This window comes from Burkholderia sp. YIM B11467 (assembly GCF_052952715.1).
Genome location: NZ_JBQVSQ010000005.1, coordinates 112173 through 340693 on the forward strand (window position 1 = coordinate 112173; position 228521 = coordinate 340693).

Consider the following 228521-nt stretch of genomic DNA (forward strand, 5'->3'; position numbering starts at 1 on the left):
CGGCACGCGGCCGCCGTTCGACCAGATCGCGAACACACCGCCGATCGCGAGCGGCGCGTACCTGATCGAACAGCGCAAGAACGACAAGCAGATCCGCTACGTGCGCAACCCGCACTACTGGGCCGCGAACCTGCCGTCGCGGCGCGGCATGTTCCGCTTCTCCCGCGTGTCGTTCAAGCTGTACCTGGACGAGTACACGTCGCTCGAAGCGTTCAAGGCCGGCGATATCGACGCGCGGATGGAATACAGCTCGACGCAATGGGCGCGCAAGTACGTCGGCAAGAATTTTCGCAACGGCCTGCTGAAGAAGGGCGAATTCCCGGACGGCCCCGCGCAGATGCAGGGGTTCCTGATCAACATGCGCAAGCCGATGTTCCAGGACGTGCGCGTGCGGCGTGCGCTCGCGCTGGCGTTCGACTTCGACTGGATGAGCCGGATGATGTTCTACGGGCAATATCGCCGCACCAGCAGCTTCTGGGAAGCGAGCCCGTTCGCGGCGTCCGGCATGCCGAGCGCGAAGGAGCTCGCGCTGCTCGAACCGTACCGGTCGACGCTGCCGCCCGAGGTGTTCGGCCCGATGGTCAGCCAGCCGTCGACGCTGCCGCCCGGTTCGCTGCGCGCGAACCTGAAGGAAGCGCGCGACCTGCTTGCACAGGCCGGCTGGCACTATCGCGACGACGCGCTGCGCGACGCGAACGGCACGCCGATGACGATCGAGATCATCGACGACCAGCCCGGCATGGACCGCCTGATCCTGCCGTACACGCAGGCGCTCGCGACGCTCGGCATCCACGCGTACCTGCACGAGATCGACAGCGCCCTCTACCTGAAGCGGCTCGACAATTTCGAGTACGACATGACGACGTACATCTACCTGCCCGTGACGATCCCGGGCGCGGAGCTGACACGCCGTTTCGGCAGCGCGGCCGCGTCGGAGCCGGGCTCCGAGAATTATCCGGGCGTGAAGTCGAAGGCGGTCGATGCGCTGATCCGCGCGGCGCTCGCGGCCAACACGCTCGACGATCTCGAAACGGCCACGCACGCGCTCGACCGCGTGCTGATCAACCTGTACGCACTGATCCCGCAGTACTACCTGCCGAACGCACGGATCGGGTACAAGGCGACGCTCGGCCATCCGGCGGTCGTGCCGGACTCCTATCTGTACGAGGACTGGATCATCGACTACTGGTACGTGAAAAAGCCGGCGGCGCAACCCGCTCCGGCGGCCTGACGGGGAGCAACGATGCTGGCATACATAGTGAGGCGGCTGCTGCTGATGATCCCGACGCTGCTCGGGGTGGTGACGATCACGTTCGCGGTCACGCAGTTCGTGCCGGGCGGCCCGGTGGAGCAGGTGCTCGCGCAGTTGCGCCACGGCAGCGCACGCGGGGGCGAGGCGGGCGGAGGCGGGGGCGGCTACCACGGCAGCCAGGGTGTCGATCCGCAGCAGATCGAGCAGATCCGCAAGCAGTTCGGTTTCGACAAGCCGCCGCTTGAACGCTACGTGCTGATGCTGAAAAGCTATGCGACGTTCGACCTCGGCCAGTCCTACTTCGCGCACCGCAGCGTGTGGGCCGTGATCCGCTCGAAGCTGCCGGTGTCGATCACGCTCGGGCTGTGGACGGTGATCCTCACGTATCTCGTGTCGGTGCCGCTCGGCATCGCGAAGGCGGTGCGCAACGGCTCGCGCTTCGACACTGTGACGAGTGTGCTGGTGCTGACCGGCTACGCGGTGCCGGGTTTCGTGCTCGGCGTGCTGCTCTTGATGCTGTTCGGCGGCGGCACGTTCTGGCAGGTGTTTCCGATGCGCGGGCTCACGTCGGACAACTTCGACGACCTGACGCTGATCGGCAAGACGCTCGACTATCTGTGGCACATCGTGATGCCGGTGACGGCGGCGGTGATCGGCAATTTCGCGATCGTCACGATCCTGACGAAGAACACGTTCCTCGAGGAAATCGGCCGGCAGTACGTGCTGACCGCGCGTGCGAAGGGGGCGCCGGAGCGCGACGTGCTGTGGAAACACGTGTTGCGCAATGCGGCGATCCCGCTGCTCACCGGGCTGCCGGCGGCGTTCGTCGGCGCGTTCCTGAACGGCAACCTGCTGATCGAGACGCTGTTCTCGCTCGACGGGATGGGGCAACTGTCGTACGACTCGGTGATCCGCCGCGACTATCCGGTCGTGCTCGGCTCGCTGTTCCTGTTCACCCTGATCGGTCTGCTGACCAAGCTCATCGCGGATATCTGCTATGTCGTCGTCGACCCCCGTATCCAGTTCAGCCGTCTGGACCACTGATTCCCCGTGCGCGTGCGCGCCGTCGCCGTCGCCGTGGCGGCGCACGTGGCAGCGCTTTCGCGCGCAGCCGCTTGGTTATGCGAGCCTCGTGATCTTCGCGGCGCTGTTCGCGCTCAGCCTGTGTGCCGACGTGCTGTCGAACGACCGGCCGCTGCTCGTGCGCTACGACGGGCACTATTATTTTCCGATCGCGAAGGACTATCCGGAAACCGAGTTCGGCGGCGACTTTCCCGCGAAGACGAACTACCTCGATCCGTACATCCGCGCGAAGCTCGAGTCGCACGGCAATTTCGCGATCTATCCGCCGAACCGCTACCGCTACGACACGATCGACTACTTCGCGTCGCGGCCGTATCCGGCGCCGCCGTCGGCGAGCAACTGGCTCGGCACCGACCAGTTCGGGCGCGACGTGCTCGCGCGGCTGCTGTACGGGTTCCGGCTGTCGGTGCTGATGGCGTTCGCGCTGACCGTGTCGGGGGTGCTGGTCGGCGTGCTGACCGGCGCGCTGCAGGGCTTCTACGGCGGCCGTACGGACCTGTTCGGGCAGCGCCTGATCGAGATCTGGAGCGCGCTGCCCGACCTGTACCTGCTGATCATCTTCGCGTCGCTGTTCACGCCGTCGCTGTGGCTGCTGTTCATCCTGCTGTCGATGTTCGGCTGGCTCGTGCTGTCCGATTACGTACGCGCCGAATTCCTGCGCAACCGCACGCTCGATTACGTCAAAGCGGCACACACGATGGGGCTGACGAATGCGCAGATCATGTGGCGCCACGTACTGCCGAACAGCCTCACGCCGGTGATCACATTCCTGCCGTTCCGGATGAGCGCCGCGATCCTGTCGCTGACGAGCCTCGATTTCCTGGGGCTCGGCGTGCAGCCGCCGACGCCGAGCCTCGGCGAGTTGCTGCAGGAGGGGAAGAACTACCTCGACGCATGGTGGATCTCGGTCTCCGCGTTCGCGGTGCTGGTGGTGACGCTGCTGCTGCTGACCTTCATGGGCGACGCGCTGCGCAATGCGCTCGACACCCGTGCGCGCGGCTCGGCGTTCGGCGGGGGGCGATGATGACGAACGCGTTGCTGCAGATCGACGGGTTTTCCGCGCGCTTCGGCGCGAAGGCTGCGGTGCAGGACCTGAGCCTGTCGGTCGGTCGCGGCGAGCGCGTGGCGCTCGTCGGCGAATCGGGCTCGGGCAAGAGCGTGACGGCGCTGTCGATCCTGCGGCTCGCGCAGCAGGCGACGCTGTCGGGACGGATGCTGTTCGACGGCGAGGATCTGCTCGCGAAGACCGAACAGCAGATGCGCGGCATTCGCGGTGCCGACATCGCGATGGTGTTCCAGGAACCGATGACCGCGCTGAATCCGCTGTATACGATCGGCAAGCAGATCGCCGAGAGCCTGCGGTTGCACGAGGGGTTGCGCCCGGGCGACGCGCGAGAGCGGGGAATCGCGTTGCTGCGGCGCACCGGTATCCCCGAGCCGGAGCGTCGTATCGACAGCTTTCCGCACCAGTTGTCGGGCGGGCAGCGCCAGCGCGCGATGATCGCGATGGCGCTCGCGTGTCGGCCGCGCTTGTTGCTCGCGGACGAGCCGACGACGGCGCTCGACGTGACGGTGCGCCAGCAGATCGTCGATCTGCTGATCGAATTGCAGGAGCAGGAGGCCGCCGCGCGCGGGATGGCCGTGCTGCTGATCACGCACGACCTGAATCTTGTGCGGCGCTTCGCGCAGCGCGTGGCCGTGATGGAGCAGGGCGTGCTGGTGGAGACGAACACGACCGGTGCGCTGTTCGCCGCGCCGCAGCACGTGTACACGCGCCGGCTGCTCGACAGCGCACCGCAGCGGGACGTCGAGCCGGTCGCCGCCGGCGCGCAGACGATCCTCGACGTGCGGGATCTCGCCGTCGACTACCGCATCGCGGCGAAGGGCTGGCGCGGTGTGCTCGGCAAGACGACGTTCCGGGCCGTGCACGACGTGAAGCTGAACCTGAGGCGCGGCGAAACGCTCGGGATCGTCGGCGAGTCGGGGTCGGGGAAATCGACACTGGCGGCGACGGTGCTCGGCCTGCAGCGGCCGGCGGCCGGCTCGATTGCGATCGACGGCATGCCGCTCGACACGCTGCGCACGACGGGTGGCCGGCGCGCGCTGTACGGCAGGATGCAGGTCGTGTTCCAGGACCCGTTCGGCTCGCTGTCGCCGCGGATGACGGTCGAGCAGATCGTCGGCGAGGGGCTCGCGGTGCACCGTCCGCAGGTGGCCGGGGCCGCGCGTCGTGCGCGCGTCGCCGCGCTGCTGCAGGAGGTCGGGTTGCCGGCCGAATCGATGCTGCGCTATCCGCACGAATTCTCCGGTGGCCAGCGGCAGCGGATCGCGATCGCGCGCGCGCTGGCGGTGGAGCCGGAACTGCTGGTGCTGGACGAGCCGACGAGCGCGCTCGACGTGTCGATCCAGAAGCAGGTGCTGAATCTGCTGACGAATCTGCAAAAGAAGTACAAACTGAGCTACCTGTTCATCACGCACGATCTCGCGGTGATGCGTGCGATGGCCCACCGGGTCGTCGTGATGAAAGCGGGGCGCGTGGTCGAGGAGGGCGATACGCTCGACGTGCTGCATGCGCCCACCCATCCGTATACCCGCGCGCTGCTGGCGTCGTCGATGCTGGCGCCGGAGCGCGGCCCGCAAGAGAGAACCGATGATTGACGTGAACCGGGCGAAGCGCGCCCAGGTCGCCCGCGCGCGGCGCGGCGGTGCCGATTTCGTTGCTGTTGCCCAAGCCGTCCGGCGGTCCCGCGCCGGAACGCCGGCGGTTCGCTGACGCGTGCCCATGCCGTCGTTTTTCATCGATCGTCCCGTCTTTGCGTGGATCGTCGCGCTCGCGATCGTCGTCGCGGGCGTGCTCGCGATTCCGCAGCTTCCGATCGCGCAGTATCCGCGCCTCGCCCCGCCGCGGGTCGTGATCACCGCCGCGTATCCGGGCGCGTCGACCGAGACGGTCGACGGCGACGTCGGCAGCATCATCGAGGAAAGCCTCGACGGTGCCGACGGGCTCCTGTACTACGAGACGAGCAGCGACGGTCACGGCAACCTCGAGATCGACGTGACGTTTTCGCCCGGCACCGATCCGGACATCGCGCTCGTCGACGTGAACAACCGGCTGAAGCAGGTCGAGTCGCGGTTGCCGCAGCAGGTCGTCCAGCAGGGGATCGGCGTGTTCAAGGCGGCAAACACGCTCCTGATGCTCGTCACGCTGACGTCGACCGACGGCACGCGCGATTCCGCGCAGCTCGGCGATTACCTGAACCGCTACGTGCTGCGCGAATTGAAGCGCGCGCCGGGCGTCGGCGCAGCCGAACTGTGGGACGCCGACGAGGCGCTGCGGGTCTGGCTCGATCCGCACAAGCTGCGCGAATACGGGGTCGGCGCCGACGACGTGATCGCGGCGATCGGTACGCAGAACGCGACGGTGACGGCCGGCGCGATCGGCGATGCGCCGTTCCCGGGCGGCCAGCAGCTCACCGCGTCGATCGTCGTCAAGGGGCAGCTCGCATCGCCGGACGAGTTCGAGCGGATCGTGCTGAAGTCGAAGACGGACGGTTCGGCGGTGCGCGTCGCCGACGTCGCGCGGGTCGAAATCGGCCGCGACGACTACTCGTTCTATTCGCGGCTGAATGGCCGGCCGGCGGCGACCGTCGGCATCCAGCTCGGCCCGCGCGGCAACGCGCTCGAAACGTCGAACGCGATTCGTGCGCGGCTCGCCGAGTTGTCGAGGACGTTGCCGCCGGGCGTCGCGATCGAGATTCCGTTCGACGGCGCGCATTTCGTGAAGATCGCGATTCGCGAAGTCGTGCTGACGCTCATCGAGGCGGTCGTGCTGGTGTTCTGCGTGATGTGGCTGTTCCTGCGCGACCTGCGCTACACGCTGGTGCCGACCGTCGTGATTCCCGTCACGCTGATGGGTGCGTTCGTCGCGATGTGGGCGTTCGGGCTGTCGATCAACGTGTTCACGATGTTCGGCCTCGTGCTGGCGATCGGCATCCTCGTCGACGATGCGATCGTCGTCGTCGAGAGCGTGCACCGGGTGATGGAGGAGGGCGTGTCGCCGCGCGACGCGACGCGCCGCGCGATGAAGCGGATCGGCGGGGCGATCGTCGGCGTGACCGCGGTGCTGACCGCCGTGTTCGTGCCGATGGCGTTCTTTCCGGGCACCGTCGGCGGCATCTACCGGCAGTTCGCGGTGGCGATGATCGCGTCGATGCTGGTGTCGTCGTTCATGGCGCTGTCGCTCACGCCCGCGCTGTGCGCGAACCTGCTGAAGCCGGTCGCGCGACACGACGGCGCAACCGGCCGTGCGCGGCGACGCGGGATCGGCGCGCGCCTGGCCGACCGGTTCGGTGCGGCGTTCACGCGCGCCGAAACCGGTTATCGCCGCGTCGCGGTGTTCGCCGTGCGCCGCACCGGCATGGTCGTGGCGGTCTACGTGGCGCTCGTGATCGTCTGCGGGCTGCTGTACTGGATGATGCCGGGCGGCTTCCTGCCGACCGAGGACCAGGGGCAACTGCAGGTGATGATCCAGTTGCCGGCCGGTGCCACGCAGGCGCGCACGCTCGCGGTCGTCGAGCGTGTCGAGGCGGTGCTGCATGCGGAGCCGGCGATCGCGAACGTGACGAGCGTGATCGGCTGGAGTTTCGCGGGCAGCGGGCAGAACGTCGGGATGGCGTTCGTGGAGCTGAAGGACTGGGCGAAGCGCGACTCCGACGCGATGGCGTTGCGCGACCGGCTCAACCAGCGTTTCGGTGCGATCCTCGACGGCGACGTCGAAGCGTCGCTGCCGCCGTCGGTGCGCGGTATCGGGCATTCCGACGGATTCACGTTCCGGCTCGAGGATCGGGGCGGTGTCGGGCTCGATGCGTTGAAGGCAGCTCGCGAGCAGCTTTCCGAACGCGCGAAGGCCGATCCGTTGCTCGCCGCCGTGCATTTCGAAGACCTGCCGGACGCGCCGCGTATCGAGCTCGACGTCGATCGCGCGAAGGCGTATGCGCTCGGCGTACCGTTCGAGCGGATCGCGGGGCTGCTGGGCGGCACGTTCGGCTCGAACTACATCAACGATTTTCCGGCGTCGGGGCGGATGCGGCGGGTGATCATCGAGGCCGACCCGACCGCACGCGCGACCGATGTGCAGCTGATGGCGTTGACGGTGCCGAACCGTACCGGCGACATGGTGCCGCTGTCGGCGATTGCCGCGCCGCACTGGACGATCGGCCCGGTGATGCTGAATCGCTACAACGGTTATCCGTCGCTTGACATCAGCGGCCGGCCGGCGACCGGCACGAGTTCGGGCGCGGCGATGGCGGAGATGGAGCGGCTTGCCGGCGCGTTGCCGGCCGGGATCGGTTTCGACTGGGTCGACGCGGCGCGCGAGGAGCAGGTTGCCGCGCGGCAAACGCCGCTGCTCGTCGGGCTGTCCGTGCTCGCGGTGTTCATGGCGCTGGCCGCGCTGTATGAAAGCTGGACGATTCCGCTGTCCGTGCTGACGATCGTGCCGCTCGGCATGATCGGCGCGATTGCGGCGGCGCTCGCGCGCGACATGCCGAACGACGTGTATTTCAAGGTCGGGATGATCACCGTGGTCGGATTGGCGGCGAAGAACGCGATCCTGATCGTGCAGTACGCGCGCGATCTGGCCGGGCGCGGCGTGCCGCTGCGGCAGGCGGTGATCGACGCGGCTGCCGCGCGGTTCCGGCCGATCGTGATGACGTCGATGGCGTTTTTGCTCGGGGTCGTGCCGCTCGTGCTGGCGACGGGCGCGGGTGCGGAAAGCCGGCGGTCGATCGGGACCGGCGCGTTCGGGGGCGTGCTCGCCGCGACGATGTTCGGGCTCGTGTTCGCGCCGGTGGCGTTTCGGGTGGTGGCGTCCGTCGGCCGGCGTGGCAAGCATGTTGCGACGACGCGGCGGGAGGCGCGGCGGGCGGAAACGGTTGGGGATCTGGAGATTGATTGACGGTCGCGGAGGGTTGTTGGCGACGGAATCAGGGGTTGGGAGACGTGAATATCGTATTTGACATAATCAACATTATCGACAGTTTGCGTGTAAGAGCAAAGTTGTAATGTCGCGTTTTGGGCCCCGAGAATGCAGTGATTCGCACCCGTGATCGGGCCCATCGGTAGCCGCGTGTTATTCGTCGGTAATCCGACTGGCGACATCGGCCGCGCCACCCTTGACTCTCAACGCATGCTCGGCGCCGAAGAAGATCTGGGTTTCGTCCGACTGGGCTTCGCGCACGAAAGTTACGCGTTCGGGATTGACGTAGACGGCATTGCCATTCACGTCTTCAAAGTGCACAAACTTGGTTGCCATAGGTCTTTCGCTGTCGTTATGTGATTGGCAACGAGAGTCGCTGCCGGGCGAAAAACACTATCAGAGGAGGTGCGATTTCACAATCGGGAATCCGGTTTTGCCGGATTGGCTGCGCTCAAGCAGCCCAGGCCGCCGGACTCGAACCGACTCGAGCGTGTCTGGCACCGCCCAACCCGGATTCGAAGTCCAGCCGCACTAGTGTGGATCGGGGCCGTTGACGGAGACATGCAGCCATGTCTGTCAGCTTTCGAGTCCGAATGCCCCCTCCTCGCCTCGATCAAATCGCCACTTCAGGCGGCGCCTGACGAAACAGGCGCGTAATCCAGCACAGATACACCAGCCCGAGCGCGAACCACACGACGCCGAGCACGAGCGCAGTTTTCTCGAGGCTGACGAGCAGCCAGATATCGGACACCGCGCCGATCACCGGAAACACGATGCCGCCGAACACGCCGATCCTGCGGTCGCCGTGATTGCCCGACAGGTACAGCCGAATCACGCACAGATTGACGGCCGTAAAGGCGAGGAACGCGCCGAAATTGATGAACGACGTCGACGTGGCGACATCCAGCTTCAGCGCGATCAATCCGACGACGCCGGCAAGCGCGATGTTGATCGCCGGTGTCTTGAAGCGCGGATGAATGAAACCGAAGATGCGCTTCGGCAGGATTTCGTCGCGGCCCATCGCATAGAGCAGCCGGCCGACGCTCGCCTGAGCCGAGATGCCCGACGCGAACTGCGCGAGGATCAGGCCCGCGAGGAACACAGTCACGAACAGATCGCCACCGATCATCTTCGCGACTTCGAACGCGGCCGAATCCGTATCCTTGAACTCGACGCCAGGGTGTGCGAGCTGCATCGTGTACGCCGCGATCACGAAGATCGCACCACCGATCAGCGCAATCAGCAGGATCGCGCGCGGCATGTTCTTCTTCGGATCGATCGTCTCTTCGGTCAGCGTCGAGACGGCGTCGAAACCGAGATACGAATACGCGGCGATCGCGGCACCGGCCATCGTCGCGCCGAACGGCACGTGCGGCTTGAAGAACGGCTCGGCCATCGCGATACCGCCCGCGCCTGCCGCCGCCGACGCGTAGTGCCAGCACAGCACGACGAACATCGCGACGATCGCCAGTTGCACGACCATCAGCACGATATTGAAGCGCGCGGCCAGTTCGATGCCGACGATGTTCAGGCCGCTCGTCAACACGATGAACGCAACGATCCAGATCCAGGTCGGCACATGCGGAAATGCCGCGTTCAGATACGCGGCGCCGATTAACCAGATCACCATCGGCAGGAAGAAATAGTCGAGCAGCGTCGCCCAGCCGATCATGAAACCTACATGCGGGTTGAAGGTCTTGCGCGTGTACGTATAGGCGGAGCCTGCGGCGGGATAGAGCCGCGCGAGCTTGCCGTAGCTGAGCGCGGTGAACGCGATCGCGATCAGCGCGAGCAGATACGCAAGCGCGGCCGTGTCGTCGCTGGCCTTGGCGAGCACGCCGTAGGTGCCGTAGACGATCAGCGGAGCCATATAGGCGAGGCCGAACAGCAGCACGGACGGCAGTCCGAGCGTGCGCTTCAGGCGCACGGGTTCATGGGATGACGACGCTTGCATGTTATCTCCTGGGCCCGCGGGGGCCGATACGAATGCCTTGGTGCCACCCGGCCGGCATTTCAATGGAATGGGCGGGCATGCGCGAGGCGTGGCGCCCGCGCGATGCCGTAGAGGGACTGCGAATCCGGATTACTCGGTGTGGTGACGGCGCGCGTCGATCATGAGCGCGCGATGCCCGTTCGACTGTTCGACAGGCGCGAGACCGAGCGCGACGCGTGCGTCGTGCAGATAGCTGTAGTGTTCGCGGCTCGCTTCGAGACGCGTCAGATCGAGGTTCGCCTGCACGACCGCCTCGTCCCGGCCCAGCTCGACGGTGGTGTCGCCGAACGGATCGACGAGCGCGGACAGGCCGGCGAACGTCAGGTTGTCGTCGCCGGAACCGCAGCGGTTCACCATCAGCGCGAACATCTGGTTCTCCATCGCGCGTGCCGCGATCGCGCGGCGATGCACGGGGCCGAACGGGTCCATGTTGCCGTTGGTGACGATCAGCAGATCGGCGTCGAGCGCACCGACGGCGCGCGCCGTTTCCGGGAATTCGATGTCGTAGCAGATCAGCAGGCCCACCGTCAGGCCGTTCCAGATGCAGGTCGCGAAGCGGTCACCCGGCGTGAAGACGCCGACATCCGACGCCCACAGATGCGTCTTGCGATACCGCAGCACGATGTCGCCCTGCTCGTCGACGAGCACCGTGGTGTTGTAGAACTGTCCGCCGTCGCGTTCCGCGAGGCCGACCGCGACGGCGACGCCCTTCTGCCGTGCGGCGTCGCGTACCGCCGACAACGCGGGACCGTCGAGCGTCTGCGCGATATCGGCGACGTTTTCCCGGGTCGGGAACCCCGACAGCGTCGTTTCGGGGAACACGATCAGCTTCGTGCCGCCTGCCAAGTCGACGCGCTCGATCGTCTCGATCACCTTGCGCGTGTTGTGCGCGACGTCGCCGTCGATCAACGCGAGTTGCGCGAGTGCTACCTGCATGAAGCCGTCTCCTTCCAATAACCTTTCATCGGTGTGTCGCAGTCGTTGGCACGTCCCGTACGACGCTTCGGCAAGCGAACCAGCGCATGACCCGCTGCCTTTCGAAGTGAGGCCGATTATCGGGGTATTATTTTTGACCTGAAATTCCCCGCCAGGGTTACCCTCACCGGAGGACACGATGGACTTCGAATGGCGAGATCTCGCTTTTCATCGGGAGATTGGTTCGGCCATCGACGCCCTCGATGGCCCGCATTTCTGGGCACGCCTCACGCGCGTGCTCGAGCGGCATCTCGGTTTCGACAACTGGGTCGCGCTGCGTTTCGCACGCGATGGCGCGCCGCTCGTGCTCGCCGAACAGGCGATGCCCGACGGCAAGATCGACCTGATGTTCCAGGACTATCTGGCCGCGCTCTATCAGCTCGATCCGTTCTATCTCGCCGCGTTCGAAACGCAGGCGTCGGGCTTCTACACGCTGGCCGACGTCGCGCCGGACAACTTCCGGATGACCGAGTACTACCAGCGCTACTTCAAGAAAAACATCGTCGGTGACGAAGTGCATTTCAACGTCGTGATCGACCGGGATCACACGCTGGGTTTTTCGCTCGGCAAAACGAGCAAGTACGACGAACGCGAGATGGCATTGCTCACGCTGTACTCGCCGTGGGTGCTGTCGTTGATGCAGCAGCGCATGCGCTTCGAGAAGTTCGCGGTGAAAGAAGCGCCGGGTACCACCGAAGGCGAAGCGCCCGACCTGCATGCGCGCTTCGGCATGCTGACCGGAAAGAACGGGCGCGGCGCGCTGACGACGCGCGAAATCGAAGTGGCGATGCTGTCCTTGAGCGGCTACTCGTCGCGTGCGATCGGGGAGAAACTGTCGATCTCGTTCGAGACCGTGCGCGCGCACAAAAAACACATCTACGCGAAGCTGGGTGTCGGATCGCAGTCCGAACTGTTTGCGATGTTCTACGACCCAGGGAGAACGAGCGAGCCCGCGTGACATGCGTGACTCGCGTCCAGATCGAGCCGCAGATTCGTCACGAACGCGGCCCCTGGTTCGTGGGACAGCGTGAATCCGAGCGATCGCGCGAGGCCGGTCATCGCATCGTTCTCGCTCAATGTCGTGCCGACCATGCGCTTCATGCCCGACCGTCTCGCCAGATCGATCAGGCTCGACAGCAGCGCACGGCCGAGTCCTTGCCGTTGCCACGCATCGTCGATCACGATCGCGCACTCGACGACATCGGATTCGCCATCGTTCATCGCGTAACGCGCGACGCCGATCAACCGTTCGCGGCCGCCGGGCCGAATCGTCGCGATCACCGCGCCTTCCCGCCGGCGATCGATGCGGGTCCATCGAACCATCTCGTCCTCGGTTGGCTTGCGCGCCGACATCAGCCGCATGTAGCGGCTCTGGTTCGACAGCCGGTCGACCAGGTCGCGTTCGATCTCGAGATCGCGGTGCTCGATCGCACGCAGGAGCACCGGCGTTTGGTCCCTCGCCTCCCAGATGTGCCGGATGCTGAGGGCCGGTGCGTCCGGCACCGCATCGCGGGACGGAGCTTGTTCGATCTCGATCGTATCCATCCATGCCTCCGCAGGGTTGGCGTGCTGCCCGCCGTGTGTCGGGATTCCTTTCGACACGGAAAGCAAACCGCTTTCGGCTGGCGCTTCATCATGCATCCAGTCTAGCGATACGCCCGCCTCTCCCCCAGGCGTGCCAGATCAAAGCGGTTTTCCAATCGCATCAATAATGCCGGCCGGCAGGCGGCGTAAGTACGACGGCCTGTCGGCACCGTGCGGCCCCGTCACGCGGGGCCTGCTCCCCGTTCGTCGCCGCTCGCGGCACCCGCATCCCGCCGCGCCGATTATTGACCGATCCGGAATGCCGCATTCAGCGCCACCCTCTTACTCCGCGTCGGAACGTTTCATACAGTGGCATCAAGCCCGGACGACAGCGCATCAGCGACGCCGCCCGGATCTTCCCTCCCGCGCATCGGATACGTCCATGGAACAGCCGCTTTTCTACTTCGACGATTTCACGGTCGGCGACACCTTCGTCGGCGACTCGGTCGAGGTCACCGAGGCCGACATCAAGCGCTTCGCCGCGGAATTCGATCCGCAGCCGTTCCATCTCGACGACGAAGCCGCGCGCGGCACGATGTTCGGCGGCCTGGCCGCCAGCGGCTGGCATACCGCGGCGATCACGATGCGGCTGCTCGTGCTGAGCGGGCCGAAGCTGGCGAACGGAATACTCGGCGCCGGCGCCGACGTCGAATGGAAACGGCCGACGCGCGCCGGCGACGTGCTGCGCGTCGAGAGCGAAGTCGTCGAACTGACGCCGTCCCGGTCGCGCCCGCAGTACGGCGTGCTGACGCTGCGAACCAGGACGGTCAATCAGCGCGGCGAAGTCGTGCAGATTCTGACCGCCAGGCTGATGGTCGAGCGTCGCGCCGCGTGACGCGCCCTGCCCTGCACCGCTCAACTAGCGGCGCGCAGCCGGATTGCGGTTTAATGGCGACTCCACTCTCGACTGGAGTCGCGCACATGGACCGCATCGCTGCGATGAATGCCTTCGTCCGCGTCGTGGAGGCCGGAACCTTCACGAAAGCGGCCGATACGCTCGACATGCCGAATGCGACGCTGACGCGGTTGATCCAGAAACTCGAGGAAGACCTGCAGGTGCGCCTGCTGCATCGCACCACGCGATCGGTGACGGTCACGCCCGAAGGGGCGATCTACTACGAGCGCGTCGTGCGGCTGCTCGCCGATCTCGCGGAAATCGAATCGTCGACGACCCATGCGCGCGCGAAGCCGTCCGGCAAGATTCGCGTGGATACGGCTGCGGCGATCGGCACGCTCGTTCTCGTGCCCGCGCTCGCGGCATTCTATGACGCCTACCCCGACGTCGAGATCGAACTCGATATCGGTAACAAGCGTACCGACCTGATCGCCGAAGGGATCGACTGCGCGATACGCGCGGGCGAAGTCGACGAGCAGTCGCTGGTCGCGCGGCAGATCGGCAGCTTCGGCTTCACGACCTGCGCGACGCCCGCGTTTCTCGACACGCACGGCACGCCTGCATCGCCGGATGCACTGCGCGATTTACCGACGCTCGGCATGATTCCTTCCCGCGGCGGCCGCTCGCTGCCGTTCCAGTTCTCGGAAGGCGGCAAAAGAAACGATCTCGCGCTGAATCATCGGCTCGTCGTGAACGATACGAATGCCTATCTGGCCGCGGGCCATGCGAACCTCGGCATCATCCAGGCGCCGTCCTATTCGGTCCGCGCCGCCATCGCCGCCGGCACGCTCGTGCCGATCCTGGAGGACTGGACGCCCCATGCGAATCCGGTCTACGTGATCTACGCGCCCAACCGCTACCTGAGCGCGAAAGTGCGGGTGTTCATCGACTGGGTCATCGCGCTGTTCGAGCGCGACGAACACCTCAGGCGCCGCTGACGCCGCAAACGCGGAGGGTTAGCCGTTCGCGGATTCGGCTTCCGCGTCGTCCGCACCACGTATTTCGCGCACGAGCCGTTCGATGCCGGCGTCATGGAGGCCGAGGCGCGCCAACGCGTGCACGGTCGAATCGAAGTAGTCGCGCGACGTGCCGAGCGGGCCGTGGCCGGTACGGATCAGGTGTGCGACACGGTCGAGCGCGTATCCGCCGAGGTAACGGTCGTGCGACCGGTTGACGACGAACGTCAGCGCGCGGATCGCCCGGCCGTCGACCTTCGCCGTAATCCAGCGCGGCTGGTATGAATCGGCCAGCATTTCGCGCCGCCACAGCAAGCGCAATTCGGCTTCGACCTTGGCCGCGTCGATCCGGTACAGCACGCCGTCGCATTTGCCGCCGCGGTCGAGCGCGAGCATCGCACCCGGTTGCTCGGGCGTGCCGCGCGCGATGATGAGCCGCAGGCAGAACGCGCGGTGCCAGCCGTCGACGCGCGCAACCGATGAGCCGGCCATGTCGAGCGCCGGATTCCACATCAGCGAACCGTATGCGAATACGTGGAGATCGCGCCCGGATGGGTGACGGTCGAGCGTGGCCCGCAACGTGCGTTCGAGTTCCGCATCGCTTCGCACCGTCATGCCGGCCGGCGGATCCGCGCGCAGCGCGTGCAGCAGCGTGCCTCGCGCCAGACGCTCGCGCGTCATCTCGTAGTCGGAGTCGGTGGTGCGTCGATCGTCGGACATGGCCGGATGCGATTGCGCGTCGTGGTGATGAAACGACTGTAGATTGCGCTGCCGGTGCGGGGAAGCCGAGCGCGAACAATGCGCTTTTGTCGCGAATGAAAAAGCGAACGCGATGTGGGCGACGTGCGACCAGCGGCCCTTTTCATCGGGCGGCACGATCGCCCCGGCATTTTTGTTCCAACTGGAACGTTGAATTGGAGCGGCGGCCATTTATCGCGGCGTCGTTCGATCCTAAGCTCCGCTCAACGACTGAAACACAGGTCGCTTCGCCCAATATTCCGGAGGTGGTCATCATGAAATCGCTGATTCGCACACTCGTCGTTGCATCCGCACTCGCCGCGCCGGCAGTCGTTTTCGCGCAGGAAGCCCAGCCGCTGACGCGCGCGCAGGTTCGCGCCGAACTCGTCGAGCTGGAGCATGCCGGTTACAACCCGATGGACTACTACTACGCGGAAAGCCTGCAGGCCGCCGAAGCGAAGGTTGCACGCCAGCATGAACGTGACGCGCAGACCGAATCCGGCAGCAAGCAGGTCATGGTCCAGGCGGAAGCGCATTCGCCGCTGAACGTCACGCGGAAATGAAGTGTCGCGGTGCACGGGAACCGGCTTTCCGTGCACCAGCTGCTACGCCCTTCTCGCTTACCTCAACGCGCGACGGAGCACTTTCCCGACCGGTGACTTCGGCAACGCGTCGATAAATTCGAATTGTCGAGGCACCTTGTACGCGGTCAGGTGCTCGCGGGCGAATCGCTGCAGAACGTCTGCGGTGAGTTCGCGCCGCCGTGACACCACGAACACCTTGAGCGCTTCACCCGTCTTTTCGTCCGGAACGCCGATACACGCGCACTCGACGACTGCGTCATGCAGGCTGATGACGGCCTCGATCTCGTTCGGGTAGACGTTGAATCCGGACACCAGCACGACGTCCTTCTTGCGATCGACGATCGACAGGAATCCGTCCTTGTCGAGCATGCCGATATCGCCGGTTCGAAGATAACCGTCGGCGGTAAAGGTATCGCGGGTTTCCTCCGGCCGGTTCCAGTAGCCGCTCATGACCTGCGGGCCCTTTACCGTGATTTCGCCCGGTGTGCCGATCGGCGCCTCGTCCCCCTCTTCGTCCAGCAGCTTGATGTCGGTCGACGGAAACGGCACGCCGACGCTATCTCGGCGCGCGAATGCATGAGGCGGCGTGGCACAGACGCTGGGCGAGGCCTCGGTCAACCCGTAGGCACTGAGAAGATGGCAGCCGGTCAGTTCGAACCACCTTCTCGCGACGCTCGCCTCCACCTGCGCGCCGGCGCCGATCGTTTGCCGGAGGCAACTGAAATCCAGTGCACGAAACGGCTCGTGTTCGAGCAGCGCATTGAACAACGTGTTGACGCCAAGCAGAAACGTAAAGCGATGGGCGCGGAACGCGTTCGCGAAATGTTCGAGATCGCGCGGGTTCGGGATCAGCACGTTCTTGCATGTCATCGCCACCGAAAAGAAGCAGCCGACGGCCAGCCCCATGATGTGATAGATCGGCAGGACGGTCACGAGACACTCGTCACCGCGCGTGAAATCGGCGCCGAACCAGTCGCACATGATCCGGGTGTTCGCGATGATGTTCCGGTGCGACAGAATGGCCGCCTTGTTTTTTCCCGTCGTGCCGCCTGTGTACTGCAAGAACGCATTCATGTCCGGTGTCACGACCGGATCGCGATAGGCCACGGTGCGACCTGTCAGGAGCGCGTCCTTGAACCGGCACCGCTCCCCTTGCTCCGGACGCGCAGCGGGCATGGCCGTTTGTCGCGCCCACTGCGCAAACGACGGCATTTCGTCGGCCGCCGCGACGACGACCCGGCAGGGCCGTCCGTCGACGTCGGCCGGCACCACGTCCAGCGCCGATTCCGCCACGACGAGCAGGCTCGCGCCGCTATCCTGCAGATTGAACAGCACCTCGCGCGCCGTATAGAACGGATTCAGGTTCACGAGCGTGAGGCCCGCCCGTAGCGCGCCGAACACGACGACGGGATAGTGAAGCAGGTTCGGCAGCATGATCGCGACGCGGTCGCCGGCATGCAGCCCTTCGACGTTCAACAAGTAGCCGGCGAACGCGCGACTGAGCGTATCCAGCTCCCGATAACTCAGTGTCGAGCCCAGACATACCATAGCCGTCTCGTCGGGGCGCGCGTCGGCGGCCCGGGTGAGGAAATCGACCGCCGACCGATAGCTTTTGATGTCGATGTCCGCGGGAACACCTTCCTGGTACTGCCGCTGCCAGATTCTCTTCATGCTGCCTGCCCCCTGACTGGGTTCGTTCAATCGGCCGCGAGTGCGTCGCGCACGAAGTCGAGCCGGTCCTGCCCGAAGAACATGTGTTCGCCGACGAACATCGTTGGCGCGCCGAAGAGCCCTCTGGCAACCGCCGCCTCGGTATCCGCCTTCAGCTTGTCCTTGACCGCCTGGTCCTGGCTGATCTCGTAGAGCAGCCGAGGATCGAGATCGGCGTCTCGCAAGACCTTTTGCAACGTCTCCATGTCGCCGAGGTTCTGCGGCGTTTCCCACATCGCCCGGAACATCGCGTCGACATATCGCTGGAACAACGCTTCGTCGCGCATCTGCGTGCCGGTGGCGCCGCGCATCAGGACCAGCGTGTTGATGGGGAAATACGGGTTGTATGCGAAGCGCACGCCGTACTTGCGCGCGAACCGTTCGAGATCCTTGCGCATCCACGCGGACTTGGCGGGGATCGTTGCCGGCGACGCATTGTTCGTCGCCTTGTGGATACCGCCCAGCAGGACCGGCTTGAAGACGAGTTCCGCCTGATGGTCGGCGGCGATACCGGGAAGCTGGGTCCACGCGAGGTAGGCCGTCGGGCTGCCGAAGTCGAAGTAGAAGTCGATGCGTTTGCTCATGGAGATTCCTGTTGGATTGCGGGCCGTCGAGACGGATGACTCACCACGTCTCGCGCCACGGCCGCAGATCCAGCTCGTGCGTCCACGCATCGCGAGGTTGGGTATGCAGATGCCAGTAGTTGTCGGCGATGTGATCCGGATTGAGGATGCCGTCTTCCGCCTTCGTCGCGTACCGCTCCGGGAAATTCTCGCGAATGAATTCGGTGTCGATCGCGCCGTCCACCACGACGTGCGCGACATGGATGTTCTTCTTTCCCAGTTCGCGCGCCATGCTCTGGGCCAGTGCACGCAGTGCATGCTTGGCGCCGGCGAACGCGGCGAAATTGGCGGACCCGCGAATGGCGGCGGTCGCGCCGGTGAAGATGATGGTTCCCCGCTCTCGCCCGACCATGCGCTTCGCCACTTCCCGGCCGAACAGGAAGCCGCTGAAGCAGGCCATTTCCCAGATCTTGTAGTACTTGCGCGCGGTTTCCTCGAGGATGCTGCACGGCACGTTCGCACCGATGTTGAAGACCATCGCCTCGATCGGGCCGATCTCCTGTTCGATCCGCGACACGACATCGATCACGTCTTCCTCCTTGCGCGCATCGGCCCCGAAACCGACCGCCGCCCCGCCCTCGGCCTCGATTTGCCGGATCAACGGTTCGAGCTTGTCCGCCTGGCGACGCACCACGCAGGCCACCAGCCCTTCGCGCGCGAAGCGTCGCGCGATGGCGCCGCCGGTCGCATCGCCGGCGCCGATGACGAGCGCTGCCGGTCGGCCCTTCACGATCTCATTGGTCATCTCTTCTCCTTCATTGATTAACGGTCGTTTACTTATAGGGCACAGGTCCCGATCTGCCTAGTCATTGATTACCCTAGTACTGTCCGGATTTCGCGGAAAGGCGGTTGACGGCCTCCGGCGGCGCCAGGCGGGCGTGCTAACATCGATTGGCCCTTTTCCGCGTCAACCTTGGCGTTCGTGATCGCTGCGAGTCCAGGCTTGAATGGCCGGCAACGGACGGCTATTCTGAATTTGAATTTTTTGCCAACGATGGATCCCGGCGACCATGCGCTACTCAAGTACCCACAAGGAAGAAACCCGCCAGAAGCTGATCGCCCAGAGCCGAGCGATCGCGAAGCGCGGCGGTTTTGCGACAACGGGCATCGATGCGTTGATGGCGTCGATCGGGCTCACCGGCGGTGCCTTCTATACGCACTTCCCTTCGAAGCAGGCGCTGTTTGAAGCGCTCGTCAGCGAAGAGGTCGAGAAGAGCGCGGAGATGCTGGCCGGGGACGATGCGTCGCCGGCCGACCATGTCGCACGTTGTTTGCGAAACTACCTGAGTTCGGTTCATGCGTTGCACCCGGAGGACGGCTGCGTGTTGCCGACCCTCGGGTCGGAGATCGCACGCGCGGAACCGGAGGTTCGGGAAGTCGTGGAGCAGGCACTCAAGCGCACGCAAAAGAGCTGGAGCGGCCGCACGGGCGATGCCGATGCGGCATGGGCACTGATTGCCCAATGTGTCGGCGCATTGGTGCTCGCACGCTCCGTGGAGTCGGAGCGCACGCGCAAGGAGATTCTTGCCGCCAGCCGGCGCTTTCTTGGCAAGGCGCTGGCGATCGATTCGCTGCGCTGAGCCGGGTCTTCACCTCTCGCCGGCGCCCGTGCTAGCGCTGCCAGCGCGCCGGCTCCAGCCAGATCGGGAACGACAGGATCACCGCCAGTCCGCGCCGGTCGATACCGTCCGCGACGTCGACCGACCCGCCGTGAGACGCGGCGATTCGCGCGACCAGCGACAGGCCGATGCCGCTTCCCGGCTGTACCGTACCGGGCACCCGGTAGAAGCGTTCGAAGATCCGCGCACGCTCGTCGACCGGCACGCCCGGCCCGTCGTCCGCGATACGCAGCCTGACCCGCGCGCCATCCGCGTCCGCTGGACTGTCGCACGTGATCTCGACCCGCCCGCCTTCGCGGCCGTAACGCAGCGCGTTGTCGAGCACGTTACGTACCGCAATCGCGATCTCGTCCAGGTCGCCCCAGACGTGCACCGGTTCGACCGCGACCCGCATCGTCTGTCGGCGTGCATGCGCCGCCGCGTCGAAGTCGCTCGTGATCAGCGCAACGAGTCGCGACAGGTCCACCGGCCCGTGCTGCTCCGCGCGCGATCCGGCATCCAGCCGCGCCAGTTCGAGCAATTGCCCGGTTAGCCGCGCGCTGCGCTCGACGCCCGTGGCCAGCCGGCGCAGGGCTGCGTCCTTGTCCGCCAGACTGTCCGCCCGCAACGCCACTTCCGCCTGAGCCGACAACGCCGCCAGCGGAATGCGCAACTCGTGCGCCGCATCGCCGATGAAACGGCGCTCGGTGTCGACGGCCTGACTCAGCCGCGCGAGCAGACGATTGAACGATTCGACGAGCGGCCGGAGTTCGCGCGGCAGCGTCGTCAGCGGCAACGGCGAGAAATCGAATGCGGCCTTCCGCTGGATCGTGCGCTGAACGTCGCGCACCGGCCCGAACGACCAGCGGATCACCCACCAGATCGCGACGCCCAGCATCCCGAGCATCAGCGCCGTATTGAACAGGCCGAGTTGCAGCGCATTGCTCGCCTTCTCCTGCCAGGTCGTGGCCGGGCCGCCCGTCTGAACGCGAATCCGGCGCGCCGGATCCGACAGCGAGTAGACCCGCCAGGTCTCGTCGTGCGCGACGCCACGCCCGGTGCTCACACCGTATCCGTCCTGCGGATCGGCCTTGAGCGCCGGCCCCGGCGCATCCGCGCTGTGCATCACGTTGCGGCCATCGACCCAGATCTGGAATGCGACGTCGTACTTGCCGTACGCGGCTTTCGGCAATACCGCCTGAGCGCTTGCTTCGGGTAGCCGATCGATCGCATCGGGCAACGACAACAGCAGCAGTTGCGCGGCGCCCTCGAGCATGCCGTCGCGCCAGCCGCGCTGTTCGCGCCACAGGCCGATGCCGAGAAACGCGCCCCAGCCCGCCCAGAACACGATGACCGTCGCCATCACGGTCGCGAGCAGGCGCAGGCGTAGCGACTTCATGCCGTGCCCTCCCCGACGCGATAGCCGAAGCCATGCACCGTCACGATCAGTTCGTCGCCGAGCTTGCGCCGAAGCTGATGGATGTACACCGCGATCGTGTTGCTTTCGATCGCGCCGTCGTTGCCGTACACGCGCTCTTCGAGCTGCGTGCGCGTGACGATGCGCCCTTGCCGCTCCATCAGCGCGACCAGCGTCCGGTACTCGTGAATGCTGAGCGCAACGGGTTCGCCGGCGCGCGTGACTTCCTTGCGCGCCGGATCGACGTGTACGTCGCGGTAGATCAACCGCTCCGACACGCGGCCCTGGCTGCGGCGCGTCAGCGCGCGAAGCCGCGCATAGAGCTCTTCCAGCTGGAACGGCTTGACCAGATAGTCGTCGGCGCCTGCGTCGAGGCCGCGGATCCGGTCGCTCAGCTGATCGCGCGCGGTGACGATCAATACCGGTGTCGGGTCGTAGTTCTCGCGCATCGCGGCGAGCAGCGTGAAACCGGACGCGCCCGGCAACTGCAGGTCGAGCAGCACCGCGTCGTAGCCGTGATCGACCAGCGCGAGCCGCGCGGCCGGCACGTCGGCCGACCAGTCCGCACGCCAGCCGTTCTGCGCCAGGCCGGCACGAACGGCATCGGCCAGCATGACATCGTCTTCCACCAACAGGATATGCATCGGTTTCGCTCCTCGAATGACGAGGTCACCAGCCTGACGGACCGCGATTAAAAACTTCTTAAAGCCAGGGGGCCACGATCCGTGTCGATCGCCGCATTGCCGGTGCAATGCATCTGGCGCTGACTCGAGAGGCCCGCCATGACCGTGTTCTGTCGTTCGATTCCGTTGCTGCGATGCAAGGCGGCACGGGGTTCCACCCTCGCGCCGTCCCGGTGCGGGCCATTCTGGCATGGAATGTCGTGCGTGTTGCGCGCCTGCCGCACGGGAGCGGCGCGATGAACCAGTTCGCCACGCTCGTCCCGTTCGGCCTCGCGCTCAGCCTCGCCGGTACCAATAGCATCGCCTGCCTCGTCGGCCTGTCGCTGATCGAGCGGCTGATCCCCGTGCTGCCGTCGCACGTACTGCTCACGATGATCGGTGTCGCCAGCGCGCAAGGGGTATGGACGATGCCGGAAGCGATCATTGTCACGGTGCTCGGCAGCTTCGCGGGCTGCCTGTTTCATTACGCGCTCGGCAATCTGTGGCCGGAAGAGCGCGCGCTGACCCTGCTGCGCCGCCTCGCGCCCCTCGGCAGGCTGCAGCCCGCAAGAATGGACGCGCTGATCGCGGGAATCCGCGCGCGGCCGACGCGCCTCGCACTGTGGTCGCAACTGGTGCCGTTCGTCCGGCTCGTCGCGCCGGCGCTCGCCGGATTGCTGGAAACGAGTTTCGCTCGTTTTGCGTCGGGCGCCGCGGCCGGTATCGCGCTATGGAACACGCTGTTCATCACGGCTGGCTATCTGGCCGCGCAGGTAACCATCTAGCCGGACATTTCAGTTACCGATCGATTCCGCCAGGAGCTTGTCGATGCGAATCCCCGAATGGATGTTGTTCCTGCGGTCCTGGTTGCGCCATCCGCGCCGGGTCGGCGCGCTTGCGCCGTCCGGCCCGGCGCTCGCCGCACTGATTACCGCGCACATTCCGCGCGGCGGCGCATCCGTGATCGAACTCGGTGCGGGCACCGGCGTGTTCACGCGCGCACTGCTCGCACGCGGCGTCGCGAGCGACAGGCTGGTGCTGGTGGAAGCCGATCCGGCCTTCGCGAACGCCTTGCGGCATCAGTTTCCCGCGCTGCGGATCATGCAGATGGATGCGGCCCAGCTCGGCATGACGGGGGATTTCTTCGGCGGGGAGCGCGCCCATGTTATTGTGAGCGGATTGCCACTCGTCGCGATGCCGGTCGAACAGGCCGTCGCGATCGTTCACTGCGCCTTCGCGCGCCACCTGGCTGCCGGTGGTGCGTTCTACCAATTCACGTATGTGCCGCGCTGTCCGATCCCGGCGCGTTATCTGGAGGCTATGCGCCTTCGCGCAGTCCGAGTCGGCATCGCGTGGATGAACTTCCCGCCCGCCTTCGTGTATCGCTTCGAACGTCGGTTCGATGCGGCCGGCCACCAGCGGCCTGGCACGCGGCCTCTGTCAGAGGTAGTCGCGCAAGCCACTTCTTCAACCAGCCTCGACACAACCCGATTCTCCCGTACACCATCACTCGACTCGAGCGGCGCCGGGCAGTCAACAGACGGAAGTCCATCATCATGAACGCTCTCGGGTACTGGCTGATGCTCGGCCTGCTACGGCTCCTGGCCATTCTTCCGTACGCGCTGGTCGCGCGAACCGGCAGCGGCATCGGCGCCGCGCTTTACCGCATACCGAGCCGCCGCAAACACGTGGTGCATGTGAACCTGCAGCTCTGCTTTCCGCTGAAGACCGACGCGGAACGCGACGTGCTCGCGCGTGCCCATTTCGAACATGTCGTGCGGAGCTACCTGGAGCGCGGCTTCCAGTGGTTCGGCAGCGCGCGCTCGATCAATCGGCTGGTCGAACTGGACAGCCACATCGATCTCCACGATCCGGATGCGCCGCCGACGATCTTCATGGGTTTTCACTTCGTCGGCATCGAGGTGGGCTGCATGCTCTATTCGTCGTCGCTGCCCGTGGCGGCGCTCTACACGCGCATGTCGAACCGTCGCATGTGCGATCTCGCCAAGCGTCAGCGCGGACGCTTCGGCGCCGAGATGATCGAACGCAGCGCGAGCGCGAAACACCTCGTCAGGCTGCTGCGCGCGGGCACCCCGGTGATGCTCGCCGCGGACATGGATCACGGCACGACAGGTTCGGTGTTCGCGCCGCTGTTCGGCGTGCAGGCCTGCACGCTGACGTCGGTATCGCGGCTGGCGAAGCTGAGCGGCGCGCGGGTCGTGCCGTTCGTGACCGAAGTGCTGCCGGACTTTCGCGGCTACAAGCTGACCATCTTCGAACCGCTCGGCAGTTATCCGACCGATAGCGAGTCGATCGACGCGCGCACGATGAATGCGTTTCTCGAAGCGCAGATCCTGCGATTTCCCGAGCAGTACTACTGGGTGCACCGGCGCTTCAAGCATCGTCCGGCCGGCGAGCCAGGCGTTTATTGACGGCTGCGTGAGCGGCACGGCCGGTGGCCGCGGCCGTCATACGCCGCCGTTCGTGCCGACCAGCCCGGACGCTTGCAGATCGCTCAGGTCGGGAACCGTCGACGAAAACGCCGTCGACTGCATCGCTCGCTGTGCGAGACGCGCCAGTTGCGGGAAGGCATCGCCAGTGATCGCGTGCGGCATGACGACCGCGGCACTCTGAAACGCGATGACCGTCATGATGTCGGCTTGCGAAATGCGTGCGCCGAGCAACCACGGTTCTGCATGCGCTGCATTCAGTACGCCGAAGCCGGCCTGCATCTGCTCCAGGTAGCCGGCCTGCAGATGCGGCAGCCGGTGAGATTCGGGGCGCAGCATCAGTTCGTCGCAATAGCGCGCCAGCTTGTCGTAACAAGCCGCCGCATAGCTGACGAGCTGCATCGCGCGCACCCGCTCCGGGCCGCCGGCAGGCATCAGGCGTTGCTCGGCCGGGACGAGGCTGTCGAGATAATCGACGATCGCGCCGCTGTCGATGAGCACCTGCCCGTCGTCCAGTTGCAGCGCCGGGACCCGCTTCATCGGGCTGAATGCCGCGACGCGCTCCGGTTGCAGGTATGCGTGATAAGGCAGATGCTCGAACGGAATGTTCAGCAGATTCAAGGTCACGCCGGCACGGCGCGTGTACCCGGACAACCACGGACCCACCAGTTTCATCGCGCACGCTCCACGGACATCGGTTGAACGACTTGGCGAAATCCAGTTTAAGTCAATTCATTCACGCTCAACCTGCACGCGCGCAGCGGCTGCCGACCAGTCGGGCAATCGCGTAGCCGCCGTGGCGTGTAGCGGCCTTTCCTGCCGCGGTTTAGACTGCGCGCTGGGCGTAACGGCCCGGGTTGCGGCCTCCCGTGCGTATCGAACGCGACGGCGGCTTCATGAATTTTCAACGCGTCGTTCTGGAAGGTTCGCGTCATGGATATCGTGTTGGCCATGAGAGTATTCGCCCGCGTCGTGGAAACGAAAAGCTTCACGCGTGCGGCCGAGACGATGGACCTGACACGCGGGCGCGTGACCGTGATCGTCCAGAGCCTCGAAGCGCACCTGAAAGCCCGGCTGCTGCAGCGCACCACGCGCAGCCTGAACCTCACGGCGGACGGCGCGGCCTATTACGAGCGATGCGTGCGCGTGCTCGCGGATCTCGACGACATCGAGAATTCGTTTCTCGGCAAGGAGCGCTCGCCGCGCGGCAGGCTGCGGGTAGACATGCCCGGCGCGCTCGGGCGCGTCATCGTCATGCCCGCGCTGAGCGATTTTCATGCGCGCTATCCGGACATCGACCTGATGCTCGGCCTCGGCGACAAGCCGCTGGACCTGGTCCAGGAAGGCATCGACTGCGTGGTGCGGATCGGCACGCTGCAGGATTCGTCGCTCGTGGCGCGACGCGTCGGCATCTATCAGGGCGTGACCGTCGCGAGCCCCGGCTATCTCGAACAATCCGGCACCCCGCAGACACTCGAAGAACTCGCCGATCACCGTACCGTGAACTATTACTGGGGGCGCACGGGGCGGATCATGCCGCTCACGTTCGACGTCGACGGCAAAGCGGTCGAGGTGAGGATGCGCGGCCCCATTGCCGTGAACGACGCCGAGGCCTATCTGAGCGGTGCGCTGAAGGGCCTCGGCATCGTCCAGGGCGCCCGTTTCCTCGCGCTGCCGCACCTCGAATCGGGTGCGCTGGTCGAGATCCTGTCGCAATGGAAACCCCTGCCGCTGCCGATCTCCGCGGTCTATCCGCACAATCGCCACCTCTCCGCCACCGTGCGCGCGTTCGTCGACTGGATCGCCGAGCTGTTCCGCAACGATCCGCGGCTGTCCAGCACGCCCGAGGCGGATGCGCGCTGCGGCCCGGTCAGCATCGACGCACAGGATGGCGACGCGCTCGACCCGGACGATGACGAGGAAGAGCCGATAGCGTAGCCAGGCCCCGCCGGCAAAGGCTGCCGCATTGTTCTCGCGGAGAGAACACTGTTGCGGCAAACACGAGATTTATCCGTTCCGCGGTAACAACCAGAATGCGTTCATTGTTCAAGCACATGAGAACGCAGCCGCGTTGACTGGTATGTCTACCGTTTCCCTTTCAGGTTTGCTGGTCGAAGAAGCGCGTATCGCCGGCTACAGCCAGCCGATCGACGTGCGCAGCTTCCGGCCGTCGACGCACCGGCACCCGCTCTCGATCGTCCTCTATTTCCACGGCGGCCTGTTTACCGCCGGCTCGCTCGACGACACGAATGCCGTCTGCGAGACGCTCGCGTTGCAGGCGCGTGCATGGGTGCTGTCCGTCGGCTACTCGCTCGCCCCGGCCTTCCCGTTTCCGAATGCGGTGGAAGACGCGCATCGTGCGTTGCAGTGGGTGCGCGCGGAAGCCAGGGCGATGCGTGCGGACAAGCGGCAGATGGCCGTCGCCGGCCACGACGCCGGCGCGAATATCGCCACCGGCCTTGCCGCGATTGCGCGCGACCGCGGCGACGCCGGCATCCGTGCGCAGGTGCTGCTCGCCCCGCTGCTCGACCCGAGCATGACGCGCATCGGCCGGGACGCGATGCACGCGGCATCCGCGATCGACACGCTGGCCGCCAGCTACCGCGCGTATCTGCCGACGCTGTCGCAGCGCGTTCATCCGTATGCCGCACCGCTCGAATCGTGCCGCCTCGCCCATCTGCCAGCCACGTTCATCGCCACGGTCGAGCACGACCCGCTGCATATCGAAGCCGAACATTACGCCGCGTCGTTGATCGCCGCGGGCGTCCCTACGGAATGTGCGCGTTTTGCCGGCACGACGCGCGCCGGCATCGCGACGCATGCGCCGACGCTGCTCGCGGCCAGCGGTTTCCTGCAGCGCCAGCTTGCGGGCAGTTGACCGGCCATCGCTTTCACGACGGCCTTGTGTACAGCGTATTCGAAGTCCCTTGATCGATCTTCACCCACTCAGGAGCACGCATCATGAAACTCAGCGGAAACACCCTCTTCATCACCGGCGGCACGTCGGGTATCGGCCGTGCGCTGGCGGAAGCCCTCCACCGGCGCGGCAACAAGGTCATCGTCGCGGGCCGGCGCAAGGCGCTGCTCGATGAAATCGCGCGGCAGAACCCCGGCATCGACACGGTCGAGCTCGATATCGGCGACGCGGCGCAGATCCGCACGGTGGCCGCGCAACTGATCGAGCGTTATCCGGCGCTGAACGTCGTGATCAACAACGCGGGCATCATGCCGTTCGACGATGCCGGCGGGCCGCTCGACGACGAACAGGCGGTGCAGCTCGTCACGACGAACCTGCTCGGCCCCGTGCGCGTGAGCGCGGCGTTCGTCGAGCACCTGAAGCAGCAGCCCGACGCGACGATCATCAACAACAGCTCGGTGCTCGCGTATGTGCCGCTCGCGGCTACGGCCCTCTACTCGGCGACAAAGGCCGCGATCCATTCGTACACGCTGTCGCAGCGTTTCGCGCTGCGCGACACCAGCGTGCGCGTGCTCGAAATCGCGCCGCCGTGGGTCGACACCGACCTCGTGCACAAGAGCGGCGACCCGCGCGCGATGCCGGTCGACACGTTCGTTGCCGAGACGCTCAAGCTGCTCGAAACCGCGACGACGGAGGTGGTCGTCGAGGCAGGCAAGCCGTTGCGCGACAACGCGGGGCCGAACGAACACGCGTTCGTCGAGCAGTTCAACCAGTTCATCGCGGACAACCCGATTCCCGTCGCATGACAGCAGCAAGCGCCCTCTCTTCGCGGCGCGGGAAGATGTACTGAAGACGCTTTTTCATTCACCCTGCGGTGTCGTTTCGGACCCTCGAGCCCGGGCGAAAGCCAACCGGAACGAACGAAACGACACCTCGAATCATCGGAGTCCGAATCATGTCAAAAGCACTGGAAGAAAAGAATATCGCGTTCGTTCTCGACGCGCTCGACACGTTGTTCAACAAGAAGGATTACGACAAGGCCGCGCAGTTCTGGTCCGATGCGTACATCCAGCACAGCCAGCACGTGCCGGCCGGCCGCGACGGCCTGTTCGGTCTCGTCGACTCGATGCCCGACCTGCGTTTCGAGTACGACATGGTGGCCGCCAACGGCGATTTCGTGTGGGTGCACAGCCGCTACAGCAACTCGGCCACGCCCACCGCGCTGATCGCGATGGATATCCTGCGGATCGAGAACGGCAAGCTGGTCGAGCATTGGGACGTGCTGCAGAACGAAGCGGCGCGCAGCGAATCCGCCGGCGGCCATCCGATGTTCGGCGACACGTTCGGCGACGAGCGCTAACGCGCTCGCGACAGGCCGCTCAACCCACGGAGGACGCAATGAGTACGCTGCTCGAACAGGCCATCCACGCGCATGGCGGGATCGACAACTGGGACAGGTTTCGCACGGTTTCGGCGGAACTCGATATCGGGGGCGCCGTCTGGCATCTGAAAGGCCAGCCCGACCTGTTCCAGGGTATCGAACTGGCGGCCGACCTGCGGCACCAGCACGTCGCCATCACGTCGAGGGCCGGCGGCTGGCGCGGCACGTTCGAGCCGGACGTCGTTGGTATCGGTGCGCTGAACGGCGCGGCACGCGAAGAACGGCGCACGCCGCGCGACGCGTATCAAGGCCATACCCAGCCAACCCGTTGGGATCGCCTGCATGCGCTGTACTTCACCGGTTACGCGCTCTGGACCTACCTGACCATTCCGTTTCTCTACGCCCGCCCGGGTTTCCGGACGGAAGAACTGCCCGACTGGCACGAGAACGGCGAAACCTGGCGGCGCCTGAAAGTCACGTTCCCGGAAACGATCGCGAGCCACAGTCGCGAGCAGGTGTCCTACTTCGGCGAGGACGGATTGCTGCGCCGCCACGATTACACGGTGGACGTGATGGGAGGTGCGCGCGGCGCGAACTACGCGTCCGGCTACCGCAATGTCCGCGGTGTGATGGTGCCGATGTCGCGCCGGGTGTTTGCGTACGACGACACGATGCAAAAGATCGACGAACCGCTGCTGGTGTCGATCGATTTCCGCAGCATCGATTTCCACACCGAATAAGCGTGTGACGCCCTTCACTTTCGCCGGAGATTTTCATGAAAAACCAGACCCGCCAGCCGTTGCTCGAACCGATTCGCATGGGAGATCTCGATCTGCCCAACCGCATCGTCATGGCGCCGCTCACGCGCATGCGGGCCGCGAATCCCGAGCATGCGCCGACCGCGCTGCACGCCGATTATTATGCGCAGCGCGCGTCCGCGGGGCTGATCGTCAGCGAAGGGGTTTTCGTGAGCGCCGACGGTTTCGGATGGGCCGACGTTCCGGGCCTGTGGAGCGACGCGCAGGTGCGCGGCTGGCGCGTGGTGACGGATGCCGTGCATCGCGCGGGCGGCCGTATCGTCGCGCAACTCTGGCATACGGGTTCGATCGGGCATCCGGATTTCCTCGGCGGCGCGGCGCCGCCATCCGCTTCCGCGGTCAATCCGGAACAGCAGAGCGTGACTGCGTTCGGCCGCAAGGACACCGTCGTGCCGCGTCCGATGACCCGGGACGAAATCCGGCGCACGGTCGCCGATTTTGGCCGGGCAGCGCGCAACGCGATCGCGGCCGGCTTTGACGGCGTGCAGATCCAGGGCGGATACCACTACCTGTTCAACCAGTTCCTCAACGTTCGCACCAACCTGCGTACCGATGAATACGGCGGCTCGGTCGAGAACCGCGCACGCTTCCTGTTCGAGGTCGTCGAAACCGTGGTCGAGGCAGCCGGCGCACAGCGGACGGGGATCAAGACCGGGCCGGCGACGTCCGAAACGGGCGCATTCGTTTCCACCGACGAGACCCTCGCGACATCCGACTACGTGATCGGCCGGCTCAACGAATTCGATCTGTCCCATCTGCTGCTGATGGGCGCGATGACCGACCTGTCGGCCACGCCGCTGGCCGGTCTGGCCGGCGACGGGATGTTCCGCCATTTCCGCGGCCTCTACCGCGGCAAGATCATCGCCAACGTCGATCTCGATCGCGTGAACGGCAACCGTCTCATCGACGCGGGGCTGGTCGACATGGTGGCCTTCGGCCGCCCGTTCATCGCCAATCCGGATCTGCCGGAACGCTTCGCGACCGATGCACCGCTGGCCGAAGTCGTCTGGCCGACGGTCTATGGCTCGACAGCCCACGGTTACACCGACTATCCTGCGCTGCAGACGCTACCGGCGTGATGCGGCGACGGGGTGTCATCGAAGGAGAACATTCATGTCACATGCGTCGCCCGTCAACGTCGCGATACTCGACGATTACCAGAACATTGCGCTCGACCTGGCCGATTGGTCCGTGTTGCAGGGTCGTGCGAACCTCACGGTTTTCAACGACCACGTGGCGGACGACGCCCGGCTCGTCGAGCGCCTGAAGCCGTTCGACGTGCTGTGCGTGATGCGCGAGCGCACGCCGCTCACGCGCGCGATCATCGAACAGTTGCCCCATCTCAAGCTGATCGCGTCGACCGGAGCCGGCAACGCTTCGATCGATGAAGCGGCGGCCGCCGAGCGGAACGTGAAGGTCGTTCACACCGGATATCGGTCCGCGCCGACCATCGAATTCACGTGGGCCATGATTCTGGGCCTGGCCCGCAACCTTGCCGTCGAGAACCGGTCGGTGCGCGACGGCGGGTGGCAGGTCTCGCTCGGCACGGAGCTTGCCGGCAAGACGCTGGGCCTGCTCGGGCTCGGCAGGGTCGGTTCGGCCGTCGGCGTGATCGGCCGCGCGTTCGGCATGAACGTGATCGCGTGGAGTCAGAACCTGACGGCGGAGCGCGCCGAATCGAAAGGCGTGCAGCGGGTCGGCAAGGATGAACTGTTCTCGTCGTCCGACTTTCTGTCGATCCACGTCCGCCTGAGCGAGCGGACGCGAGGCCTGGTCGGCGCCGCCGAACTCGGCCGGATGAAACCCACGAGCCGCCTCGTCAATACGTCGCGCGGCCCCATCGTCGATACGGCTGCGTTGCTCGCCGCGCTGAAGAGCGGGCAGATCGCCGGGGCCGCGATCGATGTCTACGATACCGAGCCGCTGGAACCGGCGAACCCGTTGCGCTCGCTCGACAACGTGCTTGCCACACCGCATATCGGCTATGTGACGCGCGAGCTCTACGAGACTTTCTACGGCGATACCGTGCGCAACATCGTCGCATGGCTCGACCAGACGCAATCCCCTGCGCTTCCATGACTTTCGGTAAACCCGGCGCATGCGCTGCATGACCTGATGCGAAAGACCTGACAGAAACGAAAGGCCGCGCCCCGATTCGGGCGCGGCCTTTCAATGCATCGGCCTTCATTCGGCGTTCGGCGTTCGACCGACAGAAGCATCACCGCCGAACGCCTGCCCTCCCCCTTTCAATGCGCGGCTGCCGCAGCGTCGCTCGACCCGCTTGCCTTGCCTGGCTTGGTGATCCAGATGAGCGGGATGATCAGGATCATCACGACCGCCGCGCCGTAGAACACGTCGTTCAGCCCGAGCATTGCCGACTGCGACTGCACGACGTGGTCGAACAACGCATACGACGATCCCTGGCCGAGGCCGAGCAGCGAATGGTAGCTGTCCATCTGCGTATTGAAGAGCGGGTTGGTCGGGCTCGATTGCTGCGTCAGGATCTCGTGGTGCATGATCGTCCGGTTGTTCCACACGACGCCCGCGAGCGACGTGCCGATGCCGCCGAAGAACATCCGCGCGAAGGTCGACAGGCCTGCCGCGGCCGGCACCTTTTCAGGCGGCTGACCCGACAGGATGATCACGGTCAGCGGCGCGAAGAACAGCGCCATCGGGATACCCTGCAGCAGGGTCGGCAGGATGATGTAGCCCTCGCTGATGTCCGTGAAGAAGAACGTGCGCATGTAATAGACGATCGCGAAGCCGACGAACGCGAGCGTGCCGATGATGCGTGCGTCCGAACGCGGCAGGAGCTTGCCCATGATCGGCGCGCCGATCACCGCGAAGATGCCGAGCGGTGCCGTCGCGAGCCCCGAGTCGACGGCGCGGTAGCCGAGATATTCCTGCATCCACTGCGGCAGCAGTACGAGCGTGCCGAAGAAGATCCCGTAGGCGATCGCGATCGAAATCGTGCCGCCGAGGAAGTTGCGCTGCTTGAAGAGCGTGAGGTCGACGACTGGATTCTTGTCGGTCAGCTCCCAGATGATGAACAGCACGAGGCCCACGACCGCGACGATGGTCAGGATCACGATCGTGCTCGACGAGAACCAGTCGAGATCCTTGCCCTTGTCGAGCATCACCTGGAGCGACGCGACCCAGACGATCAGCAAGGTCAGCCCCACGAAGTCGATCGGCAGTTTCCGGGTGGGCGTGTCGCGCTTGCGGTACAGGAACCAGACCATCGTGGCCGCGAACAACCCGACCGGGATATTGATGTAGAAGATCCACGACCACGCGTAGCTGTCGGTGACCCAGCCGCCGAGCGACGGCCCGACGATCGGCCCGGTCACGACGATCATCGAGAACAGCGATAACGCCAGCGACGATTTCGCCTTCGGCCACGAACTGAGCAGCAGCGCCTGCGACATCGGGATCAGCGGCCCCGCCACGAGGCCTTGCAGCACGCGCGCCCCCAACAGGAACGGCAGCGACGGCGCGATGCCGCACAGCCACGATGCGAGCACGAACAGCAGGATCGAGCCGACGAACAGCTTGACCTGCCCGAGCCGCTGCGTGAGCCAGCCGGTCAGCGGGATCGCGACGGAATTCGCCGCGGCAAAGACGGTGATGACCCAGGTGCCCTCGTCGACCGATACGCCGAGGTTGCCCGAGATGGTGGGAATCGCGACGTTGGCGATCGAGGAATCGAGGACGGTCATGAAACCCGCGAGGCCCACGCTCAACGAGCCCAGTGCGAGTGCCGTCCCCGTCAGCGGAGGAGGATTCGATTGATTGGCGGTCATGGTGATAATCCGGTTACGGTCGGGCCGGCGACGCGGGCGCAGGCTGCTTCGCACGCGCGTTCGCCGGGCGTCGGGAGGTCATTTGTTGGCGGCGATGATGTCGGCGATCGCGGCATCGGCCTGATCGCCGTATTTCGCGAACACGTCGGTCTTGTCGATCGACGGCGGATCGGTTTCCGGGCCGGCGCTGCGCTGCTCCTTCACGTTGACGTCGACATTCATCGACAGCCCCACGCGCAACGGATGCTTTTCCAGCTCCTCCGGCGGAATCTCGATCCGCACCGGCAACCGCTGCACGACCTTGATCCAGTTGCCCGTCGCGTTCTGCGCGGGCAGCAGCGCGAGCGCCGACCCGGTGCCCGGCGTGAAGCCCACCACCTTGCCGTGGTAGACGGCCGACGAGCCGTAGACATCCGCCGTCAGCTCGACCGGCTGCCCGATGCGGATGTGGCGCAGTTGCCACTCCTTGAAGTTCGCGTCGACCCACACCTGGTTCAGCGGCACGACCGACATCAGCGCGGCCCCCGGCGACACGCGCTGGCCGACCTGGACCGAGCGCTGCGCGATGTAGCCGGTGACCGGCGCCGGCAGCGTCGTGCGCGAATAGGCCAGGTACGCGTCGCGAACGCGCGCGGCGCTCGCCATCACGTCCGGATGCTGGTCGACGGTCGTGTTCGACGTCAGCGCGCGATTCGAGCCGAGCTGCTGCTTCGCGGCGTCGAGCGCGGCCTGCGCCGACCGCACGGCGTCCCGCGCATGCGAGATGTCTTCCTCCGACACCGCGCCCGTCATGCCCGTCGACTGGCGGCGCCGCAGGTCGTCCTGCGCCTTCGCGAGATCGGACTGGCGCTCCGCGATGTTCGCGCGGTACTTGTCGTCGTCGACATACAGGCCGTGAACCTTGCGCACGGTCTGGCCGAGATTCGCTTCCGCCTGCTGCAGCGCGATCTTCGCGTCGGCGGGATCGATCTGCACGAGCGGCTCGCCGGCCTTTACGATCTGCGTGTTGTCCGCGTTCACCGCGATGACCGTGCCCGATACCTGCGGCGTGATCTGTACGACGTTGCCGTTGACGTAAGCGTCATCGGTATCGACGTGATAACGCGCGTCGAGGAAGTAATAGGCGCCGTAGGCGGCGCCGGCGATCCCGAGGGACGCGGCGACCAGTGCGAGCAGCGCGCGGCGCTTGCCCGGTTGCTTCGGTGCGTCGTCGGTCGGCTGTGAATCGGGGGTGTTCATGAATGGCTCCAGTCAAGGTTGAGGTTCAAGGTTTTCCGTTCGGCGTGCGCGAGAGCCGCCGAATCAATCGATCAGTTCGACGCCACGGGGTGCGACGGCGCGGGAATCGGCGTTTCGGCACTCGCCGCGAGACCGGCATGCGACGCATCGAAGCCGCCGCCGAGTGCCTTGATCAGCCCGATCTGCTGGCTGCGACGGCCCATCTCGAGATTGACGACGGCCGTCTCGGCCGCCAGCCGGTTGTCGTCCGCGTTCAGCACCTGCAGTTGCGGGTTCAGCCCTGCGCGGTAGCGGGCGATCGCCAGTTGATAGGCGGTGGTTTGCGCATCCAGCGCCTTGCGCGCATCGACCAGTTGGAGATCGGTCGAGCGGATCTGCGTGACCTGCGTGGCGACGTCGGACAGCGCGCCGATCAGCGTCTGGTTGTAGGTCGCGACGTCGTAGTCGAAGTCCGCATAACGACCCTTCAGTTGCGCGCGTAGCGCGCCGGCGTCGAAGATCGGCAGGTGAATGGCCGGGGCCGCCTGGAACTGCCCGCTGCCGGCCGTCAGGAAACGGCCCCAGCCGAACGCGTCGAGCCCGGCCGCCAGCGACAGATTGACGTCGGGGTAGAACTCGGCCTTGGCTTCCTTCACGTCGTGAACGGCCGCGTCCACCTTCCAGTAGGCCGCGACGATGTCGGGCCGGCGCGACAGCAGGTCGGCCGGCAGATTGTCGGGCAGCGCGACGACGTCGCCGCCATGCAGCGCCGGCACGGCGATCGCGAGGCCGCGATCCGGGCCCGCGCCGAGCAGCGCGCCCAGCTGGTAGCGCACCGTCTTGATCTGGCCGTCGAGATCGCTGACGCTGGAACGGCTCGTCGCGGTTTCGCCGTACGCGGTCTGCCGCTCCACGTTGCTGTCGAGGCCCGCATTGACGCGGCCTTCGGTGAGGTGCGAAATCGTCTCGCGGTTCGACACTTCGCGAACCTGGATGTCGCGCAGCGCGTAGAGCAGCGCGAGCTGGTTGTAGGTGCTCGCTACCGACGCGGCGAGCGTGATGCGCACCTCCTCGGCTTCCGCGTCCGCCACCTTTTCACTGGAGACGGCCTGACGCAGCCGCTCGCGGTTCTTGCCCCACAGGTCGAGATCCCACGACACGCTCGCCAGCAGGCTGTTCTCGCTCTGCCACGAGCCGCCGTATGGCGGCGGCACGATGCCGTTTTCGGTGTAGCGCTGGCGCGTCCACGTGTAGCTGCCGTTCGCATTCGGATAGAGGGCGGATCGCGCGGTGCCGATATAGGCCGACGCCTTCTCGATCCGCGCATGCGCCTGGTCGATCGTCGGGTTGCCGCGCAACGCTTCGTCGATCAGCGCCGGCAGTTGCGGATCGCTGAACTGGCTGGCCCAGTTCATCGCCGGCCACTTGCCGCCTTCGGCCGGCAGGCTCTCGGTCGACGCGAACTGCGTCGGGGCCGCCATCTGCTTGTCGCTCTTGATGCCCGCGTAGTTCACGCAGCCGGCCAGGCTGAACGCCAGCGCCGCGGCGGCGATCCATCCCTTACGAACGCCCGACTGCGGCCGGGGGAGCGAGTGATACGTCATCGTTTCCATTTCCATGTTTCCCTGAGTCATCAAGTCATCGAACGATTAATGAGTGCATATGCACAAGTTGGCGATCCGGCAGTCGTGCATCAATGTCTGGAACGGCATGAATGAGTTGTCGGGGCGGCTAACTGTCTGACGTGTCGTGCGTCATGCGAAACAGTTCGCGACGCAGATATGCCGCCTGTTGCGAGCCGAATTCGCGTTCGAAGCTCGCCTGCGCCCTCGCCCAATGGACGGCGGCTTCATCGAGCTTCTTCGATCCATGCGTGGTCAATACGACCTGGAGCCGCCGATGGCGCTTCCCTTCGGCGGGCGCCGCCACCAGCCCGCGCCGCAGCAACGGCTTGAGGGCGCGCACCAGCGTCGTTCTGTCCATCACCATCGCTTTCGCGAGTTCGGCCATCGTCAGGCCGGCCCTCAGGCCGAGCGTGCCGAGGATGCTGAACTGCGTGGGCGTGATGCCGACGGCGGACAGGTGGTGCTCGTAGAGCTTCGAGATATGCCGCGAAGCCTGGCGAAGCGCGAAACAGTCGTCGTCGAGGAGGTCGATTGAGTGCATGCGCACAGCGTAGTGCGCGGCCTGCCACGGGGCGATGGCAGGCGGGTTATCAGATTGTTGTCGCCGGGTGCAGTAATGGCGCGCGGATTGCGGCTTACCGGGTTTTCGATGTTTCGAAGAAATCGACCGCGTGGTCGATGAACGCGCGGACCTTGGCGGGCAGCAGCGTCCGGTTGCTGTAAGCGAGTTGAAGCTCGATGCTCTCGTCGATCAGCGGGAACTCGGCAAGCAGCCGCACCAGCCTGCCGGACGCCAGGTCGCTTTCGACCAGCGCCAGCGGCGTGATGCCGATGCCCAGCCCCTGCAGCGCCATTTCGCGGTTGAACGCGGGACTGTTGGACGAAATGTCGAAGCTCAGCGCAACGGCGAACTCCTCTTCGTCGATGCGGAAGCGGAGGTCGGGACGGCGGATCGACGCCGACAGCGGCACGAAATGGTGGCTGGCCAGATCCGACGGATGCGTGGGGGTCGAGCTGGCCTTCAGGTAGTCGGGCGTTGCAACGAGGACGATCGGAATCCGGTCGAGCACCCGGATGACGGTCGTTTCGCTCATCAGCATGAAGGGCACGACGATGCCCAGGTCGTACCCTTCGCCGACCAGGTCGACCGGCCGTTCCGTCAGCGTCACGTCGAGCGTGACCTTCGGATGGGCCCGCTTGAATCCGGCAATGAGCGGGACGAGCCGGTGGATCGTCGCGGTCGCATGCGCGACCAGGCGCAACACACCCTGGGCCTCCCGCGTCTGGTTCGCGACCGCCGCCTCGACCGTATCCACCTCTTCGAGAATGCGCACGCAGCTTTCGTAGAACCGCTCGGCGGCTTCCGTGAGCGATATCCGGCGGGTCGTCCGGTTCAACAGCCGGCACCCCATCCGCTGCTCGAGGGCCGAGATCGCCCGCGATACGGCCGGCGGCGCCATGCCGTGATGATCGGCTGCGCGGGTGAAGCTCTTCAGTTCCACCACCGTCCGAAAAATACGCATGCTTTCGATGTAATCCATGGCCGCATCTCGAGAACGGGTAGAGGTCAGACGCAACATCGGCGCGCTTCAAGGGGGCTTGTGACGCGAGACGGTGTTGCAGGCTTGTTCGCCGAAATATAGCAAAACCGGACCGCCGGGCCGATGCAGGCGGGCTGTCGAAGACCGCTTCCCTGCCCTCGAATCGATCATGGGTCGCATCGGAATGGTCTGGGTGGAGACGTCAGACGCGTTTGTGAAATGACGAGTTTGGATTTTCGATAGCACTATTGTGATAAGAAAAGTTATCCGGATAGGCGGATGAATTTATCCAACTGCGTGTTCCGTGACGGGCAAATCGGGGCCGGTGTCGGCCGTATTTCGACCGTGCGCGCGCCCCGCTTCAAACCCTCCCTCCCCCCATTTGTTCCCCCGACGCAAGACTGTTGCTCCACGGTGGGTGTTCGAAATCGCGATCGGCACGCCTACAGTCTGCCCATCGGATTCATCGATCCGGTCGGCACCGAAGCCGAACACCCATTACTTATCGAGGCATGTCATGAGCGCATCCAAAGTCATCATCGTCACCGGCGCATCGCAAGGCATCGGCGCGGAAACGGTCAACGCATTCCGCGCACGCGGCCATCGTGTCGTCGCGACGTCCCGGTCGATCGGCCCGTCGAACGACCCCGATCTCGTCACCGTCGCGGGCGACATCGGCGATCCGGCCGTCGCGCGGCGCGTGGTCGACGCGGCAATCGAACGCTTCGGCCGCGTCGACACGCTCGTCAACAACGCCGGCGTGTTCATCGCGAAGCCGTTCACGCAGTACACCGCGGACGACTACGCGCAGATCACGAGCGTCAACCTGAACGGGTTCTTCCACATCACGCAGCGCGCGATCGCCGCGATGCAAAAGCACGGCAGCGGCCACGTGGTCAGCATCACGACGAGCCTGGTCGATCACGCGAACAGCAACGTGCCGTCGGTGCTCGCATCGCTGACGAAAGGCGGATTGAATGCGGCGACGAAGTCGCTCGCGATCGAGTATGCGAAGGCCGGCATCCGCGTGAATGCCGTGTCGCCGGGCGTCATCAAGTCGCCGATGCATGCGCCGGAAACGCATGCGACGCTCGCGTCGCTGCATCCGGTCGGCCGCATGGGCGAGATGAGCGACATCGTCGGCGCGATCCTTTATCTCGACTCGGCGCCGTTCGTCACCGGCGAGATCCTGCACGTCGACGGCGGCCAGAGCGCCGGGCATTGAGTGCAGCGTCGAAAGAACGCGCCGGCGTGCCTATCGCGATGCGGTGGCGCGTTTGGGGCGCGCACCGCCCGCCTGCCTGGCGGGCGCGCGCTCCAGATGCTCGACGAGAAAGTCGACGAACACGCGCACGCGCGACGACAGAAAGCGCGCATGCGGGTACAGCAGCATGAACGGCCGCGACCGGCCGCCAAGGCCGGGCAGCACCTCGACGAGCGTGCCGGCGCGCAGATCCTGTTCGACGATGAAGCGGTAGGTCTGGAACAGGCCCGCGCCGCTGCGCGCGAGCGTCACGCCGGCGAGGACGTCGCCCGACGCACTGTAGTTGCCGGTCGTCGCGATCTCGATCTCGTCCGATCCGTCGTCGAACAGCCAGGGAATCGGCCGCCCGCTGCTGGGCAGTTCGAACTGGATGCATTCGTGCGCATGCAGATCGTCGATGGCGGCCGGCGTGCCCGCGCGCTTCAGGTAGCCGGGCGTCGCGACGACCACGAGTTCGGCGTCCTCCAGCTTGCGCGCGACCAGCGTCGAATCGGCCGGTGTGCGGCCGCGGATCGCGAGATCGAAGCCTTCCTCGGCGAAGTCGATGTTGCGGTTGCTCAGGTGGGTTTCGACACGCACGTCCGGATACCGCTCGCGAAACGCGGGCAGCAGCGGCAGCACGCGATAGTGCCCGTACGGCGTCGGCATGCTGATCCGCAGCACGCCGGCGGGCGTCGCCTGCTGGCCGGTCGCTTCGCGTTCCGCGTCGACGAGTTGCGACAGCGCATCGCGACACTGCTCGAAATAACGCCGGCCGGAATCGGTCAGGCGGATCTGCCGTGTCGTGCGCACGAACAGCCGCACGCCGAGACGTTGCTCGAGCCGCGCCACCGACCGGCTGACCGCGGCCGGCGTGACGCTCGCCGCGGTTGCCGCCAGCGTGAAGCTGCCGAGTTCGGCGGCGAGACAGAACAGCTCGATGCTGCCCAGCAGCAGATCGTCGAATTTGCGTTGCATGGGGCGGTTCCTGCCGTCGCGCGATGGAGCAACGAGTGTGCATGAATATCGCGCGGGAAACCAGCGAGTGTACGTGGTCGAACGCGGCCCGTATCGGCGCGTCGCGCGCGTTGCGTCATGCGTTACACCGCGTTGTGAATCAATTGCGCGGCTGACATTTACCGGCTTTGGCCACATCACTAGAGTGACTGACAGGCACTACCGATCGCCTGATCCATTTTCCCGCAAGGAGCACGACATGACCGTCGAACAGAAACTGGCCGAACTCGGCCTCGCGTTACCCGAACCGCCGCAACCGCTCGGCAGCTATACGGCCGCAAGTGAGGCCGGCAACCTGCTGTTCGTATCGGGGCAACTGCCGCTCGTCGACGGCAAAGTCGCCTACACCGGCCGCGTCGGCGAGCAGTTGAGCGTCGACGAAGGCCGGCATGCGGCCCGGCTTGCGGCGCTGAACGTGCTCGCGCAGATCCATAAGCATCTGGGCGGGTTCGACCGGCTGCGCAAGATCGTGCGCGTCGAGGGGCACGTGAGTTCGGCGGACGGATTTTTCGGGCAGCCGGCCGTGATCGACGGCGCGTCCGACCTGTTCGCCGCCGTGTTGGGCGACAAGGCGGGACACGCGCGCTCGGCGTTCTCCCAGCGCCAGTTGCCGGCCGACGCGGCCGTCATCCTCGTCGTGATCGCCGAGATCGACCCGGCCTGACGTATCGGCCGCCCCGCGCGACCGCAAGCCATTCCCGCGGGCGTGTTCGCCCGCCCTGCCCGGGTTTCATCGCCTGCCCCGTTACCGTGGATATCGGGGTTTGATCGTCCGGAAGCCTTGTCCAGCCAAGCCAGACACGTTCCGGATACATTGAAATACAAAATATCGGATGCGATCTAATCGAATGCGCTTGACATGGGTGGTCGCCTCGACGAAACTCCATCGCATGCGATCGAATCGCATCAGAGAAAACCTGCTGAACCCACTGACGGAGCAAATGATGAGCAAGATCGAAAAAGTGCTGTACACGGGCAAGACGCATACGACTTCGGGCGGCCGCGACGGTACGGCGCGCAGTTCCGACGGCCGCCTCGACATCCAGTTGTCGTCGCCGGGCAGCGCCGGCACCGGCACCAACCCGGAACAGCTGTTCGCGGCCGGCTGGTCGGCCTGCTTCATCGGCGCGATGCAGCTTGCGGCGCGTGCCGCGAAGGTGACGCTGCCGGAAGATCTGGCCGTCGACGCCGAAGTGGACCTCGGCACGGCCGGCAACGCGTACTTCCTGCAGGCACGTCTGAACGTGAGCGTGCCGGGGCTCGATCGTGACGTCGCGCAGCGCCTCGTCGATGCCGCGCATCAGACCTGCCCGTATTCGAAGGCGACGCGCGGCAACATCGACGTCGAAATCCGTATCGCATGAACGTGGCATCGGGCGGCCGATGTGCTGCCTGCCACATTCCAGACTTCTTTCCTATCGAGGTGAATGATGAATATCCGACTGATCGCCGCCCTTCTCGTCGCTGTTTCGGCTTCTGCCGCCGCACCGGCGTTCGCCAATGAAACCACCGTGACCCGTGCGCAAGTGCGCGCCGAGCTGACCCGGCTTCAAACGGCCGGTTATCCGCTGAATCGCGCCACCGATGCGACCTATCCGAACGATCTGCAGGCCGCGCTGACGCAGATCCATACGGCCGACGCGGTCGCGGCCAACGAGCGGGCTTCCGGCTACGGCAGCAACGGCGACGCGGCGACGCAAGCGGGCCGCCCGCACGCCGTCAGCGTGGCCGACCGCTCGGTGTATTTCGGTCATTGAGCGCCGCGCGCCGATACCTGAACGCTGAATCCTTTCCATTCCTGTTCTGAATCGAGGTAAATGATGAAAACCCAATTGATCGCCGCCCTTCTCGTCGCTGTCTCGGCTTCTGCTGCCGCACCGGCGTTTGCCAATGAATCCACCGTGTCCCGCGCGCAAGTGCGTGCCGAGCTCGTCCAGCTCGAACAAGCCGGTTATCGGCCGGGCCGCGCGAACGATCCGCACTATCCGGACGACCTGCAGGCCGCACTGACGCGCGTTCACGCGAACGACGCCGTGGCGGCCGATGCAGCGGCATCCGGTTACGGCCGCGACGCCGTTGCCGCCACGCAGTCGGGCAGCCGGCCTGCGACGCGCGTCGCCGAGCGCTCGATCTACTTCGGTCATTGAACGAAACCGCGATCGGCGCCGATGGCTGGCGTGCGGTGCGTGATTCCCGAATTCCTGATTTCCTGTCGAGGTAAAAAATGAAGACCCAATTGATTGCCGCCCTCCTCGTTGCCGTGTCGGCCGTCGCCGCCGCACCGGTGAACGCCAGCGAAAGCACCGTCACGCGTGCACAAGTGCAAGCGGAACTGGGCGCGCTGCAGCAAGCCGGCTTCCAGCCGAACCGGCCCAATGACCCGTACTACCCGGACAATCTCCAGGCGGCGCTGAGCCGGATTCACGACGATGGCGCCGTCGCCGCCGATACGCAGGCGTCCGGTTACGGCCGCGACGCTGACGGCGCGGCCCAATCCGGCAACCGCAGCGAGGTTCGCGTGGCCGAGCGCTCAATCTATTTCGGTCACTGAGCGTGGCGCGACGCAATCGGTCGCCAACGTCCGCCACATAAAGCGCATGCGATGTAATCGCGTGCGCTTTTCTATTTGGGGCGACTGGATTTACAGCGCCAATTCAAGCGGCCGCGGTGCGACGTCCGCGCCCGATCCGGTCTATTCTGTGCGGCACGAAATCTTCAATCGAGGAGCAGCCGATGCCGGATACCACAACCGGGAACGCGACAAGCGGCGCACACGCGCTCGACCAGGTCGTCTGGAACGCGCTCACAAGCAAGCAGCGCCGCTTTGCACTCGGCAACGACCGCGCGTTGCGGTTTCCGATGGCCGTTGCGCCGTTTGCCGCGCTCAAGGACACGAGCCCGGCATCCTTCGACGCATTGCGCGAGCTGATCGCCGCGCACGGGCCGGCGGCGCTGGTCACGCCGGACGAGATCCGGCCGCCGGCGGGATTGTCGGTGATCCGGCGCGCGACGTTGCTGCAAATGGTCTGGCAAGGGACGCTCGAACCGGCATCCGCATCGGAGCACGTCGCACTCGCCGAAGCCGATGTGCCGGACATGCTCGCGCTGACCACCGCCGCGCAACCCGGCCCGTTCGGCCCGCGCACGTTCGAACTCGGCGGCTATATCGGCGTACGCAGCGAAGGCCGGCTCGCCGCGATGGCGGGCGAGCGGATGCGGCTCGACGGTTATACCGAGATCAGTGCCGTGTGCGTGGATGCCGCGTTTCGGCGGCAAGGTCTTGCGGCGCGACTGATCCGTGCGTTGATCGCGACCATCGGCGCACGATCGGAAACACCGTTCCTGCACGTCCTCACGACGAACCAGGTCGCGATCGAGCGCTATCTCGCTCTCGGTTTTGTCGTGCGTCGCGAGATGAACCTGCTGGTGCTGGGGGAAGCGCAGGCCTGACGATGCCAGCCGACGCCGCTCGGGCGTCGGCCGGCTCTTGTATGGCGTTTATTCTTCGGTCGACCGGATCAGGTTGCCGCGCAGCGTGACGATCGCCTTCTGCATCTTCGCGAATTCGTCCGGCTTCAACCCGGTGGCCTCGACCAGATTCATGTCGAGCCCCTTCTCGCGCACGCGGCGGCCGCTCTTCGTCAGGCTGACGAGCACCTGGCGTTCGTCCGACGGATCGCGGTGCCGCTCCAGATAGCCCATCGCCTCGAGCTTCTTCAGGATCGGCGTCAACGTATTGGATTCGAGGAACAGCTTCTCGCCGAGCTGACCGACCGTCTGGTTGTCCTGCTCCCACAGCGCAATGATCGTGATGTATTGCGTGTACGTGAGGCCGAGCTCGTCGAGGATCGGCTTGTACGCCTTGCCGAACGCGAGGTTCGTCGAGTAGATCGCAAAACACAGGAAATCGGACAGCTTCGGCGCGGCGGGCGATGGTGCTTCGGTCGGTTTCATGAACTTCCTCCAGCGACGCGAACGGTCGCAGATAAGTGCATTATATATCGCGTGCGATCTTATCGGAAGCATGATAATCGGTCTCGATGAACCGGCGGGACGGTGCACCGCGGCCCGATCGCCGTCAGGCCTGGCTGCGGCGCTTGCCGGTCTGCACGCGGCTTTCCGAGCGCAGCGAGCATTGCACCGGATGGGCGATTTCGGTCGCGAGCCCGCCTGCGGCAAACAGCAGGATCATCAGCCAGCGCTTCATGCGTCCTCCACGACCGACAGGCTCGCGCCGTTGGCGACCGTCGCGTCCAACGCATACGGATCGATGCCGTCGAGGCAACCGAGATTGACGCGCCAGCATGCCGGGTCCATGCGCGTCCGATGGAACGGATAGATGCCGCAGCGACTGCAGAAATAGTGTCGGGCCGTGTGGGTGTTGAAGTGGTAGCACGTCAGCGCGCCCTCGCCTGCGACGATCTTCAGGTCGTCAGCGGGGAACATCGGGCTCATCAGCGCGCCGCGGCGGCGGCACAGGCTGCAGTTGCAGCGGGCGGCCGGTGCAATGGCCGTTCGGACTTCGAATTTGACGGTCCCGCAATGACAGGACCCTTTGAACCAGGTTGCAGACATGATGCGCTCCAGAAGAGGTCATGCCTGCTTTATAGCGGACCCGCGCAGCCGCGTTGTATCGCACTGTATCCGCGGTCCGAGCAGATACAGAACATTGCAAATCGGCGGCCGGCGGTGCAGGTTCGCGCGCTGATCGCCGGCATGTGTGCGCGGCTTGCGAACCGCGCGCGGTCAGTCCAGCGCGTGCTGCAACCGCACGATCGCGGCCCGCGTTTCGCGCTCGAGCGTCGCGAACAGCTCGGCGGCCGGCAGCGCGCGCACGAGCGGCGCCGCCTGCCCGGCCCACTGCGCGCCGTAGCCGAATTCGCCCTTCGCCTTTGCCGCCGCATGCAGCGCCTTGCCCGCGTCGTACGCGATCGGATACGCGGGTGTGGCCGGCGCATGCGGATCGTCGCCGAGCGCGGTCAGCCGGTTCGCGATGCCGCGCGCGACCCGGCCCGAGATCGCGGTCGTGAACGTGGTGCGGCGTGTCGCGTCGCCGAGGATCGCACGGCGATAACCGTCGTCGATCGACGTCTCCGGGCACGCGACGAACGCGGTGCCGAGCTGCGCGGCCTGCGCGCCGAGCGCGAGCGCGGCGGCGATGCCTTCGCCGTCCATGATGCCGCCCGCGGCGATCACGGGCAGCGCGCATTCGCGCACGATCAGCCGCGTCAGCGCGAACGTGCCGAGGCGATCGTCGCGGGCGGTCGAATCGAACACGCCGCGGTGCCCGCCGGCTTCGATGCCCTGCGCGACGATCGCGTCGATGCCGGCGGCGGCGATCTGCCGCGCCTCGTCGAGATTCGTCGCGGCCGCGAACAGCGTGATGCCCGCGCGCTTCAGCGCGGCGATCACGTCCGCCGACGGCAACCCGAAATGGAAGCTGACGACGGCCGGCGTTTCCTCGACGAGCATCGCCTGCATCGCGTCGTCCGCGACGAAACTCGTATAGATCTCGGACAGCGATGCGGGCGGCGTCGCGCCGTATTCGCGGAACGCCGGCGCGAGCCAGTCGAGCCACGCGCGCTCGACCACCGCGTCGGCCCGGGCCGGACGGTGGCAGAACACGTTGATGTTGAATGGCCGGTCGGTGAGCGCGCGCGTGTCGCGGATCATCTTGCGCGCGCCGTCGGCATTCGTCGCGCCGACGCCGAGTGAGCCGAGCCCGCCCGCGTTCGATACGGCGGCCGCCAGCGCCGGCGTGCTGACGCCGGCCATCGGCGCCTGCACGATCGGCGCGCGAATGCCGAGCGTGCGCAACAGCGTCCGGTTATCGGTCGATTGATTCATGTTGCTTGCCTCCTGCACGATCCGTCATCGAAATGCGTCGGCCGCATGTCGGCCGACGCGTGTTGGTCGGGTCCGGCACGACGCGCGTTCGTCGTTCTTTGCACATAGCCGGACATGTGAAAACGGTGTCGAAAATGATGGGCAGCGTTAAGGTGCGGTGCACGGAGCGCGCAGCGAACGGGTGTGTTGTCGCTGCTTCCGGGCGCGGCATCCGCAACTGCGACCATCCTACGCCATGCCACGATCCACTGGCCAGCCGCTATCGGCCGCGCGCCCAGTGCGCGAGTACCGCGCAGGCCGCCAGCAGCGCGCCCGTCACGAAGAACACCGAATGCAGGCCGAGCGCGACGCCGATCTGCCCGCCGATCACCGGGCCGATCACCTGTCCGCTGAACTGCGCGGACTGCAGGTAACCGAGCATCTGCCCCGTCGCGCGCTCGTCGACCGATTGGCGGACGAGCTTGCCGATCGACGGCAGCAGCCCCGCGAGCGTCATGCCCATCAGCACGCGCAGCGCGGCAAGCTGCCACCAGTGCGTGACGAATGCCTGCGGCACCATCGCGAGCGCGGTCAGCAGCAGACAGCCGATGATCACGTTCCAGCTGCCGATCCGGTCGGCCAGCGCGCCGAGCCGCGCGGCGGTCAGCACGCTGCCCAGCGCCGAACACGCCATCACGACGCCGGCGACGCGCGCGAGGCCGTCGCCACCCACGCCGAGGCCACCGATATACACCGTGATGATCGGCTCGATCGACATGTTCGCGAGCAGCACCATCATCGCCGTCACCAGCAGCGCGGCGACCGCCGCGCGATTCGTGCGTTGCGCCGTGCCCGCGGCCGCACCGGCGGTACGTGCTTTCGCGTCGGTGTCCGCGTGGAAATCTTCCTTCACGAAGAAGATCGTCAGCAGCGCGGCGACGGCGATCATCGCGCCACCGGCGAAAAACGTGCCGCGAATCCCGACCCAGCCCGGCAGCAGTCCGCCGACGAGCGGCCCGACGAGATTGCCCGCGAGCGCACCGGTCGACAGGATGCCGAGCGCCCAGCCCGCGCGCTCGCGCGGCGCCTGCGTGCCGACCATCACGGTCGACGCCGACGCGTAGCCGCCGACGAGCCCCGCGATCAGTCGCAACGCGACGAGCTCAACCACGTTGTGCGCGATGCCGATCAGCGACATCACGATGGCCATCCCGATCGCCGCGCGCACGAGCATCGGCTTGCGGCCGAAACGGTCCGCGAGCCGGCCCCACAGCGGTGCGGTGACGGCCGTGCCGAGAAACGTCGCGCTGAACGCGACGCCCGACCACTGGATCACGGCCGACTGCGAGTCGACGCCGAGTTGCCGCACGTACAGCGGCAGGAACGGCAGCAGCATGCTCAAGCTGACGAGCGTCGTGAACGATCCGAATACGCAGACGGCGAGATTGCGCCGCCAGTAGTGCGCGTTGCGTTCCGCATAGCTGGCGGCGGGCCGTTCGGCGAGCGTCGGCGTCGGCACGTGTGCGGTCGTGCTCATCGCGCCCTCGCGATGCGAGTCGGGCCGACCGGGCCGGCACCGGCGGCACACGGCGTGCCGCGCCACGCGTTGAGCGCACGCGGCTGATCCAGAAGGGCTTGATGCATGTCGACCTCCATTCGCTGGACGGACGCCACGCGCGTCTGTCGGTTGAAGAAAGTCTAGATTGACTCGAATGTCGAGAGAATCCCCGTCGCGCGAAAGCCATTCTTCCGCGTTGCGGTTCAATCGCCGTCGGTGATGGCGGCCAGCTGTGCGAAATGCTCACGCAGGCGCGGCGTCGCGAAATCGACGAACGCGCGCACCTTCGGGACCGACAGCCGTCCGTAAGGTGTGACGAGATGGATGGGCAGCGGCGCATGTTCGCTGTCGCTCAGCACGATCCGCAGCGCGCCGTCGCGCACCGGTTCGGCGACGTGATACGAAAACAGCCGCGTGACGCCGTGGCCGGCGACGGCCGACGCGACCGCGCCGCGGATCGTGTTGATGATGAAGCGCGGCGCGAACTGGACGACCTGCGGCAGCGCCGATGGCCCGGACGGCGGGAAGCTCCACGAGTCGAGCCCGAAGTGCGTCATCGAGATGATCCGGTGCTGCGCGAGATCGGCCGGCGTCTCGATCGCGGCATGCTTCGCCAGGTAATCGGGCGACGCCACGACGACGCGCCGCACCGTGCCGACCGGAATCGCGACGAGTGTGGAATCGGTCAGGTGCGCGATGCGCAGCGCGACGTCCATCCCTTCGTCGATCAGGCTGACGGGACGGTCGAGCAGCTGCAGGCGGATCGACACGGCCGGATGGCGCTCGATGAATTCGTCGAGCAGCGCGCGCAGCACGTCCTCGCCCGCGGCGACCGGCGCGGTGATCGTCAACATGCCGCGCGGCGCCGAGCGTTCGTCGGCGACCAGCATGTCGGCTTCCTCGAGATCGGACAGGATGCGGCGGCACGCGGCCGCGTAGCGTTCGCCGGCCTCGCTCAGCCGAATCGTCCGGGTGGTCCGGTACAGCAGCGCGGTGCCCGTGTGCGCCTCGAGAAAGGCGATCGCACGGCTGACCGCCGCCGGCGAGCGGCCGAGCCGCCGGCTCGCACCCGCGAGGCTGCCCTCGTCCAGCGTGGCGACGAACACCTTCATCGCGTCGATTCGATCCATGGCGTGTGAAATGGGGCGAGCGGTCGTGTGATTGGCGGCGGGCCAGCGTGCAGTCTACCGCACGCGGGTGCGGTGCCTTGCCGGGGGATGCTGCGGCAGCGGTTTTGGCCCTACAATGCGCAGGCGAAGAAATCGCACGAACGGCCGTCACGACGCCGCGTTCATCGAACGCGGCGCCGGACATTCAAGCGGTTGCGCTGAATAACGAACAACAACCTGAACAGCACTCATGAAAAGAAGAACATTTCTCGCGCTGCCCGCCGTGGCAGCGTCCGGCATGCTTGCCGGCTGCAGCGATTTCGGCCCCGTCACCAAGGAATGGATGAAGGATTCGAAATACGACGAAACGTTGTCGACCTTCCTGATGACCGCCGACGGCAAGCAACTCGTCGTGCTCGGCACGAAGTACCACTACATCTTCGATTTGCCGCCGAGTCTCGCGACTGTGTTCAAGGCACCCTATCGTCCGAAGCTTCAGACGGCGTTCCTCGATTTCGAGGCGCACGGCGAGCGGATCACCGGTCGTTATGCGATGCGACTCCCCTATGCGGATGCGCCGGACGGCTCCGAGATGAGAGCGCGCGCGCTCGCGGACGGTTTCAAGAAAGAGTCCGGTTACCTGGAGGAAGACGGCACGATCAGCGGCAAGCGCTACCTGCCGAACGAGGTCACGCCGTCGTCGGTACCGCAGGCGTTCAATCGTCCGTATCAAGTCACGGTGACGGAGAAGCTATCGGCAGTCGGTAAAGGCGCCAAGCTGGCGTTGTCGCCGATTACGATGGCGGCGGACGGCGTGTTGGGGCTGCTCGGCGTCGCGCTATTTCCGTTCGCGCTTACCGCATTCATCGTCATGGCGAGCTAGGACCGGCGCATCGCGGTCTGGCCGCGATGCGTCGACAATCCCGCGACACACCGGAATCGATGATGAGATCTCCCGCCCGAAAGCTGCTCCGGATCGGTTGCCTGGCTGGTTGCCTGGCCTTCGCGCACCACGCAGTCGCCGAAAGCGACTGGGACGCCGCGCGCCATGTCCGCACCGACTGGGTGTTCGCGTCGATGAAGGAAAGCGATGTGCGCCCGACGCTCGATCGCACGCTGAAGGACCAGGTGCGCTGGGCCGATTTGCCCGGCAATGCCCCCGACGCGGGCAACTTCCAGTGCACGAAGCTCGCGCTTCCGCCGTCGTCGGCCGAAGCACAGGCCGCATTCGACGCAGCGCCGTCGCCGCGCGGCCGCGACGCCGACAACGCCTATGCGAAGGCCGCATCGCTCGGTTCGTGGCGTGCGGCCGCGCGTCTGGCGAACAGTTCGCTCGACGACGAGGATTGGGAAGGCGCGCAGCCGGTCATCGCGTGGCTGCTCGTTCATCACGTGCCGGCCGGCTACAACAAGCTCGCGGACGTGCTGCAGGCGATGTCGGGCTACGACGGCGAAACGCCCGGCGAGCGCATGCGCGGGATGATCGCGTCGTTGCGCTGGCGCGCGGCGCGCGAAGGCGACCCCGTCGCGCAGATGGAGATGGCCGATCTGTTCGAGAAGCTGGGCAAGACGGATCTCGTCACCGCGCTGCGCGCGTGCGCGACGCAGCAGAATCCGGAATTGAAATGATGCGCGTCGCGCCGGTACGCCGCTCGTGACATTCGGCGTACCGGCGCGAGCAATCGCGTTGTCGTTTCAGACTTCGTACCGCACCGCATGCGCTTCGGTCGGCAGCGGCAGATCCCAGCGCAGCAGCATTGCCTCGAGCGCGCGATTCGTCAGCGACGTGTCGCGCCGCGCGTTGCGGCGCAACAGTTCCGCGCGCGGCTGTTCGAGGTAGACGAGCGTCACGTCGGCGCCGTACGCATACAACAGGTCGAGCGTCTTCTTGCGCATCAGCGGCGACAGGTTCGTCGCGTTCCACACGAACGGCCGCCGGTCGCGCAGCAGCGCTTTCGCGGCATCGACCGCATGGTGCGCAACCGCGCCCTCGTTCTGGCCGTGACGCAGCCCGAGTGCATCGCGCGCATCGTCGAACGACACGACCGGCAGATCCGGATGATGTCGTGCGACCCATGTGTTCTTGCCCGACGCCGGCAGGCCCGACATCACGACGACCTGCGAGCCCGGTGTGCGGAACAGCGGATAGTCGGGATGCACGTCCGCGCCGCGGAAGTAGCTGAGCGCCGTGTGCGCGTCGGCGAATGCGCGGGGCTGGCCGTAACAGCCCTCTTCCCGCGCCAGTTCGCGCAAGAGTTCGATGTTGTCGAGCACGCGCTGGGTGTCGGCGCAGATACGCCCGCGGATGTCGGCTTCGGCGAGCAGGCACAGCAGCGGGATGCTGACCTGCCACGACAGCTCGCGCGCGATGAACTCGGGCGTGCCGCGGCGCGACCCGCTCATTGCAAAGAACGGCACCTGATGCACGCCGATCATCCGGCAGATCGCCTCGCGCACCGCGAACGGAACGCCGGCATCCCAAAGCGCGATGCGCGCATCGATCGCCCCCTTGCGCGAGTGGCCGGGATGGCCGATCGCGCCGGTGACGGGATCGACGACCGTCGTGCTGTACTTGGCGATGTCGTGCAGCAGCGCGGCCAGGAACACGATTTCCTGGTCGGCGCGCGACGCGGCCCGATAGCCGGGCAGCGCCAGCAGCGCGTCGATCACCATCATCGTATGCGTCCACACGTCGCCTTCGCCGTGATGCGCCGACTCCTGCGGCGTGGTCTTCGCGTGTTCGAGCGCGGGAAACGCCGCGAGACACGCGCGATAGTCCGGCTGCTGGCCGGGCGCGGGCACGAGTGCCTGCAGATATGCGTATTTCATGATCAAGACTCCTGTCGAAACGGCGCACGGCCGTGTCGTCGTTATTCTTTTGCGGGTGCGACCGGGATCGATGCCCACGTTACCGTCGGGCGCGGCGCATACAGGTCGACATCCGGCGCGAGCAGGTTCGGGACGAACGGCTGCTCCGAGTGATGGCGCGCCGAATCGAGAATGGCCTGCACGAAATCGTGGCGCACCCACTTCAGGCGCGCGGTCGTCGCGTCGTCCGTCTCGACCTTCACGTAGAGCCCTTCGGAGCGTTCCGACTTGTCGCACTGCTGCCATGCGCGCGCGAGGTCGAGCCCCTGTCGTCGCACGGTGTTCTCGAATGCGCGGCGCCAGTCCGGCGTCTTCGCGAGCGACGGACCGAGCAGCGCCTTCAGGTCGGCCAGCCGCGCCGGCGCGATGCCTTCATACAGCACCGGCACCGACAGCACGGGCCCGTCGGCGAGCAGCGCGCGGCGCGCGGGTGTCGACAGGAAGCGGTCGGTCGCGCGGTCGAACACGTCGAACTCGAAGAAGTGATGCGGCAGCGCGTCGTAGAACACGGCGTGCTTCTTGCTCATCGTCTCGCCGTACATCACGTAGCGATCGCCGAGGCGCTCGAGCAGCCAGCCGGCATGGGCCGCGGCCCAGGTCTTCACGAAACCGAACTGCCGTTCGCGGCCGCCGCCGGCCAGATAGTGGCCGCGCGACTGCAGCAGCAGTTCGCCCGCCGGGCTGAAACTGATGCCCGTGTTCGCGCCGTCGAGCTTTTCCTCGACGACGAGGTGTGCGCCCGCGAGGGTGCGATAGGGAACGTGGTCGTGACCTTCGTCGCCGTCCTGCAGGCGCGAGCCTTCGAGGTGCGGCGTGCGCGGATAGCGGGCGAGGTCGAGCGATTGCGCGTAGGCGCGAAAATCCAGCGTCATGGTCTTTCTCCGGAAACAGGGGAAAAAGCCGACGACGTGAACGAACGGATGGAGTGCGTTACGGTGTCAGTGCGAGTCCGGGCGCGGCCCTGCGATCATGGTTCCGGTGCCGTGAGGCAAACGGAAACGGGCAGGACGACACGCGGCCGGGACGGCAGTCGTCGGCGTATCAGGCGAAGGGACGATTGAATGCGGGCACTTGGATCACCGATTCGATGAGGGTTCAGGGATGAAGCAGGCGGATGCTACGAAACGGCTTTTCAGCTGTCAAGCGCGACCGGACACGCCCGTCGAGGCGGCATGCATCCGTTGAACGCCCGTCGCGGCGCGCCGCACACGCGATCGATGCGCAAATGATCCGGATTCCTATGTGTGTGTTTTTCGCCACATCGAACCAGAATTCGATCGGCAATGCCCCGCCGCCCGCTTGCTGCGTCCGTTGTGCGCATGCTAGAGTCGCCGCCATTCCGATCAACCCCTCACTCGCAAGGAGAAGAAAAACATGACGTCATACCAACGCTCCTCCCGTCGCGGGTCGTAGTTCGGGTTTTTCGCGTCCGTCCGTTTCATCGTTCACGCAACGCAGCACAATGCATCGCCGTCCTGGCGATGAGCCGGATCGTTTCGATCCGGTGGTGCCGCCCTCTTCCCGACTTCAGATGTCGAGCAGCGCATGCGTGCGCTGCCCGTGCCATGGCCCGCCGTTCTTCCTTTTCATCGAACGGAAACCTCCATGGGCAATTCCATGCAATACCTGGCCGAGCGCATCACGCTGTGCGCTTGCGCCACCACCTGGATCGAAGGTGAGGCGATCCGGCAGCTCGAGCACGCTGCCACGCTCCCCGGCATGCGGCGCGTCGCCGGCATGCCCGATCTTCACCCCGGACGCGGCTACCCGGTCGGCGCCGCGTTCTTTTCGACAGGCCGGCTGTATCCGGCGCTGATCGGCGGCGACATCGGCTGCGGGATGGCGTTGTGGCAAACCGCGCTCGACGCGCGGCGCGTCAGCGCGTCGAAGCTCGCGAACCGGCTCGGCTCGATCGACGCCACACCCGATGCAAGCTGGCAGCCGCTCATCGCGGCCGCCGGGTTCGCGGATCATGCGTTCGCCGCGTCGCTCGGCACGATCGGCAGCGGCAATCATTTCGCGGAAGCGCAGCGGATCGATGCGGTGTACGACGCCGACGCCGTCGAGGCGCTCGGTCTCGAGCGCGATCGCCTGCTGTTGCTCGTGCACAGCGGATCGCGCGGCTTCGGCCAGTCGATCCTCGAGCAGCACATGCGCGAGCACGGCTACAACGGTCTCGACGAGACGGATGCCGCGTGCACGGCTTACCTTGCACGTCACGATGCGGCGTTGCGCTACGCGGTCGCGAATCGCGACCTGATCGCGCGGCGCATGCTGGCGCGCTGGCGCAGCGACGGCCGGTGCGTGCTCGACGTGAACCACAACCTGGTGAGCCGCGCGCGCGTCGACGGCGAGCCGGGCTGGCTGCATCGCAAAGGCGCGACGCCCGCCGACGCGGGGCCCGTCGTCATTCCCGGGTCGCGCGGCGACTACAGCTACCTCGTCGCGCCGGTGCGGCCCGACGATGCGGCCAGCCTCGCGTCGCTCGCGCACGGCGCGGGCCGCAAGTGGGCACGCGGCGATTGCAAGGGCCGTCTCGAACGGCGCTTCACGCCATCGCAGCTCACGCGCACGCCGCTGGGCAGCCACGTCGTCTGCGAAGACCGCGAACTGCTGTACGAGGAAGCACCGCAGGCGTACAAGCCGATTGACAGCGTCGTCGACGCGCTCGAGGCGGCCGGCCTGCTGCGCAAGCTCGCGCGGCTCGCGCCGGTGCTGACCTACAAGACCTCCGGGGAGGACCGCCGATGCTGATGCAGATTTCGTCGGCGCACGGCGCGCTGGAGTGTCAGCTCGCCACGGCCAACGCGTTGCGGCGCCTGCAGGCGGAAGCCGAAACGCGGCGTGTCGTCGTGACGGTGCTCGATGCGCAGCCCGGCGAACGGCCCGGCACGCTGCGCTCGGCGCTGCTCGATCTCGACGGCGACGGCGCGCAGGCGCTTGCGGACCGGTGGACCGGCACGCTGCAATGGATTTGCGCGAGCCCGTACCGGCTGCGCCATCCGCGCAAGAACTGGTTCATCGGCGTCACGCGCTGTGCCGATGCGGCGCCACCGCCGGACGGCGACGTGCGGTTCGAAGCCATGCGCGCACGCGGCCCGGGCGGCCAGCACGTGAACAAGACGAGCTCGGCGATCCGCGCGACCCACGTGGCGACCGGCCTGTCGGTGCGGGTGGAAAGCGAGCGCAGCCAGCATGCGAACAAGCGTCTGGCGCTGCAGTTGCTGCAGGTGCGGCTGCAGCAGGAGGCCGACCGACACGCGTCGGACGCGCGCCGGCAACGGCGGCTGCAGCATTTTGCGCTGGAGCGCGGTAACCCCGTGCGCGTGTTCCATGGGGCGGCGTTCGTGCCGGCCGATTGAGTGCGGCAGCCCGGCCGTCGGCGGCTGTTACGCCGGCGGCCGGGCAATCGGGCTCATGGTTTTCCCGGCCCTCCGGTTGCGCAGGCGCGCAACCGGATCCAGTGCACAACCACCCGCCGCGCAGGCTGCACCGGCCTGCCGCACACACGCCGGCCGCCGCGCGATCCCTACCCTTTCTGCACGGGAAAGGACACTTGAGACATCCGCAATTATCACGTGCCCCGGATTTGCCCACCATGTGTCGGACGATCGGCGCAGCCCGCATGGCCGGCCCTTTACGGGCCTCGCGGTGCCTGCCGTCGCGTCGTGCGACCGGCCGCATTGCGCGACGGCATATCGATAATCAGGAGACACGATGAACAGCCAATCCCTCGATCTGGGCGGCACCGCTGGCGAGCCCGCGTCCGCCCGGCCGCCGGCCGCTCCCGCCGGCGTCGGCGTCGATGCGGCGGCCCTCCCCGCCCGCCGCGTCACGCTCGGCGATTTCATGGACGACCTGCCGGTCGGTGCATTGCACCGGTTCGTCGTCTGGGTGATCGGCATCGGGCTGTTCTTCGACATGTACGAGATCTTCCTCGTCAGCACGATCGGTTCCGCGTTGCAGAACGAATACGGGTTGAGCCGGCAGAGCGCCGATTTCAAGCTGCTGCTGGCATCGGCGTTCATCGGGATGTTCGTCGGCGCGATGTGTCTCGGCACCCTCGCCGATCGCATCGGCCGGCGCAAGGCGTTCCTGTTGACGCTCGTGTGGTACAGCGCGTTCTCGCTGGTCGGCGCGTTTTCGGTGAACGCCGACATGCTGGTCGCGTGCCGGTTCCTGACGGGCATCGGCGTCGGCGCGATCTATCCGGTCGCCGACAGCTTCCTGTCCGAAATCCTGCCGAAGGAAAAGCGCGGACGGCTCGCCGCGTGGGCCTATACGACTTCCTATGTCGCGGTGCCGCTCGTCGGTTTCCTCGCGCTGTGGCTGAACCCGCTGCATGTGGCCGGCGTGGCCGGCTGGCGCATCATCCTCGCGATCGGCAGCCTCGGCGCCGTCTACGTGCTGCTCGTCCAGCACCGGTTGCCGGAGAGCCCGCGCTGGCTGCTCGCGCAAGGCCGCACGGCCGACGCGCACGCGGCGCTGCGACGCTTCGCGGAAGGCACCGGCGTGCGCGTGCCCGAGCAATTCGCGGAACCGGCCGAGCCGCAGCGGCCGCTCGGGCTCGGCGAGCGCATCGCGCTGCTGCGCCGCGAACCCTACGGCGCGCGCTATGTGATGCTCGCGATCTTTCACTTGTTGCAGGGCTTCGGTTATTACGGTTTCGGCACGCTGGCCGGCACGGTCGTGAAGAGCCGCGGCTTCGACGTGACGGACAGCACGCTGTTCATCGCGCTGTCGTTCGTCGGTTATCCGATCGGCTCGCTGCTGTCGATTCCGCTGCTCAACTGGATCGAACGCCGCACGCTTGTGATCGTGTCGATCCTGTCGATCGCCGTATTCGGGCTCTGCTTCGCGTATTCGGGCAATACCGTGCTGATCGTCGGTTTCGGGTTGCTGACGACCTGCGCGTCGAACGTGTTCAGCAACGCGTATCACGTGTACCAGGCCGAGATCTTTCCGGCGCGCGTGCGCTCGACGGCGATCGGCAGTACGTACGCGCTGTCGCGCATCGTCAGCGGCGCGCTGCCGTTCGTGTTGCTGCCGGTGCTCGTCAGCCACGGCGCGGGCGCGATGTTCGGGGTGATCTCGATCGCGCTCGGCATCGTCGCGGTCACGCTGCGCGTGCTCGGGCCGCTGACCACGCGGCGCAGCCAGGATGAGATCAATCCGGTTTGAGCGTGTGCCAACCGATGGCGGGCGCAGTCCGACGAGAGATACGTGTCGATCGATGGCTGCGTCCTTCAGTCCTGGCCTGCGCGGCAAGGATCCGTCGACGACATTTCCGCTTGAGAAACGACGACCGTGAATTCGATCCCCGATTCAAAATTCAATGTCATGGTCGAGAACCGCGGATCGTCATCGAGGTAGTGCTTGTACGGTCGAACGGCGTCCTCGGCCGTGTACATGTTGTCGGCGAGGACGATCGATCCCGGGCGCAGCAGGCGCTCGATCCCCTTGAACAACTTCAGATAGGCGTCGGCCCATACGTCGATGAAGACCATGTCGAAGCTACCGTCCAGTTCGGCAACGGTCTCGAATACATCGCCCTCCCGCAGGTCGACATGGGCGTCCAGGCTCGCAGCCCTGACGTGATCGCGCAATCGTGCGCACTTGAGCGCATCGCGTTCGGTCGCGACGACCACGCCACGGCCCAACGTGCGCAGCGCCTCGGCGAAATACAGCGTGGACACGCCGCATGAACTGCCGAGTTCGAGGATTCTGGCCGGCCGTTGCGAGAGCACCATGTTGCGCAAGAATTCTCCCGTTTCCGGCGACACGGCCAACGATAACGCACTGCCTTGCGACGCCTCGAAGTCGTCGGTGGACAGCCCGAGCGTTTCGAGAAACCGCCCCCGCAGACGGGGGGCGATCGCGTCGTATTCGTCGGCTAACGACAGGAAATCCTCGTTCGATCCCTGGAACTGCGCGCGGGCGCGGGCGATGATTTCGGTCCGGCTCTCTTCGTGGAGCTGTCGCAGAAGACCGAGGGTGGGTGAATCCATGTGCGTTCCTGGACGAGATTGATCACGTCGACGCGGTATCCGGCGACTGCGCGTCCCGTCAGGGTTGCCGCGCGGTCGCTCGATCGCGGCGATACACGGGGGCTGCTAAGCCGTTCGGGCGAGCGTGATGGCGCGCTCGGGGCACGCCGTCACGCACAGTCCGCATGACCGGCACGCATCCGCATTCGGCGTGTAGGCGACTTTCATGCCATGCACGCGCAGCTTCAAGCGATGCATCAGATCAAGGCCGACGTAATCGGCGTTGTCGATGCGACGGACCTCGAACACGTTCTCAGGGCACACCTCGACGCAATCCCCTTTGCCTTCGCAACGCTTCAGATCGACGACCGGCGCGATCACGCCCGGTTTCTGTTTGCAGTCGCCCGTTGATGTTTCGCGCACGTTCACTCTCCCGTGGGCCGGTTGCTGCCGGCTTGCCACGCGGTCCGGAAATGCTCGCGTTCCTCGGGTGTCATGGATTCCCACTTGCGCCAGTGGCGCCGGCCGCGCCAGCCGTGGTGCCCGCGGAATCCGCCGAACAGGATGCGGCTCAACACGAGCAGGCCCAGCGCATGGGCGAAGTCGATCGTCCGGGCGCCGACGAACAGCGCCGGAATCACCCAGTTCCATAACATCATGACGATCCAGCCGAGCACGCCTATGGCGATCACGACGAACAGCGCCTTGCCCGCACATCTGATTCGAAAATTCATCTGTCGACTCCTCTAGGTATTGTCCAATTCGTCATAAATGAGCTGCAGCCGGGCACGCAGATGCAAGACCGCATAGCGTTTGCGAGCGAGCAGCGTATTGAGCGCGACACCGCTTTGCGCGGCCATCTCCTTGAAGGACTGGCCGTCCAGTTCGTGCGCGACAAATACCTCGCGCTGATTCGCCGGCAACTCGTCGAGCGCATCCTGCAACGCCTTGAGCAAGAGCGTGCGAGCGTAGAGCGCTTCGGGGCCGGCATCGTGTGCCGGTAGCGCAAGGTCCAGGCGATACTCGCTGTTCGCTTCGTCGTCGGCCTCGAGCAGGTCGGCCAGCGGCTGCTCCTTCTTCTTGCGAAAGCGGTCGACGATACGGTTGCGCGCGGCACGGAACAGCCACGCGCTCACCTGTTCGATGGGCGCGGGAAGCCGGTAAGCCTGAACGAATTCGTGAAACACATCCTGCAGAATGTCCTCGGCATCGTCCGGATCGCGTATCCGACGCCGGATAAAGCTCACGAGTCTCGTTCGCTCACGCGTCACGATCGCGGTGATGTCGCGGTCTGGGTCGGTCATCGTGCGTGAAGTGGGTGGCGATTCCATGTGCCTGAAGACGTTTCAGGCGCGCGAATATTGTGTCGAGTGCGAAAAATGACTGCCGAGCGCGTCGGCTTCACGGGGACGCCGCCAAGCAAGCGGAATACCCGTTTGTCCGGCCCGGACGTCATCGCCGACACAGTCGGGAACGGTGTAAAGATAGTGCAAGGAACGAATCCGCGACGACAACGCGGAAAATGCGCTTCGCGGCAGCGAAACGTGCGGGCGGCAGGCGTGTGCCGTGCTCGCGATTGTCGGCTGCAATCGAACAGTACTCCGCGAGGGTCGTTCGCGGTCGTCTGCCGATCGATCTGGCGCGGATACGTCGAATCGGTTTCCTGCAGCGGTGGGCCGAACGCGCACCGATGATCACACTTCCTCGAAGCCGCACCGCGTCAACTTCTACCGCTTGCGGGCTGGCCTCAACGCGCCGACATGAAATCGAACAGCTTCGCGATATCGGTCGACAGCACGGTGCCGGCCTTCACGCCGACCCACAGCGTGCGCGTCGCCCACGCATCGTCAAGCTTCACGACCCCGAGCCGAGCCGCGCGCTCGCCGGTCACCGCATCGCGCGGCAGGATGCCGATACCGAGCCCGGCCTCGATCATCCGGCTCACGCCGTCGAAATTCGATACCTGGATCCGCAGCTTCAGCGAACGCTCGACCGCGAATGCGGCGTCGGTCATGCGCGCGAGCAGCGAGCTGCCGTCGCTGAGCCCCACGTAGTCCTCGTCGAGCGTGTCCGCGAAGCGGATGCTGTCGTGCGTGGCGAACCGGTGCGTGCGCGGCACGAGCAGCACGAGTTCGTCGCGCCGATACAGCCGCCGTTCGATGCCGGGCGCCGGCACGTTGTCGGCGAACACGCCGAGATCGGCCTTGCCGGACGCGAGCGCGTCGACGATCTCGTGGCTCAGCCGTTCCTCGAGACTCACTTTGATGCCCGGATTGACGGTGAGGAACGCGGCGAGATCGGCGGGCAGGAACTGGACGATCGCGGACGTGTTGGTCCATACGTGGACATGGCCGCGCACGCCGGCCACGTAGTCGCTCATCTCGTGCGCCATCCGGTTGACCTGCTCGATCACTTTCGCCGCGTGGTCGAGCAGTGCGCGGCCCGCGGGCGTCAGCTCGACGCCGCGTGCATGCCGCACGAACAGCGCGCTGCCTGTCACGCTTTCAAGCTCGGCGATCCGCTTGCTGACCGCGGACAGCGTGAGCTGGCCGTGTTCGGCGGCCTTCGTCAGGCTGCCGTGCTCGGCGACGAGCGCGAACACGCGCAGCGACTGCAGATCGAAATGAAGCGGGTTCACCATGTCGTGGGTCCTGGGAAGGCCGTTCGGCGCAAGCAAATCATCGCGGCGGCCTGACGCCGATCATACGCCCGGCCACGTGTGCGCGATATGGCGCGGCTAGCGCGGCGCGATTGCCTGCAACACGGCGAGCATCTCGCCGTGCGGGTTCGCGAGATCGTCGAGCACGTCGAAGTGCTTCATGCCCGGCAGCCGCACGTGCGCGATCGGTTCGCCGGCTGCGTCGCATGCCGCCGCATAGTCATGCGCTTGCCGAGTCAGTTCGGGCAGTTCGTCGTCGCCGACCGCGACGACGGTCGGCACGCCCGGCCCGATATGGCGCAGCGGGCTGCAGGTATCGATTTCGTGCACGGTGAGCTGCAGCTTGTCGTTCAGGCAGCACAGCGAGATCGGTTCGAGATCGACGAGCGGGCTGATCGCAAGCGCCGATACGACGGCCGGATGCGCGCGATGCATGGCCGTCAGGTGGCCGCCTGCCGAGTGACCGCTCAGGTGGATCGGCCGCTGCGCAGTGCCCAGGCCGTCGGGATCGGCGGCGAGGTAGTCGAGCAATGCGCCGATCTCGGCAACGATCTCGGCCATCGACGCGACCGGTGCCAGCGTGTATTCGGCGAGTACGACGTCGAAACCGCGCGCGAGCGGCCCGCTCGCCGCGTACGCGAAATCCTCTTTCGCGCAGTGCTGCCAGTAGCCGCCGTGAATGAACACGAACAGCGGCGCGCCCGGTTGCCCGCACGACAGCCAGTCGAAGCGCTGCGCGGGGCGCGTGCCGTAACGCAGGTCGCGGCGGCCTGGCGTCGCGTTGTAGAGTGCCGCGCTGCGCGCCTGGCACGACGCGAGCACGGCCGGGAAATCGGGAATGGCCTTCGTGTTCAGGTAGGCGGCGTCGAGCGCCGCGCGGTCCATGCCGCGATAGAGGATCGTCATTCGGGGAGCGCCTGGGTCGGGTTGCGGATGCGCGGGGAGGTTTGCCCTCCCCGCTGCGAAGGCGGCGGCCGGGCCGACGCCGTTGCGCCATTATCCGCAGCGTGGCCGGGGCCGGCTATCCGGAATCGGCGGGCGCGGCGCTGATCTGTCCGCTTTCGGCGAAGGACTGCGGTGCCCGTCAGATCAACTCGGAGATCTCGATCAGGTTCAGGTCGGGATCGCGCACGTACACCGAGCGGATCTTCTGCGTCGCGCCGGTGCGCTCGACCGGCCCCTCGACGATCGGCCAATCGACGCGCTTCAGGTGCGCGATCACGTCGTCGAGCGGCACCGATGCGATAAAACACAGGTCGAGCGCACCGGGCACCGGCACATGCGCTTTCGGTTCGAACTCCGCGCCGCGTACGTGCAGGTTGATCTTCTGGTTGCCGAAGCGAAACGCGAGCCGGCCGGCACCGAAGGTTTCGAGCTGCATCTGCAGCACCTCGGTATAGAAATGCCGGGTCCGCTCGGGATCGACGCAGGTCAGCACGAGATGGTCGAGGTGGTCAATCAGCGCCATGGGGTTCTCTCCTGTTCACGAGAAAGCGCGTTGCGCGGGCATGTCGCCGGCGTCGGCGCGCGGTGGCGGATGAAGATCCGAGCGGCGCCCGGCCTTCAGGATCTGGCTCGGCACGTCATGCCCGATCAGCGCGGGCAGCCGTGCCGATGCGGCGAGCACGGCCGCGAGATCGATGCCCGTATCGTAGCCGTCGAGGTCGAGCATGTGCACGAGTTCCTCGGTGCAGGCGTTGCCGGTTGCGCCCGGCGCGTACGGGCAACCGCCGAGCCCGCCGAGCGACGCGTCGAAGCGGTCGATACCGGCATCGAGCGCCGCGAGCGTGTTCGCGAGCGCCATCCCGCGCGTATTGTGAAAATGCAGCGCGAGCTGCAACGCGCCGAAGCGCTCGCGCGCGCGTTCGCCCAACGCGCGCACCTGCGACGGAAACGCCATGCCCGTCGTGTCGCACAGCGTGAAGCCGTGCACGCCGAGATCCGCGAAGCGCTGCATCCACGCGAGCACCGTTTCGGCCGGGACGTCGCCTTCCATCGGGCAGCCCATCGCGGTCGACAGCGACACGTTGATCGCGGTACCCGTGCCGCGCACCGCGTCGATCACGTCGCGCAGTTGCGCGAACGATTGCTCGCGCGTCATCCGCAGGTTCGCGCGGTTGTGGCTTTCGCTCATCGACATCACGAGGTTCACTTCGTCGACGCCGCACGACAGCGCACGCTCGGCGCCGCGCACGTTCGGCACGAGCACCGTATAGACGATGCCCGGCATGCGCACGATGCCGTGCATCACGGCCTCCGCGTCGCGCAGCGCGGGGATCGCCTTCGGCGACGTGAACGACGTGACCTCGATCTTCGCGTAGCCGCATGCGCTCAGCGCGTCGACGAGCGCGATCTTGTCGTCGGTGTCGACGAATGCCGCTTCGTTCTGGAAACCGTCGCGTGTCGCGACTTCCTGGATGTAGAGCCGTTTGCGTTGCGTGCTCATGTCGTCGTCTCCCGTATTCCGTTCAGATCACGCCGCGCGTGCGCCAGTCGCCGCGCGTCGCGGCATCGATGCCGATCGATTCGAGCACCGCATCGGTATCCGCGCCGAGCGCGGGCGCCGCGCGCTCGATGCGCCCGGGCGTCGCGCCGAGTTTCGGCACGATGCCCGGCACCAGCACGGGTGTGCCGTCGGGCAGCGCGGCGTCGACGATCATGTCGCGCGCGCGGTAATGCGGATCGGCCGCGATGTCCGAGACGTCGTAGATGCGCCCGGACGGAATGCGCGCGTCGTTCAGCGCGGCCAGCACGTCGTCGAGATCGTGGCGCGCGCTCCACGCGCCGATCGCCGCGTCGATGCGCTCGACCTGTGTGACACGCCCGTCGTTGTGCGCGAGCGCGGGATCGTTGCCGAGCTCGGGCCGGCCGATCAGCTCCATCAGGCGCCGGAAGATGCTGTCGCCGTTGCCGGCGATCAGCGCATATTTGCCGTCACGGCAGCGGTACGCGTTGGTCGGTGCGATGCCGGGCAGGCTGCTGCCGGCCGGCTCGCGCACGGCGCCGAATGCCGAGTATTCGGGCAGCAGGCTTTCCATCATGTTGAACACCGATTCGTACAGCGCGACGTCGACGACCTGCCCCTTGCCGCCCTGCTGCTCGCGATGCCGCAGCGCGAGCAGCACGCCGATCACGCCGTGCAGCGCCGACAGCGAATCGCCGAGCGAGATGCCGACGCGCACCGGCGTGCGGCCGGGTTCGCCGGTCAGGTGCCGCAGGCCGCCCATCGCCTCGGCGATCACGCCGAAACCGGGGCGGTCCCGATACGGGCCGGTCTGTCCGAAACCGGACACGCGCAGCATCACGAGCCCCGGGTTGATCGCGGACAGCGCGTCCCAGCCGAGCCCCCAGCCTTCGAGCGTGCCGGGCCGGAAGTTCTCGATCAGCACGTCGGTCTCGGCGACCAGACGGCGCACGACGTCCTGTCCTTCGGGCGTACGCAGGTCAAGCGTGAGCGAGGTCTTGTTGCGCGACTGCGCGGCCCACCACACCGATGTGCCGTCGTGCAGCAGCCGCCATTTGCGCAGCGGGTCGCCGAGGCCGGGCGGCTCGACCTTGATCACGTCCGCGCCGAATTCGGCGAGCATCCGGCCCGCGAACGGCCCGGCGATCAGTTGGCCGAGTTCCAGCACGCGGATGCCGTCCAGGGGTCGCGTCATGACTGTCTCCGATGAAATCGTGTTGTCGATGACGGCGATCATGACGGCGTTCGCGCACGGCGAAAATCGATCGATGCTCAACCAGCCTTTCCGAAACGGAAAGGCGCGGGCCGGTGCGATTGCGGCAGCCGTTCTCGTGCGGGTGCGTCAGCCTTTCCATCCGGGAAAGCGGGCTCGCGCAACGGTCAAACGACGGCGCGCACGCCGGCGGCAGAATCGAACCCGTTCCGCGCCCGCCGGGCGCCTGTCAGCGAGATCCGCCATGTTTTCTGTTTCCTCTCCCGCGAAGATCGTGTTTCTCGACCGCGCGACGCTGTCGCCGCAGACCGTGCTGAAGCCGTTCCCGTTTCCGCACGAACTGCATGCGTTCGAACGGACGGCCGCGCACGAAGTCGCGGCGCGCATCACCGACGCCGACATCGTCGTGACCAACAAGGTGCGGCTCGACGCGGCGGCACTCGCCGGCGCACGGCGCGTGCGCATGATCGCGATCGCCGCGACGGGGACCGACATCGTCGATCTCGACGCGTGCGCGTCGCGCGGAATCGTCGTGAGCAACATACGCGGGTATGCGGTCCGCACGGTACCCGAACATACGTTCGCGCTGATCTTCGCGCTGCGCCGCAGCGTCGTTGCCTACCGCGACGCGGTGCGCGCGGGGCGCTGGCTCGACAGCGGGCAGTTCTGCTTCTTCGATCATCCGATCCGCGACCTGGCCGGTTCGACGCTCGGGATCGTCGGCGACGGCGTGCTCGGGCGCGCGGTGGCCGGCATCGCGCGTGCGCTCGACATGCGCGTGCTGTTCGCGGCGCACGGCAATGCCGACGGCGCCGACTACGTGCCGCTCGACACGCTGCTGCGCGACAGCGACGTGATCACGCTGCACTGCCCGCTCACGCCCGCGACGCGGCACCTGATCGATGCAGCCGCATTCGCGCGGATGGCGCGCCGGCCGCTGCTGATCAATACCGCGCGCGGCGGACTCGTGGACGAAAGCGCGCTGGTCGACGCGCTGCAATCGGGGCAGATCGCGGGTGCAGGGTTCGACGTGGTTACGCAGGAGCCGCTGCCGGCCCTGCATCCGTTTCACGCGATCCTGTCGCATCCGGCGTTCATCCTGACGCCGCACGTCGCATGGGCAAGCGACGAGGCGATGCAGGCGCTCGCCGATCAGCTCGTCGACAACGTTGCCGCGTTTGTGGCGGGCGAACCGCGGCATGTGGTGTGACTCGTGTGATGGACGCCGCTGAGCGAGATCGTTTCAGCCGCGCAAACAGAAAAGCCCCGCTCGATTGCTCGAAGCGGGACTTTCTGAATGAGGGGCTGCTTGCGCCAACGACTCGGCACGTGACGGGTTCGTGCATCTGCCCTATCGTGCGGTCGGTTTCTGAATGCCTTATGAGCGCTGCTTTAAGGTATTCAGACCGACGGGGATGCAGTGCGTCGCGGAAAGGCGGCTTAGTAAGCAGACATCTCGACGCAAGGATCGACCTTGGACGGCGAGCAGATGGCCGAATACTTGGCGCTCTCGCGCATCAGCGCTTCGCCTTCGTGCAGTGCGATCTTGATCTCGGGGTGACGCTCGTACGCGAGGAATGCCGAGCACACGACCGCGGACATCACGATCAGGGAAAACACAAATTTTTCAAGGGTTTGGAAACGTTCAGGCATGGTTCGACCTTTCTCTTAGCCTGAGATTATACCCTGAGATAAGGGTTTTCCCTATAACCCGGCCTGCATACCGAGGATGCCTTCGACCGATGGCGGACCCGGTGCTTGCGCCCTTTTTTAGTTGTTCCGTGCTTGAGCGCCGGTCGCGGGTGCTGAACGACACGTGCCCGTGCGCGGGTGGTGCTTGCACGGGCAACCGTCATCGATGGATTGCTGTCAGCGGAGCGCGTGGAAAGGCGCGGCTTTCATGAGCGAGAAACCGTGCGCGGCAGGAAGGAAGTGAACAGCCCGCCGCCGGCGCATCACTGCGGCGCCGACGCGCCGCTTGCCGCGTCGCCGTGCCATGCCTTGCCGATCTGGTCGATCAGCGATTTCGCGGTGCCGGTCGCGAGTGCCGCGTCGACGCCCGACGTCTGCCACGAGCCGTCGGCGGCCTTCACGAAGGTCAGGTTCGCACGCGACGGCGAGTAGTCGGCATTGCGCCACGTGACCACGACGTCGCACGAGTACGTGCGGTCGCCGAGCTTCTTGCAGTCGCCGTCGGGCTTCGCCGACACGACATCGGCCGATACCGGCAGCGGCTGGCCGAACAGCGCGTTCAGGCCGCCGTGGTTTTCCGCTTCGAGCGCGCGGCGCACCGCGGCGTCGACGTCGCTCGATCCGGGGCCGTCGTGGAGCAGGTTGCAGGCGGCCAGCAGGGTCGATGCACAGCCGAGTGTCAGCAGCGTTTGAAACTTCATGGATATCCGTCAATCGAGTGAGCGTCGGGTGGCGCGCGGCGACTTGCACGAAGGCAGTCGCCAGGCCGGTACGCCGCGTAGTCTGCAACGTCCGCGCGTCGTTCGCGGTATCCATTTGTAACCAATTGCACGGACGCGCAGCGGCACGGCAGGCCCTCTTCTCTTCTACTGCCGCTCCTGCTTCACGCGGCTGACGAGCTGCGTCGGGCTGACAAACTGCAGCGCGATCACGACCCACACGAGCGTGATGGCCATGTAGATCATCGCCATCGCATCGATCGACTGCGGCGCGCGCACGCCGGTCGAGAACACCGCGTAATACAGCGCGACGACGAGCGTCTGCGTGCTTGGGCCGGCGGTGAAGAACGTCAGCTCGAACATCCCGATCGTGCGCACCAGCACGAGCAACCCGGCCGCGAGCATGCCGGGCACGAGCAGCGGCAGCAGCACATGGCGGAAATAGCGCCACGTGTTCGCGCCGAAGATGCGCGCGGCGGCTTCGAGATTCGGATCGATCTGCTCGATGAACGGCGTCATCACGAGGATCACGAACGGCAGCGCCGGCACGAGGTTCGCGAGGATCACGCCCGGCAGCGTGCCGGCGAGCCCGACCTTGTACATCACGGTCGCCATCGGAATCCCGTACGTGACGGGCGGCACCATCAGCGGCAGCAGGAACACCAGCAGCGCGAAGCGCTTGCCGCGAAACTGCACGCGAGCCAGTGCATACGCGGCCGGCACGCCGAGCGCGATCGACAGCAGCACGACCGCGCCGACGACCTCGACGGTCACCCACAGCACGCTCGCGAGCTGGAAGTCCTCCCATGCCTTCGCATACCAGCGCAGCGTGAAGCCCTGCGGCAGCGGCGTGCCGAACCAGCGGGTCGCGACCGAGTTCACCGCGACGGTCGCGATCAGCAGCATCACGTTCAGCAGGAAGAACGCCATCAGCCCCCAGACGAGCGCCTTCCACGCGCGACCGGCGAGATTGCTTCTCATCTTTTGCGGTTTCCTCGCGTTGACCGGCCGTGCATCGGGCGCGTCCTGCTTCGGCGGCCAGGCTCGCGCGGCATGATTGTCGGTCGCCATCAGCCCTTGCCTCCCGTCACCGCGCCCGTATAGAAGAAGCGACGCGCGCCGAGCATCGATGCGACCACCAGCAACTGCACGAAGCCCATCACGATCGCGATCGCCGACGCGAGCGAATAGTCGTAGCTCTCGAACGCGGCCTCGGCCGCCGCGATCGAGATCACGCGCGTCGGCCCGGCCGGCGCGCCGAGCAGCACGGCCGACGGGAACACCGAGAACGCCTGCACGAACGACAGGCACGCGGCCATCGTGAGCCCCGGCACGAGCAGCGGCAGGTAGATCTGCCGGAATTGCTGCCACGGGTTCGCGCCGAGCGTTGCGGCCGCGCGTGCGAGCGTCGGGTCGATGCCGCTGATGTACGACAGCATCAGCAGGAACGCGAACGGAAAGCCCGACACGATCAGCGACAGCAGCACGCCCCAGTAGTTGTGCGTGAGGCGCACTTCATCGGAGTACAGGTGCAACCCCTGCAGCGCCTGCGGGAACCAGCCGTTCGGCCCGAAGTACGTGAGCATCCCGTCGGCCACGAGCACCGTGCCGAGCGTGACGGGAATCACGAGCAGCGTCGTGACGAACTTCTGGTACGGCGAATTGCGCCGCAGCGCGAACGCGACGGGCACCGACACGCCGACGTTGATCAGCGTGGCCGGCACCGCGAGCTTCAGCGTGACGAGCACGGTCGGCCACATCGCGGTATCGGTGAAGAACTGCACGTAGTTCGCGAGCACGCCGCCGCCGTTCATCGGCTGGAACGACAGCACGAGGCCGTACGCGAACGGGTAGATGAACAGCGCGGCGATGAACGCGAGCGCGGGCGTGACGAGCCAGGCCTTCGTGTCGCGCGGCGTGCCGGCCGCGAGCGCGCTCATGCGGCCTCCCGGCATGACGGCGCTGAGGACGGGCCGCTCATGTCGGCTCTCCCGGATAGACGAGCGTGCGCGACGGCGCGACGCGCAGCCGCAGCCGCTCGCCTTCCGCGAATTCGCCGGCCACGCGCGCCCAGATCGGGCCGAACGGCGTGACCGCGCGGATCAGCGAATCGCGGCCGCCGTACTCGACCGTTTCGACCGTCGCGTCGAACGTGTTGTCGCCGGCGTCGTCCGCGCGCTCGATGTCGTCGGGGCGCAGCGCGACCATGACGTCCTTCGCGTCGAAGCCGGCCATCGGCACGCCCGCGACGCGCACGCCGCCCGCCGTGACGTTCACGTAGTCGCCGGCCATCCCTTCGAGCGTGAACGGCAGCACGTTGCGATAGCCCATGAAGCGCGCGACATGCAGGTTGTGCGGACGCGTGTAGACGTCCTTCGGCGACGCGACCTGCTGCACGACGCCCTCCTTCATCACGACGATGCGGTCGGCCATCGACAACGCCTCGTCCTGGTCGTGCGTCACGTAGATCGTCGCGCGTTCGAGCTGCGTGTGGATGCGGCGGATCTCCGCGCGCATCTCGATGCGCAGCTTCGTGTCGAGGTTCGACAGCGGCTCGTCCATCAGCACGAGCGGCGGCTCGATGACGATCGCGCGCGCGATCGCGACGCGCTGCTGCTGCCCGCCCGACAACTGCCCGGGCAGCTTGCCCTCGTGGCCGACGAGCTGCACGAGTTCGAGCGCCTGCTGCGCGCGCCGCCGCGTTTCCTGCTTCGGCACGCCGCGCATCTTCAGGCCGAAGCCGACGTTGTCGAGCACCGACATGTGGGGAAACAGCGCGTAGTTCTGGAACACCATCCCGAAGCCGCGGCGCTCGGGCGGCAGCACGTCGATGCGCGTGTCGTCGAGCCAGATGCCGCCGCTCGTGAGCGGCTGCAGCCCCGCGATGCAGTTGAGCGCGGTCGACTTGCCGCAGCCCGACGGGCCGAGCAGCGCGATGAACTCGCCGCGCCGGATCTCGAGATCGAGCCCGTTCAGCGCGGCGACCTGCGCGCCTTGTGCGTTGGTGAAACTGCGGCACACGCCGTCGAGACGCAACCGTTCGAAACTGTGCTTCATTGCGCGAACTCCATGGACGCGGGCGCCGCGGCGCCCGCCGGTTCATGCGTCACTTCGACTTCTGCGAACCGATCTCGCGATCCCACTTCTGGAACGCGGCGACCATCGCCTGCGCGTTGAGCGGCTGCACGTGCGGGCGATCCGCGAGCAGTTTCGCGTACTCGGGGCGGCCGAACTTGCGGATCACTTCCTGGCTGTGCGCGGGCGCCATCTCGAGCGTCACGCCCTTCACCGCCGGGCCCGGATAGAAGTAGCCGTCGTCATAGGTCATTGCCTGCTGCGCCGGTTCGAGCAGGAAGTTCATCAGCTTGAACAACACGTCGAGCTTTTCCTTCGGCACGCCCTTCGGGATCACCATGTAGTGCGCGTCGTTGACCCACGTCATGTTGTCGAACGCCTGGATCCGGAACTCGGCCGGTACGATGCCGAGCGCGCGCGGGTTGAGGTCCCAGCCGGTGACGGTCACGGTCATGTCGCGCGTGCCTTCGCCGAGTTCCTTCATCACCGCCGACGTGCCGCCCGGGTAGTACGGGACGCAGTCGTTCAATGCCTTGAGGAACGCCCAGGTCTTGTCCCAGCCGTTGATCGGATCCAGCGGATTCTTGTCGCCGAGCACGTACGGCAGCCCCATCAGGAACGTGCGGCCGGGGCCCGAATTCGCCGGGCGCGCGTAGATCAGCTTGTTCGGGTGCGCCTTGCACCACGCGAGCAGCTGGTCGGGCGTCTTCGGCGGGTTGCCGACCTTCGCCGGGTTGTATTCGAGCAGCGGGCCGGCCGGCATGTAGGTGACTTCGAGGCCGAAGCCCTGTGCGAGATCCTGCATCTTGCGCGGGCCGGGTGCGTACTTGTCGAGCACGCCGGGGAACGCGGCCGCGTCATCGGGCAGGAGTTTCTGCCACAGGTTTTGTTCGATGCCGGCGGCCAGCGCATCGGTGCCCGTCAGCACGAGGTCGATGTCGGAGCGCCCGGCCGCCTGCATCGCCTTGATCTTGCCCGGCAGCTGCGGCGCGGGCGCATTCGTGAACGTGACGGTCGACACGAGGTTCGGGTTCTTGTCCTTGAATGCCTCGATGGCCTTCTGCGTGAGCTGCAGATTGCCCGCGACGTCGACGATGTTCAGCGACACGGGTGCGGCAACGGCTGCCGTGGCCGACAGCGTAACGCCCAGCGCGAGTGCGATCCGGCGAACCCGGCGCGCGATCGTGGTTGTGTTCATGTCTCCTCACTTCGGTCGGTGGATGGGACCTTTCTTTCAGGAAATCATGACGGCGTTATACGATGTCGGTCAACAAAAAACCATGGCGCGCGGGGCGGGACTTTCCCTGACAAAAACCTTCCGGTTGTTGACGATTTGCGTGCTGACCGATTTTGTGGAACGTCGCGGCATCGACGGTGCGGCGTGTTAGGACGTCGTATCTCGGCAGGCGGCGAAAAGGAATCGGCTCAGCGCGACATGGCGGGCGGACGATGATCGGGGAAGCGCGCCGGAACCTGATCGGTCCCGGCGCATGGCGGAGGGAGGTTCAGGACGCGCCGAGCGCCGCCACTTCACCGATCAACCGCTCCGCGTCATGCCACTCGCCATACCCCGACGCCGGGTTCAGATGCCCGACCTCGCCGAGATCGACGAGTTTGCTGCCCCACCCCGCTGCCAGCGATTCGACGCGCTCGAAGCGCGCGAGCGGATCGTTGCGGCTCGCGGCGACGACGCTCGGGAACGGGAGGCGCGCGGTCGGCACCGGCGTCCAGCCGTGCGCGTCGATCGCGTCCGGTGCCGGATAACCGGCGGGCATCGGCGTATCGAGATCGGCCGGCGCCGCGAGCAGCGCGCCGTGGATCGCGCGCGTGGCCTGCCGCGCCCAGTGCACGGCGATCATCACGCCCGCGCTGTGCGCGACGAGGATCACCGGGCCGTCGATCGCGGCGAGCGCCGCATCGAGCGCCGCGACGCGCGCGGCACGGCTCAGTTTGTCGGCTTCGAGCGGTGCGACGGAACGCGCGTTCGGCAAGCGCCGTTCGAGATGCGTCTGCCAGTGGTCTTCGACGTGATCGCGCAAGCCGGGCACGATCAGGATGGTGGGCGCGGTCGCCAGGGTCATGTTGCCTCCGGGAGGGTTCGGGAAAGTTGGGATGCGCGCCGTTCGCGTTCGACGCGCGCGAGATCGGCCGCGTAACTCGCGCGTCCGATCGCGAACAGCACGGCGGCCGCGAGCGGCACGACGGGAATCCATTGCAGTGCGCCGACGAGCCCGGTGCGATCGGCGACCCACCCCGTCAGCAGCGGGCCAGGCGCCATGCCGAGCAGGTTGTTCGCGAGCGTGAGCGTCGCGAACGCCGACGCGTGGATCGCGGCCGGCGTCAGGTTCGCGACCATCGCGCCCGACGCGCCGGATGCGCCCGCGCCGACCAGCATGCCCGCGCAGATCAGCGCGAGCTGCAGTGGCCCGGGCGGCAGCCGGAACGCGACGGCGAGGCAGACGCCGGTGATCAGGCAATAGGCGATCGCGGTCAGCCATTTGCGCGAACCGTCGGCGCGGCCGACGCGGTCGGTGACGATGCCGCAGCCGACCATCCCGACGCCCGCGAGCAGCACGAAGCCGGCCGCGAGCACGGCGGCGCGGTCGGGCGCCATCGCGTAGTAACGGTTCAGGTAGCTCGGCAGCCATGCGAACAGCGCGCCGGGCACGAACAGGTGCAGCCCGCTGCCGATATACGCGCACACCACCGAGCGCGACGCGAACAGTCCCGACATCAGCGCACGCACGCTGCCGCGCAGGTCGCGCGGCGCGTCGGCATCGCGCCGGCACGGTTCGACGCGGCATGCCGCGAGCCGCCGTTCCGTGACGACACCGCGATACGCGACGAGCAGCACGATGCCGAGCACGGCCATCACGCCGAACGACCAGCGCCAGCCGAGATGCGCGCCGACCAGGCCGCCGAGCGCCATGCCGAACACGGAGCCGAATGCGCCGCCGGCCATGAACGCGCCGGTCAGCGTCGCGCGCAGGCGGGCCGGGAAGATGCTGAGGATCAGCGCGACGCCGACGCTGCCGTACGCGGCTTCGCCGAGCCCGACGAGGCCGCGCGCCACGAGCATTTCGGTGTAGTTGGTCGACAGCGCGCAGCCGAGCGTCGCGACGCTCCACAACGCGGCCATCAGCACGATGCTGCGCACGCGTCCGAAGCGATCGGCGAGCACCGACAGCGGAAACGTCAACAGGCCGACCAGCAGCGCGACGACGCCGGACAGCGAGCCGAGCTGCGTGTCCGACAGTCCCCACGCGTGCTTGAGCAGCGGAAACACGGCATTGAGCACCTGCCGCGACATGTAGTCCGACAGCAGCAGGCCGACGGTCAGCCCGAACACGAGCCATGCGTAGGCCGGCGCGCGCCGCCCGGTGGCCGCCCGCTCCTGCAGCGACGGCTCGACGTGATGAATCAGCATGCGTGTCTCCTCCGGCACCGGTGCGGCAACGCGCCGGCGCGGCTTGCGCGGCCCCGCTCCGTCGGCCGGAGTCCGCCCTGCGTCATGCGCAGGGGTGGGTGCCGCGCCACAACGATCGGCGGGCGGCGGCCGCGCTGGCGGGCCGCCCGGATGCGCAGCGCGTCAGGCCGCGCGCAGCGGTACGTTCATCTGGCCCGGCCGGCGGTTCGGCGCCATCCCGAGCTGCGCGAGCGTTTCGTCGACGCCGTCGTACTGCACACCGATCCGGTAGATCGCCTTCGCCTCCTTGCCGGTCGCGATGTCGCGGCCGAGTTCGCGCGCGATCCGCGCGCACTGCTCGACCTGCTGCACCGACGTCATCCGGTTGCCCTTCTGGTCGATGATCGTGTCCTCGATCCCGCAGCGCGGATGCAGGCCCAGCGCCATCGCGACCGTGTTGATCGGCAGCACGTTCTTCATCAGCGATTCGAGCGTGATGCACGCTCCGTCCGGACAACGCCGCACGAATTCCATGAAGTTGTACGGATTCGGGCCGTCGAAGCCGCCGCCGATGCCGACCCACGTGACGTTCAGCGGGCCGCGATAGACGCCGCGGCGGACGATCCGCTCGAGCGTTTCGAGCGCGTGCATGCCGGTGAGCTGGAAATGCGGCTGGATGCCGGCCGCCTGCAGCCGGCGCAGGTGTTCGTCGACCCAGCCGGGGCCGGCCGGCACGGTCATCTCGCGGTACGCGTCCCAGTACGCGGTTTCGTTCAGCGACGTGCCTGCGATGTCCTGGCGGTTCATCAGCTCGGTGATGTTCATCTGCACGGTGTTGATCGCGACCGTCACCTGGTCGGGCTTCGGCGTCAGCTCGGCGAGCATGTGACGCGTGTCGTCGGACAGCCATTTCGCTTCCGCGCCGTCGCCTTCCGGCGCGAACGAGATCGAGCCGCCGACCTGCAGGATCATGTCCGGCACGGCTTCGCGCAGCCGGCCGAGCAGCTCGTTGAATTTCGACAGGCGCTTGCTGCCCTTGCCGTCGAGTTCGCGCACATGCATGTGCAGCACCGTGGCGCCCGCGTTGTAGCAATCCACGGCCTTCTGCACGTGCTCGTCCATCGTCACCGGAATGTCTTCCGGAAAATCGGCGGGCATCCATTCGGGGCCGTACGGCGCGACCGTGATGACTACCTTGTCCTGGTTTTCCGGGTGCAGCGAATCGTCGAGAAATTGCATGTCGTCCTCCAGTGGAAATCGTTGTGTTCGGGCGTACGGGCGTGCGTATCCCGCCGTGCCGGGCGGCATGCCCGGCGCGTTGTGTGGGGTTGCGTTTCGGTTAGGGTGTGGCGGCGCTCAGTACGGCACGTCGCCGACGATGCCCGCGCGCTCCATCCTGCGGACGCACGGCGGGTAGTCCATCACCGCGTAATGCTGGGTGCTGCGGTTGTCCCAGATCGCGACGCTGTTCTTCTTCCAGCGCCAGCGCACCTGGTATTCGGGGATAAAGGCCTGGCTGATCAGGTACTGCAGCAACTGGCCGGCACCCGGGTTCGCGTCCTGCCCGAAGCGCACGCGCCCGGGCGTGTGGAAGTTGGTGAAATGCGTGGTGAACGCATTTACGTACAGCACCTTCTCGCCGGTTTCGGGATGGGTGCGCACGACCGGATGCTCGGCGTCCGGATACTGCGCCTTCAGCGCGAGCCGCTTGTCGATCGGCATCGCGGCGCCGAAGCTCGCCTCGATGCTGTGGCGCGCGCGCAGCCCGTCGATCTGCTGCTTCACGTGGTCCGGCAGGTTGTCGTAGGCGAGCACCATGTTCGCCCACATCGTGTCGCCGCCAACCGGCGGACCCTCGACGCAGCGCAGCACACAGCCGAACGGCGGCGCCACGCGCCAGCTCGCATCGCTGTGCCACGCATTCTCGTAGCGGTCGTTCGGCTGGTCGGGCGACTTGTAGATCCGCACGAGCCCCGGGTGGTCGGGATCGCTGCCGGCGACCGGATGATCCTCGAGCTCGCCGAAGCGCCGCGCGAACGCGATGTGCTCGGCGCGCGTGATGTCCTGGTCGCGCAGGAACAGCACGCGATGCCGGAGCAGCTGCGCTCGGATCTCGGCGAACAGGCCGTCGTCGTGCACGGCGTCGGCGAGGCTCACGTCCAGCAGTTCCGCGCCGATCGCGCAGGTCAGGGGTTCGACTCGCATGCGCGTCTCCTCAGACGATGAACACCGACGAACCGGTCGTCTTGCGCGATTCGAGATCGCGGTGCGCCTGCGCGGCGTCCTGCAGCGCATAACGCTGGTTGATCTCGATCCGGATGCGGCCGGCGGCGACGTGCGCGAACAGTTCGCCGGCGAGGTCGTTCTTCTCGGCCGGATCGGCGATGTAGTCGGCCAGCGCCGGGCGCGTCAGGTACAGCGAGCCCTTCATCGCGAGGCGCTGCGGGTCGAACGGCGGGATCGGGCCCGACGCGGTGCCGACGCACACCATCAGCCCGCGCCGCTTCAGCGAATCGAGCGAGCCTTCGAAGGTGTCCTTGCCGACGCTGTCGAACACGACATCGACGCCCGTGCCGTCCGTCAGTTCGAGCACGCGTTGCGCGACATCCTCGCGGCTGTAGTCGATCGTATGGTCGCAGCCGTGCGCGCGGGCGATCCCGGCCTTGTGCGCGCTGGACACGGTACCGATCACCGTGAGGCCGAGCAGCTTCGCCCATTGCGACACGATCAGCCCGACGCCGCCCGCGGCCGCATGCAGCAGCAGCGTGTCGCCCGGCGCGAACGCGTGGATGCGGCGCAGCAGATAGGCCGACGTCAGGCCGCGCATCGTCATCGCCGCGGCGGTGTCGCACGCGATGCCGTCCGGCAGCCGGATGAGTGGCGCGGCAGGAATCAGTCGTTCGGTGCTGTACGCGCCGAGCGTGTTCAGGAAGCCCGTGTAGGTCACGCGATCGCCGACGGCGACGTTCGTCACGCCGGGGCCGACGGCCTCGACCACGCCTGCTGCCTCGACGCCGATGCCGGACGGCAGCGGAACCGGATACAGGCCGCTGCGGAAATAGGTATCGGCGAAGTTCAGGCCGACCGCCTCGTGCCGCAGGCGCACCTGGCCGGGGCCCGGGTCGCCGACGTCGACTGCTTCCCAGCGCAGCACGTCGGGGCCGCCGGTTTCGTGGAATCGCACTGCATGTGCCATCTTGTTCTCCGTAGGGTGTCTCAGTCGGATGCGCGCCGCGCATCGTCGATTTCACTCGCGCCCGGCGGCGTCGCGGCTGCGCCGCCCGCCAGGCGCCGGTCCAGTTCGGCCCAGTCGGCGTCGCCCAGGTAGCGCCGCGCGGCCGGGAATATCACGCCTTCGATTCGCCCCATCTGCTCGAACGCGCCGCGCGCATAACAGGCGAGCGCCGTGTCGAACGCGGGCGACGGCAGCCCGTCGGATGCGATCCGCGCCAGCGCGTCACATGCTTGCGCGTCGCGGCGTTGCTGGCGGTCGAGCTCGTCCAGTTCGGCCGCGACGCTCTCCGTGCGGGTGCGCAAGGCCGCGAAGAGTTGCGCTTCGGCGGCCGTGCCGAAACGCGCGCGTTGCAGGGACGCGAGCGCTGCCAGCGTGCCGCCGATGTCGACGGCTTCTGGCGCGGCCGCCGGTTCCGCCGCTTCCCCGCCGTGCGCGATCAGCCCGTGCAGCATCGCGGCCACGTCGCGATGCGCATCGAGGCAGCGGGCGATCACGCGCGCCGCGGCCGGCGGGCGCGGCGACGCGCATACCAGCACCGGCACGTCGCACATCGCGAGCAGCAGCTGCCGCTGCCGGCATTCGGCTGGATCGGCGTCGGGCGGCAGTGCCGCCATGCCGATCAGGTCGCAGCCGAGTTCGCGGGCCAGTGCGGCCGGCGGTGCGCCACCGGCCGCCGGGTGGCCGGCCCCCGCGATCGCATGGGACAGGCCCTGCGCCCGTGCGGCGGCTTCCACTTTCGCACCGTGTTCGGGCAGCCGCGCTCCGGATAAACACGAGTCCGGCGCAGCGCCGGGCAGCACGAACGTGACCCGCGCGCCGACCGCACGGGCCAGTTCGAGCGCATGGCCGATCGCGTCGATGCCGCCGGGCGCGCCGTCGACCGTCACGAGCAGATGGCGGTACATCGCGCCGCTCCGCTTATCCGGCGGTCGGCGCGCTGTACCGCGCGCCGGTCGATTCGATGTTCATGGCTGCCCTCCTCGTTGCGTTCGTGATGCATCTGAACCCATGCTATCGGCGCCGCGCCGCGGCGGCCCCACTCGTCGCGGGGGGGATTGACGCGCGAACGCGGTTCGGCCGATCCTTCCCCCCACGCCCACCCCGGACGCTGGCCCGCACGGCACCGCCGGAATCCGACTCCTGCCCCGATGGCCCACCCACCCGATCGCGCCGACGCGCCCCCCACCGAACTGGTCCTGAAGACGACCGCGCCGCGCGTGCCGGCGCAGTTGCTCGCCCGTGCGCGGCTGAGCCTTGCCGCGCCGGCCTTCGACGGCCGTCCGGTCACGCTCGTGCAGGCGCCGGCCGGCTACGGCAAGACGTCGCTGCTCGCGCAATGGCGCCGCGAAACGCTCGCGCTCGGCCGCGCGGTCGTGTGGCTGTCGGCCGACGAACGCGACGACGCGGCGCGGCTGCTGCAGGGGCTCGTGCAGGCGGTGCGGACCGGTTGCGCGCGGCCCGGCTTCGGGCGGCTGATCCCGGTCGGCGCTGCGGACGCGGCCCGCGCGCTGGAGGGCGTGACCGCGTGGCTGGCCGAGGTCGCGCAGCTGTCGATCGACGCGCTGCTGATCGTCGACGACGCGGAGCGGCTGCCGGCCGCCGGGCTCGATGCGCTGACCTACGTGCTGCACAACGCGCCGCAAAACCTGCATGTCGTCGTCGCGGCGCGGCGCGGGCTCGATCACACGGCCGGCGACCTACTGGCCGGCGGGCAATGCACGCTCGCGGGCCCCGACGCGCTGCGCTTCACACTCGACGAGACGATCGCGCTGGTCGGCGCGCGCTTCGCGCAACGAGTCGACGCCGACGCGTGCGCGCGCTTGTTCGAACGCGTCGACGGCTGGCCGCTCGGGTTGCAGCTCGCGATGGCCGCGATGGCGCGCTCGGCCGATCCGCGCCAGGCGGTCGACGCGCTTGGCGCGCGCGTGGACGGCACGCGCGACCGGCTCGTCGAGTTGTTGCTCACGAACCTGTCGGCCGACGACACCGCGTTCCTGACGCGCACGAGCGTCGCCGATCGCCTGCATCCGTCGCTGTGCGCCGCGCTGCTCGACGATGCCGCCGCGCCCGACCGCCTCGCGCGGCTCGCGCGCGACACGCCGCTGTTCATCGCGTCGGACGATTCCGACTGGTGCCGGCTGCATCCGCTCGTGCGCGACACGCTGCGCGACCGCCTGGCCGCGGGCCCGGACGCCGAACGCAACACGCTGCACGCGCGCGCGGCGGCATGGCTCGACGCGCACGGGATGACCGAGGAAGCCGCGCGCCACGCGTACGCGGCCGGCCAGTTCGAGACCGCGTACGCACTCGCGCAGCGCTGCCTCGAGGATGCGATCAAGCAGGGCCGCATCAACGACGTGCTCGACTGGCTCGCGCTGTTGCCGGATGCCGAACTCGACAAGCGCCCGACGCTGCGGATCGCGGTGGCCTGGGCCCTTGCACTCGGCGAGCGTCATGTCGAGGCGCAGCGCCAGATCGCGGGCATCCTCGCGGCGCCCGATACGCCGCCCGCGATGCGCTACGAGTGCGCGCTGATCCTCAGCGCGGCCGCGTATTACGCCGACGAAATCGACCGCTTCGTCGAGCTGTTCGAACCGTGGGCCGATTTCATGCCGCCGGCGGCGACGTGGCTGGCCCAGATGCATGCGAACCGGCTGTCGGCGCGCGCGATCATCGTCGGCGAGCCGGCACAGGCGCGCCGGTTCCAGCAGGCCGCGCCGCGCGGCGACACGGCGGCCGAGTTCGGCTACGTCGCGCGCTGGGGCGAACTGATCACGGGCCTCAGCTATCTGTGGGAGGGGCAGATCCGGCTCGCGGACGACGTGCTGTCGCCGGCGCTGGCCCGCGCGGAAGCCGATCTCGGCCGCCGCCATCCGCTGACCTGCATGCTCGCGGCGATGTGCGCGGCGATCGCCTACGAAGCCGACCGCATCGACCAGGCCGCCGCGCTGCTCGCGAACCGGCTCGACGTGCTCGAACACGCGGGCATCCCCGACACGGTGCTGCTCGGCTACCGCACCGCCGCGCGCATCGCGCTGCTGCGCGGCGTCGAGCATCGCGCGATCGACCTGCTCGAGGCACTCGACGCGATGGGCGTCGCGCGGCGGCTGCCGCGCCTGTCGGTCGCGAGCCTCGCCGAGCAGGTGCGGATTCACGCGGCGCGTTATCGCGAGGCGACCTGTCATGCGCTCGTCGAGCGCATCGACGCGATCGCCGCCACCGAGTTTCCGTTGCACGGGCCGCTGTGGCGGCGGCCGGTCGTGCTGCTGCAGGCGACCGCACACGCGGGCGCGGCGCTCGCCGCGCGCCGCTGGGACGACGCGAGCGCGGCCCTCGACGAAGCCGCCGTGCTGGCCCGCGAGATGAGCATGGGCCGCGCGCGCATCGAAATCATGGCGCTCGGCGCGTTCGCGCGCGAGCAGTCGGGCGGCGGCGGCCGCGCGCTGCTCGACGAGGCGATGAACCTGGCCGACCTGTTCGGGCTGACGCGCACGCTCGCCGACGCGCATCCGGCCGTCGCCGACTGGGCGCGCCGCGTCGGCGACGAGGCTGCCGGCGACGGTCCTGCGCGCCACGCGCTGCCGCAGCCGCGCATCGTGCCGCCCGCGCCGCGCAGCGCGGCCAGCCCGCGCGCGGTGCCGAGCGTCGTGCTGACGCCCAAGGAGCGCGCGATTCTCGAGCTGCTCGCGCGCAACCTGTCGAACAAGGAGATCGCGGTGGCGCTCGCCGTCGGCGAGGAAACCGTGAAGTGGCACCTGAAGAACCTGTTCGGCAAGCTCGACGCCAGCTCTCGCAAGCACGCGGTGCGCCGCGCGCTGGTGCTCGGCCTGCTCGAAAGCGCGCCTTGACGGCCGCTTGAGTCTGCCTGAAACGGCCTGACCGGCCTGCGCCGCCCGCCCGTCGCGGCCGCGTCGCCGCACCCCCTTCGATTCTCCGCAACCCTGCCCCCCGCGCGTGGGGGGGAGCGGCCGCCCGCCGTTGCGTAGTCTTTCCGCACGGCTCGCAGCGGCGTCGCCTGTGACGCCTTCCCGCCTGCCTCGATGCTTCCCCGCTTTACCCGGACGGGCTCGATCCCGTCCGGTCCACTACGATCCTGGAGACTTCGATGAAGACGAAACTGGCCGCGCTCGCGGCGCTTGCCGGCTGTTCGGCGCTCGCGCATGCGCAATCCTCCGTCACGCTCTACGGCGTGATCGACACGGGCCTGCTGTATCAAAGCACGTCGGCCGCGTCGTTCAGCCCGACCGCGCCGAACACCGGCAAGGTGTTCCGCATGAAGGACGGCGGCATCTATTCGAGCTTCTGGGGCATCAAGGGCAGCGAGGACATCGGCGGCGGCTACAAGGTCAACTTCAAGCTGCAGGGTTCGTTCGACAGCGGCACCGGCAAGCTGCAGCTGAGCGACACGCCGGGCGCCGTGGCGATCTTCAACCAGATTGCGTCGCTCGGCGTGTCGGGCCCGTTCGGCACATTCACGGCCGGCCGCCAGATCGTGCCGATGATCTACGCGATGGCCGATACCGACGTGCGCAACGCGCAGTTCTTCGGCAGCGTGCTGACCGCGTGGCTCGGCCTGAACACCGCGGCCGGCTGGCCGGGGACGAGCACCAACGGCGCGATTGGCGCGCTGTACGACAGCAACGCGCTCGTCTACCAGTCGCCGACGTTCGCGGGCGCGTCGATCGCGCTCGAATACGCGCCGGGCGGCGTCGCCGGGCAGTTCCAGGGCGGCACGCGCGAATCGGTCGTGCTCAAGTACGCGAACTACGGGCTGAACCTGTCGGCGCTCTACTACAACGGGCATGACACGAACCCGGCGCCGGGTGTCGCGCCGACCGGCGTCGACAACAACCGCTTCATGTACTTCGGCGCGAAATACACGATCCACGATTTCTCGGTGTCGGCGTCGTACGGCAACGGCAGGAATCCGTCGCACGCGGACCGCGTGAACCTCGACATGCTGTCGGCCGGCGTCGGTTATCGCTTCACGCCGGCGCTGCAGGTCGCGTCCGCGGTGTATTACCTGAAGGATCGCAACAACTCGGCGAACAAGTCGACGTCGGTCGTGCTGACCGCCGACTACAGCCTGTCGAAGCGCACGATGGTCTATGCGCAGGTCGGCCACGTGAACAACCGCGGCACGATGGACCAGATGCTCGTGTACGGACAGCCGGTCGCGCCGGGCGTCGGCACGACGGCCGCGATGGTCGGATTGCGGCACAACTTCTGACGACGCGGTGCGCTGACGCGGCGCCCGGGTGCGACTCGCGGCCGACGCCTGCATCGATTGCGAGGATCGGCTACAGTGGGCGTTTTTCGGCGCGCCCCGCCGATGCCGCCCGCGCCGCGGATCGTCCGCGGCACGCGACTGGTTGGCGGGGCGCGGTTCACCCACCTCGTCGACGAGCGAACTTCCATGCCCGACCTGTCCGCCTTCCCGATCACGCAAAAGTGGCCGGCCCAGCATCCCGACCGTCTCCAGCTCTACTCGCTGCCGACGCCGAACGGCGTCAAGGTGTCGATCATGCTCGAGGAAACCGGCCTGCCGTACGAGCCGCACCTCGTGCGCTTCGACACGGACGACCAGCTGTCGCCCGCGTTCCTGTCGCTGAACCCGAACAACAAGATCCCGGCGATCATCGATCCGAATGGCCCCGACGGCAAGCCGCTGCCGCTGTTCGAATCGGGCGCGATCCTGATCTATCTCGCGGACAAGACGGGCCAGCTGATCCCGAAGGATCTCGCCGGCCGCTACGAGACGATCCAGTGGGTGATGTTCCAGATGGGCGGCATCGGGCCGATGTTCGGCCAGGTCGGCTTCTTCCACAAGTTCGCCGGCCGCGACTACGAGGACAAGCGCCCGCGCGACCGCTACGTCGCCGAATCGAAGCGCCTGCTCGCCGTGCTCGACGCGCATCTCGCGAACCGCAAGTGGGTGATGGGCGATACCTACACGATCGCCGACATCGCGATCTTCCCGTGGGTGCGCAACCTCGTCGGCTTCTATGAAGCGGGCGATCTCGTCGGCTTCAGCGAATTCCGGCACGTCGCACGGGCGCTCGACGCGTTCGTCGCACGTCCGGCCGTCGCGCGCGGGCTCAACATCCCGGCCCGCGGCTGACCGGCAGCGCGGGCGGGTGGCCCGCGATTTGTCCAGCCCGTCGCATTGCGCGGCGGGCGTGTCTTTCCGCCCGCCTGGCGCGTTCGTATCGCGCCACGCGGCGCTACTTCCGGCCCTGACTTTCCGGCGCCGTTTCCTCCAGCCCCGCCAGCAGCTTTTCCAGCAGCCGCGACAACTGCGCCTGTTCCGCGTCCGACAGCGCGGCCAGCATCGTGCGCTGGTTGTCGATGTGCGCGACAACGGCGTCGTCGATCAGCGCGCGGCCCGTTTCGGTCAGCGCGACGAGCGTGCCGCGCCCGTCGGCCGGGTTCGGCCGGCGCTCGACCCAGCCGGCCCTCTGCAGCCGGTCGATGCGCGCGGTCATCCCGCCCGACGACATCATCAGCGCGTCGTACAGCGCCGTCGGCGTCAGCGCGAACGGCGCACCGCCGCGCCGCAAGGTCGCGAGCACGTCGAATTCGCCCGGCTGCATCCCGAAGCGCGCAAACAGCGGATTGAGACGGTCGCGCGCGATCACCAGCGCGGCTTCCTGCAGACGCCCCATCACCACCATCGACGACGCGTCGAGATCCGGGCGCTCGGCGCGCCATTGCGCGAGCGCATGCGCGGCTCGATCCATTGATTAACCCTCCTCGGCTCACCAGTTATCTTGACGTCGAGATAAATCGGCGTTTATCTTGACGTCGAGATACTTTACCTGAAAACCCACGGCACCCGGACGGATGCCGTGCACCGATACCGAGGGCCTGTCGATGAATCGCTTCACTTCCCCCGGATGGCGGCTCGCCGCCATCGTGCTCGTCGGGCTGAACCTGCGGCCGGCGCTGGCCGCGGTCGGCCCGTTGCTCGACATGATCCAGCGCGCGACCGGCATGAGCGACGGCGCGGCCAGCCTGCTGACGACGATCCCGGTCCTGCTGATGGGGCTCGGCGCGCTGAGCGCGCGGCGCCTGCAGCGCGTGACCGGCATTGCGGGCGGCGTATGGCTCGGCGTCGCGCTGATCGGGCTGGCCTGCGTGGCGCGCATCGGCGCGCAGCACGCGTGGCTGCTGCTCGCGAGCGCCTGCTGCGCGGGCATCGGGATCGCGATGGTGCAGGCGCTGCTGCCCGGCTTCGTGAAGGCGCATTTCGCGACGCGGATCGGCGGCGCGATGGGCGTGTATTCGACGTCGATCATGGGCGGTGCGGTGCTCGCGAGCGTCGTCGCGCCGTTCGCCGCGGCCCGCTGGGGCTGGCTCGCCGCACTCGCGGGCTGGGCGTTGCCGGCGGTGGTGGCCGCGCTCGCCTGGCCGCTCGCCAGCCGCGGCGGCGATGCGCTCGCGGCCGGGCCGGCTTCGGCGTCGAATGCGCAGCCGTCGCGCTCGCCGCGCGCGTGGCGGCTCGCGCTGTTCTTCGGGATCGCGACGGGCGCGTACACGCTCGTGCTCGCGTGGCTGCCGCCGTACTACATGCGGCTCGGCTGGTCGCCGACCGCGGCCGGCAGCCTGCTCGGCGGCGTGACGCTCGCGGAGGTCGTCGCGGGGCTGACGATCTCGGCGGCGATCGACCGCCTGCCCGATCGCCGGCCCGCGCTGCATGCGGCGATCGCGTCGCTGTTGATCGGGTTGCTGGTGATGCTGGCCGCGCCCGAAACGCTCGCGCTGCCGGCCGCGCTGCTGCTCGGCGCGGGGATTGGCGCGCTGTTTCCGCTGTCGCTGATCGTCACCGTCGACCATGCGGCGACGCCGGCCGATGCCGCATCGCTGACGGGCTTCGTGCAGGGTATCGGCTACCTGATCGCCGGGTTGTTTCCGTTTGCGGCCGGCGTCGTGCGCCAGCATCTCGCGGATCTGACACCCGCGTGGGTGGCGATGGCGTGCTTGTGCATCGTGCTGTTCGTGCTGGCGGCGGGTTTTGCGCCGAAGCTCGCGCCGCGTGTTGCGAGCGCCTAGGCGTCCGGCCCCGCGTCAGTCGCATCAGCCCGGTCAGCCCGTCGTATCGCGCTCCGCGACGAACCGCCGATACGCGCGTTCGGACGGGCACCGCCCCAAGTCGCACGCATCTTCGTCGCACAGCCGGCACACCCGGATCGCGTTCTGCATGTCGTCGGCCAGTGCGCCGATCAGTTGCTCGCAGATCGGCATGAGCTGCGCGCACTGTTCGGCCGTCAACGTGCGCGTGAGGTCCGCGATTGCCGTGCCGCGCGCGCCCAGCACTTGCTGCACCGCGTCGTGCCCGGCCTCGGTCAGCGCCAGCACGACCGTCCGCCTGTCCTCGCCGGGCTCGCGCGCGACGAGCCCTTCCTGCGCCATCCGCTCGGCGAGCCGCACGGCGGACGAATGCACGAGCATCAGTTGCCGCGCGAGCGCGTCGATCGTCAGCGTATGCGCCTGCGACAGCAGAACCAGCGCATCCGCGATCGACCCATGCAGCCCCGTCTCACGGGCGATCGCGTCCTCTACCCGGTCGTTCAGCGCAAGCGCGAGCGCGCCCAGCAGATTGTTCAGGCGTTGCTTTTTCACGTAGGCGCTCCTAGTATATGTGTGCGTCACGCATATAATTTAAACCATCGTGTCACCGCTGTCAGCCGCGGCGCGATCCCGTCGATCCGGGCGGCCGCGCGCCCGCATTTTACGTGTCGATATTTCGAGCGGAGTCATCGCATGAACGGCAGCGCGCGCAAGACCGGATGCCTGATCATGGCAACGCTGTGCTGGGGCGTCGCCATTCCGTTCAGCAAGATGGCGTTGCCTGCCCTCTCGCCCGCGTGGCTCATCGTGCTGCAGATCGCCGCGAGCGTCGCGGCGCTCACGTGCGTCGCCGCCGTGCAACGCGTCAGCCTCACCGGCATCGCACCGGCCCAGGTCGCCGTCGTCGCGCTGATCGGCATGCTCGAACCGTGCGGCGCGTACTACCTCGGATTCGTCGGCATGCAATCCACGTCCGCGCTGCACACGGCGGTGATCTTCGCGCTCGAACCGCTCGGCATTCTTGCGTTCAACATCATGCTGTTCCGGTTCAGGGTCGACACGCGGCTGCTGGTCGCGGGCGTCGTCGCGTTGACGGGCGTCGTGGTCATCGCGCTCGGCGATGCATCGGCGGACGGGCACGCATCGCTGCGCGGCGACGCGTTCGTGTTCGCCGGCGTGATGGTGGCCGCGCTGTATGTGTCGCTGTCGACGCAGGCCGTGACGCTCCCGTCCGCGACGACGATGCTGCTGATTCAGCAGGCCGGTTCGCTGCTCCTGGCGCTCGTGTTGCTCGGTATCGAGGCCGACGGCGGCGACGGGCTGCTCCAACTGCCGGCCTGGTCGGCCGTGTGGCCCGCGCTGGCGATCGGCGTGCTGCAGTTCACGCTCGCATTCCTGTTCTATTTTCGCGGTGCGCGCGACAACGCGTCGTACTGGAGCGCGGTCGTGCTCAACCTGATCCCCGTCGTCGGCATCGCCGCGTCGATCCTGATCCTCGGGGAATCGGCATCGCCGATCTACTTCGTCGGCGGAGCGATCACGATCGGCGCCGCGATCTACACGCACCTGCGCGAACGCCGCGCCGAACTCCGGCCGGCGCGCGCGTAGTCAACTCGCGCTCGCGTACAGCGTCGAATCCGTGAACCCTTCGGCATCGAGCACGCGCCCGATCAGGATCAGCGCGGTGCGCTCGATCTGCGTACCCTGCACCTTGGCGACGATGTCGGCGAGCGTGCCGGTCACTCGTTCCTCGTCGGGCCAGCTCGCGCGATAGATCACCGCGACCGGGCAATCGGCGCCGTAATGCGGCAGCACTTCGTCGACGATCCGCGCGAGATGGCGCACGCCGAGATGGATCGCGAGCGTCGCGCGGTGCGCGGCGAGCGAGCCGAGCGCTTCGCCTTCCGGCATCGTCGTCTTGCCCGCGAAACGCGTGAGGATGACCGTCTGCGCGACGCCGGGCAGCGTCAGCTCGACGCCGAGTGTCGCCGCGCACGCGGCCGTGGCCGTCACGCCCGGCACGATTTCGTAGGGAATCCCGAGCGCCTTCAGGCGGCGGATCTGTTCGCCGATCGCGCCGTACAGCGACGGGTCGCCCGAATGCACGCGCGCGACGTCCTGCCCTTTCGCATGCGCGCCGGCGAGCAGCGCGACGATCGCGTCGAGGTCGAGTTCGGCCGTATTGACGACCTGCTCCGCGCGATGGCCGTCGAGCACGGCCGGCGGGACCAGCGAGCCCGCATACAGGATCACCGGGCACGTGCGCACGAGGCGCTGGCCCTTCACCGTGATCAGCTCCGGGTCGCCGGGGCCCGCGCCGATGAAATACACCGTCATCGAAAAATCTCCGTTTATTCGTTGGATGATCGGCCGCGCGGCGTCACGCGCGTGCAGCCGGATCGAGCGCGTCGAGCAGCGCGGCGGCCGAGTCGAATGCGCGGTCGGCGTCGGGCAGCGGCGGCCGGCGCAGCATCACGACCGGCAGCCGGCGTTCGCGCGCGACGTCGAGCTTGGCCTCGGTGGCCGCGCCGCCGCTGTTCTTGCTGACGACGACGTCGACGCCCATCAGCGCGAACAGCGCACGCTCGCCGTCGAGCGTGAACGGCCCGCGCGCGGCAATGATCTGCGCCTGCGCGTTGCCGGGATGCGCGTCGAGGCAGCGCACGAGCCAGAACTGCTGCGGCGGGATCGCATCGAGATGCGCGAGCGGCTCGCGGCCGAGCGTGAACAGCGGCCGCCTGAACGGCGCGAGCGCGGCCTCGATGCCGGCCCAGTCGTCGACCATCCGCCAGTCGTCGCCGGGTTGCGGCACCCACGGCGCGCGGCGCAGCGCCCATAGCGGCACGCCCGCGTCGCGCGTCGCGGCGGCCGCGTTCGAGCTGATTCGTGCGGCATACGGATGCGTCGCATCGATCACGAGACAGATGCCGGCGTCGCGCAAATAGGCGGCCAATCCGGCGGCGCCACCGAAGCCGCCGACGCGCACGTCGCAGCGCAGGTCGCCGGGTACCTTGCCGAGGCCGGCCAGGCTATAGACGTGCCGCGGGCCGAGCGCGCGCGCGATGGTCAGCGCGTCGCCGGTGCCGCCGAGCAGCAGGATGCGCGCGCTCATCGCGCTTGCCCGACGAAGCGGCCCTGCCGGTCGATCGCGAACATCTCGACGGCGACCGTTGGCGGCACGATGTCCCGCGCGACCCGCAGCGCCTGCGCGCAGACGAGATCGCCGAGCGGCACGCCGTCGGCCAGCGCGAGCTTCAACGCTTCCTGGCTCGTGTTCGCGCCGCGCATCGCGGCCTGCAGCGCATCGCTCGCGTCCGCTTCGGCCGCCCATTGCGCGAGCATCGGCAGATCGATGCTCGAATGGCGGCTGTGCAGGTCGAGGTGGCCGGCCGCGAGCTTGCTGAGTTTGCCGAAGCCGCCGCACATCGACAGGCGCGCGATCGGCGCGCGCCGCAGGTGCTTGAGCACCGCGCCCGCGAAATCGCCCATCTCGATCAGCGCCATGTCGGGCAGGTGGTAGTGCGCGCGCATCGCGTCCTCGCTCGCATTGCCCGTGCACGCGGCGATATGCGCGATGCCGTTCGCGCGCGCGACGTCGATGCCCTGGTGAATCGACGCGATATAGGCCGAGCACGAGAACGGCCGCACGATGCCGGTCGTGCCGAGGATCGACAGCCCGCCGACGATGCCTAGGCGCGGATTCATCGTCTTCAGCGCGAGCGCCTCGCCACCTTCGACGCCGATCGTCACGTCGAAACCGCCCGCGTAGCCATGCTCGGCCGCCAGCGCGTCGAGGTGCGTTGTCATCATCTGGCGCGGCACCGGGTTGATCGCCGGTTCGCCGACCGGCAGCGTCAGCCCCGCGCGCGTGACCGTGCCGACGCCCGGCCCCGCATGAAAGCGCACGCCGGGCGCCGCCGCGAGCGCGACGCGCGCGAAGATCAGCGCGCCGTGGGTCACGTCCGGATCGTCGCCGGCATCCTTGATCGTGCCGGCCTCGGCGCCGTCAGCGGTGATCCGGCAGAACTCGAGCCGCATCAACACGTGCTGTCCCTTCGGGAGCACGATCTCGACCGCGTCGTCCGCACGGCCCGCGAGCAGCAGGCGCGCGGCCGCGAGCGACGTCGCGGTCGCGCAGCTTCCGGTCGTATAGCCGAAACGCAGCGGTGCGGGCTGTTCGGGGGTTTCGTCGCGCATCACACGGCCGTCGTGTTCGACGCTTCGACCGCGTCGGGCTTGCGCACGTCATACAGCGTGACCGGCAACGGCTGCCGCCATGTATCGAAGCGACCGAGCGGCTCGGCATGCGCGAGCGACACGCGCGTGAGCGTGCCGCCGTGCGCATCGCGCCATGCGGCGAGTGCCATCTCGCCCTGCAGCGTGACCGCGTTCGCGACCAGTCGGCCGCCCGGTTTCAGCGACGACCAGCATGCGTCGAGCACGCCGGGCGCCGTCGCCCCGCCGCCGATGAAGATCGCGTCGGGTGCGGCGAGCCCCGCGAGCGCATCGGGCGCGCGGCCCGCGACGAGCTGCAAGCCCGGCACGCCGAGCGCATCGCGGTTGTGCTCGATGAAGCGTTGTCGCTCCGCATGCGCTTCGATCGCAATCGCCTGGCACGACGGATGCGCGCGCATCCATTCGATGCCGATCGAGCCGCTGCCGGCGCCGACATCCCACAGCAGCTCGCCGGGCGCGGGCGCGAGGCGGCCGAGCGTCATCGCGCGCAGGTCGCGCTTGGTGAGCTGGCCGTCGTGGCGGTACGCGTCGTCGGGCAGGCCGGGCGTGAGCGCGCGGCGCGGTGCGTCGGGGCCGGCCTGGCAGTCGAGCGCGACCAGATTGAGCGCGGCGGTTTCGTCGACGTTCCAGTCGTGTGCGAGGCCGTCGAGACGACGCTCGAGCGGGCCGCCCAGATGTTCGAAGACACTGATGCGCGTCGGCCCGAAGCCGCGTGCGACGAGCTCGGCCGCGACCGCAGCCGGCGTGCGGCCGTCGGCACTCAGCACGAACAGGCGCCGGCCCGGCAGCAGGTGGCGCGCGAGCGTCGCGAGCGGACGGCCGACGAGCGATACCGCGCCGATGTCCTGCAGCGCCCAGCCGAGACGCGCGGCCGCGAGCGACAGCGACGACGGTGCGGGCAGCACGCGCCATTCGTCGGGGGAAAGCGCGCGCGCGAGCGTCGCGCCGACGCCGAACAGCATCGGGTCGCCGCTCGCGAGCACGCAGACGGGCGACCCTCGCCGCGCGAGCACGCCCGCGAGATCGAACGGCGACGGCCACGCTTCGCGCGCGGCCGGCAGCCGCGCGGGCAGCATGTCGAGATGGCGCGTCGCGCCGACGACAAGCGTCGCGTCGAGCAGCGCACGCCGCGCGCTGCGTCCGAGCCCCGCGTAACCGTCGTCGCCGATGCCCACTACCGTCAGCCACGCCGTCATGCACCCTTCCCCATCGTTCAATTCCATCGTGTCGCCGCGCGGCCGTGAAAGAAGCCGCGCAGCCGTCCGCATTGCGAAAAACGGCATGGTACCGTGTTCCATCGCCCGTTTCATCTGCCGGCCCGCTAGCACCCGGCCATCTTCCACTTCGCCCGTCGCGAACGGCTTGCCGGTCGCGAACCGCGGTCGAAATCGGGTATCCTACGGCCGTTCGTTCGCCGGTGCCCTTCGGGGCCGAAGAGGGAACACAGGGCGCACCGCGCGCCGCTGTGGCTGCCCCCGCAACTGTAGACAGCGAGCCGATCTCCCCCCTCATGCCACTGGTTCGACCGGGAAGGCCGGGAGCCGGTGCCGACCTGTCAGCCAGGAGACCTGCCGGCCAGAAAGTGCGTGCGTGCCAGTCGGCGTCGGGCGGGGTGTACCGATGCGTTGGCCGCGGCGCGACACTGTCCCGGTACCCCGTTGAGTTCCGCCCCCGATTCGATTCCTGCGTCCCCCGTCGTGCGCCCGTCGGCCTGCCCGGGGCTCGTGCGCGTGGTCGCGGCCGCCGATGGCGGGCTGTGCCGGATCAAGCTGCCGGGCGGCCGGCTCGACGCGCATCAGGCACGTGCGATTGCCGCCGCCGCGCGCACCTGCGGCTCCGGCGCGATCGACGCGACCAATCGCGCGAATCTCCAGTTGCGCGGCATCCGCGACAATGCGGCCGACGCACTGACGCGCGCGTTGCTCGACGCGGGTCTCGGCCCACGCATCGACGCCAGCGCCGATGCGGCCGCGCTTGCCGCGAGCGACGATGCTCGCAACCTGATGCTCAGCCCGCTTGCCGGGCACGATCCCGCCGCACTCGTCGACAGCCGTTCGCTCTCGATGCCGCTGCTCGACATGCTGGCGCGCGAACCGCGTCGCGGCGAGCTGTCGCCGAAATTCTCGATTCAGCTCGACGGCGGCGAATCGGTCGCGGCGCTCGATCATCCGCATGACATCTGGCTGGCCGCGTGGCGTCGCGACGACGGCGCGGTACGCATCGCGGCCGGGCTGGCCGGCTGCCCGCCCGTCGCGCATGGCGACCGGCCGGCTTTGGTCGACGTGTCGCCCGATCAGAGTGTCGCGCTGGTCCGTGCCTTGCTGCTCGCGTTCCTCGATCTCGCGCCGGCCGACGTTACGCGGATGCGCGCCCTCCTCGCGACGTGCGGCGAACGCGCACTGCTCGAACGCGCCCAGCACTACCTGCCGTTCCCGCTCGCGGCCGATCCCGCGCTGGCGGACAGGCGGCGCATGCGCGCCGACCCGGCACTGCGTTTCGGCACGCGCCCGTCGCACGACGCGACGCGCTGCAGCGTCGGCGCGCAGTTCGTGCTCGGCCGGCTCGACGCGACGCAACTGGAACGGCTCGCCGCGCTGGCCGACACCGACGGCGACGGCACGCTGTCGATGACGCCGTGGCAAGGCGTGTTCATGCACGGGGTGTCGCGCGAACGTGCGCCGGCCACGCTCGCCACGCTCGCGTCGCTCGGCCTCGTCTGCGCGCCGTCGGACCCGCTTGCGACGCTGGTCGCATGCACCGGCAGCGCGGGCTGCGCGAAAGCGCATGCGGACACGAAACACGACGCGCTCGCGCTCGCCGCCCGTATCGGCCATCCGGTCGACGTACACCTGAGCGGCTGCGAGCGCCACTGCGCGCTGCCGCATCCCGCGATGCACACGCTCGTTGCGGTGGCGCCCGCGCACTACGACCTTTACCGGCGCGACGCCGCCGCGGGCCTCGGCGCCCCGCTCGCGCGCCATCTGACGATTGACCAGGCCGCGGCCCGACTGACGGGCGCGGCACAGCCAGGACACACCGATGCTTGACTACATTCGCGACGGGCAGGAAATCTACCGCCAGTCGTTCGCGACGATCCGTGCCGAAGCCGACCTGTCGCAGGTCCCGCCCGATCTCGAGAAACTGGCGGTGCGCGTGATTCACGCGAGCGGGATGGTCGACGTCGTCTACGACCTGCGCTTCTCGGCCGGTGCCGGCACGGCTGGCCGCGCGGCACTCGCGGCGGGCGCGCCGATCCTGTGCGATGCGAAGATGGTCGCCGAAGGCATCACGCGCGCGCGGCTGCCTGCGGCCAACCGAGTGATCTGCACGCTCGGCGAGCCGGAGGTGCCCGATCTCGCGCGGCATCTCGGCAACACGCGCTCGGCCGCGGCGCTCGAACTGTGGCGCCCGCATCTGGCAGGCAGCGTCGTCGTGATCGGCAATGCGCCGACTGCGTTGTTCCATCTGCTCGACATGATCGACGCCGGCGCGCCGCGCCCCGCGCTGATCCTCGGGTTTCCGGTCGGTTTCATCGGCGCGGCCGAATCGAAGGCGATGCTCGACGCCGACAGCCGCGGCGTGCCGTACGTCGCGCTGCTCGGCCGGCGCGGCGGCAGCGCGATGGCCGCCGCCGCGGTCAACGCGCTCGCGACGGAGGTCGAATGACGGCCGCACGCGGACGACTGTTCGGGGTCGGCGTCGGCCCCGGCGACCCTGAACTGATGACGATCAAGGCGCTGCGCGTGCTGCGGGCCGCGCCCGTGGTCGCGTATTTCGTCGCGAAGGGCAAGAAAGGCAATGCCTATGGCATCGTCGAAGCGCACCTGCTCGACGCGCAGACGCAATTGCCGCTCGTCTATCCGGTGACGACCGAGGCACTGCCGCCGCCGCTTTGCTACGAGACGGTCATCGCCGACTTCTACGATACGGCCGCCGAGATCGTCGCCGCGCACCTCGACGCGGGCCGCGACGTCGCGGTGATCTGCGAGGGCGACCCGTTCTTCTACGGCTCGTACATGTACCTGCACGACCGCCTCGCGCCGCGCTACGACACCGAGGTCATCCCGGGCGTGTGCGCGATGCTCGGTGGCACGGCCGTGCTCAGCCAGCCGCTCGTCTATCGCAACCAGAGCCTGTCGGTGCTGTCGGGCGTACTGCCCGAGCACGAACTGCGCGCGCGGCTTGCGCAGGCCGACGCGGCCGTCGTGATGAAGCTCGGCCGGAATTTCGACAAGGTGCGGCGCGTGCTCGACGAACTGGGGCTCGCGAAGCGCGCGCTGTATGTCGAGCGCGCGACGATGGCGAGCCAGCGCATCGTGCCGCTCGACGAAGTCGACCCGATGGCGTCGCCGTATTTCTCGCTGCTCGTCGTGCCGGGGGAAAAATGGCAAGGATGACGACTCCGCCCGCGATCGTGATTCTCGGCGCGGGCGCACTCGACACCGCGCGGCGTATCCAGGCGCGTTATCCGGGTGCGCGCATCCACGGGCTCGCGTCGCGCGTCGATGCCGACGTGCCGTTCGACGAACTCGGCGCGCACCTGCGCGAACTCTATGCGCGCGGCCTGCCGGTCGTCGCGCTGTGCGCGGCCGGCATCGTGATCCGTTGCATCGCGCCCGCGCTCGCCGACAAGGGCGTCGAGCCGCCCGTGCTCGCGGTCGCGGAAGACGGGTCGGCCGTCGTGCCGCTGCTCGGCGGGTTGACGGGCGTGAACGCGATCGCGCGCGAACTGGCCGAATGGCTCGGCGTCGCGCCGGCGATCACGACGAGCGGCGAACTGCGCTTCGGCGCATGCGTGCTCAACCCGCCCGAAGGATATGCACTCGCCGATCTCTCGCAGGGCAAGCGCTTCGTGTCCGACCTGCTTGCGGGCGCATCGACGCGCATCGATGGCGCGGCGCCGTGGCTCGACGACGTAGCGTTGCCGCGCGACGACGCGGCCGCGCATGCGATCCGCGTGACACCCGATGCGTGGCGCGGCACGCGCGACGAGCTCGTGATCCATCCGCGCAGCGTGGTGGTCGGCGTCGCTGCACATGCCGTGCACGCTCACGAAACGCTCGCCGCACGCATCGAAGCGGCGCTCGACGCACAAGGCCTCGCGCGGCTGGCGCTCGCGGCCATCGTCGCGCCGGCATCGGCGATCGGCGACGCCGCGCTGGAGGAAGCCGCGCAAACGCTCGACGTGCCACTGCGTTTCGTCGATATCGATGACGATGTCGACCGCGACGCGCAAGCCGATGCGGCGACGCTGCTCGGTCGTGCATTGCGCGTCACGCACACGCTGCGCGCAACATCGGAAGGCCTCGCATGCGCGGTCGCGTCGCAGCCGGTCGATCCCACCACGCTCGGCCGCGCGCGCGGCCGCCTGACGGTGCTCGGCCTCGGCCCGGGCGGCGCTGCGTGGCTCACGCCGGCCGCGCGTGCCGCGCTCGACCAGGCGACCGACATCCTCGGCTACACGACCTACGTGACCATGGCCGGCCCGTTTCGCGACGACCAGCGCGTGCACGGCACCGACAATCGCGAGGAGATGCAGCGCGCGCGCCATGCGTTCGAGCTCGCGGCCGAAGGCCGGCGCGTCGTGGTCGTGTCGTCGGGCGACCCCGGCGTGTTCGCGATGGCCGCGGCCGTGCTCGAAGCGCTCGACGAAGCGCGCGACCCGCAATGGGCCGCGGTCGACCTGCGCGTGGAGCCCGGCGTATCGGCTTCGCTCGCGACGGCCGCGCAGGCCGGCGCGCCGCTCGGCCATGATTTCTGCGCGATCTCGCTGTCGGACAACCTGAAGCCGTGGGACGTGATCGAGACACGTCTGCGGCATGCGGCGCAAGCCGACCTCGTGATGGCGTTCTACAACCCGATCTCGCGTGCGCGGCCGTGGCAGCTCGATCGTGCGCTCGACGTCGTGCGCGCGCACCGCGCGGCCGATACGGTGGTCGTGCTCGGGCGCGACATCGGCCGGCCGGGCGCGACGCTCGCGACGACGACGCTCGGCGCGCTGCGCAGCGATCAGGTCGACATGCGCACGATGGTGATCGTCGGTTCGTCGACCACCCGGCGTTTCGCGATCGGCGACGGGCGCGAGTGGGTCTATACGCCGCGCTGGTATCGCTGAACCGGGCTAGCGCGTGAACCCGGCGCCGCGCGCGTCGGCATGCGCCGTGCCGGCCGCGCTGCCGGTTCGCCAGAAGCGGTACACGAGCACGCCGACGATGGCCTGCGCCACGACCACGAACGCGACGCAGCCGGCCCATCCCCAGCGATGCCACGCAGGCACCGGCAGGATCGAGCCAAGACTGCCGCCGAAGTAATAACAGGACAGGTAGATCCCGATCGCCGTCGAGCGCGCCGACGCTGCCGCCTGTGAGATGAACGTGTTGGCCGACGCCTGTTCGACGAACACGGCGGTCGAGCTGAGCGCGAGGCCGGCCAGGATCACCGGCACGCTGTCGGACAGCGTCAACAGCGCCCCGCCGATCGCGAGCGCGGCCGCGGCGAGCCCCGGCGCGCGCGGGCCGCGATGCCGCGCGAGGCGCCCCGCGAGCGGCGTCACCACCACCGCCACCAGAAACACCGCATAGATCGCGCCGATCTCGACCGTGCCGAAGTCGAACGGCGCACGGGCAAGCCGCAGGCCGACGAACGTGAACGTCGCGACCTGCGACGCGAGCACGCACGCGCCGATCGCGAACGACGCGATCAGCGGGCCGCGCGTGACGACTCGCCATGACGGCCTCGTATCCGCATCGTGGCCGGAACGCGGCGCGATCGCGCGGGATGCCGGCAGGCTCGCATAGATCGCCACGCCGGTGACGAGACACAGCGCGGCGACGACGTCGAGCGCGTGCCGCCAGCCCCACATCGACGTCAGCAGGTTGGTCACGAAGCGGCCCGCGAAACCGCCGAGCGTCGTGCCGGCGACGAACAGCGCGCTAATTTCAGCCGACGTGCCGCGATCGAAACGTTCGCCGATAGTCGCGATCGACAGCGCAAAGACGAACGGCATGATCAGGCCGGCGGCAAAGCGCGCGCCGAGAAACGACGTGAAACTCGCCGCATGCGCGGACCACACGACCGGCAGCGCGACGGCCACCGCCGCGCACGCGATCGCGACGCGCCGTTCGATGCGTGCGGCCAGCACGCCGACGAACGGCGCGATAATGGCGACGGCCGTCGTGGTCGCGCTCACGCCCTGCCCCGCGCGCTCCGCGCTGACGCCGAAGGTCGCCGCGAGTTCGTGCAGGATGCCCTGCGTCGAATAGAGATTGAGAAACGCGGCGAAGCCGCAAAGAAAGAACGCGATGCGCGTGGTCCGGTCGTTCATCGGAGAGGCCTGGTCGTCGATGCCGACAGTCTGACGAGCGCGCCGCATGCACGCCAATACCGTTTTCACCGCCATTGATACCGGAACGACAACAATGCTCGACCTGCGCCGCCTCCGTTATTTCGTGGTCGTCGCCGACGAACTGCACTTCGGCCGCGCGGCATTGCGCCTGCGCATCGCGCAGCCGCCGCTGACGCGCCATATCGCCGCGCTGGAAAGCGAGCTCGGCGTTCGGCTGTTCGAGCGTTCGACGCGCGCGGTGCGGCTGACGCCGGAAGGCGCGCTGTTCCTCGAGCATGCGCGCCACGTCGTCAGCGCGGCCGCCGAGGCCGAAGCGAGCGCGCGCAAGATGGCGCAAGGCATCGCCGGGCGCCTCGTGATCGGTTATGCAAGTTCGATCCCGATGTCCGACACGTTCCCGGATGTCATCCGCGTCGCGAGCCGCACGATGCCCGACGTCGAGCTCGCGTTCCGCGAAGCGGCGACCGCCAGCCAGCGCCAGCAGATCGCGGACGGCACGATGGACATCGGCTTTGGCTGGGCGTGGGACGGCGCGCCCGGTGTGCCGGTTGCGTCGCTCGCCGTGTCGCGCGAACCGCTCGTCGCGGCCGTGCCGGCCGGGAATCCACTCGCGGGCCGCGCGAGCGTCGACGTCGCGGCGCTTGCAAACGAAACCTTCGTGACCTTTCCGCCCGGTTACGGTTCGGCGTTGACCGCGGCGCTGGACGACCTGTGCGCGCAGGCCGGATTCACGCCGCGCATCGGCGCGACCGCTGCGCAGATCACGACGCTCGTGTCGCTGGTGGCCGCCGAACGCGGCATCGCGATCGTGCCGGGCTTCACGGCGACGCTGCAGCGTCCGGGCGTCGTGTACGTGCCGCTCGCCGGCACGCGTGCGGTCGAGCAGATCGTGTCGTGGAGCGAGCCGTTTTCATCGGCGTGCGTCGAACGCTTCGTCGCGCTCGCGCGCTCGCTTGTGCAACCCGTATCGGCATGATGCGGGTCAAACGACCCGGATCGCTCTTCCCCCGTGGTTCCGGTGTCCTGGCCGCGCAACCCCCTCTTCCACACCGATCACGTTCGCCAAAACGGGGGATCGCCCTCACCGAATGCCGCAGGTATCGCCGGATTGACGCGCGTCCCGAATGCCGGCGCAGTCGCCCGCGAATTCGATCAGGGCTGCTCGATACTTCAGTTCACCACGATGGTGTAAACCGCACGCGCGTCAGCCAGTCCCCCGTCGTTCGTGGCCGTGACGCCAAACGTGTAACTCCCGGTCCTCCCGGGCGTACCAACGATCCCGCCAGTATCCTGATTGAACTGGAGGCCTGGGGGCAATCCCCCGCTGGTCACCGTGAAACGGACGGTCGCAGGCGTATTCGACGTGATTTTCGCTGCGTAGAGCGTGCCTCGAGCGGCGGCTGGCAAGACTGCGGGGCCCAGTTGCGGTGTCGGCACCGATACGGTCTGCGGATTGCCGATCGGGATGCCTCCGGAACTTACCGGCCGCAACGACCAACTTTGGCCGGGGGTAATGGTCTCCAGGGTCCAGCAGGTAGTCTGGTCGCGAAGCGCGGCCCTTTGCTTTTCGGTGAACGCGCCGAGATTCCTGGCTATTTCCCACTGCTTGATCTTGTCGAGAATCTTCGGCGCCGAGGGCAAGGTTGCCACCCAGCCCCGGAAGCCTATGCCGGCGTTGAGCGCCGCGCCGCGTGCGAGCCTGGTTTCGATCTGGGTCAACGAGAGGTCTGTGATATCGAACCATCCAAGCATGCCCGGCAGGTAGTTGGCCTGGTAGAAGACGTTGTTGCGGTACAGCTGATCCATATCCGGGTTGGTCCAGTTCGCCCGGGTCAGCATATCCCACGCATTCGAGGTCATCCGGCTTGTCTCGCTGATGTATCCATCGTGCCCGGTCTGGGCAGCGTAGGTGCCGTTTATCAACCGGGCAATGCCGAAGCTGCCCCAGCCGGTATCACTGGCGGATTCCACCCCGTCGAAGGAGTGGTACCGGATGCCGACGTTGTTCCTGATGGTCCCCAGCCGGGTGGCGATCTCGTCGATGATGCCGAGGCCGCCGATGGCCCCGTTATACGAATTCACGATCACACTCGCAACGGGCGTGCCGCGCGCGGCCGGGGCGAGGATGGAGTCCCACTGGCCTCGGGTCAGCCCACTGACTTTCCATTCACTGCCGCTCCTTTGGGCATCTTTGTACGAGATGAACTCGTCGCCGATACGTAGCATCTTCACTTTGATCCCGTCCGGCATCGGCACGAATCCACTCAAGTAGAGCATCGCGTTCGTCATGTTCAACGACCGGGACAAGGTGGCTTGGCTGCCCAAGGCCAAACGAGGGTCCGCGGGCGGTGAAACGTAGCGATCGATGGAGGTGGGCGGGCCGACGCTGATGAAGTCCGACATGGTATGAACGCCGACGCGGACACCGTGCTCCTTGGCAGTTTCCACCAGCTTTTCAGCCCCGTTGTCGCTGCCGCCGAAGGTGGAGTCGAACTGATAATGCCCGGTGGATTTCCAGGGGCCGCGATAGTTCTCTGGCGAGTAGATGTAGTTGATTCCCGCGCTGTGGGCGAGGCGGGCAGCCTTGTCGACATTGCCGGTGTCGAGATCGTTCACCACGAAAGACGACTGGCCGCTGGCCTGCGCCACTTTCTGCCACTGGCCATTCTGGGTCGGATACGGGAGGTTTTCACCCGAAGCAATGAACGACAACAGGGTCGTCACGAGCTCCGGTGCGCTGCCGTATAGCGCAATCTTCGATCCGATTACCGAGCCTGCGCGGTCGAGTGGGCCGAGCGGGATCGGATAGCCATCGGGGTTGAGCCGATCGCGCCGGCGCGTGTAGTCGTACGTAAAGGCTCGCAGCACGGCCCCCCATGACGTCTTTGCCGCCACGCTCCACGGTTCCATCGACGCCACGTACAGATTGTACGGATTGGAGATAATGTCGTTTCCCCAGCCGTATTGCGGATATTCCTTGGGCCACGCGCCTTCGGTGCGGTCGTTGAGCGGCTTGAGGCCGATGGCGAATTCGTTGTCTCGTACCACGCCCGCGGCTTCGCCGACGGTCTGGTTGATCGCGACAGGCAATGGCCCCCACAGCAGCGCCTGAACGTCGTAATCGCGGTCGGTCTTCACGCGGGTGACTTCAAAGGTGGCATAGCCGGTCTTCTGCAGGACGCGGACATCGACCTCGAATGCGATGCCGGTGTCATTCGCGAAGGACAGCGTGTTGTCAGCGGCGGACCACCGGACGCTGGCGGGCAACACCAGTATTCCGTTGATCACGAGTCTGACGAGCAGGACGAACTTCCCGGGCGAGATGTAGTTGCGGCCGCTGCGGGAATCGATGAGTTCGACGATGGCGCCGGTGGAGTCCAGGCCGAGCGTCAAGTAGCCAGCCGGAATGTGTAGAGTGCTTGTCATTTTTCGACCTTCCTGACGAGAATGGGGGGCGCGAGCGGCGCAGATGCACCAGTGCACCCTTCCCTCGCGTGCCGTGAGTCAATATTCAGAACACCGAATCGATGCTCGTGACGTACATGCAGCGGTGGTCGGCGGATACCCCGGACATTGGACATGGCCGATCTGGCCGACGGATTCGAGCGCTCCCACCTGCCGTCGACGGCGGCCATCTTTCATCGAAAGGCGACCGTACCGGCTTTCGAAGCGCGATCCTTTACGGCATCGGGATCGCGGGATCTGCGTCGTCCGACAACGCACCATGACCGCCTCAACAGCCCTCGCCGACGCAAGCAACCTGCGCGGAGCATGCGGCGCAACAAGCGACGCCGATGGCGGCCAGCCGCAGTGAATGGCTGCGACTGGCCAGCCGCCGAACTGCCTGGTCAAACTTCCGGCGGTGGAGCCGGCGCAGTTAGAAAAGAGGCAGCGACCGCATTATTCCGGTTCGATTTTTATTGGCTCGGCACTTCGGCGATATACGAAACGTAGAGGTTTTGCCCCCAATCGCTGCCCGAGTAATTGGGAAACACCTTATCTTCGCGGGTGATGTTGACGTTGAATCCGGTCGTCGTGACTTGGGTCACCGTCACCGAGAACGTGTCCGGATAATTGGTTGAGTCGTTGGGGTCCTGGAGGGCCGTCACGACAACAATGGGAGCGGTCGAAAACGTGCCCGGGAACGTGATTTGCGCATTGAAAGGAGGGTTGATCCAGGAATTCTGGTCGCCGCCTGGAACGCTTCCGACTGCCTGCTTTGCTACGATTCTTTCCAGCATTTTGAGCTCCTTATGGATAAGACGACATTGCATCGTGGATGAGCTGCGCGCGAAAGCACTCCGCTCGAAGACAAAGTTATGCCGTGCGCAAGGCGAAAGCGATTACACGTGATTACACGATTGAAGCGGCTGTCAGGCCGTGCCGAGCGTGACGTTTTTATTTCGAAACCGGTGGTAAGTTTTTCTTGATCCAGGCCCAGCGCATTACAGAACAGTGTCGAATCGGCAAGATCGTTACGTATCGAGAATCAAATAACAAAAAGAACACCTAACCATTCACTATTCGGCGCGAATCCTCCAAGATGGGCACGCCGCCGGCCGGGCATGCCCGGTCGCCCGTCCGGCGGCGATACGCGGGCCAGCGTATCCCTCTTCCACTTGGAGAATCCAATGAACAACAATGTGTTGCCGCGTTTCATCCCGCGCGGGCTTGCCGCGGGTTGTCTGCTCGCAGCCGCGAGTGTGTCCCAGGGCGCCGGCGTCTATGCGCCTTTCGTCGACGTCACGCTCTATCCGACGCCGCTCGTCGACCAGATCGGCGTCCAGCAAGGCATCCAGCAGTTCACGCTCGCGTTCGTGGTCGCGGGCAACGGCTGCGCGCCGTCGTGGGGTGGCGTGCAGCCGATCGGCAACGGCGCGAGCGGGGGCCTGCTCACCGCGCTGTCGACGTCGATCGCGAGCTACCGCGCGAAAGGCGGCGAAGTCGCCGTGTCGTTCGGCGGCGCGAACGGCACGCCGCTGATGCAGGCGTGCTCGACGGTCCCCGCGCTGAAGACGGCGTACCAGACCGTGATCGACACGTACGGCCTCACGCATATCGACTTCGACATCGAGGGCGCGTCGCAGCAGGACACCGCCTCGGTCGCACGCAACTTCCAGGCCGTCGCGCAACTGCAGTCCGACTATGCGGCGAGGGGCAAGCCGCTGCACGTCACGCTGACGCTGCCGACGATGCCGACCGGGCTCACGCAGGACGGCGTGAACGTCGTCAACGCGGCGATCGCGAACAACACGTCGTTCGATGCCATCAACCTGATGACGATGGACTACGGCCCCGCGAACATCGACATGGGCGCGGCCGCGATCAGCGCCGCGCAGGCGCTGTACGCGCAGCTCGACACCGCGTTCAAGTCGGTCGGCCAGACGAAGACCAGCGCGCAGCTCTGGCAGATGGTCGGCGTCACGCCGATGATCGGCGTGAACGACGTGCAGGGCGAGACCTTCACGCTCGCGAACGCGCAAAGCGTGCTGAACGCGGCGGTCAACAACGGCTACGGATTCTTCGGCAACTGGTCGGTCGGCCGCGACCAGCCGTGCCCGAACAACGGCGCGTATGCGTCGCCGACCTGCTCGGGCGTCGCGCAGCAGCCGTACGCGTTCGCGACGATCTTCAAGGCGCTCGACGGCAAGTGGGGCGCGGGCGTCACGCAGGACCCGAACTACGGCGGCGGCTCGAACGGCGGCACGCCGCAGCCGGGCGCGCCCTGGGCGGCCGGCCAGGTCTATACGGCCGGCGCGACGGTCACCTACCAGGGCACGACGTATCAGGCGCAATGGTGGACACAGGGCGACGTGCCCGGCCAGGCCGCCGTGTGGAAGCCGGTCGGCGGCGGCTCGCCCGTGTGGTCGGCCACGACCGCCTACCAGGGCGGCACGTGCGTGATGTACCAGGGCGCGAAGTACTGCGCGAAATGGTGGACGCAGGGCGACAACCCGAGTGCGGGCGGCGTGTGGGTGAAGTCGTGATGGTGTGACGCGCAGTGGGCCGTTTCCGGCGCGGCAGGATCGCGCGCCGGCGAACGGCCCGCCGCTGGAGGTGGCGTACTGCCCTACCCGCGTGCGTGCTCGGCCAGCAGTCGCGCCTTCGCGTCGACGAGCAGCGCCGCATGCGTGTCGCGATGCTGGCGGATCCGCTCGGTCGGCCCGACGACCGACAGCCCGTACCAGTCGCCGTCGAGCGTCAGCGCGACCGCGATCGCCGACAGCTCGGGCGCGCTCTCGCCGAAGTTCTCGGCCCAGCCGAGTTCGCGAAACCGCGCGGTCTGCGCGACGAGCGCCGGCAGGTCGGCCACCGTCGCGTCGGTGAAGCGTTCGAACGGCAGCTGCACGCCGAGTGCCTGCTGCGCATCGCCGGCGAGTTCCGCGAAGATCGCCTTGCCGATCGAGTTCGCGTGCAGCGGGCGCAGTTCGCCCGGCTGGCGCGTATAGCGGATCGCCTGCTCCGATTCGACGACGTCGAGGTACGTGACCGACAGGCCCTGGATCTTGCCGAGCACGGCCGTCTCGCGGCTCGCGTCGCGCAGCGCGACGAGATGCGGATGGACGATGTCGACGACGGGATCGGTCGCGTCGATCGCGGCGGCGATCGTCTGCAATCGGCGCGTCGGGTAGTAGCCGCCACGCTTGCGCACTTCGTACAGGTAACCGCGGCTCACGAGCGTGCGCGCCATCGCGAGGCAACTCGACGCCGGCACATTGAGCAGGCGCGCGAGTTCGGTGAGCGGCAGCGGCCGCCGTTCGGCGGCGAACAGCTCGAACAGGTCGAGCGTGCGGGCAACGAGTTTGACGTCCATGACGAGCGCTTGATTCGAAACGGGAAACCGCGCGCCGGCGGGCTGCCGCGCGTCAGTACGACTTCGGCAGCCCGAGCACCTTCTCCGCGATGTAGCACAGGATCAGTTGCGGGCTCACGGGCGCGAGCCTCGGAATCATACACTCGCGCAGGTAGCGCTCGACATGGTATTCCTTCGCATAGCCCATCCCGCCGTGCGTCGCGATCGCCGTCTGGCACGCGTGGAACGCGGCTTCCGCGCCGAGGTATTTCGCCGCGTTCGCCTCCGCGCCGCACGGCTGCCCCGCGTCGTAGCGCGTCGCGGCCTTCATCACCATCAGCCACGCGGCCTCGAGCTGCATCCACGCCAGCGCGAGCGGATGCTGGATCGACTGGTTCTGCCCGATCGGCCGGCCGAACACGACGCGCTCGCACGCATACTGCGTCGCGCGGCGCAGCGCGGCCTGTCCGAGGCCGATCGCCTCGGCGGCGATCAGGATCCGTTCGGGATTCAGCCCGTGCAGCAGGTACCGGAAGCCGTCGCCTTCGTTGCCGATCAGGTCGTCGCGCGACACGCGCAGGTTGTCGATGAACAGCATGTTCGAATCGACGGCCTTGCGGCCCATCTTCTCGATCTCGCGCACCTCGACGCGCGCGCGGTCGAGGTCGGTATAGAACAGGCTCAACCCGTCGGTCGGTTTCGCGACCTGGTCGAGCGGCGTCGTGCGCGCGATGATCAGCATCTTGTTCGCGACCTGCGCGGTCGAGATCCAGATCTTGCGCCCGCTCAGCACATAGTGGTCGCCGTCGCGGCGCGCCTGCGTGGTCAGGTGCGTGGTGTCGAGGCCCGCGTCGGGTTCCGTCACCGCGAAGCACGCCTTGTCGCGCCCGGCGATCAGCGGTGGCAGGAAGCGCGCCTTCTGCGCGTCGTTGCCGAACACCTGCACCGGGTTCAGCCCGAAGATGTTCATATGGACGGCCGACGCGCCGGACAGGCCGGCGCCCGACGCGCTGATCGTGCGCATCATCAGCGCGGCCTCGGTCATCCCGAGCCCGGCACCGCCGTGGGCCGGGTCCATCGCGATGCCGAGCCAGCCGGCCTCGGCGAGCGCCGCGTGGAAATCGGCCGGAAACCCGCCCGCGCGATCGCGTTCGAGCCAGTAGTCGTCGCCGAAGCGCGCGCAGATTTTCTCGATCGCGCTTTCGATCGCGCGTTGGTCGTCGGTCAGGTCGAACTGCATGGACTGCTCTCCCGGAAAAGATGAACGGATGCGCCGCTCATAGCGGAAACACGCCCGTCGCGACCGCGGCGAAGACCATCAGCACGGTGGCGGCGAACAGGAACGGAATCGTGAATTTCTGGTGCTCGGCCAGTTCGACGCCGGTCAGGCCGACGATCAGGAACGTCGCGGGCGTGAGCGGGCTCACCGGGAAACCTGTCGTCATCTGGCCGAGCAGCGCGGCCTGCGCCATCTGGATCGGCGGCACGCCGAGCAGCTTGCCGCTCTCCGCGAGCACCGGCAGCACGCCGAAGTAGAACGAATCGGGATCGAACAGCAGGCTGAGCGGCATCGACAGCAGCCCGAGCACGAACGGCATGTGGCGCGCATGCTCGACCGGCACGTGCGCGACGACGACTTCCGCCATCGCCTTCAGCATCCCGGTGCCGGACATGATGCCGGTGAACGCGCCGGCCGCGAGCAGCACGCTGGCCATCATCAGCGCGGCCTTCGCATGCGCGTCGATCCGCTCGCGCTGGGCCTGCACGTCCGGGTAGTTGATCACCAGCGCGGCGACCGTGCCGAGCATGAACATCACCATCGGGTCGACGATGCCCGACACCAGCGTGACGAGCACGACGAGCGTCAGCGCGAGGTTGATCCGGAAGCGGCCCGGCCGGCGCAACGCGCGTTCGGCGTCGGTCAGCTCGCGCGGCGCGACCGCGAGCGACGCCGCGCCGGCGCGATCGAGCCCGAGCCGCTTCGCCTCGCGCGCGCCGAGCACGTACGCGGTGCCGAATACGAACACGAGCCCGACGATCTGCACCGGGATCATCGGCATGAAGATCGCCGAGCCGGGAATATGCAACGCCGCCGACGCGCGCAGCATCGGCCCGACCCACGGCAGGAAATTGACGCCAGCCGCCATCGACGCGACGCACGCGAGGATGCGGCGATCCATCCCGAGCCGCGTATAGAGCGGCATCATCGCGGGCAGCGTGACGAGAAACGTGACGGCGCCCGAGCCGTCGAGATGGATCAGCAGCGCGAGCAACGCCGAACCCATCACGATGCGTGGCGGATGGCAGCCGATCACGCGCAGCACGCCCGCGATGATCGGGTCGAGCATCCCCGCATCGGTGAGGATTCCGAAAAATAGAATCGCAAAAACAAACATTCCAGCGATCGGGCCGATGTTCTGTACGCCGTGCACGATGAACTTGCCGGTCGTGAGCCCGAACCCGGCCGCGAGCGACGCGGCCACCGGCACGACGATCAGCGCGACCAGCGGCGACAGCCGCTTCGTGATGATCAGGCCGAACAGCGCGACGATGGCGATCGCGCCGATCCATGCGAGCATGATGCGTCTCCTCTGCAGCCGGTGCGCGCTCTGTGCGCGGGCCGACGTGATATCCGAATGGGGGCGTCCGGCTCGCGCGTCGGGTGGCCGCGATGCCGGGATGTCGCGTTGCCGGTCAGTCCCGGCGGGGCGCGCCGTGCTCGTCGTCGGCAAACACCTGCGCCGCGTGTTCGTTCAGCGCGGGCGGCGGCCGCCGGTACGTGGCCGGCGTGCGGCCGAGCTTGATCGGCGACGCGATGCCGCGATGCCGTCCCAACTCGACCTTCATCTCCCGGTGCGCGACGTGCGGGTGGTCGAGCGCCGCATCGAGCCCGAGCACGGGCGCGCACGGCACGCCGCGACGCATCAGCTGCTCGGCAAGCGCCGCGCCGTCGTGTCCGGCCAGCGCCGTTTCGAGCAGCGCGCGCAGCGCGGCACGGTTCGCGCTGCGCGCGCGGTTGTCCGCGAACCGCGGATCGCCGGGCCAATCGCGCGTGCCGAGCACGTCGCACAGCGCCGCGAACTGCCCGTTGTTGCCGACCGCCAGGAAGATGTCGACGGTGGCCGTCGGAAAGCTGTCGTACGGCGTGATGTTCGGGTGCGCGTTGCCGGTGCGCACGGGCGCGTTGCCCGAATGGAAGAAGTTCGGCGTATGCGGATGCAGGATCGACAGCGCGCAGTCGAACAGCGTCGATTCGACGAACTGGCCGCGGCCGCTCGCGTCGCGCTCGCGCAGCGCCATCAGCACGCCGAGCGCCGCGTTCAGCCCCGTGACGAGGTCGACGATCGGCACGCCGACGCGCAGCGGCGCGCCGCCTGCTTCGCCGTTCACGCTCATCAGCCCCGCGAGCGCCTGCACGGCCGCGTCGTAGCCGGGCAGCCCGCCAAGCGGGCCGTCCGCGCCGAAGCCCGACACGCGGCAATAGACGAGGCGCGGAAACCGCGCATGCAGCGCGTCGAAACCGAGCCCCCAGCGCTCCATCGTGCCGATCTTGAAGTTCTCGACGACGGCGTCCGCATGTTCGAGCAGGCCGAGCAGCCGCTCGCGGTCGTCCGGTTTCGTCAGATCGAGCGCGATGCCGAGCTTGTTGCGGTTCACGCCGAGGAAATACGACGCGGTGTCGCCGTCGAACGGCGGGCCCCACGTGCGCGTCTCGTCGCCGGACGGCGGTTCGACCTTGATCACCTCCGCGCCGTGGTCGGCGAGGATCTGCGTCGCGTACGGGCCGCCCAGCACCCGCGACAGATCGATGATGCGCAATCCCGCCAGCGCGCCCTGCTGCTCGTGTTCCGCCATGCGTCTCGCTCCTGCTTCCGGTTGATCGGACTGCCGGTTCCGGCGGTTTGGCGCCTGCGGCGCGACCTTCCGGATTCGTTGAATAATTCTTGTGTGTGAATTTATATTCACATTCAGGAATTATGTTGTCAAGCCCGGATGCACCCGGCTGCCGCATGGAGAACGCCGCCGCGCGCAAGTGGGGACGACACCGAACCCGGGCCGGTTGCGGTGCCGCCCCGCCCTTCGTTAAGCTGACGAAATTCGTTCATCTCGAAAAAATAAGGCGGACTATTCATGAAACGGTTGCTGCTGACGGCCTTCGTGCTGGCGTCGACGCTGGGTGTCGCACACGCGCAGACCCAGACTTTCCAATTCGGCGAAGGACAGACGCAGATGTCCGGCGCGCCGCCCCGGGCCGCCGCGTCGACCGCACGGCCCGCGCCCGCGCGCCGGCACGCGCCGGCACCCCATCACCGGCGCGCCGTTCACAAGAGCCGCCATCCGCGCCACGCGAAGCCGACGCGCAACGGGATCTACACGCACGCGTGACGCGGCGTCGGTCGCGCGACGCCGTGCACGGAACTGTCACGAACGGCCGGTAAGATCGGCGCGGCTGCCTGCATGCCGTCGCGGCCCGCTGCCGGATCACGAACCGCCGACGCGCATTTTCTCCACGATTCAGCACCTGTTTTGCCGAACATGAGTACCGGGCCGGATACCCTCGCCGTCATCAAGGAACGCGCCACGATCGTGTGCCGCCAGCGCAGCAGCGTGCTGCTGGTCGCCCGCACCGCGTCGCGCTGGTCGCTGCCGGGCGGTACGATCCGGCGCGGCGAGACGCCGCTCGAGGCTGCGCAGCGGGAGCTTGCCGAGGAAACGCGGCTGGAGGGGCTCGTGCTCGACTACGCGGTGCAGTTCGGCGGGCTGACGAAGCTGCATCACGTGTTCGTGGCCGAGGTGCCGGCGCACCTGACCCCGCACGCGAGCAACGAGATCGCCCGCTGCAAGTGGTTCACCGTCGACCGGCTCGAAACGCTGCGCGCGAGCGTGCCGACGCGCAAGATCATCGAGCTGCTGCGCCTCGACTGTTTTTCGGCGATCCTGAACGGCCCGCGACGCTGACGCCGATGTCGTCCGCGCCGCTCACGCGCGCAGGAACGGGCCGGCCTTGCGTTCAAGCAGCGTGACGAGTTCGGGCTGCATGAACGCGTACCGGTCGGGGATGTCGAGGCAGACGATCTGCTTGTGCTTCAGGTGAGCGCCGAATAACGCCGACAGCCTGGCTCGGTGCGCACGCTCCATCACGAAGACGATGTCGGCCCAGTCGAGTTGCTCGGCCGACAGGCGCGTGTCCGCATCGGGTGCGAGGCCCGCGGAGTCGGTTTCGACGCCCGGCCACGCGGCGAACACCGCTTCGGCCGTCGGGCTGCGCAGCCGGTTGCGGCTGCAGATGAACAGCGCCCGCGTCATGCCGCTTCTCCGCCCGCTGGCCCGCTTAACCCTGAGGAATCGTGCCCGGTCGCACATACGCGAGCATGTGCGGCACGTAATCGGCCTTGCCGAGCTCGACGCCGTGATGGCGCAGGATCGCGTACGCGGCGATCGCGTGGAAGTAGAACTGCGGCAGCGCCCAGTCGCGCGCGTACTGCTCGCCCGTCATGTCGAACGCGATCCCGTTCGGCAGTTCGAGCGCGATTGGCAGCGCGGCGCCGCCGTCGAGCGCATCCGGCGCGAGTTCACCGAGAAACGCGAGCGTGCCGGCGAGGATGCCCTGCGCGTCGCTCAGCGAGCCGGGCTGCGCATCCGCGTTCCATCCGGCTTCGCGCAATGCCAGCAGCGCCGCCGGCAACGGTTCGCCGCGCAGCCGGTAGACCGGCTCCATCGACTGGAAGCACGAGAAGCGCACCTGTGCGGCGAGCGGATACATGTCGGCCGCCAGCTTCAGCGTCATCACCGCGTCGAGCTCGCCGCCCGCGGCCTGCCGGTGCGCGACAGCCTTGTCGAGCCACGCGGACTGCGCGCGCAGCATCTGGGTAAATGTGGGAACGAGAAGTTGGGTCGGTGACACGTGTGCGCTCCTGTGTAGTGGTTCGCGTCACGATATCAGCGTCGGCGCGAAACTGCATCCTGATCTGGGCCTCGTACGCGACCCGATGCGGATTCGGAGAACCTGTCGCGTGACGCGCGCTATGGTGTGTTTGCGCGCAGTCCCTCTCTGTCTACGCACTCCATGTCAGCTTGTTTTTATGTGCCTTGCCAGCAGCCAGCGGCTACACTCCTAGGATGGATTTCCTACGCTTGCATACTGCAGGATTTCCGAACCCGCCATGCAGACTCACCGCCCTGTGTTGCAAAATACTGTCATCTGGTTATTTAAAAAAGAAGCCACCCTCGTATTTGTAGATCGCTTTCAATGCGGCGGCGGCAGCGCTTTTTACTCGCTCATTTTCATTCATATATTTAATCATGTCTTCATTTAGCGACATAACTGTAATTTGCAAATCATCGCCGATTTTTTTGGGCGAAACATGAAGCATATCCACATTAAATTCCGGCCAATCGAATTGCAGCATCCACGACGAATCTTCAAACTTGGAGCGGAAATCAAGCAACAAGGCAACGATCTTTGGTCGACTGGTGAGGACGCTTGAATAAAAATCTTTTATACAGCCGTGAACAATGGCCTTGTTTGCCTCATGAAGCCTTCCGAAGTCATCCAAAATTCTTGGAAATGCTTCTTTTTTACAAAATACAATATTTGATGAATCGTAGTCGTCGTTGAATATGTAACTCCCTGTATAATGAACCAAGTCGACCTCTGTCGCCGTTATTTCATCCTGGGTGAAATGAATTCGGACCAAATCAGTGTCAACCAGAGACACGAGATTAAATTGATACACTCGAGGATCATCACGTTTTTTCTTCTCTCTAACCTGCAACTCATGGAACTGGGCTTTCATGAGTGACATTACGGAGCCGAACATGGCCGCATCACCTTTCGGAACTCCTTCTGGCTCATTCTTCTTATTTCCGTTTGCCATTTCTTGCAAGGCAAATACGTGATAATCAACTTCCCGGACAACCTCGACCACGCCCATCTCGGCGGTTTTTGAATAATAGTCCTCTATCCAATTTTTACTTTCAAGCAAATGCCTCATTGCGCTACTGTCGGACCAAAAATGCATTCGCTCCCGTATGAAATTTGGATTTGCCCGGTTTTCATCTCGCGACAGAAATGACCAATTTGCGTGCTCTGATTTTTTGCAGCTAATTATCAAGGCTGTGACAACTTGAATGTCGCCGCCACCGGCTTTATATGCAATTATATCCATTTCTCTCGGTTCATCTCGGTCCGAGTCAATGTAATATCGATTGCTGATAATTATCCACCCAGCTTTCCCGAGAAGGAAAACTGTTTCCGCTTCAAACGGGAACCCCGTTTTCGCGACTCCTTCAATGTATTTTTTGATTTCCATAACGTCTCCAGAGCATCTTGCGCTCATTCGAATATACGCTGCCAGCAACTACAAGGGCAATGCAATTACAGAAGACTGGTATTTTCTATGTTTTCCCGTTTCACCCCGAAGCCGACATGCAGCATCAAGGCTTGCCGTGGCGTGCCAGGAACCGGTCGAGTTGCGACGCAAACGTCTTGCCGTCGCGCGCGCTGAACGGCGCCGGCCCGCCCGTGTCGATACCCGCGCTGCGCAACTGATCCATCATCGCGCGCGTCGACAGGCGCTCCTCGATGTTCTCGCGGCTGAACCAGTTGCCGCGCGGGTCGAGCGCATGCGCGCCCTTGTCGAGCACGGCGGCGGCCAGCGGGATGTCGGCGGTGATCACGAGATCGCCGGCCTCGGCCATCTCGACGATGCGCGCATCGGCCACATCGAAGCCGGCCGGCACCTGCACCGCCTTGATGAACGGCGACGGCGGCGTGCGCAGAAACTGGTTCGCGACCAGCGTCACGCAGATTTCGGCACGACGCGCGGCGCGAAACAGCATGTCCTTGATGACGGCGGGACACGCGTCGGCATCGACCAATACTTGCATGGCGGGTTTTTCCAGTGGGCAGCAGAGAAGCGGCGATCATAGCGCACCGCCGGCCGGCAATCAGCCGATCGGGTCCGTGCAAAGCGCATCGGCGGTCACCCACTGCGCGCCCCATGCAGCCGCGAGCCGCGCGCCCTGCCCGATCCGCACGGCCGCATCGTCGAAGTCGACGAACACGACGTGATCGGCCGCCGCGGGTTTCGCCGGCGTCTCGCGCGTGCGCCCGTCGGACAACACCCACAGCCAGCGCTGCTTGTCGGGCTCGCGCCGCGCATCGTGCGCGAGCAGGTGCGCGGCGGCCGCGATGCCGTCCGCGAGCGGCGTGCCACCGCCGCCGTCGACCGGTTCGAGCCAGCGCGCGTTCCACCAGCGCGGCACGGCCGGACCGAAGCGCCGCGCGGCGCCGTTGCCGCCGAAGCAGATCAGCGCGGTTTCGACGCGGTCGCGCGCGGCGCGATCGAAATACGCGACGATCAGACCTTTCGCCAGTGCGAGCCGGTCGTGCGACAGCATCGACGCCGAACAGTCGAGTACGAAGCAATGCAGCGCATCCGGTGCGCCGGTTCGCTTCCGGAAACGCAGATGGCCGTGATGCAACGGATCGCCACGCTTCGCGGCGAACGTCGCCGGCCACGCGACGGCCGTGCCGGTGCGCGCCGTACCCGGCACGCGCGCGGCTGCGCCTTGCTGCCATCGAGGACCGCGAACGGCGTTCGCGGCGGCACCGGCTCGATGGCTCAGCGTTTTTTTAGCGGCAGCGGCACCACGCCTTTCACGTCGCGCAGCCCGGCCGGCTCGGGCCGCAGGTAGCCCCAGTCGCCCTGCGCGACGGCGGTGTCGTTCCCGGTTGCGCCCGGTTGATCTTCCGGCTGCTGACGTGCCTCCGGTGGCGAACGATCGTCGCGTGCGCGGTCCGGCTGCGACGCGCCGGACGACGGCGGCGTACCGGCATGGCGCCGGTGCCGCAGCACGGCTTCGGCCACGCGCGTCACGTGCGACACCGTCACCGCATCGGCCTGCTCCAGCGCGGCGAGTGCGCGCGCGGCGCGCAGCATCACGAGATCGGCGCGCAACCCGTCGACGGCCGCGTCGATGCACAGCGCGCTGACATGCGCATGCACTGCATCGCCGAAATCGAGCATCGGCAGCCGCGCACGCGCCGCGTGAATCCGGTCGCCGAGTTCGCGCTGCGCGGCTGCATGGCGTGCGCGGAACGCGTCCGGATCGAGATCGAATGCCAGTCGCGCCTTCACGATCCGCTCGCGCTGCGCGGCATCGAAACAGTTCTCCAGCTCGACCATCAGCCCGAAGCGATCGAGCAACTGCGGACGCAATTCGCCCTCTTCGGGATTCATCGTACCGATCAGCACGAAGCGCGCGTCATGCGCGTGCGACACGCCATCGCGCTCGACGAGATTCACGCCGCTCGCGGCGACGTCGAGCAGCGTATCGACGAGCCCGTCGGCGAGCAGGTTCACTTCGTCGACATACAGCACGCCGAGATGCGCACGCGCAAGCAGGCCCGGCCGGAAGCGCACGCCGTTTTCGGCCAGTGCATGCGCGAGATCGAGCGTGCCGGTTACCTGTTCGTCGCTCGCCGACAGCGGCAGCGTGACGAACTGCCCTTCGGGCAGCAGCTCCGCGAGGCCGCGCGCGGCGGTCGATTTCGCGGTGCCGCGCGGCCCGCTCACCAGCACGCCGCCGAGCGACGGGTCGATCGCGGCGAGCAGCAGCGCCTGCTGCAATGCATCCTGCGCGACGAGCGCCGCAAACGGAAAGACCGCGCGGGCGCGGTGCAGTGTCGGATCGGTCATCGCCGTCCCCCTTCCTGGAGTTGTTCGCTTTCGAGCCAGACCGCTTCGATCCGCTCGCGATAGTCGCCCGGCTGCTGCCACAGGCCGCGCTGCATCGCTTCGACGAAGCGTTCGCAGATGCCGTGCAGCGCCTTCGGATTGTGCCGTTCGAGGAACGCGCGCGTGTCGTCGTCGAACAGGTACGCGTCGGCGACGAGCGCGTACTGGTGGTCGGACAGCACGCGCGCGGTCGCGTCATAGCCGTACAGGTAGTCGACGGTCGCGGCCAGCTCGGCCGCGCCCTTGTAGCCGTGGCGCTTCACGCCGTCGAGCCATTTCGGATTGACGACGCGCGAGCGGATCACGCGCGCGATTTCCTCGCGCAGCGTGCGCATCTTCGGCGCGACCGGGTTCGCATGGTCGCCGTGGTAGATGCTCGGCTGCTGCCCGGACAGGTGCCGCACGGCCGCCGTCATCCCGCCCTGGAACTGGTAGTAGTCGTTCGAATCGAGGATGTCGTGCTCGCGGCTGTCCTGGTTCTGCACGACGACGTCGATCGTCGCCAGCCGCTCGCCGAACACGTCGGGCGCGGCATCGCCCGCGCTGTTCTGCGCATACGCGTGGCCGCCCCACTGGCGGTAGGCGTCGGCGAGATCGGCGTCGGTCTGCCAGCGGCGCTGGTCGATCAGGTCCTGCAGGCCCGCGCCGTAGCTGCCCGGCCGCGCGCCGAACACGCGCCAGCCGGCGCGGCGCCGCGCTTCGTCGGGCGACACGCCCTGCTCAATCCATTTCGAGCGTTCGCGCTCGATGCGCGCGCGGATCGGGTTCAGCTCCTCCGGCTCGTCGAGCGCGGCGACGGCCTGCACCGCTGCATCGAACAGATGCATCAGGTTCGGGAACGCGTCGCGGAAGAAACCCGATACGCGCAGCGTCACGTCGATGCGCGGTCGGTCGAAGATCTCGATCGGCAGGATCTCGAAGTCGGTCACGCGATGACTGCCGTGCGCCCATTTCGGCCGCACGCCGAGCAGCGCGAACGCCTGCGCGATGTCGTCGCCGCCCGTGCGCATCGTCGCCGTGCCCCACACGGACAGGCCGATCGCGCGCGGATAGTCGCCGCGATCCTGCAGATGACGCTCGATCAGTTGCTGCGCGGATTTCAGGCCGAGCGACCACGCGGCCTGCGTCGGCACCGCGCGCGTGTCGACCGAGTAGAAGTTGCGGCCGGTCGGCAGCACGTCGGGGCGGCCGCGCGACGGCGAGCCGCTCGGCCCCGGCGGCACGAAGCGGCCGTCGAGACCGCGCAGCAACTGGCGCATTTCCTCGCCGCCGCACGCGTCGAGCGCGGGGATCAGCGTCGAGCGCACGCGCTCGATCACGGCGAGCGTGTGCGGCCATGCGCCGGGCGGTGTCGCGTTGGTGCCACCGTTGCCGCCTGCGGCTGCGCACAGCCCGTCCAGCCAGTGCTGCGCGAACCGTTCGAGCCGCTCGCGCGTATCGCCCGCATGGCGCCACGGCGACGCGTCGAGCGCCTGCAGGATCGCCGGGCGCGGGCCAGCCCACGGCGCGGCCCAGTCGGCCGACAGCGGATCGAAGTCGTCGCCGAGTGCGAGATCGCGCGCGAGCGCGCCGATCAGCCCCGCACGCACGCCCTTGCCGTCGCCGACCGGAAAGCGCGCGAGCGCGAGCAGCGTGTCGCGCCGCTGACGGTCGGCCGGCGATACGCCGAACACGTGCAGCCCGTCGCGAATCTGCGCTTCCTTCAACTCGCACAGCCATGCGTCGACGCGCGTCAGCAGCGCATCCTCGTCGCCGGTGTCGCGCGGCGGCGATACGCTCAGCTCGTCGTGCAGCCGATGCTCGGCGATCGTCGCGAGGATCGTCTTGCGCAGCAGCTTCGCGCGCCGCGCATCGACCATCAGCGCCTCGTAGTATTCGTCGACCTGCCGTTCGAGATCCTGCAGCGGGCCGTAGTTTTCCGCGCGCGTAAGCGGCGGCATCAGGTGATCAATGATCACGGCCTGCGCGCGGCGCTTCGCCTGGCTGCCCTCGCCCGGATCGTTGACGATGAACGGATACAGGTGCGGCAGCGGCCCGAGCGTCAGGTCGGGCCAGCACGCGTCGGACAGCGCGACGCTCTTGCCCGGCAGCCATTCGAGGTTGCCGTGCTTGCCGAGGTGGATGACCGCGTCGATGCGATACGCATCGCGCAGCCAGAAATAGAACGCGAGATACGCGTGCGGCGGCACCAGATCCGCGTCGTGGTAGCTCGCGTAGTCGTTCTCGCCGCGCGAGCGCGACGGCTGGATGCCGACGAACACGTTGCCCGCACGCCAGCCGGCGATCGTGAAACGCCCTTGTCGCAGCGTCGGGTCGGCTTCGGGCGGCCCCCAGCGCGCGTTCAGCGCGTCGCGTACGGAAGCCGGCAGCCGCGCGAAATGCGCGACGTAATCGGCCAGCGCAAAACTCTGGAACGCCGGGCGCAATGCATGCACGGCCGCGTCGTTGGTCACGCCTTCGGTGAGCCGCGCGATCAGCGCGTCGCCGTCGGGCGGCAGGTCGGCCACCGCGTAGCCCGCGTCGCGCAGCGCCGCGAGCACGCGCAGCGCGGACGCCGGCGTGTCGAGCCCGACACCGTTGCCGATCCGTCCTTCGCTTTGCGGATAGTTCGCGAGAATCAGCGCGACGCGCTTGCTCGCGTTGTCGAGCGTGCGCAGCCGGCACCAGCCGCGCGCCAGCGCCGCGACGAACGCGATCCGTTCGGCGTCCGGCTGGTAGCGCACGACGTCGACCTCGGTGTGCGGGCAGCGATACGCGAGCCCCTTGAAGCTCACCGCGCGCGTGACGATGCGCCCGTCGACCTCGGGCAGCGCGATGTGCATCGCGATGTCGCGCGCGTGCAGGCCCTGGTTGTCGGCCACCCATGCTTCGCGATTGCCACCGGACAGGATCACCTGCAGCACCGGCGCGTCGCCGGCGAGCACCTCCGGCTCGGCGGCGTCGATCGCGCCGGCCGCGAACGCGGTCGTATTCAGCACGAGCGCGACGCCGTGCGTGTCGCACAGCTGCGTGATGACCTCGCGGCTCACCGCGTCCTTCAGCGACGTCACCGCGATCGGCAGCGGATTCAGCCCTTCCCGCACGAGCGCGTCGGCCAGCGCGTCGAACACGGCCGTGTTCGCGGCCTGCCAGTGCGCGCGATAGAACAGGATCGCGACGACCGGCGCGCCGGGCGTCCAGCGCGGCCGCCAGTCGTCGACGCTCGCGCGGTCGCGCGCCGGGTGATACAGCGCGGCGGCCGGCAGCGGGCGCGGCAGCTCGGGTTCGTCGCCGAAGCCGAGCGTGTGGAACGCGATGCTGCGCAGCAGCGCCTCGGCGTTGTGCACGCCGCCTTCGCGCAGGTAGCGCCACCACAACCGGCACAGGTCGGGCGCGACCGTGCTCTTCGCGACGAGGTTCGGGTCTTCCTGCAGGTCGCCCGAGAACATCGCGAGCTGCTGCCCGCGCTTCGACGCGAGCGACACGGCCTGCTCGATTCCGTACGGCCAGTACGCTTCGCCGCCGAGATGATCGATCACGACCGTCTTCGCGTGGCGCAGCACGTCGTCGACATAGAAATCGACGGACGCCGGCTGCCGCAGGAACGTGACGTTCGCGAGCCGCACGCTCGGAAAGCCGGCCGGCAGCTGCGGCACGACGCTCGCGAGCAGCGACAGCGTCGTGTCGGCCGAGCTCAGGATCACGATGTCGGCCGGTTGCTGGTCGATCCGGACGACGCCCTGCGTATCGTCGACGAAGCCGCCCGGCGTGGTGCGCAGCAGATGCATCGCGCGTTACGCCTGTTGCGGTTCGGCCGCGCACGCGGCGTCGAACGCGCGCTGCAGTGCGGCCGCGTCGAGATCCTCGCCGATCAGCACGAAGCGGCTCGCGCGCGTTTCGCCGTCCTGCCAGCGACGGTCGAAATAGCTGTCGAAGCGGCGCCCGACGCCCTGGATCACGAGCCGCATCGGCGCGCCGGGCAGCGCGGCGAAGCCCTTCGCGCGATAGATCGTGTGCGTCTCGACGACGCGCTGCAGCGCGGCGATCGTCGCTTCGCGCGTGCCCGCGTCGCCCGATACGACGACCGAGTCGAAATCGTCGTGGTGGTGATCGTGATCACCGTCGTCGGCCGAGCCGTGATGGTCGTGACGCAGGTGGATCGTGTCTTCCGACGCCGATTCGAGCCCCAGCAGCATCGCGAGGTCGAGCTCGCCGCGCGTCGCGCGCACGATCTTCACCTGCGGCGGGATCTCGTCGCGGATCGCGGTTTCGATCTGCGCGAACTGCGTGTCGCCGACGAGATCGGCCTTGTTCACGATCACGAGATCGGCGGACGACAGCTGATCGGCGAACAGCTCGTGCAGCGGCGATTCGTGGTCGAGGTTCGGATCGGCGCGGCGTTGCGCGTCGACGGCCTGCGGGTTTTCCGCGAACTGGCCGCTCGCGGCGGCCGGCCCGTCGACGACGGTCACGACCGCGTCGACCGTGAAGCTGTTGCGGATCGTCGGCCAGTTGAACGCCTGCACGAGCGGCTTCGGCAGCGCGAGGCCCGACGTCTCGATCAGCACGTGGTCGATGTCCGCGCGCCGCTCGACGAGCGCTTCCATCACCGGATAGAACTCTTCCTGCACGGTGCAGCACAGGCAGCCGTTCGCGAGCTCGTAAAGCTGACCGGACGCTTCGCCCTGTGTGTCGTCGCAGCCGATGCCGCAACCCTTGAGGATTTCGCCGTCGATGCCGAGTTCGCCGAATTCGTTGACGATCACCGCGATGCGGCGGCCTTCGGCGTGCTGCAGGATGTGGCGCATCAGCGTCGTCTTGCCGCTGCCGAGAAAGCCCGTGACGATCGTGACGGGAAGCTTGCGTAGGGTCATGGTGGGTCCTGTGTCGAATGTGGGTTCAGGCCGAGATCGTCACTTCGATCTCGTCGTAGCGTTTGATGCGATAGATCGCGGCGGATACGAGCCAGCTCGCGAGGAACAGCCCGATCACGACGTAGCCGAGCATCCCGAAATGCGCGGCCGCCGTCGTCGCGAAGTCCCACACGGTGCCCTGCAGCGACAGCTTGTCGGCGAGCAGCGCCAGCACCTCGATGCCGCCGATCAGCGCCGCGACCAGCACCGATACGAACGTGATCGTCATGTTGTAGTAGATCTTGCGGATCGGCCGCACGTACGCCCAGCGATACGCCCCCATCATCAGGATGCCGTCGGTCGTGTCGACGAGCGTCATGCCGGCCGTAAACAGCGCGGGCAGCACCATCACCGACCAGAACGACAGGCCGCCCTGCACCTGCGTAGCCGAGATGCCGAACAGCGCGATCTCGGTCGCGGTGTCGAAGCCGATGCCGAACAGGAAGCCGATCGGATACAGGTGCCAGCTGCGCGACACGATCCGGAACAGCGGGCGGAAGATGCGCGCGAGCACGCCGCGCTGGTTCATCAGCAGGTCGAGATCTGCCTCGACGAGCGGCTCGCCGCGCTTCACCGCGCGAAACGTCCGGTACACGGACACCAGGATCATCAGGTTCGCGGCCGCGAGCAGCAGCAGGAAGAACGCGGATACGCAGGTGCCGATCGTGCCGCCCAGCTCGCGCATGCCGTCGAAGCGCGACAGCGACGCGGCGGTTGCCGCGACCACGGCCGACATCACGATCACGACCGTCGAGTGGCCGAGCGAGAAGAACAGTCCCGCGCCGAGCGGGCTGCGGCCCTCCTGCATCAGCTTGCGCGTGACGTTGTCGATGGCCGCGATGTGGTCGGCGTCGACCGCGTGGCGCAGCCCGAACACATACGCGAGCAGCGCGGTGCCGAGCAGCACGGGCTGGCCGTGGAAGGCGGCGAACGCCCAGACCCACGCGCCGACGTTGAAGGCGATCAGCAACGCATAGATCGCGACGATCTTGCCGCGCAGCCCGGATGAACTGTCGTTGAACAGGCGAAACAGCGAATCGAGCATGACGCTCCTTTGCGAACGGTCGACATGAAGCATGCCAACACGGCCGTCGCTGCGCGGCCCCGTGCGGTCTCGCCCTCCATCGGGCCGGATCATGCGCGCTTGCGCGGGCGGTCGGACGACGGGAATCGGGAAACGCTCGGGTGTCGGGCACGCTGCGGCCGTGGACGATGCGCCGCCTCCCCGCGGCGCTGAACCCCAACGTTTAGGCCGGTATCCGGGCTGACGAACACGCCGCTTCGCCTTCCCGGATGCGCGGGGCATCCAGTGGCGGTCGTCCGCATGCGTGCGGCATGCGGCGAAGCGGCGTTGCATCGTGGCGGGCACGATGCGTTCGCTTACCGTTGCGGGGGCAGCACAGGTTGGCTCGACTGCGACGCAGGCAGGCTCCCTGTTTCCCGTTTAACTGCGTGCGCCGGAGCGGCGCGCGCGAGCACCAAAACGCGTGCGAGTGTAGGCGCCGGGGGCGGGAGCGTCAAGGCGACGAGTGGCCAGGTCGGCCGGATGAACCGGCGGGCAGGGATCAGGCGCGGGTATGCCGGGGAAATCGTTCGACTGTCTGACGCGCCCAGCAACCCGTGCGGGATCGAACGCGCAGTAGTACGGCTCGCCATCCGAAGCGGTTTTTCAGAATTGACGGTTGATCACGTTGTCCGCGATAGCAAGGCCGGCGCCGCGGCAGGTACAGCGTGGGGTTGCGCGCAGAAACGTTCATTCTCTTTGGAGATTCGGATGATTGACGTTGCGCAGCCGATATTCGATTGTCCGATCCAGACAGTTTTCGATGATCGAGATAAACCACTGCGACACATTCGTTCAGACCATGAATATTGCCCGATTGTATGTGGCCATCGTCGTATGGCTGTCGATGGCGCTCTTGTTTCCGTTTGCCCTGAAGGGGATGGATTCCCCCCTTGCAACGGTCGCGAAAGTACTGATGTGGTCGTACTGCATTCTGCAAACGCTGCGGGAATCGAAGCGGTGCTTGTGAAGTAGCCCGCTGCGACAAAAAGCCGATCGCGTATATCGCACCTGTTTCGCCATCGGTATCGACAATCGTCAATCCAAGGAGATTCAACATGCGAAAACTCACTGCGAGTGAAATGAATCGGGTAAGTGGCGGAGACGGAGCCGTCCACGCCGTGCGCATTGGCGCACAGGCCAATCGAGGCAGCATCATGGCCGGTGGGTTCGCCGGAGCGATTTCGGGAGCGGCCAGCGGTGCGCTAAATGGAATGGGGGGCGCTACCGCAGCGGGCGGTACTGCCGGTTGCGGGCTTGCAATAGGCGGCCTGTTTGGCGCCGGTGTTGGCGCACTCGGGTTCGGAAACGGAGCCGCATCGGCCGTCGGCGCACTGGCCGGCGCTGCGGTCTGTGGCCCGAATCGCGGCGGCATCGGCGGCAGTTCCGGCTCGTCCGGAGGTTCAGGCGGCGGTGGATCCTGCGGCGCGGGCGGTTGCTGAAGCCTTACTTGAAACGCCTGGCGGCTGTGCGCCGCCGCGCTTTGCGGGATCGGGGCATGGCCTTCATTTGCTCGGCGACATGTTCGCCGAGCGTCGCAGAGACTGACGACGGGCGAGCGCCCACCCCGCATGCGTTTGCGCCAGCGCGCTGTGCTATCGTAGCGCCGCGTTCGGTGCTCGCACGCGCATTCCGCGCATGCAGTTAAACGGGAAACAGGAGGCGGACGACCGCCCGGCCTGTGCTGTCCCCGCAACGGTACGCCGCCCGCGCGACGCGCTTCCCCGCGCACGCGCCCATGCCGCCCACGATGCCACTGCCCTTCACCGGGCGGGAAGGCCGCGGCCTGGCAAGCGGCCAGCCCGGATACCGGCCGACGCAAGGGGCGAGCCCGACGCTCGCCGAACGCCCGATCCGCGGGGGACGGATGGGGTGCGCATTCCACCCGCGTTCGCGCGGGCTTCGCCCGATCCGTCATGTCTTGCCTGTTTGCCGGCCGCCGATGTGCCGCCCGCCTTCCCCTTTCCACTGTTTCGACACGGTGCGCGCCGTGCCGCGCGCGATGAGCCGCGCGTGGCTCATCGGCGCCGGCCCCGGCGACGCCGACCTGCTCACGCTCAAGGCCGTGCGTGCGATCGGCGCGGCGGACGTGCTGCTCGTCGACGATCTCGTGAACCCCGACGTGCTGCGCCATGCGCGCGCCGACGCGCACATCGAGCACGTCGGCAAGCGCGGTGGCCATGCGTCCACGCCGCAGGAGGCGATCGTCGCGGCGATGCTCGCGCACCTGCGCGCGGGCCGCAGCGTCGCGCGGCTCAAGGGCGGCGATCCGTTCGTGTTCGGCCGCGGCGGCGAGGAACTGGCCGCGCTCGGTGCCGCGGGTTTTCCGGTCGAGGTCGTGAACGGCATCACCGCGGGCATCGCCGCACCGGCCGCACTGGGCATTCCGGTCACGCAGCGCGGCGACGCGCAAGGCGTGATCTTCGTCACGGGCCACGGCGCGGGCGCCGACGAACCCGACTGGCGCGCGCTCGCGGCGACGCGCATGACGATCGTGATCTACATGGGCATCCGCCGGCTCGATACGATTGCCACGGCGCTGCGCGACGGCGGCCTGCCCGGCGATACGCCGTGCGCGGCGATCGAGAACGCGACGCGTCCCGGGCAACGGCACGTGCTCGCGACGCTTGGCACGCTCGTCGAACAGGTCGGCGCGACCGGCATCGGTTCGCCAGCGATTGTCGTGATCGGCCGCGTCGCGGCGCTCGCCGACGATCCGGCGGTGCGTGCGGCGCTCGGCGGCGGTGCATGATGCGCGTCGCGCTCGGCGTCGGTTTCCGCGCGGGCACGACGGCCGTGCAACTCGACGCCGCGATCCGCGCGGCGCTGGCGCTTTACCCGGACGCCGAACCGGCCGTCGTCGCGACGCTCGCCGACAAGGCGCACGCCCGTGCGCTGCGCACGCTGTGCGCACGCCGCGGCTGGCCACTCGTCGCGTTCGACGCGGCGCGGCTCGCGAGCCGTCCCGAACTGGCTGCGAGCGGCCCGTCGGATGCCGCGCTCGCGCGCTTCGGCGTCGCGGGCGTGGCCGAGCCGTGCGCGCAGCTCGCGGCACCGCACGGCCGGCTGCTGGGCCCCAAATCCATCCGGGACGGCGTGACGGTCGCGCTCGCCGGCCCGCTCTGAACCCTTTGTTTCGCTTTCGACAGGACGATTCCCGATGAAGACCGATACCGAATCCCATCAGCGGATGGCCGAACGCCGCCGCGCCGGCCACGAGAAGAAACAGGCCGCCGCCACCCACGAAAAGGGCCTGCTGATGGTCCACACCGGCAACGGCAAGGGCAAGAGCACGGCCGCGTTCGGCATGGCCGTGCGCGTGCTCGGCCACGGCATGCGGCTCGGTGTCGTGCAGTTCATCAAGGGTGCGCTGCATACGTCCGAGCGTGACTTCCTCGGCGCCGTCGCGGAATGCGACTTCGTGACGATGGGCGACGGCTATACGTGGAACACGCAGAACCGCGACGCCGACATCGCGACCGCGCGCAAGGGCTGGGACGAGGCGCGCCGGATGATCGAAAGCGGCGACTACCGGATGGTGATCCTCGACGAGCTGAACACCGTACTGAAGTACGAATACCTGCCGCTCGACGAAGTGCTCGCGACGCTCGTCGCGCGCCCGGACTCGGTGCACGTCGTCGTCACCGGGCGCCACGCGCCCGATGCGCTGATCGACGCGGCCGATCTCGTCACCGAAATGCGGCTCGTCAAGCATCCGTACAAGGAGCAAGGCGTGAAGGCGCAGCGCGGCGTGGAGTTCTGAGCGTGCCGGCCTGCCCCGCGCTGTTCGTCAGCGCGCCCGCGTCCGGCCAGGGCAAGACGTCGGTGACGGCCGGTCTCGCGCGGCTGCACCGCCGGCTCGGCCGCCGCGTGCGCGTGTTCAAGACCGGGCCGGATTTTCTCGATCCGATGCTCCTCGAACGCGCGAGCGGCGCGCCCGTGCATGCGCTCGACCTCGGGATGGTCGGCGAGGCCGGCTGCCGCACGCTGCTGGCCGATGCCGCGCGCGATGCGGACCTGATCCTGATCGAGGGCGTGATGGGGCTGTTCGACGGCACGCCGAGCAGCGCCGATCTCGCGGCCGCGTTCGGCGTGCCGGTCGTCGCGGTGATCTCCGCGAAATCGATGGCGCAGACGTTCGCGGCGATCGCGTTCGGGCTTGCGCGGTTCCGGCCGGGGTTGCCGTTTCACGGCGTGCTGGCAAACCGAGTCGGCTCGGCGCGGCATGCGGAACTGCTGCAACAGGCGCTGCCCGACGACCTGCGCTGGCTCGGGCACGTGCCGGCCGATGCGGGCATCGCGCTGCCTGAGCGGCATCTCGGCCTGCACCAACCGGCCGACATCGGCGATCTCGATGCGCGGCTCGAGCGTGCGGCCGACGTGCTCGCCCAAACGGCGCTTGCCAAATTGCCGCCGGCCGTTGCGTTCGCGGAACCGGGCGTCGCGGCACCGCTGCCGCGTACGCTTGCCGGCAAGCGGATCGCGGTCGCGCGCGATGCGGCGTTCTCGTTCATCTATCCGGCGAATCTAGCGTTGCTCGACGCGCTCGGCGCGCAGTTGCGATTCTTCTCGCCGCTCGCGGACGAGCGCGTGCCGGACGATTGCGACGCGCTGTTCCTGCCGGGCGGTTATCCGGAACTGCATGCGGCGACGCTCGCGGCGAATGACGAAACCGCGCGGACGATCCGTGCGCATGCGGCCGCGGGCCGGCCGATCGTCGCGGAATGCGGGGGGATGGTGTATCTGTGTGAATCGCTGACCGATGTGGACGGCGCAACGACGCCGATGCTCGGTCTGCTGCCGGGCCACGCGACGATGCAGCGTCGGTTCGCGGCGCTCGGCATGCAGCGGCTCGATACGCGCGACGGGCCGATGCGCGGCCATACGTTCCACTATTCGCGGCTCGCGACGTCGCTGGAGCCGGTCGCGAACGCCGTGCGCCCCGACGGCGCGCCGGGCAGCGGCGAAGCCGTCTATCGCAGCGGCGCGGTGGTCGCGACGTACATGCACATGTACTGGCCGTCGAATCCGGGTGTGGTCGTGGCTTTGTTCAGCGGGGAAGCGTTCTAGATTGATCGATGCTGCGCGGGGATCGAGGCGGCACTGCTGATTCGAGATCCAGTTCAGCCAGCGGAGTCATGCCTTTAACCGCCATGTGTTGTCCGCATGCGGACCAGGAAGGCCTCGCTGTCGAAGGGCTGTGGCCTCCCTGATGCCTCGCCCGCCTTCAACGCTTCCTGCAACGTACGCATTTGCGTTTCGTGTGACTCGAGGAGCCGTAACCCGGCTCGCACGACGTCACTTGCGGAACCGTATCGCCCCGATTGCACTTGGGCGTCGACGAATTCGGCAAAGTGGTCGCCCAGGGAAACGGACATGTTTTGCGACATGAGTCACCTCCTTTTCAAGGCGAGCGCCATATACCAAGGCTCTGTACATTTTGTATTCGGCGCTGTGACATTTGCCGATGTCCAGCCCGCGCCGCATGCGTTGCGTCTTTCGTCAGGTCAGGGTTTTTCGCGGCCCGGCGCTTCCGAACGCGAAGTCCGGATCACAGTGCCGTCGGGCGAGAAATGCGCATTGAACATCGCGTCGCCCGATACGCCGCCCTCGGCCCAGTGCCAGCTCCACACCTCTTCATGGCTCAACGCGTATTGCGCGACCTCGGTCGGCTTGCCGAGCAGTTGCCGTACGTCGTCCTTCGACATCCCCGGCACGACCTTCGCGATGTTCGCCGCCGTCAGCGCCTGCGTGATCGACACAAGCCGGCCGTCGGGCCCGAAATCGAGCATGTAGGTACTCGTGCCGTACGGGCCGCGCGGATACTCGAACCGCTGTGAGCCGTCGTCGCCCTGCCTGACCATCTCGGGCTTGCCTGCCTGGCGGAGCACGTCCTCGGTCGTCGAGACGCCCGGCTGCAGGTTGCCGAATGCCATCGGATCGGGCTTGATCGCATTGACCGCATCGGCCACCTTCTGGTCATCACACCCGGCCGCCAGAACGCCGACCGCACAGGCCGTCAGCACGGTCAGAAGCTGTTTTCGCATTTCGTCCACACCTGTATTCATCGAGCCGATCCGGCGTCGCGCGCAGCGTAGCACGTGACCTGTCCCGTCGATGTCAAGGAGCGTCAAATCAGCGTGTGCGGTCCGCGCACGTCCGATTTCGCGGGCGCGCACGCACACACCGGGCGGCGGTCGCCATGTCGCCGCGCCTCTGCGTCAAACCAGAAACGCCTCGGCCAGCTTGACCCAGTAAGACGCGCCGGTCGGCAGCGCGGCATCGTTGAAGTCGTAGCCCGGGTTGTGCACCATGCAGCCGCCCTCCCCGTCGCCATTGCCGATGATCAGGTAGCTGCCCGGCCGTTTCTCGAGCAGGAACGCGAAATCCTCGCTGCCGGTCAGCGGCACCATCCCGTCGATCAGGTTAGCGTCGCCCACCCACTCGCGTGCGACGCCGCGCGCGAACGCGGTCATCTCCGCATCGTTGACGAGCACCGGGTAACGGCGCTGATAGTCGATCGTCGCGGTGGCGCCGAACACGGCCGCCTGCGCATGCACGACTTCCTTGATGCGCGTCTCGAGCAGGTCCCGCACCTCGGGCTTCAGCGCACGCACGGACAGGCGCATCTGCGCGCGATCCGGAATCACGTTCGGCGCCTCGCCTGCGTGGATCGCGCCGACCGTGACGATCGCCATGTCGAGCGGCGACACGTTGCGCGACACGATCGTCTGCAACGCCAGCACGATCTGCGCGCACACGACGACGGGATCGATCGCCTTGTGCGGCACCGCGCCGTGGCCGCCGCGGCCCTGCACGTCGATGGTCACTGTATCCGACGACGCCATGAAGGGCCCCGGCAGGAAGCCGAATTTTCCGGTCGGGAAGCCCGGCATGTTGTGCATCGCGAAGATCGCATCGCACGGGAACAGCTCGAACAGCCCCTCGTCGAGCATCTTCTTCGCGCCGCCGAGCCCTTCCTCGGCCGGCTGGAAAATCAGGTTCAACGTGCCCGAAAAGCGGCGCTCGCGGGCGAGATGCTTCGCGGCCGCGAGCAGCATCGCCGTGTGGCCGTCGTGGCCGCACGCATGCATCTTGCCGGCGATCGTGCTCTGGTACGGCAGGCCCGTCGACTCGTGGATCGGCAGTGCGTCCATGTCGGCACGCAGGCCGAGGCGCCGTGTGCCGTCGCCTGCCTTCAGCTGCGCGACGACGCCCGTGCCACCCAACCCGCGATGCACCGTGTAGCCCCACGACTGCAGTTGCTCCGCGACGAGGTCGCTCGTCGCGAATTCCTCGAAGCCCAGTTCGGGATGGGCATGGATGCGGTGCCGGATCTCGATCATTTCGTCGGCAAGGCCTGCGGGGATCACGCTGTGCGTCATGGGGTCGTCTCCTGTGTCCGGTGGGGAATGTGCAGGCAAGGATAGTCGGTTCGGCGGCAACCGGGCAGACGGAAAGTCGTCGCGGTAGCAACTAGAGGTTGCCGTTTCGAGGCGTGACGCACGGTAAGCACAGCTCGGCCATCCGGACGACTGTCGCTCGCTATGGGGGTACGCGAAACTTCGATTTCCCGTGTATAAGGACCCGGCGATGGCCGCTGAGATATCGAGAATATCGCCTGTTCATCAAGGACTTGCGAATGGTTGTTCATTTTTTGACGTTTGTACATTTTTTGTGTACGCTGACAAAAAAGTGAACAGGCGACCCGCTCCGATGCCCAAGAACGCCACCCTCCCGATGTCGGAACAGCGCGTGCTAGACGAAGCCTGCGCCGCGTTCGAACGCACGACGCGGCGCTTCAAGGCACGGCCCGTGCGCGTGCCGGCCGCGTACAACGCGCGTGCCGACGCGATGATCCGCTTCGACGTCGCCGGGCAGGCATTCGAGATGCCGGTCGCCGTGAGCCTGCGCGTCGAATCGCTGCCGGGTGCGCTCGCGGAATTGCGCCGCGGCGGCGGCGCTGCCCCGATGCCCGGCGAGCGGCCGCTGATGTTGGTCACGCCGCATCTTTCGGCCGAGCTGGCTGCCGGCCTGACCGACCAGGGCATTCCGTTTCTCGACACTGCCGGCAACGCGTGCCTGATTCAGCCGGAGGCAACCGTGATGATCGCGGGCCGGCCGAAACCCGCACGCGCGCCACGGCGCCAAGCATCGCGCGCGACGACGCCAAAGGGGCTGGCCGTGATGTTCGCGCTCGCGACGCAGCCGGGCCTCATCGCGCAGCCGTATCGGGGGATCGCCGCCGCATCGGGCGTCGCGCTCGGCACGGTCAATCTCGCGATGGACGATCTGATTGCGCGCGGCCTCGTCGGGCAGCGTCGCAACGGCGAGCGCCTGATTCCAGACTGGCCGCGCTTCGTGCAGGAATGGGTCGCGCTGTACCCGAGCCGCTTGCGCGCGAAACTGCCGAGCCGCCGGTTTACCGGCCTCACGCCTGACTGGTGGCGCGGTTTCGATTTCGCGGCTTTCGATGCGCGGCTTGGCGGCGAGCCGGCGGCCGACCTGCTGACGCACGACCTGAAGCCGGCCGCGATCACGGTCTATACGCACGGCGCGGTGCCCAACAGCCTGCTGCTCAAGGCTCGCCTTCGCCCGGATGAACACGGCGACGTCGAATTCCTCGAAGCATTCTGGCCGCACTCGCCTGCGCTCGACTGGCGCGAGCAGGATGTGCCGCTCGTGCCGCCGCTCCTGATCTACGCGGATCTCGTCTCGTCCGGGGACAGCCGCAACCTTGCCGCCGCCGAACGGATCCATGACCGATACCTCGCCCATCCGCCCGCTTGAAGTCGATCCAGGCCGACCGCTCGAGCCGGCGGCGGTCGCGCTGCTGCAAGCGCTCAGCACGGCCTGCGCGCGCCTCGACGCGGCTTTCGTCGTCGCTGGCGCAACCGCACGCGACATCCTGATGTGGCACGTGCACGGCATCCGGCCGGTGCGCGCGACACGGGACGTCGACGTCGCGGTGTGCGCGGTGAGCTGGCCATTCCACGCGCATCTCGTCGATGAACTCGTCGCGACCGGGCAATTCACGCGCGCACCGAAACAGCAGCAGAAACTGCTGTTCGAGAGCGGAACGCACGGTTTTCGCACCGAGCTCGATCTCGTGCCGTTCGGGCCGCTCGAAGCGCCGCCGGGCGAGATCGTGTGGCCGCCGGACGGTGAATTCGTGCTGAACGTGCTCGGGTTCCAGGAAGCAGTCGACACCGCACAGCCAGTGTCGATCGACGCACGCACCGTGGTGCCGGTGGCCAGCCTGCCGGCGCTCGCGCTGCTGAAGTTGCTCGCATGGAAGGACCGGCGCGCGCGCCAGAACAGCGACGCGTACGACCTGCTGTTCCTGCTGCGGAATTTTCACGACGCCGGCAATCGCGAACGTATCTGGGATGCCGCGCCGGACCTGCTCGAAACGCACGCGTTCCAGCCAGGTCTTGCCGCCGCCGCACTGCTCGCACGTGATGCGAAACGGATCGCGTTGCCGCAAACGCGCGACGCCATCCGCGCGCTGCTGTCCGACGAAGCGACTTACACGGCACTCGGCCAGGATCTGCTGGCACGCGCGTTCGCACTGTTGCCGGGCGAATTCAGCGATGACGCCGACCGGTACCTCGACGCGTTCCGCCACGCCTTTCTCGTTGATCTGCCCGCCCCGCCCGCGTGACGCGCCGCTGCAAAACAGCCACGCCACCGAGCGTTCGCCCCGCTGCGCTCAGGCCGCCCAGTCTTCGAGCGACAACCCGGCGACCCGGCCGAATTCGCGGCCGTTGTTCGTGACGAGCACCGCGCCGGCCGCGATCGCATGCCCGGCGATCGACGCATCGTTCGCGCCGATCGGCGTGCCGCGTGAGGCGAGATCCGCGCGAATCGCGGCCGTTGCATCGACGGCCGCCGTATCCCACGACAGCACGCCATCCAGCCGCGACACAAAGGCCGTCACGAGTTCCGCATGCTTCGGCGACGCTTTCCTGCCGACCGCGCCGAACCGCATTTCGGCATAGGTAATCGCCGATACGACGATCCGGTGCTGCGCATTGACGCACGATTGCAACCGCGACAACACCACCGGTGGCCGCTCGCGCATGATGAACGAACAGATGTTCGTATCGAGCATATAGAGCGTCGTCACCGGCCGGACTCCGTCGACTCGGCGGCGTCGCCGGACAGGTCGAAACGGCCGGACTCGATGACGGCCGGGCGTTCGGCGAGGAAGTCGGTGTCGGCCAGCGGTTCGTTCGCGAACGAGAGCCACGTGGGACGCACCGGCCGCAGCAGCAGCGTGTCGCCCTCGCGGCGGATCTCGAGTTCCGTCACGCCCTCGAACTCCATGTCCTTCGGGATGCGGATTGCCTGGTTACGGGCGTTCTTGAAAATGGAAACGGTGCGCATGAGCCACTCCACGGGAGTACGATGCGCCCATTCTAGGCATATGCTGGCATATGTCAATATTGGGGGCCGCGAATCGGGCGTCGAGCCCCATGCTGTAGCGGGTGTTTTTGCCATGTCTTCGTGCCTGTCGTCGATGAGGAGAGCGATCCATTCTTCACGACGCAGGCCGCGCGGTCCATATCCCGGACGGCCGAGGCAGGCGCGACGCAGGGCCGCGCGCATCGTCGCCCGCCCGCCTCGTCACGGCAACCGGAAAGTGTCGAAGAATGTGTCGCGCTCGATCATGGTGAGCGCCGCACGCTTGTGCGGGAAATCGAATTCCTTCAGCGTGTGGAACCCGAGCCGGTGCATGTACGCGATGTGCCGCACGTGATCGACGCGCGGCTCGCCGACGAGCCGCTGCGTGCGCGGTTCGTCGACGAACATGTAGTGCAGCACCCCGCTCCACCACGCATGCAGCTTGCCGGCGCTCTGGAAGCGCGAGTCGCCGATCAGCAGGTGCAGCCCGCGATCGTAGTCGTGCGCGTCGTAGAACGGCGCGAGGCGATCCTCCTTCGCCCAGTAGAACTCGAAATAGCCGAACGGCTTGTCGTCGAAATAACCGATCATCGGGTGCATGTGCGGATCGGCGAGCCGCTCGGCGAGATACGCCGCATGCTCGTCGCGCGTGCCGCGCTGGTCCCAGAACTGCGCGACGCGATCGAGGTTCATCCAGCCGCTGAACAGGTCCGCGTGCGCGTCGATGTCGACCGTGCGCAGGCTGAACGTCATCCCGACCTGCGGCATGTAGCGCGAATAGATCTCGCCCGCCGGCGACGGCGGCCGCACCGGATGCCGGTGACCGTTCGTGATCGCGTAGCGCAGCGGCATCCCGCCCGACGCGGGCGCCGTCAGCCACGGCCGCGGGTTCTGCCAGAACGTCGTGCGCGACACGCTCAGGCGCAGCATGTCGCCGGCGACCTGCGCGTTGTCGATCACGCCCTCGCGCACCGCGCGTGCGACGTACGATGCGACGGCCGCCGCACCGGCGCCGCCGAGCGGCACCGAGATCGTTGCCGCATCGTGCCGCGTGTCGGTATTGAACAACGCGACGAACGCCGCGAGCAGCCAGTCCGGCGAGTCGTCGGGATGCCATGCGTCGAGCGTGTGTTCGGCGACCTGTGCCGCCTGGCCGGGCGCGGCGCCGTCGAGCGCCGCAGCCACCTCACCTTCGACGGTGTCCGTGGCACCGGCCGGTTTCGTCAGCGTGTCTTCCATCACAGTGCTCCCGCATCGTGGCGGTCGGCGAGGACGTGAAGCCCCCGCTCGAGCGCCGGAAACAGACTGCGCTGGAAGTTGTTCCAGCGCAGTTCGAGAATCGTGTCGTCCGGCGCGATCGGCGTGTCGAGCACGTCGCAGATCACCTCGCCGGAATCGATGCCGTTGTCGACGTAGTGGAACGATGCGCCCGTCATCGTCACCGGCTCGACGGACGACGTCGCGCCGCTCGCCCAGTCGACCCGTTCGCCGCGCGCGCCGTGCAGCGCATCGAGCGTCGCCCACGCGCCGCGCCGCTGATACGGCGAATCGTCGGCCGTGATGCCCGGGTGGATGTTCGCGATGCGCCGGTGAAAGCGCGCACCGGGCCGCACGAGTTCGTCGAGGATCACGAGCAGCCCGTCGAGCACGACGACGTCCGCGTCGAGTTCGAGCAGGCGCTCGAGCAGGCGGCGCTCGAACGCCTGTTTGCCGGCTACGCGCTCGCGCGCGTCGCGCGGCAGGCGCCGGTACGTCGACGGAATCGAACAGAACAGCTCGTCGACCGGCCGGCCCTGCACCGTCAACCCTTCCGGCAGGATCCACGGGTGGCCCGGCGTGCGCGCGAACCCGTAATCGGCCACTTTCGCGCGATCGGCCGGCGAACCGTCGTCGTCGTCGACGATCACGCCCTCGAGCGTGTAGCGCTCGCCGAGCGGCGAGTCGTTCAGGCGCTCGACGAGGAATTCGAGCGGCGCCTTCATGTAGCGCGTGCCGCCCTGATAAGCGACTGGCTGGCCGGCGCGATCGGCCGCGCCGTTGCGCAGCGACTGGATGTAGACGAGATTTTTCTTCGGCATGGAGGCGTCGTGGAAAAAAGCGGACGAAGGCGCCGCGGCCGGCCCGCGCCGGCCACGAGGGCCGGCCGGCAGGCTGCGGCGCGCAACGTCACCAGTTGTATTTCGCGGTTGCGATCACCGTGCGGTCGGTGCCGAACACGCAGACGTTCATCGACTGGCAACCGCTGATGTAATGGCGGTTGAACAGGTTCGTCCCGTTCACCGCGAAGCGCCAGTTACGCGTGTCGTAATGCACGCCCGCGTCGAACAGCGTGACGCTCGATACCGTCAGCGAGTTGTCGGCCGCACCGGCCGACGCGCTCTGGTAGCGAATGCCGCCGCCGAGACCGAAGCCGGCGAGCGGCCCCGTGTGCCACGTCCAGTCGGTCCACAGCGACGCCATCTGGCGCGGACGCGGGATGTCGACCGGCCAGTTGTTCAGCGACACGTCGTTGGCCTTCACGTTCTTCACGTCCTGGTACACGTACGACGCGATCAGCGACAGGTTCCGCGTGAGCTTGCCGGTCGCGCTCAGCTCGATCCCGCGCGAACGCACCTCGCCCGTCTGCACCGACTTCGTGCCCTCAGGGTCCTGACTCGGCAGCGCAGACGTGAGCACATTGGTCTGGTTGATCTGGTAGATCGCCGCGTTCAGCATCAGGTTCTTGCCGGGCGGCTGCCAGCGCAGGCCCGCCTCGATCTGCTTGCCGCGGGTCGGCTGCGGCAGCCCGCCGCCGAGCAGGTTCACGCCGATCAGCGGGTTGAACGACGTCGCGTAGCTGACGTACGGCGACAACCCATAGTCGCCCTGGTACGTCAGACCGACACGGCCGGTGAACGCCGTCACGTCCGCCTTCGTCGACGTGCCGGCCGCGCGGTCGTCCATCCGCATGTTGACCCAGTCCTCGCGGCCGCCGAGCGTCAGCGTCCAGCGGTTCCACTTGATCTGGTCCTGCGCGTACAGGCCGAACGTGTTCATCGCCGTGTACGTGTTGGTGCGGGACGTCGACGCCGGATCGAACACCGCCGTCGTGACCGGCAGGTAAACCGGGTTGTAGATGTTCAGCGGCGGCGCGGCGGCGAGCCATTCGCTGTCGGTCGCGGTCTGCCGGTTGTACTGGAAGCCGAGCAGCAGCGTGTGCTGGAGCGGGCCCGTCGCGAAACGGCCTTCCACGTTGTTGTCGATGTCGAAGCGGCTGTAGTTCATCTGGAACACGCCGGCCCAGCGCGACACGTCGGTCGTGCTGCCGTCGACGAAGCCGTTGCCGAACACCGAGCCGTTGTCGAGCGACAGGTGCATCAGGCGCACGTTCTGCCGGAACTTCCACGCCGGGGTCAGGTTCTGCTCGAACTGGTAACCGACCGACCACTGCTTCTTGCGGTAGTAGTTGAAGTTCCCGTCGCCTTCATAGACGTCCTTGTTGATCTGCCCGTTCGGGTTCGGCAGCACCGTGCCCACCGCCGGCAGGAAGTTCGACGAGATGTCGCCCCAGTCCTGCAGGTACGTCGCGGACAGCGTCAGCGACGTATCCGCGTTCGGGCGCCAGCGGAACGACGGCGCGAGCGCGACGCGCTGGTCGTTGTTCGGGCCGGTCAGCGCATTGCCGTCGCGCGCGACGCCGACGAAGCGGTACGCGTACTTGCCGTCGGCGTCGAGCTTGTCGCCGACGTCGATCATGAACTGCTTGCGCGCATAGTTGCCGATCTGCACGCCGGCCTCACGCACGCGCTCGCCGTCGGCGAGCTTGGTCTGCACGTCGATGATCGCGCCGGGGTCGCCCGCGCCGTACAGCACCGAGGTCGGCCCGCGCAGCACGGTGATGCTGTCGATCATGTACGGATCGACGCGCCAGCTCGCGAGGTTGATCGTGTTCGGCACCTGCAGCCCGTTCACGTAGGCGGTCGGCGTGAAGCCGCGCAGTGCCGCGTACCAGTCCGAACGGTTGTCCGAACCGTACGACGAGAAGCCCGGCACGTAGCGCAGCGCCGCGTTCACGTCGGTTGCGCCGGTCATCTCGATCTGCTGCGCGGTAACGACGTTGATCGTCTGCGGAATCTCGTTGATCGGCGTGTCGGTCTTCGTGCCGGCGCGGCTGCGCTTCGCGACGAGCCCGACCGTGCCGTCTCCTTCCGAGGCCGCGTTGACGTTGATCGCCGGCAGCGTGCCATTCGGCGAGCCGTTCTGCGCGCCGGTCGACGTACTGGCCGCCGCACCGTTCTGCGCACTGCTGGCCGACGCCGCCGCGCCTGCGTTCCCGGCCGGCGCCGTCTGGGCGTATGCCTGCCCCGCCGCCGCACCGAACGCCACGCTTGCCGCGGCTGCGATCGCACGCAAACGCGTGCCTGTTGCCCACTCCATCTTTCTCTGCTCCACTTTTCTCATGCGGTCTCCGACCGCGCCTTTGTCAAAGAGCGAAAGCCATGCGGCCCGCGCTCACCCCGTTTTCTTGTCGTGCCCGGGCCGCGCCTTCGTTTTGGGCGGGCGCGATCCCGTCTTCGAGCGACGCGCAGATTTCGTCCGCGCGGCGTGCCAGTACCGACAGCAGCGTGTCGGACAATCCGTGGCTGTCTTCGCAGCAGCCTTGCAGGTAGATGCGCGGCGCGAAGTGTTCGGGCGTCGCGAGCAGGTAGTCGCGCGTGACGTCGCCGCGCGTGAGCGCATCGCCCAGGTGCGGCGCGAGCCCTTCGAGCAGCGCCGAATGCGTGTCGCGGCGGTAGCCCGTCGCGAGCACGAGCGCGTCGAAGCGCTCGACGCGCGTGGCGCCGCTCATCCGGTCGCGCAGCGTCAGTTCGATGCGACCGTCGGCGCTGCGCACTGCGCCCTCGATCGCGCTGTTCGCGAGCAGCGCATGACGCGGCGTGCCGTCGATGCGCTGCAGGTACAGCATTTCGTAGATCTGTTCGATCAGCGGCCGGTCGACCACCGCGTAGTTGGTGTCGCGATAGCGATCGAGCAGCGCGCGGCGCGCGTCGTGCGGCTGCGCATAAACGACGTCGGTGAACTCGGGGCTGAAGATCTCGTTGACGAACGGACTGTCGTCGGCCGGCTTCAGCGCGCCGGCGCGCATCACGAGGCTCGCGTCGACATGCGGGAAGCGGCGCGCGAGATCGATGAACACCTCGGCCGCGCTCTGCCCCGCGCCGATCACCGCGACGCGGCGGCGTTCGCCGTCCGGCGACGCGACGAGCCGGTCGATGTCGGTGAGATACGACGACGAATGGATCACGCGGTCGCGGCCGAGCGCGGCGAACGCGTCCGGAACCGCGGGCGTGCCGCCGACGCCGACCGACAGCGCGCGCGTGACCCGCTGGCGCTCGTGGCCGGCGGCGTCGCGCGACAGCACGCGCAGCGCGTCGATCCGCGCGCCGTCGCCGTGCACGGGTTCGATCGCGAGGACGGTTTCGCTGTAATGGACGCGATCGTCGAACGCGTCGGCGACCCAGCTCAGGTAGTCGTGGAATTCGACGCGGGTCGGATAGAAGTTCTTCAGGTTGACGAATTCGTTCAGCCGGCCGCGTTCGAACAGGTAGTTGATGAACGTGTAGCGGCTTTTCGGATCGCGCATCGTGACGAGATCCTTCAGAAACGAGATCTGCATCCGGCAGTCGTCGAGCAGCATCCCGCGATGCCAGCCGAATTCCGGTTGGCGCTCGACGAAGCAATGGGCGAACGTGCGCGCGTTGCTGCGCTCCGCGAGGCGCACGGCCAGCGCCAGATTCGACGGCCCGAAGCCAACGCCGATCAGGTCGAATACGGTTTCTCTCTGCATGTTTCAGCTCCCTTGTCGGTGAATCCGGCCCGTCAGACGTGACGGCCGGAGAAGAACGTCTCGCGCAGCGTGCGCATCCACAGCGGCTGCGCGTCGGCCAGCGCGAGACGGCGCTGCCGCGCGAAGCCATGCCGCGCGAGATGGTCGGCAACCCGCGCGTGGCCGGCCGGAACGGCACAGCCGACCGCTTCGGTACGCAGGTCGTCGAGAAACAGGTAATGAACGACGGACGGCAGCCAGCCCGCCACGCAATGCGGGCCGCGCCAGCGCGACTCGCCGACCAGCATCCGCAGCCCGCGGTCGTAGTCGCGCGCCGCGACGTGCGGTGCGAGCGCGTCTTCCTTCAGCCAGTAAGCCTCGAAGTACGCGAACGGCTCGCCGTCGAAACAACCGACGAGCGGCGTGACGTGCGGATCGGCGTCGGCCGCGCCAGGCTGCGCGCCCGGCCAGCCGTCGCGCACGCGCGGCTCGGCGAACCAGCGCGCGACCCGCTCGGCATCGTCGGCCGGCTGCCAGCCGTGCAGCGTGAAGCGCACGCCGAGCGCCGGCAGGTCACGCGCGTAGACCTCGCCGCGCGGCGCGGGCGGCCGGCGCGGGTGACGCCGGCCGCCGGTCAGCATCGGCAGCGTCGCGCACGGCAGATGCGGGCCGACGAGCCAAAGATCGGCCTGCTGTGCCCAGCCGTCGCGTACGCAGCGGCCGCCGTCGGCGAGCACGCCACTCGCGCGCAGCGCATCGAGCGCCACCGCCGGCCATGCGGCCGGATCGAGCCGGATCGTCGCGTGGTGCGCGCCGTCCGAAAACGCCGCGGACAGCGCGGCCAGCAGCCCACGCCGCTGGTCGGCCGGCGCCGCGCGATGGTTGTACGCGACGAGGCGCAGCGTGCCGTCGTCCGCGAGTTGCGCGCGCAGCAACTGCGCGCCGATGCCGTCGCCCTGCGCGACCCGGATCTCCGAGCCGTCGCGCGCGGCGAACAGGCCGTCCGCGAACGCGAGGCGGCACGTATCGGGCATCGTGAATCCGTCCGGACGCACTTCAGCCAGCATGGCGTTCCTCCTGTCCTGTTTCTGCTTGCGCATCGAGCCGCGCGCCGAGCGCCGCGAGCGTCGGCGACGCCAACACGTCGGCGACCGTCAGCGCATGACCGGCGCGGACGGCCGCGTCGACGAAACGCACGACGTCGAACGACGTCGCGCCGGCTTCGAACAGGTCCGCGCCGGGCTCGGGCGCAGCCGTCGCGAACGTGTCCGACCACAGCGCCGCGAGCGCGGCAGCCGCGTGCGGCGTGTGGGACGGCGTGACGGCGAGTGCGCCGCCGCTTGCATGGGCGATGCCAGCCATTTGCGCGACGGCAAGCGTATCGGGTGCGCCGAGCGCAGCCTCCGACGCACCGGCGAAGCGCGCGACTTCGTCGTGATAGACATCGACGAGCGTATCGACGAAACCGCGGTCGAGCAGTTCGTCCGCATACGAGAACGCGGCGCTCACGCGGCCGTCCGGATGCTCGACGACGTCCAGCTCGAGCGTGAACACGACGCGATGGCGCACGTCGTCGAACGCCGCGAGCGACAGGCCGGCCCAGTCACGAGCGGCCGCGCCCGTCGGGCGCAGGTAGTTGAACATCACCTGGAACAGCGGATTGGCCTGCGCGGTACGCGGCGCGCGCAGCGCCGCGACGACGTCCGCGAACGGCACGTCCGCATGCGCATACGCGGCGAGCGCCGTGTCGCGCACTTGCGCGAGCACGTCTGCACGGCGGGCGGCCGGGTCGATTCGCGTGCGCACGACGACCGAATTGATGAACAGGCCGAGCGCATCGCGTGCCGCATCGCCGGTCAGTTCGCGTGTCGACGCGAGCACGCCGACCGGCTGGTCGGCCGCGCCCGTCGCGCGGAACAGCGCGGTATTGAGCGCCGCGTGCAGCAACATCGGCAGCGTCGCGTGCGCCGCCGACGCGGCTTCGCGCGCGGCGCGGATCAGCGGCGCGTCGAATTCGAACGCGATGCGGGCCGCGCGCCATTGCGGCACGACCGGCGCATCCGCGCGCTGCGGCAGCACGCGTGACGGCAGATCGGCCAGCGCGTCGTGCCAGTACGCGACGCGGGCCGGATGGCACGGCGCGGGCAGCACGAGTGGCGCAGCCGCTTCGGCCGGCACGGTGTCACCCTGCACACGAGCGACATAACAGGCGCGAACCGCATCGAGCCACAGCTCGATTGATTCGCCATCCGACACGATGTGATGGATCGTCACCGACAACACGTGGTCGTCCGTGCCGAGCCGCAGCACGCGGGCGCGCCACAGCGGCGCATCGGCCGCGAAGTCGAATGGCGCGAGCGCATCCTCGTCCGTCAGCGCCGCCGCGCGGGCGAGCGCATCGGGCTGCGCCGACAGGTCGACCAGCGGCAGCGCAACCGGTGCCGCCGCGTCGATCCGCTGGCCCGGCAACGCACCGTCGCGGACGACGAGTCGCGCGCGCAGCGCCGGATGCACGGCCGCCGTCGCCGCGAACGCGGTGCGCAGCGCATCGACGTCGAGCGGGCCGCGCACGCGCAGCGCGACCGGAATGTTGTACGCGGCGCTGTCCGGCTGCGCGCGCCACAGGAACCACAGGCCAAGCTGCGCGGGCGACAGCGGCCATACGCCGTGTGCGTCGGGTTTGGCGACCGCGACGCCCGGCGCTGCCGCACCGGCAAACGCGGCGCGCGGTGCGTCAGCCACCTGCAGCGCGTACTGCGCGAGCACCGGCGCCTCGAACAGCGCGCGCACCGGCACGTCGCGGCCGAGCCGTTCGGCCACGCGCGTCGCGACGCGCACGGCGGCGAGCGAATGGCCGCCGAGATCGAAGAAATGATCGCCGCGGCCGACGCGCTCGAGATGCAGCACGTCGCACCAGATCGCCGCGAGCGCGGCTTCGTCGCCATCGCGCGGCGCTTCGTACGCACGCTCGACGCGCACGGGCGCCGGCAACCGTGCGCGGTCGACCTTGCTGTTCGCGTTGCGCGGCAGCGCGTCGAGCACGATCAGTTGCGCGGGCACCATGTAATCGGGCAGCGTGCGGCGCAGGTGCGCGTCGAGCGTCGCGGCTTCGACGGGTTGCGCGGCCGCCTGCGCGTCGGCGGTCAGTTCGACATACGCAACGAGTTGCGCGAGCGCGCCCTGCCCGTGCACGACCGCGCACGCTTCGCGCACCGCGTCGTGCGCGGCCAGCTGCGCTTCAATCTCGCCGAGCTCGATACGCAAGCCGCGCAGCTTCACCTGGTGGTCGACGCGGCCGATGAAGTCGAACACACCGTCCGCACGGCGCCGCACGAGGTCGCCCGTGCGATACAGCCGCGCGCCCGGTGCGCCGTACGGATCGGGCACGAAACGTTCGGCCGTCAGCGCCGGGCGATCGAGATAACCGCGCGCGACGCCGATCCCCTCGCCGCCCAGATACAGTTCGCCGATCACGCCGACCGGCAGCGGATGCAGCCGCTCGTCGAGCACGTGCGCGGTGCGCGCGCCGACCAGCGTGCCGATCGGCAGATACGCGGCGTCGCCGAGCTTCGCGAGATCGTCGCCGGGCCGGAACATCCACAGCGTCGGCGTGATGACCGTCTCGGTCGGGCCGTAGCCGTTGACCACGCGCACGTTCGGCAGCGCGCGGCGCAGCATCGCGAACGCCTCGCGCGACGTCGCCTCGCCGCCGACGGTCAGCGACCGCAGCGTCGGCGGCGCACCGTGCGCGAGCGCCCATTCGGCGAGTTGCGCGGCGCAGCCCGGCGGCACGTAGGTCATCGTCACGCCGTCGCGGACCATCATCGCGCAGGTCTGCGCGGGCGGCCACAGCACGTCGGCCGTCACCGACACGGCGGCGCCCGACATGTATTGCGAGAACCAGCCTTCGTGTGCGCCGTCGAAGTTGACCGACTGGAACAGCAGGAACACGTCCTGCTCGCCCGCGCCGTAGCGCTCGGCGATCGCCGCGCAATGCAGCGCGAACGACGCGTGGTCGACGATCACGCCCTTCGGCTTGCCGGTCGAGCCCGATGTGTAGATCGCGTAGGCCGCATGGCCCGGCAGCACATCCGGCAGCGTGACGTCCTCGGCTTCGTCGAGCGCCTCGATTTCGTCGGCGCGCCAGACGCGCAGCGACGGCAGCTCGGGCAACGACGCGGCGCTCGCGCCATCGGTCAGCACGTGTGCAATGTTGGCATCGCCGACGATCTGCGCAAGCCGCTCGCGCGGATGGGCCGGATCGAGTGGCACGAACGCGGCGCCCGACTTCAGCACCGCGATCAGTGCAACGAGCAGGTCGACCGAGCGCTGCAGCGCCACGCCGACGCGCATCTCCGGCCGCACGCCGGCCGCCACCAGATGGCGTGCCAGGCGCGCCGCGCGGGCATCGACTTCGCCGCGCGTCAGCGCGCGATCGATATCGGCGACGCCGCGAGCATCGGGCCGCGCGTGCGCATGCGCGGCGATGCGCGCATGCACGGGCATGAACGGTTCGGTATCCGTCGCGCCCGCCGGTGCATTCCACGCAAACAGCTGTGCCCGCTCGTCGGCCGGCAACCAGTCGAGATCGCCGACCGGCATGTCGGGGCGCGCGAGCGCGTCGCCGAGCAGCGTGACGAAGCGCGCGGTCAGCCGCGCGATTGCGTCGGCGTCGAACAGGTCGAGCGCGTAGATGAACGCGGCGTCGAACGTCCCGTCGGGCGTTGCCTCGACCGACAGCGTCAGGTCGAACTTCGCGGACGGCGTGCCGGACGGCAGCAACGCGGCCGACGCCGCGCCGAGCGCAGGCAGCGCACGGCGTTCGCCATACGCGGCCATCACCTGGAACAGCGGATGGTGGCTCGCGCTGCGCGGCACGCCGAGCGCGTCGACCACCTGCTCGAACGGCACGTCCTGGTGCATCTGCGCGTCGACGAGCGCGCGCTGCGTGCGCGCGACCAGCGACGAGAAGTCGCCGTGCGCGGGCACGTCGACGTCGATCGCGAGCGTATTGACGAAGAAGCCGATCAGGCCGGCGACCTCCGCGCGTTCGCGGTTCGCGGCCGGCACGCCGACGCAGATTCGCGCATCGCCGGTCGCGCGCGCCAGCAGCGCATCGAGCGCGGCGAGCAGCACCGCGAACGGCGTCGCGCCCGATGCGGCCGCGAACGCGCGCAGTTGCGCACCAACGCGCGCGTCGAGCGAAAACACGTGGCGTGCGCCGCGCGCACTGCGGCGCGCCGGCCGCGCGGTGGCGCCCGGCAGCGTCAGCACGCCGCGCTGCGGATCGAGCCGTTCGCGCCAGAACGCAAGCTGGCGATCGCGTTCGCCGGCGTCGAGCCAGCGACGCTGCCACAGCGCGTAGTCGGCGTACTGGATCGGCAGCGGCGCGAGCGGCACCGGCCGGTCGGACGCATACGCGCGATAGAACGCCGCGAGTTCTTCCAGCATCACGCCCGACGACCAGCCGTCCGACACGATGTGGTGCACCGTCAGCGCGAGCCAGTGATGCGTCGCGTCGAAGCGCACCAGGTGCGCGCGCACGAGCGGCGCCGCGCCGAGATCGAACGGTTCGGCTTCGTCGGCCGTCGCGACGGCCTCCGCGCGCGCGGCACGCTGTGCGTCCGGCAGCGCTTCGAGATCGGTTTCGCGCCACGGGCAGCGCAGCGGCGCGTGGATCGTCTGCGCGACACCGTCCGGCGCCTCGTCGAAAGTGGTACGCAGTGCCTCGTGGCGTGCGATCAGCGCGTCGCACGCGAGACGCAGCGCATGCGCGTCGAGCGGGCCCGTCAGCGCCAGGCGCTCGGTGATGTGATACGCGTCGGGCGCGTCGATCAGCCGCGCATGCAGCCACAGCCGCGTCTGCGCGAACGATGCCGGCACGCGGTCGCTGCGCGGCGTGCGCGGCGGGATCGGCAGCACGCGAAAGTCGATGCCGGCCGCGCCGAGCTTGTCGATGAAGACCGCGCGCTGCGCGTCGGGCAGTTGCGCGAAACGCGTCGCGAGCGCCAGCCAGTCGGGTTGCACCTTCGTCATCCGTCGTCCTTATTGGGTTTCCAGTTCGCCGAGCAGCGCGTCGATCGCGCTCGCCGCATCGGTCGCGCCGCGCGCCGCGCAGGCCGCGTCGATGGCTTCCGCGCAGCGCGCGAGCGTGCGCGTGTCGAACAGCGTGCGCAGCGGCAGCGCGAGCCCCCAGTGCAGGTTTGCCTGCGCGTGGGCCTGCGTCGCGAGCAGCGAATGGCCGCCGAGCAGGAAGAAATCGCCGTCACGGCCGATCGCGTCCACGTGCAGCACGCGTTGCCAGATCGCCGCGAGCGCGCGTTCGGTGTCGGTCGCGAGCTCGACGGCTTCGGCCACTTCGCGCACCGGCGCCGGCAACGCATGGCGGTCGCACTTGCCGTTCGGCGTGACGGGCAGCGCATCGATTTCGATCAGCTGCGACGGCACCATGTAGGCCGGCAGTTGCGCGCGCAACGCGTCGAGCAGCGCCGCGCGGTCGAGCGGGCCCGCGTCGCCGCGTGCGACATAACCGATCAGTTGCTCGTCGCGCACGATCACGACCGCATCGTTCACACCCGGCGCCGCGCGCAGCAACGCCTCGATCTCGCCCGGCTCGATCCGCTGGCCGCGCAGCTTCACCTGCGTGTCGACGCGGCCGAGGTAGTCGAGCGCGCCGTCGGCGCGGCGCCGCGCGAGGTCGCCGGTGCGGTACATGCGCGCGCCCGGCACGAACGGATCGGGCACGAAGCGATCGGCGGTCAGCGCCGGACGGCCGAGATATCCGCGCGCCAGGCCCGCGCCCGCGAGGTACAGCTCGCCGGTCGCGCCGGCCGGCACCGGTTGCCATGCGGCATCGAGCACGTGCAGCTGCAGGTTCGCGATCGGATGGCCGATCGGCACCGCGACCGCGTTCGCGTCGTCGGGGCCGCAGGTCCAGTGCGACACGTCGATCGCGGCCTCGGTCGGCCCGTACAGGTTCACGAGCGTCGCGTTCGGCAGCAGCCGTGCCAGCTTCGCGACGAGTTCGGGCGCGAGCGCCTCGCCGCTCGCGACGATCAGGCGCACGCTGTCGCATTGCGCGGCGGCCGAGAAATCGTCGAGATACGCGGCGAACGCGGCGAGCATCGACGGCACGAAATGCAGCACCGTCACGCCGTGCGCATGGATCGCGCCCGCCAGGCGTGCCGGATCGCGATGATCGCCGGGCGCGGCGATCGCGAGCTTCGCGCCGATCGCCAGCGGCCACACGAATTCCCATACCGATACGTCGAAGCCGAACGGCGTCTTGTGCAGCACGACGTCGTCGCGCGTCAGCCGGTATGCGTGCTGCATCCACGCAATCCGGTTCGCGAGCGCGCCGTGCGTGTTGCCGGCGCCCTTCGGCTTGCCGGTCGAGCCCGACGTGTAGATCAGGTAGGCGAGCTGCGCGTCGTCGACCTCGGCGGTCGTGTCGGCGGATGCATCGGCCGCTTCATCGGCCAGCAGGTCCGCCGCCGTCAGCAACTGCGTCGCGGCACCGTCGCCCAGCGCGGCCTCGACCTGCTCGCGCAGGTGGGCCTGCGTGATCGCGACGGCCGGCCGCGCGTCGCGCAGCAGGTACGCAATGCGCTCGGCCGGATAGTCGGGATCGACCGGCAGGTACGCCGCGCCGGCCTTCAGCACGCCGACGAGCGCCATGACCATGTCGAACGAACGCTCGACGCACAGTGCGACCGGCGTGTCGGGCCGCACGCCGCGCCGGCGCAGCGCGGCCGCGATGCGCGACGTGCCGGCGTCGAGTTCGCGATAGGTCGCGCGATGCACGCCGCCGTGAACATCCGCGTATTCGAGCGCGATCGCGTCCGGCATCGCCTGTGCCGCAGCGGCGAACTGCAGGTGCAGCGGCTGTCGTTGCGCATCCGGCCATGCACGCGCGGTGTCCTGCGCCAGTGCCAGTGAGGCACGCGTCGCGTCGTCGGCGATCGACAGCGTGCCGAGCAGCGCGTCCGGCGTGCGGGCCAGAGCGTCGAGCGCGCAGGCGAACGCGCGGTGCCATGTCTCCACCTGCCGCGCATCGACGCGCGCGGTGTCGTAGCCGTAGTCGATCGTCAGCTCGGCGCCGCTTTCGATCACGAGCGTCAGCGCGAAATCGGTGGCTTCAATGCTGCGCACGCCACTCAACACGAGTGCGCGCGGATCGGCGTCACGCGCCGTGTCGTCGACCGGGTAGTTCTCGAACACGACCAGCGTGTCGAACAGCGCACCGCCGGCGCCGCGCGCCCAGCGCTGGATGTCGGCGAGCGGCGTGTGCGCATGCTCGGCGGCGGCCGCGTTGTCGCGCTGCAAGGCCTGCAGCCAGTCGGCCGCGCGCTGCTGCGGCGCGGGCGCCGTGATTACCGGCAGCGTGTTGATGAAGAGACCAAGCACCGTGTCGACATCCGCGAGCGCATCGGGGCGGCCCGCGACCGTCGCGCCGAATGCGACGGCCGGCTGGTGCGTCATCCGCTGCAGCGCGAGCGCCCAGGCGCCCTGCACCAGCGTGTTGACGGTCAGCTTCAGTGCGCGCGCCGTCTGCGCGACGCGCGTCATCGTTTCCGCGTCGAGCGTCGCGCGCCACGTGACCATTTCGGCGTCCGCGCGATCGGCCGCGCGTTCCGCGATCAGCGTCGGCGCGTCGAGCCGTGCGAGGCGTTCGGTCCAGAAGCGCTCGTCGGCAGCGCGGTCGCGCGTGCCGAGCCACGCGATGAAGTCGCGATAACGCAGCGCCGGGCGGCTGGCGAACGGCGACACGGCATCCGGGTCGCGATAATCGCGCAGCACGTCCGCGAGCAGGCGCGCGGTGCTCCAGCCGTCGAGCAGCACGTGGTGACGCGTCCACACGACGCGCCATGCGTCGTCCGTCACGCGGATCAGCGTGAGCCGCATCAACGGCGGCTCGCGCCAGTCGAAACCGCGCGCGCGGTCAGCCGCGAGCCAGGCGTCGAAATCGGCGTCGAGCGTCGCGCCGCGCGCACGCCAGTCGAGCTGTTCGACCGGCATCCGCGCATGGCGATGCACGCACTGCAGCGGCGCGGCTTCGTCCGGCATCACGCTCGTGCGCAGGATGTCGTGGCGCGCGACGGATGCGTCGAACGCGGCCGCGAGCCGGTCTGCGTCGAGCGCGGTCGCGGTCGCGACGAGCTGGTTCACATAGCTCGCGTGACCGGGCGCGAACAGCGCGTGGAACAGGATGCCCTGCTGCATCGGCGACAGCGGATACACGTCGTCGATCGCGCGCCAGTCGAGCGGCGTGCGTTCGATCGCGGCCTGCGTGAGGCCGGCGGCCTGCGCGAGCGGAAAATCGCCCGGCGTCGCGCCACCGCCGCGATGCGCGACCCGCGACGCGCACGCTTCGACGAGTTCCCGCAGCGCGGTCGCGAAGCGTTCGGCGAACGCGTCGATCGTCGCGCGTTCGAACTGCGGCGCGCCATAGACCCAGTGCACTTTCAGCGTGCGTGCGCCGTCGCGGTCCGTATCGAGGTATGCGTGGATCGCGAGCGTATTGCCGAGCGGCCCCTGCGGATCGCGCTCGACGCCGGTGCCGCCGAAGCGCGGCACGAGCGTCGCGTCGCGCGGCGCGTCGAACTGGCCCAGGTAGTTGAACGTGACGCGCGGGCGCGGCACGGCGGCCAGCGCCGCGCGCGTCGCCGCGTCGCCGTAGTGCGCGAGCACGCCGAAGCCGAGCCCCTTGTGCGGCACCGCGCGCAGCGTGTCCTTGACCGCGCACAGCGTGTCGCGCGCCGTTGCCGCGACCGGCAGCGTCACCGGGTAATGGCTCGTCAGCCAGCCGATCGTGCGGCTGGCATCCGCGTCGTCGAACAGCGCCTCGCGGCCGTGTCCTTCCAGTTCGACACGGCACGATGCGGCGCCGCGTGCGCCGGCCAGCGTCAGCGCGAGCGCCGCGCCCAGCAGTTCAATCGTCTGCGTGCGGTAGGCCGCGTGCGCGTCGGTCAGCGCCGCGCGAGTCAATGCCGCGTCGATCGTCTGCACGACGACGGCCGCATCGGCATTCGTCGCCGCGGCGTCGGGATGATCGGGCACGAGGTCGTCACCCTGTGCCATGCCGGCCCAGTACGCGGCCTCGGCTGCGAACGGCGATGCCGGTTCCGTCGCGGCGCGTGCGAGCCGTGCGGCCCATGCGTCCGCGCGCAGGCCCGGCTGCGACAGCCGGACCGGCGTGCGATCGCACGCGGCGCGGTAGGCCGTGTCCAGGTCGTCGAGCAGGATGCGCCACGATACGCCGTCGACGATCGCATGGTGAATCGCGAGATAGAGCTGCGTCGAACCGTCCGGCAGCCGTGCCGCGCACGCGCAGGCGAGCGGCCCGCGGCCGAGGTCCAGACGGCGCTGCAACGCGTCGAAGCGCGCGAGCGCGTCGGCTTCGTCGCGTGCGGCGACGTCGACGAACGGTAGCGCGTCGTAAGGCTTCGCGGCATCGCTGGCGTGCCACGTGCCGTCCGCGCCGCGCGCGAAGCGCTGGCGGAAGGCATCGTGATGCGTCAGCACCGCATCGAATGCCCGCGCGAACGCATCCGCGTCGAACGGCCCGCGTACATCGAACGTGACCGACTGGTTCCAGTGGCCGCGATGCGGGACGTCGAGCGCAAAGAAGCGCTGTTGCGCGGGCGTCAGGATCGGCGCGGCCGCCGGCGCCGCCGCTGCGGTCGCCGTGGCGATTGCAGGCTGTGCAGCAGCACTCACGTCCTCGGTCTTCGCGATGCGCGCGAGTTCGGCGACCGTCGGACCATCGAACAGCTGCTTCGGCGTGAAACGCACGCCGCGCTTGCGTGCACGGGCGATCACCTGCAGCACCAGGATCGAATCGCCGCCGAGTTCGAAGAAGTTGTCGTCGCGGCCGACCTGCGGGGCTTTCAGTACCGCCTGCCAGACTTCGGCGAGCACCGTTTCGACCGCGCCCTGCGGCGCGTCGCCGGACACGCTCGCGACCGGCGCAGCCGCAAGTTCGCGCAGCGCCGCGCGATCGATCTTGCCGTTCGCGGTCACCGGCAGGCGTGCGAGCGCGACGAACTGCGCGGGCACCATATAGTCGGGCAGCTTCGCGGCGAGCGCCGCGCGCATCGCGGCTTCGTCGAATGCCGTGCCATCGCGCATCACGACGAACGCCGCGAGCCGCAGGCGGCCGTCGTGCTCGATCGCGAGCGTTTCGGCCTGCGCGACCGGGCCGGCCGCGCGCACGGCCGCACTCACCTCGCCCGGTTCGACGCGGTAGCCGCGAATCTTCACCTGGTCGTCGATGCGGCCGAGGAAAGCGATCCGGCCGTCCGCGCGCAGGCGCACACGGTCGCCCGTGCGATACAGCCGCGCGCCGGGCGTGAACGGATCGGGCACGAAGCGTTCGGCGGTCTGCGCCGGGCGGCCGAGGTAGCCGCGCGCGACGCCCGGCCCGCCCAGGTACAGTTCGCCCGTCGCGCCGGCCGGCACGCACGCGCCGAACGCGTCGAGCACGAGCGCGCGCGCATTCGGCAGCGGCAGGCCGAGCGGCACGCCGCTCGCGGGATCGCGCGCGTCGGCGGCAATCGACGCCGTGTCGCACGCGATCGCGCCGACCGTCGCTTCGGTCGGCCCGTAATGGTTGATCACGCGGCAGGCCGGCGCGAGCGCGGCCAGGCGCGCGACGAGCGCCCACGTGAGCGTCTCGCCGCCCGTCACGAGCGCGTGGCGCGGCAGTACGTCGGCCGGCACGCGTGCGTCGAGCAGTGCCTGCAGGTGGCTCGGCACGATCTTCAGCACGCCGACGTCGCGGCTGCGCATCTCGTGAGCGAACAGGTCGGGATCGAATGCGCATGCGGCGGGCAGCAGGTGCAGCGTGCGGCCCGCGCACAGCGCGCCGAACAGCGTCGTATGGCCGAGGTCGGCCGCCACGGTCGACACCATCGCGAACGACGCGTCCGGTGCGAACGCGAGTTCGTCGAGCATCCCCTGCACGTAGTCGGCCAGCGCGCCGTGCGACACGACGACACCCTTCGGCGTGCCGGTCGACCCTGACGTATAGATCAGGTACGCGCCCTGTTCCGGATGCGGTGCGACGCGCACGCCGGCCGCATGGGCGAGCGTCGCGTCCTGTGCGAGCGCGTCGACGTCGAGCGGCTGCGCATCGATGCCGGCCGGCCACGCGGCCGTATCCGCGATGAGCGCCCAGCGCGCGCCGCAGTCGGCTGCCGCCGCGGCGAGTCGTGCGGACGGCTGCGCGGGATCGAGCAACACGGCGAGCGCACCGGCCTTCAGCGCGCCGAGCAGGCCGACGACGAAGCGGGCCGATCGTTCGATGCAGACGACGACCGGCGCTTCGGCGGCGGCACCACGCTGGATCAGCGCGCGTGCGACGCGATTCGACGCGTCGTCGAGTTCGGCGAACGTCAGCGACGCCGACGCATCGGCAAGCGCGACCCGATGCGGGTACGCGGCCGCCTGCCGCGCGAACGCGGCGACGATGTCGGCATGCTCGACCTTCAGCGCACGGCCGTCGCGCGGCTGGCGCGAGTCAGCCGATGCGTCGCACGGCAGCGCGGCCGTCGTGCGTAGCGGATCGTGCGCGGCCGCGCCGACGAGCGCCGCATAGCTGTCGAGCCAGGCGCGCGCGGTATCGGAGTCGATGCAGTCGGTCGCATAGGCCGCGACCAGTTCGATCCCGTTCACGTCGTCGGTGAAATCCAGTGCGAAATCGAAACGAGCGGCGAGATCGGGCCCCGGCGTTGCAACCGCCGTTGCGCCCGGCAGCACGCTGTCGTGCCGCGCGTCGAATTGCTGCGCGAATTTCACGCGCAGCCATTCGTCGCCGCGTTTGACCGGCGGCTTCACCGCATCGACGACACGCTCGAACGGCACATCCTGGTGCGCAACCGCGTCGAGTGCCGCCGTGCGCGCCGCGTCGACCAGCGTGCGGAACGGCAGCGTCGGCGCCACACGCACGCGCAGCGCGACCGTATTCAGGAAGAGACCGAGCAGCGCACGCGTTTCCGGGCGCTGGCGATGCGCGACCGGCACCGCGACGACGACATCCGTTGCACCGGTCAGACGCGACAGCCACGCGTCGAGCGCGGCCAGCAGCACCGTGAACACGGTGGCCTGCGCGTCGCGCGCGAGTTGCCGCACGTCGGCCGCGACCGCGTCGGGCAGGCGCACCGATACGCGCGCGCCATGCAGCGTGCGTGCGGCGCCCGGCTGCCGATCGACCGGCAGCGCGAGCGGGCCCGGCACGTCGCGCAATGCGCCGCGCCAGTAGTCGAGCTGGCGCTCGCCCTCGCCGCCCGCCAGCATGTCGCGCTGCCAGTCCGCGTAATCGGCGTACTGGATCGGCAGATCGGGCAACGACGGCTCATGGCCTTCGGCATACGCGCGGTAGGCGGCCGACAGTTCGTCGAACGCGCAGCGCGAGCTCCAGCCGTCGGTGATCGCGTGATGCGCGGTCAGCAGCAGGCGATGACGGTCGTCGGCGAGTGCCACGAGCGTCGCGCGCAGCAGCGGGCCGCGCGCGAGGTCGAACGGTTCGGCCGCGTCGCGTTCGGCGAGACGCGCGGCTTGCGCATCGCGCGCGGCCGGCGGCTGGTCGCGCAGGTCGATCGCGGCGATCGATACCGGCAGATGCGCATGGATCCGCTGCATCACGACGCCGTCGTCGTTGTCGACGAGCGTCGTGCGCCACGCTTCGTGCCGTCCGATCACGTGATCGAGCGCGCGCTGCAGCGCGTCGCGATCGAGCGTGCCGTCGATGGTCCAGTGCGCGGCGATGTGATATGCGGCGCTCGCGTCACGCGTTTGCGCAAGCACCCAGAAACGTTGCTGTGCGAGCGACGCCGCACGGTCGACATGCGGCGCGCCGGATGCAGCCGCACCGATCGCCGTGCGACGCGCGGAAATGGCGGCCAGCGGTTCGCCGGTCTCGCGTTCCGCTCGATCGACCGTTCCTGCCAGCTCGGCGAGCGCCGGATCGGCGAACAGCGTGTCGAGCCGCAGGTTCACGCGCCAGGCGGCACGGATCGCGGCCTGCAATTGCATCGCGGCGAGTGAATCGGCGCCCAGCGCAAAGAAATGGTCGTCGCGCGACGGCGTCGCGTCGAGGCCGAGCAGCGTCTGCCAGAGGTCGGCGAGTTGTTGTTCGGTCGGCGTGCGCGGCGCGTCGCCGGCACCGTGCGTCGTGTCGCGCGCGGCGGCAATCCGCTCGCGCAGCGTGGCACGATCGATCTTGCCGTTCAGCGTATACGGCAGCGCATCGCAGCGCACGAACCGGTGCGGTTGCCATGCCGCCGGCAGTTGCGCGGCCACGTGCGCCTTCAGCGCCGCATCGTCGGCCGCCGCACGCAGTGCAACACACGCGATCAGCCGCGTCGGCCCATTGCCGGTTTCGGCGACCACGGCCGCGTCGGCCACGGCCGGATGCGAGCGCAGGCACGCGGCGATTTCAGCAGGCTCCACGCGTACGCCGCGCACCTGGACCTGGTCGTCGAGGCGGCCGAGGTAGTCGAATGCGCCGTCGTCGCGCATGCGTGCAAGGTCGCCCGTGCGGTAGACACGCGCACCCGGCTCGCCGTCCGGATCGGGAATGAAACGTTCGGCGGTCAGTGCCGGGCGGCCGTGATAGCCACGTGCGACGCAGATGCCGCCAAGCAGCAGCTCGCCCCCTTCGGCCGTATCACCGGCGTCGCCGCCGTCAATGCGCGCGACGCGCGGGCCGATCACGCGACCGATCGGCAGCGACGCATACGCGTCGTTGGCGGCCAGCACGGGTGTTTCGCCCGGCTCGACCGGCCACAGCATTGGCGAGATCACAGCTTCGGTCGGCCCGTAACCATTGATCAGGCGTACCGACGGGAACGTGCGGCGCACGAATTCGAACGCCTGTTGCGGCAGCGCTTCGCCGCCGAAGGCAAGCACGCGCAATGCCGGCGGCACGCCTTCGCGCGCGGCGACGGCCGCGAATTCGCGCAGGTATGCGGGCGGAAATGCGGCGACGTTGACCGACTCGCTCATCATCAGCGCATGCGCGGCGTCCGGCGCGAACGGCTGCGGCGGTGCAATCGTGATGCTGGCGCCGACCGCGAGCGGCGCGAGCCAGCATTCATGGGCGGCGTCGAAATTGACCGACGCGAAATGCAGCAGACGGTCGCCGGCCTCGATCGGCAGCGCGGCCGCGAGCGCGTCGCAGTGCGCGGCGAGCGGCCCGTGCTCGACGACGACCGCCTTCGGCGTGCCGGTCGAGCCCGACGTATAGATCATGTATGCGGCCGCACGCGGGTGTACGGGCACGTCTTCGTCGTCGGCAACGAGATCCTGCCCGCCCGCCGCTTCGGCTGCCGCGTCGAACGCGTATTCGAACGGCGCGCCGAGCGCCGCCCGGCCCGCTTCGTCGACGATGCCGTGCCGCAATTCGGCATCCTGGACGATCCAGTCGAGGCGCGCGGCCGGATGGCGCGGATCGAGCGGCACGAACACGCCGCCCGCCTTCAGCACGGCCAGCAGCGCGACGAACAGCTCGCACGAGCGTTCGACGCAGACGCCGACCCGCACTTCGGCGCCAACGCCGGCCGCGCGCAGTTGCCGGGCCAGCCGCGACGCACGTGCGTCGAGCACGCCGCGCGACAGGCGCAAATCATTCTGGAAAGGTGCCGCGATTGCGGGTGCGTCGGGCGCGACGCGCGCCAGTTCGCGGATTCGGTGATGCAGCGCAGTCGGGAAACTCGTCATGTGCGTGAAGTCCTTCGGTCCGGCCGCTACGGCCAAGTCTCGGGGCCGCTTGGGGCGGCTTCACTGGTGTGACGAACGGCGCGGCCGATTTTTTACCGTTTTGCGCTCAAAGTGCGTGTGGCCACATTTTTTGCAGGCGCCGCTAAATATTTGCGCGGCCCGTTCGTCTATCAGGGAGGAAAGCCGGATCCAGGCCCGCCCCGTCCGACGCTTTCGCCTCCGTTTTGCCGTTTCCGCGTATTCACTTGCCTTCCCTCTACCGACGTTGCCGATGACTGCTGCCCACGAGCCTTCTTCCCCGCCGTCCCTCGACGCCTCTCCCGCCCGCCCCGCGGCCCGCCTGATCCTCGCGCTGTTGCGCGAAAGCCGCGCGTCGCTCGCGCTTGCGCTCGCCGCGTGCGTGCTGAACGGCGTCGCGAGCGTGCTGCTCGTCGCGACGCTGAACCGCGCGCTCGCGACACCCGGCGCGGCCGATGCGTCGCTGGCATGGCGCTTCGCGCTGTGCGCGGTGATCGCGCTCGTCACGCGGATCGTGTCGGGCACGCTGTTCGCCCGCCTGTCGCAGGACACGATGGCGCGGCTACGCGTGCATCTCGCGCGGCGCGTCGGCGCGGCCGAGCTGCGCGACATCGAGCGGATCGGCGCGGCGCCCGTACAGTCGGTGCTGACCGACGACGCAACCAACGTGTCGATGCTGTTCTTCGCGCTGCCGAACCTGGTCATGCACGGCTCGATCGTGTTCGGCTGCCTCGGCTACCTCGCGTGGCTGTCGTGGCCCGTGTGCGTGCTCGCGCTGGCCGCGATCATCGCGGGCTCGCTCGGCTATCACACCGGCGACCGTCGCGCGATCGCGTCGCTCGAGGCGGCAGGCAAGGCGCAGGACCGCCTGTTCGGTTATCTCGGCTCGCTGTTTTCCGGCGCGAAGGAACTGAAGCTGCACGATGCGCGCGCACGCCAGTTCGTCGACGGCCAGCTCGGCGCCGCGATCGGCGAAGTGCGCGACCACCGCCGTCGTGCGTTCAGCGCGTACGCGGTCGGGGTCGGCTGGATCATCTTCCTGTTCTACGTGTTCCTCGGCGTCGCGTCGTTCTGGCCGCAGCTCGGCGTGCATGCCGATGCGGGCGCGGCGGCCGGCTACGTCGTCGTGTTCCTGTTCATGCTGGTGCCGCTCGACGGCCTGCTGAACAACCTGCCGACCGTCAACGCGGCGCGTGTGTCGCTCACGCGGATCGAAGGCGTAATGGCCGAGTTCGGCGCGCTGCGCACGGTGCCGCCCGCGGCCGACGCGCCCGATGTGCCGACGGCCGGCGCCGTCACGCTGCGCGGCGTCACGCACGCGTATTTCCACGAACGCGACGAACGCATGTTCAGCATCGGGCCGGTCGACCTGACGATCAAGCCGGGCGAGCTCGTGTTCATCGTCGGCGGCAACGGCAGCGGCAAGACGACGCTCGCGAAGGTGCTGACGGGGCTCTACGAGCCCGAGGAAGGCACGATCGAGGTCGACGGCCGGCCGATCGGCTGGCGCGAGCGCGCCGCGTACCGGCAGCGCTTCAGCGCGGTGTTCAACGATTTCCACCTGTTCGATGCGCTGCTCGGCATCGTCGACCCTGACGATCCGGCCCGCGCGCAGGCCGATGCACGCGCGAACGCGCTCGTCGCGAAGCTCGCGCTCGACCACAAGGTGAAAGTGGTCGACGGCGCGTTCTCGACCCGCGCGCTGTCGACCGGGCAGCGCAAGCGGCTCGCGCTCGTCGTCGCGTATCTGGAAGACCGGCCGTTCTACCTGTTCGACGAATGGGCGGCCGACCAGGATCCGTCGTTCAAGGCCGTGTTCTACGAGCAATTGCTGCCCGAACTGCGCGCGCGCGGCAAGGCCGTGATCGTGATCACGCACGACGATCGTTATTTCGATCTCGCGGACCGGCTGCTGAAGCTCGACAACGGACGCATCGTCAGCGACACGATGCCTGCGCGTTCGCATGCGCGGGACGGCGCCGATGCGCTGAGTGCGTAAGCCGTCCATCGATGAATCGCCGACGCGCGGCAACCGCAGCGTGTCGGCGATGTGCATTTCGGAATGGAATATTGCGGATGAGCGGACGAGCGGAAACGCCGAAGACACCCGCCATCAAACCAACGACAACGCCCTGCCCGTCAAAGCGGCATGCTCCGCCGACACACGTTCACGCGCTCAACGCACGGCCGGCAGTTTCAGCATCGTATCGGTCATCACATCGGCCAGCTTCAGCGCCGACATCGGCCCGCCGAACCCCCAGATATTGCGTTCGATCAGTGCGATCCGGCGGTCGCGCAGCGCGGGCACGAAGCGCCACACCGGTGAATCGAGTTTCGCCGACAGCGGCACGTCCATCCCCGACGCGGTCACGAACAGTACGGCCAGGTCGCGCTGCCTGAGCAGGTCGGCCGACGTCACGTACAGCGTGCCTTCCCGTGTCGGCTTCTTCGGCCATGGATCGAGCCCGAGCGCACGCGCGAGACCCGCCGACGTGCTGTTGCCCGTATAGGCCCAGTAACGGTCGGGCAAGCCGAGATCCTGCAGCAGCGCAATGCGCTCGCCCTTTCGGCCCGCGGCCGCGAGGCGCGCCGCATTGCGCGCGATCCCCGCGTCGAGTTGCGCATCGACTGCCTGCGCACGCGCGTCGCGCCCCGTGACCGTACCGATCGTCCGGAAGATCTGCCGCATCCAGTCGAGCTGCGTGACCGGCACGCCGTCCTCGGAAACATTCGGGCTGAACTGGAACAGGATGGTCGGCGCGATCCGGTCGAGCGCGTCGAAAATCGGCGCATGCCGGAAGCCGACGCCGATGATCAGATCGGGCTTGACCGCCGCGATCGCCTCGAGCCCCGGCTCCTGCCGCGAGCCGATGTCGGTCACATGCGCGAGCCGGTCGCTTTCGTAGCCGAGCCAGCCCGGATAAAACGCGGTATCGGCCATCCCGACCGGCACGATGTCGAGCGCGATCACGCTTTCCGCGAACATGAAGTCGAGCGCGACCACGCGCTGCGGCCGCGCGGGCATCGTTTTGCTCGCCTGCGACACGACGGGATTGCCGGCGAGCGACACGGCACGCGATTCCTGTGCGCCGCGTGCGTCGCCGGCAGCAGTCACTGCGGCAGCTGTTGCGGAAAACGTGCCGCAGCACGCGGCGCCGAGCGCGGCGAGTGCGCCAAGCGCATGCCGGCGGCCAGCGTGTGTCACCGGATCGCGTCCTGCTCGGCCAGCGCCGCGTCGTCCATCGTCAGTAGCAGGGGGCAGCTTCCACACAGTTGCGTTTCTCCAGGAATTTCGTAGCGCAGGCAGCACACGCGGCGCGCGCGAAACGGCGTCGGCAGCAGCGGCGAGCGCGGCACGGCATCGCGCACCGGCACGCGCAGCGGATTCGGTTCGCAGCCGTTGCAGGTCGAGCCGAACAGCCAGTCCGCGTCGCGCACCGGATCGGTCGCGCATGGCAGCGAACGGCAGGTGTCGAGCAGATAGTCGAGCAGGTTGCCCGCGTTGCTCCACAGCACGCGCGGCGTGACGCGCCCCATCGCCGCGAGCAGGTCGATCACCGCGCCGAGATGCGCGATGAGCCCCGCATAGCGCGGCGCGGGTTCGTCGCACGGCGCGCCGAGCGCGTCCGCCGCGAAATACAGCGCGGCGGGCATCCCGTCGTCGAGCGCGACGAAGGTGCGCTCGGGCGTCATGTCGAGCGGCCGGCCGAGCGTCAGCGCGGCGACGACGCCAGCGGGCGCCGCACGGCCGAAATAGTATTTGCTCCATTGCGACATCAGCGCGCGCGCATGCTGCGCCGGATCGCCGCCGTAATGGCGGACCATCGCGTCGAGCACCGCGTCACGATGCTCGGGCAGCGCGCTGACGGGCACGACGACCCGGCCCGGCGCATGCGCGTCGTCGGGCATGCCGAGCCAGACGACGTCGAGATGATCGGCAAACGGTTCGGGCGCGAACGCCGAGAAACGCATGGCGTGCGCGCCGCCGGGCAACGTCGTCATCGCCCCGCGCGCCGGGCGCGGCGCCCCTCGAGAATCAGCAGCCCGAGCAGGTATGGCGCGCCGATCAACGCGGTCAGCACGCCGGCCGGCACTTCGCGCGGCGCGACGACCGTACGGGCCGCGAGATCCGCGACGCCGAGAATCAGCGCGCCGCACGCGGCCGCGAGCCACAGCCGCGTGCGATGCCGGCGTGCGCCGAGCATCGTCGCGACGTGCGGCGCCATCAATCCGATGAAGCCGACCGGCCCGACCGCCGCGACGGCCGCGCACGCGGCGAGCGTCGCGATCGTCAGCGCGAGCGGCCGCAGTGCGGCGACCGGCAGGCCGAGCGCGGCCGCCTGGTCGTCGCCGAGCGCGAGCATGTCGAGCGGTCGCGCGAGCCACGCGAACACGGGCACCGCGAGCACGCACCACGGCAGCAGCATCGACACCTCGCCCCAGCTGCGGCCGTAGGTGCCGCCGACGAGCCACACGACGAAGCGCGCGGGCTGCACGCTTTGCTGCGTGATCAGCCATTGCGCGAGCGTCGTCCATAACGCGCCGATCGCGATGCCCGTAAGCGCCACCGCGAGCGGCGCATAACGATGCCGGTGATTCAGCGCGAGCGTGATCGCGAGCGACAGTCCGCCGCCGATCAGCGCGGCCGCCGCGAGCGTGACATGGCCCATCAGCGGCCAGGTCGACAGCGCGAACAGCGTGACGAGCCCCGCGCCCTGCGTGACGCCGAGCACTTCGGGGCCCGCGAGCGGATTGCGCACGACGCTCTGCATCGCGACGCCGCTGACCGCCAGCAGCGCGCCCGCGAGAAGCGCGCACAGCAGGCGCGGCATGCGCAGGTCGATCAGCATCCGCGCGAGCGCATCGTGTCCGGACAGCGCGGCGAACCAGCGTGCGGGCGACAGCCATTCGGGGCCGGCCGACACGCCGACCAATACCACGAGCACACCGGCAACGACGAACAGCGCCGTACGCAACGGCCAGCCAAGCCGTTCGAGCCAGCCGACGAACCGCGTCGATCCGCCGCCCGCCGTGCGCTCGGCGTCCGCGTGCAGCACGCCCGACCACGCGGCACCGCGCCGAATCATCGCGAGCATCAGCGGCGTGCCGACCAGCGCGATCGCGACGCCGGTCGACAGCGTCGCGTCGAGGCCCGACGCGAGCACCGCGCTGTCGGTGACGAGCACGAGTGCGCCACCGGCGAGCGCCGACAGCGGCACCATCACGCCGAGACGCGCCACACGTGCGCCGCGCACCTGGCGCAGCAGGTTCGGCGCGACGAGCCCGACATACGACAGCGGGCCCGCGATACTGACGGCCACGCTCGTGAATGCAACCGCGACTATCGTCGCGGCAAGCCGCGTCGCATCGACGCGTACGCCGGCAGCAGCCGCCGCATCGTCGCCGAGCGTGAGCGGATTCAGCGGCCGGATCACGAACGGCAATGCGAGCAGCGGCACGACGAGCCAGCGCATCGAGAGCGCGAGACCCGTCGCGCCCGGCTGGTAAAGGCTGCCGTTGGTCCACAGCGCGGCGCCCGCGATGTTCTGCTCGAAAAACGCGAGCACGAGCGTCGATAGCGCGGCGAACAGCAGCATGCAGACGCTGCCCGCGAGCACGAGGCGCAACGGTGTCGCGCGCCAGCCGCCGGCCGCGACGATCGCGCATGCGGCGGCGGCCAGCCCGCAGACGAACAGCAGCGGCACCGACGCGACGCCCGCCAGCGCCGGCACGAGCATTGCCGCGAGCAGGCCGAGCTGCGCGCCGCCCGTCACGCCGAGCAGGTCGGGCGACGCGAGCGGATTGCGCGTGAGCGACTGGAACAGCGCGCCGGCGATGCCAAGACAGCCGCCCGCGACGAGCGCGGCCGCGACACGCGGCAGGTTGAGATCGAACAGGAAGACGTGCGCAAGCGCGGCACCATCGCTGCCGGGCGCCGCGTCCCACCACACGCGTAAATCGGGTGTGACGCGCAGCGCCGCGAGACCCGCGATCAGCACGACGAGGCCGATCGCGATCGCACCGGCCCGGCCGGTGGCCGCGCCCTTCCCCGTCGCCGCGAGGCGCTTGCGCATCGCGAACGTCGTCATACGGCGAGATCCCGGTCGAAGACGCCGGCCGCATGCGGCGTGGCGGTGCTCGACGGCCCGTAGGCCGGCACGCACATCGGCGCGCCCGTCTGCGGATGCGCGAGTTTCAGCATCTCGACACCGAACGCCGCGCGCAACCGCGCCGGTTCGAGCATCGCGTCGGGCGAGCCTTGCGCGACGAGGCGGCCCGCGCGCATCAGCACGATCTCGTCGCTGTACGCGGCCGCCTGGTTCAGGTCGTGCAGCACCCAGACGATCGTCAGCCCGCGTGCGCGGTTCAGCGCACGCAGTGCATCGAGGATGTCGAGCTGGTGATGGATGTCGAGATAGGTCGTCGGTTCGTCGAGCAGCACGATCGGTGCCTGCTGCGCGAGCGCCATCGCGATCCACGCGCGCTGGCGCTCGCCGCCCGACAGCGCGCCGACGTCGCGGCCCGCGTCGTCGGCGAGGCCGCTCGTCTCGAGCGCCTCGTCGATCGCCGCATGGTCGGCGCGCGACAGGCCGCGCAGGAAGCCGCCGTACGCATAGCGCCCGTACGCGACGAGTTCGCGCACCGTGAGGCCCGACGGAATCTGGTTGAACTGCGCGAGCATCGTCAGCTCGCGCGCGAGCGCGCGACGGCGAAACGACGCAAGGGGCTTGCCGTCGACTTCCACATGGCCGGCACGCGCGGGCTGCAGGCCCGCGAGCGTGCGCAGCAGCGTGCTCTTGCCGCAGCCGTTCGGGCCGCACAGCGCGGTTACGCGGCCGGCCGCGATCGACAGATCCAATCCGTCGATCACGACATGGTCGCGATAACCTACCGTCAGCCCCCGCGCGGCAAGCGCGGCGGTACTACGCGTCATCGGTCCTCCGGTCGGTCGCGCGCGGGACCGTATAACTCTGCGCCATCGCGACGACGACCTTGCGCGGTCCTTCGAACGGGTCGCGTGCATGCGCGGTCAGCATGTTGTCGAGCATCAGCACGTCGCCCGTGCGCCACGGAAACACGATGCGCTGCTGGTCGAGCACGCCGCGGATCTGCGCGAGCGCATCGGCCTCGAGCGGCTCGCCGTCGCCGTAGTACACGTTGCGCGGCACGTTCTCGAGCCCGACCGCGTCGACCAGCGCTTCCTGCATGTCGTCGTCGAGCGCGGACAGGTGGAACAGGTTGGCCTGGTTGAACCACACACGATCGCCGGTGCGCGGATGGCGCGCGACGGCCTGGCAACGTTCGCGGGTGCGCAGCAGCAGTTCGCCGTCGTCGTCGGTGCGCCATGCGCATTCGATGCCGCGCGCCGCGCACATCCGTTCGACCTCGGCCGGCTCGTCGGTGCCGAACGACTGCTGCCACGGCAGGTCGAGCCCCTGCCCGAAATTGCGCACGTACAGCAGCTCGCGCCGCTCGAAGCGAGCAATGAGCGCCGGATCGAGCGCGCGGTAGACGGCACGACTGTCAGCGATCGGTGTCGCGCCGCCCTTCGGCGCCGCGAGCGCGCAGTGGAACCAGATCCGCAACGGCCATTCGCGCGTATACGACTGCTCGTTGTGCAGCGGAATCGCGCGGTGCGGCGGGTATTCGGTCGACGTGTAGACGGCGCCTTCGACCTGGCTGCGCGGCGTCGACGCGTATTCATAGCCGATCAGCGGATCGCCGAACGACGCCGCGAACTGCTGAAACGTGTCGATCGACGGCACGTGAAAGCCCGTAAACAGTACGCCGCCCGCGCGTTCGAGCGTGTCGGCCGCGATCTCGCGCGCCAGCGGCGCGACTTCGTCGATCGACATGCCGTCGCTAGCACGCGGCGACACGACGGTGGGCAGCCCCGGCTCGATACGCAGGTCGTCGAGCGTCGGCAACGAAAGCAGGGTCATGCAACGTCCTCTTCAGGTGGCGCGCCGGATCGCGGCGCAGCGGTTCACGACACGCGCGACGCGCGCTCGCCGTCCATCGCGCGGCGCAGGCTTGCGGGGCGCATGTCGGTCCAGACGGTCTCGATGTGCGCGAGACAGTCGGCCTTCGGGCCGCTCACGCCGACCTCGCGCCAGCCGGCCGGCACGGGCCGGAACGTCGGCCAGATCGAATACTGTTCTTCGTCGTTGATGACGACCGTATAGACGAGATCGTCGGTGTCGGCGGAAGGCGTCGTGGCTTGCGTCATGATCGGAAAAAAGCGGGAGACGGTTGAAGGAGGCGAAGCGGCGAATTCGGCCGCCTCTGTCTGATAGACGATTGGCCGGCGCGTTTTTTTACCGCCGCCGCGCGCGGCCGCCGAGGAACACCGGGCACGCGACGCCGCGATGGCACGCGTCGAGGCATTCCGCGCAATGACGCTCCGCGTCGCGCACCATGAAATGCACGAGCGTCTGCGACACGTTCAGCGCGCGCGCCGCGGTCTGCAGCGTTTCCTCGCGCAGCCGCACCATCTCGAAGGCCGCGCGGCTGCGTGCCGGCAGGTCGTCGAGCGCGGCCCATACGCGCCGCAGCGTATCGCGCGTCATCAGCGCGGCTTCCGGCGTCGGCTCGGACGACGGCACGTCGTAGCCGTCGTCCTCTTCCGTGTGATAGACGTTTTCGAGACTTTGCCGGCGGCACGCGTCGATCGACGCATTGCGCACCATCCGCGTCACATACGCGACCGGCTGGCGCACCGCGTCCTGGTTCGGGAATTCGACGAGCTTCACGAAAACATCGTGCACGACGTCCTCGGCACGGCTCGCGCAACCGACGAAGCCGCGCGCGACATTCACCAGCATCGCGCGATGCGAGATCAGCACGTCGAGCAGCGCACCCTGCACGCGGGGCTCCGCGGCACGGCGCGCACGCGGCGCGGCGCGCGGCGGCAGGTCCGGATAACTGCCGAGGAACGGGTTCGCCGTTGCCGCCGCCGGTCGGTCGAGCACTTCCGCCATGGCCATCGATCTGCTCCGTCAAATTCCGAGATAGCGCAATTTAACGTAAACGCAAATCATTCTCAATCCGATTACCGAATGGCCCTTTCAGTTGTCAGGATTTGTCTGAACAATTGACGGAATCGCTGCGTGGGCGGATGGGACACCCGCCATTGGCCGCGGTGTGCGGTCATCGGCAATCCCGAACGGCGTGACCGGCTTGCGCGTCGCCGGCACGATCTTTCACGTGCCTGACGAAGCGCCTGCACCTGTCATGGGCGGTAGCAACTTCTTACCACGTGAAATTTAGGGGGCTCGTACGATCTAGCTGCTGTTTCCAAGGGAGAAAACCATGAAATCCATCGTGTTATCCGCTGTCATGGTCGGCGCGCTATCGAGCGTGATGCTGACCGGATGCGTTGCCTACCCTGCCGGTCCGGCTCAAGTCACGATCGGCTGGCATGGCGATCGTTACTGGGACGGCAATCGCTACTGGGAGCGCCACGACTGGGAAGCGCAGCATCAGCGCGGAAATGACGATCGCCGGGACGACCATCGGGACGACCGGCGCGACGATCAACGGCCGCAGTGGTAATGCCCTTCCTGCATCGGTGATCCGCACTTCAACGACAAGGACTTCAACATGAAAACGCTACTGAAAACGCTGACCGTCGCGGCTTTGGCCGCCGCCGTGCTCGTGCCGGCCATCGCCGAAGCGCATCAGCACCGCGAGTGCCACTTCGATCATCATCATCACAAGGTGTGCCGCTGGGTGCGTTGAGCATCACGCAGCAGATGAGAAAAAGCGCCGGGATGCCGGCGCTTTTTTCATTGTCGCGACTGACCGTACGGTGCCCGGCCCTGGTTCGCTCAATAGATGAACAGCCGGATCGTTGCGGTCGCATCGAATCGCCCGATCTTCGGCGGCCCGAACGACTTCAGCACGGCGTCCATCAAGACGCTCTGGTTCATCACGTTGGACGGGAACTGAGCCAGATTGAACTGTTCGTTGAACGGAATCGCCTTGCCCTGGCTGTCCTCGATGCCGATACCGAAATTGCTGTCTTTCGCGGGCACCAGCAAGCCGTTCCGAACCGGATAGCTCGTTTCGAAGTACCCGTCGACGCGTACCGCGACATTGCATTTCTTGGTCAACGACAACGAGAACCGCTTGCGCGGCACCGCCGGCATGAAGCCGTTGCCGACCGCCTGCACCTGTCCGAAATTGACGATGCCCGGTTCGGGCGTGACCAGCACGTCGACGAAGCACGGCGTCGGCTTGAGGTTGCGCAGGCCGCTCAGGCGATACTGGAAGCTCGGGTTGTACGCGTTCAGCCCGAACTCGCCATCGAACTGGAACACCGTGTAGATATCGCTCGGCGGCTGAACCCAGTTGCCCTTCTTGCGCACGACGACCTGATAGTCGATGCTGATTCGCGTCTGCTGGCAACGTCCGCGGTCGAAGTCATACTTGCTGCATGGCGGCACCGAATAACCGGTGAACACCCCGCCGCCGCGGTTGCTGGTCTTGTCGAAATAGTCGATGCCCTTGTAGCGGATACCGATCTCGAGCCCCCATGACGCAGGGTTCGTGCGATTCGGATTCGCGTAGAAATAGATGTTGTCGACGACTTTCAGGCTGCCATCGTCACCCAGATCCTTGTAGCAATACCCCGATGTCGTGCGCACCGGCGACACCCAGATCACATATCCGTCCGGCGCGTCGGTCGGATACGACGCAACGCCGCCGATCGGCTCGGTCAATGAAGTCGCACCGCTGTTGGTCAGACACCGCAGCGCCCATGCGGGCTGCACGGCCGCGACCAGCAATACGAGCACGATCCAGCGCAACCATGCCGCCGGCGATTCCCGATGCCGCATTCCCCCGCTCATTTCTTCACGCTCTTGCAGGCACCCGCATCGCACGCATACTCGACCGCCACCTGGCCGCCGTAATCGTCGATATGCGTGACGAACAGCGTCGACGGCGTCGCGGCCTTGAACGGCACGTCGGCCGTGCTCATCGGGCTCACCATCACCGGCTCGATCGGCACCGGCGTCTTCTGCGCGCCCGCGCTCACGTCGACCACCGTCACGTGGTACGGCGTCGGATTGTCGAACACCAGCTTGTGCGCGGCCGCGTCCACCCGCAGCGTCATCGGCAGCGTCCAGTCCTCGTCGCGTGCGGGCTGCACGGCCTTCGGCCGGTAGAACAGCTTCATCTGCGTATGCAGCGCGATCTGCAGCGTGTTCGGCGTATCGGTCTTCGGCGGCACTTCGCGGATGTTCAGGTAGAACACCGATTCGCGATCGGCCGGCAGTTCGGTGCCGGGCAGTTTCGCGATCCGCAGCACGTTGCGCTCGTTCGCCTCGACGCGCTGCAGCGGCGGCACGACCATCAGCGGCGACGTGATCTTGTTGCCCTTCGCGTCCTCGAGCCACGACTGCACGAGATACGGATACGTCGTGCTCTTGTTGGTGATCGTGACGATCGCGGCCTGTTCGCCTTCGTTGAAGATCACGCGCGTGCGATCGGGCACGATCGCCGCATGAGCGGCACCCGCGAGCAGCGCGCCGGCGGTCGCGAGCACGCATGACGCGCGCCGCAGGAAAGAAAGGGACAAAGAGTTTTTCATCGCTGGATCCGTGAAATCATCGTTCGACCCGCGCGGCCGCTGCGTGCGACTCGCCGGGCGTCTGGCACGTCACCGGGATCGGCGTGCCTTCGAGTTGAAGCTGGTTCGGCAGTGCGTCGACCGTGCAGAGCGTGCGTTCGCCCGCGCGCACCGCAAGCGTGGATTTCGGCTGAACCTGGGTCAGGAACGCGGCGCCGCCCTCGCCGACGATGCCGAGCTCCTTGCCGTTCGCCGCGTCCTGCACCGAGGCACCGAACGGCAGCGGCTTGCCGGCCGGGTCGGTCAGCGTCAGGTACAGGTTGCTGCCGCGCGCGGCGGCGAACTTCACGAAGCCGATCGCGCCGTCGGTCAGCACCATGCGCTGGATCGGGTTCGTCACCTGCACTTCGAGCGGCAGCTTCTCGACGTTGACGGTCGCGTCGTACACGTTGTACGGCGAGATGCCGTCGAGCACCGCGTAGCCGCGCGAATTGGTATGCGTGAGCGTGCCGGACAGCGGCACGTCGGGCACGCCGTCGGTCGACACCAGCAGCCGCGTATCGCCCGCGTTGCCGTTCGCATGCGCGGAAACACCGTACTGCGTCGCGACGAACGAGCCGTCGACTTCGAGCGACGCGGCCGCATACGCATTGGCGAGCGTCGACGCCTGTGCCGTGAGCTGGTACGCCGACGTGCGCTGCCGGTAGCTCGCGTTCGCCGACGCGCGGCCGTCGGTCGCGCCCGCGTTGACCTGGTAGGTGCGGCCGTCCGGATCGTCGTAGATATAACCCGCGTTCACGCTCGTGCTGCCGCTGCCCGTCGTCAGGTTCGACGTGACGGTGTGGCGGCCGCCGATCGGCAGCGTCGCGGTGACCGAGAACTGGTTGCCGCTTCCGCCCGCGCTCTGCGTGCGAAATGCCGACATGCTGACGTTCACGTTGCGCAGCGCGCCGATCGAAAACGCGCGCGTCAGCGTGAGGCCGACACGCTGCTCGGACGAGCGCGCCCAGTAGGTCGTCTGGTCGTACGAGAAATAGGTCGACGTGTCGCCGAAGCGCTTCGACATCGTCGCCGAGTAGCGCTGCTTGCTGTTGGCCAGGCCGTACGCGGTCGGATCGCCCGAGAACTGCGCGAAGTTCGTGTAGTCGCGCTCGGAGAAGCGATAGCCGAAGAAACGCACATCGGCGTCGAGCCCGTCGAAGTGCTTCGAATAGTTGATGCGATACGAGTTGCCGTTGCGCGTCGCGCCGTTCCACCACAGGCGCGCCCGCGCATGCGTGACGTCGGCCGACACCGCGCCGAACGTGCCGAAATCGCGGCCGACGCCGAGCGCGAGCGACGTGTAGCCCGACGCGGCGATGAAACCGCCATACACCGTGACGTCGAACGGCAGGCCGTACGCCATTTCGCCGAAGCCGAAGAACGGCGTGATGCCGGCGCCGCCGAACAGGCGCGGCTTGCCGACGGCGGCCTTGTAGCGCAACTGCCCGGTACGCGCGAGGAACGGCACGGCGGCCGTCGTCACCTGGAAGCGCTGCACGCTGCCGTCCTCTTCCTCGACCGCGACGTCGAGCGTGCCCTGCACGCTCGTGTTGATGTTCTGCAGCGCGAAGGCGCCCGGCGACACGCGCGTCACGTACAGCACTCGGCCCGCCTGCGACACGGTCACGGTCGCGTTGGTGCGCGCGACACCCGCGATCAGCGGCGCATAACCGCGCAGCGAAGGCGGCAGCATGCGGTCGTCGCTGCGGATCGACGCGCCCGTCAGCGCGAACGTGTCGAAAATGTCGGAGGTCAGGTAGTCGTCGCCGAACGTCACCGTCGACTGGATCGACGGCAGCGCGCGAAACGCGTAAAGCCGGCTGAAGCGGAACGTGCGGTCCGCGTACGCCGTGTTGCCCACGTTCGATTGCGCCTGGTAGTCGCCGCGAAAGCGCCATGCATCCCAGTTCGCGCCAACCGTCCCGTAGGCCTGGATCGAATTCGTCTGTCCGCCGCCCGCACCGAAATTGCGGTTCGTGTTCGCGATCACGCGATAGTCGAGCATCGCGCCCGGAATCCCTTCGGACCAGCGCTCCGGCGGCAGGTAGGTCGAATCGGTGAACTCGAGCGCGGCCTGCGGAATCGTGATCTTGAGCCGCCCATCGCTCTTCAGGTAACGCACGGTCGCGCCCTCGATCGCACCGAGATCGACGCAGCGTCCGCCCTGGAAGCGCGGCAGGTCCTTCGCGAGCGACGGCTTCAGCCCGAACTGCGCGACGAGCTCCGGCCGCAAGCACGGCTTGCCCGCCCCGGACGCGTCCACCGCGATGAACTCGATCGACTGCAGCCCGTAGAACAGGTCGTTGACCTGCACGTCGAGCATGTATTCGCCCGGCAGCGTGAAGTCGGCCTGCGAGAACTGCGACAGATCGACATTGTTCGTGCCGTCGATGTTCAGAAACGACGAATTGAATTCCGTCGCATGGCTCTGGCTGCCGACGACCAGCACGGAGACGCAAAGGAAGGAATGTCTGATTCGCACGCGGCGCTACCGGAAGTCCGAAAGGGAGAAAAACGGGAGGAATGTGAACGAGGAAGGGTGCGCGCACCCTTCCCCGGTACGGCGGCTTACTGGTAGCGGACCGTGAAGTTCGCGACGCCGTCGGCGGTACCCGGCGTGACGCCGGCTGCCGTCGCTTCGTACATGGCTGCGAAGCGGGCGATGTTCGTGCCGTTTTGCAGCACGGTCGGGGCCTTCTGCTCGGCGCCGTTGTCGAGGTATTCGCCCGACGCGGCCTGCAGGCGGATGCCGACGTTGGTTGCCGAACCGATCGTGGCGAGCAGCTTCGGCTGGCCCGCGCTCGACGTGCCCGTGAACGTGAAGTACGCGTTCTGCGCGATGCTCGTGTCGCAGTCGGTCAGCTTGATGTCGAAGTTGGTCGGCGTGGACTTGTCGCCAGCCTGCTTGAACACGTTGGTCGGCACCTTGCCGAGGTTCACGGTCTGGTTGACCGAGCCCGAATCGATGCCGCATGCGCCCGCGACGATCTCGCCCGTGAAGTTGATCGTGCCGGTGCCCGCTGCGAAGGCCGAGGTCGACAGGGCCGCGAGTGCGACAGCGGTCAGGATGGATTTTTTCATGACGTTTCCCGTAAGGAGTGCAAATGGATTGGACGACGTGGCGGACACAAACGGCAGCGTGTGGTTGGCTTCCGTCCGTCACGAGGCGGCATTATCGAGATAATCATGAAAGATTTCTGTAAATCATTGTCAAATGTCTCTGACAATGTCCAATTTACCCCCTGAAAATCACATTCTTTCCTGCCAATTTTCAATCCTGTATTTTTTATCCGCAGTCCTTTTTTATTTGACGGAACCAATTGAAGATTAAAGATATTTTCGGCCAGCAACGATCGACATCCCGCCCAGCCTTGCTGGCATTGACTCACCCAAGATCCATCCCGCAAAAGACAAAACATTGTCCAATGCCGCCATCGTTGCCAAGCGACAACGCCAATCCCAATTCATTTTCAACAACCAGGAAATTAAAACGGAGCTTCAATCAACCCCAATTTAGCGCGCAAACGATTGCGACATAAATACAAACGTTTTACCGCGACACTTTGCCACCCTCATTAATTCCAATACATGGATTAATCGGAGCGTCAATTCCCGATCGGGAATCGAACGCATGCGCGGCCGTCGGAACGCAATTTGTCCGCAGACTGGATGACGCAGGAAAGAAAGAGACGCGGCACACGTGTGCGCCAGGTTGCGACACGATCGGTCGCGCAAGGCGGGACGTTCCGGACGGTGCACGCGTGCACTGTCGCGGGACGTAAAACGTTTGGCAGGCTGGGGCCGACGGGGAAAGGTAACGCCGCTGGCGATCGGCGATACGGCAGGTAACGATGTCAGTGAATCGACGGCGGCACGTCGAATCGTGCCGCCGCCGTCTTGCCGCCCGACGCGCTGCGGCGTCAGGCGAACGGGCTCACGCGGAAGCCGCGGCCTCCGCTGACGACGGCGCCCAGCCGCCGCCGAGCGCGCGATACAGCGCAATCGCGTTCGCGAGCCTGAGCTGCTTGAGGCGGATCAGCTCCTGCCCCGACTCGTACGTGCTGCGCTGCGCGTCGAGCAGTTCGAGATACGTCGCGACGCCGCCCGCGTAGCGGCGCTCCGCGAGCTTCAGCCGCGCGCCGTCCGCCGTGTACACGTCCTGCTGCGCGGCCAGCTGGCGATCGATCCAGTCGCGCGCGGCGAACGCGTCGGCCACTTCGCGGAACGCGGTCTGCACGGTCTTCTCGTATTCGGCGACCGCGATGTGCTTGCGCGCGTTCGCGACGTCGAGGTTCGCGCGATTGCGTCCGCCCGCGAAGATCGGCAGCGTGATGCGCGGCGCGAACGTCCATACGCTCGTGCCGGCCGCGAACAGGCTCGAGAACGCGTCGCTGACCGAACCGTAATCGGTCGTCAGCGCGATGCGCGGAAAGAACGCCGCGCGGGCGGCGCCGATCTGCGCGTTTGCGGCCTTGAGCCGCGCCTCGGCCTGCCGGATGTCCGGCCGTCGTTCGAGCAGCGCGCTCGGTGCGCCCGGCGCCACGGGCGCGATCGACAACGTATCGAGCGCGGTCGCGTCGCCGGGCACGTTGCGCGCGAAGTCGCCCGCGAGCAACTGCAGCGCCCGGACGGCCTGCGCATGCTCGCGCTGCAGCGCGGCCTGCGATGCGCGTGCGGATGCCACCAGCATCTCGGCCGAACGCAGCTCGATCGCATCGCTCGTGCCGGCCGCGTAGCGGCGCTGCGTGAGCGCGGCCATGCGTTCGCGCGCATCGAGCGTGCGCTGCGCCAGCGCGAGTTGCTCGTGCAGCGAACGCTCCGATACGTACGCGCTTGCCACTTCGGCGATCACGCCGATGCGGACCGTGCGCTGCGCATCGGCCGTCGCGAAATAGTCGGCCAGCGCCGCGTCGGACAGGTTGCGCACGCGGCCGAACAGGTCGAGCTCGTACGCGCTGACGCCGACACCCGCGCGATACAGCCCGCTGATCGCGCTTTCGCGCACGACCGGGTCGTACTGGCGCGCGCGTTCATAACCGAGATTCGCATCGACCGACGGCATCAGGTCCGCACGCTGCACGCCGTATTGCGCACGCGCCTCCTCGAGCCGACCGGCCGCGATCCGCAGGTCGCGGTTGTTCGCGAGCGCCGCGTCGATCCACGCCTGCAATGCCGGATCGGTGAAATACGCATGCCAGTCGTCGAGCAGCGCGGCATCGGCCGCGGTGCCCGGCGCCGCAGCCGGCGCCAGGCTGCCGTCGGCCGGTGCATAAGTGGACGGCACGGGCGCCGCCGGACGCTCGTAACGCGGCGCGAGCGAGCAGCCGGCGAGCGCGAGCGCGACGGCCAGCGCGAGCTGAGCGCGCAGCGCGGCGCGTGCATTCAGCGCAAACATCATTGCGATCCCTCCATCGTCGCCGGCTGCGCCCCGCCGCGCCGGCGCGGGCCGACGTCGAACAGGCGGCCGACGATCACGAAAAACAGCGGGACGAGGAACACCGCGAGCACGGTCGCCGTGATCACGCCGCCGAGCACGCCGGTGCCGATCGCCATCTGCGCGCCGGACGCGGCGCCCGACGCGAACGCGAGCGGCAGCACGCCGACGCCGAACGCGAGCGACGTCATCACGATCGGCCGCAGCCGCAGGCGCGCGGCCTCGAGCGCCGCGTCGACCAGCGACATGCGCTGCGCGACCAGATCCTTCGCGACTTCGACGATCAGGATCGCGTTCTTCGCGGACAGCCCGATCGTCGCGATCAGCCCCACCTTGAAATAGATGTCGTTCGGCATCATCCGCAGCGTGACGCCGAGCACCGCGCCGATCACGCCGAGCGGGACGACCAGCATCACCGCGAACGGGATCGACCAGCTCTCGTAGAGCGCCGCGAGCGCGAGGAACACCACGAGTACCGACAGCGCGAACAGCATCGGCGCCTGCGCACCCGACAGCCGCTCCTCGAACGACTGCCCCGACCACGAGAAACCGATGCCGGCCGGCAGCTTCGCGGCGATCCGCTCGATCGCGGTCATCGCCTCGCCGCTGCTGTGGCCTTCCGCGGCCGAGCCGTTGATCGTGAACGACGGATAGCCGTTGTAGCGCGTAAGCTGCGGCGGCCCGAGCGTCCAGTGCAGCGTCGTGAATGCCGCGAGCGGCACCATCTCGCCGCGCGCGTTGCGCACGCGCAGCTTCTTCACGTCGTCGGGATCGAGCCGGTGCAGCCCGTCGGCCTGCACGACCACGCGCCGCACCTGCGTGCCGTGCATGAAATCGCCGATATAGTCGGAGCCGAACATCACCGCGAGCGTCGTGTTGATCTCTTCCATCGACACGCCGAGCGCGGAGGCCTTCGCGCGATCGATGTCGAGCTTCAGCTGCGGCGCGTCCTGCGTGCCGGCGAACATCAGGTCGGTCAACGCGCGGTCCTTGCCGCCCGCCGCGAGCAGTTGCTCGCGCGCGGCGCTGAAGGTCGCGTAGTCGAGCCCGCCGCGATTCTGCAGCCGGAAGTCGAAACCGCTCGACGAGCCGAGATCGGGCAGCGCCGGCGAGTTCATCGCGAACACCGTCGTGTTCGGCGTGCCGCCGAAACGTTCGTTGATGCGCGCGACGATCGCCTGCACGTGATCGTGCTCGGCCTTGCGCTCCTTCCAGTTCTTCAGCGTGACGAAGATCATCCCGCCGTTCGGCCCTTCGCCGTACAGGTTGAAGCCGCCGAGCGCGAACGTATACGCGGCCGGCTCGTCGTTGCGGATATACGACTCGACCTCACGCACGCTCTGCATCGTTTCCGCGAGCGGCGTGCCTTGCGGCCGGATCACCATCACCATGAAGTTGCCCTGGTCCTCGTCCGGCAGGAACGCGGTCGGCAGTTGCGTGAGCATCAAACCCGCGGCCGCGGTCAGCGCGCCGTATACGACGAGCCAGCGCACCGGCTTCTTCAGCATCGCGCCGACACGCGTCGCGTAGCGCTGCGTCGCACGCGCGACGAAACGGTTGAACCAGCCGAAGAAACCGCGCTTCTCGTGATGGTCGCCATTCACGGGCTTGAGCAGCGTCGCGCACAGCGCGGGCGTCAGCGACAGCGCGAGGAACGCCGAGAAACCGATCGACACCGCGAGCGACAGCGCGAACTGCCGGTAGATGTTGCCCACCGCGCCGCCGAAGAACGCCATCGGCACGAACACCGACGTCAGCACCACGGTGATCCCGATGATCGCGCCGCTGATCTGCGTCATCGCCTCGACGGTCGCGTCGTACGGGCCGAGCCCTTCCTCGACCATCAGCCGCTCGACGTTCTCGACCACGACGATCGCGTCGTCGACGAGGATGCCGATCGCGAGCACCATCCCGAACATCGTCAGCACGTTGATCGAGAAGCCGGCCGCATACATCACGCCGAACGTGCCCGCGAGCGCGACCGGCACGACGAGCGTCGGGATCAGTGTCGCGCGCAGGTTCTGCATGAACAGGAACATCACGAGGAACACGAGCACGCCGGCCTCGATCAGCGTCGTGACGACCTTGTTCATCGACACGCGCACGAACGACGACGTCTCGTACGGGATCTGGTACTTCACGCCCGGCGGGAAGTACGCGGACAGCCCGTCCATCGCCGCGCGCACGCGCTTCTCGGTGGAGACCGCATTCGAGCCGGGCGCGAGCTTGATGCCCATGCCGGTCGCGACCTTGCCGTTCACGTACGACGGATAGTTGTAGTCGTTGCCGCCGAACTCGATGCGCGCGACGTCGCGCAGATACAGCGCGGAGCCGTCGGCCTGCGTGCGCAGCGCGATCGCGCCGTAATCGGCCGGCGTCTTCAGCGGCGCATCGGCGAACACGGTCGCCGCGATCGGCGCGCTGTCCGGCACCGCGCTGCGGCCGATGTCGCCGATCGTCACGCGTGCGTTGTGCGCGCGCACGGCCGACGCGATGTCCGACGCGGTGAGGCCGTGCCCGGCCATCTTCACCGGGTCGGGCCAGATCCGCATCGCATATTCGGCGCCCCAGAACTGCACCCTGCCGACACCCTCGACGCGGCGCAGCGTCTGCACGACGTTCGCCGACGCATATTCGCCGAGCTGCACGTCGGTCATCCGCCCGTCGTCGGACGTCAGCGACACGACGAGCTGGATGTTGTCCGCGGCCTTCTCGACCTGGATGCCGTCGCGGCGCACCGGCTCGGGCAGCCGCGCCTCGACCGTCTTCAGCCGGTTCTGCACTTCGACGGCCGCGAGATCGGCGTTTACGCCCTGCTTGAACGTCAGGTACAGCGACGCCATCCCGGCGCTGCTCGTCGCCGACGTATACATCAGCCCCGGCGCGCCGTTCATTTCGCGCTCGATCAGCGCGGTCACCGATTCCTCGACGACCTGCGCGGACGCGCCCGGGTACGTCGCATAGATGCTGACGACGGGCGGTGCGATGTCCGGGTACTGCGCAACGGGCAGCGCGCGGATCGCGAACGCGCCGCCCAGCATGATGAAGATTGCGATCACCCACGCGAAGACGGGGCGATCGATAAAAAAACGTGCCATGGTGGTTGGTTTGAACCGGTCAGGTTTGACGGGCGGCCGCCTGCGAAGCGGCCGCTGCCGGCGCCGCCTTCGACGGCGGTGCCTTCTCGACGGGCTTGACGGCCGTATCGGGCGCGAACTGCGCGGCGTTGTCGACGATCACGCGCTCGCCGCCCGTCAGGCCGCGCGTGATGCGCCAGTCACGGCCGCTCATCTGGTCGGCTGCGACCTCGACGTCCTTGACCTTGCCGTTCGCGCCGACCACGCGCACCGACGTACGGTCGGCCGTGCGCAGCAGCGCGTCGCGCGGCACGAGGATCGCCCGCTGGTCGACCGCCGTATCGAGCGCGATCCGCACATACGCGCCCGGCAACAGCTCGCGCTCCGGGTTCGGGAACAGCGCGCGCATCGCGACGGTGTCGGTGGTCGGATCGACCGCGAGATCGCTGAACAGCAGCTTGCCCTTCAGCGGATACGCGGTGCCGTCGGCGCGCAGCAGCGTCACCGCGATGTCGTGCTGCGCGATGCCCGTCGCGCGCCCGCTCTTCACCGCGCGGCGCAGCGCGTCGACGTCGGCGGCCGGCTGCGAGAAGTTCACGTAGATCGGATCGAGCTGCTCGACGGTCGTGAGCGGCGTCGCCTGGTCCTGGCCGACGAGCGCGCCTTCGGTCACGAGCGCGCGCCGTGCGCGGCCCGCGATCGGCGCGGTGACGGTCGCATAGTCGAGCTGCAGCTGCGCACGCGCGAGCTCGGCCTTCGCGGACGCGACCTCGGCCTTCGCCTGCGTGTCGCCCGCGATGGCCTCGGTATGGTCGCGCTCGCTCACCGCGCGGTCGCGCACGAGATCGTCGTAACGGCGGCGCTTGTCGCTCGCCGCGAGCAAAGCGGCCTGCGCCTTCGCGAGCGCGCCCTGCGCGGCGTCGCGCGCGGCCTTCAGCGGCGCGGGATCGATGCGGAACAGCACCGCGCCCTGCTTCACTTCCTGGCCTTCCTCGTAGGTGCGCGCGGTGACGATGCCCGCGACCCGCGCGCGCACTTCCGCCTGCCGGTATGCGTCGAGCCGGCCCGGCAATTCGACGGTCATCGGCACGGCCGTCGGGCGCACCGTCACGACGGTCGCCTGCTTCGCGGTCTCCGGCGCTGCGTCCTTGTCGCCCTTTCCGCATCCGGCCACGGCCAACACGGCCGCCAGTACGAACGGCGCCAGCCCGTGGCGCAACAGGGAGCGATTGTTATTCATGTGTGACCTCGGATCGTTCGCCGCCGATACAATGCGGCGGCTCAGGGTGGCCGATTATAATCAGTCACGACTGATTAAATAAACGCTGTTTCGATCTGACTGCCACACTGTCTCAATAAAACGACAGCGAATTGTAAGGAAACTCACGACATGGCCCGCAAGACCCGGGAAGAATCGCTCGCCATCAAGCACCGGATCCTCGACGCCGCCGAGCTCGTGCTGCTCGAGAAAGGCGTCGCGCAGACCGCGATGGCGGACCTCGCCGAGGCCGCCGGGATGTCGCGGGGCGCCGTCTACGGCCATTACCGCAACAAGATGGAAGTGTGTCTCGCGATGTGCGACCGCGCGTTCGCGCGCACGTCGGAAGGTTTCGACGCGGGCGACGGCCTGCCGCCGCTCGCCACACTGCGGCGCGCCGCGTCGCACTACCTGCAGGAATGCGGCGAGCCGGGGCCGATGCAGCGCGTGCTCGTGATCCTCTATACGAAATGCGAGCAGAGCGAGGAAAACGGCGCGCTGCAGCGGCGTCGCATGCTGCTCGAACTGCAGATGCTGCGGATCACGAAGGCGCTGCTGCGCCGCGCGATCGCGGTCGGCGAGCTCGCCGCCGATCTCGACGTGCACCTGGCCGCCGTCTATCTCGTGTCGCTGCTCGAAGGCGTGTTCGCGTCGATGATCTGGACCAACCGGCTGCGCGGCAACCTGTGGAACGACGCCGAGGCGATGCTCGACGCCGGTTTCGACACCGTCCGCATGTCCGCCGCGCTGCGCGGCCGCGCGCAAAAATTGCCGGACTGACTAAAATCGTCGTAACAAATGCTGATTTAACCCGATTTACCGCACTGCGAAACGAACGAGCTGACCCCCTTTAAAATTTTTAACGTTTCGCGGAACATCGGTAGACTGACGCTGTCATCTTTCTTTAGCGTCTTCGTGATAACCGGGTTCGACCCGGTATGCACGCCGCCGTTCGAAGCGGGCCCGCCCCGCGCGTTGGGTCGAACGGAAACGACACAGGCCCCTGGCGGGGCCTGTTTTGTTGCACGCCCGCCGCCCGCCCCGTCGCCCTTCGACGGTTGTGCCGCCGTCGGCCCCTGCCCACACCCCCTTGAACCGCTCTCCTGGATGTGGACACCTTGGTCAAGTCTGCCGCAACTCCTGATGCTTTCGCGCCCGGCCGCGCGCAGCGCGTCGTGCGCGCGCTCGTGCCGGCCGCCGTGCTCGGTGCCCTCGCCGCCCTCGGTCTCGCCGCCGCGCTACCGGCCGTGTCGCAACTGCCGGGCGCCGTCGATACCGGCACCGCCGCACTGCCGCAGCGCGTGCTGTCCGACACACCGTTTCCCACCGCGCAGCATTTCGTGACGAGCGAACTCGCCCGCACGATCGGCGAGCGCAATGAACACGTCGAACGCAACGACCGCAGCCTGCAGCCGGGCCTGTTCGCACCGCTCAGCGCACACCGCAACGACATGCTCGGTTATGCGAGCCTGTTCCAACTCGCACCGCCCGAGAGCCAGCACGGAATGCGCGCCGGCAACATCGAGCTCACGCTGTCCGATACGCTGAACCGTCTCGACGTGCCGCCCGAGGTGCGCATCCAGCTTGGCGATCTCGTCACCGGCAAGGTCGCGATGCGCGCGAGTGCGCAGCGCGGCGACTATTACCGCGTCGCGTTCGACACCAACGACGGCACGCCGCGCCTCACCGCGTTCGAGTTGCGCGTCGCCGGCCGCACGTTCGGTGCGATCTGGTTCCGTGCGCCCGGTGCCGAACACGGCGCGTACTACGCGCTCGACGGCTCGCCGCTCGAAGCCGCCGCGTTCACGATGCCGGTCAAGTGGACGCGCATCAGCTCGTTCTTCGGCGAACGCATCCATCCGCTGTCGCAGGCGATGGCGTTCCATACGGGCGTCGATCTCGCCGCGCCGACCGGCACGCCCGTCGACGCGGCGGCCGACGGCGTCGTGTCGTTCGCCGGTTTCGATCCGGGTGGCTACGGCCGCTACGTGATCGTCGATCACGCGGACGGCTACTCGACCTACTACGCACACCTGTCCGCGTTCGCGCGCGGCCTCAAGACGGGCGAAAGCGTGAAGCAGGGCCAGCGGCTCGGATCGGTCGGGATGACGGGTGCCGCAACGGGCCCGCACCTGCATTTCGAGGTGCGCGTCGCGAACAATCCGGTCGACCCGCTCGTCACACTCGCCAGTGCGCAGACGGCGCTGTCCGACATGCAGCTCACCGCGTTCCGCCAGGAAGCGGCCCAATGGCGCTTCCGCCTCGCGTCGATCGATACGACGCCGTTCGCGTTCGCGCAGAACGACGGCCCGCTGTGGGGCGATTTCGCGACCGACAAGTCGACGCTGCGCGCGGTCTTCAACACGCACTACACGGCGTCGTAACGCGCGTACCTCCCGCCGTCGCGCCGGCAGCGGCCAGTCGTCTGCCCTTCTTGTCAGATCTGCACGCCGCGCCCGACCTGCGCGGCGTGCGGTCCATCGCGGATCATTGACGTTTCGTCGCCGGACGTTCTCCACGGCCACGGCCGTGATGCATCGTCACCGCGCGGGCTCCGTGCGCTCGGCCGTCGTCTGCCCGACGCGTTCCGCACGCGGGCCGCGCGACAGCAGCCAGCGTGCCGCACCGTCGAGCGACGTGCACAGCACCAGATAGATCACCGCGACGAACAGGAAGATCGGCGCCGGATACACCATCAGCCGGTTGTTCACCTGCGTCGCGACGAACGACAGTTCCGGCACGCCGACGATATACGCGAGCGACGTGTCCTTCACGAGCGCGACCCACTGGTTCACGAACGACGGCGTCATGATCCGGATCGCCTGCGGCAGCAGCACGTAGCGCACCGTCTGCCAGCGCGTGAGCCCGAGCGACAGCCCGGCCTGCCATTGCCCGTCCCCCGCCGCGACGATGCCCGCATGCACCGCATGCGCGAGATACGCACCGCCGATCAGCGCGAGCGCGCAGACGACCGTCGCGAGCCCCGGCACGTCCATGTGCAGCAGCATGGGCATCAGGAAATACGTCCAGAAGATCAGCATCAGCACCGGAATCGCGCGGAAGAAGCCGATGAACGCGAGCAGCAGCACGCGTACGGGGCCGCGCGCGAGCGTCATCGCGACGCCGAGCGCGACACCGAGCACGGCCGACGTTATGGCGGACGCGATCGCGAGCACCAGCGACAGCGCGGCGCCGCCGAGCGGGCCTTCCGGGAATGCGCCGACGAGCAGGTACGGCAGGTTGGCGAGCAGCAGTGAAAAATCCATCGTCAGCGCCCCGCTCCCAGCCTGTCGCGCCATTGCGTGGCCGCGTATGCGCCGGCCTCGATCGCGGCCACCGCCGCGACGTACAGCAAGGTCGCGACGCCGAACGCGGCGAAGGTCTTGAACGTTTCCGTTTCGACCTGCCGCGACGCATACGACAGCTCGGCCACGCCGATCGCCATCGCGAGCGACGAGTTCTTCACGAGATTCATGTATTGACCGCACAGCGGCGGCAACGCGATACGCACGGCCTGCGGCAGCACCACATAACGCAGCGACTGCATCGGCGTGAGGCCGAGCGCGGCCGCCGCGTCATGCTGTGCGCGACGCACGCCGCGCAGGCCGGCTTCGCATTCCTCCGCGACGAACGCGGCCGTGTACGCACTCAGCCCGACCCAGCCCGCGACGAATTCGAACGACGGCCATGCGAGCGTGAACGGGCCTGCGCTCAATGCATGGCGCGCGTTCAGCCACGCGATCCACGTGTCGGGCAGCAGCGACGCCACGCCGAAATACCAGAACAGCAACTGCACGAGCAGCGGCGTGTTGCGGAACGCGACGACATACGCGGACGCGGTCATTCGCAGGGCCGTGCTTCGCGCGTGACGCATGACCGCGAGCAACAGCCCGCCGGCGGTTGCGGCGACGGCCGACGCGGCCGCGAGGCCGAGTGTCAGCAGGAAACCCTGCCAGAGCCAGAACAGATATTTGGGAGCCAACCCGAGCATGCCTGGGTGCGCGCGCTAAGCGCGATCGGAAGAAAACGGAAAGCGCCGCGACGCCGATGTTCCGGCAGGTCGCGGCGCGCGTGCGGCGTGAATCAGGTCTTGTCGCCGATGCGGAAGATGCGCGTGAGCGGCGTCTTCGTCGTCGGCCCGAACCATGCGTCGTAGATCTGCGTGGCGCGGCCGTTCGCCTCGAGCCCCTTCAGCGTGTCGTTGACGAAGCCGAGCAGGCGCGTCTCGCCCTTCGGCACGCCGACGCCCATGTAGTCGTTCGAGATCGTGAACGCCGGGATCTCGTAGTTCTGCTTGTCGGGCACGTTCGCGAGCAGGCCGATCAGCTTCGGGCCGTCCTGCGTGATCGCCTGCACGTTGCCCGCGCGCAGCGCGGCGAACGCGAACGGCGTGTCGTCATAAGCGACGATCGTCGCCTTCGGGAATTTCTCGCGCAGCGTGATTTCGTTCGTCGTGCCCTTGTCCGCACCGACGCGCAAGCCGCTCAACTGGTCGGCCGATTTCAGCACGCCCTTCTTCGCGAGAAACTGCTGGCCCGACGAGAAATACGGAATGCTGAAGTCGACCTGCTTCGCGCGCTCGTCGGTGATCGTGAAGTTCGCGAGCACGAGATCGACCTTGCCGGAGGTCAGGAACGGAATGCGGTTCGCGGGGTTGGTTGGCTGAAGTTGCAGCTTCACGCCGAGCTTGTCGGCAAGCGCCTTCGCATAGTCGACGTCGAGACCGACGATGTGGTTGTTCTTCGCATCGACATAACCGAACGGCGGGTTGCTGTCGAACGTCGCGACGCGCAGCACGCCGGCCTTCTTGATGTCGTCGAGGCGATCCGCATGCGCGACGGTGCCGGCGGTAATGAGCGCGGCCCCGACGAGCCACGTAGCGAGAGTGTGGAATTTCATGAGCACGACCTGTCTTGTTATGAAGGCCGCCGCGGATCGCGCGGCGGCCCGGTTCGAGGAACATCGCGACGCGTGTGGGTCGCGAAGCCGCTAACGTATCAGCGCGTGCGGCGAATTCGAACCAACAAATGGTGCTTTGCTCAGCGGGTTTCGTGATGAGCGATACCGGCCGCGGGCACGGCATGGCGCTGCGCCCTTCCCGTCGATCCTTGCCTTATCCGGCGAGCGAAGCGGCCGCCTCGTCGATCAGCGCGGCGACCGCCACCGGTTTCGACGCGAGCGACGCGTGGCTCGCATCGAGCGTGATGACCTTGCGCGCATTCATCCGCGCCGACATCCGCTCCTGGTTCTCCGGCGCGATCATCCGGTCCTCGCTCGAGATCTGGTACCACGACGGCTTCGCGCGCCACGCGGGTGTGCTGACGGTGTCGGCGAACGTGCTCGCCAGCGGCGCCTTCTGCGTGACGGCCATCACGAGCGCTTCGTCCGACGAAAGGTCCTGGCAGAAGCTTTCGTGGAATTTGTCGGGCTTGAGCCACAGAAAACCGTCGCTGTCGGGCGCGAGATTCGGCGCGGCCACCGGCAGGTGTTCCTGCGTGATCGCGCCGGGGCTTTCGCCGGCGTCCGGCGCGAACGCGGCAATGAACACGAGGCCCGCGACATTCGGCAGGTTGCCGGCCTCGCTGATCACCGCCCCGCCGTACGAATGGCCGACCAGCAGCACGGGGCCGTCCACCTGCCTGACCATCTTGCGCGTGCGTTCTGCATCGTCGGCGAGCGATGTCAGCGGCATCTCGACCGCATGCAGCGACACATGCCCCTTGCGCGCAAGTTCGACGATCACTTTTGCCCAGTGCGCGGCGCCGCCCCAGAAGCCGTGCACGAGCACGATCGCGGGTTTGCTCATGGTGTTTCTCCTTGACGTGGCATGTCATCGAAACGTCACCGGTCCGGCCGATCCGGACCGCCGCGCGGACACGCAGCAACCAGCATAGGCGAGTCGCCTCTCGCCACCAACCCCGCACGGGCCGACGTGGGATGCAGCGCACCAAAAAAGACGCCCGCTGCAAGCAGCGGGCGCGAATCCCAGTCAAGGAGGTGTCACACGAACTACGGGTTCAGATTAAGGAAATCGCGCGTCACGGACAACGAATCGATTTCCATATCGATATGACACGACACGCTCATGCCGGCACTTCCCGGGTCGAGCAGTGGATGCCGCCGCCCCCCGACGCGATGCCGAGGATGTCGACCTGCACGATCGCGCGGTTCCCTGCATACGGGCGGATGGCGGCGACCGCGGCCGCGTCGGCCGCCGCGTCGTTGAACTTCGGCATCACGATCGCGCCGTTGCACGTGTAGAAATTGATGTAGCCGGCCGCGAAATGCGACAGTTGCTTTTCGCTCAGGCTCGTGCCCGCGGACGTGCCGAAGTTGACCGGCGGCACGAGTTCGACGATCTGCAGCGGCCGGCCGTTCGCATCCGTCTGGCCGGCAAGACGCTGCCGGTTCGCGTCGGTCAACGCGCGTTCGCCGGTCGAATTCGACGCGTCGTAGCAGCACGCGACCACACCCGGCGCGAGAAACCGCGCATAGAAATCGACGTGGCCGTTCGTGATGTCGCTTTCGCCGGCCGGCGTCGCCGCGCCACCGGCACCGCCCACGCCGGCACCGCGCGGATAGGTCGCCGTGCCCGGCAGCCAGATGATCTTGCGCACGCCGAGCGTACGCTGCAACTCGGCGAGCACGGTATCTTTCGCCGTCGGCAGCAGTGTCGCGTTGGCGATGACACCGTTCGGGATGTCGAACAACTGCGGATTCCGGTTCACGTGCAGCACGGCCGATTCGGTGAGGATCGCCGTCGCATCACCGTCGAATTCGATCGCACCGCCTTCGAGCGTCAACGTGCTTCGGATCAGGTTCGCGCCTTTCGTCTGTGCCATCCAGCCTGCCACCGTGCTGTCGCGGCCGAACGGCTGGAAGAACTTGCCCGCCTTCGACCGGTTGCTCGCGGCGGCTACCGCCGGCGGGATCGTCGCGCCGACGCCGTCGGTGTTTGCGTTGCCCCACCCGTTGAAATTGAAGCCGACCGCATTCAGCGCATTGCCGTTCGCGGTGTCCCTGACGAACACGCAACCCGTGTCGCGCACCCAGAAGTCGTTGAAGCCGTCGGCGAGCGGCACGAGGTTGATCCCGCCCGTGCCCGCCGGACGCGCCGCATAACGTGCATGCAGGTCGGGATTCGCGACGCTTGCGGTCGTGAGCAGCGCGCGGGCCGCGTCGAGATCGGCCGGCAGCACCAGCATGTTGACCGGCTCGGTTGCGCCGATCGCTTTCGCGACGTCCATCAGGTCGGCCCGAACCCGGTCGATGCCGGCATCCGTGCTTTGCGACGTGACGGGCATCCAGATGCCTTCCGTGCCGGACGCGAAAGCCATGTAGGTCGACGCGTGCGGCGCATCTTCGGCCGGCAGCCGGTACACGGCCTGCCGAGCCGACGGCGTCGGTGGCGTCACGCGCGGCGCGGAAGCCGCATCGGACGCTCCGTCGCCGCCACCGCACGCGGCCAGGCTGCCCAGCAGCGGCATGCCGAACCACGCGGCCGAACAGCGGAGGAAGCCGCGTCGGCCGGTATCCGGCTTGTGCCGCACGTGTTTGTCCACGCTTGCACGGGTCCCTTTTTTCGTCATGTGTTCACTCCATTGCGCAGCCGGCGCGCGTGCCGGCTCCCGTCCATCTGGACAGGTTCCATATTGTTGATCAGTAGTCCGGAACGACCGGTGAATGTCGACAGCCGTGCGAACCGGTCACGCAGACCGGCCCGCGACCGTGCTCAGGCCGGCTGCTGTTGCGTGGTGCAGTGGATGCCGCCGCCGCCCGCCGCGATGCCGTCGATATTCAGCTGAATGACTTCGCGGCCGGGAAACAGGTCGACGAGCGTGTCGCGCGTATTGCGGTCGGCCCGGCTGTCGCCGAACTGCGGCGCGATCACTGCGCGGTTGCACACATAGAAGTTGATGTAGCCGGCCGCGAACTCCGCGTTCTCGTAGGTGTGCCGGACGGTCTTCGGGCCCGGCAGCACGACGACCTTCAGCGGGCGGCCCTTCGCGTCGGTGGCTTTCCGCAGGATCTCCAGATGCTGTCGCGTCACCGCGTGGTCGTACGAGGACGGGTCCGTGTCGAGCCCGGCCACCACGACACCCGGGCTCGTGAAGCGCGCGTAGAAGTCGGTATGCCCGTCGGTGATGTCCTTGCCCGCGATGCCGGGCAACCAGATGATCTTCTTCAGCCCCAACAACCGGCTCAGCTCCGCCTCGCACTGGGCCTGACTGACGCCCGGGTTGCGGTTCGGATTGAGCACGCAGCTGCGCGTGATGATCGCCGTCCCCTCGCCGTCCACCTCGATGCCGCCGCCTTCCAGCACCAGCCGCGTATCGACCAGCCGCGCACCGGCGCGTTCGGCGACGAACGGCGCGACTTCCGCGTCCTGGTCGTGTTCCTGCTTGTTGCCCCAGCCGTTGAAATTGAAGCTCACGCCGCCGAGCTGGCCCGACCCGTTCTTCACGAACACGGGCCCCGTGTCGCGCATCCACAGATCGTCGACCGGATGCTGGACGAGCTCGACCGACGAGCCGCACAGGCGCGACGCGATCGCGTAGTCCTGTTCCCGCACCAGCATCTTGAGCGGCTCGTGCGCGGCAATCGCCTTCGCGACCGCGGCGAGGTTCTCGCGCACCACGGGCAAGAGCCGCGCGCCCCAGATGTCCTCGCTCGGGCCGAACGCCATCCAGGTCGCCGTGTGCGGCGCGCCCTCGTCCGGCATGTGCCAGGCCGCGCCCTGCTGCGCATGCGCGGCGCGGCCGAGCAAGCCGCCCAGCGTGCTGGCGGCCAGCGCCGCGCCCGATACGGACAGGCCGCGTTTCAACAGTTGACGTCTCGTTGTCATGGCATTCCTCTTTCGCTTGCCGGTTGCTTCAATTGTTTCATGGTGTGCCGTCACGGTCGCGCCGTCTTGAAACCGAGCCAGGTTCGGCCTTCGAGACGCATCGTCGCCGGCGATTCGGCGATCGGCGTAAACAGCGTGCGCCGCGTCGACTCGTCCGGATAGATGCCCGGATCGCGCACCAGCGCCGGGTCCATCAGCTTCAGCGCACCCTGGTTCGCATTCGCGTAGCGCGTCGAATTCGAGATCTTCGCGATCACGTCCGGCCGCAGGATGTAGTTGATGAACGCATGCGCGTTGTCCGGATGTTTCGCGGATGCCGGAATGACCATCGCGTCGAACCACATCAGGCTGCCGATGCGCGGGATGTCGTACACGATATCGCGCTTCGGATCGCGCGCCTTCGCCTTCTGCGCGGCCAGGTTGATCGCACCGGAGAAGCCGACCGTCACGCACAGCTCGCCGTCGACCAGCTCGTTCGCATCGGACGACCCGACGAACTCGCGGATGAACGGCCGGACCTTCATCAGCATCGCCTGCGCGGCCGCGTAATCCTGCGCGGACGGATGCATCGGATCGCGGCCGATGTAGCGCAGCGCCAGCGGCAGCACCGTGCTCGCGGAGTCCTGCAAGCCCAGCCCGCACTGCGCGGCGACACGCGCCGCGAGCGCCGGGTTGAACAGCAGGTCGAGGCTGTCGGCCGGCATGTCCTTGCCGAGGATCGCGCGCACTTTGGCGCGGTCGTAGCCGACACCCACGGTGCCCCACATGTACGGCACGCCGTACTGGTTGCCGGGATCGGATTGCGCCATCTGCTTCAGCAGCGACGGATCGAGATACTTCAGGTTCGGCAACCGGCTCTTGTCGAGCTTGCGAAACACGCCGGCCTGGATCTGCTTGGCCATGAAGTCGTTGGTCGGCCACACGAGGTCGTAGCCGCTGTTGCCGGTCAGCAGTTTCGATTGCAGCGTCTCGTCGCTGTCGTATGCGTCGTAGCGAACCTTGATGCCGGTTTCCTTCTCGAACGCGGACACGGTATCCGGCGCGAAGTAATTGCTCCAGTTGTACAGGTTCAGCACCTTCTCTTCGTCGGCCCGGGCCGTTCCGGCCAGCACGCACAGCGCGAGGCCCGGCACCGCGAAGCGCAGCCATCCTTTCCGTTTCATCGGCCACTCCTCATCGATAACAGGACGACACGCCGTCGCTGGTGAGCAAGGTGCGATACATCTCCGGGCGGCGATCGCGGAAGAAACCCCACGATTGCCGGTCGGCGCGAATCGCGTCGAGGTCGAACGTGTGCACGAGCACGGCTTCGTCGGTACGGTTCGCCTCGGCCCGCTTCTCGCCCGTGTGATCCGCAATGAAGCTCGACCCGTAGAACACGCCCGTGAGCCCCTGCTGCTGCGGATTGCCGTTGCCGAAACCCACTTCGCGGCCGATCCGGTTGGCCGCCACCACCGGCACCATGTTGGCCGCTGCGTGGCCCTGCATCGTGCGCTGCCAGTGGCCGGCCGAATCGAACTCGCTGCTGAACGGCTCCGAGCCGATGATGGTCGGAAAGCACAGGAGCTCGGCGCCCATCAGCGCGAGGCAGCGCGCCGTCTCCGGGTACCACTGGTCCCAGCAGATGCCGATGCCGATCCGGCCGAAGCGCGTGTCCCACACCTTGAATCCGGTGTCGCCGGGCGTGAAATAAAACTTCTCCGTATAACCCGGCCCATCCGGGATATGCGTCTTGCGGTAGACGCCTAGCACGCGTCCGTCGGCATCCGCCACGGCGATCGAGTTGTACGCCGCATTGCCCGCACGCTCGAAGAAGCCGATCGGCAGCACGATGCCGAGCTCGCCAGCCAGCGCCGCGAAACGGGCGATCTGCGCGTTGCCTTCGAACGGCTGCGCAAGTTCGAGATGACGCACGTTCTGATCGACGCAGAAATACGGCATCGCGAACAACTCCGGGCACAGCACGAGATTCGCGCCCTGCGCGGCGGCCTCGCGGATCAGGCGCTCCGCGGTGGCCATGTTGTCTTCGAGATTCCAGCTGCCCGACGCCATCTGGACGGCGGCGACGGTGATGTGTTTGGACGGCATTGCGATTGCTCCTCGGTGGGATCGGAAACCGCGGGTGGAACGTCGCTCAGCGCGCGACGGACGGCTGCTGCTGCGTCGAACAGTGGATGCTGCCGCCGCCGATCGACAGCGTCGGAATCGGCAACATCACCACGTTACGCTCCGGGAACGCGCGACTGAAGACCTCGCGCGCGGCCTGATCCTGCTCGACGCCGAACGCGGTCACGATCACCGCGCCGTTCACCAGAATGTAGTTCGCATAGCAGTCGCAGTAGCGCTCGGAGCCGAAGCGTTCGCTGACGATCGGCGACGGCAGGTCGATCAGCTCGAAACGGCGCCCGGCCGCGTCGGTCGCGAGTTCCAGCGCACGGCGGTTTTCGCGCATCACGCGGAAATAGTCGCCCTGCTCCGGCTGCGCGGCCTGGCACAGCATCCGGCCGGGCGCGATGAACGACGCGATGCCGTCCACGTGCCCGTTCGTCTCCACTTCGTCGGGATTGCCCGGCAGCCAGACGATCTTCTCGACACCGAGCATGCGCCGGAGCTCCGACTCGATCTCCGCGCGACTCAGGTGCGGATTGCGATTGGGATGCAGCAGGCAGCTCTCGGTGGTGACCAGCGTGCCCTGCCCGTCGACGTAGAACGAGCCGCCCTCCAGCACCATGTGCGAATTGAAGATCTCGGCGCCGGCCGCGCGCGCGATGTCCTGCCCGGCCTGCTGGCAGCCGTCGTACGGCTGGTACTTCTCGCCCCAGCAGTTGAAGCGGAACACGGCCGCGCCGAGCTCGCGCCGTTCGCTGACGAGGAAGATCGGCCCGCAATCGCGCAGCCAGTTGTCCTCGGCCGCGACCGGCAACACGTCGACACTCGCGCCCACCAGCTCGCGCGCGGCGTCGGCCTGACTGTGATGCACGGCCACCACGCAGCGCTGATAGCGGGCGATGGTCCGCGCGACCAGCGCGAATTCGCGGCACACCTGCGCGTAATGAACGCCCCACAAGTCCTCGCGCCCTTCGAGAACCGGCCATCCAAGCCACGTGGCATCCATGGATTCCCATTCGGCGGGCATCCGGTAACCGCGCTGGCGAGCATCAAAGCGACCCATCGATCAGCCTCCGTTGTGATTGATGGCCGATTGTGCGACAGGTTAAACTTGATGAATATTGATATTTTTTGGCCAAATCAATCAATTCACCTCATACCTCAATGCAACGCGTTCCGTCCCTGAAACTGCTGACCGGCTTCGAAGCCGCGGCCCGGCTGGGCAATTTCTCGCGCGCGGCCGACGAGCTGCACCTGTCGCAATCGGCGATCAGCCATCAGATCCAGCAGCTTGAAGCGCAACTCGGGCAGCCGCTGTTCCGCCGGCGCGGCCGCGGTGTCGAACTGACCATCGCCGGCGAGGTCCTGCAGCGCAGCGTGCAGCGCGCGATGGACACGTTGCGCGGCGGGCTCGACCGCATCGCGACCTATCTGAACCCGGGGCTCGTCGTGCTGGTGTGTCCGGCGCCGTTGCTGCACGGCTGGCTGCAGCCTCGCCTCGAGCAGTTACAGGAGATCCTGCCGGACCTGTGCCCGCTTCTGTCGACCGACGAGACCGCACGCTATGTCGATGAGATCGACGTCGACATGACGATCGGCACGCGGCCGATGCTGCAGCCGGGCCTGCTGGATATCCCGTTCATGCGCGACGAATGGGTAACGGTGTGCGCGACGGCGCTCGCCGAGCAGCTCGAACGCATGCCGCGCGGCGAGCACCCGCGGCATGCGGGGCTCATCTGTCTCGAAGCGAGCCTGACCGACGAGCGTCTGGCGACGGTGTTTCGCGAGCAGTTGTCGGATTTCCGGATGCACGCGATCTACGACGATCAGCGGCTCGTGCTGGACGCCGTGCTGCGCGGCCGCGGCCTCGCATGCCTGCCGCGCCTCGTCGCGCAGGCCGGCCTCGACCAGCGCACGCTGACCGTGCTCGCCGACTACCCGCGCCTGCCCGGCACCACGTGGTGGCTGTCGCGCATCGACGGCCCGTCGCGTTCGCCGATCGTCGAGCGGATGTTCGAATGGCTGGTCGAGCAAGGCCGGCAGTCGGGCGCGCCCGATCCGGCATCCGCCGCCATGCTGCTGCCGCCCGCGTAGTCGCGCGCCGCAAAAAAAACGTCCCGCCGGCTGGCGGGACGTTCGTCACGATGCGAGTGCGCGCGCGGCGCAATCGATCACGGTTCGTGGCGCAGATACCCTTCCTTGCTCGGATCGCGCATCCGCCACGACACGATCAGCGAGATCGCGCACAGCACCGTCACGTACCAGTAGAAGGTTTCCTCGCTGCCGACCGACTTGAACCACAGCGCGACGTACTCGGCCGAGCCGCCGAAGATCGCGTTCGCGACCGCGTACGACAGGCCGACGCCCATCGCGCGCACTTCCGGCGGGAACATCTCGGCCTTGATGAGGCCGCTGATCGACGTGTAGAAGCTGACGATCGCCAGCGCGACCGTGATCAGCACGAACGCGGCCACGGGGCTCGTCACGTCCTTCAGCGCATGCATCAGCGGCACCGTGCCGATCACCGCGAACGAGCCGAACAGGATCATCGACGTGCGGCGGCCGATCCTGTCGGACAGCGCGCCGAACACCGGCTGCATCAGCATGTAGACGAGCAGCGCGACGGTCATCACGTTGCTGGCCGTCTTCGCGTGCATGCCGGCCGTGTTCACGAGGTACTTCTGCATGTACGTGGTGAACGTGTAGAAGATCAGCGAGCCGCCGGCCGTGAAGCCGACCACCGTGAAGAACGCGCCCTTGTGCTGCCACACGCCGCGGATCGTGCCGGCGTCCTTCTTGTCGCGCGACGCGCTCGTCGACGTTTCGTCGAGCGATTTCCGCAGGTACAGCGAGATCAGCGCGGCCGCCGCGCCGACGACGAACGGAATGCGCCAGCCCCACGCCTTCAGTTCGTCGGCCGACAGCGTCTGCTGCAGGATCACGAGCACGAGCAGCGCGCACAGCTGGCCGCCGATCAGCGTCACGTACTGGAACGACGCGAAGAAGCCGCGCCGGCCCTTCAGCGCGACCTCGCTCATGTAGGTCGCGCTCGTGCCGTATTCACCACCCACCGACAGGCCCTGGAACAGGCGTGCGACCAGCAGCAGCGCCGGCGCGAGCGCGCCGATCTGCGCATAGGTCGGCAGCACCGCGATCACCAGCGAACCGCCGCACATCATCAGCACCGAGATCATCATCGCCGCGCGACGGCCGTGACGGTCGGCGATGCGGCCGAACAGCCAGCCGCCGATCGGACGCATCAGGAAGCCGGCCGCGAACACGCCGGCCGTGTTCAGCAGCTGCGTCGTGGTGTTGCCGCTCGGGAAGAACGCCGGCGCGAAGTACAGCGCGCAGAACGAGTAGATGTAGAAGTCGAACCACTCGACGAGGTTGCCCGATGAGGCGCCGACGATGGCGAACACGCGCCGCCGGGTGTCATGCGCAGACAGCGCAGCTTGGTCGGTCTGGACGTCCATGGGTTGGTCTGTTCCTTTTAGTACTTTCTGGGCGAGACGGCTCGGGGCCGCCGCGTACGGTCACACGTGGCACCGGTTCCGGCGCACGGCGCTACGGGATTTTAGCGAAATGTAAAGTAACAGGCTTTCCGGGTTCGTCCGGATGTAGAAAAATATTCTCCCGCCGCGTGTTCGTCATATGAAAACGCCAGCCCGCAGGCTGGCGTCCGATGCAAACTATCCGAAAGCACCGCTCACACGCGCACCTCCGGCGGCACATAGCGGCACTCGTAGCGCTTGCGCACGGTGCCGGCCTCGTCGACGCTTTCCAGGTACACGTCGAACTGCCAGAGCCGCGCCATGTGCTTGAGCACCTCGTCGCTGTCGTTCGACAGGTGGCGGTTGTCGGTCATGAAGTGGCGCAGCGTGAGGCTGCGGTCGCCGCGCGTGTTCACCGCCCACACCTGGATGTTCGGCTCGCGGTGATGGATGTCGTACTGCCGCGACAACGCCTGCCGCACGTACTGGTAACCGGAATCGTCGTGGATCGCCGACACCTCGAGCGAATCGCGCATGTCGTCGTCGAGCACCGAGAAGAGCCGCATCTCGCGGATCAGGTTCGGCGACAGGTACTGCGCGATGAAGCTCTCGTCCTTGAAGTTGCGCATCGCGTAGTGCATCGCCGGCAGCCACGGGGTGCCCGCGATCTCCGGAAACCACTTGTAGTCCTCTTCCGTCGGCGCCTCGCAGATCCGCCGGATGTCGCTCATCATCGAAAAGCCGAGCGCATACGGGTTGATCCCGCTGTAGTACGGCTTCGTGACGGGCGGCTGGTAGACCACGTTGCTGTGCGAATGCAGGAACTCCATCATGAAGCCGTCTTCCAGCTTGCCCTGGTTATACAGCGTGTTCAGCAGCGTGTAGTGCCAGAACGTCGCCCAGCCTTCGTTCATCACCTGCGTCTGCCGTTGCGGGTAGAAATACTGGCCGATCTTGCGCACGATGCGGATCACTTCCCGCTCCCACGGTTCGAGCAGCGGCGCGTTCTTCTCCGCGAAATACAGCAGGTTCTCCTGCGGCTCGGGCGGATAGCGGCCTTCCTGCTCCTCCATCAGCTCGGGCTTCTTGCCGGGCAGCGTGCGCCACAGTTCATTCACCTGCGACTGCAGGTACGCCTCGCGCTCGCGCCGCAGCGCCGCTTCCTTCGACAGCGACGGCTTCTGCGGCCGCTTGTAGCGGTCGACACCGTAGTTCATCAGCGCATGGCACGAATCGAGCAGTTCCTCGACGCGATCGAGACCGTAGCGCTCCTCGCATTCCGCCACGTAGTTCTTCGCGTACACGAGATAGTCGATGATCGCGTGCGCGTCGGTCCACAGCCGGAACAGGTAGTTGCCCTTGAAGAACGAATTGTGCCCGTACGCCGCGTGCGCGATGACGAGCGCCTGCATCGTCATCGTGTTCTCTTCCATCAGATACGCGATGCAAGGGTTCGAATTGATGACGATTTCGTACGCGAGGCCCATCTGGCCGCGGCGGTAGCTCTTCTCGGTCGAGAGGAAGTGCTTGCCGAACGACCAGTGACGGTAGTTGACGGGCATCCCGACCGACGCATACGCGTCCATCATCTGTTCGGCGCTGATCAGTTCGAGCTGGATCGGGTAGATGTCGAGCTCGTACTGTTCCGCGACCTGCGAGATGTGCGTGTCGTATTCCTCGAGCAGTTCGAACGTCCAGTCGGACGGGCACGGCAACGGCTTGCGTTCGGCAACGTTCATACGCGCTTCCTTTTGCCCGACACCGGGCAAGTCGGCGGCCGGCGGCGGTGGTTCGGCCTGCGCGCGTTGCTGCGCCGCGGCAGGGCCGGCCGTGTCGTCGCCGGAGGGGCGCGGCTCGTAGCCGCGCGACTCGTTGTGCAGATGGCGGGTCGTCATGACATTTCCACCTGCTTTTCGAACAATTCGCGAAACACCGGGTAGATGTCGGCAGCCGATTCCGCTTTTTTCATCGCCAGATGCGGCTGCGACAGGGCCAGCTGCGCGTATTCCAGCCACAGGTTCTGCTCTTCCGGCGCGACCTGGATATACGCGAAGTAACGCGTCTTCGTGAGGATATCCTCTTCCAGGATTTTGCGACACTTGGGCGAATCGTCGGTCCAGTTGTCGCCGTCGGACGCCTGCGCGCCGTAGATGTTCCACTCGGTCGGCGAGTAGCGTTCGTTCATCACCTTGCGCATCAGCTCGAGCGCGCTCGACACGACCGTGCCGCCGCTCTCGGTCGAATGGAAGAAGGTATCTTCGTCGACTTCCTCGGCGCGCGTATGGTGGCGGATGAACACGACCTCGATGCGCTCGTAGTTGCGCTTGAGGAACAGGTAAAGCAGGATGAAGAAGCGCTTCGAGAGATCCTTGCGCTGCTCGTCCATCGAGCCCGACACGTCCATCAGGCAGAACATCACGGCCTGGCTCGACGGCTGCGGCTGCTTCACGCGGTTGATGTAGCGCAGGTCGAACGGATCGATGAACGGAATCCGCCAGATGCGCCCCTTCAGGTGATGGATCTCGGCCTCGAGCGTCGCGATTTCCGCGCGACGGTCTTCCGGATCGCTCTTCATCAATTCGAGCTGCGCCTCGAGTTCGCGCAGCTCGTTGACGAGCGGCGAGCCGAGCGCGATGCGCCGGCCGAGCGCGCTGCGCAGCGATCGCACGACATCGATGTTGTTCGGCGTGCCTTCCGCCGACCAGCCCGCGCGCACGTTCTTCCAGCTCGGCACCGTGAGCAGGTGCGTCTTCACGAGGCGCGGCAGTTCGAGATCGTCGAAGAAGTACTGCATGAACTCGTCGCGCGAGAGCTCGAACACGAAGTCGTCCTGCCCTTCGCCCTCGTTGCTCGCCTGACTGCCCCCGCCGCCCGCGCCGCCCTGCGGACGCGGAATCTTGTCGCCGCGCACGTAGTCCTCGTTGCCGGGGTGCACGTACTCGCGACGCCCGCCCGGCCCGTGCCGGAAATTCGGCTCCGCGATGTCCTTGCGAGGGATCGTGATGCTCTGCGTGTTCTGGATGTCCTTGATGCTACGGTCGCGCACCGCGTCGGACACGGCACGACGAATGTAGTTCTTGACGCGACGCAGAAAGCGTTCGCGATTGGCGATACTCTTGTTCTTGCCGGCCAGCCTGCGGTCGATGATTTGATGAAGCACTGCCGGTCTCCCGCTCGAAAGTCGAAATGCCGGGACGCTCGCCGCACATGCCGTCTCCCGTCATGCGGGCGGCGCCTCTGAAAGCGCCCGTACGGACTCGCCGCACGGGCGCGGTACCGCGCGCGTCATGACGACTTGCGCACACGCAGGTACCAGTCGCAAAGCAGCCTCACCTGCTTCGGCGTATAGCCCTTCGCGACCATCCGGTTCACAAAGTCCTCATGTTTGCGCTGCTCCTCCGCCGACCCCTTCGCGTTGAACGAAATCACCGGCAACAATTCCTCGGTGTTCGAGAACATCTTCTTCTCGATCACGACGCGCAACTTCTCGTAGCTCGTCCACACGGGGTTCTTGCCGGCATTCGCCGCCCGCGCACGCAACACGAAGTTCACGATCTCGTTGCGGTAATCCTTCGGATTACTGATGCCGGCCGGCTTCTCGATCTTCTCCAGCTCCGCGTTCAACGCGGCGCGGTCGAAGCTCTCGCCCGTGTCGTGATCGCGGAATTCCTGGTCCTGGATCCAGAAGTCCGCATACGTGACGTAGCGGTCGAAGATGTTCTGGCCATACTCCGAATACGACTCGAGGTAGGCCGTCTGGATCTCCTTGCCGATGAAATCCGCGTAGCGCGACGCGAGCACGTCCTTCACGAAGGACAGGTACTTCTGCTCGGTTTCCGGCGGGAACTGCTCGCGTTCGATCTGCTGTTCGAGCACGTACATCAGGTGCACGGGGTTGGCCGCGACCTCGCTCGAATCGAAGTTGAACACGCGCGACATGATCTTGAACGCGAAGCGTGTCGACACGCCCGTCATCCCTTCGTCCACGCCCGCGTAGTCGCGATACTCCTGGTACGACTTCGCCTTCGGATCGGTGTCCTTCAGGTTTTCACCGTCGTACACCTGCATCTTCGAGAACAGGCTCGAATTCTCCGGCTCGTGCAGGCGCGACAGCACCGAGAACTGCGACATCATCTTCAGCGTGCCCGGCGCGCAGACGGCTTCGGCAAGCGACGAGTTGCGGATCAGCTTCTCGTAGATCTTGGTCTCTTCCGACACGCGCAGGCAGTACGGCACCTTCACGACGAAGATCCGGTCGAGCAGTGCCTCGTTGTTGCGGTTGTTGCGGAACGCCTTCCACTCCGACTCGTTCGAGTGCGCGAGGATCACCCCGTCGAACGGAATCGCGCCGAAGCCTTCGGTGCCCTTGAAGTTGCCTTCCTGCGTCGCGGTGAGCAGCGGGTGCAGCACCTTGATCGGCGCCTTGAACATTTCGACGAACTCGAGCAGGCCCTGGTTCGCGAGGCACAGGCCGCCCGAGTAGCTGTACGCGTCGGCATCGTCCTGCGCGTACTGCTCGAGCTTGCGGATGTCGACCTTGCCGACGAGTGACGAGATGTCCTGATTGTTCTCGTCGCCCGGCTCCGTCTTCGCGATGCCGACCTGCCGCAGGATCGACGGATAACGACGCACGACGCGGAACTGGCGGATGTCGCCGTTGTATTCGTGCAGCCGCTTGACGGCCCACGGACTCAGGATGCTTTTCAGGTAGCGGCGCGGAATGCCGTACTGTTCCTCGAGGATCGGGCCGTCTTCGTCGTAGTCGAACAGCCCGAGCGGCGATTCGTTGACGGGCGAACCCTTCAGCGAATAGAACGGCACGCGCTCCATCAGTTGCTTCAGACGCTCGGCGATCGACGACTTGCCGCCGCCCACCGGACCGAGGAGATAGAGGATCTGCTTCTTCTCTTCGAGCCCTTGCGCAGAGTGGCGGAAGTACGCAACCACCTGCTCGATCACTTCCTCCATTCCGTAGAACTCACGGAATGCGGGATAGACCTTGATGACCTTGTTCGCGAAGATCCGCGACAAGCGCGGCTCGTTGCGGGTATCGATGTGTTCAGGTTCCCCGATTGCTGCCAGCATGCGTTCACCAGCCGTCGCGTACGCGGATGGATCGTTCTTGCAGAGCGCGAGATACTCCTCCAGCGAGAGCTCTTCCTCTCGCGTTTTTTCGAAGCGGTTCGCGAAGCTGCTGTAAATATCCATGCTACCTCCCTCGCCTGAGTCTGAAGACGTGCCTGCCTTCGTACGACTGCGCAGAAGCAAGCGCGTTCGAATTCATCCTAAACCCTTTCTGTTTTTTTTTCACGAACTCTTCGTATGAAGTTCGTTATTCTCGACAACACCGCTTGGACAACACATTTCGTCGTTTTACAATCGATCTCCCGAGCCGCAGAAACTGCATCCGCCGCGTCTCGTCGAACGACAGAACGTCTTGTGCGTTGGACACATCCGACGTTGCCACTTCTCCCCTTCATCCCTATACGTTCGAGCGGCCGTTTACGACGACACGCTTCGCGCGCCGTTACAATTTTTTTGCGCAACGCCCTTACGGAGATACCCGTACCATCGATGCGGACATACGACACGCATCGTTGCGTGGATCCGTCGGCACAGGTCACGCGATGCACACGACGATGCACGATCGTGCATGCGCGCTGTCACATTTTGTTCGCCGCAAAAACGACAACGCCCGCAGGTCGCGGGCGTCGTTCGTCACCAAATGGGGATAGATGCGCGGCACGCGCGAATCAGAAGGTCTCCCAGTCGTCGGCGCCGGCGGTCGCGGTCGCTGGCGCCGGTGCGGGCGCAGCAGCGGCGGTAGCTGGCTTGCGCGCCGGCATCGCCGCGGCCGTGCGTTTCGGCGGTGCATCGCGATCATCGCGCGCCACAGCCTGACCTGCGGCCGAAGATGCACGCGGCGCATGACGCGCCGCAACCGGAGCGATAGCACCCGAGCGCGCCGCGTCGCCGTCGAGCTGGAATACCGACGCCGTTTCGCGCAGGCGCGCCGCCTGTTCGTCGAGCGACTGCGCGGCGGCCGCGGCTTCCTCGACGAGCGCCGCATTCTGCTGCGTGACCTCGTCCATCTGCGCGACCGCGCGCGCCACCTGGTCGATCCCGCCGCTCTGCTCTTCGGACGCCGCCGCGATCTCGCCCATGATGTCCGTCACGCGCTGCACCGCACCGATCACGTCGCTCATCGTGCGCCCTGCTTCGTCGACCAGCGTGGAACCCGACCGGATGCGCTCCACCGACGCGTCGATCAGCGCCTTGATCTCCTTGGCCGCGGCCGACGAACGCTGTGCAAGGCTGCGCACCTCGCCCGCGACGACCGCGAAACCGCGGCCTTCCTCGCCCGCGCGCGCCGCTTCGACGGCCGCATTCAGCGCAAGAATGTTGGTCTGGAATGCGATTCCTTCGATGATCGCAATGATGTCCGCGATCTTTGCCGAGCTGTCGTTGATCTCGCCCATCGTGCCGACCACCTGGCCGACCACCGTATTGCCCTTGTTTGCAATCTCCGAGGCGTTCGCGGCCAGCGAGCTTGCCTGGCGCGCATTGTCCGCGTTCTGTTTCACCGTGCCGGTCAGTTGCTCCATGCTCGACGCGGTTTCCTGCAGCGCGGCGGCCTGTTCCTCGGTGCGCGACGACAGGTCGATGTTGCCGGCCGCGATCTGGCGGGCCGCCGTCGCGATCGACTCGCTGCCGCCGCGCACGGTGCGTACCGTGTCGACCAGTCCGCGCTGCATCTTCGCCAGGCCCTCGAGCAGCTGGCCCATCTCGTCGCGCCGCTCCACGACGATCGGCCGGCGCAGGTCGCCCGCGGCGATCGCGTCGAAATGCGTAAGCGCGTCGGCAATCGGGCGGCCGATCGCGCGGCTCAGCGTCAGCCACGACAGCAGCGCGGCGCCGATGCCGGCCACGAGCGCGACGATCGACAGGACCCGCAACGTGTCGAACATCGATTCCGCACTGTCGAAACCCGCCTTCGCGTCGGTGAACTGGAAGTTGCGCAGCGCTTCGCTGGACACCGCGAGGTCGTTGTAGAGCGCCTGGAGCTGCTTGGCGCCGTCGCCGATGCGATCGCGCTGGTCCGCTCCGAGGATGCTCGCGAACGCGTCACAGCCGCGTTGCAGCGCCTGTCGCTTCGCGGCCACATCCTGCGCGAGCCGATCCTCCTCCGGCCCGCGCGGCAGCGCGAGATACTTCTGCCACCACGCATCGGCCTGCGTACGCATCGCGCGGCTGCGCTCGACGGCGGCCGCCGAGTCCGGTGTGCCGGTCAGCAGCGCCGCGCGGTCGAGCGCGAGGCGCTCGCGCGCCGCGAACATTTCCGCGACCGCCACGTCGACCGCGCTCGGCATCTGGTTCGTGAAAATTTCGCGCGTCGAGTCGTTCGAACGCGTCATCCCGTACAGCCCGAGCACGCCGGTTACGCCCAGCAGCACCGCCAGAAACGCCATCGTCAAACCGATGCGCGCGCGAATCGTCAGGTTCCTGAACACCATCATCCTTCCTGTGTAGCGACGTCATGAACGGGCCAGGCCCGTTGGCTCGAAGCATTGCTTCTCCTGGTGCATTTACGACCGTGCGACGCACAACTTGATGGTTTTCACGGATTTTTTCGAATAATTCGTCTGTTTATTACAAACAGCTGAACGAATAATGCAACATCGTGCAATCTCGGCAAGCAGGATGGAAAAAGGTTCGCCGGCACTCCGGCGCGTGGCCGCGCGCGCGGCCGGCCGTCTCGTGTGACGAGCCGGCCGTGCTGCGGAATCGGGGATCGGGGGTTGGAGATCGGGCCCTAATCGGCCAGTTCGGCGAGCGTCGGAATCGACGGCTGCGCGCCCGCGCGCGTGACCGACAGCGCCGCCGCGCGTTGCGCGAAGCGGATGGCGGTGTCGACGTCCGCGCCGGCCGCGAGCCGTGCGGAAAAACCGCCGATGAAGGTGTCGCCGGCCGCCGTCGTGTCGACGGCCTGCACGGCCGGGGCCGGATAGTGCCGCGCGGCGCCGTCGGCCGTCAGCGCAAGCACGCCACGCGCGCCGAGCGTGACCAGCACGTTGCGCGCGCCGCCGGCCTGCAGCGCACGGGCGGCAGCTTCCGCCTCGGCCGGATCGCGCACGGGCAGCGCGGTCAGCGCCGCCGCCTCGACCTCGTTGGGGATCAGGTAATCGACGAGCGGCAGCCAGCCCGCCGGCAACGGCGCGACGGCCGGGGCCGGATTGAGCACCACCGTGCGGCCGAGCCGCCGTCCGGCCGACAGCGCCGCGAACACCGTGTCCGGCGGCGTCTCGAGCTGGCAGATCAGCACGTCGGCCGACGCCAGCGTCGCCTCGTGGCGCGCAACCGTTGCGGCCGTGACCTCGCCGTTACCGCCCGCGACGATCACGATCGCGTTCTGGCTCGCATCGTCGACGACGATCAGCGCGACGCCGGTCGACGCCGACGTGCTCGTCGCGAGCCCCGCGCAGTCGATTCCCTCGGCTTCGAGGCCCGCGCGCAATGCCGTGCCGTGCGCATCCGCGCCGACGCAACCGATCATCGCGACCTGCGCGCCGAGCCGCGCCGCGGCGACGGCCTGGTTGCCGCCCTTGCCGCCCGCCGCCTGCGCGAACGCGTGACCGGCAAGCGTTTCGCCCGGCAGCGGCAGCCGCGGCGCACGCACGACGAGATCCATGTTGAGGCTGCCGACCACCGTCACGCGGCCGGCGCCCGCCACGGGCGCCGTCATGCGCGGCCGCCCGGTGCAGGCGGCTCGCGGTAGATCGCGGTCGATTCGCGCAGCACGAGGCGCGGCGACACGACCCGGCGGCGGCTCGGCGCGGCCGTCGACCCGCCGCCGATCCGCTCGATCAGCGTCTGCGCGGCCATTTCGCCGAGCGCGCGCACCGACTGGCCGACCGTCGACAGCGCCGGATACGTGTAGCGGGAAAATTCGATGTCGTCGAAACCGATGATCGAGCAGTCGTCGGGCACGCGCATCCCGCGCTCGGCCGCCGCGCGCAGCGCGCCGACGCCCATCAGGTCGTTGCCCGCGAAGATCGCGCTCGGCCGCACCGATTCGAACAGCCGCGACGCCGCGTGATAACCGCCGAGGCACGAGAAGTCGCTTTCCGCGATCGCGCCCGGCATGATGTCGATCCCGCGCTCGGCCATCGCGCGGATGAAGCCGTGCACGCGCATCGCACTGACCGCCGTGTCGGTCGGCCCCGTGATGCAGCCGATCTTCGCGTGCCCGAGTTCGAGCAGATGGCGCGTCGCCAGGTAGGCGCCGCGCTCGTGGTCGATCTGCACGAGGTCGGCCGCGAGCCCCTCGATGTTGCGGTCGACGACGACGAGCGGCGCATGCGCGTCCGCGAGCGTCTCCGCAAGCACCGCATCCTCGCCCGCCGACGCAACGATCAGCCCGTCGATGCGTTTTTCCTGCAGCACGCGCAGGTAGTTGCGCTGCTTCTTGGGATCGTCGTCCGAATTGCAGAAGAACACGCAATAGCCGTTGGCCGCGCACTGGTCTTCAATGCCGCGCGCAAGCTCCGCGAAATACGGATTCGTGCTGTTCGGCACGACGAGGCCGATGGTCGCCGTCGAGCGTGCCTTCAGCGAGCGCGCCACGGCCGAAGGCACGTAGTTCAGCTCGCGGATCGCGCCCTCGACCTTCGCACGCACATCCGCGGACACCGGCCGCGAATTGTTCACCACGTGCGAGACGGTCGTAAACGACACGCCCGCCATGGCCGCCACATCCTTGATCGTCGCCATTTCCCGTTTCTCTCTGGTCTGTTCTGTCTGTCGTACTACCGGGCGCGCGCGCGCCGGCTGCGATACGTGTCGAGCACGACCGCCACCACGATCACCGCGCCGGTGATGATCCGCTTGGTCGGCTCGTTCGCACCGATCTGCGCCAGCCCCGCGGCCAGCACGGAGATGATCAACACGCCGAAAAACGTGCTGATCACCGAGCCGCGCCCGCCCATCAGGCTCGTGCCGCCGATCACGACGGCCGCGATCACCTGCAGCTCGAGACCCACGCCCGCATTCGGGTCGGCGGCCTCGAGCCGCGAAATCTGGAACAACGACGCGAGCCCCGCGAGCGCGCCCATCAATGCGAATACGAGAATTTTATACGGACGCGGGTTAACCCCTGCAAGTCGGACCGCTTCTTCGTTGGTGCCGATCCCGACCAGATAGCGTCCGAACACGGTGCGCGTGAGCCCGAACTGGGCCGCGATCATCACCGCGACCGCGATCAGGAACGCCGGCGAGATGCCCAGCGCGATCGGATTCGACAGGAAATCGAACGCGTCGCCGATATAGGCCGTGCGCGAATTCGTCAGCTGGTACGCGAGGCCGCGCGCGGCCTCCAGCACACCCAGCGACACGATGAACGACGGGATCCGCCAGCCGACCGTGACGGCGCCCGTCAGCGCGCCCGTGACGGTCGCGGCCGCGATCCCGATCAGCGCGGCCGGCAGCGGCCCCCACTGCCATTTCAGCGCGGCGACGCTGACCATCGACGCGGCGAGCGCGAGCACCGAGCCGACCGACAGGTCGATCCCGGCGATGATCAGCACGAAGGTCATCCCGACCGACATCACGACGAGATCGGGAATCTGGTTCGCGATCGTGCTGAACGTATCGTAGGTCAGGAAATGCGAACTCAGCATCGAAAACAGCGCGATCATCGCGGCGAGCGCGCCGGCGAGCCCGAGATAGTTCGACAGGCCGAGCCGCGTGCCGGACAGCGTGCGCGCGCGGCGCCCCGTCGCGGTCTGCTGTGCGCCTGCGTCGGTCGGGGATACGGGAGGCTGGGTCATTACTGTCGTCCTGTCGTCGAAGTGCCCGGAGCGGCGCCTTGCGCCTGCCCGGCGTCCGGATGCTGCGCGCCGCCCGGCGGCGTCTCGCGGCCGAAGCCGGCGAACGCCGCGGCCAGCAGCGCATCCTGGGTCCAGTTGCCGCGCTCGAACACGGCGGTCATGCGGCCGGCCGACATCACGCCGATCCGGTCGCAGATCAGCATCAGCTCGCGCAGGTCGCTCGACACGACGACGAGTGCACGGCCTTCGCGCGCGAGCGCGCCCATCAAAGTGTAGATCTCGAACTTCGCGCCGACGTCGATCCCGCGCGTCGGCTCGTCGAACAGCAGCACGCCCATGTCGCGCGCCAGCCAGCGGCCGATCACGACCTTCTGCTGGTTGCCGCCCGACAGTTCGCCGACCGCCTGCGTCGCGCCGTGCGTGCGGATCCGCAGCGCGTCGATCTGCTGCTCGGCGAGCGCCGTTTCGCGCACGGTATCGACGATGCCGCCGCGCGCGAACCGGTCGAGCTGGCCGAGCGACACGTTCGCGGTCACCGACTGCGACAGCAGCAGCCCTTCACCCTTGCGATCCTCGGTGATCAGCGCGATGCCGTGCTTCACTGCATCGACGGGCGAACCGATCCGCGCCGGCTTCAGCGGCTGGCCGACCGCGATCGTCCCCGCATCCGGCGTGTCGGCGCCGTAGATCAACCGCAGCAGCTCGGTGCGCCCTGCGCCGATCAGCCCCGAGATGCCGAAGATCTCGCCTGAGCGGATCTCGAGCGACACGTCGCGCACGGCCGTCCCGCGCGAGAGACCCGACACGACGAGTCGCGGCGCGCCGATATGGCGTTCGCCGAGATCGATGTGCTCGCCGATCTCGCGCCCGACCATCAGCGTGACGAGCCCGTCGGACGTCGTCGCCGCCATGTCGCCCGCATGCACGAGCCGGCCGTCGCGCAGCACCGCGACTCGCTCGGCGACGCGCGCGAGTTCCTCGAGCCGGTGCGAGATGTAGACGATGGCGACACCGCGCGCCTTCAGCCGGTCGATCTGCTCGAACAGCAGCTCGACTTCGCGCGCCGTCAGCATCGCGGTCGGCTCGTCGAGAATCAGCACGCGGCAGTCGCCGATCAGGTTGCGCGCGATCTCGACCATCTGCTGGTGGCCGATGCCGAGCGCGCCGACCGGCGTATCGGGATCGACCGCGTCGAGCCCGACCTGCGCCATCGCGGCACGCGCGTCGTCGCGCAACCGCGTGCGGTCGATGATCCCGAAGCGCCGTGGCAGGCGATTCAGGAACAGGTTTTCGGCGACCGTCAGCGTCGGCAGCAGGTTCAGCTCCTGCATCACCATGCGCACGCCGAGCGCCTCCGCCTGCGTGCGGCTCGCCGGCGCATACGCGTGGCCGCCGAGTAGCATCGTGCCGGTGGTCGGTTCGACGAGCCCGCCGATGATCTTCGACAGCGTGCTCTTGCCGGCGCCGTTCTCGCCCGTCAGCGCAAGCGCATGGCCCGCCTCGAGCGTCAGCGTGACGTCGGCGAGCACGGGTTCGGCATAGGTCTTGCCGATGCCGGAGACGGACAGCACGGGATGGGCTGAACGGGAGGGTTGGAAGGTCGGTTCCATCGCGATCCTGGTTGCGGCCGCTTGTACGCGGCGCGCGGGTGTGACGCTCACAAGTGCATGTGCATGCAGTGGCCGTGATCGCGCTCACCCCTGATAACGGCCGCCGCGCCGGATTCTTGAGGGCGGCGGCCGCATCGGGGCCGCGTCACTTCGTCACGAGATCCACCGGCGTCTCGACCACGCCCGACATGTCGGCCTGCTTGCGATGCTCGGCAATCGCCTTAAGCGCCGTGTCGATGCCGAACACGGCCTGCTTCGCCGCGTATTGATCGGCGGTCGCGACCACGCGGCCGTCCTTCAGCATCGGCTTGATCGCGTTGATGTTGTCGTAGCCGACCACAAGCACCTTGCCTTGCTTGCCGGCCGCGCGCACAGCCGACACGGCGCCGATCGCCATGTTGTCGTTGCCGCACAGCAGCGCCTTCAGGTTCGGGTATTCGTTGAGCATCGCGGATGCGACCGCATTGCCCTTGTCGATCTCCCATTCGCCCGACTGCACCGACACGACCTTCATCCCGCCCGCCTTCATCGCATCCTGGAAACCGGCCGTGCGCTGCTGCGCATTGGTCGTCGTCGACACGCCTTCGACGATGCCGACCTGGTCGCCCGCCTTCAGCCGCTTCGCGAGGTAGTCGCCGATCTTGCGCGCGCCCTTGCGGTTGTCCGGGCCGACGAACGGCACGTTCAGGTTCTTCGACTTCAGCACGTCGGGATCGAGCCGGTTGTCGATGTTCACGACGATGATGCCCGCATCGACCGCCTTCTTCACGACCGGCACGAGCGCCTTCGAATCGGCCGGCGCGAGCACGATCGCGTCGACCTTCGACACGATCATCTGCTCGACGATGCGGATCTGGTTCGCGGTGTCGGTCTCGTCCTTGATGCCGTTGGTGATCAGGTCGAACTGGCTGGCATTGTGTTTCTGGTATTCCTTCGCGCCGGTTTCCATCGTCAGGAAGAACTCGTTGGCGAGCGACTTCATCACGAGCGCGACCTTCGGCTTGGCCGCCGATTGCGCGTGGACGGCCGGTGCGGCAGCGACCGCGACGGCGGCGAGCGCGGCGGTCAGGAAGCGACGGCGAAACAGGACATTCATACACATCTCCTGGCGACTGGCCCAATGGGCCGGACTGTTGTTTTAATGTGAGCAAACGTTTGCGCCACACTACCCGAGCAATGGCCATCGATGCTGCTGTCGGTACCACGAAATGGAAGCGAGGCAGACGGCCGACTGCCTGGCGCGTGCTGTCGTTGACGCGCCGCCGCCAGCGGGACCGCCGGCGGAGTGAGGGCTATGCTGTACCGATTCGCTTCGACGCGCAACCTGTCTGATCAATAATTAAGGGTTTATTCGGAGCGCGTGCATCGCGCATCACACCGGGTCCTGCGGTGCGAGTTCGTCTTCATCGGACGACGGCGGCTCGCCGAAGCGGTTCGCATGCGGCGTGCCGGCGATGAAGCCGTTCATCACGAACAGCGCGATCGCGCCGACGATCGGCACGAAAATCAGCAGCATCCACCATCCCGACTTGTCGATGTCGTGCAGCCGCTTCACACCGACGGCAAGCGACGACCACACCGCGACGACCGCGATCGCGACCAGCACAAGCATCGCCAGTAGCGGCAAATCGTCATCCGGCGAACCGCGGGAACCCGCATCGAAAACCGCGCCGATCAACGCGGAAACCAGCGCGTAGATCCACCACGGCATGCGGCCGATCCGGCCTTCGAAGGAAAAGAGAAACCATTTGAGATTCATTGTTTAGTGCTTCTCCGTACGTGTTGCGTGTTGCGCGCTGCGTGATGTGCGTTCGAGTGGGTTGGAACCGGCAATCCACATGCGTTGTTTGCTGAACGATGAGGGCTTGTCGGTTTCGCTTCTCGCACTTCGACGCAGCGTTGCGCGTTGCGTTGTGCCGCGGGGGCCGGCCGGTCAGTCAGGATGACAGCCGTGGAGCGGCCCGAACGCCCGTCACCCGGCATTCAGGCGCATTGAATCATATCTTCCGAAGAGTAGCCCGTTCGACAGGGCCGAAACGAAGCGTTCGAATGTGCCGTCTTGTTTTTCTGCTGGCAGACGAACGCGTGTCGAGCGCCGCTCGCGACGCATCGGACTGGAAACCGCGACTGCGGTCGATGATTCGTTGAGTCGGTCAACCATGACAGCGACGGCGCATCCCCTGCTCCTGCCGCCGCCCTGTGCATGGCAGCCTGCGCGCACGTCGCGCCGTCCGCGGGCAACTTTCCCGGACGGCGCGCGGCGCGCCGCCGTCAGACGGCTTCGCGCAACATCCCCGCGATTTCCGCTTCGTTCAGGTGCGGCGCGAACATCTCGATCAGCCGGTACGCATACGCGCGCAGGAATGCGCCCTTGCGCAGCCCGACCCGCGTCGTGCTCGCCTCGAACAGATGCTGCGTATCGAGTTCGACAAGCCCGGTATCGCGCTGCGGATCGTAGGCCATCGCCGCGACGACGCCGATCCCCATCCCGAGTTCGACGTAGGTCTTGATCACGTCCGCGTCGATCGCGGTCAGCACGACGTCGGGCACGGCACCCGCCTGCGTGAACGCCTGGTCGATATGCGAGCGGCCCGTGAAGTCCTGGTCGTACGTGATGATCGGGTATTCGGCGATTTCCTCGAGCGTCAGGTTCTCACGGCCGACGAGCGGATGGCCCTTCGGCACAACGACCGTGTGATGCCACGAATAGCACGGGAACGTGACGATGTCCGGATAGCGGTCGAGTGCCTCGGTCGAGATGCCGAGATCGGCCTCGCCGTTCAGGATCATCTGCGCGATCTGCTGCGGGCTGCCCTGACGCAGCGCGAGATGCACCTTCGGGAACACGTCGGTGAACTGCCGGATCACCTTCGGCAGCGCGTAGCGCGCCTGCGTGTGCGTCGTCGCGACGACGAGGTGGCCGCTGTCCTGGTCGGCGAACTGGCGTGCGACGCGGCGCAGGTTCTCGGCGTCGAGCAGCATCCGCTCGATCAGCTGGTGCACGGCCTTGCCGGGCTCCGTGAGCCCCGTCAGCCGCTTGCCGCGCCGGATGAAGATGTCGACGCCCAGTTCATCCTCGAGATCCTTGATCTGCTTCGACACGCCCGACTGCGACGTGTACAGCACGTTCGCGACTTCCGTCAGGTTCATGTTCTGGCGCACCGCTTCGCGCACGAACCGCAATTGCTGAAAATTCATGGGTATGCCTCTTAGGCTGTCGTTGTTTGATTGTCGAATCGGAGCGGTTTCCGCCCTCTGCCCAGCATTCTCTCGTCAACGCGCGGGAAACACACGCACCGCGCGCGGCACGGCCGTCGCACCGTCGCCGACCTGCAGCGAAAGCGCACGCCACGCGTCGCGATCGAGTTCCGCCTCGAGCGCGCCGCCCGCGCGCGCCTCGAGCTCCACGCGCACCGAACCGCCGAGCGGGATCACACGGCGCACGTCCACCGCGATGCCGTCGCGGTGCCCTTCGCCCGTCGGCCAAAGCTGCAGGTCGTGCGGTCGCACGTACGCGTTCGCGGGGCCCGCGAAATCGGCATCGACCTCGATCGGCGCGGCCGCGCCCTCGGCGACGAAGCCGCGCCCGGCGACCGTGCCCGGCAGCCGGTTGGCAGCGCCGAGGAACTCGTACACGAACGCGCTCTGCGGATGATCGTAGACGTCCTGCGGGCTACCGACCTGCTCGACGTGGCCGCGGTTCAGCACGACGATGCGGTCCGCGACTTCCAGCGCCTCCTCCTGGTCGTGCGTGACGAAGATCGTCGAGATGTGCAGGTCGTCGTGCAGACGACGCAGCCAGCCGCGCAGTTCCTTGCGGACCTTCGCGTCGAGCGCGCCGAACGGTTCGTCGAGCAGCAGCACCTTCGGCTCGACCGCGAGCGCGCGGGCGAGCGCGATGCGCTGGCGCTGGCCGCCCGACAGTTCGGACGGATAGCGCTGCGCGAGCCAGTCGAGCTGCACGAGCTTCAGCAGGTCGTGCACCTTGTCGCGAATCGCGGCTTCCGACGGCCGCTCGCGGCGCGGCTTCACGCGCAGCCCGAACGCGACGTTCTCGAATACCGTCATGTGGCGGAACAGCGCGTAATGCTGGAACACGAAACCGACCTGACGGTCGCGCGCGCCGACCGACGCGACGTCGAGCCCCTGCAGCACGACCTGGCCGGCGTCCGCGTGCTCGAGGCCCGCGATCACGCGCAGCAGCGTGGTCTTGCCGCAGCCGGACGGCCCGAGCAGCGCGACCAGTTCGCCGGGCGGGAAGTCGAGCGAGACGTTGTCGAGCGCCGTGAAATCGCCGAAGCGCTTCTGAAGATTACGGACGGTGATGCCCATTCTGGTTGCCTCTTTACGATTTCGACGAAACGGCGGCGACGGGGCCGGCATGTGCGGGAACGGCGTCGCGCGCGCCGGCAAGTTCGGCGGCGAGATGACGCTCGGCGAGCAGCTTCAGCGCGAGCGTGACGAGCGCGAGCAGCGCCAGCACCGACGCCACCGCGAACGCCGCCGCGAAGTTGTATTCGTTGTACAGGATCTCGACGTGCAGCGGCATCGTGTCGGTCACGCCGCGGATATGGCCCGACACGACCGACACCGCACCGAACTCGCCCATCGCGCGCGCATTGCACAGGATCACGCCGTACAGCAGGCCCCACCGCACGTTCGGCAGCGTCACGCGACGGAAGATCTGCCAGCCCGACGCGCCAAGCACGCGCGCGGCCTCTTCCTCGTCGGTGCCTTGCGCCTGCATCAGCGGAATCAGCTCGCGCGCGACGAACGGAAACGTGACGAAGATCGTCGCGAGCACGATGCCCGGCACCGCGAAGATGATCTGCACGTCGTGGTCCTGCAGCCACGGCCCGATCCAGCCCTGCGCGCCGAACAGCAGCACGTAGACGAGGCCCGAGATCACCGGCGACACGGAGAACGGCAGGTCGATCAGCGTCGTCAGCAACGCCTTGCCGCGGAATTCGAACTTCGCGATCGCCCACGATGCGCACACGCCGAACACGAGGTTCAGCGGCACGGCGATCGCGGCGACGGTCAGCGTCAGCTTGATCGCCGCCCAGGCATCGGGATCGGCCAGCGATTCGAGGTAGAAGCCGACGCCCTTTCTCAGCGCCTCGACGAACACCGCGGCGAGCGGCACGACGAGGAAGAACGCGAGGAACGCCAGCGCGATGCCCGTGAGCAGCCAGCGCACGACGCGCGACTCGCTGACGGGGTCGAGCCGCTTCGCGGCGCGCCCGCGCGCGGCCGACGACGGGGTTTTCAGCACGACGGTGGCCTCCTGATTCATTGCTGGCCTCCTGCTGCGGTTGCGACGACGGTCGCGGGCGCGGGGCCGCTCGCGCCCTTGCTCGTGCGACGCTGCAAATACCATTGCAACGTGTTGATCAGCAGCAGCATCAGGAACGACACGACCAGCATCACGACCGCGAGCGCGGTCGCGCCCGCGTAGTCGTACTGTTCGAGCTTCGTGATGATGAGCAGCGACGTGATCTCGGATTTCATCGGCACGTTGCCGGCGATGAAGATCACCGAGCCGTATTCGCCGAGCGCGCGCGCGAACGCCAGCGCGAAACCGGTGAGCAGCGCCGGCAGCACGGCCGGCAGCACGACGCGGCGGAACGTCAGCCAGCGCGACGCGCCGAGGCACGCGGCGGCCTCTTCCTGCTCGCGCTCGAAATCCTCGAGCACCGGCTGCACGGTGCGCACGACGAACGGCAGCCCGATGAAGGTCAGCGCGACCAGCACGCCGGCCGGCGTGAACGCGATCTTGATGCCGAGCGGCGCGAGATACTGGCCGACCCAGCCGTTGGTCGCATAGACGGCCGCGAGCGAGATGCCGGCGACCGAGGTCGGCAGCGCGAACGGCAGGTCGACGATCGCATCGACGATCCGCTTGAACGGGAACGTGTAGCGCACGAGCACCCACGCGACGAGGAAGCCGAACACGGCGTTGATCAGCGCGCCGCCGAGCGCGGCCGAGAACGTCAGCCGGTACGACGCGAGCACGCGCGGCGACGTGACGGCGGTGACGAACTGGTCCCACGACAGCGTCGCGGTCTTCAGGAACGTGGCGGCGAGCGGAATCAGCACCACGAGGCTCAAATAGGCCACCGTGATGCCTAGCGTCACGCCGAAACCGGGCAGCGCGCTCGGCTTGCGAAAGGTGTACGTCGTCATCGGATGCTCTTGCTGGGTCGTTGCTGCTCATGGGTCCGACGCAAACGCCGGCGCATGAATCGCGCCGGCGGCCCGTCGGGGATGCGGCGCACTGCGTGGCGCACCGCTGTCGTTATGGCGTTACTGCGGCTTGTAGATCGAATCGAACACGCCGCCGTCCGCGAAATGCGTCTTCTGCGCATTCGTCCAGCCGCCGAACGTGTCGTCGACCGTGTACAGCTTCAGCTTCGGGAACTGCTTCGTCAGTTCGGCCGGCACGTTCTTCGAACGCGGCCGGTAGTAGTTGCGCGCCGCGATCTCCTGGCCCTGCGGGCTGTACAGGAAATTCAGGTACGCGTCGGCCAGCTTGCGCGTGCCCTTCTTGTCGACCACCTTGTCGACCACCGCGACGGGCGGCTCGGCCAGGATGCTCACCGACGGCACGACGATCTCGAACTTGTCGGTGCCGAATTCCTTGACCGACAGGAATGCCTCGTTTTCCCATGCGATCAGCACGTCGCCGATCCCGCGCTGCACGAAGCTCGTCGTCGCGCCTCGCGCGCCCGAATCGAGCACGCCCGCATTCTTGTAGAGCTTCGTGACGAATTCCTTCGCCGTCTGCTCGTTGCCGCCCGGCTTGTGCAGCGCGTACGCCCACGCGGCCAGGTAGTTCCAGCGCGCGCCGCCCGACGTCTTCGGGTTCGGCGTGACGATCGAGATGCCCGGCTTGGTCAGGTCGTCCCAGTCCTTGATCCCCTTCGGATTGCCCTTGCGCACGAGGAACACGATCGTCGACGTGTACGGCGAAGCGTTGTCGGGCAGGCGCTTCTGCCAGTCCTTGTTGACGAGCCCCTTGTTCGCGAGCGCGTCGATGTCGTAAGCGAGCGCCAGCGTGACGACGTCGGCCTGCAGGCCGTCGAGCACCGATCGAGCCTGCGCGCCCGAGCCGCCGTGCGACTGCTTGAAGTTGACGGTCTCGCCCGTCTTCGCCTTCCACTCCTTGCCGAACGCCTGGTTGAAGTCCTGATACAGCTCGCGCGTCGGGTCGTACGACACGTTCAGGAAGGTCGTATCGGCCTGGGCATGCGTCGCGACGCCCAGCGCCGCCGCCGCGCCCAGCGCGAGTGTTGCGATCAGGCGGCCCACCCCGCCCACCAGCCCCGTATTGCGCTTCGCCATCCTTGGTTCTCCAGTGTTGTCGGTATTGCGATGTCGGGCCAGTCTAGCGAACGGGTTACATGATTAAAAATAATCGTTCTTCATTTTTTAATACTCAAAAGTGCTAACGCAGACGGGATGGACGGTTGCGGCGGATAAACCGGCGTCCGGACGTCGCGGAATCGCGTCGGAACCGGCGCGATCGCGTCGAACCTCACGTAACACTTGAATTTCGCGAAGTACTGTATAAAAATACAGCTCACTGTCTATCCATACAGTTGAGCCATGACCAAACTCACCGCCCGTCAGCAGCAAGTGTTCGACTTGATCCGTCGCGCGATCGAACGCTCCGGATTCCCGCCCACCCGCGCCGAGATCGCGGCCGAACTGGGCTTCAGCTCGCCGAATGCGGCCGAGGAGCACCTGCGCGCACTGGCGCGCAAGGGCGTGATCGAGTTGGCCGCCGGCGCGTCGCGCGGCATCCGCCTGCTCGGCCTCGAAGATTCCCCGCACCAGTTCACGCTGCCGCATGCCGGCCTGATGCAGCTGTCGCTGCCGCTCGTCGGCCGCGTCGCGGCCGGTAGCCCGATCCTCGCGCAGGAGCACATCTCGCAGCATTACGCGTGCGATCCCGCGCTGTTCTCCAGCAAGCCCGACTACCTGCTGAAGGTGCGCGGCCTGTCGATGCGCGACGCCGGCATTCTCGACGGCGACCTGCTCGCCGTGCAGAAGCGCACCGAAGCGAAGGACGGCCAGATCATCGTCGCGCGTCTCGGCGACGACGTCACGGTCAAGCGCCTGATGCGCCGGCCGGGCGGTCTCGAGCTGATCGCGGAGAACCCCGATTACGAAAACATCTTCGTCAAGGCCGGCAGCGCGGAATTCGCGCTGGAAGGCATCGCCGTCGGGCTGATCCGATCCGGCGAACTCTGACATTCCGTCTCGTTAGGAGAACATCATGGAACGCCTTGCCCGCCTGCTGCCTTTCCGTCAATTCGGTCGCCTGCGTCATCTGCGCGGCCGCACGCCTTGCGCACCGCTGTCCGCGGCGGCGCCTGTGGAAGAAGAAGTCGCAGTCGAACGGCAGGCGTCGCTGCTGCCGTCAGCGCTGCCCGCCTTCGCGCGGGTATCGCTGAACGCCGGTCTGAATCACGCGGAACCCGCGCGCCGCGCGCCGGTGCGCGTCTATCACGGCCGTTCGCGCCTGATCATGGTCGGCACGATCGATGCCGTGTGCCGGATGATCGATCGCTGCATCGCCGAGGAACGATCGGCCACGCCAGGCGGTCTCTGATTGCGGAACATCCCCGCACCGGAGGCAACGTGACTGGATCTTCGGGCCGCGCATGGCGGCTCAAGCCCCTGCTGATCGCCGTGCTGGCCGTCGCCGTCATTGCGGCGATCGGCTATGCATACGCGTCGCCGTACGTCGCGCTCGGCCGCCTGAAATCGGCGATCGACGCGCGCGATGCGCAGGCCATCAGTGAATATGTCGATTTTCCGTCGCTGCGCATCAGTCTGAAGCAGCAGGTCACGGAAGAGTTGATGCGCCGGATCGACGCGGTGAAGAAGGACAATCCGTTCGCGGTGATCGGTGCGCTGATCGGGTCTGCGCTGATCGGCCCGCTGGTCGATGCATACGCAACCCCGGAGGGCGTGGCCGCGCTGATGAGCGGCTTGCCGCCGCGCGGCAATCCAGGCGAGCGTCCGCCCGAATGGTCGAATCTGCCGCAAGGCAATGCACCGGCCGCACCGCCGGCCAATCCGGCTCCGGCGAGCGCAGCCGTTCCGGGCAGCAACGCGGCCACTGCGGCTGCGTCATCGCCGGCACCGGCCCCTGCCGCACCGGCCAGCCCGGGCGATGCAACCCATCCGCCGCACCAGCAGCAAACCAGTGCCGGCTACCGGAATGTCGACGAATTCGTCGTGACCTATCAGCGAAGCGCCGACGGCACCCGCTATGCGGCGATATTCCACCGCTTCGGCCTGTTCTCGTGGAAGCTGTCCGCGATCGACCTGCATGCGTAGCCGGCCGCGGTCGACGCCCGCGCCGCTGATACGGCGCGGCGCCTGGCCGGCGCAAATCGCCGGTCAGGCCGTCGTCAAGTCATCAGATCATTTGCCGCTCGCCGTAGCCGCTTCACGCTCGCGCGCGATTTCGGCCTTCTGCTCTTGCGCGGACGAGCACGCAACCAGAATGCTGCAGTTCACACGGTCGAGCAGTTGCGTATTGCCCGACCCCATCCACCATCTCGACAGCCCGCTACGGCACCGGTGGCCGACGACGACGAGGTCAACCTTCAGTTCCGTCGCGAGATTCGCGATTTCGTCGATCGGATAGCCGAACGCGAAATGGCCTTCGGCCTGTACGCCGCGCTCGCGCAGCCAGTTCACGCCTTCCTGCAGGATTTCGCGCGCGGTTTCCTCGAATCGGCCACACGCGACGTCGGTCAGCAAACCCGCGCTTTGTGCAATGCTCGAACGCATGTCGACGACCGACAGCAAATGCGTCTCGGCCTTCAGGTCCATTGCGAGATTGGCACCGCAACGCAGTGCCTTGCGCCCTTCGAGCGAGCCGTCGTAACACAGCAAAATCTTGTTGTAGCTAGCCATGAAACCTCCCTATCGCGACAACGAGCCTACGCATTCATCATGGTGCGCCGCAATTCAGGACGCAAGGGATGGAAAACGCTGATTCGCCCCGCTCGGCGCGTGCGCGATGATGCAGTGCACGATCGGTGCGCGCATGCATCGCACCGTGCAGGCATGCCCTGAAGAGACGCAGTCGATGCACTAGAATGGCCCGTTCGTACTCCGGCGGGCCATCAGGCGTCGGCCTCGTGCGCTTCGGTCATGCCCATGTGACACGCATTCGCCCGATCCGTTCGCAAACCGGCCACGCAGCCGACAGCGGAACGCCGGTGCGCCCGCTCACAATGACAACATGCCCATGTCCGTCGCACCGATCGATTTACGGAACGTAGAGAAGCGCTATGGCGACAAGCTCGTCGTCAACGGTCTGTCCTTCAACGTGCAGGCCGGCGAATGCTACGGCCTGCTCGGGCCGAACGGCGCCGGCAAGACCACGACGCTGAAGATGCTGCTCGGCCTCGCGCATCCCGATGCCGGCACCATTTCGCTGTGCGGCGAACCGGTTCCATCCCGTGCACGGCATGCGCGCCAGCGCGTCGGTGTCGTCCCGCAGTTCGACAATCTCGACCCCGACTTCACCGTGCGCGAGAACCTGCTCGTGTTCAGCCGCTATTTCGGAATGTCCGCGCAGGATGCCCGTGCGCTCGTGCGGCCGCTGCTCGAATTCGCGAAACTCGAGAACAAGGCCGATGCGAAAGTCGGCGAGCTGTCGGGCGGCATGAAGCGCCGCCTCACGCTCGCCCGCGCGCTCGTCAACGATCCCGACGTGCTGGTGCTCGACGAGCCGACGACCGGCCTCGATCCGCAGGCGCGGCACCTGATGTGGGAGCGGCTGCGCTCGCTGCTCGCGCGCGGCAAGACGATCCTGATCACCACGCATTTCATGGAAGAAGCCGAACGTCTGTGCGACCGCCTGTGCGTGATCGAGGAAGGCCGCAAGATCGCCGAAGGCGCGCCGCACGCGCTGATCGAATCGGAGATCGGCTGCGACGTGATCGAGATCTACGGGCCCGATCCGGCCATCCTGCGCGACGAGCTGTCGGCGTTCGCGAAGCGCACCGAGATCAGCGGCGAGACGCTGTTCTGCTACGTGAGCGACCCCGAGCCGCTCAGCGCGCGGCTCAAGGGTCGCCCGGGGTTGCGCTATCTGCATCGCCCGGCCAATCTGGAAGATGTGTTCCTGCGGCTCACCGGCCGCGAAATGCAGGACTGAGCGACCATGGACGTCCGCAACTATTCCGCCGCCGCACCGTCGGCACCGCCGCGCGAGTCGCGCTTCGCGATCGCGATGCCCGCGAACGCAACCAACTGGGTTGCCGTCTGGCGGCGCAACTATCTCGTCTGGCGCAAGCTCGCGCTCGCGTCGATGTTCGGCAATCTTGCCGATCCGATGATCTATCTGTTCGGGCTCGGTTTCGGGCTCGGCCTGATGCTCGGCCATGTCGACGGCGTGTCGTATATCGCGTTCCTCGCGGCCGGCACGGTCGGGTCGAGCGTGATGATGTCCGCGAGCTTCGAGTCGATGTATTCGGGCTTTTCGCGCATGCACGTGCAGCGCACCTGGGAAGCGATCATGCATACGCCGCTCGCGCTCGGCGACATCGTGCTCGGTGAGATCGTCTGGGGTGCCAGCAAGGCGATGCTGTCGGGTGTCGCGATCATGCTCGTCGCGGGGGCGCTCGGTTATGCGCGGTTTCCGTCGATGCTCGCGGCGCTGCCCGTGATCGCGCTCGCGGGCCTCGCGTTTGCGAGCATCGCGATGATCGTCACGGCGCTCGCGCCGTCCTACGATTTCTTCATGTTCTATCAGACGCTCGTGCTGACGCCGATGCTGCTGCTGTCCGGGGTGTTCTTCCCGATCACGCAGTTGCCGCCGATCGCGCAGCATGCGGCGCATGCGCTGCCGCTCGCGAACGCGGTCGAGCTGATCCGGCCCGCGATGCTCGGCCGGCCGGCGACGGACGTCGCGTTGCATATCGCGGTGCTCGCCGGCTACGCGGTCGGCGGATTCCTGCTGTCCGCGTGGCTGTTCCGGCGGCGGATGATGCGCTGACAGCCGGCGCGCGGTGCGCCGGCTTCACACGACGACGTCACTCGTCGTCGTCGCTCCACGGGATCTCGACGTCGGTCAGGAACGCGACGGTCGCGAGCGGGCCGCCTTCCTGGCGGCCGAGCTTGCCGTCCGCGCGATGCCATTCGACGCGGAATTGCGTGCCCGGATCGTCGGCAACCAGATAGACCGTGCGCAGTTCGTCCGCGTCGGCTTCGTCCACCGGGCCGTCGAACGACACCAGCATCTTCTGCGGCCACAGCCCGTTGACGGGATCGTAAATGCGGTCGCCCTGCGGAATGTCGATGCTGGCTTCGACGCCGATCGTTGAAGAGGCTTCGATGATCATCGTGCCGAGCGCGTTCAGCACGGCAGTTGCCCGCGCGGAATTGGCCTGGCGGATCGCGAGATCGCCGCGCGTCAGCGCCTTTTCGAGTCGAGGATGGATCTTCGGTTGGGTCATGCGTTTTCCTGTTTGCTTCTTGTAAAGGGCGCCGCACGCGTGAAGCGGCGACGCCGGATGAATACGACGTTCGCGCCCGATCGGCGCATCGCTTGCGCGCGTCAGAACCCGAACGCGACCGCGAGCAGTCCGCTCGCGATCCCGAACACGACGACGAGGACCGCGACGATCGCCAGCATGTAAGGCTTGAACGACCGCGCGAGCATCGCGAGCGACGGCACGCTGATCGGCGGCAGCGTCATCAGCAGCGCGGCGGCCGGGCCGACGCCCATGCCGAGCGACAGCATCGCCTGGATGATCGGCACCTCGCCGGCCGTCGGGATCACGAACAGCATGCCCGCGACCGCGAACGCGACGATCCAGCCGAGATGATTGCCGATGTCCGGGCCGATATGCGGGAACAGCCATGCGCGCGCGGCGCCGAGCAGCAGCACGAGCACGATGTACTCGGGCACGAGGCGCACGGCCATGCGGGCAAGCAGCTTCACCCAGCGGACGAACGGATTGCCGGCCGCGGCCTGCTCGGCCGCCAGTGCGGCGAGCTGCGCATCGTCGATGCTGCGGTCTTCGGGACGCGCAATGCGGTTCAGCAGATAGCCGATCCCGAACACCATCGCGATGCCAAGCACGAGACGCAGCGCGCTCCAGTGCCAGCCGAGCACGAAGCCCATGAACACCAGCGCCGCTGGGTTCAGCACCGTGTTGCCGAGCCAGAACGCAACCGCACCGCCCGGCGATGCATGGCGCGCACGCAGGCCCGCGACGACCGGTGCCGCGCAGCACGTGCACATCATCCCGGGCAGCGACAGCAGGCCGCCCGCGGCGACGCTGCCGAAGCCCGTGCGGCCGAGCACGCGCGCAACCCAGTGCGCGGGCAGCAGCGCCTGAACGGCCGAACCGAGCAGCAGGCCGAGCACCATCGCCTGCCAGATCGCCTTGCCGTACGCCCATGCGTAGTCGAGCGCGGCCTTCAGCGACGGCTCGGGCGCGACCGCCGACGTGCCCATCAGGATCGACTGGCCGATCGAATGATGCTCGGCGGCAACGAACGCCTTGTTGTAGTACGGGAACCATTTCACATAGAACAGCCCTGCGACCGCGATCAGCAGGAAGGTCATCCAGCCGAGGGCCGGATTGGGTTGGGTGCGTGTGGTCGTCATCGTGTGGTCGTCGATTTGTCTTTGTCGGTAACGGATTCCGCGCCTGCCGCCAGCGCGGCCGACGCGGGCAGCCCGGCCAGCGCGAGCTGGGCCAGCAGCGAATGCGCCTGATCGCGCACGTCGGCCGCGTTGGGCCGGAAAGCGAACGTCAACGCCCGGTTCGGCTTGTTGTACGTTGCGCGGTACGTGCGCGCATACGCGGGATCGTAATGCTTGTCGATCAGCGTCGTGAACAGTTCGGCCCGCGCGTTCGCATCGATCAGCGCATTCCAGTGCGCCACCTCTTCGCGGCTGTGCAGGCCGATCAGCCGATGGAGTTGCGCCTTGAACGCCACCGGTGCGTCGAACAGGTGGGCGTAATCGTCGAGCAGGAATGCGATGCGCTCGTCATGTGCCGCTTCGACCTGCACCCACGGCCCCGCGTGAAACGCGTCGATCAACGCGATCGGCAACTGCACGAGCCCGATCTTGCGGCTTTCCGATTCGACGAACACCGGCCATTCGGGGTCGAAACACCCAAGCGTTTCGACGAGCCCCGAATCGAACCCCTTTTGCGACGGCTGCGGCCTGCCCGGCAGCGCGCCGAGCAGCGAACCGCGATGGCACGCGAGCGCCTCGAGATCGAGCGTCTGCGCGCCCGCGTCGCGCAGCGCGTTCAGCAGGCGCGTCTTGCCGCAGCCCGTATGGCCGACGAGCGCGATGTAGCGAAAGCGCGTCGGCAGCGTGTCGAGCGTCGCGCACACCGAGCGGCGATACGCCTTGTATCCGCCGTCGAGCTGGCGTGCCTGCCAGCCGATCAGGTTGAACCAGGTCGTCATCGAGCCCGAGCGCTTGCCGCCGCGCCAGCAGTAGATCAGCGGCCGCCAGTTGCGCGGACGGTCGGCGAACGTCGTGTCGAGATGGCGTGCGATGTTGCGCGCCACGATCGCCGCGCCGACGCGCGTCGCCTCGTAGGGCGACACCTGGCGGTACATCGTGCCGACGAGCACGCGCTCTTCGTTGCTGAGCACGGGCGCGTTCAGTGCGCCGGGAATATGGTCCTCGGCGAACTCGAGCGGCGTGCGCACGTCGATGATCTCGTCGAACTCGCCGACGCGATCGAGGGTGACAATCAGGTTCTTCAATTTGGCGTCGAACAGGGGCGATGCGGCTCGATGAGCCGCATGGGCGCGGAAGGCGGATTGACGATTATCTCACGGGCCGGCGTCTCGGGCCGCGCGCGGCGGCCGGCGGCGGCGATGCGGCCTGCATCGCGTCGATCAGATGGTCGCGAAACGCCCGTACCGACGCGGGCAGATCGCGCCCCGCCATCGTCTGCACCTGGATGCTGCGCTCTCGCAACTGCGGGTTCGTCACCGGCACGACGACGAAGCCGTCCGCGTCGCAGCGGTCGCGCACCGACAGCAGCCCCGTGAACATCACGGCGCCGGTGCGCCGCGCGTAGCCGTACATCGCCGCCGTGTTGTTGCTCGTCAGTTCGGGCTCGAGCAATAGCCCGTCGAGCGCGCACGCGATGTCGATCAGCTGGCGCACCGTCGTGCCGGCCTCGGGCAGCACGTGCGGGTGACGCGCGACATCGGCGAGCGACACCGCGTCGCGCGTCGCGAGCGGATGGTCGTGCCGCACCAGCGCGAAGATCGGCGCGCGTTCGGTGTGCTCGACGCGCACGCCCTTCTCCGGCGCGAGGCTGAAGGTCAGTGCGACGTCCGCATCGCCATCGCGCACGCGCCGCGTCGCGTCCGCCGGCGACACGACCCACACGGTGAAATCGACGCCCGGGTGGCGTGCCTTGAAGCTCGCGAGCGCGCCGGGCAGGAAATCGATCGCGAACCCTTCCGAGCATGCGATCTTCAGCAGGCTGCCGTGCAGCGCATCGAGCCCGCCGATGTCCTTCATCACGTGCTCGGCCTCCAGCAGGCTGCGCTGCGCGAACGCCAGCAGCCGCTCGCCGGCCTCCGACAGTGCCATCCCGCGCGGCCGGCGCTCGAACAACGGCGCGCCGAGCTCGCTCTCGAGCTTCGCGATCTGGCGGCTGATCGCCGACACGGCCACGTGCAGCCGCGCGGATGCGTCGCTGATCGAGCCGGTGCGCGCCACTTCGACGAAATACCGCAACGCGAGGCCGTGCAGGAAAGCCGCCATCGTTCTGTCTCCGTGCCGCTCCCGGCTGCGCTGCTTTGCCTTTTCGGCAAAGAAAGGTTCGAAATTCGATCATTGTGACAAAAAAAACGGCTTTCTAGAATCGATCGCACTTCACGCTGCGCACGTGATCCGCATGCGCCGCGAACCCGACCGAGGAGACCCGACTTGAGCCGTACCGCCGCCATCCAGCACGCGCTGAACCAGTTCGAATCCGGTGCGTTCTTCACGACCCTGAGCCGCCGCGTCGGCCTGCGCACCGAAAGCCAGGAAAGCGGCAGCGGTGCCGCGCTGCGCGCGTACCTGACCGACGAGATCGCCCCCGAGGCCGCGCGCCTCGGTTTCAGTTCGCGGATCGTCGACAACCCCGTCGACGGCGGCGGCCCATTCCTGCTCGCGTCGCGCCACGAAGACGATGCGCTGCCGACCGTGCTGATCTACGGCCACGGCGACGTCGTGCGCGGCTACGACGCGCAGTGGCGCGCGCCGCTGTCGCCGTGGACACTGACGGCCGACGGCGACCGCTGGTACGGCCGCGGCAGCGCCGACAACAAGGGCCAGCACACGATCAACCTGGCCGCGCTGGCGAGCGTGCTCGACGCTCGCGGCGGCCGGCTCGGCTTCAACGCGAAGCTGCTGATCGAGATGGGTGAGGAAACCGGGTCGCCGGGCCTCGATGCGCTGTGCCGCCAGGAGCGCGACGCGCTCGCGGCCGACGTGCTGATCGCGTCCGACGGCCCGCGCATCGCCGCCGCGCGCCCGACCGTGTTCCTCGGCTCGCGCGGCTCGGTCAACTTCAAGCTGAGCCTGCGCGCCCGCGACGGCGCGCACCATTCCGGCAACTGGGGCGGCCTGCTGCGCAATCCGGCGATCGTGCTCGCGCATGCGCTCGCGAGCCTCGTCGACGCGCGCGGCGCGATTCGCGTCACGGGGCTGCGCCCGCCGCCGATCCCGGCCGCCGTGCGCGACGCGCTCGCCGACCTGTCCGTCGGCGGCGGCCCCGGCGATCCGGCGCTCGATGCCGGCTGGGGGGAACCCGGCCTGTCCGCGGCCGAGCGCGTGTTCGGCTGGAATACGTTCGAGATTCTCGCGTTCAAGGCCGGCAACCCCGAGCACCCCGTCAATGCGATCCCGCCCGTCGCGTATGCGCATTGCCAGCTGCGCTTCGTCGTCGGCACCGACTGGAAAGCGCTGCAAGCGCACCTGCGCACGCACCTCGATGCGCACGGCTTCGGCGACATCGAGATCGACGTCGAACGCGGCGCACCGGCGACGCGCGTGCCGCCGGACGATCCGTGGGTCCGCTGGGCCGTCGCGTCGCTGGCGCGCACCACCGGCAAGAAGCCCGCGATCCTGCCGAATCTCGGCGGCACGCTGCCGAACGAAGTGTTCGCCGACACGCTCGGGCTGCCGACGCTGTGGGTGCCGCACTCGTACCCGGCGTGCTCGCAGCACGCGCCCGACGAGCACCTGCTCGCGAGCGTCGTCAGCGAGGGGCTGCAGATGATGGCCGGCCTCTTCTGGGATCTCGGCGACGCCGCGCCGCCCGTTCGCCGCGCGGCGCCCGCCGCGGCCGGCGCCACCCTGTAACGCGCTTCGCCCCTTTCACGGGACCTGCACACACGATGAATACGACCACCCTGACCTCGCAGGAAGCCGCCCGCCCCAGCGCCGCGAAGATCCGGCGCATCATCTTCGCGGCGTCGATCGGCAACGCGCTCGAATGGTTCGACCTGATCGTCTACGGCTTCTTCGCGGTGACGATCGCCAAGCTGTTCTTCCCCGCGACGAGCGAAGCAACGTCGCTGATGCTGACGCTCGGTACCTTCGGGCTGTCCTACCTGATCCGGCCGATCGGCGGCTTCGTGCTCGGCGCGTACGCGGATCGCGCGGGCCGCAAGGCGTCGCTGCTGCTGTCGATCGCGATGATGATGGCCGGCACGCTGCTGATCGCGTTGATGCCGACCTACGCATCGATCGGCATCCTCGCACCGCTCGGGATCATGCTATCGCGGCTGATGCAGGGCTTTTCCGCGGGCGGCGAATTCGCAAGCTCGACCGCGTTCCTCGTCGAGCACGCGCCGCAGCGGCGCGGCTTCATGTCGAGCTGGCAGTTCGCGAGCCAGGGCCTCGCGACGCTGCTCGCCTCCGGCTTCGGCGCACTGCTGACCACCACGCTGACACCCGCGCAACTCGAAAGCTGGGGCTGGCGCGTGCCGTTCCTGTTCGGTCTCGCGATCGGCCCGATCGGGCTGTATATCCGCCGCTACGTCGACGAAGGCGTCGAGTTCAAGACGCAGGCGCGCTCCGAAGCGCCCGTGCGCGAGCTGTTCGCGGATCAGAAATTGCGGTTGCTGCTGTCGATCGGCGCACTCGTGATCTCGACCGCGATCAACTACATGGTGCTGTACATGCCGACCTATGCGATCAAGCAGCTCGGGCTGCCCGCGTCGACCGGCTTCGCGGCGACGCTCGCGACCGGCTTCGTGCTGACGCTCGTCACGCCGGTCGTCGGCCATCTGTCCGATCGCACCGGGCGGATCCGCATGATGGTGGTCGCGGCTGTCCTGATGCTCGTCTCCGTGTGGCCGACGTTCGCATGGCTCACGCGCCACGCGTCGTTCGCGACGATGCTCGCCGCACTGATCTGGATCGGCATGCTGAAGGCGATGTACTGCGGCGCGCTGCCGGCGCTGATGGCCGAGCTGTTCCCGCCGCAGACGCGCGCGACGGGGCTCGCGGTCAGCTACAACACGGGCGTCACGCTGTTCGGCGGCTTCGCGCCGTTCGTCATCACCTGGCTGATCAGCACGACCGGCAACCGGCTGTCGCCGGCGCTCTATCTGATGGGCTGCGCGCTGCTGAGCCTCGCCGCGCTGTTTGTCGCGCGCACCCGGCTCAAGATGCGGTAACGAAGCCAGCGACGGCGCCACGATGCGCCGCCGAAGCGGCCCGTCGCGGCATCGTTGCCGCCCGGGCCGCGTGCCGTTTACGGCGCCGGGTTCGGCTGTAGTTCGTGCAGCGCGTCGATCTCGGCGAGGATCTCGTCGGACAGCGTCACGTCGATGCTGCCGATGTTCTCCTTCAACTGCGCGAGCGACGTCGCACCGACCAGGTTGCTGCGCACGAACGGCCGGCTGTTGACGAACGCGAGCGCGAGCTGCGCGGGCGACAGCCCGTGACGCTGCGCGAGCGCGACGTAACGCGACGTCGCGTCGACGGCCTGCGGCTTGCTGTAGCGCTGGAAGCGCTCGAACAGCGTGATGCGCGCGCCGGCCGGACGCGCGCCGTTCTCGTACTTGCCGGACAGCCAGCCGAACGCGAGCGGCGAATACGCGAGCAGGCCGACGCCGTCGCGATGCGTGAATTCCGACAGCCCGTTCTCGAACGTGCGATTCAGCAGGCTGTACGGATTCTGGATGCTCGCGATGCGCGGCAGCCCGAGCTTCTCAGCCGCGCGCAGGAACTGCGCGACGCCCCACGGCGTTTCATTCGACACGCCGATCGCGCGCACCTTGCCGGCTTTCACGAATTCCGCGAGGACGCCGAGGGTTTCCTCGATCGGCACCGTATAGGCGTCGTCGACCCACGGATAGGCCGGGCGGCCGAACGTCGTCGTGCTGCGGTCGGGCCAGTGCAACTGGTAGAGATCGACATAGTCGGTCTGCAGGCGCTTGAGGCTGCCGTCGAGCGCCTCGGTCAGGTTCTTGCGGTCGAACTGGTTGCCCTCGCCGCGGATATGGCGCGGATTGTGCGGCTGCCGCGCCGGCCCCGCGATCTTCGTCGCGAGCACGATGCGGTCGCGCTGCGCGCGATGCTGCGCGAGCCACGTACCGATGTACTGCTCGGTGCGCCCCTGCGTGTCGGGCTTCGGCGGCACCGGATACATCTCCGCGGCATCGATCAGCGTCACGCCCTGCCCGAGCGCGTAGTCGATCTGCTCGTGCGCGTCGCGCTCCGAATTCTGCTCGCCCCACGTCATCGTGCCCAGACCGATCAGGCTGACCTCGATGCCCGAATCGCCGAGTGTGCGGTATTCCATGCTGTTCCTGTCGCGTCGGTGGAAAGCAGAAACGCTATCACATTGAAGCGGCCGCTTCAGACTTGCGCCGCGGACGCTTACAGGCGGCCTTCGCCGCCATGGATGTTCACGCGCCTGCGCGGACGACGGCCCTGGCGCCCTCGTTACTGTGGCCGCTGAATGAAACAGGTCGCCGACGCATGCGCGACGATCTTGTCGTCCGGTGTCTTCAGCGTGCCCTCCGCGACGCCCAGCGAGCGCGACAGGTGGATCACGCGCCCTTCCGCGATCAGGTCGGCGTCGCGCGGCACGGGCCGCAGCATCTTCACATGCAGATCGACCGTGCCGTAACCGACACCCGCGTCGAGCATCGAATGCACCGCGCAACCCGTGACCGAATCGAGCACCGTCGCGGCGAACCCGCCGTGCACGCCGCCAAGCGGATTCAGGTGCCGGCCGTCCGCGCGCGCCGAAAACTTCACATAGCCGAGTTCGACGTCCAGCGGACGCATCGGGATCGTCTCGGAAATCGACGCGAGCGGCGCGTCGCCCGCCACCGCGGCACGCAGCAGATCGAGACCGGACAGGGAAAGCGGATTCATCGGGGTGTCTCCGGGTTGAAAGCGCGTCGCCGCGCGAGTAAGTTCTAAATTGGAACTTATTATTGACAACGATGCCGGCCGTTGTCAACGTAGCCGTGCCCGTTACAACCGAAGGCGGGTTCTATAATCGAACCCGCTATTTCGCTGAACCGCCGCAAGAGACTCGACGATGAAATGGGATGACATCGGTACGCTGAACTGTTCGGTCGCGCGCACGCTCGCCGTGCTCGGCGACCGCTGGACCATGCTGATCCTTCGCAACGCGTTCCTCGGCTGCCGCCGTTTCGACGCGTTCCAGACCCAGCTTGGCGTCACGCGCCATGTGCTGGCCGAACGGCTTGCGCGACTCGTCGACGAAGGCGTGCTGGTCAAGCGTGCGTATCAGGAGCGCCCGCCGCGCTTCGAATACCGGCTGACGGACAAAGGTCTCGACCTCTACCCGGCCCTGCTCGCACTGATGTCGTGGGGCGACCGCTGGAAGGACGACGGCCAGGGGCCGCCGGTGCAATTGCGCCACCGCACATGCGGCCAGCTGATGCATGCGGTCACCGTGTGCTCGGCCTGCGGCGAACCGCTCGACGCACGCGACGTGCTGCCGGAGCCCGGCCCCGGGTGGATCGCATCCGACCAAGCAGGCGCGCCGGCGGTCGAGGATTGACGCATCGCGCGCGCATGATCGACTGACGCCGACGAGTCGTTCTTTGCACGCGCGCTTCCATCACCGGCCGCAACGAGCTCGCTCGACCGCGCTCGCGCATTGCTTGCGCATCGCTATCCCGCAACGGCAAGCGCAATCACACGCCGCCGTCGGCAACATCCGTCGATCAACCTGATCGCATACACGGATACCGCACAACGCAACTTTGCGTCATTGCCACGGCCACCACCGGCCATCGCGCGTGCGAATCCCTTCGCATCCGCACGTGACCGAGCCGCCGCGTCTGCGTTACACTCACGGCCCGCTGTCTCGAAATTGTTCGCTGTCCAAGATGTTGTCGCGCAATCGCCTCGCCGCCGCCTGTCTCGCCGCTTCCCTGCTCGCCACCCCCTTCGCCGCTTTCGGCAAGACGCAAAGTGAATCGCTGCTCCAGCAAGCGATCGACTTCGTGTCGCGATGGCTGCCCGAGCCCACTCACGAAGCACCCGCGACGCAGGTTGTCGAATCGGCGTTCTCGCCCGACGGCGGCGCCGAGGCACTCGTGCTGAAAGCGATCGGCGCTGCGCGCAGCTCGATCCGCGTCGCCGCGTATTCGTTCACGTCGCCGCCCGTCACGCGCGCGCTGCTCGCCGCGAAGCGACGCGGCGTCAATGTCGCCGTGGTCGTCGACGACAAGGGCAACCGCGCAAAGAGCAGCAAGCAGGCGCTGAACCTGCTCGTGAACGCCGGCATCCCGACCCGCACGATCGACGCCTATGCGATCCATCACGACAAGTACCTCGTGATCGACGCCGAGCACGTCGAAACGGGTTCGTTCAACTACAGCGCATCGGCCGCCAGCCGCAATTCCGAAAACGTCGTGGTGGTCTGGAACAATCCGCAACTCGCATCGCGCTACCTCGCGCACTGGCAGAGCCGCTTCGACCAGGGCACGCCGTACCGCTCCAGCTACTGACGCGCGCCGCACTTTCGCGCGGCGCTCGCCGGCTCGCATTCGATCCGCCGCGTTGCCATAGGATCGGCGAGCATCGCGCGACGTTCAATTCGGCCGAATGGCCAGTGCGCCGCCTCACGCATCGAGCGACACGCGCGACAATCCGCGCTCAATGGATTTCAGGCAGCCGCCCGGTTGCGGCACCGGCCTGCGCGGTCGGCGCACAGCGGTTCGCGTGTCCGTCCACGCCGCTTGCCGAAGGCGTCGACAAACCGCGGGCGCCCCCCGGCAGCGCACTGCTCACGCAATCCGTGCCGAATGCCAGCGCGTTCTGCACCATCGGGTAAAGGAGATACAGCGCAAACGCGAGATAACCCGCGTACAGAATTCGAACCATGGTGCGATGGGATGTGATGAACGATTGGACTCGTCCTATTTACGGCACGCCGCCGAGCACCTTGAGGCATCGCGCATTCGATTCCGTATCGGGACGAAACGCAGGCCCATGACGCCCGCTTCTCACCGCATCTGCATCGATCCGGATCAAGCCGAAACCGGTCGCACCGGGCTTCCGGCTTGGCGATGCGCCGAATAATGCGCCATACTGGTCGGCATACGATCCGATGACCGGCTCGCAGCCGGGACAAGAGACAAGGCCCATGCAAATCGCACCGAAACCGGCCAACGAGGCGGCCCGGCTCGATACGCTTCATTCGCTCTCGATCCTCGACACGCCACCCGAAGAGCGTTTCGACCGCCTGACGCGCCTCGCGCGCCGGCTGTTCGACGTACCGATCGCACTCGTCAGCCTCGTCGACGAGAATCGCCAGTGGTTCAAGAGCCATGCGGGAATCGACGTCACGCAGACGTCGCGCGACGTATCGTTCTGCGCCCATGCACTGCTCGCCGGCAATACGATGGTGATCCAGGACGCGCTGAACGACAGCCGCTTCCACGACAACCCGCTCGTCACCGGCGCACCCGGCATCCGCTTCTACGCCGGCCGGCCGCTTGCCGCGCCGAACGGCACACCCATCGGCACGCTGTGCCTGATCGACACGCGGCCGCGCTCGCTCGAGCCCGACGAACTCGCGCTGCTCGGCGATCTCGCCCACATGACCGAACGCGAGATCGCGGCGCTGCATTTCGCGACCACCGACGAGCTTACGCAGCTGACGAACCGGCGCGGCTTCGAGATCCTGGCCCGCCACGTGCTGAGCCTGTGCGATCGCCTGGGCCGCCACGCCACGCTGCTGTTCTTCGACCTGAACGATTTCAAGACGATCAACGACCGCTTCGGCCATGCCGAAGGCGACCGCGCGCTCAAGGCATTCGCCGATACGCTGACGGGCGCGCTGCGCGACGGCGACGTGATCGCACGGCTCGGCGGCGACGAGTTCGTCGTGCTGCTGAGCGCCACCGATCCGGCCGACGCCGTCGAGCCGGTCGAACGCGTGACGCACGCGCTCGCGTTGCGCAACGCGGCCGACGCGCGCGGCTACGCGATCCGGTTCAGCGTCGGGCACGTCGCGTACGATCCCGCGCGCCACCACGCGGTGGCCGACCTGCTCGCATCGGCCGATCACCGGATGTACGAGGACAAGCAGCGCGGCAAGACGGCCGGCACGTGACCGCGGGCGAACCGGGTGCGGGCCTGTGCCGCCACCCTGCCGTTCAACCGCGGCTGCGCGGCTATGTCAGCTTCCGCACGGCGGTGCGCTGGCCATCGCCTCCGCGATCTGCTCGGGCGTCAGGTCGCGCTGATGCGTCGCCAGCGACCAGCGGTGTCCGAACGGATCCTCGACCTGTCCGTAGCGATCGCCCCAGAACATGTCGGCGGCCGGGATCGTGACCGTCGCACCGGCCGCGACGGCCTTCGCGATCGCCGCATCGGTGTCCGGCACGTACAGGTGCAGGCAGACCGACGTGCCTTTCAGCGCCTTCGGCCCGAGCGCGCCGTGCTCGGGCATTTCATCCACCAGCATCAGTGTCGAATCGCCAATCGCGAGGCACGCGTGTGCGAGCCTGCCGTCGGGCATCGCCAGGCGAAACAGTTCGTTCGCACCGAAGGCGCGCTTGTAGAAGTCGATGGCGGCGGCTGCGCCGGCGCAGATCAGGTGCGGCGTCAGCGTGCGCATCCCTTCCGGGATCGGTTTGACGGACGTGGACATGGGTGTCGCTCCTTCAGTCGGTTGTCGTATCGGAAAACGGGACGGACGCGCGATGCGCACGCCTCCGATGCTACGACGGACGAACCCGACGGAAATCGACATGGCCCCCGACATTTTTTTGTTTTTCTGAGGGGTGGGTCGCTCAGGCCGCGCTCACAAGGCGTCGTCGGCCCGCTCTTCCGGCACGCCGAACTGTCGGCGACATGCCTCCAGCAATCCGGCCACCGCATCGAGCGGAAGATCGGCAAACCGGGAGATCGGCAGCATCACGCCGCCCGGCACCTTGGTGCGCGATGAATACGCCGAGAACTGGTAGCCGATGTAGCGATTTCCGGCGACGCTGATGATCCGGAACTCGGTGACGTCGCGCCATGGCGTAACGGGTTTTTCGCGCGCCGAGCCGATCAGCCTGAAACCCGTTTCGTCGACATGCAGCGCCATCTTGCGCCGCGACGAGACGAAGAAGGCGGCACTCGCCAGCGCCAGCAGCACGGCCAGCGCCGCAACCGGCCAGAGCGTCGGGTCCGCTGCATAACCGCAGAGGCTCGCCACGGCCAGCACCGCGCAGACGATTGCCCGTCTTGTCAGGCTCCGGCTATCGACCGCCAGCGTGACCGGCAGCTGGCCGATGACCGTTCCCGCGACGGGATCGACGTGCAAGCCCGAATCGTTTGTTTCGTGTTCGCTGTTCATCGCTCAATCAATTGCATCGACGGCAATCGGCCCATCGAGGTCGAGCGCCCTATCAACACGCCGGGAACGAACCGGAAGACAGGGATCGGCGACGAGCGCCTTGTCGACAAGAATTCGTTGCGGCCGGGAAAGTTCTGCGTCGCCGCGCACTCACACGCTTTCATTCGCAGGGAACGGACACCGTTCGGTCAGCGTCGGTCAATTACACACCTTGACGGTGGCGTTGGTCGTGCATTGACCGACGGCCCAGTGACTCTGCCCCGCCAGATGAGGCGCCAGGCCGATACCGCGGATCGGCACGGCCGGCGACGACGCCGGAACGGCTGCCGACGCGGTCTCGGGCGACGGCAGCGGAGCCGGCTCGGACGCGGTCTGGCAGGCCGAGAGCGCCAGACAAAGCGCGGATACCAACGGGGCGATAAGAAGTCTGGACATGGTCTCGGGCGCGTGTGCGATATTCGCTTCGGGTACTGGCTCGCCGACAGTCGCGCGGCGCATCAAACCGTTCGGCGCAACAGCACGACAGCATGGCGGTTGTCCGATACTACTCCTCGCGATCGGCGTTGTGCGAGCCGGCCTTTCGGCCAGCTGCCGCAATCGATGCGGCGGCACCCGCTACCGCCTGCGCGTGCCGCTCCGGTCAGATTTGCGGAAGATCCCGCAACGTGCGCGACTCGCTCGTTGCATCGATGTCGAGCTCGATGCCTTCCGATGCGTCGCGATACAGCACGCGTTTCAGCCTCGGCCCGATCGCGGTTGCGTCCGACTCCGAGAAAATCGCACGGACATCGTTGCCCGACGCGAGCGCGTGCGCCACTTCCGCCACCGGCGCCTCGCTCGGCTTGGCCGCCCACGACCGGTCGGCCGGATTCACGGCCGCCCAGCGCACGTGCGTCACGCGCGCGCTGAGCGGATCGATTCGGACACCATTCACCGCAAACATCGACATCGGATTCTCCTTCGAAATTTTTGCGGCCCGCCGCACCAACGCGCCGGGTCACGGGCAACCCCAGATCTCGCATACGTTACCCGCGGGGTCTGCCACGGAAATCGCCACCGTGCCGTCGCCGTAGTCCCAGTCGTTCAGGATGCCGACGCGGAGCGATTCAAGTCGTGCAACGGCCTCCGAGACGTGTGGCACTTCGATTGCCAACGCGATTCCATGGCCGGTCGGACGAAACTCCGGATACGGAAACTCGCCACGCCTGCCGGTATGAACGGTCAGCGTCGCGCCCTGAACGACAAAGCGATGCCACGGATTCCCCGCGGCCGACACACCGTCGGAATGCACCGGAAGCGCGAGCGCCAGACGGTAGAAATCAACCACCGCCCGATAGCGATCCTCTTCGACCGGCACCAGAATGCCCAGATTCGCGATCATGTGCGCCTCTTCGGCCAACGCGATTTTCGATGATACATTGGGACGCTTTGCAACCGTCAACAGACAATCGTGTACGGGAGAAACACATGACCGACGCCTGGGGAACCTTCCCTGCCAGAATGGGCGACCATCAGGCTTTCATCAGCTTCAACCACAGCTTTGCGGAGATCGCGGAAGGCGATCCGCGCACGTCGCTGCTCAGCGTGCGCGTCCCCTTTGCGCATCCGACGCCCGAAGGGCTGCCGACCGGCGACGAGTTCGCCGATCTCACGACGATCGAGGACCTGCTGGACGCCACGATCACCGCGAAAGGCGGTGTTCAGGTCGGCCGCATCACTGTCGACGGCAATCGGGATTTCCTTTTCTACGTGCCGTTCGACGAAGAGGCGGCGGCAGAGATCGTCGACTCGCTGGCCGACCAGACGACCTATGCGCTTCAGTACGCCCACCAGGACGATCCGGACAAGGAGGCGTATTGGCAAACCCTCTACCCGACCGACGACGACTGGCAGATCATGCGCGACATGCGCGTGCTGGATGCGCTGCGGCAGAAAGGCGATGCCAGCGACGTGAGCCGGCGCGTGATGCACTGGGCGTATTTCCAGGACCCGAGCGACGCGCACCAGTTCGCGGACTGGGCCGAAGCGAAAGGCTATCCGGTCGAATCGGTCGCCCCGACCGAGGACGGCAAGTCGGCCGTACGGTTTTCGCACGAAGGAACCATGGCGCTGGCCGACATCACGCGCCATACGATCGCGATCAATCGCGAAGTGCGTTCGCTCGGAGGGGAATACGACGGATGGGAAACCAGCGTCGAACAGACTGGCTGAGCGGGTCGACATGCGCGTTGCGCACGACGTGATGCAGCGCATTCGGCGCAAAAAACATCCCGGCAGCGTGGCTGCGCGCCGCCGGGACCAAGGCATCGCCGGCAGAAACCGGCGATGGGCCTGAGGGTTCGCTCAGGCACGAGGAAAGCGATTCGTACGGATCAGGCGAACGGATGCCGGGGCGCGATTACGCAGCCTGCCGAACGCCTGTCCGGTTCCGCCGACGCACCTTCCGGCGTCGGACGGGCAAAAAGCCCCGCTCCTGCGCGAGCGAGCGGGGAAACGGTTGACCGGGCCGGGGAAGAACGGTCAACCTGCCAAATTGTGATCGGGGGCCGCGCAACAGTCTGTGCGGCAACTCACCATTTGGTGACAATCCCGCGGCAACCGGCAGGCTCGCGTGCCGCGCGGCCAGCGTCACCACGATGACGGGCAACAACACCACCGCCCCGCTGGTATGGAGACGCGTCGATCGATTTCCGGAAAGACCATGCAAGCACGGCGCCGAGATGCTCGGGCATGTCGAAAATGTCCTGATATTTCTTGCCGCCCTCGCTGACGAAAAATCGGTCGACAAGCTATTCGTATCCGCCGCCTCTGAACAGCATTGCTGTGCAGCTTGTCAGACCGGCATCGGGAATGAGTGATCGCGCCAGCCGTCAGCAGCGTTCTTCATTTCATATCTGGAGTTCGATCTTGATTTGATTCAAGCGGACGTATTCAGATCCGGGTTCAGTTTCCGGTCAGGCGCGTGTATTGTCAAAGCAGGGATATTCTATTTTTTACCGTGACTCTGGTTTCGTTTTCTTATACGGCATTTCGCGAAGCCGTAATTCACGAGCACGATAACCTGCGTCACGACACCCCGGTTTCGTCATCAAGGCGAACCGCTGGAAAACCAGTCGGCAACCATATCGATCCAGTCGAGATCGCTGACGATTTCAATGACGGTCTCGCCGACGATTTCGGCAGTCGATGAAGTTGCCGCCACCGCGCCCGAAGCCACCACGCTCGCCTTCGCAATCTCCGCTGACGCACCCGACCTCGGATCCGCAAGCCGCTCCAGCCAGTCGACGATATTTGCGCGCGCATCTTCCTCATCGGCGAAGTCGTTTCGTTCGAGGAAGCGATCGAACACGATCCATGCGAGGGTCTTGCTTCGCGCATTGGATTCGAGCTGCCAGTCGACAACACCGGTCCGGCCGGACTCCCTGATTTCGAGCGTCGCGGTGAAACAGTAATCGAGGTATTCGATCTCAAGTTTCGACGCCATGTTTTTCTCCGGTCAATCTGATCTCTCGGTTCTTATGATGATCCGCGCCTGCCCGGCTTCGCGATGCCATGTGAATCTTGCATGAATTTCGTGCGGCGTGTCATTCCCGCCGGCAGTATCGCGATATTCTCGTGACCCATCGATATCGACCACCGACGCATGACCACATCCGCTTTGCCGGTCATGCCACCTTTTGCGCTTTCGCCTCCGGTCCCGCTGCGGGCCGCTCCGTTTTCCTATCCTGGGTATCAATCTGCTCCACTGTTGCAATCGCGCTGCTAAACTCCGGCCACAAAGACCGCTTGCACCACCAGAGGAAACAATGGCACTCGCCCGCGCACAACAGAACGGCGTAGATGTCTGGATTATCCAGCTTCCCGGGCACGTCCCCTATGCCTATGCGCACCTCAAGCGGGTATTCTCGTCCGACGACTCGCGACATCGGGTCGTGACGATCGACCTGAAGAAACTGCTGGCATGTGCCGACCGCGATACCACGGACTACGTGCTGCCGTCAGTTCAGTACTGGGCCCCTGGCAAAGCCGCGGGTATTCGCGAGTTCCTCGATCCGGACCAGGACAGGATTCCGGACATGCCGTTCATCACGTTTCGCGAAACGAGAACGCGAATGCTGCTCGGCATTCCCGGCCTGTCGAAAGTCGGCGTCGCGTCATTCCGCAACGGTCAGCATCGTGCACGCTATCTTGCCTATGCAGGCGCAACGACGCTGCCCGTCGAAGTGCACGAGACGGAAGCCGATTTGCTCGTGCACTATTGCGGCGCGTAACGGCGAAGCAAATTCAGCCTTTACCCGGCGTGACTTCGGCGTGGCCGGGAGTCGCTGCATCGCGGGCGACCGTTCATTCGATTGCGGACGAGCGCCTAGGCCTGTATCGCGTAGATTCGGTCGGTGACCTCCGTCTGGCCGATGCGGCTCGTTTCGACACCCGCCAACTGCCAGCCGTTGTGCTCGTAAAAGCCGATCGCGCGTACGTTGTCCTCGAGTACCTGCAGGTGGACCTTGTCCACACCGAGCGTCCGCGCCCACGCGCGAACGGCTTCGATCATGCGCTTGCCGGTACCGCTGCCGTGATGCGACGGATGAACATGAAGGCAGTCAAGCAGCACGCCGAGCACCGGATCGACCGGGCGTTCGGCACTGACGAAACCAACGGGCTTGCCATCCGACTCGGCGATCCGCACAAGGCCCCACTCCTCTTCGTTGCGATCGAGATATTTCCGCCACCGAACCGCGTGTTCCGTCGGCACCTCGTCGGACAGATAGGCGGCCGGAAGGATATGGCTGTATGCGGTTTGCCAGCTCAGCGTGTGCAGGCGAGCGATGTGGCTTGCGTCGTGCGCTGTCGCGGCTCGAAGCGTGGTCCGGGTTTCCTGCATCGGCGGCAACTCCTTCTGCTTGTTCCATTGATCGGAATGTCTTGTCGCAAAATATACCGTGCTTTGCGGTATGCGAAGGTCGCCACGGGTCCGATGCCTTGGCGTGGCGTGAGTGCGGCGCAGTTGTTGAAGCCGTCGCATCGATACGTCTTCGCCAGACTCCGCGACGGAGTTGCATTCTGGGACGGCTTGTCGTCGGGACATTGGCGCGCAGGCAAAAAAAAATCCCGACACCGTCACTGGTCGTCGGGATCGAACGGCCCTGCAAAGCATGCGGGCACGAGGAAGTCACACATTACACGAATGAAAGACTGTTGCGCGTTGTCGGTTCGCGCCAAGTCCCTGCTCTATTCCGCCAAGTTGCCGGTTTGAAGCCGCCGTAAACGAAAAAAGCCTGCTCGCGCAGTACGCGAGCAGGCAAGAAAACGGATCAGCATTCGAGGCACGAGGGCTGTCCAGGAAAGATAACGGCACGGCGCGTGCGAACCTTAGCCTGAGGCGAGAAAGAAAGCCCCGTTCGCGAACTCGCATGTGCGTTG

The 228521-nt window shown here is 67.4% G+C and carries 205 protein-coding genes, 1 pseudogene and 3 riboswitches (1 of these 209 only partly in view); of the genes and pseudogenes, 72 read left to right on the top strand and 134 right to left on the bottom strand.

From position 1 onward, the window contains the following. The 5 genes from ACTRWB_RS18700 to ACTRWB_RS18720 all read left to right on the top strand — a co-directional run. Positions 1–1231 carry the 3' portion of an extracellular solute-binding protein gene (locus ACTRWB_RS18700; protein ID WP_446902829.1) on the top strand. Its footprint begins 692 nt before the window's first position, so the window shows 1231 of its 1923 coding nt (coding positions 693–1923); the start codon falls outside the window, past its left edge; its stop codon occupies positions 1229–1231. A gap of 12 nt (positions 1232–1243) precedes the next feature. Next, positions 1244–2296 carry a microcin C ABC transporter permease YejB gene (locus ACTRWB_RS18705; protein ID WP_048250978.1) on the top strand — a complete coding sequence of 351 codons (1053 nt, stop codon included), beginning with the start codon at positions 1244–1246 and terminating at the stop codon, positions 2294–2296. Then, the gene (locus tag ACTRWB_RS18710; RefSeq protein WP_446902830.1) at positions 2250–3359 is read left to right on the top strand and encodes an ABC transporter permease; all 1110 of its coding nucleotides are present in this window, start codon (positions 2250–2252) and stop codon (positions 3357–3359) included. The genes ACTRWB_RS18705 and ACTRWB_RS18710 overlap by 47 nt, the downstream gene beginning before the upstream one ends. Further along, complete coding sequence (locus ACTRWB_RS18715) at positions 3359–4993, top strand: ABC transporter ATP-binding protein (RefSeq protein ID WP_446903112.1); 1635 nt, start codon at positions 3359–3361, stop codon at positions 4991–4993. Before ACTRWB_RS18710 ends, ACTRWB_RS18715 begins: the two co-directional genes overlap by 1 nt. A gap of 124 nt (positions 4994–5117) precedes the next feature. Next, a complete protein-coding gene (locus ACTRWB_RS18720) occupies positions 5118–8291 on the top strand; it encodes a multidrug efflux RND transporter permease subunit (RefSeq protein ID WP_446902831.1) in 3174 nt (1057 codons plus the stop codon). Between the two features lie 174 nt (positions 8292–8465). Here ACTRWB_RS18720 and ACTRWB_RS18725 read toward each other — a convergent pair whose 3' ends face one another. The 3 genes from ACTRWB_RS18725 to ACTRWB_RS18735 all read right to left on the bottom strand — a co-directional run bounded on the left by ACTRWB_RS18725 (position 8466) and on the right by ACTRWB_RS18735 (position 11241). Continuing rightward, complete coding sequence (locus tag ACTRWB_RS18725) at positions 8466–8648, bottom strand: hypothetical protein (protein WP_129514631.1); 183 nt, start codon at positions 8646–8648, stop codon at positions 8466–8468. A 277-nt stretch (positions 8649–8925) separates the two neighbouring features. Next, positions 8926–10266, bottom strand: coding sequence for an APC family permease (locus tag ACTRWB_RS18730; protein WP_129514630.1), 1341 nt, complete (start codon positions 10264–10266; stop codon positions 8926–8928). Between the two features lie 129 nt (positions 10267–10395). Next, the gene (locus ACTRWB_RS18735) at positions 10396–11241 is read right to left on the bottom strand and encodes a carbon-nitrogen hydrolase family protein (protein WP_446902832.1); all 846 of its coding nucleotides are present in this window, start codon (positions 11239–11241) and stop codon (positions 10396–10398) included. 178 nt (positions 11242–11419) lie between these two features. Here ACTRWB_RS18735 and ACTRWB_RS18740 point away from each other — a divergent pair, with 178 nt between their 5' ends. After that, positions 11420–12238 (top strand): response regulator transcription factor, encoded by an 819-nt coding sequence (locus tag ACTRWB_RS18740; RefSeq protein ID WP_343491301.1) that lies wholly within the window; start codon positions 11420–11422, stop codon positions 12236–12238. Here ACTRWB_RS18740 and ACTRWB_RS18745 read toward each other — a convergent pair. Next, positions 12205–12825 carry an N-acetyltransferase family protein gene (locus ACTRWB_RS18745; RefSeq protein ID WP_446902833.1) on the bottom strand — a complete coding sequence of 207 codons (621 nt, stop codon included), beginning with the start codon at positions 12823–12825 and terminating at the stop codon, positions 12205–12207. The genes ACTRWB_RS18740 and ACTRWB_RS18745 overlap by 34 nt on opposite strands. A gap of 421 nt (positions 12826–13246) precedes the next feature. Between ACTRWB_RS18745 and ACTRWB_RS18750 the strand changes: the two genes are divergently transcribed. Both ACTRWB_RS18750 and ACTRWB_RS18755 read left to right on the top strand, forming a co-directional pair. Continuing rightward, positions 13247–13699 carry a MaoC family dehydratase gene (locus ACTRWB_RS18750; RefSeq protein ID WP_412021788.1) on the top strand — a complete coding sequence of 151 codons (453 nt, stop codon included), beginning with the start codon at positions 13247–13249 and terminating at the stop codon, positions 13697–13699. A gap of 86 nt (positions 13700–13785) precedes the next feature. Further along, complete coding sequence (locus tag ACTRWB_RS18755) at positions 13786–14697, top strand: LysR substrate-binding domain-containing protein (protein ID WP_446902834.1); 912 nt, start codon at positions 13786–13788, stop codon at positions 14695–14697. 18 nt (positions 14698–14715) lie between these two features. Here the strand turns inward: ACTRWB_RS18755 and ACTRWB_RS18760 are convergent, their stop codons facing one another. After that, entirely contained in the window at positions 14716–15435 is a 720-nt protein-coding gene (locus ACTRWB_RS18760) for a gamma-glutamylcyclotransferase (protein WP_446902835.1), read from the bottom strand. A gap of 293 nt (positions 15436–15728) precedes the next feature. On the opposite strand from ACTRWB_RS18760, the gene ACTRWB_RS18765 reads away from it, so the two are divergent. Then, a complete protein-coding gene (locus ACTRWB_RS18765; protein ID WP_446902836.1) occupies positions 15729–16016 on the top strand; it encodes a DUF4148 domain-containing protein in 288 nt (95 codons plus the stop codon). Positions 16017–16073: 57 nt separating this feature from the next. Here ACTRWB_RS18765 and ACTRWB_RS18770 read toward each other — a convergent pair whose 3' ends face one another. The 3 genes from ACTRWB_RS18770 to ACTRWB_RS18780 are packed head-to-tail and all read right to left on the bottom strand — an operon-like array spanning position 16074 to position 19115. After that, positions 16074–17738: an AMP-binding protein gene (locus ACTRWB_RS18770; RefSeq protein WP_446902837.1), complete on the bottom strand. Its 1665-nt coding sequence runs from the start codon at positions 17736–17738 to the stop codon at positions 16074–16076. Then, complete coding sequence (locus tag ACTRWB_RS18775; protein WP_446902838.1) at positions 17735–18331, bottom strand: DsbA family protein; 597 nt, start codon at positions 18329–18331, stop codon at positions 17735–17737. The genes ACTRWB_RS18770 and ACTRWB_RS18775 overlap by 4 nt, the downstream gene beginning before the upstream one ends. A gap of 40 nt (positions 18332–18371) precedes the next feature. Next, positions 18372–19115 carry an SDR family oxidoreductase gene (locus tag ACTRWB_RS18780; RefSeq protein WP_446902839.1) on the bottom strand — a complete coding sequence of 248 codons (744 nt, stop codon included), beginning with the start codon at positions 19113–19115 and terminating at the stop codon, positions 18372–18374. A gap of 265 nt (positions 19116–19380) precedes the next feature. On the opposite strand from ACTRWB_RS18780, the gene ACTRWB_RS18785 reads away from it, so the two are divergent. Further along, a complete protein-coding gene (locus tag ACTRWB_RS18785) occupies positions 19381–19950 on the top strand; it encodes a TetR/AcrR family transcriptional regulator (RefSeq protein ID WP_446902840.1) in 570 nt (189 codons plus the stop codon). Between the two features lie 31 nt (positions 19951–19981). On the opposite strand, the gene ACTRWB_RS18790 is transcribed toward ACTRWB_RS18785, so the two are convergent. After that, positions 19982–21367: an ATP-binding protein gene (locus ACTRWB_RS18790; RefSeq protein ID WP_446902841.1), complete on the bottom strand. Its 1386-nt coding sequence runs from the start codon at positions 21365–21367 to the stop codon at positions 19982–19984. Then, positions 21364–22029: a response regulator transcription factor gene (locus tag ACTRWB_RS18795; protein WP_446902842.1), complete on the bottom strand. Its 666-nt coding sequence runs from the start codon at positions 22027–22029 to the stop codon at positions 21364–21366. Before ACTRWB_RS18795 ends, ACTRWB_RS18790 begins: the two co-directional genes overlap by 4 nt. Before the next feature lie 107 nt (positions 22030–22136). On the opposite strand from ACTRWB_RS18795, the gene ACTRWB_RS18800 reads away from it, so the two are divergent. The 3 genes and pseudogenes from ACTRWB_RS18800 to ACTRWB_RS18810 all read left to right on the top strand — a co-directional run bounded on the left by ACTRWB_RS18800 (position 22137) and on the right by ACTRWB_RS18810 (position 24479). Next, complete coding sequence (locus ACTRWB_RS18800; RefSeq protein WP_446902843.1) at positions 22137–22832, top strand: DedA family protein; 696 nt, start codon at positions 22137–22139, stop codon at positions 22830–22832. Positions 22833–22875: 43 nt separating this feature from the next. Then, positions 22876–23490, top strand: a pseudogene (locus ACTRWB_RS18805) (class I SAM-dependent methyltransferase); the annotation flags it as partial. Positions 23491–23603: 113 nt separating this feature from the next. Then, complete coding sequence (locus tag ACTRWB_RS18810; protein ID WP_343491312.1) at positions 23604–24479, top strand: lipid A biosynthesis lauroyl acyltransferase; 876 nt, start codon at positions 23604–23606, stop codon at positions 24477–24479. Between the two features lie 36 nt (positions 24480–24515). Here the strand turns inward: ACTRWB_RS18810 and ACTRWB_RS18815 are convergent, their stop codons facing one another. Then, a complete protein-coding gene (locus ACTRWB_RS18815; protein ID WP_446902844.1) occupies positions 24516–25172 on the bottom strand; it encodes a glutathione S-transferase family protein in 657 nt (218 codons plus the stop codon). 258 nt (positions 25173–25430) lie between these two features. Between ACTRWB_RS18815 and ACTRWB_RS18820 the strand changes: the two genes are divergently transcribed. The 7 genes from ACTRWB_RS18820 (at position 25431) to ACTRWB_RS18850 (ending at position 31692) form a co-directional block, all read left to right on the top strand. Then, complete coding sequence (locus tag ACTRWB_RS18820; RefSeq protein WP_446902845.1) at positions 25431–26435, top strand: LysR substrate-binding domain-containing protein; 1005 nt, start codon at positions 25431–25433, stop codon at positions 26433–26435. 142 nt (positions 26436–26577) lie between these two features. Continuing rightward, complete coding sequence (locus ACTRWB_RS18825) at positions 26578–27375, top strand: alpha/beta hydrolase (RefSeq protein WP_446902846.1); 798 nt, start codon at positions 26578–26580, stop codon at positions 27373–27375. A gap of 83 nt (positions 27376–27458) precedes the next feature. Next, positions 27459–28220 (top strand): SDR family oxidoreductase, encoded by a 762-nt coding sequence (locus ACTRWB_RS18830; protein WP_446902847.1) that lies wholly within the window; start codon positions 27459–27461, stop codon positions 28218–28220. A gap of 149 nt (positions 28221–28369) precedes the next feature. After that, complete coding sequence (locus ACTRWB_RS18835; protein WP_048243174.1) at positions 28370–28774, top strand: nuclear transport factor 2 family protein; 405 nt, start codon at positions 28370–28372, stop codon at positions 28772–28774. 38 nt (positions 28775–28812) lie between these two features. Next, entirely contained in the window at positions 28813–29535 is a 723-nt protein-coding gene (locus ACTRWB_RS18840; protein ID WP_446902848.1) for a hypothetical protein, read from the top strand. A 35-nt stretch (positions 29536–29570) separates the two neighbouring features. Next, a complete protein-coding gene (locus ACTRWB_RS18845; protein WP_446902849.1) occupies positions 29571–30692 on the top strand; it encodes an alkene reductase in 1122 nt (373 codons plus the stop codon). Between the two features lie 34 nt (positions 30693–30726). Beyond that, positions 30727–31692: a D-2-hydroxyacid dehydrogenase family protein gene (locus ACTRWB_RS18850; RefSeq protein ID WP_446902850.1), complete on the top strand. Its 966-nt coding sequence runs from the start codon at positions 30727–30729 to the stop codon at positions 31690–31692. Positions 31693–31859: 167 nt separating this feature from the next. Here ACTRWB_RS18850 and ACTRWB_RS18855 read toward each other — a convergent pair whose 3' ends face one another. The 5 genes from ACTRWB_RS18855 to ACTRWB_RS18875 all read right to left on the bottom strand — a co-directional run bounded on the left by ACTRWB_RS18855 (position 31860) and on the right by ACTRWB_RS18875 (position 37800). Then, positions 31860–33416, bottom strand: coding sequence for a DHA2 family efflux MFS transporter permease subunit (locus ACTRWB_RS18855; protein WP_446902851.1), 1557 nt, complete (start codon positions 33414–33416; stop codon positions 31860–31862). Positions 33417–33494: 78 nt separating this feature from the next. Further along, on the bottom strand, positions 33495–34655 hold the full coding sequence (locus ACTRWB_RS18860) for an HlyD family efflux transporter periplasmic adaptor subunit (RefSeq protein ID WP_446902852.1): 1161 nt from the start codon (positions 34653–34655) through the stop codon (positions 33495–33497). A gap of 71 nt (positions 34656–34726) precedes the next feature. Further along, positions 34727–36247 carry an efflux transporter outer membrane subunit gene (locus ACTRWB_RS18865; protein WP_446902853.1) on the bottom strand — a complete coding sequence of 507 codons (1521 nt, stop codon included), beginning with the start codon at positions 36245–36247 and terminating at the stop codon, positions 34727–34729. A gap of 118 nt (positions 36248–36365) precedes the next feature. Next, positions 36366–36800 carry a MarR family winged helix-turn-helix transcriptional regulator gene (locus ACTRWB_RS18870; RefSeq protein ID WP_446902854.1) on the bottom strand — a complete coding sequence of 145 codons (435 nt, stop codon included), beginning with the start codon at positions 36798–36800 and terminating at the stop codon, positions 36366–36368. 94 nt (positions 36801–36894) lie between these two features. Beyond that, positions 36895–37800 (bottom strand): LysR family transcriptional regulator, encoded by a 906-nt coding sequence (locus ACTRWB_RS18875; protein WP_446902855.1) that lies wholly within the window; start codon positions 37798–37800, stop codon positions 36895–36897. 517 nt (positions 37801–38317) lie between these two features. On the opposite strand from ACTRWB_RS18875, the gene ACTRWB_RS18880 reads away from it, so the two are divergent. Further along, positions 38318–39025: an SDR family NAD(P)-dependent oxidoreductase gene (locus tag ACTRWB_RS18880; RefSeq protein WP_193098402.1), complete on the top strand. Its 708-nt coding sequence runs from the start codon at positions 38318–38320 to the stop codon at positions 39023–39025. A 30-nt stretch (positions 39026–39055) separates the two neighbouring features. Here the strand turns inward: ACTRWB_RS18880 and ACTRWB_RS18885 are convergent, their stop codons facing one another. Continuing rightward, positions 39056–40021, bottom strand: a complete 966-nt coding sequence (locus ACTRWB_RS18885; RefSeq protein WP_446902856.1) for a LysR substrate-binding domain-containing protein — start codon at positions 40019–40021, stop codon at positions 39056–39058. A 238-nt stretch (positions 40022–40259) separates the two neighbouring features. On the opposite strand from ACTRWB_RS18885, the gene ACTRWB_RS18890 reads away from it, so the two are divergent. From ACTRWB_RS18890 to ACTRWB_RS18915, 6 genes are all read left to right on the top strand, one after another. Continuing rightward, the gene (locus tag ACTRWB_RS18890) at positions 40260–40724 is read left to right on the top strand and encodes a RidA family protein (protein WP_446902857.1); all 465 of its coding nucleotides are present in this window, start codon (positions 40260–40262) and stop codon (positions 40722–40724) included. Between the two features lie 280 nt (positions 40725–41004). Then, positions 41005–41424, top strand: a complete 420-nt coding sequence (locus ACTRWB_RS18895) for an organic hydroperoxide resistance protein (protein ID WP_048243225.1) — start codon at positions 41005–41007, stop codon at positions 41422–41424. A 66-nt stretch (positions 41425–41490) separates the two neighbouring features. Beyond that, positions 41491–41817 (top strand): DUF4148 domain-containing protein, encoded by a 327-nt coding sequence (locus ACTRWB_RS18900; protein WP_446902858.1) that lies wholly within the window; start codon positions 41491–41493, stop codon positions 41815–41817. Between the two features lie 63 nt (positions 41818–41880). Beyond that, on the top strand, positions 41881–42207 hold the full coding sequence (locus ACTRWB_RS18905; RefSeq protein WP_446902859.1) for a DUF4148 domain-containing protein: 327 nt from the start codon (positions 41881–41883) through the stop codon (positions 42205–42207). 77 nt (positions 42208–42284) lie between these two features. Next, complete coding sequence (locus ACTRWB_RS18910; RefSeq protein ID WP_446902860.1) at positions 42285–42611, top strand: DUF4148 domain-containing protein; 327 nt, start codon at positions 42285–42287, stop codon at positions 42609–42611. 182 nt (positions 42612–42793) lie between these two features. Then, positions 42794–43510 carry a GNAT family N-acetyltransferase gene (locus tag ACTRWB_RS18915; RefSeq protein WP_446902861.1) on the top strand — a complete coding sequence of 239 codons (717 nt, stop codon included), beginning with the start codon at positions 42794–42796 and terminating at the stop codon, positions 43508–43510. Positions 43511–43558: 48 nt separating this feature from the next. Here ACTRWB_RS18915 and ACTRWB_RS18920 read toward each other — a convergent pair whose 3' ends face one another. The 6 genes from ACTRWB_RS18920 to ACTRWB_RS18945 all read right to left on the bottom strand — a co-directional run bounded on the left by ACTRWB_RS18920 (position 43559) and on the right by ACTRWB_RS18945 (position 48574). Further along, positions 43559–44014 (bottom strand): MarR family winged helix-turn-helix transcriptional regulator, encoded by a 456-nt coding sequence (locus tag ACTRWB_RS18920; RefSeq protein ID WP_129514603.1) that lies wholly within the window; start codon positions 44012–44014, stop codon positions 43559–43561. 124 nt (positions 44015–44138) lie between these two features. Next, positions 44139–44267: a hypothetical protein gene (locus ACTRWB_RS18925; protein ID WP_446902862.1), complete on the bottom strand. Its 129-nt coding sequence runs from the start codon at positions 44265–44267 to the stop codon at positions 44139–44141. After that, positions 44264–44635, bottom strand: coding sequence for a GFA family protein (locus ACTRWB_RS18930; protein ID WP_048243190.1), 372 nt, complete (start codon positions 44633–44635; stop codon positions 44264–44266). The genes ACTRWB_RS18925 and ACTRWB_RS18930 overlap by 4 nt, the downstream gene beginning before the upstream one ends. A 171-nt stretch (positions 44636–44806) precedes the next feature. Continuing rightward, on the bottom strand, positions 44807–45907 hold the full coding sequence (locus tag ACTRWB_RS18935) for an NAD(P)H-dependent flavin oxidoreductase (RefSeq protein ID WP_446902863.1): 1101 nt from the start codon (positions 45905–45907) through the stop codon (positions 44807–44809). 259 nt (positions 45908–46166) lie between these two features. Beyond that, on the bottom strand, positions 46167–47423 hold the full coding sequence (locus tag ACTRWB_RS18940) for an MFS transporter (RefSeq protein WP_446902864.1): 1257 nt from the start codon (positions 47421–47423) through the stop codon (positions 46167–46169). Positions 47424–47647: 224 nt separating this feature from the next. Then, the gene (locus tag ACTRWB_RS18945; protein ID WP_446902865.1) at positions 47648–48574 is read right to left on the bottom strand and encodes a LysR family transcriptional regulator; all 927 of its coding nucleotides are present in this window, start codon (positions 48572–48574) and stop codon (positions 47648–47650) included. Positions 48575–48803: 229 nt separating this feature from the next. Between ACTRWB_RS18945 and ACTRWB_RS18950 the strand changes: the two genes are divergently transcribed. Continuing rightward, positions 48804–49436, top strand: coding sequence for a 5-formyltetrahydrofolate cyclo-ligase (locus ACTRWB_RS18950; RefSeq protein ID WP_446902866.1), 633 nt, complete (start codon positions 48804–48806; stop codon positions 49434–49436). 62 nt (positions 49437–49498) lie between these two features. After that, positions 49499–50182: a hypothetical protein gene (locus ACTRWB_RS18955; protein ID WP_446902867.1), complete on the top strand. Its 684-nt coding sequence runs from the start codon at positions 49499–49501 to the stop codon at positions 50180–50182. A gap of 66 nt (positions 50183–50248) precedes the next feature. On the opposite strand, the gene ACTRWB_RS18960 is transcribed toward ACTRWB_RS18955, so the two are convergent. Continuing rightward, complete coding sequence (locus tag ACTRWB_RS18960; RefSeq protein ID WP_446902868.1) at positions 50249–51382, bottom strand: AAA family ATPase; 1134 nt, start codon at positions 51380–51382, stop codon at positions 50249–50251. A gap of 41 nt (positions 51383–51423) precedes the next feature. Further along, positions 51424–52293, bottom strand: coding sequence for an RNA ligase family protein (locus ACTRWB_RS18965; protein ID WP_446902869.1), 870 nt, complete (start codon positions 52291–52293; stop codon positions 51424–51426). Between the two features lie 733 nt (positions 52294–53026). Between ACTRWB_RS18965 and ACTRWB_RS18970 the strand changes: the two genes are divergently transcribed. The 3 genes from ACTRWB_RS18970 (at position 53027) to ACTRWB_RS18980 (ending at position 56602) form a co-directional block, all read left to right on the top strand. Beyond that, positions 53027–54175 carry an RNA ligase RtcB family protein gene (locus ACTRWB_RS18970; RefSeq protein ID WP_193098389.1) on the top strand — a complete coding sequence of 383 codons (1149 nt, stop codon included), beginning with the start codon at positions 53027–53029 and terminating at the stop codon, positions 54173–54175. Next, positions 54169–54783: a peptide chain release factor H gene (gene prfH, locus ACTRWB_RS18975; protein WP_446902870.1), complete on the top strand. Its 615-nt coding sequence runs from the start codon at positions 54169–54171 to the stop codon at positions 54781–54783. The genes ACTRWB_RS18970 and prfH overlap by 7 nt, the downstream gene beginning before the upstream one ends. Before the next feature lie 355 nt (positions 54784–55138). Continuing rightward, complete coding sequence (locus ACTRWB_RS18980; protein WP_446902871.1) at positions 55139–56602, top strand: MFS transporter; 1464 nt, start codon at positions 55139–55141, stop codon at positions 56600–56602. A gap of 65 nt (positions 56603–56667) precedes the next feature. On the opposite strand, the gene ACTRWB_RS18985 is transcribed toward ACTRWB_RS18980, so the two are convergent. The 9 genes from ACTRWB_RS18985 to ACTRWB_RS19025 all read right to left on the bottom strand — a co-directional run bounded on the left by ACTRWB_RS18985 (position 56668) and on the right by ACTRWB_RS19025 (position 63726). After that, entirely contained in the window at positions 56668–57429 is a 762-nt protein-coding gene (locus ACTRWB_RS18985; protein ID WP_446902872.1) for an O-methyltransferase, read from the bottom strand. A gap of 105 nt (positions 57430–57534) precedes the next feature. Continuing rightward, on the bottom strand, positions 57535–57831 hold the full coding sequence (locus tag ACTRWB_RS18990) for a 4Fe-4S dicluster domain-containing protein (protein ID WP_446902873.1): 297 nt from the start codon (positions 57829–57831) through the stop codon (positions 57535–57537). A 2-nt stretch (positions 57832–57833) separates the two neighbouring features. Beyond that, positions 57834–58142 (bottom strand): hypothetical protein, encoded by a 309-nt coding sequence (locus ACTRWB_RS18995; protein WP_446902874.1) that lies wholly within the window; start codon positions 58140–58142, stop codon positions 57834–57836. Positions 58143–58154: 12 nt separating this feature from the next. Beyond that, positions 58155–58739 (bottom strand): RNA polymerase sigma factor, encoded by a 585-nt coding sequence (locus tag ACTRWB_RS19000; RefSeq protein WP_446902875.1) that lies wholly within the window; start codon positions 58737–58739, stop codon positions 58155–58157. 416 nt (positions 58740–59155) lie between these two features. After that, the gene (locus ACTRWB_RS19005; protein WP_129514592.1) at positions 59156–60049 is read right to left on the bottom strand and encodes a LysR family transcriptional regulator; all 894 of its coding nucleotides are present in this window, start codon (positions 60047–60049) and stop codon (positions 59156–59158) included. Between the two features lie 96 nt (positions 60050–60145). After that, on the bottom strand, positions 60146–60973 hold the full coding sequence (locus tag ACTRWB_RS19010) for an alpha/beta hydrolase (RefSeq protein ID WP_446902876.1): 828 nt from the start codon (positions 60971–60973) through the stop codon (positions 60146–60148). 178 nt (positions 60974–61151) lie between these two features. Continuing rightward, positions 61152–61535: a VOC family protein gene (locus ACTRWB_RS19015; RefSeq protein WP_129514590.1), complete on the bottom strand. Its 384-nt coding sequence runs from the start codon at positions 61533–61535 to the stop codon at positions 61152–61154. A 15-nt stretch (positions 61536–61550) separates the two neighbouring features. Beyond that, positions 61551–62513: a hydroxymethylglutaryl-CoA lyase gene (locus ACTRWB_RS19020; RefSeq protein WP_446902877.1), complete on the bottom strand. Its 963-nt coding sequence runs from the start codon at positions 62511–62513 to the stop codon at positions 61551–61553. A 22-nt stretch (positions 62514–62535) separates the two neighbouring features. Then, complete coding sequence (locus tag ACTRWB_RS19025) at positions 62536–63726, bottom strand: CaiB/BaiF CoA transferase family protein (RefSeq protein WP_446902878.1); 1191 nt, start codon at positions 63724–63726, stop codon at positions 62536–62538. 262 nt (positions 63727–63988) lie between these two features. Between ACTRWB_RS19025 and ACTRWB_RS19030 the strand changes: the two genes are divergently transcribed. Next, the gene (locus tag ACTRWB_RS19030) at positions 63989–64954 is read left to right on the top strand and encodes a D-2-hydroxyacid dehydrogenase (RefSeq protein ID WP_446902879.1); all 966 of its coding nucleotides are present in this window, start codon (positions 63989–63991) and stop codon (positions 64952–64954) included. A 230-nt stretch (positions 64955–65184) separates the two neighbouring features. Here the strand turns inward: ACTRWB_RS19030 and ACTRWB_RS19035 are convergent, their stop codons facing one another. The 6 genes from ACTRWB_RS19035 to ACTRWB_RS19060 form a co-directional block, all read right to left on the bottom strand. Continuing rightward, complete coding sequence (locus ACTRWB_RS19035; RefSeq protein WP_114177094.1) at positions 65185–65397, bottom strand: hypothetical protein; 213 nt, start codon at positions 65395–65397, stop codon at positions 65185–65187. A 302-nt stretch (positions 65398–65699) separates the two neighbouring features. Next, complete coding sequence (locus ACTRWB_RS19040) at positions 65700–66137, bottom strand: hypothetical protein (protein ID WP_048243205.1); 438 nt, start codon at positions 66135–66137, stop codon at positions 65700–65702. Positions 66138–66302: 165 nt separating this feature from the next. After that, entirely contained in the window at positions 66303–67226 is a 924-nt protein-coding gene (locus tag ACTRWB_RS19045) for an ABC transporter permease (RefSeq protein WP_048243206.1), read from the bottom strand. After that, positions 67226–68095: an ABC transporter permease gene (locus tag ACTRWB_RS19050; RefSeq protein WP_446902880.1), complete on the bottom strand. Its 870-nt coding sequence runs from the start codon at positions 68093–68095 to the stop codon at positions 67226–67228. Before ACTRWB_RS19050 ends, ACTRWB_RS19045 begins: the two co-directional genes overlap by 1 nt. 37 nt (positions 68096–68132) lie before the next feature. Beyond that, positions 68133–69212: an ABC transporter ATP-binding protein gene (locus tag ACTRWB_RS19055; protein ID WP_446902881.1), complete on the bottom strand. Its 1080-nt coding sequence runs from the start codon at positions 69210–69212 to the stop codon at positions 68133–68135. A gap of 49 nt (positions 69213–69261) precedes the next feature. Next, positions 69262–70428 (bottom strand): ABC transporter substrate-binding protein, encoded by a 1167-nt coding sequence (locus ACTRWB_RS19060; protein WP_446902882.1) that lies wholly within the window; start codon positions 70426–70428, stop codon positions 69262–69264. Between ACTRWB_RS19060 and ACTRWB_RS19065 the strand changes: the two genes are divergently transcribed. After that, a complete protein-coding gene (locus tag ACTRWB_RS19065; protein ID WP_446902883.1) occupies positions 70427–70618 on the top strand; it encodes a hypothetical protein in 192 nt (63 codons plus the stop codon). The two genes, ACTRWB_RS19060 and ACTRWB_RS19065, sit on opposite strands and share 2 nt — an antisense overlap. Positions 70619–70735: 117 nt before the next feature. Here the strand turns inward: ACTRWB_RS19065 and ACTRWB_RS19070 are convergent, their stop codons facing one another. The 6 genes from ACTRWB_RS19070 to ACTRWB_RS19095 all read right to left on the bottom strand — a co-directional run bounded on the left by ACTRWB_RS19070 (position 70736) and on the right by ACTRWB_RS19095 (position 76776). Then, complete coding sequence (locus ACTRWB_RS19070) at positions 70736–71311, bottom strand: RBBP9/YdeN family alpha/beta hydrolase (RefSeq protein WP_446902884.1); 576 nt, start codon at positions 71309–71311, stop codon at positions 70736–70738. Beyond that, positions 71308–72657, bottom strand: coding sequence for an MFS transporter (locus ACTRWB_RS19075; RefSeq protein ID WP_446902885.1), 1350 nt, complete (start codon positions 72655–72657; stop codon positions 71308–71310). The genes ACTRWB_RS19070 and ACTRWB_RS19075 overlap by 4 nt, the downstream gene beginning before the upstream one ends. A 162-nt stretch (positions 72658–72819) precedes the next feature. Then, positions 72820–73875, bottom strand: coding sequence for a 3-keto-5-aminohexanoate cleavage protein (locus tag ACTRWB_RS19080; protein WP_446902886.1), 1056 nt, complete (start codon positions 73873–73875; stop codon positions 72820–72822). A gap of 117 nt (positions 73876–73992) precedes the next feature. After that, complete coding sequence (locus ACTRWB_RS19085) at positions 73993–74841, bottom strand: TauD/TfdA dioxygenase family protein (RefSeq protein ID WP_446902887.1); 849 nt, start codon at positions 74839–74841, stop codon at positions 73993–73995. A 10-nt stretch (positions 74842–74851) separates the two neighbouring features. Beyond that, complete coding sequence (locus ACTRWB_RS19090; protein ID WP_446902888.1) at positions 74852–75832, bottom strand: quinone oxidoreductase family protein; 981 nt, start codon at positions 75830–75832, stop codon at positions 74852–74854. A 20-nt stretch (positions 75833–75852) separates the two neighbouring features. Then, complete coding sequence (locus ACTRWB_RS19095; RefSeq protein ID WP_446902889.1) at positions 75853–76776, bottom strand: universal stress protein; 924 nt, start codon at positions 76774–76776, stop codon at positions 75853–75855. Positions 76777–77019: 243 nt separating this feature from the next. Here ACTRWB_RS19095 and ACTRWB_RS19100 point away from each other — a divergent pair, with 243 nt between their 5' ends. The 3 genes from ACTRWB_RS19100 (at position 77020) to ACTRWB_RS19110 (ending at position 81992) form a co-directional block, all read left to right on the top strand. Then, positions 77020–79719, top strand: coding sequence for a LuxR C-terminal-related transcriptional regulator (locus ACTRWB_RS19100; RefSeq protein WP_446902890.1), 2700 nt, complete (start codon positions 77020–77022; stop codon positions 79717–79719). A 257-nt stretch (positions 79720–79976) separates the two neighbouring features. Further along, a complete protein-coding gene (locus ACTRWB_RS19105) occupies positions 79977–81101 on the top strand; it encodes a porin (protein ID WP_343491353.1) in 1125 nt (374 codons plus the stop codon). 186 nt (positions 81102–81287) lie between these two features. After that, on the top strand, positions 81288–81992 hold the full coding sequence (locus ACTRWB_RS19110; RefSeq protein ID WP_048251807.1) for a glutathione S-transferase N-terminal domain-containing protein: 705 nt from the start codon (positions 81288–81290) through the stop codon (positions 81990–81992). 103 nt (positions 81993–82095) lie between these two features. Here ACTRWB_RS19110 and ACTRWB_RS19115 read toward each other — a convergent pair whose 3' ends face one another. Continuing rightward, entirely contained in the window at positions 82096–82611 is a 516-nt protein-coding gene (locus ACTRWB_RS19115) for a MarR family winged helix-turn-helix transcriptional regulator (protein ID WP_129514574.1), read from the bottom strand. A 133-nt stretch (positions 82612–82744) separates the two neighbouring features. Between ACTRWB_RS19115 and ACTRWB_RS19120 the strand changes: the two genes are divergently transcribed. Then, positions 82745–83923: an MFS transporter gene (locus ACTRWB_RS19120; RefSeq protein WP_446902891.1), complete on the top strand. Its 1179-nt coding sequence runs from the start codon at positions 82745–82747 to the stop codon at positions 83921–83923. A 33-nt stretch (positions 83924–83956) separates the two neighbouring features. Here the strand turns inward: ACTRWB_RS19120 and ACTRWB_RS19125 are convergent, their stop codons facing one another. Beyond that, a complete protein-coding gene (locus ACTRWB_RS19125) occupies positions 83957–84493 on the bottom strand; it encodes a MarR family winged helix-turn-helix transcriptional regulator (RefSeq protein ID WP_446902892.1) in 537 nt (178 codons plus the stop codon). A gap of 141 nt (positions 84494–84634) precedes the next feature. Here ACTRWB_RS19125 and ACTRWB_RS19130 point away from each other — a divergent pair, with 141 nt between their 5' ends. Continuing rightward, on the top strand, positions 84635–85549 hold the full coding sequence (locus ACTRWB_RS19130) for a DMT family transporter (RefSeq protein ID WP_446902893.1): 915 nt from the start codon (positions 84635–84637) through the stop codon (positions 85547–85549). On the opposite strand, the gene cobM is transcribed toward ACTRWB_RS19130, so the two are convergent. The 4 genes from cobM to cbiE are packed head-to-tail and all read right to left on the bottom strand — an operon-like array spanning position 85550 to position 89373. Further along, positions 85550–86278 carry a precorrin-4 C(11)-methyltransferase gene (gene cobM / locus ACTRWB_RS19135; protein WP_446902894.1) on the bottom strand — a complete coding sequence of 243 codons (729 nt, stop codon included), beginning with the start codon at positions 86276–86278 and terminating at the stop codon, positions 85550–85552. Positions 86279–86321: 43 nt separating this feature from the next. Beyond that, complete coding sequence (locus tag ACTRWB_RS19140) at positions 86322–87053, bottom strand: cobalt-precorrin-6A reductase (RefSeq protein ID WP_446902895.1); 732 nt, start codon at positions 87051–87053, stop codon at positions 86322–86324. Further along, positions 87050–88138, bottom strand: a complete 1089-nt coding sequence (locus ACTRWB_RS19145; RefSeq protein ID WP_446902896.1) for a cobalt-precorrin-5B (C(1))-methyltransferase — start codon at positions 88136–88138, stop codon at positions 87050–87052. Before ACTRWB_RS19145 ends, ACTRWB_RS19140 begins: the two co-directional genes overlap by 4 nt. Further along, positions 88138–89373, bottom strand: a complete 1236-nt coding sequence (cbiE, locus tag ACTRWB_RS19150) for a precorrin-6y C5,15-methyltransferase (decarboxylating) subunit CbiE (protein WP_446903113.1) — start codon at positions 89371–89373, stop codon at positions 88138–88140. Before cbiE ends, ACTRWB_RS19145 begins: the two co-directional genes overlap by 1 nt. A gap of 202 nt (positions 89374–89575) precedes the next feature. Beyond that, positions 89576–89767: riboswitch (cobalamin riboswitch) on the top strand. A 68-nt stretch (positions 89768–89835) separates the two neighbouring features. On the opposite strand from cbiE, the gene cobG reads away from it, so the two are divergent. From cobG to cobJ, 4 genes are read left to right on the top strand one after another with little or no spacing between them, the layout of a single operon-like run. Then, the gene (cobG, locus tag ACTRWB_RS19155) at positions 89836–91224 is read left to right on the top strand and encodes a precorrin-3B synthase (RefSeq protein WP_446902897.1); all 1389 of its coding nucleotides are present in this window, start codon (positions 89836–89838) and stop codon (positions 91222–91224) included. Continuing rightward, positions 91217–91843 carry a precorrin-8X methylmutase gene (locus ACTRWB_RS19160; protein ID WP_048243678.1) on the top strand — a complete coding sequence of 209 codons (627 nt, stop codon included), beginning with the start codon at positions 91217–91219 and terminating at the stop codon, positions 91841–91843. Before cobG ends, ACTRWB_RS19160 begins: the two co-directional genes overlap by 8 nt. Then, positions 91840–92574: a precorrin-2 C(20)-methyltransferase gene (locus ACTRWB_RS19165; protein WP_446902898.1), complete on the top strand. Its 735-nt coding sequence runs from the start codon at positions 91840–91842 to the stop codon at positions 92572–92574. Before ACTRWB_RS19160 ends, ACTRWB_RS19165 begins: the two co-directional genes overlap by 4 nt. After that, positions 92571–94292, top strand: a complete 1722-nt coding sequence (gene cobJ / locus ACTRWB_RS19170; protein WP_446902899.1) for a precorrin-3B C(17)-methyltransferase — start codon at positions 92571–92573, stop codon at positions 94290–94292. Before ACTRWB_RS19165 ends, cobJ begins: the two co-directional genes overlap by 4 nt. Before the next feature lie 6 nt (positions 94293–94298). Here cobJ and ACTRWB_RS19175 read toward each other — a convergent pair whose 3' ends face one another. Continuing rightward, positions 94299–95501: an MFS transporter gene (locus tag ACTRWB_RS19175; RefSeq protein ID WP_446902900.1), complete on the bottom strand. Its 1203-nt coding sequence runs from the start codon at positions 95499–95501 to the stop codon at positions 94299–94301. 94 nt (positions 95502–95595) lie between these two features. On the opposite strand from ACTRWB_RS19175, the gene ACTRWB_RS19180 reads away from it, so the two are divergent. Continuing rightward, positions 95596–96498 (top strand): LysR substrate-binding domain-containing protein, encoded by a 903-nt coding sequence (locus ACTRWB_RS19180; RefSeq protein WP_446902901.1) that lies wholly within the window; start codon positions 95596–95598, stop codon positions 96496–96498. Between the two features lie 194 nt (positions 96499–96692). Here the strand turns inward: ACTRWB_RS19180 and ACTRWB_RS19185 are convergent, their stop codons facing one another. After that, positions 96693–98948 (bottom strand): Ig domain-containing protein, encoded by a 2256-nt coding sequence (locus ACTRWB_RS19185; protein ID WP_446902902.1) that lies wholly within the window; start codon positions 98946–98948, stop codon positions 96693–96695. A 491-nt stretch (positions 98949–99439) separates the two neighbouring features. Next, positions 99440–99763, bottom strand: coding sequence for an H-type lectin domain-containing protein (locus ACTRWB_RS19190; RefSeq protein ID WP_164992013.1), 324 nt, complete (start codon positions 99761–99763; stop codon positions 99440–99442). A 390-nt stretch (positions 99764–100153) separates the two neighbouring features. On the opposite strand from ACTRWB_RS19190, the gene ACTRWB_RS19195 reads away from it, so the two are divergent. After that, positions 100154–101509, top strand: coding sequence for a chitinase (locus ACTRWB_RS19195; RefSeq protein ID WP_446902903.1), 1356 nt, complete (start codon positions 100154–100156; stop codon positions 101507–101509). Positions 101510–101592: 83 nt separating this feature from the next. Here ACTRWB_RS19195 and ACTRWB_RS19200 read toward each other — a convergent pair whose 3' ends face one another. The 4 genes from ACTRWB_RS19200 to ACTRWB_RS19215 form a co-directional block, all read right to left on the bottom strand. Continuing rightward, positions 101593–102336 carry an IclR family transcriptional regulator gene (locus tag ACTRWB_RS19200; protein ID WP_111017087.1) on the bottom strand — a complete coding sequence of 248 codons (744 nt, stop codon included), beginning with the start codon at positions 102334–102336 and terminating at the stop codon, positions 101593–101595. 52 nt (positions 102337–102388) lie between these two features. Further along, positions 102389–103555, bottom strand: a complete 1167-nt coding sequence (locus ACTRWB_RS19205) for an acyl-CoA dehydrogenase family protein (protein WP_343491365.1) — start codon at positions 103553–103555, stop codon at positions 102389–102391. A gap of 37 nt (positions 103556–103592) precedes the next feature. Continuing rightward, on the bottom strand, positions 103593–104894 hold the full coding sequence (locus ACTRWB_RS19210; protein ID WP_096470911.1) for a CitMHS family transporter: 1302 nt from the start codon (positions 104892–104894) through the stop codon (positions 103593–103595). A gap of 115 nt (positions 104895–105009) precedes the next feature. Further along, positions 105010–106170 carry a CaiB/BaiF CoA transferase family protein gene (locus ACTRWB_RS19215; protein WP_193098349.1) on the bottom strand — a complete coding sequence of 387 codons (1161 nt, stop codon included), beginning with the start codon at positions 106168–106170 and terminating at the stop codon, positions 105010–105012. Positions 106171–106446: 276 nt separating this feature from the next. Between ACTRWB_RS19215 and ACTRWB_RS19220 the strand changes: the two genes are divergently transcribed. Both ACTRWB_RS19220 and ACTRWB_RS19225 read left to right on the top strand, forming a co-directional pair. Further along, positions 106447–106701 carry a hypothetical protein gene (locus ACTRWB_RS19220; RefSeq protein ID WP_446902904.1) on the top strand — a complete coding sequence of 85 codons (255 nt, stop codon included), beginning with the start codon at positions 106447–106449 and terminating at the stop codon, positions 106699–106701. A 150-nt stretch (positions 106702–106851) separates the two neighbouring features. Then, positions 106852–107274 carry an NUDIX hydrolase gene (locus ACTRWB_RS19225; RefSeq protein WP_193098347.1) on the top strand — a complete coding sequence of 141 codons (423 nt, stop codon included), beginning with the start codon at positions 106852–106854 and terminating at the stop codon, positions 107272–107274. A gap of 21 nt (positions 107275–107295) precedes the next feature. Here the strand turns inward: ACTRWB_RS19225 and ACTRWB_RS19230 are convergent, their stop codons facing one another. From ACTRWB_RS19230 to ACTRWB_RS19270, 9 genes are all read right to left on the bottom strand, one after another. Beyond that, positions 107296–107622 (bottom strand): low molecular weight protein tyrosine phosphatase family protein, encoded by a 327-nt coding sequence (locus tag ACTRWB_RS19230; RefSeq protein ID WP_446902905.1) that lies wholly within the window; start codon positions 107620–107622, stop codon positions 107296–107298. Positions 107623–107647: 25 nt separating this feature from the next. Then, a complete protein-coding gene (locus tag ACTRWB_RS19235) occupies positions 107648–108220 on the bottom strand; it encodes a DUF1993 domain-containing protein (RefSeq protein ID WP_129514552.1) in 573 nt (190 codons plus the stop codon). Between the two features lie 301 nt (positions 108221–108521). After that, positions 108522–109628: a hypothetical protein gene (locus ACTRWB_RS19240; RefSeq protein ID WP_446902906.1), complete on the bottom strand. Its 1107-nt coding sequence runs from the start codon at positions 109626–109628 to the stop codon at positions 108522–108524. Positions 109629–109752: 124 nt separating this feature from the next. After that, positions 109753–110205, bottom strand: a complete 453-nt coding sequence (locus ACTRWB_RS19245; protein WP_193098345.1) for a YaiI/YqxD family protein — start codon at positions 110203–110205, stop codon at positions 109753–109755. Between the two features lie 60 nt (positions 110206–110265). Further along, a complete protein-coding gene (locus tag ACTRWB_RS19250) occupies positions 110266–110874 on the bottom strand; it encodes a vWA domain-containing protein (protein WP_129514550.1) in 609 nt (202 codons plus the stop codon). 68 nt (positions 110875–110942) lie between these two features. Next, positions 110943–112019: an ATP-binding protein gene (locus ACTRWB_RS19255; protein WP_129514549.1), complete on the bottom strand. Its 1077-nt coding sequence runs from the start codon at positions 112017–112019 to the stop codon at positions 110943–110945. Beyond that, complete coding sequence (gene cobN / locus ACTRWB_RS19260; protein ID WP_446902907.1) at positions 112016–115825, bottom strand: cobaltochelatase subunit CobN; 3810 nt, start codon at positions 115823–115825, stop codon at positions 112016–112018. The genes ACTRWB_RS19255 and cobN overlap by 4 nt, the downstream gene beginning before the upstream one ends. A gap of 6 nt (positions 115826–115831) precedes the next feature. Continuing rightward, positions 115832–116911, bottom strand: coding sequence for a cobalamin biosynthesis protein CobW (gene cobW / locus ACTRWB_RS19265; RefSeq protein ID WP_446902908.1), 1080 nt, complete (start codon positions 116909–116911; stop codon positions 115832–115834). A 25-nt stretch (positions 116912–116936) separates the two neighbouring features. Further along, positions 116937–117995 carry a HoxN/HupN/NixA family nickel/cobalt transporter gene (locus ACTRWB_RS19270; RefSeq protein WP_446902909.1) on the bottom strand — a complete coding sequence of 353 codons (1059 nt, stop codon included), beginning with the start codon at positions 117993–117995 and terminating at the stop codon, positions 116937–116939. 188 nt (positions 117996–118183) lie between these two features. Then, positions 118184–118448: riboswitch (cobalamin riboswitch) on the bottom strand. Between the two features lie 1161 nt (positions 118449–119609). Next, positions 119610–119845, top strand: a riboswitch (cobalamin riboswitch). Positions 119846–119955: 110 nt separating this feature from the next. Between ACTRWB_RS19270 and cobA the strand changes: the two genes are divergently transcribed. Genes cobA through ACTRWB_RS19290 form a run of 4 tightly spaced genes read left to right on the top strand, consistent with a single transcriptional unit; the run spans position 119956 to position 123083 of the window. Beyond that, positions 119956–120765 (top strand): uroporphyrinogen-III C-methyltransferase, encoded by an 810-nt coding sequence (cobA, locus tag ACTRWB_RS19275; RefSeq protein ID WP_446902910.1) that lies wholly within the window; start codon positions 119956–119958, stop codon positions 120763–120765. After that, positions 120762–121139 carry a cobalamin biosynthesis protein gene (locus ACTRWB_RS19280; RefSeq protein WP_446902911.1) on the top strand — a complete coding sequence of 126 codons (378 nt, stop codon included), beginning with the start codon at positions 120762–120764 and terminating at the stop codon, positions 121137–121139. Before cobA ends, ACTRWB_RS19280 begins: the two co-directional genes overlap by 4 nt. 34 nt (positions 121140–121173) lie before the next feature. Then, positions 121174–121776, top strand: coding sequence for a cob(I)yrinic acid a,c-diamide adenosyltransferase (cobO, locus tag ACTRWB_RS19285; protein ID WP_129514543.1), 603 nt, complete (start codon positions 121174–121176; stop codon positions 121774–121776). 2 nt (positions 121777–121778) lie between these two features. Further along, positions 121779–123083 carry a cobyrinate a,c-diamide synthase gene (locus ACTRWB_RS19290; protein ID WP_446902912.1) on the top strand — a complete coding sequence of 435 codons (1305 nt, stop codon included), beginning with the start codon at positions 121779–121781 and terminating at the stop codon, positions 123081–123083. A 74-nt stretch (positions 123084–123157) separates the two neighbouring features. Here ACTRWB_RS19290 and ACTRWB_RS19295 read toward each other — a convergent pair whose 3' ends face one another. The 3 genes from ACTRWB_RS19295 to ACTRWB_RS19305 all read right to left on the bottom strand — a co-directional run bounded on the left by ACTRWB_RS19295 (position 123158) and on the right by ACTRWB_RS19305 (position 125398). After that, a complete protein-coding gene (locus ACTRWB_RS19295) occupies positions 123158–123403 on the bottom strand; it encodes a type II toxin-antitoxin system ParD family antitoxin (protein ID WP_446902913.1) in 246 nt (81 codons plus the stop codon). Positions 123404–123520: 117 nt separating this feature from the next. Further along, on the bottom strand, positions 123521–124060 hold the full coding sequence (gene bamE, locus ACTRWB_RS19300) for an outer membrane protein assembly factor BamE domain-containing protein (RefSeq protein ID WP_446902914.1): 540 nt from the start codon (positions 124058–124060) through the stop codon (positions 123521–123523). Between the two features lie 174 nt (positions 124061–124234). Next, positions 124235–125398, bottom strand: coding sequence for a M20 aminoacylase family protein (locus ACTRWB_RS19305; protein WP_446902915.1), 1164 nt, complete (start codon positions 125396–125398; stop codon positions 124235–124237). A gap of 331 nt (positions 125399–125729) precedes the next feature. Here ACTRWB_RS19305 and ACTRWB_RS19310 point away from each other — a divergent pair, with 331 nt between their 5' ends. Both ACTRWB_RS19310 and ACTRWB_RS19315 read left to right on the top strand, forming a co-directional pair. Further along, a complete protein-coding gene (locus tag ACTRWB_RS19310) occupies positions 125730–126803 on the top strand; it encodes a type IV toxin-antitoxin system AbiEi family antitoxin (protein ID WP_446902916.1) in 1074 nt (357 codons plus the stop codon). Next, positions 126772–127677, top strand: a complete 906-nt coding sequence (locus ACTRWB_RS19315; RefSeq protein ID WP_446902917.1) for a nucleotidyl transferase AbiEii/AbiGii toxin family protein — start codon at positions 126772–126774, stop codon at positions 127675–127677. The genes ACTRWB_RS19310 and ACTRWB_RS19315 overlap by 32 nt, the downstream gene beginning before the upstream one ends. Before the next feature lie 48 nt (positions 127678–127725). On the opposite strand, the gene ACTRWB_RS19320 is transcribed toward ACTRWB_RS19315, so the two are convergent. The 9 genes from ACTRWB_RS19320 to ACTRWB_RS19360 form a co-directional block, all read right to left on the bottom strand. Further along, on the bottom strand, positions 127726–128142 hold the full coding sequence (locus ACTRWB_RS19320) for a PIN domain-containing protein (protein WP_446902918.1): 417 nt from the start codon (positions 128140–128142) through the stop codon (positions 127726–127728). After that, positions 128139–128402, bottom strand: coding sequence for a type II toxin-antitoxin system VapB family antitoxin (vapB, locus tag ACTRWB_RS19325; RefSeq protein WP_129514536.1), 264 nt, complete (start codon positions 128400–128402; stop codon positions 128139–128141). The genes ACTRWB_RS19320 and vapB overlap by 4 nt, the downstream gene beginning before the upstream one ends. A 240-nt stretch (positions 128403–128642) precedes the next feature. Then, positions 128643–129659 carry a GNAT family N-acetyltransferase gene (locus tag ACTRWB_RS19330; protein ID WP_446902919.1) on the bottom strand — a complete coding sequence of 339 codons (1017 nt, stop codon included), beginning with the start codon at positions 129657–129659 and terminating at the stop codon, positions 128643–128645. After that, entirely contained in the window at positions 129659–130498 is an 840-nt protein-coding gene (locus ACTRWB_RS19335; protein ID WP_446902920.1) for a formyltransferase family protein, read from the bottom strand. Before ACTRWB_RS19335 ends, ACTRWB_RS19330 begins: the two co-directional genes overlap by 1 nt. 88 nt (positions 130499–130586) lie before the next feature. Next, positions 130587–132860 carry a TonB-dependent siderophore receptor gene (locus tag ACTRWB_RS19340; protein ID WP_446902921.1) on the bottom strand — a complete coding sequence of 758 codons (2274 nt, stop codon included), beginning with the start codon at positions 132858–132860 and terminating at the stop codon, positions 130587–130589. A gap of 22 nt (positions 132861–132882) precedes the next feature. Then, positions 132883–134247 (bottom strand): lysine N(6)-hydroxylase/L-ornithine N(5)-oxygenase family protein, encoded by a 1365-nt coding sequence (locus ACTRWB_RS19345; RefSeq protein WP_446902922.1) that lies wholly within the window; start codon positions 134245–134247, stop codon positions 132883–132885. Positions 134248–134279: 32 nt separating this feature from the next. Next, entirely contained in the window at positions 134280–135293 is a 1014-nt protein-coding gene (locus tag ACTRWB_RS19350; RefSeq protein ID WP_446902923.1) for a GNAT family N-acetyltransferase, read from the bottom strand. Beyond that, entirely contained in the window at positions 135283–140262 is a 4980-nt protein-coding gene (locus ACTRWB_RS19355; protein WP_446902924.1) for an amino acid adenylation domain-containing protein, read from the bottom strand. Before ACTRWB_RS19355 ends, ACTRWB_RS19350 begins: the two co-directional genes overlap by 11 nt. Before the next feature lie 9 nt (positions 140263–140271). After that, positions 140272–149946: an amino acid adenylation domain-containing protein gene (locus tag ACTRWB_RS19360; RefSeq protein ID WP_446902925.1), complete on the bottom strand. Its 9675-nt coding sequence runs from the start codon at positions 149944–149946 to the stop codon at positions 140272–140274. Between the two features lie 271 nt (positions 149947–150217). On the opposite strand from ACTRWB_RS19360, the gene ACTRWB_RS19365 reads away from it, so the two are divergent. Continuing rightward, positions 150218–151963 carry a cyclic peptide export ABC transporter gene (locus tag ACTRWB_RS19365; RefSeq protein WP_193098324.1) on the top strand — a complete coding sequence of 582 codons (1746 nt, stop codon included), beginning with the start codon at positions 150218–150220 and terminating at the stop codon, positions 151961–151963. Between the two features lie 177 nt (positions 151964–152140). Here the strand turns inward: ACTRWB_RS19365 and ACTRWB_RS19370 are convergent, their stop codons facing one another. From ACTRWB_RS19370 to ACTRWB_RS19400, 7 genes are all read right to left on the bottom strand, one after another. Further along, on the bottom strand, positions 152141–153169 hold the full coding sequence (locus ACTRWB_RS19370; protein ID WP_446902926.1) for an ABC transporter substrate-binding protein: 1029 nt from the start codon (positions 153167–153169) through the stop codon (positions 152141–152143). After that, a complete protein-coding gene (gene fhuF, locus ACTRWB_RS19375; RefSeq protein WP_446902927.1) occupies positions 153166–153966 on the bottom strand; it encodes a siderophore-iron reductase FhuF in 801 nt (266 codons plus the stop codon). The genes ACTRWB_RS19370 and fhuF overlap by 4 nt, the downstream gene beginning before the upstream one ends. Continuing rightward, positions 153963–156053 (bottom strand): Fe(3+)-hydroxamate ABC transporter permease FhuB, encoded by a 2091-nt coding sequence (gene fhuB / locus ACTRWB_RS19380; RefSeq protein ID WP_446902928.1) that lies wholly within the window; start codon positions 156051–156053, stop codon positions 153963–153965. Before fhuB ends, fhuF begins: the two co-directional genes overlap by 4 nt. Beyond that, positions 156050–156898, bottom strand: a complete 849-nt coding sequence (locus ACTRWB_RS19385) for an ABC transporter ATP-binding protein (RefSeq protein WP_446902929.1) — start codon at positions 156896–156898, stop codon at positions 156050–156052. Before ACTRWB_RS19385 ends, fhuB begins: the two co-directional genes overlap by 4 nt. Next, entirely contained in the window at positions 156888–157907 is a 1020-nt protein-coding gene (locus tag ACTRWB_RS19390; RefSeq protein ID WP_446902930.1) for a TauD/TfdA family dioxygenase, read from the bottom strand. Before ACTRWB_RS19390 ends, ACTRWB_RS19385 begins: the two co-directional genes overlap by 11 nt. Before the next feature lie 44 nt (positions 157908–157951). After that, positions 157952–158194, bottom strand: coding sequence for an MbtH family protein (locus ACTRWB_RS19395; RefSeq protein ID WP_059552029.1), 243 nt, complete (start codon positions 158192–158194; stop codon positions 157952–157954). A gap of 88 nt (positions 158195–158282) precedes the next feature. Then, positions 158283–158951, bottom strand: a complete 669-nt coding sequence (locus ACTRWB_RS19400) for an RNA polymerase factor sigma-70 (protein WP_343491394.1) — start codon at positions 158949–158951, stop codon at positions 158283–158285. Between the two features lie 325 nt (positions 158952–159276). Here ACTRWB_RS19400 and ACTRWB_RS19405 point away from each other — a divergent pair, with 325 nt between their 5' ends. Next, entirely contained in the window at positions 159277–159519 is a 243-nt protein-coding gene (locus tag ACTRWB_RS19405; RefSeq protein WP_048243763.1) for a hypothetical protein, read from the top strand. 48 nt (positions 159520–159567) lie between these two features. After that, positions 159568–159705 (top strand): HHHH-motif protein, encoded by a 138-nt coding sequence (locus ACTRWB_RS19410; RefSeq protein WP_164992011.1) that lies wholly within the window; start codon positions 159568–159570, stop codon positions 159703–159705. An 89-nt stretch (positions 159706–159794) separates the two neighbouring features. Here ACTRWB_RS19410 and ACTRWB_RS19415 read toward each other — a convergent pair whose 3' ends face one another. The 7 genes from ACTRWB_RS19415 to ACTRWB_RS19445 form a co-directional block, all read right to left on the bottom strand. Beyond that, the gene (locus ACTRWB_RS19415) at positions 159795–160817 is read right to left on the bottom strand and encodes a fimbrial protein (RefSeq protein ID WP_048243765.1); all 1023 of its coding nucleotides are present in this window, start codon (positions 160815–160817) and stop codon (positions 159795–159797) included. Next, positions 160814–161560 (bottom strand): fimbrial biogenesis chaperone, encoded by a 747-nt coding sequence (locus tag ACTRWB_RS19420; RefSeq protein WP_446902931.1) that lies wholly within the window; start codon positions 161558–161560, stop codon positions 160814–160816. Before ACTRWB_RS19420 ends, ACTRWB_RS19415 begins: the two co-directional genes overlap by 4 nt. Positions 161561–161576: 16 nt before the next feature. Then, positions 161577–164030 (bottom strand): fimbria/pilus outer membrane usher protein, encoded by a 2454-nt coding sequence (locus ACTRWB_RS19425; RefSeq protein ID WP_446903114.1) that lies wholly within the window; start codon positions 164028–164030, stop codon positions 161577–161579. A 119-nt stretch (positions 164031–164149) separates the two neighbouring features. Then, complete coding sequence (locus tag ACTRWB_RS19430) at positions 164150–164662, bottom strand: fimbrial protein (RefSeq protein ID WP_034186931.1); 513 nt, start codon at positions 164660–164662, stop codon at positions 164150–164152. 853 nt (positions 164663–165515) lie between these two features. After that, the gene (locus tag ACTRWB_RS19435; RefSeq protein WP_446903115.1) at positions 165516–166976 is read right to left on the bottom strand and encodes an efflux transporter outer membrane subunit; all 1461 of its coding nucleotides are present in this window, start codon (positions 166974–166976) and stop codon (positions 165516–165518) included. Further along, positions 166976–170113 carry a multidrug efflux RND transporter permease subunit gene (locus ACTRWB_RS19440; RefSeq protein ID WP_446902932.1) on the bottom strand — a complete coding sequence of 1046 codons (3138 nt, stop codon included), beginning with the start codon at positions 170111–170113 and terminating at the stop codon, positions 166976–166978. The genes ACTRWB_RS19435 and ACTRWB_RS19440 overlap by 1 nt, the downstream gene beginning before the upstream one ends. Positions 170114–170132: 19 nt before the next feature. After that, a complete protein-coding gene (locus tag ACTRWB_RS19445) occupies positions 170133–171332 on the bottom strand; it encodes a MexX/AxyX family multidrug efflux RND transporter periplasmic adaptor subunit (RefSeq protein WP_446902933.1) in 1200 nt (399 codons plus the stop codon). Positions 171333–171482: 150 nt separating this feature from the next. Between ACTRWB_RS19445 and ACTRWB_RS19450 the strand changes: the two genes are divergently transcribed. After that, the gene (locus ACTRWB_RS19450) at positions 171483–172130 is read left to right on the top strand and encodes a TetR family transcriptional regulator (protein WP_446902934.1); all 648 of its coding nucleotides are present in this window, start codon (positions 171483–171485) and stop codon (positions 172128–172130) included. Positions 172131–172468: 338 nt separating this feature from the next. After that, complete coding sequence (locus ACTRWB_RS19455; protein WP_446902935.1) at positions 172469–173734, top strand: M23 family metallopeptidase; 1266 nt, start codon at positions 172469–172471, stop codon at positions 173732–173734. Between the two features lie 156 nt (positions 173735–173890). Here ACTRWB_RS19455 and ACTRWB_RS19460 read toward each other — a convergent pair whose 3' ends face one another. The 9 genes from ACTRWB_RS19460 to ACTRWB_RS19500 form a co-directional block, all read right to left on the bottom strand. Continuing rightward, positions 173891–174616 carry an amino acid ABC transporter permease gene (locus ACTRWB_RS19460; RefSeq protein WP_446902936.1) on the bottom strand — a complete coding sequence of 242 codons (726 nt, stop codon included), beginning with the start codon at positions 174614–174616 and terminating at the stop codon, positions 173891–173893. Positions 174617–174618: 2 nt separating this feature from the next. Beyond that, entirely contained in the window at positions 174619–175341 is a 723-nt protein-coding gene (locus ACTRWB_RS19465; RefSeq protein ID WP_446902937.1) for an amino acid ABC transporter permease, read from the bottom strand. A 92-nt stretch (positions 175342–175433) separates the two neighbouring features. Further along, positions 175434–176249: an ABC transporter substrate-binding protein gene (locus ACTRWB_RS19470; protein ID WP_446902938.1), complete on the bottom strand. Its 816-nt coding sequence runs from the start codon at positions 176247–176249 to the stop codon at positions 175434–175436. Between the two features lie 214 nt (positions 176250–176463). Beyond that, the gene (locus ACTRWB_RS19475) at positions 176464–177156 is read right to left on the bottom strand and encodes an alpha/beta hydrolase (RefSeq protein WP_446902939.1); all 693 of its coding nucleotides are present in this window, start codon (positions 177154–177156) and stop codon (positions 176464–176466) included. 277 nt (positions 177157–177433) lie between these two features. Continuing rightward, a complete protein-coding gene (locus tag ACTRWB_RS19480; RefSeq protein ID WP_446902940.1) occupies positions 177434–178939 on the bottom strand; it encodes an agmatine deiminase family protein in 1506 nt (501 codons plus the stop codon). Positions 178940–179082: 143 nt separating this feature from the next. Continuing rightward, the gene (locus ACTRWB_RS19485; RefSeq protein WP_446902941.1) at positions 179083–180195 is read right to left on the bottom strand and encodes an agmatine deiminase family protein; all 1113 of its coding nucleotides are present in this window, start codon (positions 180193–180195) and stop codon (positions 179083–179085) included. A 50-nt stretch (positions 180196–180245) separates the two neighbouring features. Further along, entirely contained in the window at positions 180246–181358 is a 1113-nt protein-coding gene (locus ACTRWB_RS19490) for a polyamine ABC transporter substrate-binding protein (RefSeq protein WP_129514507.1), read from the bottom strand. A gap of 10 nt (positions 181359–181368) precedes the next feature. Further along, the gene (gene aguB / locus ACTRWB_RS19495; RefSeq protein ID WP_446902942.1) at positions 181369–182283 is read right to left on the bottom strand and encodes an N-carbamoylputrescine amidase; all 915 of its coding nucleotides are present in this window, start codon (positions 182281–182283) and stop codon (positions 181369–181371) included. A gap of 46 nt (positions 182284–182329) precedes the next feature. Beyond that, positions 182330–183367, bottom strand: a complete 1038-nt coding sequence (locus tag ACTRWB_RS19500; protein WP_446902943.1) for an agmatine deiminase family protein — start codon at positions 183365–183367, stop codon at positions 182330–182332. A 101-nt stretch (positions 183368–183468) separates the two neighbouring features. Between ACTRWB_RS19500 and ACTRWB_RS19505 the strand changes: the two genes are divergently transcribed. Continuing rightward, the gene (locus ACTRWB_RS19505) at positions 183469–184398 is read left to right on the top strand and encodes a LysR family transcriptional regulator (protein WP_446902944.1); all 930 of its coding nucleotides are present in this window, start codon (positions 183469–183471) and stop codon (positions 184396–184398) included. A 77-nt stretch (positions 184399–184475) separates the two neighbouring features. On the opposite strand, the gene ACTRWB_RS19510 is transcribed toward ACTRWB_RS19505, so the two are convergent. From ACTRWB_RS19510 to ACTRWB_RS19585, 16 genes are all read right to left on the bottom strand, one after another. Further along, entirely contained in the window at positions 184476–185780 is a 1305-nt protein-coding gene (locus ACTRWB_RS19510) for an MFS family transporter (protein ID WP_129514503.1), read from the bottom strand. A 233-nt stretch (positions 185781–186013) separates the two neighbouring features. Further along, the gene (locus tag ACTRWB_RS19515) at positions 186014–187693 is read right to left on the bottom strand and encodes a SpoVR family protein (RefSeq protein ID WP_129514502.1); all 1680 of its coding nucleotides are present in this window, start codon (positions 187691–187693) and stop codon (positions 186014–186016) included. Next, positions 187690–188958, bottom strand: coding sequence for a YeaH/YhbH family protein (locus ACTRWB_RS19520; RefSeq protein WP_129514501.1), 1269 nt, complete (start codon positions 188956–188958; stop codon positions 187690–187692). Before ACTRWB_RS19520 ends, ACTRWB_RS19515 begins: the two co-directional genes overlap by 4 nt. Before the next feature lie 125 nt (positions 188959–189083). Beyond that, a complete protein-coding gene (locus ACTRWB_RS19525; protein ID WP_129514500.1) occupies positions 189084–191006 on the bottom strand; it encodes a PrkA family serine protein kinase in 1923 nt (640 codons plus the stop codon). Between the two features lie 545 nt (positions 191007–191551). Beyond that, positions 191552–193312, bottom strand: a complete 1761-nt coding sequence (locus tag ACTRWB_RS19530) for a methyl-accepting chemotaxis protein (protein WP_446902945.1) — start codon at positions 193310–193312, stop codon at positions 191552–191554. 299 nt (positions 193313–193611) lie between these two features. After that, positions 193612–194541 carry a ribokinase gene (rbsK, locus tag ACTRWB_RS19535; RefSeq protein WP_446902946.1) on the bottom strand — a complete coding sequence of 310 codons (930 nt, stop codon included), beginning with the start codon at positions 194539–194541 and terminating at the stop codon, positions 193612–193614. Further along, entirely contained in the window at positions 194538–195569 is a 1032-nt protein-coding gene (locus ACTRWB_RS19540) for a LacI family DNA-binding transcriptional regulator (RefSeq protein WP_048243807.1), read from the bottom strand. Before ACTRWB_RS19540 ends, rbsK begins: the two co-directional genes overlap by 4 nt. Positions 195570–195604: 35 nt before the next feature. Beyond that, entirely contained in the window at positions 195605–196624 is a 1020-nt protein-coding gene (locus tag ACTRWB_RS19545; RefSeq protein WP_412021894.1) for an ABC transporter permease, read from the bottom strand. Beyond that, positions 196624–198234: a sugar ABC transporter ATP-binding protein gene (locus ACTRWB_RS19550; protein ID WP_446902947.1), complete on the bottom strand. Its 1611-nt coding sequence runs from the start codon at positions 198232–198234 to the stop codon at positions 196624–196626. Before ACTRWB_RS19550 ends, ACTRWB_RS19545 begins: the two co-directional genes overlap by 1 nt. Before the next feature lie 145 nt (positions 198235–198379). Next, positions 198380–199330: a sugar ABC transporter substrate-binding protein gene (locus ACTRWB_RS19555; protein ID WP_129514495.1), complete on the bottom strand. Its 951-nt coding sequence runs from the start codon at positions 199328–199330 to the stop codon at positions 198380–198382. A gap of 276 nt (positions 199331–199606) precedes the next feature. After that, a complete protein-coding gene (locus ACTRWB_RS19560; protein ID WP_446902948.1) occupies positions 199607–199993 on the bottom strand; it encodes a DUF805 domain-containing protein in 387 nt (128 codons plus the stop codon). 512 nt (positions 199994–200505) lie between these two features. Beyond that, a complete protein-coding gene (locus ACTRWB_RS19565; protein ID WP_048243814.1) occupies positions 200506–201432 on the bottom strand; it encodes a CysB family HTH-type transcriptional regulator in 927 nt (308 codons plus the stop codon). Positions 201433–201507: 75 nt separating this feature from the next. Beyond that, a complete protein-coding gene (locus ACTRWB_RS19570; RefSeq protein WP_129514493.1) occupies positions 201508–202566 on the bottom strand; it encodes a sulfate/molybdate ABC transporter ATP-binding protein in 1059 nt (352 codons plus the stop codon). A gap of 13 nt (positions 202567–202579) precedes the next feature. Beyond that, a complete protein-coding gene (cysW, locus tag ACTRWB_RS19575) occupies positions 202580–203530 on the bottom strand; it encodes a sulfate ABC transporter permease subunit CysW (RefSeq protein WP_412021897.1) in 951 nt (316 codons plus the stop codon). Next, a complete protein-coding gene (cysT, locus tag ACTRWB_RS19580; protein WP_193098299.1) occupies positions 203527–204420 on the bottom strand; it encodes a sulfate ABC transporter permease subunit CysT in 894 nt (297 codons plus the stop codon). The genes cysW and cysT overlap by 4 nt, the downstream gene beginning before the upstream one ends. A 120-nt stretch (positions 204421–204540) precedes the next feature. Continuing rightward, the gene (locus ACTRWB_RS19585) at positions 204541–205578 is read right to left on the bottom strand and encodes a sulfate ABC transporter substrate-binding protein (RefSeq protein ID WP_048243821.1); all 1038 of its coding nucleotides are present in this window, start codon (positions 205576–205578) and stop codon (positions 204541–204543) included. A gap of 264 nt (positions 205579–205842) precedes the next feature. Here ACTRWB_RS19585 and lexA point away from each other — a divergent pair, with 264 nt between their 5' ends. The 3 genes from lexA to ACTRWB_RS19600 are packed head-to-tail and all read left to right on the top strand — an operon-like array spanning position 205843 to position 207585. Next, positions 205843–206490: a transcriptional repressor LexA gene (gene lexA / locus ACTRWB_RS19590; RefSeq protein ID WP_047900600.1), complete on the top strand. Its 648-nt coding sequence runs from the start codon at positions 205843–205845 to the stop codon at positions 206488–206490. Positions 206491–206515: 25 nt separating this feature from the next. Further along, positions 206516–206851, top strand: a complete 336-nt coding sequence (locus ACTRWB_RS19595; protein ID WP_048243823.1) for a hypothetical protein — start codon at positions 206516–206518, stop codon at positions 206849–206851. A gap of 29 nt (positions 206852–206880) precedes the next feature. Then, positions 206881–207585, top strand: a complete 705-nt coding sequence (locus ACTRWB_RS19600) for a DUF2939 domain-containing protein (RefSeq protein ID WP_446902949.1) — start codon at positions 206881–206883, stop codon at positions 207583–207585. A gap of 87 nt (positions 207586–207672) precedes the next feature. Here the strand turns inward: ACTRWB_RS19600 and ACTRWB_RS19605 are convergent, their stop codons facing one another. Then, complete coding sequence (locus ACTRWB_RS19605; RefSeq protein ID WP_129514489.1) at positions 207673–208170, bottom strand: universal stress protein; 498 nt, start codon at positions 208168–208170, stop codon at positions 207673–207675. A gap of 337 nt (positions 208171–208507) precedes the next feature. On the opposite strand from ACTRWB_RS19605, the gene nodI reads away from it, so the two are divergent. Beyond that, positions 208508–209422, top strand: a complete 915-nt coding sequence (gene nodI, locus ACTRWB_RS19610) for a nodulation factor ABC transporter ATP-binding protein NodI (protein ID WP_343491408.1) — start codon at positions 208508–208510, stop codon at positions 209420–209422. 6 nt (positions 209423–209428) lie between these two features. After that, positions 209429–210262, top strand: a complete 834-nt coding sequence (locus ACTRWB_RS19615; RefSeq protein WP_048243831.1) for an ABC transporter permease — start codon at positions 209429–209431, stop codon at positions 210260–210262. A gap of 37 nt (positions 210263–210299) precedes the next feature. Here the strand turns inward: ACTRWB_RS19615 and ACTRWB_RS19620 are convergent, their stop codons facing one another. The 4 genes from ACTRWB_RS19620 to ACTRWB_RS19635 form a co-directional block, all read right to left on the bottom strand. Further along, a complete protein-coding gene (locus ACTRWB_RS19620; RefSeq protein ID WP_048243832.1) occupies positions 210300–210722 on the bottom strand; it encodes a hypothetical protein in 423 nt (140 codons plus the stop codon). A gap of 101 nt (positions 210723–210823) precedes the next feature. Next, positions 210824–211882, bottom strand: a complete 1059-nt coding sequence (locus tag ACTRWB_RS19625) for a permease (protein WP_048243834.1) — start codon at positions 211880–211882, stop codon at positions 210824–210826. After that, positions 211879–213006 (bottom strand): tRNA 2-selenouridine(34) synthase MnmH, encoded by a 1128-nt coding sequence (mnmH, locus tag ACTRWB_RS19630; RefSeq protein ID WP_419687330.1) that lies wholly within the window; start codon positions 213004–213006, stop codon positions 211879–211881. Before mnmH ends, ACTRWB_RS19625 begins: the two co-directional genes overlap by 4 nt. Positions 213007–213070: 64 nt before the next feature. Beyond that, positions 213071–214024 carry a LysR family transcriptional regulator gene (locus ACTRWB_RS19635; protein WP_129514485.1) on the bottom strand — a complete coding sequence of 318 codons (954 nt, stop codon included), beginning with the start codon at positions 214022–214024 and terminating at the stop codon, positions 213071–213073. A 165-nt stretch (positions 214025–214189) separates the two neighbouring features. Between ACTRWB_RS19635 and ACTRWB_RS19640 the strand changes: the two genes are divergently transcribed. Both ACTRWB_RS19640 and ACTRWB_RS19645 read left to right on the top strand, forming a co-directional pair. Beyond that, positions 214190–215611 carry a M20 family metallopeptidase gene (locus ACTRWB_RS19640; RefSeq protein ID WP_446902950.1) on the top strand — a complete coding sequence of 474 codons (1422 nt, stop codon included), beginning with the start codon at positions 214190–214192 and terminating at the stop codon, positions 215609–215611. Positions 215612–215646: 35 nt separating this feature from the next. Then, positions 215647–216933 carry an MFS transporter gene (locus tag ACTRWB_RS19645; protein ID WP_048243839.1) on the top strand — a complete coding sequence of 429 codons (1287 nt, stop codon included), beginning with the start codon at positions 215647–215649 and terminating at the stop codon, positions 216931–216933. A gap of 77 nt (positions 216934–217010) precedes the next feature. Here ACTRWB_RS19645 and ACTRWB_RS19650 read toward each other — a convergent pair whose 3' ends face one another. Both ACTRWB_RS19650 and ACTRWB_RS19655 read right to left on the bottom strand, forming a co-directional pair. Continuing rightward, positions 217011–218063: an NADP(H)-dependent aldo-keto reductase gene (locus ACTRWB_RS19650; protein WP_446902951.1), complete on the bottom strand. Its 1053-nt coding sequence runs from the start codon at positions 218061–218063 to the stop codon at positions 217011–217013. A 143-nt stretch (positions 218064–218206) separates the two neighbouring features. Continuing rightward, positions 218207–218644 (bottom strand): PaaI family thioesterase, encoded by a 438-nt coding sequence (locus ACTRWB_RS19655; RefSeq protein WP_129514482.1) that lies wholly within the window; start codon positions 218642–218644, stop codon positions 218207–218209. Positions 218645–218813: 169 nt separating this feature from the next. On the opposite strand from ACTRWB_RS19655, the gene ACTRWB_RS19660 reads away from it, so the two are divergent. Together ACTRWB_RS19660 and ACTRWB_RS19665 are read left to right on the top strand one after the other, a co-directional pair. After that, positions 218814–219302 carry a winged helix-turn-helix transcriptional regulator gene (locus tag ACTRWB_RS19660; protein ID WP_193098294.1) on the top strand — a complete coding sequence of 163 codons (489 nt, stop codon included), beginning with the start codon at positions 218814–218816 and terminating at the stop codon, positions 219300–219302. Between the two features lie 331 nt (positions 219303–219633). Further along, complete coding sequence (locus ACTRWB_RS19665; RefSeq protein WP_446902952.1) at positions 219634–220257, top strand: phospholipase D family nuclease; 624 nt, start codon at positions 219634–219636, stop codon at positions 220255–220257. A gap of 148 nt (positions 220258–220405) precedes the next feature. On the opposite strand, the gene ACTRWB_RS19670 is transcribed toward ACTRWB_RS19665, so the two are convergent. Further along, positions 220406–220633, bottom strand: coding sequence for a hypothetical protein (locus tag ACTRWB_RS19670; RefSeq protein ID WP_129514480.1), 228 nt, complete (start codon positions 220631–220633; stop codon positions 220406–220408). A gap of 262 nt (positions 220634–220895) precedes the next feature. On the opposite strand from ACTRWB_RS19670, the gene ACTRWB_RS19675 reads away from it, so the two are divergent. Continuing rightward, positions 220896–221867: a sensor domain-containing diguanylate cyclase gene (locus ACTRWB_RS19675; RefSeq protein WP_446902953.1), complete on the top strand. Its 972-nt coding sequence runs from the start codon at positions 220896–220898 to the stop codon at positions 221865–221867. Between the two features lie 66 nt (positions 221868–221933). Here ACTRWB_RS19675 and ACTRWB_RS19680 read toward each other — a convergent pair whose 3' ends face one another. The 5 genes from ACTRWB_RS19680 to ACTRWB_RS19700 all read right to left on the bottom strand — a co-directional run bounded on the left by ACTRWB_RS19680 (position 221934) and on the right by ACTRWB_RS19700 (position 224481). Next, the gene (locus ACTRWB_RS19680) at positions 221934–222407 is read right to left on the bottom strand and encodes a VOC family protein (RefSeq protein WP_048243853.1); all 474 of its coding nucleotides are present in this window, start codon (positions 222405–222407) and stop codon (positions 221934–221936) included. 153 nt (positions 222408–222560) lie between these two features. Beyond that, positions 222561–223100: an aspartyl-tRNA synthetase gene (locus tag ACTRWB_RS19685; protein ID WP_419687320.1), complete on the bottom strand. Its 540-nt coding sequence runs from the start codon at positions 223098–223100 to the stop codon at positions 222561–222563. A 198-nt stretch (positions 223101–223298) separates the two neighbouring features. Further along, a complete protein-coding gene (locus ACTRWB_RS19690; RefSeq protein WP_446903116.1) occupies positions 223299–223535 on the bottom strand; it encodes a hypothetical protein in 237 nt (78 codons plus the stop codon). A 205-nt stretch (positions 223536–223740) separates the two neighbouring features. Further along, positions 223741–224049: a hypothetical protein gene (locus tag ACTRWB_RS19695; protein ID WP_048243856.1), complete on the bottom strand. Its 309-nt coding sequence runs from the start codon at positions 224047–224049 to the stop codon at positions 223741–223743. Positions 224050–224097: 48 nt separating this feature from the next. Next, the gene (locus tag ACTRWB_RS19700) at positions 224098–224481 is read right to left on the bottom strand and encodes a VOC family protein (protein WP_446902954.1); all 384 of its coding nucleotides are present in this window, start codon (positions 224479–224481) and stop codon (positions 224098–224100) included. An 86-nt stretch (positions 224482–224567) separates the two neighbouring features. On the opposite strand from ACTRWB_RS19700, the gene ACTRWB_RS19705 reads away from it, so the two are divergent. Continuing rightward, positions 224568–225311: a DUF695 domain-containing protein gene (locus ACTRWB_RS19705; protein ID WP_446902955.1), complete on the top strand. Its 744-nt coding sequence runs from the start codon at positions 224568–224570 to the stop codon at positions 225309–225311. Between the two features lie 425 nt (positions 225312–225736). After that, positions 225737–225958: a hypothetical protein gene (locus ACTRWB_RS19710; protein WP_446902956.1), complete on the top strand. Its 222-nt coding sequence runs from the start codon at positions 225737–225739 to the stop codon at positions 225956–225958. Positions 225959–226188: 230 nt separating this feature from the next. Here the strand turns inward: ACTRWB_RS19710 and ACTRWB_RS19715 are convergent, their stop codons facing one another. Next, positions 226189–226584 (bottom strand): hypothetical protein, encoded by a 396-nt coding sequence (locus ACTRWB_RS19715; protein ID WP_446902957.1) that lies wholly within the window; start codon positions 226582–226584, stop codon positions 226189–226191. A gap of 322 nt (positions 226585–226906) precedes the next feature. On the opposite strand from ACTRWB_RS19715, the gene ACTRWB_RS19720 reads away from it, so the two are divergent. Beyond that, positions 226907–227371, top strand: a complete 465-nt coding sequence (locus tag ACTRWB_RS19720; protein ID WP_446902958.1) for a plasmid fertility inhibition factor family protein — start codon at positions 226907–226909, stop codon at positions 227369–227371. Positions 227372–227466: 95 nt separating this feature from the next. On the opposite strand, the gene ACTRWB_RS19725 is transcribed toward ACTRWB_RS19720, so the two are convergent. Continuing rightward, positions 227467–227982 (bottom strand): N-acetyltransferase family protein, encoded by a 516-nt coding sequence (locus ACTRWB_RS19725; protein WP_446902959.1) that lies wholly within the window; start codon positions 227980–227982, stop codon positions 227467–227469. Between the last annotated feature and the right edge of the window lie 539 nt (positions 227983–228521).

Bases quoted from the DNA above. Each gene is read 5' to 3' on its own strand.
- ACTRWB_RS18705 (WP_048250978.1), top strand. From the start codon at position 1,244: ATGCTGGCATACATAGTGAGGCGGCTGCTGCTGATGATCCCGACGCTG.
- ACTRWB_RS18710 (WP_446902830.1), top strand. From the start codon at position 2,250: ATGTCGTCGTCGACCCCCGTATCCAGTTCAGCCGTCTGGACCACTGAT.
- ACTRWB_RS18715 (WP_446903112.1), top strand. From the start codon at position 3,359: ATGACGAACGCGTTGCTGCAGATCGACGGGTTTTCCGCGCGCTTCGGC.
- ACTRWB_RS18720 (WP_446902831.1), top strand. From the start codon at position 5,118: ATGCCGTCGTTTTTCATCGATCGTCCCGTCTTTGCGTGGATCGTCGCG.
- ACTRWB_RS18725 (WP_129514631.1), bottom strand. From the start codon at position 8,648: ATGGCAACCAAGTTTGTGCACTTTGAAGACGTGAATGGCAATGCCGTC.
- ACTRWB_RS18730 (WP_129514630.1), bottom strand. From the start codon at position 10,266: ATGCAAGCGTCGTCATCCCATGAACCCGTGCGCCTGAAGCGCACGCTC.
- ACTRWB_RS18735 (WP_446902832.1), bottom strand. From the start codon at position 11,241: ATGCAGGTAGCACTCGCGCAACTCGCGTTGATCGACGGCGACGTCGCG.
- ACTRWB_RS18740 (WP_343491301.1), top strand. From the start codon at position 11,420: ATGGACTTCGAATGGCGAGATCTCGCTTTTCATCGGGAGATTGGTTCG.
- ACTRWB_RS18745 (WP_446902833.1), bottom strand. From the start codon at position 12,825: ATGGATACGATCGAGATCGAACAAGCTCCGTCCCGCGATGCGGTGCCG.
- ACTRWB_RS18750 (WP_412021788.1), top strand. From the start codon at position 13,247: ATGGAACAGCCGCTTTTCTACTTCGACGATTTCACGGTCGGCGACACC.
- ACTRWB_RS18755 (WP_446902834.1), top strand. From the start codon at position 13,786: ATGGACCGCATCGCTGCGATGAATGCCTTCGTCCGCGTCGTGGAGGCC.
- ACTRWB_RS18760 (WP_446902835.1), bottom strand. From the start codon at position 15,435: ATGTCCGACGATCGACGCACCACCGACTCCGACTACGAGATGACGCGC.
- ACTRWB_RS18765 (WP_446902836.1), top strand. From the start codon at position 15,729: ATGAAATCGCTGATTCGCACACTCGTCGTTGCATCCGCACTCGCCGCG.
- ACTRWB_RS18775 (WP_446902838.1), bottom strand. From the start codon at position 18,331: ATGAGCAAACGCATCGACTTCTACTTCGACTTCGGCAGCCCGACGGCC.
- ACTRWB_RS18780 (WP_446902839.1), bottom strand. From the start codon at position 19,115: ATGACCAATGAGATCGTGAAGGGCCGACCGGCAGCGCTCGTCATCGGC.
- ACTRWB_RS18785 (WP_446902840.1), top strand. From the start codon at position 19,381: ATGCGCTACTCAAGTACCCACAAGGAAGAAACCCGCCAGAAGCTGATC.
- ACTRWB_RS18790 (WP_446902841.1), bottom strand. From the start codon at position 21,367: ATGAAGTCGCTACGCCTGCGCCTGCTCGCGACCGTGATGGCGACGGTC.
- ACTRWB_RS18795 (WP_446902842.1), bottom strand. From the start codon at position 22,029: ATGCATATCCTGTTGGTGGAAGACGATGTCATGCTGGCCGATGCCGTT.
- ACTRWB_RS18800 (WP_446902843.1), top strand. From the start codon at position 22,137: ATGCATCTGGCGCTGACTCGAGAGGCCCGCCATGACCGTGTTCTGTCG.
- ACTRWB_RS18810 (WP_343491312.1), top strand. From the start codon at position 23,604: ATGAACGCTCTCGGGTACTGGCTGATGCTCGGCCTGCTACGGCTCCTG.
- ACTRWB_RS18815 (WP_446902844.1), bottom strand. From the start codon at position 25,172: ATGAAACTGGTGGGTCCGTGGTTGTCCGGGTACACGCGCCGTGCCGGC.
- ACTRWB_RS18820 (WP_446902845.1), top strand. From the start codon at position 25,431: ATGGATATCGTGTTGGCCATGAGAGTATTCGCCCGCGTCGTGGAAACG.
- ACTRWB_RS18825 (WP_446902846.1), top strand. From the start codon at position 26,578: ATGTCTACCGTTTCCCTTTCAGGTTTGCTGGTCGAAGAAGCGCGTATC.
- ACTRWB_RS18830 (WP_446902847.1), top strand. From the start codon at position 27,459: ATGAAACTCAGCGGAAACACCCTCTTCATCACCGGCGGCACGTCGGGT.
- ACTRWB_RS18835 (WP_048243174.1), top strand. From the start codon at position 28,370: ATGTCAAAAGCACTGGAAGAAAAGAATATCGCGTTCGTTCTCGACGCG.
- ACTRWB_RS18840 (WP_446902848.1), top strand. From the start codon at position 28,813: ATGAGTACGCTGCTCGAACAGGCCATCCACGCGCATGGCGGGATCGAC.
- ACTRWB_RS18845 (WP_446902849.1), top strand. From the start codon at position 29,571: ATGAAAAACCAGACCCGCCAGCCGTTGCTCGAACCGATTCGCATGGGA.
- ACTRWB_RS18850 (WP_446902850.1), top strand. From the start codon at position 30,727: ATGTCACATGCGTCGCCCGTCAACGTCGCGATACTCGACGATTACCAG.
- ACTRWB_RS18855 (WP_446902851.1), bottom strand. From the start codon at position 33,416: ATGACCGCCAATCAATCGAATCCTCCTCCGCTGACGGGGACGGCACTC.
- ACTRWB_RS18860 (WP_446902852.1), bottom strand. From the start codon at position 34,655: ATGAACACCCCCGATTCACAGCCGACCGACGACGCACCGAAGCAACCG.
- ACTRWB_RS18865 (WP_446902853.1), bottom strand. From the start codon at position 36,247: ATGGAAACGATGACGTATCACTCGCTCCCCCGGCCGCAGTCGGGCGTT.
- ACTRWB_RS18870 (WP_446902854.1), bottom strand. From the start codon at position 36,800: ATGCACTCAATCGACCTCCTCGACGACGACTGTTTCGCGCTTCGCCAG.
- ACTRWB_RS18875 (WP_446902855.1), bottom strand. From the start codon at position 37,800: ATGGATTACATCGAAAGCATGCGTATTTTTCGGACGGTGGTGGAACTG.
- ACTRWB_RS18880 (WP_193098402.1), top strand. From the start codon at position 38,318: ATGAGCGCATCCAAAGTCATCATCGTCACCGGCGCATCGCAAGGCATC.
- ACTRWB_RS18885 (WP_446902856.1), bottom strand. From the start codon at position 40,021: ATGCAACGCAAATTCGACGATCTGCTGCTGGGCAGCATCGAGCTGTTC.
- ACTRWB_RS18890 (WP_446902857.1), top strand. From the start codon at position 40,260: ATGACCGTCGAACAGAAACTGGCCGAACTCGGCCTCGCGTTACCCGAA.
- ACTRWB_RS18895 (WP_048243225.1), top strand. From the start codon at position 41,005: ATGAGCAAGATCGAAAAAGTGCTGTACACGGGCAAGACGCATACGACT.
- ACTRWB_RS18900 (WP_446902858.1), top strand. From the start codon at position 41,491: ATGAATATCCGACTGATCGCCGCCCTTCTCGTCGCTGTTTCGGCTTCT.
- ACTRWB_RS18905 (WP_446902859.1), top strand. From the start codon at position 41,881: ATGAAAACCCAATTGATCGCCGCCCTTCTCGTCGCTGTCTCGGCTTCT.
- ACTRWB_RS18910 (WP_446902860.1), top strand. From the start codon at position 42,285: ATGAAGACCCAATTGATTGCCGCCCTCCTCGTTGCCGTGTCGGCCGTC.
- ACTRWB_RS18915 (WP_446902861.1), top strand. From the start codon at position 42,794: ATGCCGGATACCACAACCGGGAACGCGACAAGCGGCGCACACGCGCTC.
- ACTRWB_RS18920 (WP_129514603.1), bottom strand. From the start codon at position 44,014: ATGAAACCGACCGAAGCACCATCGCCCGCCGCGCCGAAGCTGTCCGAT.
- ACTRWB_RS18925 (WP_446902862.1), bottom strand. From the start codon at position 44,267: ATGAAGCGCTGGCTGATGATCCTGCTGTTTGCCGCAGGCGGGCTCGCG.
- ACTRWB_RS18930 (WP_048243190.1), bottom strand. From the start codon at position 44,635: ATGTCTGCAACCTGGTTCAAAGGGTCCTGTCATTGCGGGACCGTCAAA.
- ACTRWB_RS18935 (WP_446902863.1), bottom strand. From the start codon at position 45,907: ATGAATCAATCGACCGATAACCGGACGCTGTTGCGCACGCTCGGCATT.
- ACTRWB_RS18940 (WP_446902864.1), bottom strand. From the start codon at position 47,423: ATGAGCACGACCGCACACGTGCCGACGCCGACGCTCGCCGAACGGCCC.
- ACTRWB_RS18945 (WP_446902865.1), bottom strand. From the start codon at position 48,574: ATGGATCGAATCGACGCGATGAAGGTGTTCGTCGCCACGCTGGACGAG.
- ACTRWB_RS18950 (WP_446902866.1), top strand. From the start codon at position 48,804: ATGAAAAGAAGAACATTTCTCGCGCTGCCCGCCGTGGCAGCGTCCGGC.
- ACTRWB_RS18955 (WP_446902867.1), top strand. From the start codon at position 49,499: ATGAGATCTCCCGCCCGAAAGCTGCTCCGGATCGGTTGCCTGGCTGGT.
- ACTRWB_RS18960 (WP_446902868.1), bottom strand. From the start codon at position 51,382: ATGAAATACGCATATCTGCAGGCACTCGTGCCCGCGCCCGGCCAGCAG.
- ACTRWB_RS18965 (WP_446902869.1), bottom strand. From the start codon at position 52,293: ATGACGCTGGATTTTCGCGCCTACGCGCAATCGCTCGACCTCGCCCGC.
- ACTRWB_RS18970 (WP_193098389.1), top strand. From the start codon at position 53,027: ATGGGCAATTCCATGCAATACCTGGCCGAGCGCATCACGCTGTGCGCT.
- prfH (WP_446902870.1), top strand. From the start codon at position 54,169: ATGCTGATGCAGATTTCGTCGGCGCACGGCGCGCTGGAGTGTCAGCTC.
- ACTRWB_RS18980 (WP_446902871.1), top strand. From the start codon at position 55,139: ATGAACAGCCAATCCCTCGATCTGGGCGGCACCGCTGGCGAGCCCGCG.
- ACTRWB_RS18985 (WP_446902872.1), bottom strand. From the start codon at position 57,429: ATGGATTCACCCACCCTCGGTCTTCTGCGACAGCTCCACGAAGAGAGC.
- ACTRWB_RS18995 (WP_446902874.1), bottom strand. From the start codon at position 58,142: ATGAATTTTCGAATCAGATGTGCGGGCAAGGCGCTGTTCGTCGTGATC.
- ACTRWB_RS19000 (WP_446902875.1), bottom strand. From the start codon at position 58,739: ATGGAATCGCCACCCACTTCACGCACGATGACCGACCCAGACCGCGAC.
- ACTRWB_RS19005 (WP_129514592.1), bottom strand. From the start codon at position 60,049: ATGGTGAACCCGCTTCATTTCGATCTGCAGTCGCTGCGCGTGTTCGCG.
- ACTRWB_RS19010 (WP_446902876.1), bottom strand. From the start codon at position 60,973: ATGACGATCCTCTATCGCGGCATGGACCGCGCGGCGCTCGACGCCGCC.
- ACTRWB_RS19015 (WP_129514590.1), bottom strand. From the start codon at position 61,535: ATGGCGCTGATTGACCACCTCGACCATCTCGTGCTGACCTGCGTCGAT.
- ACTRWB_RS19020 (WP_446902877.1), bottom strand. From the start codon at position 62,513: ATGAGCACGCAACGCAAACGGCTCTACATCCAGGAAGTCGCGACACGC.
- ACTRWB_RS19025 (WP_446902878.1), bottom strand. From the start codon at position 63,726: ATGACGCGACCCCTGGACGGCATCCGCGTGCTGGAACTCGGCCAACTG.
- ACTRWB_RS19030 (WP_446902879.1), top strand. From the start codon at position 63,989: ATGTTTTCTGTTTCCTCTCCCGCGAAGATCGTGTTTCTCGACCGCGCG.
- ACTRWB_RS19035 (WP_114177094.1), bottom strand. From the start codon at position 65,397: ATGCCTGAACGTTTCCAAACCCTTGAAAAATTTGTGTTTTCCCTGATC.
- ACTRWB_RS19040 (WP_048243205.1), bottom strand. From the start codon at position 66,137: ATGAAGTTTCAAACGCTGCTGACACTCGGCTGTGCATCGACCCTGCTG.
- ACTRWB_RS19045 (WP_048243206.1), bottom strand. From the start codon at position 67,226: ATGGCGACCGACAATCATGCCGCGCGAGCCTGGCCGCCGAAGCAGGAC.
- ACTRWB_RS19050 (WP_446902880.1), bottom strand. From the start codon at position 68,095: ATGAGCGCGCTCGCGGCCGGCACGCCGCGCGACACGAAGGCCTGGCTC.
- ACTRWB_RS19055 (WP_446902881.1), bottom strand. From the start codon at position 69,212: ATGAAGCACAGTTTCGAACGGTTGCGTCTCGACGGCGTGTGCCGCAGT.
- ACTRWB_RS19065 (WP_446902883.1), top strand. From the start codon at position 70,427: ATGTCTCCTCACTTCGGTCGGTGGATGGGACCTTTCTTTCAGGAAATC.
- ACTRWB_RS19060 (WP_446902882.1), bottom strand. From the start codon at position 70,428: ATGAACACAACCACGATCGCGCGCCGGGTTCGCCGGATCGCACTCGCG.
- ACTRWB_RS19070 (WP_446902884.1), bottom strand. From the start codon at position 71,311: ATGACCCTGGCGACCGCGCCCACCATCCTGATCGTGCCCGGCTTGCGC.
- ACTRWB_RS19075 (WP_446902885.1), bottom strand. From the start codon at position 72,657: ATGCTGATTCATCACGTCGAGCCGTCGCTGCAGGAGCGGGCGGCCACC.
- ACTRWB_RS19080 (WP_446902886.1), bottom strand. From the start codon at position 73,875: ATGCAATTTCTCGACGATTCGCTGCACCCGGAAAACCAGGACAAGGTA.
- ACTRWB_RS19085 (WP_446902887.1), bottom strand. From the start codon at position 74,841: ATGCGAGTCGAACCCCTGACCTGCGCGATCGGCGCGGAACTGCTGGAC.
- ACTRWB_RS19090 (WP_446902888.1), bottom strand. From the start codon at position 75,832: ATGGCACATGCAGTGCGATTCCACGAAACCGGCGGCCCCGACGTGCTG.
- ACTRWB_RS19095 (WP_446902889.1), bottom strand. From the start codon at position 76,776: ATGTACCGCCATCTGCTCGTGACGGTCGACGGCGCGCCCGGCGGCATC.
- ACTRWB_RS19100 (WP_446902890.1), top strand. From the start codon at position 77,020: ATGGCCCACCCACCCGATCGCGCCGACGCGCCCCCCACCGAACTGGTC.
- ACTRWB_RS19105 (WP_343491353.1), top strand. From the start codon at position 79,977: ATGAAGACGAAACTGGCCGCGCTCGCGGCGCTTGCCGGCTGTTCGGCG.
- ACTRWB_RS19110 (WP_048251807.1), top strand. From the start codon at position 81,288: ATGCCCGACCTGTCCGCCTTCCCGATCACGCAAAAGTGGCCGGCCCAG.
- ACTRWB_RS19115 (WP_129514574.1), bottom strand. From the start codon at position 82,611: ATGGATCGAGCCGCGCATGCGCTCGCGCAATGGCGCGCCGAGCGCCCG.
- ACTRWB_RS19120 (WP_446902891.1), top strand. From the start codon at position 82,745: ATGAATCGCTTCACTTCCCCCGGATGGCGGCTCGCCGCCATCGTGCTC.
- ACTRWB_RS19130 (WP_446902893.1), top strand. From the start codon at position 84,635: ATGAACGGCAGCGCGCGCAAGACCGGATGCCTGATCATGGCAACGCTG.
- cobM (WP_446902894.1), bottom strand. From the start codon at position 86,278: ATGACGGTGTATTTCATCGGCGCGGGCCCCGGCGACCCGGAGCTGATC.
- ACTRWB_RS19140 (WP_446902895.1), bottom strand. From the start codon at position 87,053: ATGAGCGCGCGCATCCTGCTGCTCGGCGGCACCGGCGACGCGCTGACC.
- ACTRWB_RS19145 (WP_446902896.1), bottom strand. From the start codon at position 88,138: ATGCGCGACGAAACCCCCGAACAGCCCGCACCGCTGCGTTTCGGCTAT.
- cbiE (WP_446903113.1), bottom strand. From the start codon at position 89,373: ATGACGGCGTGGCTGACGGTAGTGGGCATCGGCGACGACGGTTACGCG.
- ACTRWB_RS19160 (WP_048243678.1), top strand. From the start codon at position 91,217: ATGCTTGACTACATTCGCGACGGGCAGGAAATCTACCGCCAGTCGTTC.
- ACTRWB_RS19165 (WP_446902898.1), top strand. From the start codon at position 91,840: ATGACGGCCGCACGCGGACGACTGTTCGGGGTCGGCGTCGGCCCCGGC.
- cobJ (WP_446902899.1), top strand. From the start codon at position 92,571: ATGACGACTCCGCCCGCGATCGTGATTCTCGGCGCGGGCGCACTCGAC.
- ACTRWB_RS19175 (WP_446902900.1), bottom strand. From the start codon at position 95,501: ATGAACGACCGGACCACGCGCATCGCGTTCTTTCTTTGCGGCTTCGCC.
- ACTRWB_RS19180 (WP_446902901.1), top strand. From the start codon at position 95,596: ATGCTCGACCTGCGCCGCCTCCGTTATTTCGTGGTCGTCGCCGACGAA.
- ACTRWB_RS19185 (WP_446902902.1), bottom strand. From the start codon at position 98,948: ATGACAAGCACTCTACACATTCCGGCTGGCTACTTGACGCTCGGCCTG.
- ACTRWB_RS19190 (WP_164992013.1), bottom strand. From the start codon at position 99,763: ATGCTGGAAAGAATCGTAGCAAAGCAGGCAGTCGGAAGCGTTCCAGGC.
- ACTRWB_RS19195 (WP_446902903.1), top strand. From the start codon at position 100,154: ATGAACAACAATGTGTTGCCGCGTTTCATCCCGCGCGGGCTTGCCGCG.
- ACTRWB_RS19200 (WP_111017087.1), bottom strand. From the start codon at position 102,336: ATGGACGTCAAACTCGTTGCCCGCACGCTCGACCTGTTCGAGCTGTTC.
- ACTRWB_RS19205 (WP_343491365.1), bottom strand. From the start codon at position 103,555: ATGCAGTTCGACCTGACCGACGACCAACGCGCGATCGAAAGCGCGATC.
- ACTRWB_RS19210 (WP_096470911.1), bottom strand. From the start codon at position 104,894: ATGCTCGCATGGATCGGCGCGATCGCCATCGTCGCGCTGTTCGGCCTG.
- ACTRWB_RS19215 (WP_193098349.1), bottom strand. From the start codon at position 106,170: ATGGCGGAACACGAGCAGCAGGGCGCGCTGGCGGGATTGCGCATCATC.
- ACTRWB_RS19220 (WP_446902904.1), top strand. From the start codon at position 106,447: ATGAAACGGTTGCTGCTGACGGCCTTCGTGCTGGCGTCGACGCTGGGT.
- ACTRWB_RS19225 (WP_193098347.1), top strand. From the start codon at position 106,852: ATGAGTACCGGGCCGGATACCCTCGCCGTCATCAAGGAACGCGCCACG.
- ACTRWB_RS19230 (WP_446902905.1), bottom strand. From the start codon at position 107,622: ATGACGCGGGCGCTGTTCATCTGCAGCCGCAACCGGCTGCGCAGCCCG.
- ACTRWB_RS19240 (WP_446902906.1), bottom strand. From the start codon at position 109,628: ATGGAAATCAAAAAATACATTGAAGGAGTCGCGAAAACGGGGTTCCCG.
- ACTRWB_RS19245 (WP_193098345.1), bottom strand. From the start codon at position 110,205: ATGCAAGTATTGGTCGATGCCGACGCGTGTCCCGCCGTCATCAAGGAC.
- ACTRWB_RS19255 (WP_129514549.1), bottom strand. From the start codon at position 112,019: ATGACCGATCCGACACTGCACCGCGCCCGCGCGGTCTTTCCGTTTGCG.
- cobN (WP_446902907.1), bottom strand. From the start codon at position 115,825: ATGCATCTGCTGCGCACCACGCCGGGCGGCTTCGTCGACGATACGCAG.
- cobW (WP_446902908.1), bottom strand. From the start codon at position 116,911: ATGACCCTACGCAAGCTTCCCGTCACGATCGTCACGGGCTTTCTCGGC.
- ACTRWB_RS19270 (WP_446902909.1), bottom strand. From the start codon at position 117,995: ATGCTCGATTCGCTGTTTCGCCTGTTCAACGACAGTTCATCCGGGCTG.
- cobA (WP_446902910.1), top strand. From the start codon at position 119,956: ATGTGCCGCCCGCCTTCCCCTTTCCACTGTTTCGACACGGTGCGCGCC.
- ACTRWB_RS19280 (WP_446902911.1), top strand. From the start codon at position 120,762: ATGATGCGCGTCGCGCTCGGCGTCGGTTTCCGCGCGGGCACGACGGCC.
- cobO (WP_129514543.1), top strand. From the start codon at position 121,174: ATGAAGACCGATACCGAATCCCATCAGCGGATGGCCGAACGCCGCCGC.
- ACTRWB_RS19295 (WP_446902913.1), bottom strand. From the start codon at position 123,403: ATGTCGCAAAACATGTCCGTTTCCCTGGGCGACCACTTTGCCGAATTC.
- bamE (WP_446902914.1), bottom strand. From the start codon at position 124,060: ATGCGAAAACAGCTTCTGACCGTGCTGACGGCCTGTGCGGTCGGCGTT.
- ACTRWB_RS19305 (WP_446902915.1), bottom strand. From the start codon at position 125,398: ATGACGCACAGCGTGATCCCCGCAGGCCTTGCCGACGAAATGATCGAG.
- ACTRWB_RS19310 (WP_446902916.1), top strand. From the start codon at position 125,730: ATGCCCAAGAACGCCACCCTCCCGATGTCGGAACAGCGCGTGCTAGAC.
- ACTRWB_RS19315 (WP_446902917.1), top strand. From the start codon at position 126,772: ATGACCGATACCTCGCCCATCCGCCCGCTTGAAGTCGATCCAGGCCGA.
- vapB (WP_129514536.1), bottom strand. From the start codon at position 128,402: ATGCGCACCGTTTCCATTTTCAAGAACGCCCGTAACCAGGCAATCCGC.
- ACTRWB_RS19330 (WP_446902919.1), bottom strand. From the start codon at position 129,659: ATGGAAGACACGCTGACGAAACCGGCCGGTGCCACGGACACCGTCGAA.
- ACTRWB_RS19335 (WP_446902920.1), bottom strand. From the start codon at position 130,498: ATGCCGAAGAAAAATCTCGTCTACATCCAGTCGCTGCGCAACGGCGCG.
- ACTRWB_RS19340 (WP_446902921.1), bottom strand. From the start codon at position 132,860: ATGAGAAAAGTGGAGCAGAGAAAGATGGAGTGGGCAACAGGCACGCGT.
- ACTRWB_RS19345 (WP_446902922.1), bottom strand. From the start codon at position 134,247: ATGCAGAGAGAAACCGTATTCGACCTGATCGGCGTTGGCTTCGGGCCG.
- ACTRWB_RS19350 (WP_446902923.1), bottom strand. From the start codon at position 135,293: ATGCTGGCTGAAGTGCGTCCGGACGGATTCACGATGCCCGATACGTGC.
- ACTRWB_RS19355 (WP_446902924.1), bottom strand. From the start codon at position 140,262: ATGACGAAGGTGCAACCCGACTGGCTGGCGCTCGCGACGCGTTTCGCG.
- ACTRWB_RS19360 (WP_446902925.1), bottom strand. From the start codon at position 149,946: ATGACGAGTTTCCCGACTGCGCTGCATCACCGAATCCGCGAACTGGCG.
- ACTRWB_RS19365 (WP_193098324.1), top strand. From the start codon at position 150,218: ATGACTGCTGCCCACGAGCCTTCTTCCCCGCCGTCCCTCGACGCCTCT.
- fhuF (WP_446902927.1), bottom strand. From the start codon at position 153,966: ATGACGACGTTGCCCGGCGGCGCGCACGCCATGCGTTTCTCGGCGTTC.
- fhuB (WP_446902928.1), bottom strand. From the start codon at position 156,053: ATGACGACGTTCGCGATGCGCAAGCGCCTCGCGGCGACGGGGAAGGGC.
- ACTRWB_RS19385 (WP_446902929.1), bottom strand. From the start codon at position 156,898: ATGACGCGTAGTACCGCCGCGCTTGCCGCGCGGGGGCTGACGGTAGGT.
- ACTRWB_RS19390 (WP_446902930.1), bottom strand. From the start codon at position 157,907: ATGACCCTGCTTTCGTTGCCGACGCTCGACGACCTGCGTATCGAGCCG.
- ACTRWB_RS19395 (WP_059552029.1), bottom strand. From the start codon at position 158,194: ATGACGCAAGCCACGACGCCTTCCGCCGACACCGACGATCTCGTCTAT.
- ACTRWB_RS19400 (WP_343491394.1), bottom strand. From the start codon at position 158,951: ATGGCCATGGCGGAAGTGCTCGACCGACCGGCGGCGGCAACGGCGAAC.
- ACTRWB_RS19405 (WP_048243763.1), top strand. From the start codon at position 159,277: ATGAAATCCATCGTGTTATCCGCTGTCATGGTCGGCGCGCTATCGAGC.
- ACTRWB_RS19410 (WP_164992011.1), top strand. From the start codon at position 159,568: ATGAAAACGCTACTGAAAACGCTGACCGTCGCGGCTTTGGCCGCCGCC.
- ACTRWB_RS19415 (WP_048243765.1), bottom strand. From the start codon at position 160,817: ATGAGCGGGGGAATGCGGCATCGGGAATCGCCGGCGGCATGGTTGCGC.
- ACTRWB_RS19420 (WP_446902931.1), bottom strand. From the start codon at position 161,560: ATGAAAAACTCTTTGTCCCTTTCTTTCCTGCGGCGCGCGTCATGCGTG.
- ACTRWB_RS19430 (WP_034186931.1), bottom strand. From the start codon at position 164,662: ATGAAAAAATCCATCCTGACCGCTGTCGCACTCGCGGCCCTGTCGACC.
- ACTRWB_RS19435 (WP_446903115.1), bottom strand. From the start codon at position 166,976: ATGTTTGCGCTGAATGCACGCGCCGCGCTGCGCGCTCAGCTCGCGCTG.
- ACTRWB_RS19440 (WP_446902932.1), bottom strand. From the start codon at position 170,113: ATGGCACGTTTTTTTATCGATCGCCCCGTCTTCGCGTGGGTGATCGCA.
- ACTRWB_RS19445 (WP_446902933.1), bottom strand. From the start codon at position 171,332: ATGAATAACAATCGCTCCCTGTTGCGCCACGGGCTGGCGCCGTTCGTA.
- ACTRWB_RS19450 (WP_446902934.1), top strand. From the start codon at position 171,483: ATGGCCCGCAAGACCCGGGAAGAATCGCTCGCCATCAAGCACCGGATC.
- ACTRWB_RS19460 (WP_446902936.1), bottom strand. From the start codon at position 174,616: ATGGATTTTTCACTGCTGCTCGCCAACCTGCCGTACCTGCTCGTCGGC.
- ACTRWB_RS19465 (WP_446902937.1), bottom strand. From the start codon at position 175,341: ATGCTCGGGTTGGCTCCCAAATATCTGTTCTGGCTCTGGCAGGGTTTC.
- ACTRWB_RS19470 (WP_446902938.1), bottom strand. From the start codon at position 176,249: ATGAAATTCCACACTCTCGCTACGTGGCTCGTCGGGGCCGCGCTCATT.
- ACTRWB_RS19475 (WP_446902939.1), bottom strand. From the start codon at position 177,156: ATGAGCAAACCCGCGATCGTGCTCGTGCACGGCTTCTGGGGCGGCGCC.
- ACTRWB_RS19480 (WP_446902940.1), bottom strand. From the start codon at position 178,939: ATGACGAAAAAAGGGACCCGTGCAAGCGTGGACAAACACGTGCGGCAC.
- ACTRWB_RS19485 (WP_446902941.1), bottom strand. From the start codon at position 180,195: ATGACAACGAGACGTCAACTGTTGAAACGCGGCCTGTCCGTATCGGGC.
- ACTRWB_RS19490 (WP_129514507.1), bottom strand. From the start codon at position 181,358: ATGAAACGGAAAGGATGGCTGCGCTTCGCGGTGCCGGGCCTCGCGCTG.
- aguB (WP_446902942.1), bottom strand. From the start codon at position 182,283: ATGCCGTCCAAACACATCACCGTCGCCGCCGTCCAGATGGCGTCGGGC.
- ACTRWB_RS19500 (WP_446902943.1), bottom strand. From the start codon at position 183,367: ATGGGTCGCTTTGATGCTCGCCAGCGCGGTTACCGGATGCCCGCCGAA.
- ACTRWB_RS19505 (WP_446902944.1), top strand. From the start codon at position 183,469: ATGCAACGCGTTCCGTCCCTGAAACTGCTGACCGGCTTCGAAGCCGCG.
- ACTRWB_RS19510 (WP_129514503.1), bottom strand. From the start codon at position 185,780: ATGGACGTCCAGACCGACCAAGCTGCGCTGTCTGCGCATGACACCCGG.
- ACTRWB_RS19515 (WP_129514502.1), bottom strand. From the start codon at position 187,693: ATGACGACCCGCCATCTGCACAACGAGTCGCGCGGCTACGAGCCGCGC.
- ACTRWB_RS19525 (WP_129514500.1), bottom strand. From the start codon at position 191,006: ATGGATATTTACAGCAGCTTCGCGAACCGCTTCGAAAAAACGCGAGAG.
- ACTRWB_RS19530 (WP_446902945.1), bottom strand. From the start codon at position 193,312: ATGGTGTTCAGGAACCTGACGATTCGCGCGCGCATCGGTTTGACGATG.
- rbsK (WP_446902946.1), bottom strand. From the start codon at position 194,541: ATGACGGCGCCCGTGGCGGGCGCCGGCCGCGTGACGGTGGTCGGCAGC.
- ACTRWB_RS19540 (WP_048243807.1), bottom strand. From the start codon at position 195,569: ATGGCGACGATCAAGGATGTGGCGGCCATGGCGGGCGTGTCGTTTACG.
- ACTRWB_RS19545 (WP_412021894.1), bottom strand. From the start codon at position 196,624: ATGACCCAGCCTCCCGTATCCCCGACCGACGCAGGCGCACAGCAGACC.
- ACTRWB_RS19550 (WP_446902947.1), bottom strand. From the start codon at position 198,234: ATGGAACCGACCTTCCAACCCTCCCGTTCAGCCCATCCCGTGCTGTCC.
- ACTRWB_RS19555 (WP_129514495.1), bottom strand. From the start codon at position 199,330: ATGAATGTCCTGTTTCGCCGTCGCTTCCTGACCGCCGCGCTCGCCGCC.
- ACTRWB_RS19560 (WP_446902948.1), bottom strand. From the start codon at position 199,993: ATGAATCTCAAATGGTTTCTCTTTTCCTTCGAAGGCCGGATCGGCCGC.
- ACTRWB_RS19565 (WP_048243814.1), bottom strand. From the start codon at position 201,432: ATGAATTTTCAGCAATTGCGGTTCGTGCGCGAAGCGGTGCGCCAGAAC.
- ACTRWB_RS19570 (WP_129514493.1), bottom strand. From the start codon at position 202,566: ATGGGCATCACCGTCCGTAATCTTCAGAAGCGCTTCGGCGATTTCACG.
- cysW (WP_412021897.1), bottom strand. From the start codon at position 203,530: ATGAATCAGGAGGCCACCGTCGTGCTGAAAACCCCGTCGTCGGCCGCG.
- cysT (WP_193098299.1), bottom strand. From the start codon at position 204,420: ATGACGACGTACACCTTTCGCAAGCCGAGCGCGCTGCCCGGTTTCGGC.
- ACTRWB_RS19585 (WP_048243821.1), bottom strand. From the start codon at position 205,578: ATGGCGAAGCGCAATACGGGGCTGGTGGGCGGGGTGGGCCGCCTGATC.
- lexA (WP_047900600.1), top strand. From the start codon at position 205,843: ATGACCAAACTCACCGCCCGTCAGCAGCAAGTGTTCGACTTGATCCGT.
- ACTRWB_RS19595 (WP_048243823.1), top strand. From the start codon at position 206,516: ATGGAACGCCTTGCCCGCCTGCTGCCTTTCCGTCAATTCGGTCGCCTG.
- ACTRWB_RS19605 (WP_129514489.1), bottom strand. From the start codon at position 208,170: ATGGCTAGCTACAACAAGATTTTGCTGTGTTACGACGGCTCGCTCGAA.
- nodI (WP_343491408.1), top strand. From the start codon at position 208,508: ATGTCCGTCGCACCGATCGATTTACGGAACGTAGAGAAGCGCTATGGC.
- ACTRWB_RS19615 (WP_048243831.1), top strand. From the start codon at position 209,429: ATGGACGTCCGCAACTATTCCGCCGCCGCACCGTCGGCACCGCCGCGC.
- ACTRWB_RS19620 (WP_048243832.1), bottom strand. From the start codon at position 210,722: ATGACCCAACCGAAGATCCATCCTCGACTCGAAAAGGCGCTGACGCGC.
- ACTRWB_RS19625 (WP_048243834.1), bottom strand. From the start codon at position 211,882: ATGACGACCACACGCACCCAACCCAATCCGGCCCTCGGCTGGATGACC.
- ACTRWB_RS19635 (WP_129514485.1), bottom strand. From the start codon at position 214,024: ATGGCGGCTTTCCTGCACGGCCTCGCGTTGCGGTATTTCGTCGAAGTG.
- ACTRWB_RS19645 (WP_048243839.1), top strand. From the start codon at position 215,647: ATGAATACGACCACCCTGACCTCGCAGGAAGCCGCCCGCCCCAGCGCC.
- ACTRWB_RS19650 (WP_446902951.1), bottom strand. From the start codon at position 218,063: ATGGAATACCGCACACTCGGCGATTCGGGCATCGAGGTCAGCCTGATC.
- ACTRWB_RS19655 (WP_129514482.1), bottom strand. From the start codon at position 218,644: ATGAATCCGCTTTCCCTGTCCGGTCTCGATCTGCTGCGTGCCGCGGTG.
- ACTRWB_RS19660 (WP_193098294.1), top strand. From the start codon at position 218,814: ATGAAATGGGATGACATCGGTACGCTGAACTGTTCGGTCGCGCGCACG.
- ACTRWB_RS19665 (WP_446902952.1), top strand. From the start codon at position 219,634: ATGTTGTCGCGCAATCGCCTCGCCGCCGCCTGTCTCGCCGCTTCCCTG.
- ACTRWB_RS19670 (WP_129514480.1), bottom strand. From the start codon at position 220,633: ATGGTTCGAATTCTGTACGCGGGTTATCTCGCGTTTGCGCTGTATCTC.
- ACTRWB_RS19675 (WP_446902953.1), top strand. From the start codon at position 220,896: ATGCAAATCGCACCGAAACCGGCCAACGAGGCGGCCCGGCTCGATACG.
- ACTRWB_RS19680 (WP_048243853.1), bottom strand. From the start codon at position 222,407: ATGTCCACGTCCGTCAAACCGATCCCGGAAGGGATGCGCACGCTGACG.
- ACTRWB_RS19685 (WP_419687320.1), bottom strand. From the start codon at position 223,100: ATGAACAGCGAACACGAAACAAACGATTCGGGCTTGCACGTCGATCCC.
- ACTRWB_RS19690 (WP_446903116.1), bottom strand. From the start codon at position 223,535: ATGTCCAGACTTCTTATCGCCCCGTTGGTATCCGCGCTTTGTCTGGCG.
- ACTRWB_RS19695 (WP_048243856.1), bottom strand. From the start codon at position 224,049: ATGTCGATGTTTGCGGTGAATGGTGTCCGAATCGATCCGCTCAGCGCG.
- ACTRWB_RS19700 (WP_446902954.1), bottom strand. From the start codon at position 224,481: ATGATCGCGAATCTGGGCATTCTGGTGCCGGTCGAAGAGGATCGCTAT.
- ACTRWB_RS19705 (WP_446902955.1), top strand. From the start codon at position 224,568: ATGACCGACGCCTGGGGAACCTTCCCTGCCAGAATGGGCGACCATCAG.
- ACTRWB_RS19710 (WP_446902956.1), top strand. From the start codon at position 225,737: ATGACGGGCAACAACACCACCGCCCCGCTGGTATGGAGACGCGTCGAT.
- ACTRWB_RS19715 (WP_446902957.1), bottom strand. From the start codon at position 226,584: ATGGCGTCGAAACTTGAGATCGAATACCTCGATTACTGTTTCACCGCG.
- ACTRWB_RS19720 (WP_446902958.1), top strand. From the start codon at position 226,907: ATGGCACTCGCCCGCGCACAACAGAACGGCGTAGATGTCTGGATTATC.
- ACTRWB_RS19725 (WP_446902959.1), bottom strand. From the start codon at position 227,982: ATGCAGGAAACCCGGACCACGCTTCGAGCCGCGACAGCGCACGACGCA.